Genomic DNA, 230,686 nt, shown 5'->3' on the forward strand with positions numbered 1-230,686 from the left:
CCTTGACGGCAGTGTACCAAGCGGATTTGACTTGCCGGACAAGAACTGTCCGAAGTGCGGCATGCCGATGAAGGGCGAAGGACAGGATATCCCGTTTGAGACCTTCCTTGGTTTCAAGGGCGATAAAGTTCCCGATATCGATCTAAACTTCTCAGGCGAATATCAGCCAACGGCGCATAATTTTACCAAGATCATGTTTGGCGACAAATGCGTGTTCCGTGCCGGCACCATTGGTACGGTAGCGGAGAAGACAGGATATGGCTTTGCACGAAAATACGCAGAAGATCACAGTAAAACATGGCGTAGTGCGGAGCTGTCACGGCTTGCTTCCGGTGTAACCGGCGTGAAGCGGAGTACTGGCCAGCATCCTGGCGGTATAGTTGTTGTTCCGAACTATATGGAAGTCGAAGACATAACTCCAGTGCAATACCCGGCGGATGATGTCAATGCGGAATGGAAGACAACACATTTCGATTATCACGCCTTTGAAGCCAACTTGCTGAAGCTTGATATTCTGGGTCATGATGATCCGACGATGATGCGGATGCTGCAGGATTTGACCGGTGTTGATCCTACGACCATTCCGATGAATGATCCGAAAGTCATGAGCATGTTCAACTCGACCAAAGCGTTGGAAGTCTCGCCTGAGAAAATCCGTACACCGGTAGCAACATACGGCGTTCCGGAGATGGGAACGAAGTTCGTCCGTCAGATGCTTCAGGAGACGCAGCCTTCTTCCTTTGCCGACTTACTTCAAATTTCGGGATTATCTCACGGAACCGGCGTATGGCTGGGCAATGCACAGGAGCTGATCAAAAAAGGAACCTGTAACATTAAGACGGTTATCGGCTGTCGTGACGATATCATGCTTTATCTTATCTATAAAGCGGGAATGGATGCCGGGCTCGCCTTCAAAATTACAGAGAGTGTACGTAAAGGTAAAGGTCTAACTCCGGAATGGATCGAGGAGATGAAGCGCTGCAAAGTGCCTCAATGGTATATTGATTCCTGTCTCCGGATCGAGTACATGTTCCCTAAGGCGCATGCCGCCGCATACGTTATTTCAGCAGTTCGGACCGCCTATTTCAAGCTGTATTATCCGATTGCTTACTATGCAACTTACTTTACGGTCCGGGCAGAGGATTTTGATCTGGATCTGCTGTGCCAAGGTTATGACGCTATTCAGAAGAAGCTTATCGAGATTGAGGATAAAGGCTTCAACGCAACAACAAAAGAGAAGAATAGTGTGTCTCTCCTTGAGATGGCCCTTGAGATGACCGCACGCGGCTTCTCTTTCAAACCGATTGACTTGTACCGTTCGGATGCGACAAAGTTTATTGTGGACGGCGACTCGCTAATTCCGCCTTACGCAGCGATTGCAGGGATCGGGGAGAATGCGGCACGGAATATTGCGGCATCGAGAGAGCATGGCGAATTCCTCTCCATTGAGGATTTCCAGCAGAAATCCAAAGCCAGTAAGACGATTATTGAAGTGTTAACGGGAATGGGCTGCTTCCGCGGACTCCCGGAATCGAACCAGCTGTCGTTGTTCTAAACGCGGAGTGCTAGAAAACATTTCTTGTCACCCCTATGCGGTTATGATATAATTTTTGTGGCAATGATGTGGATAGAGACTTGAAGCAGAGAGTGGGGAAACCCACTCTTTACGTTTTGTAAACGGCTTTTTTCATATACAAATAAGATGTTTCAAGCGTACGAAGAAACAGGAGGTTACACCGATTGAGCACATCCAAAATCAAAACCGTCGTTGAAGAAATGCTTACTCCATTCCTCAACAGCAATGGATTTGAACTTGTTGATATTGAGTACGTAAAGGAAGGCAGCAATTACTTCCTTCGTGTGTTCGTTGACAAGGAAGGCGGCATCGATATAGACGAATGCGGCAAAATCAGCGAATTTTTGAGCGAGGAATTGGATAAGAATGATCCGGTCTCCGATGCTTACTTCTTAGAAGTATCTTCTCCGGGTGCGGAACGTCCGCTTAAGAAGCCTGAAGATGTTCGCAAGGCAGTTGGCAAGCATGTTTACATAACGACTTACGAGCCGATTGACGGTTCTAAGGAATTTGAAGGACAGCTTACAGCGTTTGATGGTGAACAGGCAACGGTCAAGATCGGCAAGAAAGAACATGTTATTCCTTATTCCAAGGTCGCGGGCGCTCGTCTTGCGATTGTGTTCTAAATAGCGGTTTATTTTTGAAAGGGGGAACTCCATTCCAATGAGCATGGATTTTATTGAAGCATTGTCGGAAATCGAGAGGGATAAAGGAATTGCAAAGGAAGTGCTGTTAGAAGCGATTGAAGCGGCTTTAATATCGAGCTACAAGCGCAACTTTAATACGGCGCAGAACGTGCGCGTGGACATGAACCGACACAGCGGCGTCATTAAAGTATACGCTCGTAAAACGGTTGTAGACGAAGTGCTCGATCCGCGTCTGGAAATTACAGTCGACGCTGCCCGTGAGATCAACCCTCACTATCAGCTGGATGATATTGCAGATATCGAAGTTACGCCACGTGACTTTGGCCGGATTGCGGCTCAGACAGCGAAGCAGGTCGTTACGCAACGTATCCGCGAAGCGGAACGCGGTCTGATCTACAATGCATTTATTGATAAAGAAGAAGATATTGTAAACGGTATTGTACAGCGTCAAGATACGCGCAACCTGTTTGTTGATCTAGGCAAGGTTGAAGCGGTTCTACCGCTTACGGAACTGATGCCGACAGACAAATTCAAGCATGGCGACCGCGTAAAGTCGTACATTACAAAGGTTGAGAACACGACCAAGGGGCCGCAAATTATTTTGTCCCGTACCCATCCGGGTCTTCTGAAACGTCTCTTTGAGCTTGAAGTGCCGGAAATCTATGATGGTGTTGTAGAGATTCGTTCCGTAGCACGCGAAGCTGGCTTTCGTTCGAAGATCGCGGTACATTCCCGTAACGAAGAAGTTGATCCGGTTGGATCCTGCGTAGGTCCTAAGGGTATGCGTGTACAAACAATCGTTAACGAGCTCACCGGCGAGAAGATCGACATCGTTCGCTGGTCGGAGAGCGTAGAGGAATATGTGGCAAATGCGCTCAGCCCTTCCAAGGTGCTTGAGGTCATCGTATTTGAACAAGAGAAAATGGCTCGTGTGATTGTACCTGATTATCAGCTGTCTCTTGCCATTGGCATCAAGGGTCAAAATGCACGCCTTGCAGCGAAGCTGACTGGCTGGAAGATCGATATTAAGAGCGAAACGCAAGCGGAGCAGGAATACGGCCGTCCGAAAACGACGACAGGTACCATGCACCAGGATTCCGTTTCGATCGATCTGGCATAAGGCTGGCTTACATCTTGGGTCCATTAACGGGCAAAGGAGGGGTGTACGGTGAGACCGAGAAAAGTGCCGCTTCGCAAGTGCGTGGCATGCCAAGAAATGAAGCCAAAGAGAGAACTCATCCGGGTTGTTCGGACACCAAACGAAGAAGTGCTTATAGACCTGACGGGGAAAAAAGCCGGTCGAGGCGCCTATTTATGCGGACAGGTCAGCTGTTTTAAGCTGGCGAAGAAGTCCAAAGCGCTCGACCGTGCATTAAAGCAGGCAGTCGACGCATCGATTTACGACCAGCTTGAACAGGATTTCATAGCGGTAGAAGACGAGTTTCTGGCAGGCAAGGAGCGGGAAAGCGATGAAGATGAATAAAGGCTTGTCCTCGCTCGGAATGGCCATGAGAGCTGGCAAGCTCATTACCGGTGATGAAATTGTGCTCAAGGCGGTTCGTAAGGGGGAAGCACAGCTCGTTATTATTGCGGGCGATGCTTCACCAAATACGAAGAAGAAGTTTCGCGACAAATGCAACACCTACGGGGTACAGCTCGCCGAAGCATTTGACCGCGATCAGCTTGGAAAGGCCATAGGAAAGCCGGAACGAGTCGTACTGGCGGTAACTGACGCAAAGTTCGGAAAAATGATTGCAGGTCATCTGAGTCAAAATTCGGAGGTGGATAATATTGAGCAAACAACAGGACAACAGCAAGGACAATAAAGATAAAACCCGCGTATATGAATACGCGAAATCGCTAAACATGAGCAGTAAAGAAATTATAACGATTCTTAAGCGGCTTAATTTGCCCGTTAATAATCATATGAGTGTTATGGAAACCGAAATGGTTAATAAAGTGGAAGGCTTCTTCCGCGATATTAAGCAAAATGCGGCTGCGAAGCGTGCTCAGGAATCAGGCAGTGCAACCGTATCGGCAGCACCACAGCCACAAGCACAATCGGCAAACAAACCGCAGTCGTCTCAACCGGTACAAAAAAATCTATCTCAGGACAGACAGGGGCCTATGAATTCTATTAAAACGACATCTGAAACTAACCAATCGCAACAAGAACAACGTCCGGCACAAAGTCAGCAAGAAAACTCAACTCCAACAAGCTCAAGCCCGAGTAATGCAGGAGCAAGCTCCAGCAGCGCAAGCTCGAATAATTCGAGCAGCTCGAGTAACAATAGACCGCAAAACAGCGGCAACAGCGGTAATCGTCAAGGTTCGTACCAAGGTAACCGTCCGCAAGGCGGAGGCCAAGGCGGCAATCGTCCACAAGGCGGAGGCGGATACAACCGTCCTCAAGGGCAAGGCGGTCAAGGCGGAGGCCAAGGCGGCAGCCGTCCACAAGGCGGGGGCGGGTACAATCGTCCTCAAGGACAAGGTGGTCAAGGCGGCCAAGGCGGCAATCGTCCGCAAGGCGGCGGATTTAACCGTCCACAAGGACAAGGTGCAGGTCAAGGCGGCAATCGCCCGCAAGGCGGAGGAGCTCCAGGCGGCAACCGTCCACCACAAGGCGGAGGCGGTCCAGCCCGTTCGTTCGATTCTTCGCGTCCGGCACCTACATCGCGCGGTACTGCGGCAGCTGAAACGAACCGCAAAGGCAACAACACGGTTAATAAGAATAAGTCGACTAATAACGGCAGCCAAAAACGATTCGACGACGGCAAGCCGAACTTCAGAACCAACCCTAACAACCGCGGCAAAGGCGGCAGAAATAATCGGAATCATTCGCAGCAGCCTCCTCGCGAGAAAATCGACAACACGCCTAAGAAAATTATTGTACGCGGTACAATGACGGTAGGCGATTTGGCGAAGCTGCTCCATAAGGATGCTTCTGAGGTCATTAAGAAGCTTATTTCTCTTGGCGTAATGGCTACTATTAACCAAGAGCTTGATATGGATACAATTCTTTTGATTGCATCCGAGTTCGGGGTAGAAGTTGAAGTGAAAATTCCGGTTGAAGAGGATACCTTCGAAACGGTCGAAGAAGTGGATGACGAAGCAGATCTGTCGACACGTCCACCAGTTGTAACCATTATGGGTCACGTTGACCATGGTAAAACAACCCTTCTTGACGCTATCCGTCATACGAACGTAACTGGCGGCGAAGCGGGCGGCATTACGCAGCATATAGGTGCTTACCAAGTCGAGATCAACCATAAGAAAATTACGTTCCTCGATACACCAGGTCACGAAGCGTTTACGCTGATGCGTGCACGTGGTGCTCAAGTAACGGACATTACGATAATCGTAGTTGCAGCTGATGACGGTGTTATGCCTCAGACAGTTGAAGCAGTCAACCATGCGAAAGCGGCTGGCGTACCGATCATCGTAGCGGTTAACAAAATTGATAAACCTGATGCGGATCCTGATAAAATCAAACAGGCGCTGACGGAATATGAGCTGGTACCGGAAGAGTGGGGCGGCGATACGATTTTCGTTAACGTATCTGCGAAACAACGTCTTGGTCTGGAAGAGCTGCTCGAGATGATTCTGCTCGTAGCTGAAGTTAATGATTACAAAGCGAATTCAGACAAACGTGCACGCGGTACGGTTATTGAAGCCGAGCTGGATAAAGGTAAAGGTCCAGTAGCACGCGTTCTCGTGCAGCATGGTTCGCTTAAGATTGGTGATGCTTTCGTTGCCGGTAACTGCTTCGGCCGTGTCCGTGCAATGGTGAACGACAAAGGCCGCCGTATCAAAGAAGCGGGTCCTTCTACACCCGTGGAGATCACTGGCTTAACAGAGGTACCACTTGCCGGCGACCCGTTCATGGTATTCGAAGACGAGCGTAAAGCTAGAGCAATTGCTGACCGTCGTTCGATTAAACAACGTCAGTCGGAGCTTGGCGCGAATTCCCGAGTTACGCTTGACGACCTGTTCAAGCATATTCAAGAAGGCGAGATCAAGGATCTCAACATTATTATCAAGTCTGACGTTCAAGGTTCAACAGAGGCGCTCAAAGGCTCCCTTGGGAAAATTGAAATTGAAGGCGTTCGTATCAAAATCATTCACAGCGGCGTAGGCGCGATCACCGAATCCGATATTAACTTGGCAGCGGCATCCAATGCTATTGTTATCGGCTTTAACGTTCGTCCTGATGCACAAGCCGATCAGGCTGCACAACAAGAAAAAGTTGATGTGCGTCTGCATCGCGTTATCTATAATGTGATCGAAGAGATCGAGCAAGCAATGAAAGGCATGCTGGATCCTATCTTCAAAGAGGTTGTTCAAGGGCAGGCTGAAGTCCGCAACATCTTCAAGCTTAGCAAAGTTGGCGCTATCGCTGGTTGTATGGTGATAAGCGGCAAAATTACTCGTAACTCCGAAGTTCGCGTTATCCGCGGCGGTATCGTTGTATTCGAAGGTAAATTGGATACAGTGAAACGCTTCAAGGACGATGTGAAGGAAGTCGCTCAAGGCTACGAGTGCGGTATTACGATCGAGCGGTTTAGCGACTTCAAAGAAGGGGATATTATTGAAGCCTTCGTTATGGAGTCGGTAGAGAGGTGATTAAGGCATGGCTAAAATTCGTGTAGGTCGGGTCGGCGAACAAATTAAAAAAGAGCTGAGCCAAATTATTCAAACCGAGCTGAAGGATCCTCGTATCGGGTTTATTACCGTAACGGGTGTTGAGGCGACAAGCGACCTGTCTCAGGCGCGCGTCTACCTCAGCGTGCTCGGCAGTGAAGAACAGAAGGAAGAAACCCTTAAAGCGCTGGCCAAGGCAAACGGATATCTACGTTCCGAGCTCGGCAAGCGGATGCGACTTCGTCATACGCCTGAGCTGCTGTTCAAGTTCGACAGCAGTATCGAGTATGGCAGCCGCATCGAGGGGCTGCTTGATGAAATTAACCGCGGGAATAAGGGTCAATGACGGCCCGCGCGGATTACGGGCAACAGCTTGAAGCTGCACTTGCGTTTATGCAAGAAGGAGACGACTTTTTAGTCGTCTCCCATGTGCAGCCCGATGGGGACGCAATCAGCTCCACGTCGGTGATCGGCTGGATGCTTGATCAATTAGGCAAATCAAAAACGCTGATCAATGAAGGAGAATCTCCTTCACGGCTCAGCTACTTAAGAGGCTATGATCAAATCGTCAATTATCGCAAGGATAAGCCGGGGCAGACGTACACGCATGTTATTGCGGTCGATTGCGCCGATTTTCGGCGTATTGGCGAGGTTTCAGCCTTGTTTGCGCAGGATGTGAAATTGCTGAATATCGACCATCACCCTACGAATAACGGGTTTGGTACGGTAAACGTCATTCTTCCCGATGCTGCAGCAACGGTCGAAATATTATACGATATGATTGAAAAGTCTGGCTGCGCAATTGATGAAGAGTGCGCAACGGCTATCTATACAGGCTTGCTGACGGATACAGGCGGCTTTCGCTATTCCAACACAAGTCCAAAAGTGATGGATGTTGCATCCCGCATGCTTGCACTTGGAGCGCCAGGGCATAAGCTTGCCGATCATCTTCTTGAAAAGATGACAATGGCTAAGCTGAAGCTGCTGCAGCGCAGCTTGGCGAGATTGACCTTCACCGAGGATCAGCAAATCGGCTGGCTCTATGTGGCCAAGGATGATATGAGAGAGACAGGTGCCGTATCCGATGATATGGAAGGGATCGTTAACTACGCACTTAATATTGACGGTGTGGAAGTTGGTATCCTATTCAAAGAAACGGAAGACGGCGGCGTCAAGGCAAGCCTTCGATCCGCAGGCAAAGCAGATGTAGCGGCAATTGCCCAATCTTTTGGCGGTGGCGGTCATGTCCGTGCAGCAGGCTGCCGGATGCAAGGCTCGCTGAAGGAAGCGATCGAGGAACTTGTTGAAGCAGTCAGAAAGGCGTTGAATGGATAGATGGACGGAATTATTGCCGTATGGAAGCCAGCCGGATGGACATCGCATGATGTAGTAGCGAAGGTACGGCGAATCGTTCGTATGAAGCGTATCGGGCATGCCGGCACTCTTGATCCGATGGTTACCGGTGTATTGCCGTTATGCCTTGGAAGATCTACTAGAGTGGTTGAGTATTTGCAAGAAAGACCTAAAGCGTATGAAGCCGTTATTCAACTCGGTACCGCTACGGATACGGAGGATTTGACGGGTACGGTCCTCGAAGAGTTGGCCGGCATTCAGGTTACTCGCGAACAGGTATTACAGGTTCTGCAAAGCTTTGTCGGAGAAATTGACCAGGTTCCGCCGATGTACTCAGCCGTGAAGGTAGACGGCAAGCGTCTCTACGAGCTGGCACGCGAGGGCAAAACGGTTGAAAGGAAATGGCGCAAAGTGACGATTCATCAGATTGATCTGCTGAGTGCCGATCTTGATGCTGAAAAGCCCCGGTTTGCCTTCTCCGTTATATGTTCGAAGGGAACCTATATCCGTACCTTATGCGTTGATATCGGCCGCGCGCTTGGTGTGCCGGCTGCAATGGCAGAGCTGACCCGGACGATGTCCGGAGGAATTACCAGAGAACAATGCGTCACGCTTGAAGAGCTGGAGGAGCTGCAGGCTGCAGGAAGACTTGAGGAAAAAATGCTTTCTGCAGATATAGCTATTGATCATCTTCAGCGGGTACAAGCGGATGCAGCTGTAACAGAGATGGCGCTTCGAGGGCAGAAAATACCGTATAAGCGGATGACCGCTTCCTTCGATTCCAGCAGTCTCGTTCGCCTTTATGGCGAGAATGATGCTTTTATCGGGATATTTGAGGCCGATGATGAAGCATTGGCGCTTAAGCCGGTGAAAGTATTTTCCTAACCGGGATTATATAGAGGAATTGCAGGTGTATCAGCATGGAAATTATATCGCTTACTCATCCTTTAAATGAATGTCCAGCCTTGCTTCAGAACAAGAAGCTTGCAGTGGCAATCGGGCATTTCGACGGTGTCCACCGCGGCCATCAGAATGTGATCAGCCAGGCGGTACAAATTGCGAAAAACACAGGGGCCTTGTCTGCTGTGATGACTTTCCTGCCTCATCCAAAAGAGGTTCTGGGGCAAGGCGATCAATATTTCAGCTGCTTAACACCCCCTGTAGAAAAGCAAGCCTTGTTTAAAGAGCTTGGGGTTGACGTCATGCTCGTCATGAAGTTTGACTTGGAGTTTGCTTCCATTAGCCCGCAGCAGTTTGTTGATGAAGTGCTGCGTCCCCTCCAAGCTGAGCATGTTGTGGTCGGGTTTGATTTTACTTTTGGAGCCAAGGGCAGAGGAAATCCAGAATTGATGAGAACTCTAGGGAGTCCCGATATCACCGTAGATATAGTAGAGCCTCTGTATGAGAACGGTGAAAAAGTCAGCAGCACCTTTATCCGGGCTGCCTTGGAGAAGGGTGATATTGCGCTGGCAACAACACTTCTTGGACGACCGTATGAGGTAGAAGGTATCGTTGTTCACGGTGATGCACGTGGTCGGACCATCGGATTCCCGACGGCAAATGTAGGCTTGTCCAAGCCGTATGTGACACCATGCCTTGGTGTATTCGCAGTAAAGGCAAAGGTGGCGGGTAAGACTTATTTCGGCGTCCTGAATCACGGCATGAAACCAACGTTTAATAAAGAAGAGATTCGTCCTGTTCTCGAAGCTCATTTGTTTGATTTCCACCAGGAAATCTATGATGAGCCGATTTCAATTGAGTTCCATTCTTTTATCCGATCTGAGAAACGCTTTGGATCGGTACAGGAATTAATCGAGCAAATAGCAGAGGATGCGAAGCAGGCCAAGCATTTCTTTGGGCTAGCTTAGTCCCGGCATTTACTTGCCTGCTCCGTTGTGATATACTGAGTAACGTTGTGGGCGAGTACGGCATGTCCGTTATTGTACCCGCAATCGAACCTTAGCTTGGATCTCTGCTCTCACCGGCGGTTTCGAGGCTAATGGCGATTAACTGAAATAGGAGGTGAACGAGGATGGCAATTACACAAGATCGTAAATCGCAACTGATTGAAACTCACAAAACACACGCGAGCGACACGGGTTCCCCGGAAGTTCAAGTGGCTATCCTGACTGAAAACATCGTTAACTTGACGCAACACTTGCGGGAGCATAAGAAAGATCATCATTCCCGCCGTGGTCTGCTCAAGATGGTAGGTCAACGCCGTAAGCTGTTGGCATACCTGAAAAACAAAGATGTTAGACGTTATAGCGCATTGATCGAAAAACTCGGCCTTCGCCGCTAGAACATGTTTCATGAAAAGCAACCTGGTTGTCTTGCCGTCCGGGCTACCGGAGCCGGCAGAATCGGGTTGCTTTTTGTAATATCACAAGTTTAAGCAGGATATACCAATCCTGCTCACGAATGTAATGAAAACCAATGGTTACATACTAGAACTTTAAGCACAAGCAAGAATTGCTACACAATTCTTTAGGCTTATGCTTACGAAGCAAGAATTGCTTCACAATTCTTTTTAGGAGGGAATACGTTTGCAACGAGTAGAGATGTTATTAGGCGGTAGACCGCTTGTGCTGGAAACAGGCCGTTTGGCCAAGCAGGCTAATGCTGCTGTAACGGTCCGCTACGGGGATACAGTAATTCTCTGTACAGTTACCGCTTCATCCGAGCCAAAAGATTTGGACTTCTTCCCGCTTACGGTGAACTATGAAGAACGTTTGTATGCCGTCGGCAAAATCCCTGGTGGATTTATTAAACGTGAAGGACGTCCTAGCGAGAAAGCTATATTGTCCAGTCGTTTGACAGACCGTCCGATACGACCGCTCTTCCCTGAAGGTTTCCGTAACGATGTTCAAGTAGCGAATATCGTCATGAGCGTAGACCAGGACTGCCCGCCGGAAATTGCGGCAATGATCGGTACTTCCGCTGCACTTACTATTTCCGATGTGCCGTTTAACGGACCAATCGGCGGTGTAAGCGTAGGTCGTATCAACGATGAGTTCATTATTAACCCGACTGTTGAGCAAGAACAACAAACAGATATCTTCGTTGTGGTAGCGGGTACAAAAGACGCAATCATGATGGTAGAGGCGGAAGGTAATGAAGTTGCTGAAGACGTGATGCTCGAAGCTATCATGTTTGGCCATGACGAAATCAAGAAAATCGTCGCAACCATTGAAGAACTTCAAGCTGCTGCAGGCAAGCCGAAAATGGCAGTGAAGCTTCATGCCGTTAACGCAGAAGTAAATGCTGCGGTTCGCGCCTTTGCTTCGGAGAAGCTGGTTGAAGCCATCCGTATTCCGGAAAAACATGCTCGTCAAGATGCGATTGATGCCGCAAACAGCGAGACTGTTGCTCATTTTGAAGAAGTATATGCGGAAACTCCAGAGCTTCTTGGCGATGTGAAAGAAGTGCTGTATGACATCGTTAAAGAAGAAGTACGCCGCTTGATTACTCATGACAAAGTACGTCCTGACGGCCGCGCTCTTGAAGAGATCCGTCCAATCGAATGCGATGTTGCGTTGCTACCGCGTACACACGGCTCCGGCTTGTTCACACGTGGACAAACCCAAGCGCTTAGCATTTGTACACTTGGCGCACTTGGAGATGTTCAAATCCTCGACGGTATTAGTCCGGAAGAGACGAAACGCTTCATGCATCATTACAACTTCCCGCCGTTCAGCGTTGGTGAAGCACGTCCGCTTCGTCCTCCAGGCCGCCGCGAGATTGGCCATGGTGCACTTGGCGAACGCGCATTGTCGAAGGTTATTCCTTCGGAAACGGAATTCCCTTATACGATTCGACTTGTATCCGAAGTGCTTGAATCAAATGGTTCTACTTCGCAGGCAAGTATTTGCGCGAGCACACTTGCAATGATGGATGCCGGCGTTCCAATTAAAGCTCCTGTGGCGGGTATCGCAATGGGTCTGATCAAAGACGGTGATCATTTCTCGATCCTGTCCGACATTCAAGGGATGGAAGATCATCTTGGCGACATGGACTTTAAAGTTGCAGGTACAGCGCAAGGTGTTACAGCTATCCAAATGGATATCAAAATTGACGGCATCGACCGTGCGATTTTGTCGCAGGCATTGGAACAAGCTCGAATTGGCCGTATGCACATCCTCGGCAAAATGACGGCTGTAATGTCTCAGTCGCGTTCGAGTCTGTCGAAATATGCTCCGAAAATTTTGACACTCCGCATTAACCCTGATAAGATCCGTGACGTTATTGGTTCCGGCGGTAAAATCATCAATAAAATTATTGAAGAAACCGGCGTAAAAATCGATATCGAGCAGGATGGTATGGTGTTTATCGCTTCCTCAAACGAAGAGATGAACCAAAAAGCGAAAGCTATTATCGAGGGTATCGTAAAAGAAGTCGTTATCGGCGAAGTCTATCTCGGAACGGTTAAACGTATTGAGAAATTCGGTGCATTTGTTGAAATTTTGCCGAATAAAGACGGTCTCGTTCACATCTCGCAGCTGTCTACTGAGCGCGTAGCGAAGGTGGAAGACGTAGTTGCGATTGGCGATCAAATTACGGTAAAAGTTACGGAAATCGACCAGCAGGGCCGTATTAACCTGTCCCGTAAAGCTGTTCTGACTCCACAAGTTCCAGCGCAGTAATCTTCTGCGCTTCCATAGTTTTGAAGCAAAGAGCCAGATTTGATCTGTCTCTTTTTGTTTTGTTTAGTTTTGTTTATGTCCAAATGAGACAGATCGTTACTGTCTACTTTATGTCTTTGTTTTGCCTATAGCCAAGCATAATCTCGTCCAGCCTCTCATACCTATTAGACAAGCGCAGGGTATGGTCGTTCTGTGCCCAAGATCGATAAGTAGGAGCTGGAATGATGCGGATGCAGAGCAAAATCATTGGGATATGTGCTTCCTTTATCGTACTATTTGTTTTTATCCGGTTGAATGTCGGAGGCGTTATGGATTATATCCAGGCGGTGAAAGGGCAGGAGGCAGTTGTAACCGGTACAGCTGCTGCCATTTCTGAAGAAGAGAAAGCAAAGCTTCGGGAAGCTATTACGGCAGAAGCTCCGCAGCGATATGTGGAACCGATTGATGCCCGTATCGACAGAGTATGGAAAGCGATACCCGGCTATAACGGACTTGAAGTGGATGCAGAAAAGACCTATCAACAAACGATAGCAAGCGGTAAAACTTCGCCGATTCAATTTGTTTTCAATGAGATTCCTCCGAAAATATCCTTAAAGGATCTTGGGCCATGGCCTATCTACAAAGGGAATCCAAATAAAAAGATGATTTCGATCATGGTTAACGTGGCATGGGGCAACGAATATCTCCCTTCCATATTGGACACATTCGATAAAGAACAAGTGAAGGCGACTTTCTTCCTTGATGGTTCCTGGCTGAAAAAATTTCCGGATGTGGCCAAGCAAATTCAGGAGCGGGGACATGAAATTTCAAATCATGCGTATTCGCATCCTGATATGAGAACCTTAAGCAGACAATCTCAATATACACAAATTTCCCGTACGGAAGATTTGCTCAAAGGAACTCTTGGTGTTCAGAACAAATGGTTTGCCCCGCCCTCCGGATCCTATAACCAGACAACCGTTCAAGTTGCCAGCGAGCAGGGTTTAATGACGGTGATGTGGACGATTGATACGGTTGATTGGCGCAAGCCTTCGCCGGATTGGATCATCCAGAAGATTTCTTCCAAGCTTGAACCTGGTGCCATGATTCTCATGCATCCAACGACTTCCTCACGAGATGCCTTGACGGGAATGATACGAGAAGCGAAGCGTCAGGGGTATGCGCTTGGTACGGTTAGCGAGCTGCTGTCATCAGATCGTTTGCCTGCGGCGGTTGAGCAGACTCCCTAAATTTGTTATAGTGAAGTCATTCATGTTCAGCCCATGCTTTCGAAGCATGAATCACCACAAACGGTTGATGTTCAACCTTTTGTGTGGCAATTCATTTCAGCCCATGCTTTCGAAGCATGAATCACCACAAACGGTTGATGTTCAACCATTTGTGTGGCAATTCATTTTAGCCCATGCTTTCGAAGCATGAATCACCACAACCGGTTAATGCTCAACCATTTGTGCGGCAATTCATTTTAGCCCATACTTTCGAAGCATGAATCACCACAAACGGTTAATGCTGAACCATTGTGTGGCAATTCATTTTAGCCCATGCTTTCGAAGCATGAATCACCATAAAGGGTTAATGTTCAACCATTTGTGTGGCAATTCATTTTAGGAGGATACGAAGTGAACAAATATACGCTTAGCAATGGCCTCCGCGTCGTTGTGGAATACTTACCGACATTCCGGTCGGTATCCTTCGGCATTTGGGTAAAGACAGGTTCGCGGAATGAAACACCCGAGAACAACGGGATTTCCCATTTTGTCGAGCATATGCTGTTCAAAGGCACAAATGGCCGCTCAGCCAAAGACATTGCCGATTTGTTTGACGGGATTGGCGGCAATGTGAATGCCTTTACATCCAAGGAATACACCTGTTATTTCGCGAAGGTGCTGGATGAGCATCTGCCACTAGCGGTAGACGCCCTTTCGGATATGTTCTTTGAGTCTAAGCTTGATGCGGAAGAACTGGCGAAAGAGAAGAATGTCATTCTGGAAGAAATCTCGATGTATGAAGATACGCCGGATGACAAGGTGCACGATGAATCATCAAAAGCAGCCTATGGCGATCATCCTCTTGCTTATTCGATTCTTGGGCTGGAAGAGCGGCTCACTGCGATGAATTCCGATTCGCTTCGCGGCTATATGAATGATACATACACGATTGAAAATACCGTAATCAGTGTTGCTGGCAATGTGGAAGAGGGCAAGCTGCTTGCATTACTCGAGAAATATTTTGGCCGCTTCCAGAACAAAGGGAACAGCAGCATTGTTACTGCTCCTACGTTCCACGGCGAATATATCTTCTATAAGAAAAAGACAGAGCAGAACCATCTTTGCCTGTCATTCCCCGGCTGCTCGAATTCCGATCCTCAGTTGTATGCCATGATTCTGTTGAATAATGCTCTTGGCGGAGGGATGAGCTCGAGGTTGTTCCAGGAAATCCGCGAGAAGCGGGGACTTGCTTATTCGGTTTATTCCTATCACACCTCCTATGCAGACAGCGGTCTCTTCACGGTCTATGCCGGTACGGCACCAAAGCAGACCAAAGAAGTGCTTGACCTGACGCTGGAGCAAATGGAGGAGCTTGCGGTGAAAGGCTTATGCGATGAAGAACTTCATCGCGGGAAAGAGCAGCTGAAAGGCAGCCTGATTCTTAGTCTTGAAAGCACAAGCAGCCGCATGAACCGTCTGGGCAAGAACGAACTTATGATTGGCAGACACTATACACTAGATGAAATGCTGCAAAGAATCGACAATGTTACGATGAAGGATGTACGAGAAGTAACGGAGCGAATGTTGTCCGTGCCGTTTGCCGTTGCCATGGTTGGAACAAACGATAAAGCTGCAGCTCAGATTGGGAGGGATCGTTTTGTTTCAAATCGTATTTAAACGACTGGCAGGCAATGAGGATATCGCGCTTCCAAGCAAAATGTCGGAATGGGCGGCAGGCTTTGATCTGCAGGCAGCCGTTACCGAGCCTGTTATACTGGCGCCAGGAGAGCGCAAGCTGATTCCTACAGGCCTTGCGATGGCGATGCCGCCGCAAGTCGAAGCTCAAGTCCGTCCAAGAAGCGGGCTCGCCTACAAGCATGGCATTACCTGCTTGAACTCTCCGGGAACGATTGATGCCGATTACCGCGGCGAAGTGAAGGTATTGCTCATTAACTTGGGTCAAGAGCCGTTCACGATTAATCGCGGAGAGCGAATAGCACAAATGGTTATCCAACAGCTGCCGGAGATCACGATCTCCGAGGCAGACGAGCTGCCGGACACCGTACGCGGCGCCGGCGGTTTTGGGCATACCGGCGTATAAATGTTTTAAGATGGGATGCTTGAAGGCGAAAGGTTAAAGGGTATCTCCTGCAGAAGCGTCAGGGCTCGCCTTTGTCTGACCGTTGCAACTTCTATGGATAGACAACTGCGACCGGAAGAAGATACCCTGTCCCTGTCCCTGTCCCTGTCACCAAACCCGAGCTTATAAGCACCATAACCAGGTTTAACCTTGGTTTTGGTGCTTTTTTGCGTTCCAAGAATATTGTTTTTCACCATTCTGGGCGCAGGGCATAAGATGGTCTATAACTAGTGCGCAGAAAGGAGTGAAGCCTACATGCTAACAGGCGTTCAAATACTGCTGCTAGGAGGCGATGCGAGACAGCTTGAAGTTATACGCAAGTTAACCGAGCTGGATGCAACGGTAACGGTGTCCGGCTTTGACGGACTGCATTCTTCCCTAGACGGCGCAGTTCATGCCGAATTTGACAATAGTTTGTTTGATGCTGTTGACGCATTGCTGCTGCCTGCAGTGGGCACGGACGACAATGGCTTTATTCATGCTGTATTCAGCGACCGGCAAATGCAGCTGCTTGATCAGCATATCGCTAGGCTGCCTAAGCATTGCAAGGTGTATGCCGGAATGGCAAAACCCTATTTGCGGGAGCTTTGCGAGAAGCATCAGATTGGTCTTGTAGAACTGTTTGACAGGGATGACGTAGCCATCTATAACTCCATACCTACGGCAGAAGGGGCCATTATGATGGCCATTCAGAATACGGATATTACGATACATGGATCAACAAGTATGGTTCTTGGCTTTGGCAGAACAGGGTTCACCATGGCCCGGACTTTGCAGAGTTTAGGCGCGAACGTACTAGTGGGAGTAAGGCGGAGCGAGCATTTTGCAAGGGCCGCAGAGATGGGTTTTGTGCCGTTTTACACGAGTCAACTACTCCAAAATACGGGTAATATTGACTTGCTTTTTAATACAATTCCGACTATGATAGTCACAGCGCAAATTATAGCAAATTTGCCCTCGCGAACCGTTATTATTGACCTTGCTACGAAGCCGGGCGGAACTGATTTCCGCTTTGCTGAGAAGAGAGGCATTAAAGCGATGCTCGCGCCCGGACTTCCCGGTATCGTCGCACCCAAAACAGCTGGACGAATCATAGCGGATTGCTTGACTCAGTTGATTACGGACGATTCGATAAAGCGGGGGAATGGGTAATGGATTGGACGGGGAAAACAGTCGGGTATGCGCTGTCTGGCTCGCACTGTACTTTGGCAGAAATTATGCCTCAAATTAAAAGGTTTGTAGACGCTGGCGCGAATGTCGTGCCAATCGTGTCGCAGACCATTATGACAACAGACACGCGATTCGGAACGTCTGAGGAATGGCAGACACAGCTGAAGGCGATAACCGGCAATGAGATTATTTCGACAATAGTGCAGGCTGAACCGCTTGGCCCAGCGAAGCTGTTTGATGTGCTTCTGATTGCGCCTTGTACGGGAAGCACAACCAGCAGACTTGCAAATGCGATAACGGATAGTGCTGTGCTCATGGCGGCGAAAGCTCAAATGCGCAACTTAAGGCCTCTCGTGCTCGCGATTTCAACAAATGACGGTCTCGGGCTTAATGCTGCTAATGTTGCAAAACTGTTAGTAGCTAAAAATATTTATTTTGTACCGTTTGGCCAAGATAACCCGGTTCAAAAACCAAACTCGCTTGTTGCGAGAATGGATTTGGCTCTGGAAACTTGCGAAGCAGCTTTGCAGGGGAAACAGCTTCAGCCGTTACTGATTGAGCGGTTTAATTACTAAGATGCTCTTATAGGTATATCATCTTTCACATGCAGGCGGCGACGAATTTAAGGCGCTGGCGACTATCGCCGGTGCTTTACCTTCGAATACGCCGCTTGTTTTGCCTTCATTGCGATCATCCGAATTGTTCGACTAGTGAAACAAAAAACAACTACGATCGAGAAGATGTCTACAGGCGCTATGGCTGGTTCGTTCAGACATCTTTGTATCGGTTACGGGGGAAAGACAGCAATGCGCATCCTGGTACAAAAATTCGGGGGCACTTCACTTTCGACCGATCATGCTAGAAGCTATTGTCTTCAACATATTGCAAGAGAGCTCGCAAATGGTTACAGCGTAGTGGTCGTTGTTTCGGCAATGGGGCGTTCAGGTGATCCGTACGCGACGGATACGCTGCTTCAATTGATCCGGAACAACGGCGACAGGCTGCCGTCGCGGGAGCGGGATATGCTGCTCGGCTGCGGTGAGATTATCTCAGCCGCAGCTTTATGCAGTCTGCTTTGCTCCGAAGGTATACCCACCGTCGTATTAAACGGCGGCCAAGCAGGAATTATTACAGATGATCAATACGGTCACGCTCGCATCAAAGAGCTGCGACCTGAAAAAGTATTACAGCAGTTACGGGACGGCAAAGTCGTTATTGTAACAGGTTTTCAAGGAAGTACGGAAAGCGGCGATATGACAACGCTTGGCCGAGGCGGAAGTGATACATCGGCTACTGCATTAGGGGCTGCACTTCGTGCAGAAATGGTTGATATCTACACGGACGTGAACGGGATATTGACCGCAGATCCGCGCATTGTTGAAAATGCCAAGCCGCTGCAGGTGGTCAGCTACGCCGAGATATGCAATATGGCTCGTCAAGGAGCCAAAGTGATTCATCCTCGAGCAGTGGAGATTGCACAGCAGGCGAGAATACCGGTTCGGGTGAGATCAACCTTCTCATCGGATGAAGGAACGCTAGTCTCCGATTCGGTATTGACTCCGGTAGCTGACCGTCAGGCTACGGGAATTGCCCATGTATCCGGTGTAACCCAAATTTCGGTGAAAGCAATCGAAGGCAGAAGTGATGTGCAGCTGCAAGTGTTCCAGACGATGGCTAAGCATCATATCAGCGTTGATTTCATAAACGTTACACCAAGCGGTGCCGTCTATACCGTGTTTGATCAGGACGCTGAACGGGCCGTTTCGGTTCTTCAGGAATGCGGTTATGATCCGCTGGCTATTCGAGGCTGCGCGAAAGTATCCGTCATTGGCGGCGGGATGAACGGTGTACCGGGCGTTATGGCTCGCATTGTGGAAGCATTAACCGAGGAAGGCATTACAATCATGCAATCTGCCGACTCCAATACGACAATTTGGGTATTGGTCAAAGCAGAGGATATGGTAAAGGCAGTAAGAGCGCTTCACGCGAAGTTTGAACTTCATATATAATAGTGAAAATGATGCTTACGAATTAAGTTTCCTCTTCGTAAACTTAATAAGTCTATGCTTACGTTGCAGAGTTTGCTCTGCAAACTCTTTAGGAGGTCATAACAATGGATTTTGGTAGATTAATTACTGCAATGGTCACGCCTTTTGATGAGAGCGGTCAAATTGACTGGGACACGACCGGTCGCCTGATCGATTATTTGATTGAAGAACAGCAAAGCGACACGCTTGTTGTATCTGGCACAACGGGAGAGTCCCCGACTTTGACAGAAGAAGAGAAAGCGGAGTTGTTCCGTTACGCGGTAGAGCGTGCTGCCGGCCGCTGCAAAATTATTGCAGGCACAGGCAGCAACAATACAGCCCATTCGATTCATCTGACAAAGGTAGCGGAAGATGCCGGTGTAGACGGAGTGCTTCTGGTTGCGCCGTACTACAACAAGCCGAATCAAGAAGGTTTGTATCAACACTTCAAAGCAATCGCTGAATCTACCAAATTACCAGTGATGCTGTATAACGTGCCTGGCCGTACAGGAATCAACATTTCCGTTGAGACTACACTTCGTCTTGCTGAACTGGACAATGTTGTGGCAACGAAAGATTGTGCATCCTCTGATCAACTGTCGCTCATTATCGCAGCTGCTCCCGAAAGCTTCAGAGTGTACAGCGGTGACGACAGCGCAACATTACCTACTCTTGCAATCGGCGGTTATGGTATCGTAAGCGTGGCGAGTCACATTATCGGTGCGAAAATGAAGCAGCTCATTCAATCGTATCTGAATGGTGATGTGAAACAAGCAGCACGCCTTCATGCGGAATGCTACCCTGTCTTCAAAGGCTTGTTTGAATGTCCTCACCCGGTTCCAAACCCGGTTGCTGTTAAGTATGCACTTGGCCTTCGCGGTTTGCCTGTTGGCGGCGTAAGACTGCCTTTGGTAGCAGCAAGTGAAGCCGAGGCGTCTTTTATTAGCAAACTGGTCTAATTCAATATTATGCTTCACAGGATCAAGCAGGCGGAGATCAGTCTCCGCCTGCTTGTTTGCGTTTCAAAGAGGGACAAACGCACGGTTGTTTCACCTTGTATTCCATCTTTTTCATCATGTATAATGGGGTCAAGTGGAATGGACGGAATATTCATACAAATGGCTGGAACGGAGAATGGTTGCATTCGAAGGAGGTAAGCACTTGTCGAAGAAAAATCCCGATAAATTGCTCGTATTTGCCCTAGGCGGAGTTGGCGAGATCGGCAAAAACATGTACGTCATTCAATACGCGAATGATATCGTCGTTGTAGATGCGGGACTTAAGTTCCCGGAGGAAGATATGCTTGGAATCGATATTGTGATTCCGGATATCTCCTACTTGTTAGAGAATCGGGATAAAGTCAAAGGCATTCTAATTACTCACGGCCATGAAGATCACATCGGAGGCTTGTCTTATGTACTGAAGCAGTTGAATGTACCGGTGTATGGAACGAAGCTGACATTAGGCTTAATAGAAAGTAAGCTGAAGGAGGCGGGGCTGCTCGGGGAGACCAAACGAATAGTCATAGATGCGGACTCTGTGGTAGAACTCGGAACCATTCAGGCAAGCTTCTTCAAGACAAATCACAGCATACCGGATTCCGTCGGTGTTGCCCTGGATACACCAGAAGGGACGATTGTTCATACCGGTGACTTTAAGTTTGATTATACCCCGGTTAATGAACAGTACGCGGATTTGCAGCGGATGGCAGAGATTGGAAGGCGGGGAGTGCTTGCCTTGCTGTCGGACAGTACCAATGCGGAACGTCCGGGTTATACCCCTTCGGAAAAAAACGTTGGGGAAGGGCTGGAAGATATTTTCCATAAGTCAGCACAGCGTGTCGTTGTGGCAACCTTCGCATCCAACGTGCACCGCATTCAGCAGGTTATTAACGCTGCTATTGCGACAAACCGTTATATTGCCGTCGTTGGGCGCAGCATGGTGAATGTCGTATCGATTGCGGCCGATCTTGGTTATCTGGACATTCCTGAAGGCATGATCATTGAGCCGGAGGAAGTAAACAAGCTGGCTGCTGACCGCGTTGTCATCCTGTGCACGGGCAGTCAAGGCGAGCCGATGTCGGCTTTGACAAGAATGGCGCGTTCGACCCATCGCAAGGTTGATATTTTACCGGGGGATACGGTTATTATTGCAGCAACGCCAATCCCGGGGAACGAGCGTTACGTCGGCAGAACCGTGGATGAATTGTTCCGGCTTGGCGCGAATGTCATTTATGGTCCGGGTTCTGTACCGGGTGTCCACGTATCAGGACACGGTAGTCAGGAAGAGTTAAAGCTGATGCTGAATATCATTAAGCCGAAATATTTTATCCCTATTCATGGGGAGTACCGTATGCTCCGGCAGCATGCCCAGCTTGGGGAAGCTGTCGGTATTGACCGAAGTCATATCTTTGTCATTGATAACGGGGAAACAGTCGAATTCCAGGGCGGCATTGGCCGCAAAGGCTCCAAGGTACAAGCAGGCAATGTGCTGATTGACGGACTTGGGGTAGGGGATGTTGGCAATATCGTGCTGCGCGACCGCAAGCTGTTGTCTCAAGACGGTATACTTGTTGTAGTCGTTACTCTAAGCAAGCAGGATGGTGGATCGATTGTATCCGGTCCGGATATTATCTCGCGAGGATTTGTGTATGTACGGGAATCAGAAGGGCTCCTGGATGAAGCGAATAAGATTGTTAGCTCAACGCTTAATAAGCTGATGCACGATAAAGTGAATGAATGGGCTTCTCTAAAAACGAACGTAAAAGATGCCCTCGGGCGTTTCTTATATGAACAGACCAGACGCCGTCCAATGATTCTTCCGATTATTATGGAAGTATAAGGGTTATCAAGAACGTTCCAACGAGGATTGCACGAATCCTTAGCGGGGCGTTCTTTTTTTGCAGCTATTACCGTATAAATTCGCTATTCCACCTCATACTATGACGAGCTATACGAAGATGATGAGGGGGAGCTTACATGAATTACTTAAATGACGAACAGCCGCAGCAGCCGGAACCGGCAGCCGATGAGAAGAAAAAACAAAACTCCATTGTGGAAACGATTCAGCAATTAGGCCAGACGACAACGCCGGCAGCGGAATCGAATATATTTTGCATGACAATTATCGGACAGGTCGAAGGTCATATTGTATTGCCGCCTCAGAACAAGACGACCAAATATGAGCATCTCATTCCTCAGCTGGTAGCTGCAGAACAGAATCCGAAAATCGAAGGGATACTTATTGTTCTTAATACGGTTGGAGGCGACGTGGAAGCGGGACTTGCTATAGCCGAGATGATCTCTTCGATATCGAAGCCGACCGTAACCTTAGTGCTTGGCGGCGGACATTCCATCGGCGTTCCCATTGCTGTGGCGGGCGACATGTCCTTTATAGCAGCTACCGCAACGATGACGATTCATCCGATTCGCTTGAACGGGCTTGTTATTGGCGTGCCGCAAACGTTTGAATATCTCGATAAAATGCAGGAGCGTATATTGCGGTTTGTGACCATGCATTCCAATGTCACTGAAGAGACGTTTAAAGAGCTGATGTTCAAGACGGGCGAGTTGACCAGAGATATCGGCACTACCGTTATTGGTTCCGATGCCGTCAAGCACGGGTTGATTGATGCGGTAGGCGGTCTTGGAGATGCACTCAGGGAGCTTAACCGCCGGATTGCCGAACGCAAGCCGGCCGCCGCCCAGACTGGAGTGTATAACTAATGACGATCTATACGATTATGCCTCTTGAGGCCGTTCTGGACGGTATGCATGCCGAGCCGGTCCCGTCACAGGAAGTTTGGGTGAACGGAATATTTATGCAGGTTGAACCGGTTGCCCCTGGTATGGGGAAAATCGTCCGGCTGCTCCAATGTTCCTTGGATGATTATTTAAAGCCGGAGCTTGCTCCGGGTAATTTCGTCATGTTTGGACAACCTCCTCAGACATAAAAATACGCACAAAGGTTCTTATGTCCAATAGGAACATTTGTCCACCTATGGTATAATGTATGCCAGAGGTGACGAATCATTGGCTAAGAAAAGACGGAAGAAGAAATCAATCGCGACTCAATTAAAATATGAAGTTTATGGTATTTTACTTATAACCGTATCGGTTATTGCTTTATCGGGAGAGGCAACAGTTGGACGCTCTTTGTCCAAGCTGTTTGGCTTATTCCTGGGTAAGTTTTATTTTGTGTTGGCACTGGTCGGCATCTATGTCGGACTAGTTGTAATGGTAAAAAGGGCTTGGCCGCGCGGTTGGACCAATCGGCGGACAGGCCTGCTTGTGTTTGTTCTGGCTCTGACATTATCCAGCAGTATTGCTGAAATCGACCGCAAGCTTCTTCCGACAGCAGATCTGACAGGAAGGGCTATTTTGCATCAGCTTACCACCGACATGAGTGATGAGCTGCTGACATTCAACGGCACCGACGACAGACCGATCAGCCAGCGCGCAATCAGCGGCGGTTATATAGGCGCCATTGAGTATTCCATGCTATTTTCGCTGTTTGGCTATTTCGGCTCAAAGCTGATCGCCGGCGTGATGTATGCGATCTCGATTATGCTTCTCACGGGCAAATCGTATGTTGAACTGGCCCGAATCGGAAGAGACAAGACAATCCGGCTGTATAAGCTGCTCTCAGCGAAATGGTCGAAGGGAGCATCGCTTCGAAGCGCAGCAAAAGCCAAGTCCTCCAAAGCAGTGCAGCCTCCTGTATTCGTCCAATCTGACGCCATCGACGACGATGACGATGATGACTACGCGGCAGCGTTGCCGCCAAGAAGGAAGAAATCTCTCTTCTTCTCATGGAGAAATCAGGAGCAGAGCAGTGAACAGGAGCCGCAGTCTGCCCAGGACGACTGGTCCATGAATGAAGAGCATTACCATGGAGGGCATGACAATAGCGTTAAGCCACATTGGGCAAATACCCCGGATTGGGATGATGAGTGGGACCGCAACGGTGAAGTCGGCTCAGTAGCTAAGCAGCAGGGAGATGAGCTCCCGCCTTGGGAGCAGCAGCCTGAACGAGAAAATATGGCCCCTGTTTATCCAGCTTATAATGAGTTAGAGGAAGACGAGGAGCCTGCCGTCATTACAAGAATTGTACCTCGTGCAGATACATATGAAGACGAAGCGCAAGATGATTATGTTACACTTCCAGCTGATCCGGCTCGTTACGGCGAAGAATACGATGAGATTGACCCGGAACCTGCAATGGCGGTAGATCTCAATAGTGAGGATTTCACTGAAGAGAATACGAAGGAAAAAGCAGAAGCGGCAACAACGCCAGTACACCAACCGGCCTCAGATGTACCGGTGAAAAAACCGTATTTGCTTCCGCCGTTTTCGCTGCTTGCCAAACCAAGCTTGATGGCAAGAGGCGGTGACGGCGCAGATGCCATGGATTCGAAGCGTAAGCTCGAAGCCACTCTGGAAAGCTTTGGTGTCAAGGCCAAGGTGCTCGATGTGGTGCGCGGGCCGGCTGTTACGCGCTATGAGGTTCAGCCTGCGTCAGGCGTGAAGGTAAGCCGGATCGTAAGCCTGACGGATGATATCGCTTTGGCCTTGGCAGCGAAGGATATCCGGATGGAGGCCCCGATTCCAGGTAAATCGGCGATCGGAATCGAGGTTCCGAATATGGAAGTATCGATGGTGACCATGCGCGAAGTGATGGAGACCACCACTTTCCACAATGCGCCTTCCAAGCTGTCGATTGCCTTTGGCCGGGATATTTCCGGTCAGCCGATAATCGGCAACCTGGCAAGAATGCCCCATCTGCTGGTAGCGGGTGCTACAGGATCAGGCAAGTCCGTTTGCATTAACGGCATTATTACCAGTATCTTGTACAAGGCTGCTCCGGATGAAGTTAAGTTTCTGATGGTCGACCCGAAGATGGTTGAATTAAATGTTTATAATGGCATACCGCATTTGCTCGCGCCGGTTGTTACCGATCCGAGACGGGCGGCACTTGCCTTGAAGAAAATTGTTGTTGAGATGGAGAAGCGTTATGAATTGTTCTCCAAATCCGCTACCCGTAACATTGAAGGCTACAACGCTCTGATGGCTGAAAATCCAAAAGCCGTGCTTCCGTATATCGTCGTCATTGTCGACGAGCTTGCCGATCTGATGATGGTAGCCTCTAATGACGTGGAGGATTCCATTGCAAGGCTTGCGCAAATGGCGCGGGCCGCAGGTATCCATCTTATTATCGCTACGCAGCGCCCTTCCGTAGACGTCATTACAGGCGTCATCAAGGCTAATATCCCATCCCGGATTGCTTTTGGCGTATCCTCGCAGGTCGATTCGCGCACGATTCTGGATATGGTTGGAGCAGAAAAGCTGCTCGGCCGCGGAGATATGCTGTATCTGCCGGTTGGGATGTCGAAGCCAATCCGCGTACAAGGTGCCTTTTTATCCGATCAGGAAGTCGAGGCGCTCGTGGAGTATGCAAGAGGCCAGGCCGAAGCGGAATACAAAGAGGATCTGGTGCCCGAGGTGGAAGAAGAATCAGCAGATCCGGAAGAAATTGTGGACGAGCTTTATGATCAGGCCGTGCAAATTGTACTTGAAGCCAAGCAGGCTTCGGTATCGCTTCTCCAGCGCCGTATGCGGGTTGGTTATACCCGGGCGGCAAGGCTTGTAGACCAGATGGAAGCACGCGGCATTGTTGGTCCATATGAAGGCAGCAAACCTAGAGAAGTATTGATGTCCATGGAGCAGTATCAGGCTAGCCGAATTCCTTCCTGACCCGTGCTCGTTAATCGATAATGAATAGAAGCAGGAATCCCTTCTCATACTAGAGTTAGGTAACGCAGCTAATCGCGAACTAACTTGCAAGAGAAAGGCAGATTGCTAAATGAGAAATCGATTAATTGTCGTGACTACCATCATCGTGACGGTGTTGTTCGGAATGTATTCCCTACAGCGGTACACGAAAGATGATGCAGAAGCAACGTTCAGCAATGCTACTTTAACGGTAGGATCCTCTGGTCAGGATGTATATGAACTGCAGGGAAGGCTTAAACACTTAGGCTATTATAACGGTGCGATTGACGGAAGCTTCGGCACAAGCACCAAAAATGCGGTGACCTGGTTCCAATGGAAGTTCGGAATGAAATCCGACGGTGTTGTAGGGGCAAAGACAAAGCTTAAGCTTTGGGAAGCAACGAAGAACTGGAAGCCGACTGCAGCGGATTCAGGAAGCACTTCCGGTGGTTCGGGCAGCAGTAACAGCGGTTCGGATTCCGGTTCCTCGAGCGGCAGCACACCTGCCAAGTCGAATAACCTGGGTCTTTCTGAAAGTGATCTGAAAATCATGGCGAATGCCGTGTACGGAGAATCGCGAGGGGAACCTTATGTAGGACAAGTCGCCGTTGCTGCCGTTATCTTGAACCGTGTGAAGTCGCCGAGCTTCCCGAATACAGTATCGGGTGTTATTTTCCAGCCTCTCGCTTTCACAGCGGTTGCCGACGGTCAAATTTGGCTGACTCCTAATGAATCTGCGCGTAAAGCTGTACAGGATGCTATTAATGGTTGGGATCCGACAGGCGGCTGTACCTACTACTTTAACCCGGAGACGGCAACGTCCAAATGGATCTGGTCCAGACCGCAAGTGAAGACGATTGGCAAGCATATCTTCTGTATGTAACGCTAAAAAGAAGCAGCCTTTCTGCCTTGGGCAGGCAGGTTGCTTCTTCCATTTCGTATCGGTTAGAATGGTATAGGAAGCATGAAAATGGAATACATTTACTATATTCCATTTCACTCGGAAGGAGCAAACGGAAGTGACATTATTCGAAAGAGGGCAAGTAGGCCGGATCAGGCTTCATGTAATGCCAACCAAGCGGTTCAAGACGTTTGCGATATCGTTGTTCGCCGGACTGCCTTTATCGGAAGATGCTGTAACAAAAACCGCACTCGCCCCGTTTGTACTGCGCCGCGGGACGGTGTCTACACCTGAGACCAAGGCATTCCGCGAGAGGCTAGATGATTTGTATGGCGCCGGATTCGGCTTTGATGTATATAAAAGAGGCGATTCTCAAATCGTTCAATTCCGCATGGATGTCATTAATGATCAATTCGTATCGTCAGATGTTCCGCTGCTGAGCTCATCCCTGCGATTCCTTGGTGAGGTAGTCACTGAACCGGTCACGGAGGATGGCGTATTCCGCCGCAAATATGTGGACGCCGAGAAGCAAACCTTGACCAAAAGACTGGAATCGATTGTGAATGATAAGATTCGATATGCGGCTGAACGCTGCATGGAGGAAATGTGCGCGGATGAGCCTTACCGTCTGCACCCGCTTGGCAAGCTGGATGAGATCAGCTCCATAACGCCTGAATCTTTATACAGTCAATATAAACAGTGGCTTAGAGAAGCTGCTTTTGATTTATATGTCGTTGGCGACACAACGATGGAGGAAGTGGCAGCTCTTGCGAAGGAAGCTTTCCGTATTGAGGACGGCACTCCCGCAAGCTATTCTGTTCCATCCATCAGCCATGAAGTCCGTAATGTTAAGAACATTGTTGAACGTATGGATGTTAACCAGGGCAAACTGAACCTTGGGCTGCGAACCAATGTGGGCTATGGTGATGAGGATTACGCAGCTTCCTTGATGTATAACGGCATACTTGGCGGTTATCCGCATTCCAAGCTGTTTCTGAATGTCCGGGAGAAAGAGAGCCTCGCTTATTATGCGGCTTCCAGATTGGATGGTCATAAAGGACTGCTTACGATACAATCCGGCATCGAGATTGCTAACCATGAGAAAGCGGTCACTATTATCAAGGAGCAGCTTGAAAGCATGAGGCAAGGCCAGCTTACGGATCTGGAGATGAACCAGACGAAAGCGATGATTGCCAATCATCTTAGAGAGCTGCAGGACTCCGCTTACGAGATGATTGCTTATGACTTCAATGCTGTATTGTCCGGCAAGGAAAGAACAGCACAGCAGCTGCTGGATCAGATTGAAGCGGTAACGGCAGCGGATATCGTCCGGGTTGCGAATTTGGTGCAGCTCGATACGATTTACTTTCTGCGCGACCAGAAGGAGGCTTAATGGCAATGGAGACACTCGACTACAAAGGCGTTCAGGAAACGCTATACCGCGAAGTGCTGGATAACGGCCTCGAAGTGATCGTCCTGCCGAAGGAAGGCTTCCAGAAGACCTACGCCACATTTGCGACCAAATACGGTTCTGTTGATAATAAATTTGCGGTAGGCAATGAAGAACCTGTTCGTGTTCCGGACGGGATTGCGCATTTTCTAGAGCACAAAATGTTCGAAGAACCAACAGGTGATATATTCGCGACCTTTGCGTCGCAAGGCGCTTCGGCGAATGCATTTACAAGCTTCGACCGTACGGTTTATTTGTTCTCGGCAACGGAGCAGATACCGGCTAACCTTGAAACCTTGATCAACTTTGTTCAGAATCCTTATTTTACGGACACAAATGTGGATAAGGAAAAGGGCATTATCGAACAAGAGATCAATATGTACAAAGACAATCCGGATTGGCGTGTTTATTTTGGCCTGATTGATGCCATGTATCACACTCATCCGATTCACATCGATATTGCCGGTACGGTGGAGTCGATTTATCAGATCGACAAGGAAACCTTGTACCGCTGTTATGAAACCTTCTACCATCCGTCCAATATGCTGCTGTTTGTCGTCGGCGGGGTGAAGGCGGAAGAAGTATTCGAGCTGGTCCGCAACAATCAGGCAAGCAAGAATTTCAAACCGCAAGGGGAGATCAAACGTTTCTTCGAGCATGAACCGGAGAGCGTGAAGACCCCAAGGAAAGTGACTAAGCTGGCTGTATCGCTTCCGAAGGTGATGTTTGGCTTCAAGGAAAAGAAAGCGGGGCTTTCCGGGGAAGCGCTTATGCGCCATGAAGTTACTTCCAAACTTATGCTTGATGCTTTGTTTGGCGCAAGTTCCGCTTTGTATCAGGATTTGTATGAGCAAAATTTAATCTCCGATTCGTTCGGAACGGAATTTAATGTAAGCACGGATTATGCCTTCTCGGTTATTGGCGGGGACACGCCTGATCCGGATGAATTGCTAAGCAGAATTCGTACGGCTGTTGAAGAAGCTCTCCGCACGGGGGTTGAACCTGCGGCGTTTGAGCGGTCCAAGCGGAAGAAAATTGGCGGATATTTGCGGATGCTGAACTCCCCTGAAGCAATTGCCGGTGAATTTACCCGTTACCGGTTTCGTGACAGCGATATGTTTGATTTACTGTCGTTATATGAGAACAGTACGCTGGAGCAGGTTAACGAACGGCTCCGCGAGCATTTCGATTTTAATCAATTGGCGGTTTCGATCGTCGAGAAGCCGGACGGCAATTAATGAAGCCATTCAAACAAATGACGGTGTTAATAACCGGGGGAAGCCGGGGCATCGGCGCTGCGATCGCGCAGCGCTTTGCCGCGGAGGGGCTTAACATCGTCATTCATTACCGGGAGTCGCATGAAGCGGCTAACGAAACAGCAAGAGCATGCATGCGGCTTGGCGCGAATGTGATGACGATTTCTGCCGATCTGCGATCAAAAGAGCAGCTCATGCGAATGAAAGAGAAGCTGGAAGCCCATGATATGCTTCCGGATATCCTTGTCAATAATGGCGGAATTTCGCATTATGGCATGCTGATGGATGTAACGGAGCAGGAATGGGACGATGTCATGGCCGTCAACTTGAAAGGTATGTTTTTGTCCAGTCAGTTGTTTATGCCGAATATGATTTCAAACCGGTTTGGCCGGATTATTAATGTTTCCTCCATCTGGGGCATGTCAGGAGCATCTTGTGAAGTGCTGTACTCCACCACCAAAGGCGGAATGAATGCCTTTACGAAGGCTCTTGCAAAAGAACTGGCGCCATCCGGCGTTACCGTTAACGCGGTTGCACCCGGAGCGGTGGATACGAAGATGATGAGCGGCTTTAACGATGAAGAGAAGGCGGCATTGGAGCAGGAAATTCCGCTCGGTCGTTTTGGACAACCTGATGAAGTCGCGTCGCTGGTCTATTTCTTGTCATTGCCTGAATCTTCCTACATAACAGGTCAAGTGATCAGTCCCAACGGCGGCTGGCATACATAATCAACACGTTTTAACGTATAATCCTTTTCGCCTCTACGCAGAATAACATTTGTTGAGTGCTACACTCTTCTCAAATTGTACTTATCCAGGAGGCGAAATAACATGTCTAATGTCCTTTCTAATTTCGACAATTGGAAAGAATTTTTGTCGGATCGCGTGGCACAAGCCAAAAACAATGGGATGTCTGAAGAAACCATTAAAAATTTGGCCTTTGAGATTGGTTCTTTCCTTGATGAAAAGGTTGATCCTAAAAATGAGCAGCAACGCGTACTGAAGCAGCTATGGGACGCTGGCGATGAGCATGAGCGCAAAACCGTAGCCGGTCTGATGGTGAAGCTGGTCGAACAAACTTAACAGGTCTGGCATCTGAAGAAAAGCCTCCCCATTTGGAGGCTTTTCTGCAATGTCTGTGAATAGGTTGCAGGATTGTGACGAAAATTGTAGAATAAATTTTTATAAGCGAGTCAATCAATTGGGATTGGTGACAACAAGGGACGGTGTGAAATGGGATCAAAGCAGCAATACTATATGGAATACAAGATACATAAGAATCGGCCGGGCTTGCTTGGCGACATCGCATCACTGCTGGGGATGCTTGAAGTAAATATCATGACAATTAACGGTGTAGAGGACCGTACGCGTGGCATGCTGCTGCAAACCGATGACGAAGAAAAGATCGTCCTGCTCGGCAAAATGCTTCAGAAGGTTGATAACATTACCGTTAACAAGCTTCGTACACCTACGATCGTTGACATATTGGCAGTCCGTCACGGACGTTACATTGAACGCGATTCGGATGACCGTAAAACGTTCCGTTTTACAAGAGATGAACTAGGTATTTTGGTCGATTTTCTTGGGGAAGTGTTTAAACGTGACGGCAATCAGGTTATTGGTCTTCGTGGCATGCCTCGCGTAGGCAAGACGGAATCGATTATCGCAGGCAGTGTATGCTCGAATAAAAGATGGACCTTTGTATCGTCTACTTTGCTGAGACAAACGGTTCGAAGTCAGCTGTCCGAGGATGAAATGAACGATAACAACATCTTTATCATTGATGGAATTGTAAGCACAATCCGTTCTAACGAGAAGCATTATTCGCTGTTGCAGGAAATTATGGCGATGCCTTCAACGAAGGTGATTGAGCACCCGGATATTTTTATCAAGGAATCACAATTTGACTACAGCCATTTTGATATGATTATTGAGCTTCGTAACACACCAGACGAAGAAATTACATATGAATCATTCACGGCCAATTATTCGGATAATGAATTCTAGCAGAGAGGAGTAGACCCCATGTCAGATTTAGGAGCGTTGCTGCGTAAAGCAAGAGAAGAACACGGGCTAACGCTTGAAGATGTTCAAGAAACGACAAAAATACGCAAGCGCTACTTGGAAGCGATCGAAAGCGGCGACCATAGCGTCCTTCCGGGAACGTTCTATTTACGCGCTTTTGTTAAAAATTATTGTGATGCCGTAGGACTTGATTCGGATGAAGTGCTGCGTCTGTACCAGCATGAAATTCCTGCCTCGGTTACCGATCAGATTGTAGAAGCGGTGCCGACCAGACAGCCCAAGAGGGTGCAGAGCCGTTCCTCCGAGCGGATCAGCAAGCTTGGCTTCAACGTGATGATGTGGTCCTTCCTGATTCTCATCGTAGTCGTTGTCTGGGTTTATTTCGTTAATCAGAAATCCGATGCTCCGAAAGAGATTGATAATACGAATATTACGGATCAGGCTTCGCCGGCTCCTCCAAGCCAGTCGCCAGATGGTGGAACAAACGGCGGAACGACTACGCCAACGGCCACGCCTACACCTACGCCTAGCCAAGCGCCAACGACACTTACATTCTCGTCCAAGGTCGGCAAGGTTGATCATTATGATGTTGCGCCTGCAGGTGTCGTACATAAAGTGGAAATCAAGATTGCGGGCGGACCGAGCTGGACGGAAGTTCGTTCCGGCAGTTCATCCGGCAAGGCCACTATTTCGGAAACAGCACCGGACGGTTCGGTCTTTACTTATGATTTGGATCAGCCCTTGTACATCAACGTCGGGCGTGCCGATTTGACTGTTATCTCGGTAGACGGAGTACAAATTAATGACGGCGACCGCGCCGGTTCGAAGAAAATCCAGCTGAACCCTGCTGAGGGTGCAGCAGGCTCGGAAAGTCCGGAAGGTTCAGCGTCACCTGGGGATACGCAAGACACGGGTAACGAACAAGGAACGGAATAGAACAAAGAGCGGAATAGAACAAAGGGAGAGTTGTATAAAGATGAGTTCGGAAAGTTCATTTGATATTGTATCGAAGATGGATATGCAGGAGCTGAATAATGCCATTACGCAAGCGGAGCGGGAAATTGAGACACGCTTTGACTTTAAAGGAAGCAAGAGCAGCATTAAGCTCGAGAAAGAAGAGCTTGTCGTTGTTTCTGATGATGATTTCAAGCTCGAGAGCGTTCTTGATATTCTGAAGTCGAAGATGGTGAAACGCGGCGTTCCGATTAAAAACCTGGAATACGGCAAGATCGAATCGGCTTCCGCAAATACCGTTCGCCAACGGATTAAATTAAAGCAAGGCATCGAGCAAGACGATTCCAAAAAAATCAATATTCTGATCCGCGACTCCAAGCTGAAGGTAAAAAGCCAGATTCAAGGCGATCAGATTCGTGTGACGGGTAAAAGCCGTGATGACTTGCAGGCGGTAATGAATCTTCTTCGCGGAGCGGATCTGAAGATCGAGCTCCAGTTCACGAACTACCGTTAAGCTGTTAAAATAAGCCTTTCCGGCCCTTCGCTGCTGCATCATTAACGGCAGAAGAAGGGCTTTCGATCTATGATGCTTTCGCATTTTGACACAGGAAATGGCATGTATTATACTTGGTTAGATAGTTTTGGAAACGATCCGGGGGACATACAAATGACAGTACAAGCAATCATGCATCAATGCAGGAATACGGCTAGACGGTCCGGGGGTGTGAATGAATGAACCTGGCTAACAAAATTACGCTTGCACGAATTATTTTAGTGCCGATCATTATGGTATTTCTACTCGTTAACATCGATATTAAGCCACTTGAGTTCGGCGATGATTATTCCATTACATACAATCAGATTATCGCGGCTATTATCTTTATCATAGCGGCAAGTACCGATGGACTGGACGGTTATATCGCGAGAAAGAACAAGATCGTAACCAATCTGGGCAAGCTTCTTGATCCGCTTGCGGACAAGCTCCTCGTAGCAGCAGTTCTGATCTCGCTCGTTCAAATGGACAAGCTTGCGGCATGGATGGCCATCGTTATTATCAGCCGTGAATTCGCGGTAACGGGCTTGCGACAGATTGCTCTGCTTGAAGGCAGCGTTATGGCAGCGAGCAAATGGGGCAAATGGAAAACGGCCGTACAAATTACGATGATCATTTCGCTTCTGCTCAACAACTTCCCGTTCTCGTTTATCGATTTTCCTTTTGACGAGATCGTCAGCTGGATAGCCGTGCTGATTACGGTGTACTCCGGTTTTGATTATTTCTTTAAAAACAAACATCTGATTCCTGTGCAATAAACGGGATCTTATAAGTAACAATAAAGCATCTTTCCATATTATTGGAGGGATGCTTTTGCTTCCTAATGCTGCATGATTCGAAAGGGGAAACTCGTATGAAAGCGGAAATTATTGCGGTCGGAACCGAGCTTTTGCTCGGCCAAATTGTAAATACAAACGCACAGTACCTGTCCAGAAAGCTGGCAACGCTTGGAATTGATGTGTATTTCCAAACCGTTGTCGGCGATAATCCCAGCCGCATCCGGCAAGCGATCGAAATCGCCCGTGAACGTGCGGATCTGCTTGTATTCACCGGCGGCCTAGGGCCGACACAGGATGATCTGACAAAGGATGTTCTTGCTGCATACTTGAATCGCGGACTTTCCATTCATCAGCCCTCGATGGATAAAATCGAGCAGATGTTCAGCTCGCGCGGTATTCATATGGTGGAGAGCAACCGCCGGCAGGCGCTGATGATTGACGGCAGTGCTCCAATCGAGAATGAGGCAGGGCTTGCAGTGGGCAACGGACTGTCGGAAGACGGAACGCATTATCTGCTGCTGCCTGGACCGCCGCGCGAGATGAAGCCAATGATAGAAGGGCCAGGCTCAGAGTGGCTTAAGTCTATTCTAGGCTCTGAAGAACCGCTGTATTCGAGACTTCTTATGTTTGCGGGTATCGGCGAATCAACGCTTGAAGCAAAACTGATTGATCTGATTGAGGCGCAGTCGGATCCTACAATCGCACCGTATGCGAAGGAAGGCGAAGTGGCCATACGGGTATCGACGAAAGCAGCGAATGAATCCGATGCAACCGTTAAGCTGGATCAGACTGTCGAAGCCATCAAACAGCGGGTTAGCGAATACTTATATGCTGAGGAAGAGATGACGCTGGAAGAAAGAGTCGTTCAGCTTCTCCGCATATCAAGAAGAAAGCTTTCCACTGCCGAGAGCATAAGCGGCGGTCTGCTGGCCGAGCTTATTACCGGTATACCGGGAAGCAGCGGTGAGTATTCCGGCGGTGTGGTTACTTATACGAACGAGATGAAGCATAAGCTGCTTGGCATCCCGATGGCCCAACTGCAGGGAGACGGGGCGCCAGGAGCGATTAGTGAGTCGACAGCGGCGATGATGGCTGAACGCGTCAGACAGATCGGAGACTCGGATTTTGGCGTTTCTTTAACTGGCGTAGCTGGTCCGGCTCAAGCGGAAGGCAAGCCTGTTGGTCTTGTCTATTATGCAGTCTCTGAACGGGGGAAGCCGACATCTGTATTTACCGGCAATTTCTCCGGCACCCGTTCGATTATCCGTGTCCGCGCGGTGAAGGCAGCCTTGTATCAATTGTGGCTGAAGCTGCGCGAACATTGATTTGTCGGATTAACGCGAAAAAGCTTGCCTGTTTGTACCATTTCCGCTATAATTGGTCACATGCGGAAGAACCGTGGCGAAGATTACTTTGCTGCGGTTTTTTTATGTCTATTTTTAAATTCGCGCACCGCAGCCTAATATGGCGAAAGCCGGTTCACCTTACGCATGAAAGGGCGTGGAAATAAAAAAAGACGAATGTATGTTCGAAAAAAAGCTTGGCTTTTGTCCTGAAACAAGGTATCATACAATTATAAATAACGAAGGATGTGAGTAGCTTGTCGGATCGTCGTGCTGCTTTGGAGATGGCTTTACGTCAAATTGAGAAGCAATTTGGTAAAGGTTCCATCATGAAATTAGGAGAATCCACACATATGCAAGTTGAAACCGTACCTAGCGGTTCCCTTGCTTTAGATATCGCACTTGGAATCGGCGGTTTGCCGAGAGGTCGTATTATTGAGGTTTATGGACCGGAGTCTTCCGGTAAAACAACCGTTGCGCTTCACGCGATTGCGGAAGTACAACGTATTGGCGGACAAGCAGCTTTCATCGATGCCGAGCATGCGCTGGATCCATTGTATGCTAGCAAGCTGGGCGTTAACATTGACGAATTGCTGTTGTCTCAGCCGGATACTGGTGAACAAGCGCTTGAAATCGCTGAAGCACTTGTACGAAGCGGGGCTGTTGATATTATCGTAGTCGATTCGGTTGCAGCACTCGTACCAAAAGCAGAGATTGAAGGTGACATGGGGGATTCCCACGTTGGTCTGCAGGCACGTCTGATGTCGCAAGCATTGCGTAAATTGGGTGGCGCGATCAGCAAGTCGAAGACCATTGCCATCTTCATTAACCAATTGCGCGAGAAAGTCGGCGTAATGTTCGGTAACCCTGAGACAACACCAGGTGGACGCGCACTCAAGTTCTATTCTTCTGTTCGTCTTGATGTACGCCGTATTGAAACGATCAAACAAGGCAACGACATGGTCGGTAACCGTACACGTATCAAAGTCGTTAAGAATAAAGTTGCTCCGCCATTTAAGCAAGCTGAGGTCGATATTATGTACGGTGAGGGCATTTCGAGAGAAGGAAGCCTTGTCGATATTGGTACAGAGATGGACATTGTTCAGAAGAGTGGAGCATGGTTCTCCTACAATGGTGATCGCTTAGGTCAAGGCCGCGAGAACGCGAAGCAGTTCTTGAAGGACCATCCGGAGGTTGCTGCGATAATCGAGAAGCAAATCCGTGAACAAAGCAATTTGTCTGCTACGGCAGAGCCAGCTGACTTCTCAAAAGATGATGATGATGATTTTGATGAGTCGGAACTTGATGATTAATAATTCAACTTTCGCAGCTATGAATCTATACTGTGGAAGTTAAGTTAATAGCTTAGGAGCAGCGCCGTCCCATTGAGGGCGGCGTTGCTCCTTTTTCGCCATAACGAACGGAGTGAGTCCTAAATGATTATCGAGATTTCATCGGTCGAACAGGACCGCAAGGAACGAAAGCGGTACAACATCTTCACGAATGGCATGGAAGAGCCGTTATTCTCGGTTCACGAGGATTTGTTAATTAAACACCGATTATTTAAGGGCACGTCGCTCACCACGGAGGAAATTACAGAAATAACGGAAGAAGATGATCGTTATAGGGCTTATGCGCTCGCTATTTACTATTTGGGGTTCAAAGCAAGGACTCGCAAAGAAATTGAGCAATATTTGATGCGCAAGGCGTTCGAGCCGGAGCCAATTGCTTATGCGCTTGAACGTTTAGAATCGGAGCATATTGTTGATGATGAAGAGTATGCGCGGCAATTTGCCAAGCAGCGTATCCGTTATAGTCAAAAGGGCCGCCGTTGGATTAAGCAGGAGCTGCAGCAGCGAGGAGTTACGAATCAGGCTGCGTCAGAAGCACTGGAAGCCATCGACCGGGATGATGAACTTGCGTCAGCGATTCATGCCGCAAAGAAGAAATGGCGCTCTCTTAAAGGAGAATACAGAGAGAAACGTCAAAAACTCCTCTCCTTTTTAATGCGAAGAGGGTTTCCTTCGGATGTCGTCAAAGAAGCGGCAAAAGCAGCAATAGATGAAGCGGAAATGGAGCAGGCAGAAGATGATGAAGGGCTTTTGCTTGACAATTGATTTTGCCAAAAGATAAAATAAAATTGTATTCCTTTTATATCAAGTCAATTTTCCTTCCAAAAGTTGATTTGAAACGATTATTTTCGTCAATAAGTTAGAGAATCAATCGGTATGGAAACCGGCTAAAAACCTAATATCATCCCAAGCAGTTGCCTTGGTGAATGCAACGAGGAGGTGAACAAATGGACCCTATTTGGACGGTGTTGATCTGTCTCGTTGTTGGCGTTATTTTCTTTGGGATTGGTTATTTTATTCGCAAGTCGATTGCCGAGGCCAAAATTTCCAGCGCTGAGCAAGCTGCTGTCGTAATCGTAGAGAATGCGAAGAAGGAAGCAGAAGCTCAGAAGAAGGAAACGGTGCTCGAAGCAAAAGATGAAATCCACAAACTCCGTACGGAGGCTGAGAAGGACATCCGTGAGCGGCGTAATGAGTCTTTGCGTCAGGAAAGACGTTTGCTCCAGAAAGAGGAGTCGCTGGATAAAAAGATAGAAGCGCTGGAACGCAAAGAAGAGTTAGTTGCCAACAAAGAGAAACGGATCGATGACACCCAAGAACAAATTGATTCCATTTACAAGCAGCAGCTTAGTGAATTGGAGCGTATCTCCAGCTTGACTATGGAGGATGCGAAATCGATTATTTTGTCGAATGTGGAGCAGGAAGTGCGTCACGAAACAGCACAGATGATCAAAGAGATCGAGCAGCAAGCGAAAGAAGAAGCCGATCGAAAGGCGCGGGACATTATTTCACTCGCTATTCAACGTTGTGCGGCGGATCACGTAGCAGAGACGACTGTATCAGTCGTAACGCTGCCTAACGAAGAAATGAAAGGCCGCATAATTGGACGTGAGGGCCGTAATATCCGTGCACTCGAAACATTGACTGGTATCGATTTGATTATCGACGATACACCGGAAGCGGTCATTCTGTCTGGCTTTGACCCGATTAGACGTGAAATTGCTCGTACTTCACTTGAGAAGCTTGTTGCAGATGGTCGTATTCATCCGGCTCGCATTGAAGAAATGGTCGAGAAGTCCCGCAAGGAAGTGGATGAGCGGATCCGTGAATACGGTGAGCAGGCTACTTTCGAGGTTGGGGTTCACGGTTTGCACCCTGACTTGATTAAAATTCTGGGACGTCTTAAGTACCGGACAAGCTATGGTCAGAACGTGCTGAAGCACTCGATGGAGGTTGCTTATTTGACCGGCCTTATGGCTGCAGAGCTTGGCGAGGATATTACGCTTGCTAAGCGCGCGGGCCTTCTGCACGATATCGGCAAGGCGCTTGACCACGAGGTTGAGGGCTCCCATGTTGAGATCGGCGTAGAGCTGGCGAAGAAGTACAAGGAGCATCCTGTTGTGATCAACAGTATCGCTTCCCACCATGGAGACGTTGAAGCAACTTCTGTTATCGCGATGCTCGTAGGAGCAGCAGACGCTTTGTCTGCCGCACGCCCTGGCGCACGTCGCGAGACGCTTGAAACGTACATTAAACGTCTGGAGAAGCTGGAAGACATTTCGGAGTCGTTCGACGGCGTTGAGAAGTCTTTCGCTATTCAAGCAGGACGCGAAGTCCGTGTTATGGTTCAGCCTGAGAAGATTGACGATACGGAAGCATTCCGGCTTGCACGCGATATTACGAAGAAGATCGAGAGTGAACTCGATTATCCGGGACATATTAAAGTTACGGTTATTCGTGAGACCCGTGCAGTTGAATATGCGAAGTAGATCACAAGCAAATAGCAAGAACGAAAAGTGGCTGCTTGTCAGCCACTTTTTTTGCATAATAAAGGAGTGGCGGAGTGAACGTATTATTTATTGGTGATATCGTAGGCAGTGTAGGACGCAAAGCATTAAAGCAGGTCCTTCCGGCACTGAAGAGCAAGTACAATCCACATATAATTATCGTAAACGGCGAGAATGCCGCAGCAGGCCGTGGGATTACGGCAGCTATTGCCCGCGAATTTTTTGAATGGGGTGTTCACGGCATCACGATGGGCAATCATACTTGGGACAATAAGGACATCTTTGAATGGATAGATGAAGAACCGCGCGTTGTACGTCCGGCCAACTTCACCGAAGGAACACCGGGACAAGGTTATATGCATATAAAAGCCAACGGCAAGCAGCTAGCTATTATTAATTTGCAAGGCCGGACTTTCCTGCCGCCGATCGACTGCCCGTTCCGGAAAGCGGAAGATTTGATTACGCTCGCGAAAGAAAAAACAAATAATATCCTGATCGACTTCCATGCGGAAGCTACCTCCGAGAAGATTGCAATGGGCTGGCACTTGGCTGGACATGCCTCTATCGTTGTAGGTACCCATACGCATGTTCAAACGAATGATGACCGGATTCTGCCGGGCGGGACAGCATATATAACGGATGTGGGCATGACCGGGCCGCGTGACGGCGTGCTTGGCATGGAACGCAATGCCGTGCTTCATAAGTTTTTGACCCAGCTGCCGACACGGTTTGTGGTGGACGAAGGGGATTGGCATCTGCATGCGGTATCGGTTCATATTGACGATGCAACAGGGCAGGCAACAAAAATTCAAAAAATCAGGCTTACCGAAGATGAGTGGCTGCTCATGCAGTAGTTATATGAATATTCGAAAAGTTTAGTCAATTCTGAATTGATGTGAAAGTTATTGCGGGAATAGCAGGAATTTTTTAACCTCTCTCGAATACTATCTAAATAGTGGAATCCATCCATCATTCCCGAGGAGGTCCTTTTTCATGGAAGTATTAAAAGTTTCAGCAAAGTCCAATCCAAATTCCGTTGCAGGTGCGCTGGCCGGAGTTTTGCGTGAGCGCGGCGCCGCTGAATTGCAAGCCATCGGGGCGGGTGCACTTAATCAAGCGATCAAGGCAGTAGCAATTGCTCGCGGATTCGTAGCTCCGAGCGGGGTGGATTTGATTTGTGTTCCGGCGTTTACTGACATTGTCATTGATGGAGAAGACCGAACAGCGATAAAGCTCATTGTTGAACCTAGGTAACAGATCTAACCACCGGTCTTCATGTACGGAGCTGGATTGAGCCAGGTATTTGAACCTGTTTACGAAGTAGACAGGTTTTTTGCTTTGTTGGATTCATGATGGTTGTTAAAGCAATGCTTACGAAGCAAGAATTGCTACGCAATTCTTTTTAGGTGGTGCGAGCGAAATGACCTTTTCCATAGCGGATTTTCATTGTGATGTACTTAGCAAGCTTCTGGTCCATCCGAATCTGACTTTTCAGGGCAGTGAAACGGGGCTCTTGGATGTGACGTATGAACGGTTAAAGGAATCGGGTGCCGTTCTTCAGACCTTTGCGGTATACATACCGGAGAAGTTAAACGGTTCTATTGAGCCTATATTAGCAAGTATTGACCATTTCTACGAGCAGGTGCTGACTTGCCCGGATATGATGCTTATCCGCAGTCAAGCGGATTTGGCGGAGAGTTTGGCAATGGGGAAGATCGGCGCTTTACTGTCCCTGGAAGGAGTAGACGGGCTGCAGGGCAGTATACCCATTCTAAGGCTCCTGCACCGCCTTGGCGTACGGGCCGCTGGATTGACCTGGAATCATGCGAACTGGGCCGCAGACGGCGTTATGGAGCCTCGTGGAGGGGGGCTGACCGCTCAAGGGAAGACCTTCGTCACGGAATGCGACAAGCTGGGCATACTGGTGGATGTATCTCATCTGTCAGAAAGAGCTTTTTGGGATGTTGCGGATCTGGCTTCCAGAACGATTATCGCCTCGCATTCCAATGCCAAGACGCTTCTGAATCATCCCCGGAATTTGACCGACGATCAGATTAGGGCAATCATCGCCCTTCAGGGTCTCATAGGCATTACCTATGTCCCATGGTTTGTAGCGGACGGGGAACAGGTCACCGTTGATGATGTGCTAAGACACATTGATCATGTAGGAGGACTTGGCGGTGAGCAGCATATTATGCTTGGTTCAGATTTTGACGGAATCGACAAATATGTGAACGGCTTAACGCATCCTGGCGAGGTGTACAGGCTTCGCGAAGCGATGCTGAAGAGGTACTCCGAAGAGCAGACAAAGCGGTTCTTATCGGGTAATGCGCTTACATTTCTGGCAGCCAATCTGCCTGAGTAGCAAACGGTTTGCGACATATCTGAATATGGTATACAAACAATCGAAAATGATTATCATTCATTAAACGTTTACATCTTGCAATTTTCAAACCGCACCTTTACACTTGGTTTGACTGTTTATTCATTATATAAATTATTGTTGGATATTGCCTTAGTATTGTACGCGGCTTAAGCCATCAAAAAGAGGAGATGGGCGTTTTGATTAGTCAATTGTCTTGGAAGATCGGAGGGCAACAAGGGGAGGGCGTCGAAAGTACAGACCGGATCTTTTCCACGGCGCTTAACCGGCTTGGGTATTACTTATATGGATATCGTCATTTCTCGTCGCGGATTAAGGGCGGACATACAAATAATAAAATTCGAATAAGCACATACCCGATCCGGGCGATCTCCGATGATCTGGACATCCTCGTGGCGTTCGACCAGGAAAGTATAGATTTGAATGCTAAAGAGCTTCGCAGCGGCGGCGTTATCGTGGCAGATGCGAAGTTTAAACCCGTTGTACCTGAAGGAATCGATGCAAGACTGTTCGCTGTGCCGATTACGGCTATGGCGGAAGAGCTCGGTACTTCCCTGATGAAGAATATGGTTGCTTCCGGCGCATCCTGGGCATTGCTTGGTTTGCCGCTTGAAGTATTTAATAAAGCAGTAGAAGAAGAGTTCGGTCGCAAAGGCGCGGCAATCGTCGAGAAAAATATCGAGGCGGTTAAACGCGGTGCTGAATTCGTATTGGAGCAAGCAGGCGGACCGCTTAATGAGTTCAAGCTTGAGGATGCGGACGGCCAGCAAAAGCTGTTCATGATCGGTAATGAAGCAATCGGACTTGGATGTGTGGCTGCAGGCTGCCGCCTGATGTCGGCTTACCCGATTACTCCCGCTTCTGAGATCATGGAATATCTTATTAAGAAGCTCCCTGCGCTTGGCGGCACTGTCGTTCAGACGGAAGACGAGATTGCGGCGGTTACAATGGCTATTGGTGCTAACTATGCGGGTGTACGGACGATGACGGCTTCGGCAGGTCCAGGCTTGTCGCTTATGATGGAGGCCATTGGCCTCGCCGGCATGACGGAGACTCCGCTTGTTATCGTAGATACGCAGCGCGGCGGTCCTTCTACTGGTTTGCCGACAAAGCAGGAGCAATCTGACCTTAACGCAATGGTCTACGGTACACATGGCGAGATTCCAAAGATCGTTATCGCGCCTGCGTCTATTGAGGATTGCTTCTACGATATGATCGAAGCCTTCAATCTGGCTGAGCAGTATCAAGTACCGGTTATTGTCATGACGGATCTTCAATTGTCTCTTGGCAAACAGTCCTGTGAGCCGTTTGATTACAATTCGATCCAGATTAACCGAGGCAAGCTCGTTCAGGAAGGTCCAGAACTTGAGCAGCATCAGCTGTTCAAACGTTATGAGCTTACGGAAGACGGCGTATCGCCTCGTATACTGCCTGGCGCTAAAAATGGCATTCATCATGTGACGGGCGTGGAGCATGACGAGGTAGGACGTCCTTCGGAAAGTGCAATTAACCGTCTGAAAATGATGGATAAGCGTCTGCATAAGCTTGACGGTCTATTCATCCGCGAAGGCCTGCGCGTTGATGCGCCTAACGAGACGCCTGATCTTCTCATCATCGGCATGGGATCGACAGGCGGCACGATCGATCAAGCCCGTGAATGGCTGGCAAACGACGGTATCACAACGAACCATATTACGATCCGTCAGATTCATCCATTCCCGACGGAGCAATTAATTCCTCATTTGCAGCAAGCGAAAAAAGTCGTTGTTATCGAGAATAACGCTACAGCACAGCTTGCTGGCCAGATCAAAATGAATGCGGGCTTCGCGGAGAAGATCCGCAATCTGCTGAAATATGACGGCAATCCGTTCCTGCCATCTGAAGTTTATAAAGCGTGCAAGGAGTTGGACTAATTATGGCAACTTTTAAAGAGTTTCGAAATAATGTGAAGCCGAACTGGTGCCCGGGCTGCGGAGACTTCTCCATCCAGGCCGCTATTCAACGCGCTGCGGCTAACGTTGATCTTGAGCCGGAAGACCTTGCGGTTATTTCCGGTATCGGCTGCTCCGGCCGTATTTCCGGCTATATCAACGCATACGGCCTTCACGGGATTCACGGCCGCGCATTGCCCATCGCGCAAGGCGTTAAGCTTGCGAACCGCGAACTGACTGTTATCGCATCGGGTGGTGACGGTGACGGCTTCGCGATTGGTATGGGCCATACGGTTCATGCCATCCGGCGTAATCTTAACATTACGTATATCGTCATGGATAACCAGATCTACGGTCTGACCAAAGGCCAGACTTCACCGCGCAGCGCGGAAGGCTTCAAAACTAAATCAACACCGGAAGGCTCGATCGAGTCGACATTGTCGCCGCTTGAGATCGCCATGTCCGCAGGGGCTACTTTTGTGGCCCAATCGTTCTCGAGCGATTTGAAGCAGCTGACGGCATTGATTGAGGCTGGTATTAAGCATGAAGGCTTCTCGCTGATCAACGTGTTCAGCCCATGCGTAACCTTCAACAAAATCAATACGTACGACTGGTTCAAAGAAAATATCGTGAATTTGGAGCAGTTCCCGGATTACGATCCAGCGAACCGTATTGCGGCGATGAATAAAATTATGGAAACAAACGGCATGCTGACGGGTCTGATCTACCAGAATACGCAGCGTAAGTCGTATGAGGACATGATCAGCGGATTCGGTACAGAAGCCCTTGCGAAGCAGGATCTTACCCTGTCGCAAGAACACTTCAATAAGCTTGTAGCTGAATTTAAATAAGTGTATGATGAGCATACGGCAATTTACCCAATTCGCCGTATGCTTTTCATTATGGAATGGATACAAAGGAGTAGAAACAAATGGAACAAAAAGTAGTGCCCGTAGGCGTATCGGCAAGACATATTCATCTCTCTGCGGAGCATGTCGCTATATTGTTTGGAGAAGGCAGCGAACTGACGGTTGCCAAACCTCTCTCGCAGCCTGGTCAATATGCGGCAAATGAGACGGTTGCCGTCATCGGACCAAAAGGTTCTTTCCCTAAAGTAAGAATTCTGGGTCCTGTACGTTCGGCCTCGCAGCTTGAAGTATCGCGTACGGATGCATTCTCTCTGGGCATTAACCCGCCGGTAAGAGAATCCGGAAATATTAAAGGCTCTGCCGGAATTACGCTCAAAGGTCCTGCAGGCGAAGTAACGATTGAAGAAGGCGTAATTGTTGCTGCCCGTCACATTCACTTCCATACAAGTGATGCAGACAAGTGGGGAATTGCGGACAAGCAGCTTCTGAAGGTCCGCTTCCAAGGTGATCGCGGCGTTGTCTTCGAGCAGGTCATTGCACGCGTGTCTCCGGACTTTGCGCTGGATATGCATATTGATACAGATGAAGCGAATGCAGCCGGCATCAAGAATGGCGATACCGCTGAAATCATTGAATAAAACATAGGTTAGCCAAAAGGCTGATATGCAGTTTCATACTGCTGTCAGCCTTTTTTGCATATAGGTGACACGTGGATATCCTTCCTGAAGTTATGCTATAATTTTGTATTGGGCAATATTTCATGTAGAGGGAAGTGTGAACAACCATGTCAAAGGGGAACCCGCAATCCGGCAAGGTTAAAGACTACTCCAAATACTTTGACTTCTCGGATGCTAAAGTGCTAAGCAGGGAAGACGGGATAACGACCTATCGCATTAAAGGCCGAAACATACAGATTAATTCCACTCCAAACTATAAAGAAGAAAAGAAACGCGGCAAGGAAGACATCGCGGTTCATTATGATTTCTCGATTCCGGAAGAACTGTACACACTCGGCAAAGGGAAATTTTACTTAATACAAACCTACGGCTGCCAGATGAACGAGCATGACTCGGAAGTGATGAAGGGCATGTTCGAGGAGATGGGATATACCGCAACGGAAGACCGCAAGCAGGCAGATGTTATTCTTCTCAATACTTGTGCCATTCGGGAAAATGCCGAAGATAAGGTGTTTGGAGAGCTCGGCCATCTCAAAACGTTAAAGCTGCAAAAGCCGGGTCTGCTGCTTGGCGTATGCGGCTGCATGTCGCAGGAAGAGTCCGTCGTGGGCAAAATCCTGCAAAAGCATGCTTTTGTCGATATGATCTTTGGAACTCATAACATTCATCGCCTGCCTCATTTACTGCAAAATGCATATTTCAGCAAAGAGATGGTTGTTGAGGTCTGGTCCAAAGAAGGCGACATTATTGAAAATATGCCGAAGAAGCGGGATGGCATGCGTGCTTGGGTCAACATCATGTACGGCTGCGACAAGTTCTGCACGTACTGCATCGTACCTTATACAAGGGGCAAAGAGCGGAGCCGGCGTCCGGAGGATGTCATTGCCGAGGTTCGCGAACTGGCGCGCCAAGGGTTCAAAGAGATTACGCTGCTGGGCCAAAATGTAAATGCCTACGGGAAGGATTTCGAAGATATCGAATACCGGTTTGGAGATCTGATGCATGAAATCTCGAAGATAGATCTTCCAAGGATACGGTTTACGACCAGCCATCCGAGAGATTTCGACGATCATCTGATCGACGTGCTCGCGCAGGGAGGCAATCTGGTCGAGCATATCCACCTGCCGGTTCAGTCAGGCAGTACGGAAGTGCTGAAACGGATGAGCCGTAAGTATACCCGGGAGCAGTATCTCGAGCTTGCAGCGAAAATCAAACGGGCAATTCCGAACGTTTCTCTTTCCACCGATATTATTGTTGGTTTCCCGGGAGAGACGGACGAGCAGTTTGAAGAAACGATGACGTTAGTCCGTAAGGTAGGGTTTGATTTTGCCTATACGTTCATTTATTCACCTCGTGAAGGAACGCCGGCGGCAGACATGGAGGATAACGTGCCTCTGGAAGTGAAGAAGAAACGTCTGCAAAGGCTGAATGAACTGATGGCGGAGCTTGGCCGAAACAGCAATGAACGGATGGAAGGCGAGATTGTCGAGGTGCTCGTAGAAGGCGAGAGCAAGAACAATTCGACGATTTTGGCCGGCAGGACCCGTACAAATAAGCTGGTTCATCTGGAAGGTCCTAAAGAATGGATTGGACAATTTGTACATGTTCGTGTAACAGAAGCAAAAACATGGTATATTAAAGCAGAACCGCTCGCGAACTCCGCCAGCAATGTATCCTAGAAGCGACTCAAATTAGTGGGAGAGATGATAGATGTCCGAACAACAGACTGCAGTTAATACGCACCACAATCACGATCATGAGCATGGCCACGGTTGTGATATTCCGAAATTCAATACCCGCGACCTGCTTGTCCGGGAAGATATTATGAAAAAAGCGCAGGAATTGGCCGGTCTGATCTTTACTTCCGAGGAAGTACAGCAATACCGCCGCGCCGAGAAGCAGATTCAAGGCAATGACCGCGTTCAATCGCTGATCTCGATGATCAAGAAGAAGCAAAAGGAAGTCGTTGCGTTCGAAACGACTTTCAAAAACGAACAAATGGTTAAAAAGATCGAAGGGGAAATGGAAGTACTGCAGGATGAACTGGATGGCATTCCGATTGTATCGGAGTTCCAGCAAAGCCAGTCTGATATCAACTATTTGCTGCAGCTGGTTATTTCGATTGTCCGCGACACCGTATCCGAGAAAATCAATGTCGAAGACGCTACGGTAGAACCGCCGGCAGAATGCGACTAAAATAAACCAACCTCTAACCGCGGTCGCTCATCTTTGAGTGACCGCGATAGGGGTTTTCTCTTTTTTATCAAACAATAGGAGTGATCTGATATGTATCCATTTACATACTATAATCCTACCCGTCTTCACTTTGGGGAAGGACAGCTAAAGCAGCTTCCTGTAGAAGCGGACAAGCTGGGCAAACGCGTTCTGCTTGTTTATGGCGGAGGAAGCATTAAGCGTAACGGACTGTACGAGCAAGTCCTTGAGAAGCTGAATGAAGCTGGCTGCACGGTGACAGAATTGAGCGGGGTTGAGCCCAACCCTCGTCTCTCTACCGTCCACCGGGGCGCTGATCTGTGCCGTTCCGAATCTATCGACTGGGTACTAGCGGTTGGCGGCGGCAGCACGATTGACTGCGCCAAAGCGATTATTATCGCGGCGAAATACGAAGGGAACTTCTGGGATATCGTCAGCCGCAAGGCAAAGCCTGAAGCAGCTTTGCCGCTTGGTACGATCCTGACACTGGCTGCTACAGGTTCGGAGATGAACTCCGGTTCGGTAATTACGAATGAAGAGACGCTGGAGAAGCATGGCTGGGGCAACGTGCTGGCTTATCCGACCTTCTCCATTCTCGATCCTGTATTTACGGCAAGTGCGCCCAAGGATCATACCGTCTACGGTATGGTCGATATGATGGCGCACGTGATCGAGCAGTATTTCCATCATGATGCGAATACGCCGGTTCAGGACGGCTTCTGTGAAACGATTCTTCGTACAGTCATTGCTACGGCCCCGAGCCTGGTGAATGATCTGACGAACGTGAAGCTTCGCGAGACGATTCTGTACTGCGGCACAATGGCGCTTAACGGAACGTTATCGATGGGGGTCATCGGCGACTGGGCGAACCATGATATGGAGCACGCGGTGTCGGCAGTATACGATATCCCGCATGGCGGCGGTCTGGCGATCCTGTTCCCGAACTGGATGAACTATGTGATTGAAGATAACGTTGGCCGCTTCAAGCAATTCGCGGTAAATGTATTCGGAGTGAAAGCCGAAGGCCGTGAAGATATTGAGGTAGCACGCGAAGGCATTGCCAAGCTGCGTGAGTTCTGGAGCTCCATCGGCGCTCCTTCGCGACTCGCGGATTATAATATCGACGACAGCAGACTGGAAGAAATGGCGGAGAAAACAACCGGCAGCGGAACACGAGGCAACTTCCGCAAGCTGAAGAAGGAAGATGTTGTGGAAATCTATCGTTTGTCGCTGTAAGATAGGAATAAACAAAAAGCAGACCTCCGGGTCTGCTTTTGTTATGTATACAATTAGTTACTCGCGCCACCATTCGGATGTAGGGAATGTGTCCACTCCGATGACGACAGACTCACCAATGCGCGGAGTGGCGATCTTCACTTGCAATTCCTTAGCCTTATGCACGGCGCGTTCTACCGGGTCTCGCCAATCGTGGAGCGCCAGCTTGAAAGCAGCCCAGTGAATCGGGATCATGACTTTGCCTTTGACGTCCAGATGAGCCTGCACCGTCTCTTCCGGCATCATGTGAATAGCCGCCCAGCGCTTGTCGTATTGTCCGCATTCCATCAGCGTCAGGTCAAATGGTCCATACTTGTCTCCAATTTGCTTAAAGTGAGGCCCATATCCGCTGTCTCCGCTGAAAAAAATCCGAGTCTCTCGTCCAAGTATGACCCAGGAGCACCAAAGCGTACGATTACGGTCCATTAGGCCACGGCCAGAAAAGTGGCGGGCCGGCGTACACGCCAATACAAGCTTTTCCCAGACGATTTCGTCCCACCAATCAAACTCTTCGATCCGGTCGGGGGCAACGCCCCAGCGTTCCAGATGAGCACCAACGCCAAGCGGAACAAAAAAATGGCCAACCTTTTCTTTTAGACGCATAATCGAACTATAGTCTAAATGATCATAGTGGTCATGAGAGAAGAGTACGGCATCAATGGCAGGCAGATCCTCAATCTCGATGGGCGGCTTGTCGCTAAATCTCTTGCCCCCTGCCCAGGAGAACGGGGAAGGAGACCGTCCGAGCATCGGATCAAAGAGAAGCCGCTTTCCGTCCAGCTCGAGAAGCAGCGCCGAGTGACCAAACCACGAGACCTTGGCTAGGTGAGGGGACTGCTGTGACCGAGGATCGACAGGCTCAGCCGCCAGTGCCTTTTCCGGCTTGGCGCCCGGCGTTCCTTTAACGAATTCGCCTAGTATCGACAGATAGTCACGCATCGACATATCCATTGAAGTTGGTATAAGATTTACAAACTTACCTTTCTTGTATTGAGAGGAACGCAACATGCGCGTTCGCGTTTCCTCGCTTGGTCTGCCCCCAAATGCAGGGTAAAAACGCAGGACGAGAATCGTCGCAGCAATGAGCATAGCGATCACGCCAATCAGGATTAAAGCGGCCAGCATGGCCATCACCTCGTATCTTTGTATGGATGGAAAATAAAGTTCTGCGATCGGTTTGGATTACGCCGCAACTCAATTATTATATCATCGACAGGATGGTTAAAACATGCTGTCATGCATAAGCATGCAAAAAGGACAGCAATAGCTGTCCTTTGATTAAGGATATGAGTAAAACTATAGATTACGCGGTTGTATGAATAGGGTTGTTGTCGTCCTTGGATGGAAGGATTGACGATTGAATTCTTAGAATGTATGGTTTGAGAGACAACACGATAACGGCGGCAACAATGGATTTGATCGCGTCTCCCGGAAGATACGGATAGCAGCCGGCTGCCATTGCTTTGCCAAAGTCAAGGCCAGTGACATGCATGAGCCAAGGTACACCAGGCACATAAGCAAGGAACGAGCCAAACAGCTCGAAAACAATAAATAGAGCGATAAACGCGACAATGCGGTTGCGCATGAGAGCTTCGCTGCGGAAGAGCGCTTGGGTCGCAAAGCCGACAAGCAAAGCACAGAATGGGAAAGCGAATATAAATCCGCCCGTATGACCGGTTAACGTCTCGAGTCCGCCTCTGCCGCTTAAGAGAGGAAGGCCGGTCGCGGTCAAGGCGATGACGATTACTAGCGATATAAAGCTCTTGCGAGGACCCAGGATAGCTCCTGCCAGCGTTACGGCGAGCGTCTGGAGGGTAATAGGCACATACGAACCAACTTTAATCTGGATGGCGCTCATAACAATAAATAAGGCTGCGAATAGGGCGATAAATACGGTGCTTCGAATAGAACTGCTTGTGCGCATAGGGGAATCGACTCCTTTTGTTATTGCGTTTCAATTGTTAACCGTATATATTCTAATTAGGTTAACAAATCGGATTTTAGCACAGCTTTATCATTTGGGGAAGAGGTTGAAACCATGTTTTCGGAAAAATATTTGGCTGAGCTGACCAATGTGTCGGTTAAGCCGCTTACATATGGGGAGCAAATGAAAGTCCAGCCTTATCTGCTCAAGGATATCTCAATATCCATTGCGGAAGGGGAATGGATGAACCTGATAGGACGTAATGGAAGCGGGAAAAGCACGCTGGCCAGGCTCATCGCCGGGTTTGGTGCATGGCATGCGGAAGGCAAGTTTTACAAAGACCAGTCCCGATTCGTGACGGGGCAGGTTCCGATCGTGTTGCAGCAGCCTGACGCTTCTATGGTTGGATCAACGCCGTGGGAAGACGTGGTGATGATGCTGGAGCAGCATGGTGTAGAAGGAATGCGAATTGCCGGTATAGCTGAAAATGCTCTTCGTCAGACCGGTCTTCATGCACGGATGCATCAGCCTGTAGAGACTTTATCCGGCGGGCAAAAGCAGCTGACAGCTATTGCGGGATGTCTGGCGGTGCAGTCGCCGATGCTGATTCTTGATGAAGTGACCGCCATGCTTGACCCGGAAGCCTGTATTCATGTAATGGATAAGGTAAGGGAGCTGAACAACGGCGGAGTAACCGTCATTTGGATTACGCAGAAGCTGGAGGAGCTTGCCCCTGGCGACCGCGTTGTGGCTTTGGAGCAAGGAGAGCTGCGTTTTGACGGAGAAGCCGAAAAGCTGTTTGAACGGCAGGTTATGAGCGGCCTTAGTCCTTGTGAAGAGCTTGGCTTTACGGCCCCTTATGTAATTCAGACCGCATGGGAGCTTGAGGCGCTGGGAGTAAACCTGCGACCGATCCCTATGACTCCGGAGATGCTGGCTAAGGCGGTGACGCCGCTATGACAGGGGATTGGAAGCTGAAGCAGGTAGCAGTTGCTGCTCCTAACGAACCGGAGAAGGAGCTGCTTAGCGGTATTAATCTTACCTTCCGCAAAGGAGCTGTTACCTTGCTGATTGGTCATAACGGTTCGGGCAAATCAACCTTACTGGAGACATTAGCCGGATTAAGACGCTTGTCTGGCGGGCAGATCGATCAAGGAAGTGAACCGCTCTGGCAAAGCGGGGGGAAAAAGCAAAGGTTAAACAAGACGATAGTGATGAATACCGGCATTGCTTTGCAGCAATCGGAATCGCAATGGTTTGCTTCAACGGTTAAGGAAGAGTTCGAATATTCTTTAAGACCCTATTCCGCAGGAGCAGAGGAAAGGGAGAGAAGGATCGCGGATGCGATGGAGCAGGCAGGGTTGCCATCGGAGCTGCTGGAGCGCGATCCCTGGACGCTTAGCGGCGGGCAGCAGCGAAGGCTTGCCATGGCATGCCTCTTGGCATGCGAGCCGGAATGGCTGCTGCTCGACGAGCCGACGGCGGGGTTAGACGCCGACGGCATCCGCCGCTTGTGCGCGATCCTGGACGCGCACAGGGCGGCGGGGCGCGGAGCGGTCGTAGCAACGCACGACCTCGACGCGCTGCTGCCGCTCGCGGACGAAGTCGCCGTGATCGCCGGCGGCACCGTCCGCGAAGCGGCTCCCGCGGCCTCGTGGGCGGAGACACACGCCCACGAGGCCGCCGCGCCGCAGGCGCAGCGCGCGCAGGCGCAGCGCGCGCTGGCGCAGCTGCGCGCGGCAGGCTTTGCGCCGCCGGCTTCGCCAAGCGGCGCGCCTTGGCCGGCGCCGCGCGAGCTCGCGGCGCTGTTGGCGGCGCAGCGCGCCGCCAACGGCTCAAGGACGGCGGAACGCCCGTCCTTGCAAGCCGCCGCTGCAGCAGCTGCACAAACCTCAGCAGCTGCTGCAGCGGCCCGGGAGCCGCAAGCTGCGCCCGCCGCGGCTCCAAATTCAAACCGCCGGCTCGCTTCGCGGTTTGATCCGCGGGCGCTTATCGCCGCGTACTTGCTGCTCGCCACAACCATCCTGCTCCAGCACAGCTGGGCGGGGCTTGCCGTCGGAGCCGCAATATCACTGGCGGTGTTCATCCCGCTGCGGGCACAAATAAGGCCCTGGATGAAAGCCATCCGGGCCTACGTGATCATGACAGCCATTATTGCTTTTATTGCGGGTTTGCATCTGAGTCCGTTCTCTTTTGACTGGGATCCGGCGCTGCAAACCATTCAGCGCTTCAGCGGCCTTATACTCGTCATGATGCTTGGCTTGCCGCTTATGGCGCTTGTGACGCCGCTGCGCGTCCAGCGCAGCCTGGAGCAAACCTTCGGCTGGCTGAACCGTTTTAAAGTACCGGTGATGTCCGTCGCTCTAACGGTTACCTTAATCTTCCGCTTTATTCCGCTGCTCGCAGGGGAATGGGGACGTTACGTCAAGATTGCCCATGCGCGCGGCAAGGCAACAACACCTGTTGGCTCGCTTCCGTTTCGGATGCTGCTGCCCGCGATGGTGCCCTACATCCGTTCCATCCTGCGTATGGCGGAGCAAATGGCCGATGCGCTGGAAGCACGCGGGATCGGCCATCCTTTAGCAAAGCCAACGCAGGGCCTCCGGCTGCGGTTCGGCAGGGAGGATGTTCTCATCATCCTGGCAGCTGCCGCTGCTGCAGTCTTGCTTTTATTAATTAAGTGAATTAATAATTAATCACCTTAATTGTTTCGCTCTTTTCCGGTCAGAGCTGTAGTAGACCAGACATAACACGGCGGCGATGAAGCCAAATACACCGCCAAGCGCGAACCCGCTGTTTAATCCCCAGCCTTCGTTCAGCCAGCCTGCTAGGAACGGCCCAGCGAACATTCCTGCCGCATATACCGCCTGGTACAATCCCATGGCGGTAGCCCGGCCGGGAGGATCCACGTCCCGGATGGCAAGACCAAGAAGCAGAGGGATATGCAGCCCCTGAGCGAAGCCGTTTACCACTTGCGTAAGCATGAGAATCCAGATGGAATGCACATAGCAGATCGAGACGGTACAGATGGCGCTCAGGATAAAGCCTACGCCAATCGTTGTCCAGTTCCCGAAGCGTGGAGCAAACCAGCTTGCCGTAAACATGGAAGCGAGGGCATGAGGCGCCATAAAGGCAAATACGAGCAGAGTAAGCTCGAGTCCGCTGCTGCCCATGGCCTCCGCTTTTAACGGCGTAAACCCGAACATCGTAATAAACAGCACGCAATGGGCCAGCAAAGACAGCAGGGCCACCTGCAATAGCAGCTTCGTGCGGATTACGCTTTGAATCATGGAGAACGATATGCCGCTCCGCTCATGAAGCGGTTTGGCCGGTTCGTGAATAACAAGCGCAAGCAAGAGGCCAATTCCTCCGATCACCGCCCCCAGCACAAACGGAGCATCCGCTCCAATTCCATCCGACATCCAGCCGCTTAACAGCATGCCGATCATCTGGCCGGATACGGTCATCACACTGATATTTCCCATTGCTTTAGTCGCATCCTCAGCCGCAAAATAATTCGCATACATGACCGTAAAAGCGACCCAGGTCGACGCGCATAACCCGGCCATCGCACGGCCAGCCAGAGGCCATAACCAGCTTCCCGGAATGATGAACAAGAGACAGCTGATACTGGCAGCGAGCATGCCGAGAAGGATAAACGGCTTTCTTTTTCCCCACCGGTCTGACAGCATCCCAAGCGGAAAACGGATTAACAATTGGACGAATCCGTAGCTTCCAAGCACAATCCCGATCAGGTCAAGCGACAGTCCCCTGGTGCTCAGATAGGGCGACAATGTCGGCACGTACGTATACATCGAAATCCAGAACAATAACGTTACCGTCATAAAAAGTAGTCGCTGTGACCGTGTTGATGGTTCCATTCTTGCTACCTCCCTCATATAAATCTACTTTATAAGACATGCCTTACACCTGTCACGGATATTTTTGCGGCCCAGGTAACTTTCTTCCGGGCGTTGACGTTATAGGTGTTGGTTATGTTGAATTCCTATTTCTTCAAGGGGTGCAAGGGAATGGATATGCAACTAACCAGAAAGACCAAGGTGCTGAGGGAGCTGAGAGAGTGGCTGATCTCGATTATAGCCGCCACCGTTATCGCTTTGTTGTTCCAAAACTATGTTTACGCACAAGCGGAAGTACATAATATCTCGATGCAAAAAACGCTTGCAGAAGGCCAGCGCCTGATCGAGGACAAATGGTCCTACCGCTTCAATCAGCCGGAGCATGGAGATATCGTGATTATCCATGGACCGGAAAGCCCCTTGCGCCTAGTAAAAAGAGTAATTGGCCTGCCCGGCGATGTTCTTGATGTCCGGGATGGAGAAGTGTATTTGAACGGACAGCTGCTATCGGAGCCTTACGCGGAAGGAATGACTATGCCGCTCGGGATGCAATTCCCGTACACGGTTGCCCCTAGGCAGTTGTTTGTTCTGGGAGACAACCGGGAGCATAGCGCGGACAGCCGGACCATTGGGCCGATCGCCTTCTCCAGCATTGAAGGAAAAGCCGTGTACCGGATATGGCCTCTGAACAAATTTGGAATTCTGTGAAGGGAGAAAGGGAAGTTGAACAATCTTATGCGTCATCGTCCGATCAAACGCTCATACCTGCGCCTGATGGCAGGGAAATGGTGGTTTACGAATAAAAGGCGGGTTAAATGGCTGTTCAGCAAAAGCAAGCTGGCACGGATAAACAAGGAGCTTTCATTGCCTTATGTTGTTTTTACGCATGCAACCCCATTGATGAGACCGCTGCGGAACGTGGAGATGTGGCTGCAGACGAATAAGGTAATGAATTTGCGCCTCGCGGCAGCAAAGCTGAACGGCATCGTCCTGATGCCCGGTGAAACCTTCTCCTATTGGCGTGCGATTGGCAAACCCACGAGGCGGAAAGGGTATGTAGACGGCATGGTTTTATTTTATGGCGGCTACAAATCGGGAGTGGGCGGAGGATTGTGCCAGATGTCCAATCTGATCTACTGGATGACGCTGCATACGCCGCTGCAGGTTATGGAACGGCATCGCCACAGCTATGATGTGTTTCCGGATGCAGGACGTACACAGCCTTTCGGGAGCGGTGCAACCTGTGCCTATAATTATCTGGATCTTCAGATTCATAATCCAACCGGCGAGCCTTATCAATTAGTGGTGGGGCTGACGGAAGATAAGCTGGTCGGGGAATGGCGCTCATCCTTGCCGGTGAAATACCGGTATGAGGTCGTTGAGAAGGACCACCGGATTGAACTTAAGCCATGGGGCGGTTATGTACGAAGCAATGCGATCTATCGCCGGAAATATGAGCTGGAGGAAGGCGGTTTGCTAGGCGAGGAGTTTATCACAGGCAACGAAGCCGTTATGATGTACGCCCCCATGCTGGAGCCGGTGTGAGTCATGTATGCTTGCCCCTTTGTACAGCCACACTAACAGGAGACGGACGTGAAAATGTGGAATGCGAGGTGGCTTAATGGCAAACATGATAAGAACACCATTGATCTATATGATTTTAGTCGCCTTTATGGGATTTGCAGCTCCTTCGGCTGTGCACGCAGAACCTTCCTACGCCAAGTACGGCAGGGTAGCGATGCAGGAAGCGGCTAACCAATATCCGGATGCCGATATCATCGACTACAAATATGAGGGACGTTTTGCTGCGGCTGGCTCGAATTCCGAAGAGCGGTTCAGGTTGTGGCTTAGAGGAGCGGGGTCGGAGTTTGGCGTACGGGTCCGCGTCATTGTGACTGCAGATACAGGCGATGTGAGAGATGTTCAGTTGGAGGAAATTCGGCCATAGTCTGCTCCTTTTAGTTTGGTGCTAAATGAAACGTTTATTAGAGTTGTGACGTATCACTTTTTATAATCTGTTTCAATATTTCCGGGAGGGGGTAACTATCATGTTAGTAACAACAACAGCAACGATTGAAGGACATCCGATTGTCGAGTATTCAGGAATTGTAACGGGCGAAGCGATTATGGGGGCCAACGTTGTCCGCGACTTTTTCGCCTCCATTACAGATATTGTGGGCGGACGTTCCGGCGCTTACGAGAGCAAGCTGAAGGAAGCAAGAGATGTTGCTTTTGCCGAAATGAAAAATCAGGCTTCCCGGCTTGGGGCAAATGCCATTGTTGGCATCGACATTGACTACGAGGTTGTGCGCGACGGTATGCTGATGGTTGCCGTAAGCGGTACGGCTGTCCGAATTTAATAACAAGAAGAGAGAGAAGCTTCTGATTGCCGGGAGGCTTCTTTTTCGTTACAATTCTTAGAGAAAGCCGTGCGGACTTATAGGTTATGACAGAGAGGCGGGATCAGGCGTGGAATACATGTCCTCATTAGTGGAACAGCGCATCCAGGAAGCGATGGCAAAGGGTGAGTTCGATAACCTGCAAGGAAAAGGCCAGCCGCTTGAGCTGGAGGATAACTCGCATGTACCGGAGGAGCTTCGGGTCGCCTACAAGCTTCTAAGCAACGCCGGAATGATCCCGGAAGAGATGGTTGTGAAGAAGGAAATCGTCAGCCTCCGCGATATGATTCGCCTATGCCAGAATCCGGATGAACAAGCTGTCCTCAAGAAGAAGCTGACCGAGAAAGAGCTGAGATACAAAATGCTCATGGATGCCCGCGGGCTGCAGCAATCACCGGTTTTTCAGCAATATGAGTCGAAGATCCTGAAGAAATTCGAAGGAGTGGAATGAAGTGTATCCAGAGATTACACCAGCAGAAGTAGAAGAGCGCCTGAAGAACGGCGAGAAGTTGCACCTCATTGATGTGCGTGAAGACGATGAATGGGAAGCGGGACATATCGGGGAAGCGGTCAGCCTGCCGCTCTCGCAGTTCGGGGAGCGTTATGAAGAGCTGCCGAAGGAAGAAGCGCTTATTCTGGTCTGCCGCAGCGGCGGACGCAGCGGACGAGCTTGTGACTTCCTTCATGCGCAAGGCTACAACGTTACCAATATGACAGGCGGCATGCTTGCTTGGAACGGCGAGGTCGCATACGGCAAATAAGGATAAAGCGTGCTTAATGGAGGAAAGTGCCTCCATGGCACGCTTTTTTTTATGCCAAGGTTTTAAGCATGGTCATCCCATTCGAGTCATATAAATTAACGCAGGAGCTTGTTCGATGGCAGCAAATGGACAAGCGGAAGGCGGGTGATGCGAATGGATGATAAAGGGATTACGATAGATTTATCCGTGCAGGGGATGAGCTGTACCGCTTGTGCGGCCAGAATAGAGAAGAGTGTCGGCAAAATGCCTGGCGTTGAAGCGGTAGCCGTCAGCTATTCGGCGCGTACAGCTTGGGTGCAATATATGCCGGGGACGATCCAGCCATCGGCCATTATGGAGCAGATCGGCAAGCTGGGCTTTAAGGCGGATCTGCCGGAAAATGCGAAGGAAGGCTTTGAAAAAGAGCGAAGCCGGCTACGGCTGAGACTTATAGTCTCGTTATTATTGACAGCCCCGCTGCTTACGGCTATGGTGCAGCATTTGGCTCCTTTTGCCCAGATTGACCTTCCGGCAATTCTGACTAATCCCTGGCTTCAGCTTGGACTAGCGACGATTATCCAGTTTGTCATTGGCTTGCCATTCTATATCGGGGCTTATCATGCGATTCGGTCACGTGCAACCAACATGGATGTGCTGGTGGCAACCGGAACCTCTGCAGCCTACCTGTATAGTCATTTTCTTGTCTTTAATGCGGACCGTACCGCTTTATATGCGCACGAGGTTCCCTTATATTTCGAGACGTCAGCAGTTGTTATAACGGCCGTACTGCTGGGCAAGTTTATTGAGGCCTCGGTTACTTCAAGGGCACAGCAAGATGCATCGGGCTACAGCAAGCTGCTGAATACGGTTGTCCAGGTGGAGCGGGCCGGCGTGGAAATGGAGATCAAAACGGAGTTTGTACGCGAGAACGATTATGTCATCGTACAAGCCGGGCAAATCATTCCCGTTGACGGCATCATCGCAAGCGGTGATTCCGAAGTAGACGAGTCCTTGCTGACAGGGGAAAGCGTGCCTCTTGCCAAGCGCTCCGGTGATCAGGTGTGGGCGGGCACAAAAAATGAGAGCGGCGCTTTGCGCATTCGCACAACAGCAGCCGGTTATGCCACCATGCTGAGCCGAATCGTGGATTTGGTCAGGCAGGCACAGCGGTCAAAGTCAGTGATTCAGAGGCAGGTCGACACGGTATCCGCATGGTTTGTTCCGGCTATGCTTTTTCTTGCGCTGGGTACATTTGTGATATGGGTCACCATAGCGGATCCGGGCAATTGGACGACAGCTTTTCGCTGCGGCGTTGCTGTTGTACTGGCGGCTTGTCCATGCGCGTTGGGATTGGCAACTCCAATATCTCTCGTTGTTGCATCGGGCCGTTTGGCCAAGAGAGGTATCGTGGTGAAAGAAGCGGGTGCACTCGAAAGGTTAGCCCAGCTTAACATGCTTGTACTTGATAAAACCGGCACCTTAACCGAAGGAAAGCCGAAAGTGAGCAGCGTCCATACCACGCTTGGAAGCAAACAAGGACTAATGAGGCTTGCCGCTGCCGTTGAAGCGAATTCTACCCATCCATTAGCCATCGCCATCCGTGCCGATGCGATGCAAGCCGGGCTTGTACCGCCTGCGGCTGTCGATTTTGCCTACACGACGGGGAAAGGCGTTGAGGCATTCGTCGAGCAGCGGAGGATCGGAATCGGTAATGCCAGCTTTGCAGCCTCCAGGCATTGGAGCTTCAGCAGCCCGTCGATACAAAGCTATGCGGAGGAGCGCCAGAAGCTGGGAGAGACCGTTCTTTATGTAGCGGACAATAACCGGGTGATTGGGGCGATTTCCTTCCTGGATACGGTCAAGCCGTACGCCAAAACTGCCGTATCCCGGCTGAGGAAAGCAGGGGTAACCGTACTGCTCGCAACCGGAGATCATCCAGCCCCTGCATTAAGTGCTGCGCAAACGGCGGGTATTACACCAACGCAGGTATATGCCAATATGCTGCCGGAAGATAAGCTGAAGCTGATTGACCGGCTGAAGGAGCAGGACTACAAGGTTGGCATGGCCGGTGACGGCTGGAATGATGCTCCGGCTTTGGCGGCGGCAGATGTTGGTCTTGCGATGGGGGATGGAACGGATGCGGCATTAACCGCAGGCCATATCACCTTGCTGCAGCCGAGGATGACAGCACTGCCTGAAGCGTTGCTGATCAGCCGTTTGACCGTACGCAATGTCCGGCAAAACCTGACGTTTGCTTTTATCTATAACGCCTTCATTATTCCTTTTGCCGCCTGCGGCATGCTCCAGCCGTGGATGGCGGGGACGGCAATGGCATTCAGCTCGGTATCGGTTGTCGGCAACGCGATCCGTCTTGGCTCAAGGCTAAGAAAAGTAGCTGGACAATTCTAGAATATGGGTGGTATAGTTACGTTGGTCGAAATTGAATATTCGTCTAACAGGTGCTGCAAGAGCTGATCGGCTGTTGCAAGCTTAATAGGGAAGTCCGGTTAAAATCCGGCACGGACCCGCCACTGTAAGAAGCGGTCTAAGCCTTCGCGAGAGGGATGTTTAGGCCTGTAAGTCAGCATAAGTCACTGGATATCCATCCGGGAAGACGCTGGCCCATATGCTTCGAGTCAGGAGACCTGCCTGTTTGCATGAACGCTGTACCTACGTGGAATTAGGGGAGTGTTGGAATGAGGGAATTAGTCCTGTTTTGCGTATGCAAAATGGACTTCCGGCATTTCCGGCACCTTGCCGGGAATGCCTTTTTTATTGTCAAATTAAGAAAAACCAGAAGGAGTGCTTGGAATCAATGGCAGGGAGAAACAAAAGGTTTACGAAATTTATTCTTGCAGTAATGCTCACAGCTATGCTGGTCTTTATGGCGGCATGCGGCAATAAGGCGAACACGAACGAAAATGCAAATACGGGAAATGCCAACGCATCGGCATCGCCTGTTCAAAGCGAGCAGCCTTCCGAAAGTCCGGCTGCTGCGACGGAATCGGTCTATCCGGTTAAAGTTACGGATGCAACGGGTACGGAGTTGGTGTTTGAGAAAGCGCCAACGAAGGTGGTATCTCTTGCGCCAAGCGAAACGGAAGTCTTGTACGCGATTGGTGCAGCCAACGAGGTAGCTGGCGTCGACAGCTTCAGCAATTATCCGGAAGAAGCGGCTTCTAAACCTAAAGTAGGCGATATGACAACGAACATTGAAGCGGTAGCCGCCCTTAATCCCGATCTTGTTGTGGCTTCCTCGACTATGAATACAGATGCGGTTGAGCAGCTTCGCAAGTTAAACATTAAGGTTCTAGCAACTGATCCGCTGACTTATGATGAAACGATTGCCAAAATCGAAACAATCGGTAAAATTATGAATAAGAACAGCGAAGCAGCCCAGGTCGCAGCGCATATGCGCGAAGTGAAGCAGCAGGTGTCCGATGCCGTGAAGGATGCTCCCAAGAAGCTCGTTTATCTGGAGTTCTCGCCGGGCTGGACAGTAGGCTCGGGTACGTTCCTGGATGAGCTGTTAACGATTGCCGGCGGTACCAATGTAGGTGCTGCGCAAGCAGGCTGGTACGAAGTAAGCGCAGAAGAAGTAGTGAAGCAGAATCCTGCGATCATCCTTTATCCTGATCTGGGAGAGGATCCGAACCCGATCGTTACCGGCCTTACTAGCCGACCAGGCTGGGATGCCATCGATGCTGTGAAGAACAAGCAAATGTTTGAGGTTGGCAATGACGAGACCGCCCGCGTAGGTCCGCGCCTTGCGGATGCACTGCTGCAAATTGCCAAGATTCTTCATCCGGATCTCGTGAAGTAATATGAAAAGAAAAATAGCGTTCTATGGAGGAGCAGCCATGCTCCTTCTTGCTGTTTCTATCGTAGGAAGCCTATCGATCGGCTCATCGATCATTCCGTTTGCCGATGTATGGGGTATACTCTGGCATCAGCTTCCTTGGACGGATGACGCGGGCAGTCATTGGAGCGCAGGTGAAATTGCAATTGTAACCCAAGTAAGGCTGTCCCGCGTGTTGCTTGGCGTCCTGGTTGGCGCGTGTCTTGGTCTTGCGGGAGCGGGCTTTCAAGGCGTGCTGCGCAATCCGCTGGCCGATCCGTATACATTAGGCGTGTCGTCCGGCAGTTCGGTTGGGGCGGCTTTTCTTATTTTGTTCGGCTATCAGGCTTTGCTTGGCGAGTGGACGATACCGGTTGTTGCTTTCGCAACAGGAACACTCACGCTGCTCGGCGTATTTTTCCTGGCACGCAGCAGGGGCGTTATGCAGATTGAGACTTTGATTTTGTCCGGTGTTATTATTCAATCCTTCCTTGGTGCGTTTGTTTCGTTTATGGTGTCGATGTCTGACGATGTCATTAACCAGATCCTGTTCTGGCTGATGGGATCACTGGCTATGAAAAACTGGGCGGATGTCTATGTCGTTCTTCCTTGCCTTGTCATTGGCCTGCCGCTTCTGATTGCCTATGGACAAGCGCTGAACCTGTTTGTGCTTGGCGAGCGGCATGCTGCCCATCTGGGAATCCGGGTTGAACGGACGAAACTGATAGTCCTGATCGGTTCAACGCTGCTTACGGCAGCGGCTGTATCCGTCAGCGGCGTTATCGGATTTGTAGGCCTTGTTGTCCCTCATCTTATCCGGCTTATGGTTGGTCCGGATTATAGGCTGCTCATACCGCTTTCCGCTATTGGCGGAGGAATCTTCGTCTTATGGTCGGACACAATCGCCAGAATAGCGCTTGCTCCGAAGGAAATTCCGCTTGGCGTAGTCACCGCATTGTTAGGAGCGCCATTCTTTGCCTACTTGTTGTACCGGCGCAAAAAAGGACAGGAGGGCTTCCTATGATCTCGGTTCAACGCTTGAGCAAGAAGGTAAACGGCCGGCCTGTACTGGATAACGTGTCGTTCGAGATGGAATCCGGCCGAATTCATGGCATTATCGGACCTAATGGCGTAGGTAAATCCACTTTGCTTCAGCTGTTGTCCGGCGTTATGAAGCCCTCATCGGGCGAGATTGGTCTTGATGGCGTGAGCATGTCGAACTACCCCCGAAAGGCACTGGCAAGACGTCTGGCTGTGCTGCAGCAAGGTGGTCTGCCGCCTGCAGGGTTCACCGTCCGTCAGGTTGTGGAGATGGGAAGATTCCCTTATCAGAACTGGTTTGGCGATGAACGGGAGGATCACTCCGCACTGATTGACTTAGCTCTGGATTCGATGGGATTGTCGGAGCTGTCGAGCCGTCCGCTCGATCAGCTTAGCGGCGGTGAGCGCCAGCGGGTCGCACTGGCGAAGGTAATGGTACAGGAGCCGGAAGTGATTTTGCTGGATGAGCCAACGACGTATCTGGATATCGGTTATCAAGTACAACTGCTGGATACCGTCCGTCAATGGCAGCGTGATCGAGGCTTGACGGTTGTGGCCGTCCTGCATGATTTGAATTTGGCGTCCTTGTATTGCGATCAGATTATCGTCCTGCATCAAGGCGGTATCGCGTCAATGGGAACGCCTTCGGATGTATTAAACGCCTCCTTGATCCGGGAGGTCTATCAGACGGAAGCTTCCATCGTCGCGCATCCGTTAACCGGAACCCCGCAAATATTGCTGCAGCCGAGGAAGCAGGAAAGCTTGCAGGAGGCTGTGAGTTTGATGAAAGTGACATAGAATGTTTTAGATAGAGAGGGTATGATTGTATGGAGAAAGAGTTAAAGGAAGCCTTGGACCAAGTCATCGGACGGATTGCGCCCTTTCATGAACAAGCTGCGCTTGATGCAAAGGCTCATTCCGATCAATTGACGAAGCCGACGGGCAGTCTGGGGAAGCTTGAGGAGATTGCCTTCCGATTAGCCGGGATTTCGGGCAGTCTGTGGCCGGATCTGAGCCGTAAAGCGGTTGTTGTGATGGCGGGTGATCATGGCGTGTGCGAGGAAGGCGTCAGCGCCTATCCTAAGGAAGTGACCCCACAGATGGTGCTGAACTTCTTGGGTGGCGGAGCGGCAGTTAATGTCCTTGCTAGGCAAGCTGAAGCAGATGTCTATTGCGTTGACATCGGTGTGAATGCCGATCTTGAGCATCCGGATCTGCTCAGCCGGAAGGTCGTGCGGGGTACGGCCAATATGGCCAAGCAGCCTGCAATGAGCAGGGAGGAAGCGCTTCAGGCGTTGATGGCCGGCGTTCAAGTGGCCGAAGAATTGGCGGAGAAAGGCTATCGGCTGTTCGCAACGGGAGAGATGGGCATCGGCAACACAACTCCAAGCGCGGCGCTTACAACCGTATTGACAGGTTTATCGCCTGAACAATCCGTTGGCAGAGGAACAGGGATTAACGATGAGAGCTGGCGTCATAAAATCGAAGTCGTCAAACGAGCTATCGCCGTCAATCAACCGGATGCGTCAGATCCGCTCGATGTGCTTGCGAAGGTAGGCGGAGCCGAGATTGCGGGACTTGCCGGATTTATTATTGGCGCAGCAGCGAACGGCTGTCCGGTTGTTATTGACGGATTTATTTCGTCTGTTGCAGCACTGGTTGCCGTGCGGCTGGCTGAGCAAGCGAAGCCGTTTTTGTTCGCCTCCCATCTGTCCCAGGAGCAGGGGCATGCGGTAGTGTTGGAATCGATGGGCTTGTCCCCGATGGTTCAGCTGGACATGCGGCTTGGCGAAGGAACCGGCGCAGTGCTTTGCTTCCATTTCATTGATGCAGCTTTAAAGCTGATGCAAGAGATGGCAACCTTTGCGAGTGCAGGGGTTTCCAGAGAGTAGGTGCGGCGAAGATGGCTATTTTGGTAACTGGCGGAGCGAGAAGCGGCAAAAGCTCCTTCGCCGAGAAGCTTGCTGGGAGGCTTGGCGAGCAGGGTGTATACATCGCGACAAGCCGTATCTGGGACGAAGAGATGGCCGAACGGATCGCGCTGCACCGGGAGAACCGTGAACAAGGCGGTTTCCGGTGGGTAACGGTAGAGGAGCCGTTGGAGCTTCCAAGCCGGCTCCGGCAGTTGGCTGCTGAAGCAGCGGAGCTGACAAAGCAAGGGAACACGGCTCCCGTTGTTCTAGTGGATTGTTTAACCTTGTGGCTGACGAATGTTCTCATGGAAGCAGAAGAACGGGAAAAATCCGCTCCGGCCGCAGAAGCTCAATCCTGGATGATTGAATGGATCGAGGAGCTGGCAGCAGCAGCAAACGAGTATGCTTTTCCGCTTATACTCGTTACGAATGAGGTAGGGGACGGTATCGTTCCGGCTTATCCGCTCGGCAGAAGATTCCGCGATGAGGCAGGTCGGTTGAATCAGCGGATGGCGGCTCTGGCGGATAAAGTGTTCCTTGTGACCGCAGGTATACCGGTTGAGCTCAAAGCCTTGCAGTTTCGGTGGGAGAGCTTATGATCTTTTATTCCCTGCAGGAAGCGCTGCTGCTCACTGCCGCAGCTATTGTTATAGACTGGATCATCGGCGATCCGAAGTGGCCGACCCATCCTGTTATCTGGATCGGTCGGCTTATTCGCATGCTGGAAAAGCTTCTTCGAAGGAAGGAAGAGAGGCGAAGCGCGAGGCGGGTAAAGGGCTTCGGAATCATCCTGACCGTTGTTACTCTCATTTTGTCTTTTAGCATCATGTTGGGGATCACGGAGGTGGCTGCCTGGATCCATCCATGGCTTGGTTACGCGGTCAGCGCCTGGTTTATTTCCACGACTATTGCGGTAAAAGGACTTAAGGAAGCTGCTATGCTGGTTTACCGTCCGCTCGCTGCCGATAACCTGGAAGATGCGCGTAAATACGTCGGCTATATAGTAGGCCGTGATACGGCTCATCTTACGCCTTCCGAAGCATCAAGGGCAGCCGTAGAGACGGTAGCGGAAAATACCGTGGACGCGTTCGTATCGCCTATTCTGTTTGCTCTACTTGGTGGTGCGCCGCTGGCAATGCTGTACCGGGCTGCGAATACACTCGATTCGATGGTTGGTTACCGTAATGAACGTTATGTAAACTTCGGGTGGTGTTCCGCCCGGACGGATGATGTTCTGAATTACATTCCGGCGCGTTTAGCAGGTCTAATGCTGACGTTAGCTGCAGGTCTGAATAAAGGAATGTCTGCAGCCCGCTCATGGTCATCGGTCCGCCGGTTTGCACGCCGCCATCCTAGTCCTAACAGCGGAATACCGGAATCGGCTGTTGCCGGAGCTCTCGGAATCGAGCTTGGCGGCCTCAATTATTATTTTGGCGAGCCAAGCGAGCGCGCAAGAATGGGCTGGCCGCTTAGAACGATGGAGCCCTATGATATTATCCGGTCCGTCCGGCTCTTGTACTCGGTAAGTATTCTTATGATGGCTGGAGTGTTAGGGGTATGGTTATGTCTGCTTTGAAACGGCATGGACAGGCTGCGGCAGCAGCTCTTCAATTTCTTACACGGATTCCGGTTCCGATGACGGTTCCCTTCGAATCTGTCATGCTCGCACGGACAGTTATTTATTTTCCCGCAGCTGGCTTCTTCATTGGAGCTTTCCTTGCAGGAGGGTTTGCCGTGTTGGACCTATTCTCGCCTGCCATGCCTGCAGCGGTACTGCTGCTTGCCGTTTGGACGGCATTAAGCGGCGGCCTGCATCTGGACGGCTGGATGGATACGGCGGATGGCGTTCTTAGCCATCGGCCGCGGGAGCGTATGCTTGAGATTATGAAGGACAGCCGCGTAGGTGCAATGGGTGTGATCGCAGCGGTATTGCTATTGCTTTTCAAATTCACTTTGCTTGCAGAATGGACGGGACAGGGTGACGGGGTTCACGCGCTGTCCCTGCTGGCTGTAGGGCCGATCTGGAGCAGATGGTGGATGGGGGCAGCCATTGCTGGCTGGCCGAATGCCAGACAAGGAGAAGGCATCGGGGCATTGTTTCATTTGGCCTCATCGCGGCAAGTGACAGCGGGATTTGTTGCTGCGATAGTAGGGACGGTCATCTGCACAACTCTTAACGGCTTTTATTGGAGTGAGACCCTGCTTGTCCTGGCGGGTTGCATATTGCTTACTCTGATTACAGGATCGATAATGGCGAGGTGGCTTAACCGCAAGCTTGGCGGTTTAACCGGAGATACGTACGGGGCTTTGAACGAAGCAGTGGAAGCGGTTTTATTGTTTGCAGGTTTACTGTCTATTCGTCTATTCACGTAATCTAGCGATGAGAAAAGGGGAACAGCCATGCTTGAACGCTATGGACATGGGGGAGATTTACGGACAGCGGAAGAAACCTTCGGCTTCCCAGCCCGGCAATTTATTGATTTCAGCTCGAATATGAATCCTTTTGGCCCGCCCGACGGAGTAAGACGCGTCTTGGTTCATTATGCCGACCAGATCGACAGGTATCCCGATCCTGCCGTGCGGGGGCTCCGGGCGAAGCTGGCGCTGCTGCACCGGGTGGATGAGCAGTCGATTATAATCGGCAACGGAGCTGCCGAACTCATTGATCTGGTCGTTCGGGCTTTGCGGCCGTCGGCAACCGCACTGGCCTATCCTTGCTTTACGGAATACGGAGATGCGGTAATGAAAGCCGGCGGTTCGATTGCACCGATTATGCTGTCACCGGACAACGCGTTTGCTTTGACGGAATCGATGGTTGATGCGTCGGAAGCGAAGTTTTATATGATTGGGTCGCCTAATAATCCAACCGGGCAGCTGGTTGATCCTGCCCTCATTCTGAAGCTTGTCTACCGCGGCGCAACCGTTGTTGTTGATGAGGCTTTTATGGACTTTATCCCGGAAGAAGAGAAGGTTACCCTCATCCGTGAAGCCGCTGTTCATGAGCGGTTATTCGTTATCCGTTCAATGACCAAATTTTTTGCCATCCCGGGTATCCGTCTTGGTTATATGGTGGGAACACCTGAGCAGATCGCGGTATTACGAAGGCTTCAGGTTCCATGGAGCGTCAATTCCTTGGCCCAGCAGATTGGAGAGGCGGTACTGGAAGAAAAGGATTATGCGGCCCGCACAATGGCCTGGCTCCAGGAGGAGCGGCCATGGCTGATCGACAAGCTGGAGGCGCTTGGCTTCCGTGTCGTTCCGGGCATGGTGAATTACTTGCTCGTGCAGCTTCCGCAGTTGCCGGGATTAACGGCAGCAAGCCTGCAATTTGAAATGGGCCGAATGGGAATTTTGATCCGCGATGCCTCCCATTTTATCAACCTGGATGAATCCTATTGCCGATTTGCAGTAAAGCTTCGTCATCAGAATGAATGGCTGCTGGAAGCGCTGGGCCGTTGTCTCTTCAAATTTCGGGAGGCTGGCATCCGATGAGCCAGCCTTTCCGTCAAGGACAACATTATGAATCGACAATATGGGAAGGCGTTCGGATTACGTTGCGGGAAGACAGGCTGGAAATAGTCAGTCCTAAACCATTAAGGACGTTAAGTAATGCGATTCATACCGGCGGTCTTGCAGAAGCTAAGGCGATCGTGAATTGGAAGGTGCCCCTTCAATATGCGGGGACTGATCCTGCCCGGGATACATCGCTCCAGTTAAGTCATTGGGGATATTCTCCTGATCATACCATCGGTTTGCTAACAGCGGCGAAGCTGACACATGCTTCTATTGCAGAGGTGGAAGGGGATTGCTTCAGGCTGCTGTGCATCACGACGGCCGGTACGCGTAATGCGGCAAGAGCAGGCTTGCCGAGGGCAACCTTCTCCGCTTATTCCGCCGGTACGATTAACACCGTTCTGCTCCTGGACGGCCGGATGACGGATTCGGCGATGACCAATGCGATCATTACGTATGCAGAAGCGAAAGCAGCAGCTCTTGCCGATCTGCAGCTGATGGATCCGGAAACGAACCGGATTGCAACCGGAACAACAACGGATGCCGTTGTCATCGGGGTGAGCGGCAATCCGGCTTATCAGGCCGTTCACGCTTATGCGGGGGCGGCAACGACAATTGGCAATGCCATTGGCCGTCTTGTCTACGAGACGGTACAAGAGGCATGCCGAACACAACACGAGAGCTGATTCCGGCAGTCACGCATAAACGTGATGGGCTGGAATCAGCTCTCGTTTTTTTGCAAAGCCGTTTTAGTTGTACAATTGCTTCATCAGGCTGTCGTGAATGGTAATCGGTTCTTTTGGAATCAGGTGCGGTTTGAAATGGCTGATGAGCTCGGCTGCGGTGAGCGGCTCGAACCGGTTGAGTTGTCCTGCCAGATAAGCCAGCCAGCCGATTATACGTTCAGGCGTCACGCCAGCTGCTCTAAGACCGGCAAGCGAGGTGTCGCCATGCCGCTTGGCCAGCCGTTTGCCGTCCTCTCCCATCAAGAGCGGTACATGGGCAAACCGGGGAGCAGGCAGGCCCAGCGCTTCGTACAGCAGAAGCTGGCGCGGCGTCGAGTCCAGGAGGTCCGCTCCGCGAAGGACATCGGTAATCTTCATTGCCGCATCATCGATCACAACAGCAAGCTGATAACTGATAATGCCGTCCGCACGGCGCACAACAAAATCACCGCCGGCACCGGGCGGGAACACCTGCGAACCGGATATACCGTCCTCGAATCGGATTGAAGCGGAATCATCCGCTTTAAACCTCATAGATGGAGTCTTAACTGCACTTCGAATCCGTTGTTGTTCAGGAGACAGATGCCGGCAGGTCCCGGCATACGTTGGTCCTTCGGAGGATAATCCATGCGGTGCGCTGGCCACCGCGAGCAGCTCTGCGCGGCTGCAGAAGCACGGATACAGTGCGCCATGCTCGAGCAGCTTGTCCATAGCGGCCTCATACAACCGGATTCTCTCGCTTTGCGTATACGGCGCATAAGGTCCTCCGATATCCGGCCCTTCATCCCAATCGAGACCAAGCCAGCGGAGATCGGCGAGAGCCGCAGCGGCAAGCTCCGGTCTGCATCTTGGGCCGTCAATATCCTCCATCCGAAGCACGAATTGTCCGCTTTGGCTGCGAGTCTGCAGCCAGGCAAGCAGCGCTGTCCAGGCATTGCCGACATGCATCAGACCGGATGGAGTAGGAGCGAAGCGTCCGCGTATTTTCGACATATCGATCTACTCTCCTTTATTGACACCGATGATAGCATGACTATTTTAAGCGGCGCAACTTTTTTACAGAATGGCTGTAACACGTTAAAATAAGAGAATCGCTTATCATGATGGAGGATACAGCTATGATTCGAATTAAAGGCTATACAAAAGAAAAGACATGGTTAAATGACATTGCATTAGACGATCTCAAGAAGCTTGATCTGGACTGGTATTGGGTTGACTTCAGCGAGCCGGAAGCCTCGGAGACAAAACTCCTCGATACATACTTTCATTTTCATCCGCTTGCTATTGAAGATTGCTGCCATCTGTTGCAGCGGCCTAAGCTGGACCATTATGATGATACGCATTTTTTCGTGCTGCATTCCATTGATCCCGGCAGCCTGCAGGTCGAGGAAGTGAATTTATTTCTGGGTCCCCGGTTTATTGTGACCTATCATGTGAAGAGCTCAACCGAGATTAACGATGCGTGGAACAAAATCTCCAATGCCTCCAAGCTCGGTAAGGATGGGTATATGTTCGCAGCTTATATGGTTATCGATCAGCTGGTCGATCAATATTTCCCCGCCGTACAAGAGCTGGAGGAGCAGGTGCTCGATATGGAGATCGGCACCGGCAGCAGCGAAAGTTCAAATCAGATGACAATGGACGAGATCTTTAACATCCGTTCACGGCTGCTGCGTCTGCGCAAGACGATTCTGCCGATGCGGGATTTGCTTTATCGTACATTGAATACGGAACGGATTGAAGGGTTATCGGGCTATTTGGCTTTCTACAGAGATATTTATGATCATCTGCTGAAGCTGACGGAGATGACCGATGCCTCGCGCGAGATGACTTCGGATTTAAGGGACAGCTTTATGTCCTACAATTCCAACCGGATGAACGCGATTATGAAAACACTGACCGTTATTACGACGATCTTTATGCCTCTGACTTTCTTGGCCGGAATCTACGGGATGAACTTCGAGCATATGCCGGAGCTTAGCTGGTATTGGGGGTACTTTGGCATATTAGGCTTTATGGTTATCGTTGGAGTCTCCATGTACGTTTGGTTCCGCAGAAAAGGCTGGTTTAATTAGGAAAAATAGCAGGGAATCGGGGTTCATAATGGAGAATCAGTCTGGTACAGCCTTCGAGCGAAAAAGAAAGCTGCTCATTGCAGCTATTATGGCAGCGATAATTCTAGTATTGGGGCTGCTGCTTGTTATCATGATCTATGCGCTGCAAGTAAAGAATGAAGGGACAACGCGGGATGCTCATGCACCTTCGGCTTATGTTTATGAAGAGCTGGAGGCAGCAAACGGCATGAAGCTTCATGTACTGCGGACAAGCCCGTCTAACATTACCTTGGCTGCTATTCAGAACAATGTAGCTTTGACGCCTCATTATGGTGTAAACGGCGGATTTTTTTATGAGAAAGCTTTGCTGAGTATCGCCATTGTGGACAGTATGCCGGTGAACGGAGCACTGGGGGAGTATGGGGCGGGTGAAGAAAATGCCAAGTATGCGCGTGGGACCCTGGTATGGGATGGGGCTATGGACAAGCTTTCCGTACAGGTGGTGCGAATGGCTTCCGAATTGAAGGTTATGGACCATACCCGATTTTGGGCGCAGGGCGGTATTAGCATGAGCCTTGGGCAGGATCAGAACTGGCTGAAGCAGGTCGAGACCGAACAGGCACCTCTCCCGGATGAAAAGCGTCTCCGCTCAGCAGCCGTGTATGACCGCGATGGTAAGCTGTATTTGATCGTCAGCAGCACGAAGGGTTCGCTGCAAGAATTCCGCGATGCCATTGTGGAGAAGGTTGGAAGCGGCAGGCTGCAAGACGGGATTTTCCTGGATGGAGACGGATCGTCGCAGCTTCGTTCTGCGGAGAAAGTACTAACTGGAGATAACAGGCCGGTTGTCCAGATGATTGCGCTAGTAAAATAGTTCATGGCATTAAATATTAGATTAATGTCGTTAATTATTAGATACTTAATGAGGTTAAATAGATGAGAGGAATTCTATTACATATGAAGCAATTGCCGATAGATGCCGTACTGCCTGAATTGCTGGAGGCCATGCGGAACGGAACAAACGCGGTGCTTGTAGCGGAACCCGGGGCCGGCAAGACGACCCGCGTTCCGCTCGCACTGCTGCAAGAGCCATGGCTTGACGGGCGCAAGATTATTATGCTGGAACCGCGCAGGCTTGCTGCCCGTGCTGCTGCCAAATTTATGGCCAGTACGCTGGGAGAGCAGGTTGGTGAGACAGTTGGCTACCGAGTTAGACTGGATACGAAAGTGAGCGCAAAAACCAGGATCGAGGTGGTTACAGAAGGCGTCTTGACCCGAATGCTGCAAGCGGATCAAGCACTCGAAGAGGTAGGAGCAGTGCTGTTTGATGAATTCCATGAGCGTCATCTTCATGGAGATCTTGGATTAGCGTTAACCATACAATCCCAATCCCTTCTGCGGGATGATCTCCGTCTACTCGTTATGTCAGCGACGCTGGCTGCCGAATCGGTGTCAGAGCTGCTCGGCGGCGCACCTGTGATCAGGAGCAGCGGGCGGGTATTCCCCGTCGAAACCTTCTACCGAAACACGAGACTGGAGGGAAGGATTGAACCGGAGGTTGCTTCAACGATTGTACAAGCGGTTCGTACTCACGAAGGAGATGTTCTTGTCTTTCTCCCGGGTGTTGGAGAGATCCGGCGTACAGCCGGCCTTCTTGCGCAGTCCGGCCTTCCTTCGAATGTCCGGATTGCCGAGCTGCATGGCAGCTTGCCGCTGGAAGCGCAGGATGCAGCGGTTGCACCATGTCAGGCGGGTGAGCGCAAGATTGTTCTAGCCACCTCCATTGCCGAATCGAGCTTGACGGTGGAGGGCATCCGCATCGTAGTTGACAGCGGTCTGATGCGTGTGCCAAAGTTCTCGCCGCGTACGGGAATGACGCGGCTTGAGACGACGCCTGTATCGCAGGCTTCCGCCGATCAACGTCGGGGGAGGGCAGGCAGGCTGGCACCGGGTGTATGCTACCGCTTGTGGACCGAGCAGGAGCATGCTTACTTGCCGCAGCATAACGCGCCGGAGCTGCTTGAGGCGGATTTAGCTCCGCTTGCATTGGAGCTGTCCGTATGGGGAGCAGCGGATCCTGGTGAGCTGATGTGGCTGGATGCTCCTCCGCAAGCTGCTTACCAACAAGCAAATGAATTATTGAAGCAATTGCACGCGCTGGATGAAGAGGGCCGGCCTACCGGCTGGGGTGCCCGAATAGCCAAGCTTGGCCTTCATCCGAGGCTGGGATTTATGCTGCTTAAGGCAGAAGAGCTGAATTTGACAGCAGAGGCATGCGAGCTTGCGGCATTACTTAGTGAGCGTGATCTCCTGCCCCAGGAGCGCAACGTTGATGTTCAGCTACGTCTTGAAGCCTTGCATGGAGCCAGCGGAAGACTGGAAGCTGATCGCGGGGCTGTTATGCGGATCAAAGCTCAGGCGAAGCAATGGGGTCTGATGCTTATGGAGAACCGCGGTCAGCAGCCTGAATGGAAGGGTGCAGCACATATCGGTCTGCTGGTTGCTTTGGCTTATCCGGACCGGATTGCACAGAGACGTTCCGATGGACGGTATCTGCTGGCGAATGGCAGAGGTGCTGTGCTGCCCGAGCTTCAGCCTTTGTCCCGTTCGGCTTTTCTTGCCGTAGCGGAGATAGACGGTGCAGGCAGCGAAAGCCGGATCCGGCTGGCAGCAGAGCTTGATCTGGATAGGCTTGAGCATGCTGCCAGGGAGCAGTTTCAAATAGAAGAAGCAGTGGAATGGGATATCGAGGCGCATGCCGTGCGTGCCCGGAGGAGATTACGGCTTGGCGCCATTGTATTAAAAGAAACGCCGCTTCAGCAGCCTTCTCCGGAACGAATCGCAGAAGCGCTTGCCGACGGGATTGTCCGCGAAGGTCTTGGTCTGCTCTCCATGTCGAAGGCGGCAAAGCAGCTTCAGGCAAGGATGCAATTGATGGCCCGGCATAACAGCGGCTGGCCGGATGTATCCGAGGAAGCGCTGCTGGCTTCCGTTCAAGACTGGCTGCTGCCTCATTTGTACGGCATGAAGAACCGCTCTGATCTGCAGCGATTGAACATGGTGCAGCTGTTTGAAAGCCTGCTGAGCTGGGGACAAAGGCAGGAGCTTGATGAGCAGGTTCCGACGCATATGAAGGTGCCAAGCGGCTCGCGTATTCCTATCGATTACAGCGATCCGGAGGCTCCGTTTATTGCCGTTCGGCTTCAGGAGCTGTTTGGGCTTCAGGAGACGCCGCGGCTGGCAGGAGGCCGGCTACCGCTGACTATTCATCTGCTGTCGCCTTCTCAGCGTCCTGTACAGGTGACCAGAGATTTAAGAAGCTTCTGGAACGATGCTTATTTTGAAGTGAAGAAAGACCTTAAGGGGCGGTATCCGAAGCATTACTGGCCGGAGGATCCGTATGCGGCGCAGCCGACGAACCGGGTAAAGCCGCGTACTTAAGCTGGGCGGTTAGAGAGGAGCTTATTATTTTGCAACTTTTAATCATTTATTTGCTGGTGATCAATATCATAGCCTTTGTGCTGATGGGCATGGACAAGAGCTATGCCAGACATAAGAAGAGACGCGTGCCGGAGAAGAGATTGTTTGGGATAAGTGCAATCGGCGGGGCGCTTGGGGCATGGATCGGCATGCAGGTATGGCGCCACAAAACCAAACATACTTCATTCCGGGTCGGAATCCCGTTACTGTTTATCTTTAATCTCGTCGTTATCTATTATTTGATGGGCTTGATCGGAATGAACTTCGAATCGATTGCTTAAGGCATTTGTCCTGTGGTATATTGGTTATTCGTTTTTTCACGGCAATTGGCTGGAGTACAGCTGATTGTACAATAGATCTTTTTAGGAGGTAACTGACATGACCACGGTTCAAAGTGCCTATCAAGAAGAGCAAGAAAGGCTGGCTCGGTCTCTTGACGATATTAAGAGTCAGCTGGCAGGCATAGGTCCCCGTTATACGGGTGATGATTTCACCGAGCAAATGCTCGATCTGCAGCGCGAAGAGCGCAAAAGACGCCTGGAGGTTGCCTATCGGGAGCCTTATTTCGGGCGCATTGATTTCGAAGAATTGCCGAACGGCGAGCAGAAGCCGCTATATATCGGCAAGGCCGGTGTTGCCAAAGAAGGCAGCAACGAGCTGCTGGTTGTCGATTGGCGCGCACCGGTAGCCAGCTTGTTCTATTCGTTTACAGGCGGTGAAGATGCGGCTGCCTATGTCGCGCCTGAGGGCGAGATCGAAGGTTATGTGCATCTGAAGCGCAATTTTATGGTGCGGCAAGGCGAACTTGTCCGCATGGTTGACAGTTATGTGCGCGGGAAGGAAGAAGAATCCGTAACGGATGAATTCCTTTTATACCGCTTAGGCGAGAACAAAGATAATAAGCTGCGGGATATCGTATCCACGATCCAGCACGAGCAGGACCGGATTATCCGTTCAGAGCGGAATAAAGCGCTGTTTATCCAAGGGGTAGCAGGGAGCGGGAAAACAACCGTAGCCCTTCACCGGCTTGCGTTTCTGCTCTATCAATACGCGGACCGGGTAAAAGCGGAGCGGATGATTATTTTCGCCCCCAACCGTATGTTTCTGGATTACATATCCGGCGTACTGCCCGAGCTGGGGGTAGGCGATATTCTGCAAACAACCTTTGCGGATTGGTCGCTCGAGCTGCTAGGCCATGAGGTAACGCTTCGGAGTGCATCTGATGCACTCGCTTACTGGTTCGAGGAGCACCGGACGGCAGAAGAGATGGCGAGTGCACCAGGCAGAATTAAAGGCTCTCTCGGCTTCAAAGAAGCAATTGACTCCCGTATTGAAGAGCTGCAGCAGAAGATCGTACCGGTCATTCCGTTCGAACCGCTTCCGGGACTGGTACTGAAGCCGGAACAGATGAAAGAATGGTATGAGACGGATTATGGCGATGAGACGCTCATGCAGAAGCGTGACCGGCTGGTCAGCCGTATCCGGCGCTGGTTCGAATCGGAGCTGAAGATGCGTAAAGTGGTGGATAAGAAGCTGCGTGCCAAGGCACAGTCCAAGCTGAACGCCTTTGCGAAGAAAATACCGTCCTATACGGCTCCGCAGCTGTATGCGGCTTTATTCCAGGGCAAGCAAGCGGTGCCGGTTATTCCGAAAGCAATTGCTTCAGCTACTGCTGCTTCCTTGAAAAATGGTCAGGTGGAAGCGGAGGATCTGGCGCCGCTCGTCTACATTCATCTGCGTCTGTATGGACTGTCTATTCCCGCTTACGATCATATCGTCATTGACGAAGCGCAGGATTACTCGCCATTCCAGCTGGAAGCTCTGCGTCTTTGCCAGCGTACACCATCGATGACCGTCCTCGGTGACCTTCAGCAAGGGATCCATGCCTATGTCGGTATTCAGAGCTGGACGGAGCTCACCGGACTGTTCCATGAAGAACAGACCGGCTTCTTCGAGCTTAACCGCAGCTATCGTTCGACGATGGAAATTATCGAATTCGCAAACCGAATTCTAGGTGCGATGGGCGGCGGGGTAAAACCTGCAGTGCCTGTGTTCCGGAGCGGTGATCCGGTTGAGGTGAAGCAGGTCAAGCAGGCAGAATGGTATAAGCAAATCGTTCAATCGGTCCGGGAATGGCAATCAACCGGTCAGTTCCAGACAATCTCGGTTATCGGACGTACAGCGCAGCAATGCGCTGAGCTGCATGCATTCCTGATTCAGGAAGGACTTGAAGCCTCCCTTGTTCAAAGCAAACAGCCGGAGTACGGCGGCGGTTTGTCCGTCGTTCCTGCCTACCTGTCGAAAGGATTGGAGTTCGATGCGGTATTAATAGCGGATGCTGGAGCGGATATGTATACCCAGGACGATGCCAAGCTTCTCTATGTGGGTTGTACACGGGCCCTTCATAAGCTGAAGCTGCTTCACCGCGATTCATTAACGCAGTTAATTAATCCGGAGTAAGGCATCAAATATGACAGTATTTCGTCATGTTTCAGCTTGTTATTGACATTAAACCCCGTTGTAACTAAACTGGCTACAAGTACAGGCAAATTCAAGCGGGAACGTAGGTTAACGAGATCTCGCAGATCGGCTCAGGCCGGTTTTTGCTCTGGCAAGAACCGGTCCCGAGCATCATTCAAATGCCGGGAAGGAATGGACAAGTTTGGGCAATCAAGCAAAAGCAAAGCAAAGGCCAAGACCAAGCACCAAGCAGCCGGTTAAGAAGCAATCCAATAAGTCACTTATTGTATTAACGCTGGCGATCGTAGCAGTTATTGTTGTTATTATTCTCGGTATCAATCATCAATCGAATCAACAGGCGGAACTGGCAAATAAGGTGTACGATATCGATTATACGGGCCTTCCAGTAAAAGGTAATGCGGACGCTCCTGTCAAAATTGTAGAGTTCGGCGATTACAAATGCCCGGTTTGCCAGTACTTTGCACAAAACGTAACACCGCAGCTAGAGAAGGACTTTATTGATACGGGTAAGGCTGCTTTATACTTCGCCAACTATACCTTTATCGGCCCTGACTCTACTACAGCGGCACTTGCCGCAGAAGCGGTACAGCAGCAGGGCGGCGACGAAGCTTTCTGGTCGTATTACAAAGCGATCTATGATAATCAGAAGGACGAGAAAACGAATTGGGCAACTTCCGATTATCTCGTACAGCTGGCGAAGGACGCTAATCTATCGCTCGACTTCGACAAGCTGAAGAAGGATATCGACGATAAAACGTATCAAAGCGAAGTAAATAAAGACAACAAAAGCGTAGGCCCATTAAATGTAACGGGTACGCCAACGCTCTTTATTAACGGTGTGCAATACGCAGGCAACCTTGATTACGCTAGCATTAAAGCGGCAATCGACGAAGCCGTGAATAAGGAGTAGGCAACGTGACAACGACAACCGAATCCGAAATCTATGAAAGCTGGTTTCAGCGCTATGGTTTATATTTGGCTTGGCTTGTCGCTTTAGTTGCTACCGGCGGATCTTTGTACTTTAGCGAGGTTCGAGGATTCCTCCCATGCGATCTATGCTGGTATCAGCGTATCTTCATGTATCCGCTGGTTGTTCTGCTTGGAATCGCAGCTTACCGCGGCGAGCGCCGGATTATCGGATATGTTTTGCCGCTAAGCGTTATCGGGATGCTGATTTCGATCTATCATAATTTCGAGATCTGGTTTCCGAAGGTTGGCGAGATGATGCCATGCCGCTCAGGAATTCCTTGCAACTATGATTATCTGAACTGGCTTGGTTTCATTACGATTCCATTAATGGCGTTGACGGCCTTTATTTTAATTATTGTTTTCCTTGTGCTTGGTCGCGAAAAAAGCGAATAATTTAGGTGGTTAAGAATTGATCGCCCATTCCTGATAGGAGGAATGAGGCGATTTTTCTTTTGCTCGCGCTCATGTAACATTTACACCTCGCATGCAGCTTGTCTATAATGAGAAACATCATGGATTTTGTATCGGAGTGAATCAGGTTGGCGGAATGGACATTGGAAGAGTGGGCGGCACCGCTCATTCTCTCTCTGAAAATATGTATAACGGCCAGCGTGTTTGTTGCCTTATTAGGCGTGTGGGCAGCTTGGTGGATGACTCGCAGGAAGCGTCGCGGACGACTTATCATCGAAACCGTTTTTATGCTTCCTTTGGTGTTGCCGCCGACGGTTATCGGTTTTCTGCTCTTGGTCATGCTTGGCCGCAGAGGCTGGGCCGGGATTGCGTATGAATGGCTGTTTGATCAGCCTATTATATTCACCTGGATTGCAGGCGTTGTAGCGGCGGTTGTCGTTGCTTTCCCTCTCGTCTATCAAACGATGAAGACCGGCTTTCAAGGCGTTGAACGTCATCTGGAGGATGCCGCCAGATCAGCCGGGGCTGGAGAATGGCAGGTGTTCCGATACGTCACGCTGCCGCTTGCGCGCCGCTCATTCGCATCCTCGTATATTCTCGGCTTTGCAAGAAGCCTTGGCGAGTTTGGAGCAACGCTTATGATTGCAGGAAATATTCCAGGAGTAACCCAAACAACCCCTACGGCAATCTATACGGCAGTTGAATCCGGACATATGCCGCTGGCATGGTCATGGACGGTGGCGATGATTGCGTTATCCTTCCTCATGCTAATTGTGACAAGCCGGTTAAATGAATCATTGAACAATAAGTGAACATGCTTGTTTTCCCGCCTGGGAAGGTGGCGACTGCCTATAAAATGCGGTATGGTAAGAAGAAAGCGGATAGATGGAGAGTAGGCGCAAGCATGATTGCAACAGAGATCTTAAAAGAAGCGGAGCAGTTTATCTCCGTTTGTTATACAGAGCTGGACAAGCCGGATGAGGAAGCTAGGAACCGTCTTAAGGAGATCGAGCAGTCGATTGAAAAAACAGGCAGCTACGAGCATACGATGGAAGAACTGCGGCATGGAGCGAGATTGGCCTGGCGCAACAGCAACCGTTGTATCGGCCGGTTGTTCTGGCAATCGCTAGAGGTTAGGGATGCACGCAGCTTGCAAGATGCCGATCAAATCGCAGAGCAGATATTTAATCATATTAATTATGCCACAAATGAAGGACGTGTCCGTCCGACCATTACCGTATTTGCTTCACAACATGGAGAGCGGAAGATCCGGATTTGGAACCATCAGCTTGTCCGATATGCGGGATACGAAGCAGCGGATGGAATCGTTGGCGATCCGGCATCAGTTGAATTTACACGGGCATGTACAGCTATGGGCTGGCTGGGAGCAGGTACGGCCTTTGATGTGCTTCCGCTTGTGATCCAAGTAAATAATGAGCCAGCAAGATGGTATGAGCTTCCCGAGGGGCTTGTGAAGGAAGTGCCGCTGACCCATCCGGATATCGAGCGTTTCGATGAGCTTGGGCTTCGGTGGTATGCCGTGCCGTTTATTTCGGATATGAAGCTGGAGATCGGCGGTATTTCATACACGGCGGCGCCATTTAACGGCTGGTATATGGGAACGGAGATCGGAGCACGCAATCTGGCGGACTTCAACCGTTATAACAAGCTGCCCGAGGTCGCCAGGCTGATGGGACTCGATATGTCGACGAATACGTCGCTGTGGAAAGATCGTGCATTGACAGAGCTGAACGTCGCGGTTATTCATTCGTTCAAGAAGCATGGCGTCAGCATCGTGGATCACCATACCGCAGCAGAGCAGTTCATGCGATTTGCCCAGCAGGAGCAAAATATCGGACGGCCGTTAACCGGACGCTGGTCATGGCTGATCCCGCCGATGTCGCCATCGACGACGCCGGTATGGCACCGCGGATTTGACAATACCGAGCTGAAGCCGGCATACCGTTATCAGAAGACTCCTTATACACGGGATGATTATAAATAAGTCTGAAGGCATGGGGGAATTGTAAACAGTGGATTTCAGAATGGAATACTTATCTTTCTTTGTCATTGTGACTGATGGCGAGGACAGCTCGTCTTCAAAGCGTTACAAACATTTTCAAACCTTGGAGGAAGACGATTACGAAGATAGTGAAATCAAGCGGTTCCTGGACGGGGAATTCACGCGGATCGTAAAGAGAAAGGTTGAGCGCAATCCGAACACGGAGAATGCGCCTACGAAGATTGGACGATTCATGGTAGAACCGGGGTATGAACTGGGAAGCAACCAGAACTATAACCTGTTCCAGCGTCTGCGGGATGCAGACAGCAAGGAGCGATTCATCGGGATTGCTGACGAGCTTGTACATATCTATATGGATACAACCGCTGTACGCGGCGGGGCATTTATTATTGCAAGGGCAAAGCTGAATACTTATTTCGACGAGCCTTTCCTGTTCCTGCTGAAATGTGATTTCGAGCCGAAGATTGCGCGGATCTCGGACGAGCGCAGTCTCATCTCTCATGTCGAAATGGCCATTAGCGCAAGGGGCATGAAGTCGATTCAATATCCGCACATGCCGGAGGAAGGCTCGCTTGATCATTGGGAACTCAAGATCCATCAGGCATCTCACGCCCGTTATTTCGAGGATTTCCTGAAGTTTGTCTCCTATGAGAAGCCGTTGCCCGAGGTCATGGGTGAGCAGGTACTCGGTATGGTTCAGCAATACATGGAGGATAAGTGGCAAGCCGAGCCGGAAAGCGTGGAAAGACGCGAGGAAGAGAATGCTATCGAGGTATGGGCGGCCAGCGAGAAGCGCGAGCTGCAGGAATATTGGACCCATGAGCAGGTGACTACGGCTTCGGCAGCACTCGTCGAGCAAAAGCCGGATCTTCCGTTTTCTTTCAAGCTTGGCGGTGTAACGGTGAAAGGGCTGCTTGCCGATTTTGGAATGACGCTGCATTTTGCTAAACATAATGGAAGTTATGTAGCTGTAATCGAAGGGGATGCCTTTCAGTTCGAGAAAGGCGTGTCGCCGGTCGAGCTGCTGCTGCCTCCGGATCTGGAGCAAATTTTGCCGATTATCGGCACCAATGTGAAGCCGGAAGAGCCGGCCATCCAGCCGTATGTTGAAGAATCCGCGGCACAGGATGACGACGTACCTTGGTAATGGAGGGATAAACAAATGGACAACTTATTTTTTATCGAGATTGGCATGGGCTGCGATCTGCACGGTCAGAACGTTACGAAAGCAGCGGTACGTGCCGTTCAGAATGCGATTCACCATAATTCGATGCCGGGACTGCGTTCCGTCCTGCCTGGCGGCACACTGGACAATATGAAGGTGCATGTGAAGCTGGCGGTTCCCTGTGACAAGGAATTACTTGATGTGGAGCAGGTAAAAGCGGTTCTTCCTTACGGCCAAGTAACGGTGGAAATCATGGATGGCGGCATGATGACGACAAGCGGTGTCGTTCTGCCGGACAAGGATGACAAGAACGATCTGATCTATATCGTCAACGCGTCGGTAGAAGTCGGATATTAATAAGAGTGCAACGTGAAACCGTATCAGGATCCTTCGAGGATCAGGGTGCGGTTTATTTTTGCAGATTCATGAATGGACGTGCGGGGTAAAATACATGTAGTTACGAACAGTGCAGAGGAAAAGAAGGAGACGCCCATGGTTCTGAAACTCATATTATTTGCGGTATTGTTGTTTTTTTCCGCTTTCTTCGTAGCCACAGAATTTGCAGTCGTCCGACTACGTACCAGCCGGGTGAATCAACTGGTAGCAGAAGGCGTGCGCAATGCTCCGGCGGTGCAAAATGTCATTACGCATTTGGACAGTTACTTATCAGCCTGCCAGCTGGGGATTACGATTACGGCACTCGGACTTGGTTGGCTGGGAGAGCCAACGGTCCATGATTTGCTGGATCCTTTGTTTCACCGCCTGCATATTGGCGGCGATCTGGTGGAAGTGATTTCATTTATTTTATCCTTTGCGATCGTGACTTATCTTCATGTTGTTCTTGGCGAGCTTGCGCCAAAAACGGTCGCAATCATAAAGCCGGAGCAGATTAGCCTCGCGGTTGCACCTATTATTATTGTTTTTTATAAAGTGATGTTTCCGTTTATATGGCTGCTTAACGGCTCAGCTAACGGGATCGTAAGAATAATGGGCTTCAAGCCGACGGGCGAGCAGGAAGCTCATTCCGAGGAAGAGATCAGGAGTATTATGTCGGAGAGCTACGAAAGCGGCAAAATCAATAAAAGCGAACTCAGCTACGTAAACCGGATTTTCGAATTTGATGAACGTTTAGCCAGAGAGATCATGGTTCCTCGGACCGATATGATCTGCCTGTTCATCGAGAATACCAAAGTCGAGAACATCTCGATAATCCGGCGCGAGCAGTATACACGTTTCCCGGTTGCAAAAGGCAGCAAGGATAATATTATCGGCATTATCAATACAAAACAGTTCTTCATGCAGTATTTCGGCGATAATGAGACTGACGTTTCGATGCTTCTGCAGCCTGTCATGTCCGTGCCGGAAGTGATGCCCATTAAGAAGCTTTTGCGCAAAATGCAGCAGGAGCGGGTGCATATCGCAATTCTGCTCGATGAATACGGCGGTACCTCAGGACTTATCACAATCGAGGACATTATTGAGGAGATCGTTGGGGAAATCCGCGATGAATTTGATGCGGATGAAGTGAAGGAGATTGATGCGATCGAGCCGAATCGTTTTATTGTGGACGGCAAAGCATTGATCAGCGAGGTTAATGAAGCGACTGGCTGCCATTTGGAGAGCCATGACGTTGATTCGATTGGAGGCTGGTTGTTTAATCAATACCCTGATTTGCAGGTAGGGGAGCCTCAGGAATACGAGCAGCTTACTTTTATTATCAGAGAGAAGGAGCGGCACCGTATCCGTAAAATTGAAATTATTGTAGGCGTAATTAACGTTAATTAATAAGGACCAACGAGCCGTATTCCGACCCGGAATGCGGCTTTTCTCCTAAAACGTTCGTTGCTTTCGCTCGTCTGGCGCATGTGATATGATAAAAAGGTTGGTTAATTAGAAAAACAAACAAAAATCCAGGAGATGGAGGACTAGATTTGGGAGATTTATTTAATGCCATTATTATGGGCATCATAGAAGGTCTAACGGAATTTTTGCCTGTTTCTTCAACAGGCCATTTGATTCTCACAGCAGATTTGCTCAATTTCCAGGATGACCGCGCGAAAACCTTTGAGGTTGTTGTTCAATTCGGAGCCGTGCTTGCCGTCCTCGTGCTGTATCGGAAAAAGTTTCTCAGCCTGCTGAACTTTAACTTCAAGGAAGGATCGGGCATTAATGCGCTGCACATTCTTCTTGCCTTGATTCCCGCAGGTCTTGCCGGTGTACTGCTTCATGGCTTTATTAAAGATTATTTGTTCAGTTCGGCAACCGTATTAGTTGGCCTTGTTGCAGGAGGCATATTAATGATCGTTGCAGATCGCATCAAGAAGAAAGTCACAGCAGAAGAGCTTGATGACATTACATACAAGCAAGCATTCGCCATAGGTTTATTCCAGATTCTCGCCTTATGGCCGGGCTTCTCGCGTTCCGGATCTACGATTTCGGGCGGTATGTTCTTCGGGGCAAGCCAAAAGGCGGCAGCGGAATTTACATTTATCGTATCTGTGCCGATTATGGCAGGCGCCAGCGGCATCGACCTGATTAAAAGCCGTGATTTCCTGACGGCTTCGGATGCGCCGCTCTTTATTATCGGATTCCTGGCTGCGTTTATCGTCGCGATGGTTGCGATTGTGACCTTCCTTAACCTGATCAAGCGTCTCAGCTTGTCGTGGTTCGCCTATTACCGTTTCGCGCTTGCTATTGTATTTGCATTTATTATTTTGTAAAACAGCAAAAGGATGATCCCGTCCGGCTTATGCCAGGGGGGATCATCCTTATTTAGTTCCTTTTACACCAGGAACATCGCAACAATAGTGGTTACGCCAAGACCGATAATGACAGGCTTCAGGTTGCGGCGTGCCAGCTCGAACGGGCTGACGCCGCAGATAGCAGCAGCCGGAATGAGCGCCCATGGGACAAGTGTTCCGCCGCCAACCCAAATGGCTGCCACTTGACCAAGAGCCGTCAAGGTTGCAACGCCTGAGCCGATTGCACCGCCGAACAGCTGGGCGATAGAGCCTGCTAGTGAAATGCCGGAGAAGCCGGAACCATCAAGTCCCGTAACCGCGCCAACAAGCGTGAGCGTCACAGAGCCAACTTCGCCATTGACCGGTACATTATTCGCAAGGGCAACGCCAAGGTCGTTGACGATGCCTTGTGAGCCCGCTGGGAGCGTATCGCCGAAGATAGCGGTGAAGCCGGAGTCGCCCAGGTAGAAGAATGCTGCGATCGGGATGACAGGACCAAATACTTTGAAGCCAAACAAGAAGCCCTCAATCAAGTAACTCGTCGTTTTCTCCAGCCCTTTGTTCTTGTGTGCCAGCATCGTGATCAGAAGCATGATGAAGATTGCGGTGCCACCGACGAGCGCGGTAGCATCGCCGCCCTGCAGATTGAGTGCAAACATCGTCACGACGTCTGCTGTAAATAATAAAGGTATCAAGATCGCGAGAATTAATTTGGAGCGATAAGACAAGACGTTTTTGTACGCGAGATCTTCGCCGCCGGTCAGCTCTTTATCGCCTTCGACCTTGGAGATAATCCCGTCATTCCATTTGCCGGTCTTCATATCCCGGCGCATCATCCAGAAGGCCGCGATGGTTGTGACCAGTCCCATCACGATGACAAGGGGTATACTTGCTTCCATAACGTCGCTTACCGGCAAGCCTGCCGCATCTGCCGTCAGCTTGGGAGCACCCTGGATAATATAGTCACCAGACAAGGCGATGCCGTGGCCGAACAAGTTCATCGCCATAGCGGCACCTAATGCGGGCAGGCCAACTCTCAGAGCCACCGGTAGCAAGACGGCGCCAATCAGCGCCACAGCGGGCGAGGGCCAGAAAAACCAGGAGGTAACCATCATAATAAGCCCGATTCCCCAGAAGGCAAGCGCAGGGGTGCGCAGCAAGCGGGCAAAAGGGGAGATCATCACTTCGTTTATGCCGGTCCGGATAAGTACCCGGCTCATGGCTACAATTATGGATATAATGAGGATAGTGCCCATTAGTTCTTTAATGGCATAAATAAAGCTGTTAAACACGCCGCTGACGGAGTCGCTCAGCGATTCGGTTGCCAGCAGGCCAAGCACGAAAATGCCAACGATGCATATGAGCGACGTATCGCGCCTGAACAGCATAAAGCCGATAATGGCGACGATAAAGACGAGATACACCCAATGCAGCGCCGCTAAATCAATGGCCATAGGAATCACCCTCTCATGGGATACAAAGGCGGCGGTGTCCGCTGCCGTATTGTACAATATGCAAGGCCACCTATAGGCGTTCATCACGGCAGTAAGGAGTAAGTACCGGTAATCCATTTGCATTTGTTGACGAATGCTGCAAACCGTATACAATTATAGACAGGCTATTTTTTAACAAAAATAAACGGAAATCTTGGACAACCGGAAGGAAGAACAGAACAGATGGATAATGTTAAAATTTTGGATGCATCGATGACTTATACGAAGGAAGAAGGTTACGTAGGCCGCATTCAATTCGAAATTGCGGGACAGCCGAATCAATATGAGATGACCATTCACAGCCGGAAGAGAACCGAATGGGGTTATGGCTTGTTCTTCCTTCATGAATCGGGGGATGAGGATCAGCTGCTAGCGGTAGAGGACATGCTGGAAGAGGATGACGAGCTGTTTGATTACCTGGTGAATGCAGCCGAAGAGAAATTGGATCCGAAGTTTAAATCGGAATGGTAGTACAACAAAAACCTCCGACTTGCCCGAAAAGGGAGTCGGAGGTTTTTTTACTCTAAACGCGGTCGCTCATCTTCGAATTACTTCGACCAAGGTATTCTCACATCGGACGTTCTGCCTTCTCGTTCTTCTTGGCGGTCCGGCTTCGAATGAAGAGCCAGGCTGCAGCACCTGCCGCAACGGCAAGAAGAGCATAGACGACAAGCATCCCGTTGTCTGCGATCACATTGCCGATCGATTGAACCCGGTCGCCTACAAACGACCCGATAATAAAGTAAATCAGGGTCCATACAAAAGCGCTTGGATAGGCGTATAAGGCAAAGCGTTTGTAAGACATTTTGTTTGTGCCTCCGACAAACGGCATGACATGCCGGAGTACGGGAAGCACAAGGCCGATGCTTAGCGCGAAGCCGCCATATTTATTGCTCATGTTTTGTGCTTGATTCACGAATTTATCCATATTCTTTTTCTTCATAAACCAGTCAAATACTTTACTGCCTGCGAATCGGCCAATGGAGTAATTAAAGGTCATAGCCGAGCATATCCCAAGAAAGACCATGCTATAGGCCGGGACCGGACTCAGAAGCCCGGATGCTGCGAACGCTCCGCCTGTCATGACAACAACTTCGTTAGGAACAGGAAGCCCGATCAAGCCAAGGCACAGGACAAGAAAAAGCGAGACATAGCCGAACTGATCGATAATGGATAGGAGGAAGTCATAACCCATTTGTATATTCATCCCTTACATAAATAGCGTATTTGATTATTAGGCACTCTTATAAGGCTAACATAAATAGCGGCTTTTCGATAGGTCAAAAGGTTGTGTCCATTGCCAAAAAGCGCAAAAAGGATTGATCTTTTCCATGAGCAAGGTCCATAATAGATTGTTTACCAATTCATAAGATGAACGGAAAGGAGAAATAATGAGTACAACAAGCAACAGGCGCACGGTCACAATTGCTTTGTACGTCGCGACATTCCTTGCGGCAATTGAAGGAACCATCGTAAGTACAGCTATGCCAAGCATTACGGATGAGTTACACGGCATCCAGCAGTACAGCTGGATCATTTCGATTTATTTGCTGGCCACGGTTATTACAACACCCATTTACGGCAAACTTTCCGATCTGTTTGGACGCAAAAAAATGTTTATCGTCGGAGCGTGCATCTTTCTCGCTGGCTCCATGCTGTCCGGCCTTGCGACATCGATGCCGCAGCTGATTGCTTTCCGGGCCATACAAGGTCTCGGCGCGGGGGCGTTAACTACAATTCCTTACACGATTATCGGTGATTTATATCCGTTCGAGCAACGGGCTAAAGTCCAGGGCTGGATGTCCAGCATTTGGGGCATCGCGGGTATTACCGGCCCCCTTGCAGGAGGGCTTCTTGTCGATTATGTGTCCTGGCGCGCGATCTTTTATATGAACCTTCCGTTTGGCATCGTAGCCCTGGTGCTTCTAATCACATCGATGAAAGAAGCATCCAAGAAACAGAAGCGGTATATTGACTATCCAGGCATTGGGGCCTTCTCGCTGGGTATGTTTGCTTTCTTATACGCACTCACGATTCTTCGTGAACCGGATGCAGCTGCCTCTTCTGCCGAAATCATTCTTCTCCTGGCTGCTGCTGCTGTCCTGCTGACACTATTCTTCTACATAGAGAAGCGTTCGCCCGAGCCGATTATCCCGCTTCAGCTGTTTAAGCTGCGGATGATCAGCACGGTTAATATGATCAGCTTTCTGCTATGCATCATCAATGTGGTTGCCATCTTTTACTTGCCGCTCTGGATCCAAGGCGTGCTTGGAGAAAGCGCGACTTATTCCGGCATTGCGATGATTCCACTGTCCATAGGCTGGCCACTTGGCGCTATTCTAGCCGGCAATTTTATTGCCAAGTTCGGAATGCGTAAAATTGCGTTTATCGGCTCATTATTCCTGATTGCAGGCAGTGTGGGCTTTATGGTCATGACTGCCCATACGTCAATCGTGTTGCTCATGATCTACACCTTCCTGTCCGGACTATCTTTCGGCCTTTCCTTAACGAGCTTCACGGTAGCAGTCACATCGGCGGTGACCTGGGAGCTCCGCGGCGCGGCAGTCGGAAGCAATAACTTTATCCGTACACTTGGACAGACGGTGGGCATTGCCTTGTTTGGACTGATGCTGAACACGGGCAGCACGGAAGCAATCGATGCTTTTAAGCTGGAGCACAGCCTGCATCGCATCTTTATCATTCTGGGTGTTCTGTCTGTTCTCGTCCTGCTGGCCATGCTTCTGCTGCCGAAAGCCGTTGCGCAGGACAGCCATGCCGCTTCGGATACGGCAGATGCATCTTCTTAGACAGAAAGGCTGATTACGGGCATGACAACAACGCAGAAGGCAGATGATCCCTATTTGCGATTCGTTTCGCCATCCGTTGCAAATCTGGATGAAACGAAGCTGGAACAAATGAAGGAATGGCTGGAAGAATGGAAAATGACTTCCGTTATGATTTTGCGCGATGATGCCTTAGCCTGGGAATGGCATGCCAAAGGGGAGGATTCGGTAGCTCCTTTGTTATCCTGTACAAAGAGCGTGCTGTCTTCCCTGATCGGGATTGCGATAGAGGAAGGGTATATTCAAAGCGTGGAGCAGCCGGTAGGGGACTTTTTCGAAGGGACGCCTGATTCGTCCATCCAAATCAAACATCTTCTTACGATGACTTCAGGCTGGGATTGGCCGGATTTCGACAAGCCCTATAAGGCGATGAAGAAGGCTGCCGATCCGATCGGGTTTGTGTTGGAGCGCCCCGTGATTAGCGAACCGGGCACCGCTTACCTCTATAACTCCGGAGGCTCGCATCTCTTATCCGCTATTCTGACTGCCGCAACAGGGCAAAGTGCCCTTGATTATGCGACCAGCCGCCTATTCCAGCCTATGGCCTTCCGGCAGGCGAAATGGACCTCTCACAAAGGGATTAATGAAGGCGGGACAGGACTTCAGCTCTATGGCCGTGATTTGGCCAAGCTTGGTTTGCTGTACCTGCGCGAAGGGGATTGGTTCGGAGAGCAGCTAATCCCGCCAAGGTGGGTTCTGGAGTCAACGAAAAAGCATCACAGGGGACTTCTTCACTATGAGCCGCCTATCTATGGGGCTTACGGTTATCACTGGTGGCAGTCGCCGGCCGAGCATAACGGAGCGTTTGACTGTTATTTTGCCTTCGGACACGGCGGCCAATATTTGCTTGTTGCGCCTGAAGAACGACTGGTGGTTGTGGTTCGAAAAGCACTGGCTGGGCGGAACGAGGCCGTCAAATCTCGTAATCTTATTTTTGAACATATTGCAGGAGCAACAAAAAAATAGGCTTTCAGGTGCAACCTTTTGCGCTGGGATGCGTTTAACCTATGTCTGTTCAAACCATCCCAATCGAGAAAAGGAGAATCCAATGTTTAAGAAAGTCAGCTTAGTCGTTCTAGCCGCTTTGATGTTGTTTGCCATACCTGTAGCAGCGCAAGGCACTTCCAGCGGTCAGAATCAATTAATCCTTCTTCAGAAATCAAAGCAAATGTACCAAAACGGCAAGCTTTATATGGCAGCACAGCCACTTACGGAATTGAAAGGCACGACTTATATTTCCGCTACTGCGATTGCAGGCAGGCTCGGTGCATCTGTACTCTACGATGCGAACAAGAAGGAATATGTTCTTCGTAGCGCAACGAACGAGCTTCGTTATGCGGTGAACAAGTCTTCCTATACGGTTAATGGTACACGCTCGACGTTTACGGGTAAGCCTTTTGTGCAAAAGGGAAGTCTGATGATTCCGCTCCGTTCGGTTCTGAAGCCGTTCGGAATGACATTGTCTTCGATCCCGGCACAGAAAAAGATTATTCTGAGCTGGACGATTAAGCCGGTAGCTAAATTCAACATTACTAGCGGTGTAGTATATGCCGGTCAAACGGAAGTCACTTATGGCGATATGTCTTATTCACCTAGCGGTGCGGCCATCGTTAACGAGCGTTGGGAAGGCAAGCAAACGACTTTCGAGGAAGCGGGAACTTACACCGTGACCAAATGGGTTCAAGACGCTAACGGCGTCTGGAGCGATCCCTATTCGGTAACGATTAACGTATTGGCGCCGAATTTGCCGCCAGAAGCGCGGTTTGCAACGGATAAGTCTTATTACAAGATGGGCGAACTTATTCAATATAATGATATAAGCTCGGATGACGAGAACAAGATTACAAAGCGCGAGTGGGTCAATAACGCCAAAGCTTTCTTCGAACCAGGTGAACAGACGGTTACGCTGAAAGTAACGGATGCTCATGGTCTCACAAGCGAATTCTCGCAAACGATATCCATTACGGACGAAACGTTGTATACAAAGCAGGAGTTCGATCAGTTGTACACGGAGCAGGGAGAGAAATTCGCTGTTGATGGTCCTGGCGTATTGAAGCTTCCGACTCAACCATATACGGTTGTATCGAACGGACAACAAACGTTTATCCGCAGCAACAGCCCTGAGATGATTAATGACGAGGGCATCTATTATCAGGATACCGCAAACGGCAATGTTCGCTTCCTGATTCATAACCAGAATAACCGTCTAAATCCGGTTAAGATTTATATTGTAGCAACGAACGAAAACTCTGCGGCTGCGACTGTAACGGACGAGCGTGTCGGTCTGGGTGGTCCTGCACCATATGTAACCCAGGCGGGTAAAGCGGCAACGGCGAATTATCTGTTGTCGAGAACCGTTAATCCCGTTGGAACAGTAACAACGATTCCAGCAGGACAAAGCCGGGTCGTTCTTAGTCCGTTAAGCAGCAAGGAAGTTGTTAATGGCCGTATCCTTACGCTGTACGCTGATGTAACAACCTCCGCGCCAATCAAATTCAGCGTTATCGTCGTGGATGCGAACAAAGATGTGCTTCAAGCGCTTCCGCAGCTTCCAATCCTTCCTCGCGACGGCAAGCATGTACGCGGTACATTCGAGCAAGCGAACCGCAGCATCAATGTTCTGCAGACGATAGGCGATGTTCCATCGCGTATGATTCTGGCAGACAAAGTGGTGGATACCCGCTTGTCCGGCTATGATGTGCTGACAGGGGAAGCAATGTCTAATGACGGCAACAACGGGGCAATGTATGTCCTTAATCTGTGGCATGTGAAGCCGCATACGCTTATTGCTGTGAATCCACGCGGCGGTCATTACGGCGGCGCATTCTTGGTAAACAATAAGCTGGTCTATGCAACGAACACTACGATTCTGAGCAATGCCAACGAAGCAGGCGTCCTTTACCGGACCGGAGATACGGAAGAAGCGGTAACCATCGCATTCACGCCGGCTTCCGGCAGCAACCTGCCGATTAACCTGTTATTCCTGCCATTGCCTGAAGTAAAGCAATAATAACATTCCGAATGCCGATAAGAGCGAAATTCGCTTTTATCGGCATTTTTTTCGTTGTGGGACGGTATTCTATATTTTAAGGGTTTGAACATACCATATTGATGTTATGTATTTGGGTATAATAACCAACAAAAGAGAAAATATGAAAAGAATAATACAAGATTAAGAGTTTATGGTGTTAAATATATTTACATTTCTATTGATTAAAGGCATTCTCTGATTTAAGATGTTATATAAAATGACGTAGGAAGATGATGAACATTGTGAGCGGAGGTGCGCTATGCATTTGACAGTCGAACAGGCGCTGAACGTTTTCCCATTATCGGAAGGGAAATTAGTCGCCGGTACAGCAGGGCGCAATCGGATCGTGAAATCCGTCAACGTGATGGATGCACCGGATATTACCGATTGGATTAAGGAGGGGGAGATGCTTTTTACGACCGCCTACCTGATCAAGGATCATCCGCAGGATGCAACGGAGCTGCTGGCCAAGCTGAACCAGCGGGGCTCTTCGGGACTTGGAATAAAGCTGGGACGATTCTGGGATGCGATTCCCGATCAAATGATTGCTTTTGCCAATGAGCTTGGTTTTCCGTTAATAGAGCTTCCCTACCAATTTACGTTCTCCGATCAAATGAGCGGTTTGTTCAAGGAAGAGCTGCGGCGTAATACCGGCGTGCTGCAGGATATATTCGACAAGCAGGTGCGGTTAATGCGTATGGCACTCAAGACAGACCATATTAATGAACTGTTTGATGCCGTTGCAGACATTATTGGATTCCCGATGGCGGTTGTAGGTTCAAGAGGTCAGATGGTATATAACAGCTCACAAGTGTCTGATACTGAGTTAACAGGCAATTGGCCATGGCCGCAGCAGCAAAAGTGGATGAAAAGCAAGCAGTGGCAGGCGTTCCGGATCCCGCTTATGAAGCAGTCGCGTTGTACCGGCTTTGTCCTCTTCTTTAATCCTCAGCTGTTCCTGTCTACTATAGAAGAAAGCTTATATTTACAGGCGGCGGAGCTGTTATCCTATCAGATGAATTTTAATTACGAGGATTACTTTGAATTATCTGTTCAGAAGGATTTTGGCGTTCTGATCAAACGTTATCTCCGGAACGGAATGCCGATAGATAAAGTAGTCGACTATGCGGACCGCTGGGAGCTCGACGTATTCCAGCATCATTATACTTGCGTGCTCAGCGACAGTCCTCATGCTTCGGCAAGCCAGCGAATGGATAAGCTGGAGAAGCTGAAGTCGGAATTTTTAAGCCATGCGAAACTTCAAGAACGGAAAGGCATGCATATTGTAATGGAGGAAGGACTATTATCTGTATTCCCTGAAGTTGAAGGGCAGTCAGAAGGGAGTCTGGAATCCGCACTAACCGCCTGCTTTGCATCCATTCAGCGTGAAGGCGGCGAAAGTCCGCGTGCGGCGGTCAGCAGCCGGAAAAAGAGGGCGGATCAGCTCTACGAAGCTTTTGACGAATGCAGACAGACCCAAAGGCTTGCGGCAGAATGGGGTGTCGGGCAATCGATTACAACCTTCGATACAATGGATTTGGCAATTGTGTTCGAGCATGTATCGAGGGACCGGATGGAGGCTTTTTGCAATCGCTGGCTAGGCGGCCTCGTAAGCAAGGATCCGGATTATGCCAATGAAATGCTGCGGACGCTCGAGACTTACCTGGAGCAGGACGGGCAACTGAATGAAACGGCGAAGAAATTATATATCCACCGTAATACGGCTACTTACCGGATCGAAAAGCTAAGCGAGTTATTAGGTGTGGATTTCAAAAAAATGAATGATCTGCTCAGACTCAAGATCGCGTTCTTATTCCGTAAACTACTTATTAATGAACAGTCCTGACCACCTGCCATCCATATACTAAAATTGGTTCCAGAGCAAAGGAGCGGTACACATGAGTTCGATTCTAATCCGTAATGCCGTCGTAATGACGATGAATGCAGCTGACGATATTTTAATTGGCGATGTGCTCGTAACAGGCAACAAGATTACCCGAATTGGTCCGAATATTCCGGAAAATGAGGTGGAACGCGTTATCGATGCGGGCGGAAAAGTTCTTCTTCCGGGTTTTATTCAAACTCATATTCACCTGTGTCAAACCCTGTTCCGCGGAAGAGCCGATGATTTGGAGTTGATTGATTGGCTGAGACAGCGGATTTGGCCGCTCGAAGCTGCCCATAATGAGGAATCGGTATATTATTCAGCCTTGCTTGGCATTGGAGAACTGATCCGCAGCGGGACAACGACCATTCTTGACATGGAGACCGTGAGCCATACGGAGTCGGCATTCCAGGCAATTCTCGAAAGTGGCATCCGTGCTGTATCAGGCAAAGTGATGATGGATCACGGGACGGAGGTTCCGCCTGCTCTTCAAGAGAAGACGGATCAGTCGCTGAAGGAAAGCGTAGAGCTGCTTGAGAAATGGCATGGAGCCGCAGGGGGGCGGATCGAATATGCTTTTTGCCCGCGATTTGTCGTTTCCTGTACGGAAGAGCTTCTGATCGGTGTGAGAGATTTGTCTGCCCAATACGGCGTGAAGGTACATACCCATGCGTCGGAGAACAAGGAAGAAATCTCGATCGTAGAATCGGAACGGGGGATGCGCAACGTCGTCTACCTGGATCATATCGGACTTGCACGGCCTAATCTCATTCTGGCACACAGCATCTGGCTGGATGAAGACGAGAAGCGGATTATTCGGGAAAGAGGCGTGAAGGTTACCCATTGTCCGGGTTCAAACCTGAAGCTTGCTTCTGGTATCGCAGAGGTGCCGGAATTGCTGGAGGAAGGCATTCATGTAGGGATTGGCGCTGACGGAGCGCCTTGCAATAACAATCTGGATATGTTCCAGGAGATGCGTCTGACTGCCTTTATCCAAAAGGTGAAGCATGGTCCAACCGTCATGAATGCCAAGACAGTGCTTCGAATGGCTACAATGGGCGGAGCGCATGTGCTTGGTCTTGAGGACAAAATCGGCAGTATCGAGGTCGGCAAGCTTGCGGATCTGCAGCTGCTGGATTTGGAAGACTTCCATGTCTATCCGTCGTTTGATGCGGACTGGTATTCCAGAGTGGTCTATGCGGCAACACGCGGCGATGTGGATACCGTCATGATCGACGGTCAGATTGTGATGGAAAGCAGAATCATGAAGACCGTAGACAAACCGTTGGTGCTGCGTGAGGCGGACCGGACGCTGAAGGAGTTGCTGGCAAGACTCTAATCAGCTGGTTCCAAAAAGCGCAGGCTTCATCCGGGAGTTTATAAGCTTATGCTTACGATGCAAGAAGCATCTTAAACAGCCTATCCAAGCTATTTATGTGATCATTCTTTAAGCGAATGCTTACGAAGTAAGTTTTGCTTCGCAAAGCACTATAGGAGGGATTGCCGATGGATATGATCAACATCTTGCGGGCGATCCGGCAGCTTGAACAGCCGGCAGTCCTTGCAACCATCATTGAGGTAGAAGGTCATGCGTACCGGAAAGCAGGAGCGGCTATGCTGCTCATGTCAAGCGGAGAGTCCGTCGGCACGATAAGTCCGGGTTGTATTGAGTCGGATCTGCATGAGCGAGTATCCCTTGTATGGGAAGCCGACCGATATGAAGTAACGGAATATAACATGGAGCCGGATGAGGACCCGATCTGGGGGGAATCCGTTGGCTGCGGAGGGATAATCCGCGTACTTCTTGAGCCGGTTGCAGGAGAGCTGAGAAGCATCTTGATGGCAGCACTCGAGCTGTTGAATGGCGGAAGGGAAGCGACGCTAGTTCGCAGCCTTCGGGGACAGGAGCTTAGTTACGAGCTTATGATTGCATCCTCCGCTTCTGAGGAGCCCTGCGACTGGCAGTTCAGCGTTCTTTTATCTAATCGGCAGCGTGTTATTCTGTTTGGCGCCGGGCCGGATGCGGTTCCGATCTATCAGCTCCTGACGCAAAGCAGCTTCCATGTTGTGGTTGCGGATTGGCGACCGGGACTGCTGGCTTCATTCCCTGGAGCTGAGCATTGCCTGGGAACTCCGGCGCAGCTTAAAGAGATGCTGGATCTGAACGGAGAAGATGCCGTCATCGTTTGCAGTCATCACCTCTATTACGATCGTGAAATGATAGAGTGGACATTGGAATCAAAGCCGAGGTATATCGGAGTGATGGGCTCAACCAAACGTATCGGAATGCTGTTTAATGGGGAAGTTCCGCCTGATCATGTGAAAGCTCCTATTGGATTGTCCATTGGCGCCGAAGGTCCTTATGAAATTGCGGTCAGTATTGCTGCAGAGTTGATAGTGCTTCGCAAGGAATGGCGGGATAGACAAGTGAGTAATCGTCAAAAGGGGGAGCGGCATGAACATATCTGGAATCTATTTGGCAGCGGGACAGAGCAGCCGCATGGGCAAGCCGAAGCTGCCGCTCGAGCTTTCGCCGGGCGTAGCACTCGGCAGTATGGCGCTTCGTGCTCTACTCTCTAGCGAAATCGGGCGGGTTCACGTCGTGGTCCGTCCGGATGATCCTCTAGTTTGGCTGCAAGAGGTAAGGCATGATCCTCGCTTTTCCTCTCAACTTCATATTGTCGTCTGCGAAGAAGCCAGTCTTGGGATGTCGTATTCCATACGTGCCGGTGTAGACGCCGCGCTATCCAGCCTCCCGAAGCCCGATGCGGTCATGATCGGGCTTGGTGACCAACCTTTTGTCACGGCTGCTATGGTGCGGCGTCTTTTTGCTGTAATAGGAGATCGGCCGGAGATTGATTTTGCTGCATCCTCAGTGGATGGGGTCGTTATGCCGCCTGCAGTCCTCCGAAATACGATGTTCGGCGCGCTTCGCGGGCTGAAGGGGGACATGGGAGCTCGCAAGCTGTTCGGATCACCGGAATATGCCGGAGAGATTGTGAAATTTGACGGCGAGGATGCAGAGCTGCTGCTCGATGTAGATGATGAGAATAGTCTTCGCGTGGCGGAGCGGCGATATCGATATTTTAGAGATCACAGCTAGAATGTCATCTATTATTACATAGGAATCCAGTTAGACGTGCATCGCGCACAATGAGGATTCGTTATTTTAGACCTCTTTCCAATCTCATGTCAGATATATTGACGTTGTAATAACGTGGAAGTATATTGAGACTACATCATCCATTCCGGTCATGATGATGATAGAGAGTCGGGGAGGAACTATATGAAACATCTTGTAAAAGCACGCACAGCGGGGTTGGCATTACTTGTACTTATGATCGTGATCTTGTCCGCATGTTCCAGCAGCAACAATAATAAGACAAACGAAGCGGCGAATAACGGCAATGCTCAGACATCGTCAGATCCGGCAGCAACAGACAGCGGAAAGAAGCTGCCGCGTGTCGCATTCGTATACATCGGACCTCCTGGAGACGGCGGCTGGACCTTCGAGCATGACAACGGCAGGAAGTACATGGAAGAGAAGCTTGGCATTAAAGCTGACACGGTAGAAAATGTACCGGAAAGCGCGGATGCGGAACGCGTCATTACAGAGCTGGCTCAAAACCATGACATCATCTTCACAACAAGCTTTGGTTATATGGACTACACGCTGAATGTTGCGAAGAAATTCCCGGATGTAAAATTCATGCACACTGCCGGCTACAAAACGGCGGACAATATGAGCACTTATTTCGGCAAGAACTATGAAGCGAGTTACCTGAGCGGTATCGCTGCAGGCAAGATGACGAAATCGAATGTGATCGGTTACGTTGGAGCCTTCCCGATTCCTGAAGTTATCTATAACATCAACGCCTTTGCGCTTGGCATTCAAAGCGTAAATCCGGATGCCAAGTTAGACGTGGTATGGAGCAATACCTGGTATGATCCGACAGCCGAACGCCAAGCGGCGATCAGCTTGCTGGATAAAGGAGCAGACGTCCTGCTTGCTTATCAGGATTCCCCTGCAACGCTCCAAGCGGCAGCGGAGCGCGGCGCGCTTGCTGGCGGTAATGACTCCGACATGACCCGTTATGCACCGGAAGCTTACTTAACGAACCCGACATGGAACTGGGGTCCATATTATACGAAAGTTGTCCAATCCGTAATCGACGGAACATGGAAGAGCGAGCAATACTCCGGCGATATGGTAGATGGCATGGTTGGTCTTGCTCCGCTTGGACCTAGCATTCCAGACGATGTGAAGAAGCTGGTTGAAGATGCGAAAGCAAAAATCTTAAGCGGCGAGCTGGATGTATTCAGCGGTCCGATTACAGATGCATCCGGCGCTTCGAAGCTGGAAGCAGGCCAAACAATGAGTCTTGAGAACATTCTTGAGATGAACTGGTTCGTCAAGGGCGTAGAAGGAACTATTCCTCAATAACCTTAAGCCAGTCCAAAAGCGGCCGATCAACAAATCCCTTACTCAAGGGATTTGTTGATTTATAGGCTTCCAGGCTGTTTGGGGTGACAATTCTTTAAGCGAAGGCTTACGAAGCAAGAATCATCACGAACAGCCCAAAATCAGGCTGTTTGAGGTGATAATTCTTTAAGCACATGCTTACGAAGCAAGAATCATCACGAACGGCCTATAACCAGGCTGTTTGAAGTGACAATTCTTTTAAGGAGGAAGCGCGAATGCTCGAAACCTACTCCGTAGAAATGCAGGGCATCGTCAAGCAATTCGGCTCCGTCACAGCAAATGACCATGTCGATTTCAAGGCCAAGGCCGGAGAGATTCACGCGCTGCTAGGGGAGAACGGCGCCGGCAAAAGCACGATGATGTGTATGTTGTCCGGCGTCTACCGTCCCACCAGCGGCGAGATTTATATCCATGGCGAGAAAGTAAAAATTCGCTCGCCAAAGGATGCCATGAAACTCGGGATCGGAATGGTGTTCCAGAACTTCCGGCTCGTACAGACGTTAACCGCTGCGGAGAACATTATTCTTGGGGAGAAAACATCCTTCTGGCGTGGCCCGGGATGGATGAAGAAGAAGCAGGAAGAAATTGAAGCCATTGCTACCAGGTTCGGCTTAACCTTTCCGGTTGACCGTCCGATCTGGCAGCTTTCCGTAGGCGAGCAGCAGCGGGTTGAAATCGTCAAGACGCTCTATCGCGGAGCCGATCTGATTATTCTGGATGAGCCAACATCGGTACTGACGCCAGGAGAGGCGGATCAGCTGTTCGAGACGCTGGCTCAACTGAAAGCAGAAGGCAAGACCGTCATTATTACGACTCATAAATTAAAAGAAGTGATGGCGATTTCCGACAGCATCTCGATCATGCGCAAAGGCAAGCTCACGCATACGATGGAGAAAAGCGAGACGAACGAGCGTGAGCTTGCGAGATTGATGGTCGGCAAGGAGTTGACTGCACAGAAGCCGCTGGCAAGCCGTCCGAAGGGCAAGCCGCTCCTGATCGTGGATCAGCTGGATGTCTACGCGGATCATGGACGCAAAGCACTGAATCAAATGGAGTTCCAGGTTCATGAAGGCGAAATCGTTGGCGTTGCGGGTGTAGCAGGCAACGGTCAAAAGGAGCTTGCGGAAGTGCTGACGGGACTCCGCTCCTGGCATAAGGGGAGCATTACCTTTAACGGCAGCCCGCTCAAGAACGCCTCGGTCCGCGGAGCAATCGAAGCCCGCATTGCCCATGTGCCGGAGAACCGGATGAAAAGCGGACTTGCCGGAAGCCTTGGCATTGTGGATAACCTGCTGTTTAAATCTTACCGCAAACGCTCCCGCTACGGATTCCTTCGTTCCAGAGCGAACCGCAGCTGGTCGCAGTCGCTTGTTGAACAGTTCGATGTGAGGACGCCGGGGCTGGATACGCCGGTCAGACAATTATCCGGCGGTAATCAGCAGAAACTGCTGTTTGCCAGGGAGGTTGATCAGGACCCACTCTTCATGGTGGCGGTTCACCCTACGCAAGGGCTCGATGTTGGTGCGACGGAAGGCGTTCACCGCCTGTTAACGGAAATGCGCGGACAAGGAAAAAGCATCCTTCTTATTTCGGAGGATCTGGATGAGGTTATGCAGCTGTCCGACCGCATATTAGTAATCTATAACGGCCGCATGGTTGGTGAATTGGCCAGAGGCGAAGCGACCCGCGAGCAGATCGGTTTGTACATGGCCGGCGTACGGGACGAAGGCGACGCAGAGGAGGAGAAGGTCATATGAGCAAGCAGCCGGTTCAAAACACCCTGGCAATCGAACAACCTGATCTAACACCACGCCGCAGCAAGCTGCTGTCTCTAAGAATCGAGCTGGATCCTACCAGGAAAGAAAGTCCATGGTGGATGACGATTATCTCCGTCCTGCTTGCTCTGGTCTTTTGCGGTATCTTTATTGCAGCCAACGGCATGAATCCGATCACCGTCTATTCCAAAATGATTACCGGAGCTTTTGGTACAACGTTTGGCATTACCGAGACACTGGTCAAATCGATCCCGCTCCTCTTGTGCGGCATTGGCGTTGCGATTGCATACCGCATCTCCGTCTGGAATATCGGGGCGGAAGGGCAATTTCTCGCCGGCGCGATGGCAGCCACGGCGGTCACGGTCTATTTTCCGAATATGCCTGTCTATCTAGTCATTCCGGCAATGATCGTATTTAGTATTCTCGGCGGCGGGATATGGGGGCTTTTGACGGCTATTCCCCGCACGTACTTCCAGGTGAATGAACTCATCACTTCACTCATGCTGAACTACGTGGCAATGCTAGCTTTGAACTATTTCGTATTTGGTCCCTGGAAGGATCCAAAAGGCTTTAACTTCCCGGGTACTCCGGTATTTACAGATGCACAGTCGCTGCCCGTACTGGGGGATACAAGGCTTCATCTGGGGTTAGTCTTCGCGATTATCGCCGTCCTGCTGTACGCCTTTCTGATGAAATACACCCGCTGGGGTTATGAGCTCCGTCTGATTGGCGCAAACCCGGAAGCGGCGAAAAACGCAGGCATCAAGATCAGCCGTCATATTCTGCTCGTTATGCTGATCAGCGGCGGGATGGCAGGCCTTGCGGGAATGGCTGAAGTGTCGGGCGTAACTCACCGTTTAATGTACGGGATTTCCCCGGGCTACGGGTATACGGCGATTATCGTTGCCTGGCTTGCGAAGCTGAATCCGCTTGGACTTGTGATCTCTTCGTTCCTGTTTGGCGGGCTGATTGTTGGAGGCTTCAGCGTTCAAACGATTGGCCTTCCTTCTTCCATCTCATCAATGATTCAAGGAGCGATCCTGTTCTTCCTGATCGCAGGCAGCATGGCCAGCAAATTCCGAATCCGGAGAAACGGATAGAAGGGGTGGTGTAGACCATGGATATATTCGTACAAATCGTTGTAGCTGCCATCTCTTCCGGCACGCCTCTCTTATTCGCAACGTTGGGCGGCATTCTGATCGAACGTTCAGGCATTATCCAGCTAGGTGCGGAAGGTCTAATGCTGATGGGGGCGGTAATCGCCTGCATGACTTACCTGAATACCGGCAATCTAGCCCTTGCCTTGATGGCTGCTTGCGCGATTAGTGCAGTGCTTGGCGTCGTTCATGCTTTCATGTGCGTGACGCTGAGGGCGAATCAGATTGTAAGCGGTCTGGCCTTAACATTATTTGGTACGGGGCTAAGCGCTTATCTTGGCAAAAGCATTACCGGCCAGCCGGTTGCCGGCGCGGTTCCCAAGGTGAATCTGAACTTCCTTGAAAATGTACCTGTTATTGGCGGAATATTCGCACATCTTGATATTTTGACCTGGTTCAGCTTCATTCTTGTGATCGTTCTGCACTTATACATTCACCGCACGTCATGGGGCCTTCATCTGAGAGCGATTGGCGATAACCCGCCAACGGCCGATGTGATGGGCATCCGGGTTCAAACCTTCCGTTACGGCTATATCGTTATTGGCTCGATGCTGATTGGTCTTGCCGGAGCGGATCTGCTCATGGTGTATTCGCCAACCTGGATTGAAGGCATGACAGCAGGCAGAGGCTGGATTGCAGTAGCCCTGATCATTTTTGCCAGATGGAATCCGATACGCGCCTTGTTCTGTGCCTACTTCTTCGGCGCACTGGATACGATCGGCTTCCGCATCCAATTGATCGGCAGCGAGATTCCCTCCTACTTCCTGAAGATGATTCCTTATATCGTTACGATTCTCGTTCTGATGTTCCTCGGCTGGCGCAACCGCAATAAACCGTCAGGCTCTCCGGAATCACTGGGTATACCTTATATTCGCGAACAAAGATTTTAACGAAAAGGGGATGGCGTAATGGCTGCGAATGCACAAGGAGTGGCTGAAGCACCTTTCGTATGGCATCCAAGAAGCGCTGCAGAAGCTTGGCAGCTTAAGGCAACGCTTGGGGCGGAAGGCGTGTTCACCGCAGGAGGTACGCTTTTGCGGACACAATGGGAATCAGGGCTGGCGGCCATGCCGAACCATCTCATTAACATCGGGGAAATTGAAGAGCTGCATGGACTAGAGTTGGACAGCGAGACGGGAACAGGCGGCTTTGGAGCGATGCTGACATTGTCGGATATTCGTACCAGTCCGCAGGTGAATACGAGATTTCCGCTTCTGACGGAAGCGGCCCGCAGCATAGCGGCACCGTCGATACGCAATCTGGCGACGATCGGCGGGAACGTTCTCTCGATGGTCGGCGATTCGATACCGGCATTGCTCATCTATGATCCTGTCTTGCATTGGCATGACGGCTCGAATGGACTTAAGGAGCCATTGTCGGAATGGCTTTCCACCGCGCCTGTACATGCAGCCTGGAAAGAACGGCTGCTTATCTCTATCGAACTGACGCAGCCAACTATGGATTCGAATACGAAGCGATTCGTCGCTTACCATAAAGTCGGCAGAAGGGACGCATTTACTCCATCCGTCGTAACGGCCGCATTAAGCATGCAGCTGGATTCGGACACCCGGCTGAGCGATGTGCGTCTTGCACTTGGAGGAGGGCAAACGATCCCGCATCGCCTGGAGACAGCCGAATTGTTCTTGAATGGCCAGCTCGCGAATAAGAAGACCATTACCGAGGTATATGCACTTATCCTCGAACAATACGAGCCTAAGGGAGATGCCTTCGTGCCGGTCAGTTATCGCAAGAAAGCGGCGGCGAATCTAATCGCCTCGGAGTTATGGAAAGCGGTAAGGTGAAACGTATTAATTCTTAGAATTCAAGATGAAACGGCTATGCCAACCTTAGGTGGCATAGCGCGTTTCACACCGGCGTTTCAAGGTAAAGAGAGGACGGGTGGTCAACCATGCTGTTGAATCGGAAAGGAAGCGGGGCGCGTTGGCGAGTTCGTCCAGACGGGCCTGACAAAGTAACCGGCAAGCTGGCTTATCTCACCGATATGACAGCTCCTGATATGCTGATTGGCCGAGTACTGCGGAGCCCTCATCCGCATGCGCGGATTACGGCTATCCGAACGGAACAAGCCGCAGCGCTGGAAGGCGTTCATGCCGTCATTACCCATAAAGATGTACCGGGGCTGAACCGGTTCGGAATCGCTCATCCCGACCAGCCGGTTCTATGCGAGGATCGGGTGCGGTATGTCGGAGATGCGGTAGCAGCCGTAGCGGCGGACACGATCGCTATTGCAGAGCAAGCCCTTCGGTTAATTGAAGTGGATTACGAGGTGCTTCCAATCGTGGACGATGCGGAGTATGCGCTCACGGACGACGCCCCTTCTCTTCATTCGCAAGGCAATCTGCTTCATCGGAACGGGTTCAAGCGCGGCGATGTGATAACCGGCTTCGATAACTGTGCACATGTCGTGGAGGAAACCTACTATACGCCGCGGCAGATGCATACGTACATGGAAACCGAGGGCGGATTGTTCATCTTTGGTGAAGATGGTCGTCTAACCGTCTATGCTCCTACCCAACACGGCTTTATGGACAGGATGCAGCTGGCCCGCATTTTGGCCATACCGCAAAGCGATATCCGCATCGTATCCAGCCCGATTGGCGGATCATTTGGCGGCAAAGACGAGCTGAACGTTCAGCCTTATGGAGCACTGCTCGCCCGTATAACCAATCGGCCGGTGAAGCTCCATAACTCCAGATGGGAGTCGGTCCGAGCTGGATTAAAGCGGCATCCGATGAAGATTTCGATGAAGACGGGCGTTGACTGCAGCGGCAAGCTGATTGCCCATCAAGTAAGAATTATCGCGGATACGGGACCCTATGCCACGCTTGGTGCGGAAGTGCTGAACTTTGCGGTAGAGCATGTGATTGGCCCTTACCGCTATGACAATCTCGATGTGGACGGCTTCTCCGTCTATACCAATAACGGCATGTCCGGCGAGTTCCGGGGATTCGGCGGCAATCAGGCGATATTCGCCTTGGAAGGACAGTTCGATCGTCTGGCGGAAAAGCTTGGCCTCGATCCTTGGGAGCTCAGGCTCCGCAATATGAGGAAATCAGAAGATCCCGGCCCGTTTGACCAGCCGATTGCCCTGACGGAAGGCGCCAAACAAGTCTCATCCGCCATGACAGCAAGCACATTATGGCAGGAGCGGGGCAAGCTTGGCACTGAAGAGCAGCAAGCTGAGCCTTGGATCCGAACCGGAATCGGAGCAGCTTTTACGATGCACGGAGCCGGACTTGGCTTTGGCATTCCCGATCCGGCAGGGGGACGATTGACGCTCGCCGCAGACGGCAAGATCGAAGCGGTATTCAGTTATGAAGAGTTTGGTCAAGGTCTGATCGCTACATTGGAACAAATGCTGATAGAACAGTTCGGATTCGCTTCCGAAGACATCCGCATCATTATCGGCGATTCGGATGTGGTGCCGGACAGCGGCTCAACAACCGCGTCCCGGGCAACAAGCATGATGTGGAAGTCGCTGCAGAACCTTCGGCCGCTGTTTGAAGAGGCTGTTCTAAGCAAGGCGGCAGAGTTCGTTAAGTTTCCTGCCAGGCAGCTGCGGTTTGGCGAAGGCGGAGTCTACGCCATCGTGGTCAATCCCGATTCATCCGCGGAAGAGTGCCTGATCACCTATCCGGCACTGGCAGCCGCTTGCGGCGAGCCCGTCACCTGCACGACCACATTCCACTTTCCGACTTCAGCAACCGAGAAGGTAGGCGCGCATTTTCTCTACACGTATTCGGCTGTTGCGGTGAAGGTCGAAGTAAATCAATTGACCGGACGTGTCCGGCTGCTTCATCAATATCATGCGGTAGCTGCCGGCCCGGTTATGAATCCGCAGGGCTTCCTTGGACAGATTGAAGGCGGCAGCAGCATGGCACTGGGCTTTGCCCTGACAGAAGACGCCGTCATGAGCGGCGGCCAATATTTGACGAAAAACCTGGATACGTATCTCGTACCGACCATAGCTGAGCACCGCGGAACCATTGATGTACAGGCGATCGAAGAGCTCCCGGAAGACGATAGTCACGGTCCGCGTGGCATCGGAGAAGTTGGCTCGGTAACGCTGGCTCCAGCTATCGCAGCGGCAATCTATGACGCGGTTGGCATTCGGGTTACGAAGCTCCCGATAGATCCGGAGCTCTTGCTCGCACAATCTTTCGATCAATTACTAGAGAAGGCGGTGAGCGGAGAATGAAAGATTCGATGAGACCCTTAACTCCGCTGGAGGCGAGCTCGATTCCATGTACACTCAACGGTCATGAGATCAACTTGAATGTTCCGCCCGCCAAACGCCTGCTTCATGTGCTTCGAGATGATCTGGCGATGACGGGAACAAAGCGTTCCTGCGATATCGGCAGATGCGGCGCCTGTATGGTCATGGTCGACGGCGTGCCTGTCAATTCCTGCCTGACGATGGCCTATCAATGCTCGGGCAAATCGATCACAACGATAGAAGGCGTGTCCGCCGGCGGAATAGATCCGATCCAACGCGCATTTCTCGAGGAAGGCGGCTTCCAATGCGGTTATTGTACGCCGGGGATGATCATATCGGTGAAGGCATTGCTTGATCATAACCCGGATCCTACACCGCTCCAGATTGAAGAAGCGTTATCCGGCAATATTTGCCGATGCACCGGTTACGGCGGTATTAAGAGAGCGGTACAAAAAGCGATAGAGTGGAGGAAGGAGTCCTATGAATCTGAATCTATCAGCGGTTAATGAGATGAACAGGGAGCAATTCGTCGAAGCGCTTGGCGCTATCTTCGAGCATTCGCCTTGGGTCGCAGAGCTTGCTTTTGACGCCAGGCCCTTCCGCACGGCAGATGAACTGCATGACGCCATGGTGAAGGTTGTGCTTCAATCGCCGGAGGAGAAGAAAATCGCATTGTTCCGGGAGCATCCCGATCTGGCTACACGTATCAAGATTGGCGAGTATTCAACACTGGAGCAGCTGGGAGCGGGGCTCGACAGGCTGTCGCAAGAAGAGTTCGAGGTGTTTACGTCAAGAAACCGCGAATATACCGGCAAATTTGGTTTTCCGTTTATCCTGGCCGTTCGCGGCAAGGATAAATCCGATATTTTAGCTGCCATGGAAGCAAGGATGAACAACAGCTCGGAGGAAGAGGCTGACGAAGCCTTATGGCAAATCGCCCGCATTACGAAATTTCGGTTACATGATCTTATTACGGAATAGAAGGGATTGGTCATTATGCTTAAACTCCGCAGCGGTCGTACTCTTTATTATGGAAAAGGTGATGTCCTCACCTATCGCACTTATGCTAAGCCGTTATCCGTTAAAGCTGTTCCCGAATCTGCCTATACCGGTGACAGCAATGTCATCTTTGCCCATAATATTACGTTTGCCGTAAGCGGCGAGCAGCTGCTCACGTCCTTCACCGAAGGAGATAACTCGCTTGTTGTCGCTACGGATTCCATGAAAAACTTTATCCTTCGCCACACAGCCGCGTACGAAGGCAGCACAACGGAAGGCTTGCTTTCTTTTATCAGCAAGAAGTTTATGGAGCGCTACCCCCACATTGACGCCGTTGAGCTGAGTGCGGACCGCATCCCGTTCCATACGCTGGATGTGGCTTCGGCAGCGAAGGACGGTCTTGAGCCAAGTCCGCTTGTCTACCGCCGTTCGCATAACGATCACGCCAGCGCAACGATGAAGCTGGTGCGGGAAAACGGTGCCCCTGTCATTGCGTCGCATGAGTGCGCGACCACGGATCTGCAGCTGATTAAGGTAAGCGGAAGCTCGTTCTACGGCTTTGTCCGCGACGAATATACGACGCTGCCGGAAAGCTATGACCGGCCTCTGTTCATCTTCCTGGATATCTTCTGGAAATATGATCAAACGGAAAATGCGGTTGACGCCGGACTTGGCGGATATGTCCCTGCCGAGCAAATCCGGGATATCACCCATAACGTGTTCCATGAAATGAAATCCCCATCGATCCAATTCCTGATTTATCAAGTTGGACGCCGTATTCTCACCCGCTTCCCACAGCTGGCCGAAGTGAGATTCGAATCGAATAACCGGACCTGGGAGACGATTGTGGACAATACGGAGACGGATCCGGCTGGCGTCTATACCGAGCCTCGCCCTCCATACGGGTTCCAAGGCTTTACGATGACGCAAGAAGATTTAACTTCGGACGGAGAGTGAAGCGTATGAGCGGCGGACGAATCACAACCCATGTATTGGACACATCCCGGGGCAAGCCTGCGACAGGTCTGCAGGTTGAGCTCTGGTTAATAGAATCTACGGAATCGGGTTTCGTGGAAGGCCGTACTCAATTGCGCACGGCAGCAACAAACGAGGATGGACGGCTGGCTGCTCCGCTGCTTGACAGTGAAGAGATGCTGGCCGCGGTGTACGAGATTGTTTTCTGTGCAGGAGACTACTTCCGGGATGAGAAAAGGCGTCATATTCTCGAAGCCGAACCCGTGTTCGACCGTATACCCATCCGCTTCTATGTCGCGGATGCCAATTCCCATTATCATATTCCGCTGCTGGTCGCTCCGGGCGGCTACAGCACCTATCGGGGAAGCTGAAGAGAAGGAGGCTGCAAAATGAACCAGGTATTTGACCGCATGATTCGGAACGGGCAGGTTGTTCTTCCGGACGGAACCTATCCCTTAGACATTGGCATTATTGGGGGTAAAATCGCAGCCATCTCCGAATCGCTTGCCGATTCTGCCGCGCATGATGTCCTGGATGCAGAAGGCAAATACGTGCTTCCAGGCATGATCGATATTCATGTTCACTTTAATGAACCAAACTTCGGTCATTGGGAAGGCTTCGCTACCGGCTCGGCCGCATTAGCTGCCGGCGGCTGCACCGCTTATGCGGATATGCCGCTTAACGGCAACCCGCCGACGGTAACGCCGGAAGCGCTGGCCTTGAAGGGTAAGCTGGCCGAAGGGAATTCGGCGGTTGATTATACCTTCTGGGGCGGCCTTGTTCCAGGCAAGCTGGATCAGCTGGAAAAGATGGCAGCCGAGGGGATACGCGGTTTTAAGGCCTTTATGTCCAATCCGGGCGGAGAAGGCGAAGGCCGCTTCCGCGAGGTGGACGACTTAACATTATTTGAAGGAATGAAGATAATCTCGGCATTAGGAGGCTTTGTTGCCCTACATGCGGAAAGTGATGCAATCACCTCCCGCTTGGCGGAACAAGCCGTGCAGGAAGGACGGACGGATGCCCGTGCCTTCGTCCTCTCCCGTCCGGTTATTGCCGAGCTGGAGGCGGTTAACAAAGCGATCCTGTTCTCGGAGCAGACGGGCTGCGAGGTTCATTTTGTCCATATCAGCAGCGTAGAGGCCGTTGAGCTGATTGATCGGGCGAAGAAGCGCGGAGCTAAGGTTACCGTGGAGACATGCCCGCATTATCTCCTGCTGACGGAGGAAGATATGGCAAGTATCGGTCCTGCAGCCAAATGCGCGCCGCCGCTTCGGAGTGCGGAGCAGAAGGAAGGTCTGTGGCGGCTGGTGGCGGAAGGCAAACTGGATGTGATCGCTTCCGATCATTCCCCTTGCCCGCCGGAGCTCAAGTTTGACGAGTCTCTGTCTTTCTTCGAAGCATGGGGCGGTATTGCAGGTGCGCAAAGCAGCCTCGAGATTATGCTGGGCGAAGGCTGGGTAAAAAGAGAAATTCCGCTTCATAAACTGATTGATCTATTATCCGTGGGACCTGCCAAGCGATTCGGCCTCTATCCGCAGAAGGGTCTAATAGCGGAAGGGGCAGATGCAGATCTCGTCATTGTGGATCCAAACCGCTCTTATACGCTTACAGATGATCAATTATGGCAAAGGCATAAAGTAAGTCCGTACCTTGGCCGGGAATTTGCCTGCAAGGTGACAACAACGCTGGTTAGAGGCGTAACGGTCTATACCGAAGAGAATGGCGTTTATGCGGCAAAGCAAGGGAAGCTATTGCTTAAGCCTGTTAATGCCCCACAACAAACCCCATAACAGGAGGCTGTTTACGATGAGGATACCGATGGAACAAGAAGCGGCCTCCTTTGTGTCCCGCCTTCTAGATGAGCTTGCCTCCTTTGGCGCAGACGACCAGGGAGGCGTTACCCGTCTTTTGTATACCCCCGAATGGCTGCAGGCGCAGTTATTCCTGGCGGAGCGGATGAAATCGCTTGGGATGGATGTCCGGTTCGACAGAGTGGGCAATCTGTTCGGGCGTTTGGAAGGAAGCAGCAAGGAGGCACCGGTTATTCTGACCGGATCGCATATCGATACGGTGCGCTCAGGCGGCCAATACGACGGTGCATACGGCATTGCGGCAGGCATTGCGGCCGTAACCTACTTGAAGGATACGTACGGTCAGCCGGTGAATACCTTAGAGATCGTCTCCTTCTGCGAGGAGGAAGGCAGCCGCTTCCCTCTAACCTATTGGGGCTCCGGCCATATGACAGGCGTTTATGACTGGCAGAGCGGCGGGATTGTCTTTGACACCGACGGCATTAGCCTCCAGGAAGCGATGGAAGCAGCCGGCTTTGGCAAACCCGAACAGGAAGCAAGCACGCTGGAGAATATCGGAGCCTTTGTCGAGATTCATATCGAGCAGGGACCGGTACTGGAGCGCCAGCGCAAACGGATTGGTATTGTGGAAGCGATTGTCGGTCAGCGCCGCTATGTCGTAACCGTCCGCGGCGAGACAAATCACGCGGGAACAACGCCGATGTCCATGCGTCACGACGCCCTGGTTGGAGCGTCCGAGATGGTGCTGCAGCTTGAGGCCGATGCGCTGGTGAGCGGAGAACCGCTCGTTGCGACGGTTGGCCGGATCGAGTGCATACCAAATACGCCAAACGTCGTGCCGGGAGAGGTAAGCTTTACCGTTGATATCCGTCACATTGATGAAACGGTGATAACGAAGTTTTGCGAGAACGCGATTGCGAAGTTTAATGACATTGCCAAGTGGAGGGGGCTTGAGCTGACAATCGTCCCATGGCTGGAGGCAAAGCCCGCGCCGATGAGCCGGGAGCTGAGCGACAAGCTGGAACGGATCTCCAATGATCTGTCCCTTCCGTACCGCAGGATCGTGAGCGGAGCAGGCCATGATGCTCAAATGTTCACCGCACATTGCCCAACAGCGATGCTGTTTGTGCCAAGCAAGTCAGGTATCAGCCATTCGCCGCAGGAATATACATCGCCTGAAGAGCTGGCCGAGGGAGTATCCGTATTGGCCGCTTTATTATACGAGTTAGCTTATGAGGGGATATTGCCATGAAACGATACGCCGAGCTAGCGCCATCCCAAAGAACGATCATGACCCCTGGTCCGGTTGAAGTGGACCCAAGAGTGCTTCGGGCGCTTTCTTATCCGATTCTGGGCCAATTCGACCCTGAATTCACTTCTTACATGAACGATACGATGGAAATGCTCCGCTCCTTGTTCCGCACAACGAATCAATGGGCTTTTCCGGTTGACGGAACTTCCCGTTCCGGCATTGAAGCGGTGTTAACCAGTCTGATCGAGCCGGGAGATAAAGTGCTGATTCCGATCTATGGCCGGTTCGGCCATTTGCTGTATGAGATTGCGGAGCGGGTTGGCGCGGAGGTCGCTTATATCGAGAAGGAATGGGGAACCGTCTTTGATCCCGAGGAAGTGATCAGCGCCATTCATAAGGAGAAGCCGGCACTTGTGCTGATGGTGCACGGGGAGACTTCCACCGGCCGGATGCAGCCGCTTGCCGAGATTGGCAAGGCATGCCGCGAGTTAGGCATTCTCTTTGTCGTAGATGCGGTTGCGACCATCGGCGGCGTGCCGGTTCTTACGGACGAATGGTGTATGGATGCGGTCATCGGGGGCACGCAAAAATGCTTGTCCGTCCCTTCCGGCATGGCCCCGATTACGTACAATGCTATCGCAGCGGCCAAAATTAACGCCCGCAAGACGATTGAGCGAGGCTTGCGCACGGCAGCCGACATAGATGCCTATAACGCTTCGGTCCGGCCGCCTGTCATCCGCAGCAATTACTTCGATCTCGCTCAGCTGCAGGACTACTGGAGCCCTGCCCGGCTGAATCACCATACGGAGATGACTTCCATGCTCTATGCGCTGCGCGAGGGTCTTCGCCTGGTGCTTGAGGAAGGGCTTGAAGAGCGCTTCGCCCGTCACCGTCTTAATGAATCGGCGCTCGTAGCCGGGCTGGAAGCGATGGGCCTAAGCTTGTACGGGGATCCGAATTGCAAGCTTCCTGTGGTTACCTGTATTACAATACCGGAGGGCGTAGACGGCGAATCTGTCCGCAGCTTGCTCTTGAACATGTTTGGGATTGAAATTGCCAGCTCGTTTGGCAGTTTGAAGGGGAAAATATGGCGGATCGGTACGATGGGTTACAGCTGCAGGCAACAGAACGTGCTGCAGGTGCTAGGTGCGCTTGAAGCCGTATTAATCCGGCACGGAGCTAGAGTTCATACCGGAGCGGGGCTGCAGGCCGCACTGGATGTTTATGATCAAACATAGTAAATTATATGGAGAGAAACGGTATCCACCTTTCGGCTTGCTGCAGGAAGGGAGATGCCGTTTTAGTTATCCGTTAATGAACGATAAGGAAGGTGTACATATTGGATCAACCCTTACAAGAACAAATCAGACGGCTGCCCAAGATCGATCTGCATGTGCATTTGGACGGCAGTGTAAAGCCGGAGACGATTCGGGAGCTCGCGAGGGCACAGGGAAAAGCGCTGCCCGAAGGAGCGGAAGGCGATCTCACGCCATGGATGCAAATTGACGAGACTTGTTCCAGCCTGATTGAATATTTGAGCAAATTTGATTTCGTGCTGCCGTTCATGCAGACCGCTGAATCGCTTGAGCGTATTGCAGAGGAGGTTGTCGAGCAAGCGGCTGCCTCGGGCTGTCTTTATGTGGAGGTCCGTTTCGCTCCTATGCTGCACACCCTGGAAGGCTTGTCGGCAAGGGAGGCTATCTTGCATACCATTGCCGGATTACAAAGGGGCGAACAAACGTTTGGTGTCAAAGCAAGAGTCATCGTCATCTGCATGCGTCATGATTCTGTCGAGAAAAACCTCGAGGTAATCGAAGCCGCACGCGATTATTACGGCAAAGGTGTTGTTGCGGTTGATTTGGCCGGTGATGAAGCGGGCTTCCCGCCTGCGCTGCATCATGACGTGTTCGAGCTGGCAGCCCGTTACGAGCTTCCAATCACGATCCATGCCGGTGAAGCAGGCGGCGCTGACAATGTAAGAGAATCAATTGCGAGACTTGGCGCAAGACGGATTGGCCATGGCGTCCGTATTACGGAAGATCCTGCCGTCATAGAATTAGTTAAATCTACCCGTACACCACTTGAGATGTGTCCGGTCAGCAATATTCAGACCAAAGCCGTTACAGGCTGGGACGCGTACCCGATTCGCCTATTTATGGAACAGGGACTTCTGGTTACCGTGAACACGGATAATATGACGGTTTCGGGAACAACGATGAATCTCGAATATGAGATGCTGGCCGAACATTGCGGATTTACGCTTCAGGAGCTGGCGCAGCTGACCGTAAACAGTGCGGAAGCGGCATTTTTGGACGGTGCAGAAAAGGAAGAACTGAAGGCGGCCGTTCAGAATGCCTTGCGTATGCTTGGGCTCTAATCTTTTTTTGCGCGGGATGGCAGGGATCATTGGGTGAACGGCGAACCTCCCAATAGGGCGGTAACGGCTGCTGCATGTTCCTGCCAACTCCAAGCGTATGGAAAGAAAGGGGTATGAAGATGGGCCAATCGGCAATCGGAACGAAAATGATTACTCAAATCGGGATTCTTGTGCATGACATCGAGGCGGTAAGTGAAGCGTATGCGAATTTTTTTGGTGTAGATAAACCGGCGTGGAACTGGACGGATACCCCGGATAAAGCACAAACCGAGTTTCTGGGCGAACCGTCGCAGGCACGTGCCAAGCTTGCCTTTATCGATATGGATTCGCTTCAGCTGGAGCTGATTGAACCGGACTTCCATCCAAGCACGTGGCGGAACTATCTGGAGGAGCATGGCGAGGGACCGCATCATATCGCTTTTGTGATAGAAGGCATGAAAGAGAAAATCGCCATCATGGAAAGCAAAGGCATGAAGCTGCAGCAGAAGGGTGAATATACCGGCGGACGTTATGCGTATTTTGACAGCATCCCTCAGCTTAAAGTATTAGTCGAGTTGCTGGAGAACGATAAATAACTACGGAGGAGGGCATCACATGCAAAGACTATTAGCTGTAGTCGGTGACTACTATCATCCGGAGTCGGTTATTGCGGAAGGACTTGAAGAGAGTCTGTCTTCATGGCTGGCAAGCGGCAACGTAAGTCTGACTTATGCAACTGTTGACCGGCTGGCTAAGGCGCTTCAGGATAAGCCGGATGCGGTCATCCTCTTCAAAGACGATAAAATCAATCCGGCGGACGAAAATCCGATTCACTGGCTAGATCCCGATACGGAGCAGGCGATGCTTCAGTACGTGTATGAAGGCGGCGGCTGGTTTTCCTGGCATTCCGGCCTGGCCTCCTATCCGGCGGACGGCGCGTACATCTCGATGACAAGAGGGTATTTCAAATACCATCCTGAACAAAAGCCGGTCCGGTTCGAACCTGTGGTAAGCACGGCAAAGGATTCATCGGAGCATTTTGTCATTGACCCGTCGCTTGGCTTTGAATCGGTAGAAGAGCACTATTTCGTTTATTGTGATGAATTGAACACGAATGTGTTCATGCGTACCTTCTCGGAGGACGGGGAATCGATTGGCGGCTGGTCGCATCCTTACGGCCAAGGACGGGTATGCTGCCTGACGCCTGCTCACAACCTCCATTCTCTTGTCCTGGGGGAAATGAAACAATTGGTGGAAGCATGCATCCGCTGGTGTGCACGGGCATAAAACCGCATAATGACGATTAAGCTCCTTATATAGAGGAGCTTCTTCTTTTTCTGCTATAATGTCGGTATGTACATAAGGTGGTGCTCGTAGTGGAAAAAATGATCGATGATCAGTGTGACGATTCCTGTCTGGGCACGGAGCTGCATAGCGATAATTTGGCAAATGCCAGAGTAGAAGAGAAAACGGCATTTGATCTGGCAGAGCTGTTCAAGGCGCTGGGTGATCCTACCCGGGTGAAAATGATTTATGCGCTGCTCGACCGCGAGCTGTGCGTTCATGATCTATGCCAGGTGCTCGATATGGCGCAATCGGCTGTGTCCCATCAACTGCGGTACTTGCGCAACGTCCGGATCGTCAAACGGCGCAAGGCTGGCAAGACGGTCTATTACTCGCTTGACGATGACCATGTGAAGGAAATATTCATTCAGACGCTTCAGCATGTGCAGCATTATTCCTAAGTAACCGAACTCGTCAGGTAAAAGGAGTGCAGCTCCCATGAAAATCGTAGTCGTCTCGGATACCCATATGCCCCGTATGGCAAAGGCTCTTCCGCCGCCATTGCTTGTCGAGCTGGAGAAAGCTGATCTGATCCTGCATGCTGGGGATTGGACCAGCTCTTCCGTTTACGGCGAGTTAGCGAAGTTTGCTCCCGTGAAGGGGGTAGCCGGCAACAATGACGGGGAAACGATCGTCAAGAAGCTTGGATATAAGAAGATCGTGACCGCAGGCGGCAAACGGATCGGCTTGGTGCACGGCCATCTTCCATATTCCAGCAAGAAGGCGGAGCAGAACGCAGCCTTATCTTTTACCGCCAAGCAGGTAGATGCGATCGTCTTTGGCCATTCCCATATTCCGTTTCTTAGGGAGCATAACGGGATTCTGCTGTTTAACCCCGGCTCGGCGACAGCAAAGCGCAAGCAGCCGCAGTATTCTTTTGGCATCATGAGCATCATTGAGGGCGAGCTTAAGGCGCGTCATGTTTTTTACGATAATAAGATGTGAATTCTTCATGCAGCAAGGGAGGCTGGTATAATCGTCTATATTCTAATCGGGCTTGCAGCCCTCATTGCGCTGATCTATGGTCTGTTCATTGTCCCGACTCAATGGCTGAAGGTGGAGCGGGTGACTTATAAGACAGGGGCAGGTATAAAAATACTGCAAATCAGCGATATTCATATCGAGCATATTCGGATTTCCGCAAGCCGATTAGTTCGGTTAATAAGGACAGAACGTCCCTCGTATATTGTCATAACGGGAGATTTCACAGAGCTTGCTCCGTATCTGCCTAAGGTACAGCGTTACCTGAAGGAGCTTGCCTCGGCTGGTGTGCCGATCCTGGCGGTTTACGGGAATCATGATCATCATCTGTCTTCCGACGCTCTGCAGCTATTAACTAAGATGCTGGAAGCTGAAGGCGTACGGCTGCTGCACAATGACGTGCTTGACATGGGGCATTATCAGTTTATCGGCATTGATGATTGGACCAGCAAAAAGAGTGATCCGGATCGGGCATTTGCCAAGGTTGACCCTGCCAAGCCGTCTATCATTTTGACGCATGACCCGAATGTTGTGCTGCATATCAAGCATCCGTTTTCGTACTTGATGGCGGGACATTTCCACGGGATGCAGTTCCATCTTCCGTTCCTGTTCAAGTATTTGCGGAAAGGCGCTTTGCCTAAAGCAGGGATCTATAAAGGGATGCATCAGATGGAGAACGGCATGATCTATATCTCGAAGGGAATCAGCCAAACCGGAACAAATGCCAGATTCCTCATTCGGAGTGAGGTTACCATTCACCAATTGTAGGCTACGGGGAGCGGGTCGTTGTTAATGGATCAGCAGCAGAAATTTTGCAAAATCGAACGGATCGGGATTGTGTTAGAAATCGATGGCGATCGCATACTGCTAGAAGTAGAGGGGAAGCCCGTGAATGTTCCCCGCAGCAAAACGGCGGACGCACTCGTTCTTTCTGACCGGGTACATTGGAATGGTTCCTTATGGGTGAAGAAAGAGGAAGAGGAGGTGAAAGACCGATGAAAATGAGCGTTACTCCTGCCGCAACGGCACTTTTCAAACAAGAATGGGGTTTCAAGAATGACGACAGCGTGCGCATCTTTGTACGTTACAGCGGCGGCGGAGAAGACGCCTTCGCCTTCGGCATTATGAAGGACACAGCCCGTTATCCCGCGGTAAAGACCGTGGAAGACGGCATTACGTTCTATATGGAGGAAAATGATGCGTGGTATATGGATGGCAAGGACCTTACCATCGACTGCCGCAATGACCATATCGTATTTCTTCGTTAATATCCGGCCTAAAGAAAAGACGCTTCAACCTGGTGAGAACTTGGCATTGAAGCGTCTTTTCTAATGAGCCGATTATAGAAATGGGACCTTGAACGATTTCTTGAACAACGGATACAGCCATTTCACGCCGCTTGGCGTCAGCGTATCGGCAATCAGATGGGACAAGTAGCCGGCAACGGCTATCTGCATGATGCCTTCGAGCTGGAGCTGCTTCTCAAGGCCCCAAGCAATCGCGCCCCATGCGATAACGGCCCATACGGTGTGGGTTAATCCACGGTGCTTTAACCAGGGAGCCCAAGCGACAAATACGCCAAACCCAATCATCCAGCTCATGCTCATGGATAGACCTCCGTAGATCAGCGCGGCGCCAACGATACTTACAAGCGCGTTGCGGATCGTACCGCTCCGGACGACTAGCCCCAGGAGCAGAAGAGTGGCGCAGGCAATGATCAGCGGGATGTTCATGTAACGATCGCTTATGTACAAATACGCCGTAACCGCGGTCAGCAGCCAGCCGCTGCCTAGAAGAAGGCCATGAAGCCATTTGGAAAGCTTGCCTGCTTTCGAGCTTAATAGGCTAGGCCCGTCAAGATCAGCGCTTAAGGCGGAGAATGCGGCAACGGCAATATAAGTAGCTGCATTCATCATGGTAAAAGGATAATGGGCCGCAGCGGCTGAACCTATTGCGACGCCGATGGTAAGATGAGTCGTGCCTTTCATTGGACCTCCTATGACTGATTTGCAGTAAACAAACATATGTTCGCCTGACTATTATAGCGCATATGTTCGGCAATTACTACATGAGTTAACATAATTAAAGTTATGGTAACTTACATCCATAGTTGGCTATTGCTGTTATGGACAAGTTCATTAACGATTGTTCTTAAGGCGACGGTCAATCTCCTCAGACACAACAAAGGCAAGCTCTTCATTGCCAAACAGCGAGAGCACCTGAAGCACGGTTTCATCATCAATATCGCCGGCTTCTTCCTTGGGAGCCGTTAATGCTAACGTTTCGAGCAGACGTCCATTGCTAACTTGATGAGGGTAGGCTCGCATATACAGCTCTACGGCATCCAGCCCATGATTCACGCACCATTGTGCGAACACAAGAATCATGGTATCTTCATCCTGTTTATACCTTTCAATGATAATCTGTTCCATTTCTTTTGAATTCATTGCTATTTCTCCTTTAAGACGGTAATATAATTTACGAAAAATTATTCATAATAGACGGATTGTAATATGAATATTGCCAGAATACAATCCATGCTTTTCCCAATTAAATCAATGAAATTCGATCGGACTATTCTTATCTTCTGGAGGAATCATTCATGCCTTCCTGTTATTTAACGGATCTAGACGGCACATTGCTTCGTTCTGATCAGTCCATGTCGGATTATACGATTGCTCAGCTGACGGAAGCTATGGAAGCGGGTACAATAATCAGTTATGCAACGGCACGAAGTTATATAAGTTCCCAGCGCGTAACTTCATCCATTCCTTGGCGTTACCCGATAGTGTTGTATAATGGAGCAATGATTTATGATCCGCTTGCGAAGCGGGTAATTGGCGGTCACTTTCTTAGTCCGCAATTATCGAATGATATTATGGAAGCGGGACGTTCGCTTGGGCTTATGCCGCTCGTGTTTGCACTGAATGAAGACGATCAGGAGAAGGTATTGCATGAGAAACTGTCCCGGATCGGGGATGTGGCATTTTATAACAGCAGACCGGAGGATCCCCGTTTTCAGGAGCACGAACATCTCGTGATAGCTGAATCTTACCGCCCGCTTATACTTGCTTACATCGGCTCGCTTACGGAACTTGAGCCTCTGAAGCAAACGATCGAGCAGTTATACGGCGGGCTTGTTCATATTGAGTTCACAAAAGACGCTTATATTAAAGATCATTATTTTCTTGAAATGAGTCATCCTTTGGCAAATAAAGGGGAAGGTGCGCGATTATGGGCGCAACTTGTTGGCGCTGAGCTTAAAGATGTAACGGTATTCGGAGACAACTTGAATGACATTGGCATGTTCCGATCGGCAGGCACCAGAATTGCTGTCGCCGATGCCCATGATCAAATTATACAATTGGCGGACCATATCGTCGGCACGAGCAACGAGGATGCAGTCGCCCGATATATAGCAGTAGAGCGGTCGCGTTTGACTACATGAGGATAAAGAGGGGAACTATGAGACCACTTCAAGGCCTGATTGCAATAATGTTCATTATTCTCTTATTACTATCGCCCGTTTCTGTATTCGCGGAGGAGTCCGTGCAGCCTGCGGGCGAACAGCAGACGATGCAGCCTGCTGAGCAGCTGCCGGATATGCCAAACTCTGAATCCGCGATTCTGATCGATGCGAAGTCGGGCGCTGTGCTTTTTGCGAAAAATGAATCCGAGCGTTTGTATCCGGCCAGCATAACGAAGATTGTAACCGGCATTATTGCTCTTGAGCAGTCGGATCCTTCAGACATGGTAACCGTTTCGAAGAACGCACGAGGAGAAGACGGGACCCGGATCTATCTGGCGGAAGGCGAGCAGAAGCCGATGCTGGATCTGATCGAAGGGATGCTGATCAACTCGGGTAATGATGCAGCTACCGCAATCGCCGAGCATATTGACGGTACGAAGGAGCAATTCGCTGTGCGGATGAATGAATTTGTCCGCAAGCTGGGAACGTGGGATACGAATTTTGTCAATCCAAGCGGCCTGCCGGATGAGAATCAATATACAACGGCAAGGGATATGGCCAAGATTGCACAGTATGCGATGCAAAACGACCAGTTCCGTCAGGTTGTATCCACCCAATCGAAGCCTTGGGTTGGAGAAGAATGGGTCTCCAAGCTCGAAAATCACAACAAGCTCCTAAGCAGCTACGAAGGTGCTATTGGAGTGAAAAACGGCTTTACGCAGGCAGCCGGATATACGTTGGTATCCGCTGCCGAACGTGGAGACATGGAGCTCATTGGCGTCGTTCTGAAGGGGGCTACCGATGCCGGCGTCTACAAGGATATGACGCAGCTTCTTGATTATGGCTTTGCCCATTTTACGAGCTCGTTATATATGGAGGCGGATGAAAAACGTTCGTTCGTATCGCGGGATACCGGCAAATCCATGGAGTTTACAGCCGATAGGCCATTCTGGGTGACGATCAAGGATGGCGTTGTGCCTGACGTAGCCGTCGACTCAAACGGCCGAGCGTTTGTCCAAGGTTCGGAGATCTATAATCCTTCTGAGACAGCCGCGGCATTAGTGCCGATCGTTCCTCTTGCCGAGCAGGCAGAAGTCCAGATTGCCTCTGTAACGAAATCTAATCCGCTGCATGAAACGTCAAAATCTTCAGGCTGGAGCGTTGGCGTAACGATTGCCTGGTCCGTCATGCTCCTGTTTATGCTCTTATCTGCCCGAATCATATATGTAAGGCAGCGCAGAAGAAAATTTTATAAATAGCCTTCTACACAAAAGAGCCAAGACTTATAAGAAGTCTTGGCTCTTTTGTGTAGAAGGCTATTAGCGTTGTTCACAAGGGAAAGGGGAACTTTTATGTATCAGGAACAATCCTCGCCAATTCAAAAGCAAAATTTGTCGAATTCGATTACAATAGAGATTGTTAGACAGATAGGAGGAATAGGCAATGAACGGTAAAACACGAATTATACTGGATGTAGATACAGGGATCGATGACGCATTAGCGGTTCTATATGCCTTGCTGTCTCCAGAGATTCATGTAGAAGGACTAACAACCGGATTCGGTAATATTGATGTGGGTCAAGCGACGGAAAATACGCTCCGGCTCATTAAGCTGGCTAATTGCGGCTACGAGGTTCCGGTAGCGGCAGGTGCAGCCGGGCCGCTGAAACGCGATTACGCGGGTCCGGTTCCGCATATTCACGGTCATAACGGAATTGGTGATGCAGAGCTTGCACCAACGGAGCAGAGGCCTCTTCAGGAATCGGCTGCAGAATTTATCGTCCGCAAGGCTAACGAGCTTCCGGGAGAGCTCGTTGTAATTACAGTTGGACGAATGACGAATCTGGCTTTGGCGCTGCAGATGGATCCATCTATTACAGGCAAAATCCGCAACGTTGTGGTGATGGGCGGAACCGTATTTGCGCCGGGCAATGTGACTCCAGTGAGTGAAGCGAATTTGTGGGGCGATCCGGAGGCGGCTCAGCAGGTATTCCGATCAGAGGTTCCGCTTACGATAGTAGGTCTCGATGTTACGCTGCAGACGAGATTGTCGCGCGGTCACCTCGATCAACTGCGCCGTCTGGCCCCGATTGATAAACAGCCTATCGTTGATTTTCTGCATACGGCACTCGAGAGGTACTTCACCTTTTATCTGGAGCAGAATCAATACCTTGGCGAATGCCCGATGCATGATCCGCTCGCCGTACTGGTAGCGGTGAATCCATCGCTTGTGAACACCAGAGTCATGCATGCCGATATTGACTGCGGACACGGATTGACGGCAGGCATGATTATTACGGATCGAAGAGTGAATCCGATGGTCGGACGAGAAATTACGTTCTGCCTGGAAGTGGACGCGGATCGTGCCTTGCGGCAAATGCTGTCCGTGTTTCTGTAATATAGAAGCAGTTGGATGAAATTATACATAGAAGAAAAGAGGATGGCTATATGGAGCAACGTTATTCTCGTGAATCCAGGTGTTATAAGACAGCAAGGATTTTCCCAACGGACGTGAATAATCACAATACGTTATTTGGCGGCAAGCTGATGGCTTACATTGACGATATCGCATCCATTGCCGCGACCAAGCATTGCCGGCGTGCAGTCGTTACGGCTTCTACCGATTCCGTCGACTTTCTGCAGCCGATCCGGCCTTCCGATTCCGTCTGCCTGGAATCCTTCGTTACTTGGACTGGTCGGACATCAGTTGAGGTGTTTGTTAAGGTCATTAAAGAAGATCTGTTAAGCGGGGAGCGCGTTGTCGCGGCAACGTCTTTCCTGACCTTTGTCGCATTAGACGAGGACAAGCGTCCCGTGCCGGTGCCGAGGGTCATTCCGGAATCCGAAGAAGAATTCAAGCTCTACGAGACAGCCCCTCACCGCGCTGATATGCGGCGGATCCGCCGCGAGCAGAGCAAGAAGTTCGCCGATTTTTTGACGGTTGCTCATCCATGGGACTAATGCGGAGGCAGTAAAAAATGCGCATTCAGTTAAGATTGCGCATTAACAACGTATTGGATGCAGCCATATACGAATAAGGCAAGGACTACACATATTCCGACAACAATATATACTGCTTTACGTCCATTCATTCAAGCACCAGCTTTCTATGTACATTGATACTTGCTCTATTATATACGAATTGGGCAGCAAAGTCATGGCGAGCAGGTGCTTGCTTCATTCCCCGTTGTTACATATACTTTTAGAATCGGGTTATATAACCTGGCTAGGAAGTATCGCAAGAGGGGAATGACGACAAAATGGAGCAAGCTTCCAAACCGCAGCAGGATGCCACAAACATTCCGCAGGAGGAATTTTTCGCTGCTGCCGCATTATTTTGCCGCGCATATCCAGTATTCGTCGCGGAGATTGAACGTGTAGAGGCCGAACGCGGAAAGCTAAGCGACTTTCAGCTGATGCGTGCGGTGAACAAAGCCAAAGAAGGTCTTGTGATTCTAGGCTGGGATTGTCGAAAAGCCGTTAATGCGCTATTTGATACGTATGTGGAAATCTATAAGCACAGCAGCAAGGAAAACGCCAATCACTGGGCGGAATCCACCTTCGGATGCAACAAGACACTCATCTACGAGCCTCTGCATGAAGAGGAAGAGGTACTGGAGAACGGCATGTCTCTTGAGCTGCGTATTGAACAACTAACCGCTCTTATCCATGAGCAAGAGACGACCCTGCTGCAAAATTACAGGGAGCTGTACCGGCTGAAGATTGCTGCTGCCCATGAGGCAGAAGCAGAGAACAGCTTTGAGGTTCCTGAGCAGGGCAGCAAGAAGGAAGAAGAGTAAGAACGAGACCGTTGCCGGGCAAGGCAGCGGTTTTTCGTATGCAACCGTAATCGATTTCATGCGGAAGGTTGTATGTTATACTAAGGCTATGTCAGCTACTTCTGACAGGTAATGAAATCAGGTGCAGGCAGGGAGAGGAGACGGGGAAGCAGATGGTCAAAACCATGTTAGTGACAGGTGCGGATCGTGGTGTTGGACTGGCACTCGCTGCAGAGTGGCTGAAGGATGGCAACCGGGTATTCGCCGGACAATATGCCGATAGCGACGGGCTGCAAGAGCTGCAGAAGGAATATGGCGAGCAGCTGACAGTGTTCCCGCTGGATGTAGCAAGCGAAGCAAGTGTTAATCAAGCACTTGAATTAGTGGAATCGCGGACCAACAAGCTTGATGTTCTTATAAATAACGCAGCAATCTTGGGAGATATTAGAAATACCATTCTTGGAGAGCTTCAGTATGAAGAAATGCTGAGTGTGTTTAATGTGAATGCCCTGGGCAGCTTACGTGTGAGCCAAACGTTCACGCCGCTCCTGCTTGCGAGCGACTCCAAGCTGATTGCTAATATTTCCTCGGAGGCAGGAAGTATTACCGACTGCTGGCGCGATGCCTGGTATGCCTATTGCATGTCCAAAGCGGCGGTCAATATGCAATCAAAGCTGATACATAATGGGCTCAAGCCGCATGGCGGCCGTGTGCTGGTCATTCATCCGGGCTGGGTGAAGACGCATATGCAGGGCAAGCTGGATGAAGCGGCAGAGCTGACGCCTGAGCAATCGGCAACGGGCATTACGAAGGTTATTCATTCGGCATTAGCAAGAGATGCTGCTGAAATGGAATGCGAATATATAGATTATGAAGGTAGGAAGTTGAATTGGTAAAGACACTTCTAGAGGCATTTAACAAGGCAGAATACCCTGTAGTTGGCCACGGAAAACGTCATGTTCAAGTATTAAAGAATACCTTTGACCATCTTGATGGCGAGATTGACAGTGATATATATGGAACGGGAAAAGTGATCGAGGATTTCCAGACGAAAATGGCTGCTTATCTGGGCAAGCCGTCTGCGGTCTTTTTCCCAAGCGGTACGATGGCTCAGCAAATTGCGCTCCGGCTGTGGTGTGACGAGAAAGGCAGCAAGAAGGTCGCTTATCATCCTTTATGCCATCTGGAAATTCATGAACAGGATGGATTAAAGGAGCTTCATCATATTGAGCCTGTACTGCTGGCAGATAAAGATCGATTAATTACTCTTGAAGATGTGCGGAACATGAAGGAGGATATCGCTTGCCTGCTGCTTGAGCTGCCGCAGCGAGAGATTGGCGGACAACTGCCTGCCTACGAGGAACTGGAAGCGATAGCTGCCCATTGCCGGGCGAAGGGGATCAAGCTTCATCTTGACGGCGCAAGACTTTACGAGATTTTGCCTTATTACGGGAAGACTGCGGCGGAAGTATGCAGCTTGTTTGATAGTGTATATGTCTCCTTCTACAAAGGGATCGGGGGAATTGCTGGAGCAATCCTGGCCGGCGAGGAAGCCTTCACTAGTCAATCGAAGATTTGGAAGAGGCGCCATGGCGGTGACTTAATCAGCCTTTATCCTTATATTCTCAATGCGGATCTAGCGTTTGACGAACGGCTGCCGAAGATGGAGCAATACTATCAAGCTGCCGTAGAATTAGCGGGCATGTATAATAACGGTATCGAGGGGATTACAACCCGCCCGGTAACGCCTGTGTCAAATATGTTCCATGTTCATGCGGCTATGCCGAAAGAGAAGTTGGAGCAGATCTTGATTGCCTTGTATGAAGAAACCGGGATTGGCTTGACTGGCAATATTCGAGATGCAGGAGAAGGAACTTCCTATTATGAAGTCAGCCTCGGAGATCGTTATGCCGCTATTCCGAAGGACAGGCTTAGGCAAGCATTCGAGCTTCTTCATGAGAAAGTAAAACAAACTTTGATTTGAATATGATACTATTTTCAATATAGCAGTGAAGGAGGAATCGAGGATGTCGGATTATGATGAACTATCGGAACGAAGAAAAAATAAGCTGAAGCTTATGCAGTTCAGCAAGGATGATCATTCGTTAGTAGAGTCGGACAAACCGAAGGAAACATTCGAAGATGTAGGCGGCCTAGAAGAGGTGAAGAAGAAGATTCGGATGAACTTTATTCTTCCACTCAAGCAGCCGGAGATCTTCAAAGCCTATGGCAAAGAAGCCGGCGGGAGCCTGCTCTTGTTCGGACCTCCCGGATGCGGCAAGACGTTCCTTGCCCGGGCAGTAGCCGGTGAGATCGATGCCAATTTCATTCATATCGAGCTGCAGGCGATACTTGGGATGTATGTCGGGCAAAGCGAGCATAACCTGCATGATGTGTTCCAGAAAGCAAGGGAAAACAAGCCTTGCGTCATCTTCATTGATGAGCTGGATGCCATGGGCGGCAGCCGTCATCAGATGAGACAGCATCATGAGCGAATGCTCGTTAATCAGCTTCTGACGGAGCTTGACGGGCTGCAATCCGGCAACGACCAGGTCTTTGTTATTGGGGCAACGAATACGCCTTGGTATCTGGATTCCGCCTTGCGCCGCCCTGGACGGTTCAACCATCTTGTATTTGTACCGCCTCCGGAAGAGGAAGAACGATCTGCGATTATGCAGCTTAAGCTTGCGGGCAAGCCTACCAATTCCCTCAATCTTGGCAAGCTGGCGGCAGAGACGAAGCTGTTCTCCGGTGCCGATCTGGAGCAGGTAATTAGCGATGCCGTTGAATCCGCTATGGAGCGTACGTTCGAGACGGGAGAAATTCAGCCGATTACGCAGGAAGATCTCCGCAAATCCGTTAAAGCCCGGAAGGCTACAACGATCGAATGGTTTGCCACTGCAAGGAACTACGCTACATTCAGCGATGTGAACGGTGATTATCAAATCGTGCTTGATTATGCGAAGAAACACGGCATCAAATAGTGGATATAGCAGGAGGATTATTTTGTGGAAGAGACAATAACCTCATCTTCTTCGACCGTTTATAGCGCCATCTATCAGCTGATGTCCTGGAAGAAGTATAAGGAAGCATTGGCTGAAACAGAGAAGCTATTGCGGGAAGACCCCCATAATCCGGATCCTTACGCCTTATACGCACAAATCTGCGTGCTGACGGGAGATTACGAGAAAGCACGGCATTGGGCGGAGGAGGCTTTAAAGCGGAATCCTGAGCATCGTTTAGGCTGGTATGTTCGCGTGTCGATTTATTATGAGACCGGCAACGAGGCTGCCTTTGATCAGGCCATTCGGGAAGCGCTGCGAATTGATCCTTACGAGGCTCATTATTTTTACTTGCGGGCTAATCAGTTGAACAAGAAGGGCAAGTTCAAGGAAGCCAAGGATCAAATCGAAATGGCTCTGGAGCTGGAATCCGAGAATCCTCAATACTTGGCTGTTCTTAGTTATATTGAAGCTCTGCTCGGAGAAGACGGCGCATCAAGAGAGCTGGAACGTGAGGCCCTTCGTTATGGAGCCGAGGAGCCGGTTGTTCTGATGTACCTCGCCTGGTCTGCCGCTCGCCGCGGCGATTATAAGCTGCAGGAGACGTATATGCGCAGCGCGGTGCGATTAAATCCGGATGAGAAGCAATACCAGGATGAATTCCTGGAGTCGCTCCGTCACCAATATCTTCTTTATCGGATATGTTTGTGGCCTAATAAATTATTGCGTAAAATGAAGCGTTGGCAAATTTTTGTCGTGTGGGCGGCAGCCTGGATTTTATTTAAACCTTTGGTACTGCTTTTCATCATCTTGCATCTCATAGCCCATTGGTCAACCAAGGCTATTGTTCACGTGAAAATCTTTGGCTGGCGCCGGCGCCGAACATAAGTTGCGGGCTCAAATCAAAACGGACTGATTCTCCTTGAGAGATCAGTCCGTTTTTTGTTATTCCGTCGATCCGGTCGAACCCATGCAGAGAGGAGATGAGCACCTGTGGTATTCCTGCAACCGTGGGCACGCTCATGCCAATCCTGTTGGTTCTGACTGAAAGTGCAGCTTCAGAAACTCCAAGTACTGCTTAGCGGCACGAGGCAAGTATCGCTTCTCATTCCAGGCAATCGAGAACTCGCGCTCACAGACCGGCGACTCAATGCGCAGCAGCTTAACATTCGAATCCTCATTCGTGCTATGAGGCACGAAAGCGACTCCGAGTCCAGCTTGTACAAGGCTCCACAAGGCCGATGGCTCATCGACTTCGCAAATAACGTTCCGGGAGATACCCGCAGCCTCGCAATATACATCGTTGATATGACGGAAGGGATGTTCGGCATGATACTCAATAAACGCTTCATTTTCCGTCTCTGCTATGGTGATGGTATCTCTCGCTGCTAGAGGATGGGCAATTGGAACGGCGAGACATACCTCCGCTTTCAATACGATTTGTTCTTGAATCCACGTCTGATTGAGGGAAGCAGCTATGAAGCATAGATCCACTTCTCCTCGCTCAAGCAGAGAGATCATGTCGTTTGAAGAGGCAGGAGGGATCTGTACCACGCGGAAAAGAATCTCCGGATTCTCCTTGCGAAACTCGCTTATGGTGGAAGAGAGTCGACTTAGCGTTGGTGTGGCAAGTCTTATGGTTCCTTGCTCCGTTTCAACCATATCCGCCAGTTCCCGGCGTCCTTCTTCTAATGCTCCTAGTGCGATATCCACCTGTTTCAGGAATGCTCTGCCGAACCGGTTCAAACGAATCTGTCGGTTCTGCCGGTCAAACAGAGGAACGCCAACATCTTCCTCCAGACGTGAGATCGTCTTGCTTAGCGCAGGCTGAGCAATTCGAAGCTCCTCTGATGCCTTTGTCATGTGCTCATATTTCGCAACGGTACGAAAATATTGAAGCTGCAGCAGTTCCATAATGAAGACCTCCAAACTTTATAATTCATTCATTTCCATATACCTCAGTATATAATAACATACAACAATATATATTATCATTTATCAATCGGAAGGGGTATATTGGTAAATATAAAGATAAACAGGAGGGAGATCGCGATGACTTCAGATCAAACGGATTCCACTCAAACTCTGAATGGAAACGTCTTAATTAAAATTCTGGCATTCACATTGGTTTTATCCTCGATGAGCGCGACGATGTTTAACATCGTCCTTCCGGAGATTCGGGCTGATTATGAACTCTCAGTCGCTCAGGTCAGTTGGGTATCGACTGTATACTTGCTTATATACGCGGTCGGATCCGTCCTTTACGGCAAGCTGCTCGATCGTTATCAAGCCAAGAATCTGATTACTTTCGGATTGCTCGTATTTGCGGCAGGCTCACTACTGGGATTACTTGCCGGATCATATTCCTTCGTATTAATAGCGAGAATCCTGCAAGCGGTCGGAGCGGCTGTCATCCCGGCGCTAGCGATGTTAATTCCAGTTCGATACTTCCCGCCAGAGAGAAGAGGGCATGCACTCGGAATCTCGGCTACCGGATTAGCACTTGGTAATGCGATTGGCCCGATTGTGTCCTCGCTGCTCGTGTCGTTTGTCCACTGGAGATGGTTATTCGCCATTCCTATGCTTATTCTGGTCACGCTGCCGCTCTACCGCAAATATCTCATTACGGAGAGAAGACAAGGAGGACATATTGATTGGCTGGGAGGAGGTCTTCTGGCCGGTACGGTAGCTCTTCTGCTGCTTGCGATTACGCAAGGGAACTGGTGGCTCGGAGCCGGAAGCGTTGTTATGCTCTTAGGCTTCGCCCTACGTATTCGTACGGCTAATGATCCGTTCGTGTCCATGTCACTTATACGTGACCGTGTTTATTTAACGGGATTAATAATTGCGGCGCTAGTGATGAGCGTGAGCTATGCCTTACCCTTCCTAACTCCTCAGTTACTGTCGGATATTAATCAATTAACGCCCGGATGGGTTGGCTTCGTCATGGTTCCCGGAGCCTGCGTGTCCGCTTATCTCGGCCGAAAAGTCGGAAAATTGGCGGATACGAAAGGGAATACGTTTGTTTATCACTTGGCATCTCTGTTCTTGTTCAGCTGTTTTCTCTTATTATCGATATTCGTTGGCAGTCCTGCAGTTCTGATCGGACTTATTTTTACCATCGGCATTGTTGGTCAGATGTTCATGCAGATCGCGCTCTCAAATACGATCTCACAAAGTATTCCGAAGGATCAGGTTGGCGTTGGAATGGGGTTAATGACGTTATGTAATTTCCTTGCCGGGGCCGTATCAACGGGGATCTATGGGAAGATCATGGATCATGGGGCAAAAGCGAGCTGGATACCGTGGCACACCAAAGACGCTTCCTACGTATTTAGCAATCTATATCTGATCCTCGCATTGATTCATGTTGGAATTCTCATTCTCTACCGAAGTGTCTTTGTCCGCAGGAAGAAGACGGATGCTGCTGTACGTATGATTAGCAGGTAATGTTAAATGAATAACCGGATCGATCTTCCAGAAGATCGGTTGGTTTTTTATTGAAATAGTATTGACTCTCCCCTAAGGGGAGACGATAAACTTCAATATGTGACCGGCCGGTCTAATTGCTAAGAACAGGGTTATAGGAGGATGATACGTGCTTTATACGGTGAAAGAAGTATCAGAAATGTCTAATGTAACAATCAAAACACTGCACCATTATCATAAAATCGGTCTCCTTATGCCAAGTGAGATTAGCGAAGCCGGCTACCGCTTATATGGAATACATGAGCTGCAGCGGCTGCAAGAAATCCTTCTCTACCGTGAGTTGGAATTCTCCCTTGATCAGATTAAACACTTATTGAATGCTAATCCGGACCGACAGTCCATACTTCAGCAGCAAGAAGCTTTGCTAAGCAGAATGAACATCTGCAGGAAACGTACGGCATAGAAATCCTTCAAGTGAAGGGAGCAGATGTACCGGAGATGAATGAGCAAGCCGCAGAAGCCATGACTTTCATGAATGCGATGGCTTCTGCATTAACAACAGGCATTAGACATCACGATCAGAAGATTAATAAGCTCATTTCCGACCACCTTGAATTCTTAAATAAGCATAACCATAACGTTTCAGCTGAAACGTTCGACGCGCAAACCAAGTTTTTTCTCCAGGATGAGTTTCACTTGAACATGCTGGAGTCGTAACAAATAGGGCTCGCCTATTATCTGGCTGCTGCGGCAGAGGCTTATAAAGAAGAGTCGGACTTGAATTAATATTGTCACTGGAATCTCGCGGAAGCAGTATATGGTTAGCCAAGCTTAATCGAATGATTAGCTTGGCTTTTTTTGCTGCGAGAAAGTATATGAATACTACACAAAAGGGAAAAACACAAATGTCGTCAGCTTTTTCCTGAATGTTACAAGTTGACATTAATATATCCTAAGTTTAGAATAACTAATATTAGGATAAATAAAGATGGGATTAATAATATCCTTTGTATAACGAGGCCAGATAAGGAGATGGAGAATGACAGAACGCGATGCTGAAGGTAAGGAACTTGATTTGAAGGTCATACGCGTTATAAGTAACATGGTGAAAGAGTTGTACGGAAGCTTGGAACGTGACATTGACAGCTACGGCCTTAGTAGGGAATACTTTCAAATTTTAGAGTTTCTATATAATAAGGGACCTCATCCCATTCAGAAAATAAGCGAGACCTTCTCGATTCCAAGCGGGAGTATCACTTATGTGGTCGATAAACTTGAAAAGAAGGGTCTGGTGGAACGGCTACCGATTCCGGGTGATCGGCGAAAAACGAATGTGACGCTAACGGATGAAGGTCAAAGTTACTTTGATCACATCTTTCCAAGGCATGTTGAAACGATCTCCGATAATTTGTCCTACGCAACGGACGAGGAGAAGCTAGAGCTTATTCGCGTGCTCAAGAAAATCGGATATGGTATCAAGAATCGTGAAGGCAGCTCAAAACATGAGGACTGAGGATCAGTTTATTATTGAAAGAATTATTTCATTTTTCAATTTGATAAGTAGGGAGAATTTATAATGGAAATCGGTGTAGATACTTTTGTTGAAACAACTCCGGATGTTCAAACCGGCGAGACCATCAGTCACGCTCAGCGTTTGCGTGAGGTAGTGGAAGAAATCGTCCTTGCTGATCAGGTTGGGCTCGATGTATTTGGTGTCGGCGAGCATCATCGCAAAGAATTCGGGGATTCCGCTACTGCCGTCATACTGGCGGCTGCAGCATCCATGACCAAAAGGATTCGCTTAACCAGTTCGGTTACCGTGCTATCTGCTGCGGATCCGGTACGTTTGTTCCAGCAATTCGCCACGCTTGACGGAATTTCGAATGGACGGGCTGAGATTATTGCGGGAAGAGGCTCTATGGTCGATGCGTTTCCTCTGTTTGGTTATGATTTAAAAGATTACGATGAGCTATTCGAGGAAAAACTGGAGCTCTTACTAAAACTAAGGGACTCCGAGAAGGTAACCTGGAGAGGAGGGCATCGGCCAGCCTTTACGAATTTAGGCGTATACCCGCGTCCCGTTCAGAACCAATTGCCCGTTTGGCTTGGCAGTGGGGGTAATCCGGACTCAGCCATTCGTGCAGGGGTACTTGGACTGCCGCTTGTATTGGCGATAATTGGGGGTAGTTCCCTGAACTTTGCCCCGCTCGTGCCGCTTTATAAGAAGGCAGCCGAACGTGCAGGACATGACGTATCGAAATTAAAGATAGCCGTACATTCACTCGGGTTTGTTGCGGATAGTACAACGCTTGCGGTCGAAAAGTATTTCCCACCTACACAGGCATCATTTAATTATTTTGGTAAAGAACGTGGCTGGGGACAATATACCCGTGCGCAATTCGATGCAGCTCGCAGCTTAGAAGGAGCTTTATACGTTGGCGATTCCGAAACGGTGGCTAACAAAATCATTCACATGCGCAAACATCTAGGCTTCACAAGATTCTTTCTTCATTTGCCAGTTGGCACCATGCCTCATGAGGATGTCATGAGAGCTATTGAGTTATTAGGAACGGAAGTTGCACCTCGAGTTCGTGAAGAAGTTGCAAAATGGGAAGCCTCCAATGAAGCTAAAGCTTAATAATTGATTAAAAACCAAGCTAATCTTTGATTAGCTTGGTTTTTTTATAGGTGAAGAGTTTTCTTTGGGATTAACATAATGAACATCATTTTGAAGTGTTTGTGTAAACGCTTTCAAAGGTTGGGAGAAAACTGAAATTAGTTCCGTAAAATTTGATGGTCTTGATATTAAGAGAAATCATCAATTGATTTGAACTAATCTGTAACGATCTAAAAATCAATTGATTAACCAGAATTAGATTTCAGACGATGAATGACTAAATAAATCAAATGTTTTAAGCAACGACAGATTGAATTCAAGATGTTATTTGAAACGTTCTTGAAAACATTAGAAACTTATAATCGGAAATTAAGATCGGCAGTTATCAGATAAAAAATTTTAGAGAAAGATACGATCAGATATGAGGATAAAATTAAGACAGCGTAGCGTATTTGACGTGACGGGTTTAAGGAAATTAGCTTAGGAATACCGGTTGATCAGCTTTTCCTTAACAACTTCTTCACAAAACCCGTATTTTATACATATGTCTATAAATCGAATAAACCCCTTGTCACAAACAAACTAAACATTAACTCTTAGTCCACCTGCAAAATCAGAATAAAGTGAATCAGCCCATTCATAGGCTTCCCGTGTGCTCAATTAACTGTTTTGCTGTAACTAACTGGCTTTTTCGTATCTCCATCAACAAAAACTAATATTGGTCCTACAATTTTATCACTTTTGGATTCAAAGGATACTTTAAATAGATGTTCTACTTCGGGATATTTCCCTCCACCTTTCGGAGCTGGCATATCGCTACCATTAGACTCTTCAACTTTTGCAACCTTCCAATCAGACACCTCTTGTTTGTCCTCGGTGGTTAGATAGTTCCATGCTACTTCACGCAATTCTTGATTCTTAGTTTGTCTGTATAATACGCAACCTCAATATAATCTTTGGCTGGTATCTTCAACTTAAAGATAAATTTTGTAATGCTGACTTGCTTCATATCCTTCTATACTTTCTGTAATCGATGCCGAGGCGCAAGGATGCCGAGTTCACGAGCCGGTCCGCGGCAAGTTGCGTGCGGAACGCGAGCTTTTCCTCATCTACACCAACCAGCATGCCGTTTTCCACAACGACACGTCCGCCTACGATCGTCATATCCGCCTGAGTAGCCCCGACCGTTAGCGGAAGTGCTGAGTCATCAAACAATGCTCCTGCAAAACCTAATTTGCGCGAGTCCAACATGAACAGATCCGCAGCTTTTCCGATCTCAAGCGATCCGATACTGCTCTCCCAGCCCAATACGCGTGCTGAACCTCGTGTAGCGATCGACAAAGTCTCGTTTGTCGTTAATCCTCGCTCTTGAAGCTCATGCTTGTGGAGAAGATACGCCATCCGCAAATCCCACAGCATATTAGAGGCATCGTTTGATGCGGAACCGTCGACGCCAAGTCCCACTTTCACTCCTGCGTCCAGCAGCTTGCGGATCGGAATAGCGCCGGAAGACAACTTCATGTTGCTCGATGGGCAATGTGCTACACCGCAGCCGCAAGCCCCCATTTTATGTATTTCGCTATCGTTAAACCAAATGCCATGGGCATACCAAACATCGTCACCGACCCATCCGGTCTGCTCCATGTATTCGAGCGGACGAACGCCTAGTCTTTCCAGACAGAACTGTTCTTCGTCCATCGTCTCTGCTAGGTGGGTATGCATCCGAACGCCGTAACTGCGGGCAAGAGCAGAAGATTCCTTCAGCAAATCCCGGGACACGGAGAATGGCGAGCATGGCGCCACGCCAACACGCAACATCGAGAACCGGTCCGCTTTATGATATTTTTCGATGACACGCTGGGTATCCCGCAATATAACCGATTCCGTCTGAGTCACTTCATCCGGAGGGAGTCCGCCATTGGACCGCCCTAAACTCATGGAGCCTCTAGTCGGGAAGAAACGGATGCCAAGCTCGGAAGCCGCACGGATCTCTTCATCGATTAAATATTCGGAGACACCGTTCGGAAATACGTAGAAATGATCCGACGAAGTTGTACAGCCGCTCTTGAGCAGCTCGCCAAGACCGGTCATGGCACTTAGGTAGACGTCTTCGGGCTCCAAATGCCGCCAAATTTCATACAAGGTGAGCAGCCAGTCGAATAACGAGCAATCCTGTGCTAGCGGGATGTTGCGCGTAAGCGTTTGGTACAGGTGATGATGGGTATTGATCAGACCCGGATAAACAATTTTGTGCGTAGCATCGATTACGCGGTCAGCCGTTTCGTACGGCAGGTTTTCCCCGATGGCTATAATTTCTTGACCCTCAATATACATATCTCCATTGCGAATCACTCGATTCTCGCCATCCATCGTTACAATGCTCCGTGCATTTCGGATCAGAAGAGTACTCATCGGAACACCGCCCGTTCAACGATACGATTCTCTATTTGAACAATATTATGAATGCCTGTGCGCCTCACACTTGTATGGTTCATTTCCATTCCCCCTTGTCTGAATAGCCCTATTGTAAACGAACTGGACAAGTAAAGCTGTGGATGAGAGGAAGGATTGTGTCTTATACCTAAAAACCCCCCAATCGTTTGTGGACCATGCTTATGCCGCAGCAGTCCAATAAAAAAGAGCCATCCCTCACGGAACAGCCCTCTAACCATATCTATTTATAATATCTTCTTCTGCGTTGCCTAACGTACCTGACGCGAGCGCCTAGCAACATAAACAACAACATGACCGACCAGGTAATCGTAATCCCCAAACTCCAGCCTTTTGATTTCGCACTTAATTTCGGGGAGCACGGGATTGTATAGAAGTTCTTGTCCTAATGCATGACGAATTATAAACCTTTAATTTCATAAGGAGAAAATAAGTGACTGAAGACAGAACCTCCTTCTAATTAATTGTTTACATAGGTCATATCATCAACTCTTCGTCTATCGGATATTCCCATAGTCCCAGTTTTCCCTTCACTGGAATGGAGGGCTTTAGCAGACGGAAACCCGCTATTTCCCACGCAAAATAACCTGGACTGTAATCGCCTAACAGGAAGTCCTTACCCGTCACAACCTTCCCGCAATCCAGAATGGCTGACGTATGATTAGCGTCGATGACTTGATAACAATTTGTAAGCTCGCAAGTTGCAAGGATAACCCCCGTAGGGAGGTTTTGTTCCGTATAGCCATTCTTGGCGAGTAAAAAACGTATGTGTTCATATTTGCAGGCCTGCTTATCGACTTTCTGGCTTGCATGAATGGCCAACGGTCCGCGATACCGGGTCTTCCAGGATCTTGTTTCATAGAGAGTCTCGCCTTGGACAAGCAGAGTCGCCCATGGTTGAATCATTGATAATACTTTCATTCCTCTACGCTCCATTACTGTTTATAATAAATTACTATTCCCCAAACATTCTCGAGACTTTCCATACCAGCATAAAACAGACGCAATACCATGACGCTCGATTGTAAATTGGTTATCCGCGTTACTGAAGTAGTCGGGATTGGGATCAAGTTCTTGACATCGGTCAATGACAAGAACTTGTTCCCATAAAATCAAAAGGCCGCGAATGCCGCGGCTTTTAATGGGACGATGTTTTTGACTTCCGACACTTGATAACATATTCACGATCAATACTCAGCCGGTTATATTAATGAAAACAGCAGCTAATCTAAACGATCGCTGCTGTTTTTTATTAAGCTATATCGTCTCCTGTTACTACAACGGTCAGCCCGATATCATCATATTGCTTGCAGCAACGATTGACTCTATGCTATTCCTCCTCTGATTACTTATTGGTTATCTAATCGATCGACGGTCCCATCGGCGAACCGCCGCGCCGAGAACATGCGGAGCTATCCTGCCCTTAATAGCTTAATAAATCGTGCATTTTTGGGGATCTCGGGCTGTATAGAAGTTCTTGTCCTAATAAGGCTTTATATAGAAGTTCTTGTCTTGAGCTGACGACAAGAACTTCTATACAATAAATAAAAAAAGCCGCTGTTTATGCGACTTTGATTGTATAGATGTTGTTGTCGTCCGACAAGTCTACAACTTTATTTTCACGGTCTAATACTTTATTTTTCAGTCTAATACTTTATTTTCTCAGAACATCAAGAAGTTCGCTTGCTATTTGCTGCATCAGTTCCTCTAGAGCGTTTAACGGCTCCATAAAGGCGAGTAGTAAAGCTATCATTTCCTCCAATGCTTTCATTGCGAGTTACTCTTGGCAGTTGGTCCATTTTTCAGCCATCCATTGTTTTGAGCGCGCTCTGCCAGTCGCTTCACCAAACACTTCATCAATACCATGCGTGTCATCTTTTAAGCATCACTACAATATTAGCAAGGATGTAACTGAAAACACGTCCCGAAACAACTGCGTGTACATCGGAAATACCTGATCAAGCAATGCTCGTGTAATGCAAGACAAGTCCTCGGTGATAATGCCCTCCCTGTTGCTTCCAGTATAACTACCGGTTCTATCCCCGTTTCATTATGCAACTCCGTTAGCAGACGATCCAACCGCAAATAACCATCATCATTGTGCGGGATAATCTCCATTTTCCCGAAGCAAAATTGCCGGCACTCCCACGATGGTTCCAAACCCATAGCTTCGCTTGTGATACGAGGTCACTGCCTCTACCAGCTCAAATATGGTCATTGGGGGCAGTGGGAGAACAGTTTTTATTTCGGGGTCATTGCCCCTAAAAGCCGCACGTTCTCCCGGCTGCCGCCATCATAAAATGCCTAAAAAATAGGCCAACCTGTATATTCTGGTTGACCTAATAATACGAAAAGCCGCAGTTTGTGCGACTTCCGTTGTATAGATGTTCTTGTCGTCCGACAGCCATACGCATAGACTTCAGGCGCCAAGAAATTCTGCTCGGCGAAAAAGTCATCCTGCGGGCGAAAGACGGGGTAAGGGCCCTCCCATGCAGTCAAATCCCGGCTTATATACGCATCGTAGCTGGTTCCTTTGCCCCATATATTCGCATCGGTGCCCACGAATATTCGCCATCAATAGGTCGGAAAAATCAACCCGATGTCATGCTTCTTCCGCATCACCCCATCATCGAAGGCAAGCAGTTCGTTTCCCTTGACAGTGAACGGCAACTCCATGCCCCTGTAGGAAAGCGTTCCTTCCACTGTCCGCGCGCTTAACCCAAGCACTCCTTTCAGCACGCCCTTGCGATCTGTAATAATCCTTACGCCCGCAGGGAATCTTACCATGCTTTTCCCGTCTTTCAGAATTTCGCTTTCTTCAGGTAGGTTGACCAGCTCAAAGGTTATTCCGTCAACGGTGCGCGAGTATGCGGTATGATTGGCGATCTCTTCGCCGTGGTCGAAGTCGTACGGCACCAGACCGCTGAACCACAGCTCTCCCTCCGGCGTTGGCATAATACCGCACAGCCGCTCCACATAATCAAGCACGCACAGAATGGCAGGCGAATACGATTCCGTAAAACCCTCTTCCCCCGTCCAAGGACTGAGGCATTGCCCGAAGCGCTCCATATTCGCAATCGCGGCCAGAATCGGGTACATCACCCATGTAAGCTCCACCTGTCGGCCATGGTATTCGAAGGCGTGCGGAGCGCGGATCAGGCTCAAGAAATTGGTCGGGCCTCCCCAACTGTTATAGCTCGAAAACGGGTCAAACCGCGGGTCGTCCATCGCCATCGAGGTGAACGGATATTTGGCAAAAAACTTGCGCGTATTCAGCAAATACCGCTCGAGCATCGTGTCAAAGAACGACCTGTCGCCTACCTCGCAGGCCATGACGCGCAACAACACGTCAGATTGGACGCGGACGAAACGACCTTGACGGTCTCTGTCGTAGAAGAAGTAGTCCTCTTCGTCGAAGCATTGCGCAAACAGACTTTGAAGGCTTCGCTCCGCCTTCTCCCGCCATTCCGCTCCGCTGCCGCCGAGCACTTCGGCTATTTTGCCTAAATAGGTACGCTGACAGTAGACATTCGCGGTCAAATCCGGCGCTACGAAGGGAAGAATGGGCGAATCCGGGTATACTTTTGCCGGGTTGCCGAGATGCGGCGTGTCCGGAACATGCCAGAAACGCGGAGACAGATCATGACCGGTATCGAATGTGCAAAATGCCTCGACGGCTCCCGTCCCTCGCGTATCCCGATGCTCGGCAAGCCACTGGTCATGCCCGCTCATGGCCGCGTACATCATAGGCAAGAAATCCCCGTCTTGGCCATGTAGCGCGGCATGGTTCCATACGCAGCGGGCCAGCGGCGTAACCATCTGGATTTGGCGGAATACCGGTCCGCCAGCGGTAATTTTGTACGGCATCAGCCCGTCCTCGCGCTGGTGCATTGCAAAAGCGCGGTAAGTCGATTCCGACACCGATGGAATGAAGCGGGACAGAAGCTCCGCGTTAATGGTGCCCGTGCTCTCCATCCAACAGCCGAGATAGATGCCGCCTTCATGCAGAATTGGCATAGGGCCGCCTGTTGGCACTATACAGTCCAGCAGTTTGCCGAGCGCGTTATAGTAGACCGTCTCCAGCCGGCCCGTGGACGCGAACCGGACTCCGGAGCTCCCCCATTCCGCCAGCACTGGAGCGTCGGATTCTTTCTTCAACTGGCCGATCCTGCTAGCTGCATCCAAACTGCGGAGTCTTTCTAGCAAATGTTCTTTCATCATATAAAGGTTAACCTCCTTCACCCTTCCATCGGAGGGAATCAAAGTGCACGCCTTCAAAATCAAAAGGCAGGCCCTCAGCCTGCCTTTTAGCCAACGCTAAGTGGCGGTTGGTTCGCCAGTCAGCGCAGTCGCCCCTTACTTGTTGCTGTCGAATATCTTCACCGTGCCGCCATAGAAGTCGGTTACGGCTTGCTCGACTTTTTTCCGGCCAAAACCGATTTCCTGCACGGTGGTCTCGGCTAGCTTCGAGAACTCGGAGAAGCCCGGCAGGTTGTAGCTGACGGCGAACGGCTCGGTCTCCGCTTGTTTGGAGACGCGGCTCGTGTAATCGTAAATGAGGCTGTCGACTTCGTTAGCTTCGCCTTCGAGCAGCGTGCGGTTGGCGGCCGTGACCGGCACGCCGCGGTCATTGCCCAGGATTTTCGCCGCATCCGGATCATTGATCCAGAAACTCATGAGACGAGCGGCTTCGGCGGGATGCTCGGTTTTGGCATAGCCGGACATGCCCTGGCTCGATTCAAACACGACGCCGGTTCCTTTCGGGCCGCGCGGCACCTGCACAAGCGTCAGCTTATCCTGCGTCAGTCCTTGCATGGCGGTTAGCTGGTTGGACGCGGCAAGCGTCATGGCGACCTTGCCCGTAATCAAGAGCGATTTGCCCGTATCGGTTGGCGGATTCGACACTTGGAGCTCCGGCGTTACGACGCCGCCTGCCTCGGAGGTCTGCTGCCAGTAATCAAACCATGGCCGGATATCCGCTTCCGCGAAGCCAAGCTGATTGTTTGCCATATCGTACAGCTGCTTGCTATTTTGCTTCAGAAAAATATCGAAGCCATCCACGGTGAAGTTATAGGTGCCGTAAAAGCCTTTGCCGAGTTTTTCGGAGATCTGCTTGCTGATCGCCGCATAGTCATCCCACGTCCAGCCGTCTTGCGGAACCGGAATGCCCGCTTTCTCGAACATCGTTGTATTAATCAGAATGCCTCTCGCATTGGCGCCGGCCGAGATATGCTGCAGCTTGCCGTCCAGCGTTCCGTATTCAATCATTGCTTTGTCCATATCCTTCAGGTTGAGCTCCTTGTCGATATATAGGCTGAGATCAAGCAGGACGCCTTTTTTCGCATAGTCGACCACATTCCCGCCAAGGAAGAAAACATCCGGTGCCGTTCCGGAAGCCAGCTGCGTGTTAAGTTTATCGAAATAACCGGAGCTTGGCGCAAATTCGCCAATAACCTTAATATCGGGGTTTTTCTCCATGAAGATTTTCAGCGCTTCGTTCGTCCGGTCGGCACGGGCTTGATCGCCCCACCACATGACGCGAAGCTCGACCTGCTCGCCTGATGCCTCCCCTCCCTCGGCCGGCTGCGTTGTGTTCGTCACCCCTTGATTGGAGGAACCGCTTTTCGTCGACTCTCCCCCTGCTGCAGGTCCGCCGCTTGTTCCCGAACATGCCGCCATTACGGTCATTAGCGCCGTAAGCGTCAAAGCTAACATCGATTTTTTCATATCGCTGCTCTCCCCTTATAAGAACGTCTTAGTGTTAACCGCTTACAATTCCATCGTAGCTGAGGCCCCGGTATGCGAGAATGAGATTCCTTCGGCTCTTCGCTATCGATTTTTTCAGGTGGGTCTTACTTTAAGCCGGTCGTCGCAATCCCCTCGAGGAAATACCGCTGGAACAGGAGGAAGATGGCCGTGATCGGCAGGAGCGACAAGGTCGACATCGCCAGCAGCGCCCCCCAATCGGATTGCCCGGACGGATCGAACAAGGAACGGATGCCGAGCTGTACCGTGAACAGGCGGATATCGCTCAAGTAAATCATTTGACTGAAGAAATCGTCCCACGACCAAATGAACGTGAAGATCGCCGTCGTAATGAGCGCGGGTACGAGGAGCGGCAGAATAATGCGCCAATAAATTTGCCGCTGGCTGCAGCCGTCGATCCGTGCGCTCTCGTCGAGCTCGCGCGGGATGCCGCGGATGAACTGTACCATGAGCAGGATGAAGAACGAGTCATGGGCCAGCCATTTAGGCAGGATCAGCGGGAAATACGTATTGATCCACTGGAACTCGTTGTAGATCATATACTGCGGTACGAGAGTCACGTGATAAGGCAACATGATCGTGACGAGCATCAGGGCGAACCATACTTTTTTCATCCGGAACTCAAGTCGTCCTAAGGCAAATGCCGCCAGCGAACAGGTGATCACATTGCCGAGCACGCTCATAACCGAGATGAGCGCCGAGTTCATGAAGAACTTGCTGAAGGATACGTCATTGAGTCCGCGCCAGCCGTTGATGTAATTGTCGAGCGTGAATACTGCCGGCCAGAGGCTTGTGTTCGTGAAAATCATCGTATTCGGTTTGAACGAGCTCGCGACCAGCCATAGCACCGGATAGAGCATGCCTATGCCGATTAGGATGATGATTAAATGTCTGGCGAGACGAGACAGGTTATTTCGCATCGTCATGCCCATCTACCTCCCTTCCTTGCCGTCGCCGTAGAACACCCAATACTTCGAGGTGACGAACACGATGGCCGTGAAGATGGCAATGATCAGAAGCATAATCCAGGCAAGCGCGGAGGCGTAACCCATATCGAAATACGAGAAGCCTTTCAAATACAGATACAACGTGTAGAACATCGTCGCATCGAGCGGTCCTCCCCGCCCGTCTCCAATCATGAAGGCCGGCGTAAACGCTTGGAAGGAGTTAATAATGCTCATAATCAGATTGAAGAAAATGACTGGCGACAGCAGCGGCAGCGTAATCCGGAAAAATTGCCGCAGCTTGCCGGCTCCGTCTACCTCGGAAGCCTCGTACAAATCGGCAGGTATTTGCTTGAGTCCAGCCAGGAAGATAACCATCGCCGATCCGAATTGCCAGACGGAGAGCGTCACAATCGTATAGACGATATAGTCGGGATGAGAGATCCAGGACGGTCCTTCGATACCGATGCGGGCGAGCAGTTGATTGACTACCCCTGTCCCTTCGAACAGCTGCCGCCACACGATCGCAATCGCGACGCTGCCTCCCAGCAGTGAGGGCAAATAATAAACGGTCCGGTAGATGCCCAGCGCGCGAATACCTTTGTTCAGCGCTATGGCGACAAGCAAGGCGAAGATCAGCCGCAGCGGCACTGACAGGAAGACATAAGTGAACGTAACGGTAAGCGATCTGGTAAACGTGCTGTCCTCGGTAAAGATGGCGAGATAGTTGCTGAGACCGATCCAGTTAGGCGGACTAAGCAGATTGAATTTGGTCATCGACAGGTACAAGGAACCGAGCATCGGACCAAGCGTCAGGCAAAAAAAGCCGAACAGCCAAGGCAGCAAGAAGGTATATGCGGTCAGATTGTCCGAAGCTCCCGGTGGCTTGCGCATGGCATCGCGCCTCCTTTTCTCATAAGCGGTTGTGGTATGGGTTAAGCATACCGCCCCATGCGCATGACCGGAATTCGATTTCTTCGGCATCTCGTTTTCAATTTATTCAGGTCGCTTCTGCCGATACTCCGAAGGGCTCAACCCATATACCCGTTTGAACTTGGAGCTGAAGTAGCTGGCATTCGAGAATCCGGTCAGCTCCGCAATGTCCCACAGACTCAGTTCCGTCTCCTCTAGCAGCCTGGTGGCCTGCTTCATTCGAACGTCGGTTACGTATTGAATGAACGTCTTGCCTGCCTTCGCCTTGAACAGCTCGGAGAAGTACGAAGGGTGATAGTTGAAACGTTCGGCGATCATCGATAAATTCAAGTCGATCATGTAGTTCTCGTCGATATATTGCCTTACGGCTTCAATGAGCGAGGACTCCCCCCGCTCCTCGGACGCATGGTGGCGATCGGCTATCCGACAAGCGATCGGCATGAGGAAGCCGCTTGCTTTGTCCACCGAGTCAAGGCCCAGCACTTTCTCGGGACGAAGCCACAGCTGCTCACCGTCTTCCAATGCGGCACGGGTAGCATGGGCAAGCGCTTCAAGCATGAGATACAGCTGAAAAATCACTTTTGTGAACCGCGACCGCGAGATCTGAAACGCTTCTTCCAGCTCGCGTCTTAACGTACACTCGAAGGATGCGATATCTCCCCGTTGGACGCAGCTGCGCAGCACTTTCACCGTATCCTCGGACAGCGCAGCTTGTCCTTCCGCCGCGCCCCGCGCCGCATCGTGCATCCCCCGGTCGGCCAGATTCCACGTCAGCAGCGCGGACATGTAGCCTTCGCTCCAATGTTTGAGGCCCATTACGGAATGACCGATGCCAATGAACGGCTCCATGCCGATATAAGCCGATACATTCCTCTTTAACGATTCGGTTAATAACGCGAGTTCTTTGTCATCCAGGATAGAGATGATATGGACCAATCCCGGGTAGCTTGAATCGCGGAACAAGTTGGCCGATTCGCCGTATGCGCTCAAGCTTTCGCGGCAGACCAGCTCGAACGGCAGATGCATCTTTTCAGGTGACCGGTCTTGGGCTGGCTGATTGTCATTGTATGCGAGCGGCCGAAGTCCGACCGTCAGGAATCGGACTGGGCAGGCGTCCCATTCACCTAGCTGGAACAGCTTGGCTCGCTCGAGCCGTTCGCGTTCATGGGCGAAATTCTCTTTGACGAGCTGAACGATGTATTGCTCCTTCATCTCTTTGTAATATTGCGACAACCGCCATTGCATAGCCGAAGCCTCGTTCTTCTCGGTCCGCTCGTCGTCAAGCTCCTTGCGCAGCCGCGTCAGTGCCTCGCTTAATTCATCCCGGGCTACCGGCTTAAGCATAAAATCCCGGGCTTGATGGCGTACGGCAGCTTTCGCGTATTGAATATCCTCATAGCCTGTAATGACGAGCAGCCGAAGCTCCGGATAACGCATCTCGCAAGCCTCGAGCAGGGAAACGCCGTTCATGAGCGGCATATTCATATCCGTAATCACGATATCGAACGCCTTTTCCGCCAGCATCGCCATCGCTTCGGCGCCGTTTCCCGCTTCCCCCGCAATCAAAAAGCCCAGCTTCTCCCAATTGACTTTGAGCTTTAAGCCCTGCCGGATTTCCGGTTCGTCATCCACGATCAATACTCGGTACATGCGCATGCTCCTCCCGGATCGGTAATATAAGTTCAATGACCGTGCCTTCGCCCGGCACCGACTCGATATGCAAATCAAAAAGCTCTCCGTAGTACAGCCTGCAGCGGGCAAGCACGTTTCCTAGTCCAATTTCCCGACTGCGGCTGGTCAGCATCTGATCCAGCTGCACGCTGACTGACTGGTCCTTCAATTTGACAAGCAGCTCCTCAGGCATACCCGGACCGTTGTCCGAGACCGATAACCGGAGCTGACCGTTATGTCGACTGATCCGGATATGGACGATGGCCTTAGGCGATTGCCGAAAGCTGTATTTAACCGCATTCTCGATCAGCGGCTGGAGGATGAACTTGATGATCATTACTTTCTCCAACCCTTCATCGGCTTCCATCGTGACATGCAGCTTATCGCCGAAACGGACTTCAAGAATCGACAAATAGTCCTGCACATAGTTCAGCTCTTCCTTAAGCCTGATCACGTCGTCGCTGATCCGCAGCGAGAAACGAAGCATCTTGCCCAGGGACTCTATCACGTCGACCGTATCGTCCGTCCTCTTCTGCATGGCAAGGGAGCTCATTAGTTCCAGCGTATTGAACAGAAAATGAGGATTGATCTGCATTAGCAGCGCCTTGTACTCCGCCTGCTGGCGAAGCAGCTTGAGCTCGAACTCGGTCTGGATATGGCTGCGCAGCTGGCCGACCATTTTGCGAAACGTCATCGTCACAAAGCTTACTTCGCTTTTGACGCTGCGCACGGTTGGAATCCGTTCCTCCGCGCCTGCGAAATCGCCCCGCTGCACATGACGCATCGCCAAGACCAAGCGCGTGAGCGGCCTCGTAATGCCGTGCGATAACCATATGGCAATGAAAACGGATACAAGAAATAGTAAAATAGCGAATGTGACAATGCTGTCGCGCAGCGTATACAATTTCCCATACAAATCCACTTCGCTTACGAAGCCAACCAGCATCCAGTCGGTGCGCCCCAGCTTTTTGTACACCACAATATCGTCGCCTTTCGCTTGGCCGGAGGTATACTCTACGCCTTGCTTCTGCCGCTCGCCGCTCAGCTTCTCGATAAGTTCCGTCTTATCGGCATGCTGCCCGTATTCCGCCTGGGACAGCATTGGACCAAGCAGTTCATTCAGCAGGAAGATTGTTCCGCTCTCCCCGAGATGGATGCGGTTAAGCGGATCGAGCAAATACGCCGAGCTGATGTTGACCTTCATCACGGTCTTGGCCAATGCAGGCTCGAATTGGCCGATCGGCATCAGCAGGCTGATGACCGGCTTATTGTAGTATTGCTGCGAATAGGGGTCCAGGTGCGCAGGTACCCATCGGACGCTTCGCTCTTTGAAATCCCGGTACCACGCCTCTTCTTTGAAAGAGGGATCGAAAGCGACTTCGTTGTTCATCCCTATTCGAAGACCGTCCTCCCGGTAGATGAATACAGAGGAGACGATCGAATAATTGTTCGTCGTCTGGGTCAGGAATCGGCTGAACGTAATGTTCGCGAGACTTTTCTCCCCGGGCGACAGGTTGGGGTCCGTTATCGTAAGCTCCCAGCGATGGGTCAAATCGCTGTTGAAGACGAGTGACGAGAAATCATACATTTGCGACTGCGCCATATCGATAAACGAGCCGTACTCGTCCATTTTTTCTAATGCAGACGATTCAACATAAGAGCGAATGATCGCGCGCGATTCTTTGAAGAGCAGAAGCGTCATGACTCCGAAGGACAGCACGAACAGTAGCACGAATGCGATAATCAGGCGGCTTTTGAGCGAATACAGCATACGAGACACTCCCTTAACGGTGCAGCGAATACAAGACTATTGGCTGCAACTCCTAATGATGAAGATTATTGTCGTGGCAGATCTGCCTGTGTCCCTTATTGTAAGCGCGTTTTTGCAAGAAAAGCTATACCGATCTTAGCTTGCCTACGGCTGGATTCTACTTTACATATTTTTTTAATGTCATAGCCGGCCTTGGACGCTTGTCAGAACGCTTTGTGTCCAGTGAAAATAAAGTTTTAGACTGAACAATTTGATTTAACGGGGCTTATGAGGTCATAAATAGTTAGCTTTCAATAATTAAGTATTAGACTGGCACAAAAAATCAAACAGCGGCGGACCAAGACTGAATAATAAAGTCTTAGACTGCCGCTGTTGTCATTCAACTAACGTTTCCCGTTAGTTGAATCAACTGCCTTGAGCAATTTCATCAAACGTAACTTGATCTTACCAACTCCTTGTGAAGCGGAATTGCCCCCACAAATCAGCTTAAACAGACCAAAGCCCGCTCACCGAGCGGACTTCACGGTCTTTGTCTTTGTCTCTTTGCTCTTGTTCAGCTGCTGGTACTTCCTCCACCATCGGTCGATCAGGCCATGCCAGCGATAGAATAGGGTGCTTCTAGGGGATCTAAGGATCACTCCGAAATCTGGGTCTCCGTAAACCTCCGAGCCGAGGACATGAATGGAGTCGTGGAGAGAGGACGTCAGAAGAAAACGGCCCAGTTCATCCGAGGACTTGAACGAGCCCAGACGCTTCACCATACGATCCTCGGCTTCCTGCAGCTGGCTGTCCCAGCCGGGAGTGGCTTTGACAGCCGATGGGATCCGGGACCACGCCGTCACTCTTTGGTGATCGAGCCCTTGACCCTTATACCATCGCAGGACTTTTCTTAAAAACCTTCGATGAAACCGAAGGAACGAAATGCCGTCGCCCGAATGCACATCCCGATTCATATGGCTCATATGCCATCGGGCATGCTCATCCATAAGCCTTTGGGGGAAGTTAGGGATCTTCGCCATATGCTTCATCCTCTTTTTGTATAATACACTCGTTTCTGCATTTTCATATGGGTGCTTCTCTAACATGTATATGTCAGAGTGCTGGCGTTGGCTTGGGCAATTGCCACCTCCCTGTTATCCCCTACTCCACTTCCAGAGACGTATAGATGATCAGGGTGCCCCAACCCTGCTACCGCTCGGTAAAATCCTTAATGAACACAACGACAACAGACAATCTTACTGGACAACCACTAATTAAACACATTCGAAGGGGCACACAACAATCTGCCCGTTAACACAATGAAGCCACCGATTGCTCGGCAGCTTCGTCCGTTACTTATTTAACTATCGTTCTTACGTTAGGTTAATAACGACACAGTTACCATCTAATACTCTAATTTAACAAATCCTATTTCAAACCTCTTGCCATCGATCTTTTTCCACTTCTTTAAATGTATAAATCTTTTTGTTTGCTTGTCCCTTAATATAATGAACACCATTTTCTGTCCATTCTTGTAATACAGACAGTACCAGCTTGTTAGGAAGTTGCGACGGCTGCTCTACATACTTCCCTTTTATTTGAATTACAATACTATAAATTGGGATAATTATCCACGTTATCCTGCCCTTTAGCTTAATAAAAAGGAACAGCTGCCGCTCTGGCAAACTGCTCCTGAATAGCTGAACTATCGTTCACCGTTAGTTCAATCCAGAACGCTTATTCAGAACTAAAGTCATGCAAGCTATAAACAGAATACCACCAAGGCCTAATAGAATGCCTCCACTCCACTTAATTTGTTCTATAAACCCTTGCAACATGATATTGTACTGGCCTGTATCCATACTGCCCTGCATTTTCTCAATCATATATTCACTCACTTTTTCAGTGCCCCATAAAACAGAGTTATTTAATTGTATATAACCCACGATTATTACGACTATTGAGATAGCTAGTAAAAATTGCACAACGACTTTATTATTTACTTTCAACACTATAACCCCCCATAAAATGGTTATTCTTTCATGCATCCGTGTATACGAGTTTGAGGCTAGAATAGTTGCAGTTGCGCTGCCCTTTAGCTTAACAAAAAAAAGCAACCGGACGTAATGTGCCGGCTGCTGTCGTGTTGCTGAACTAATGTTAACCGATAGCTTAACGATATTTCTCCTTCAAAACCTCACTTGATCCCGCTGCGGCAGTGTACTTCTGAACTATCGTATCCTGTGCACTCACTCCCTAATCTTATTCTTCAAATTCCATGATTAACTCCTGTGACCCTTTCATTGCTTCCGTATTGTCTTTCGCTGGTCTTGTTATCATATATCCGTTTAATGAAGAATGGCGTCATAAAATTTTATTTTTAAAATGATGTGGCTTTTTACCTCCCTCCGGTGTCTAATGAATTGTAAGTTCAGGAGGAGGTACTACTGGTGTCACGAGCTCAAGACAAAAAGAAAATCCCTGTTCTTCCGGAGGAGCAGGAGCACATCCAGCATTTCGAAGCTATTTATAATCAATATCGAGATAGAATTCGAAATTATATTGCAGTAAAGACGAATTCGGCAACTGCCGATGACTTAACGCAACAAGCTTTTTTAAAAGCAATGGAAAACTTTCACTTGTTTAAGTGTAACTCCAGTTTATTTACTTGGCTATTCAAAATCGCGCAAAATATTGTGAAAAACGAGTATCGAACGAGATCACGAAATAAAGAAATGGTGCACGAATTAATCGATTTTCATTCCCGATCGATCTCCCTCGATATTGCTAGAAATGTCGATATCCGTCTTGATATTAGTGCTGCATTAGCCCGATTGAATGAAATAGATCAGCAAATCATATCATTGCGTTTTTTCGTCGACTGCACTTTATTGGAAATTTCCAAAATCATTGGGATGCCTGAAAGCGCAGTTAAGAACAGACTCTACCGTGCCTTAAACAAACTAAAAAGAGAATTAAAAGAATGGGGTGACATTACAATAATGTCTATTAAAGAATTGATATCAATTGTGGATAAAAGCGAGTCTTCCTCCAAGAATGATGGTATGAATAAGGTATACCATGACTTATTTGAAGAGTTGAAAAGCAATGTAGATCGAATTATTACAACCTATCGTCATCGACCTTCTCAGAAAATCGCTATTGAGATCTATCCGGATCTGTCCACTTTTCATCAAGCAATAAACGAACCGAATGCGCCCAATTGGTTTATGGGAACCTATGAAGACAACAAAATTAAAATCGTATCCCCACTCAACCCAGGCCCTGAACATACGTATCAATCGGTACTTCGGCACACTATAAGCTTGTTTACGATGTGGTTAGTGAAGGATATCAATCCGTTGGCACCGAAATGGCTTACACACGGGCTCGGCGGGCATGAAGCCAAACAAATGTCACAAGAATATATCCAGTATAGTACCTCCGAAGCGATTCAAAATAACGCTGTCCCTAGCTTTCAAGCATTAACTAATGATACCTGGGATTTCGAGAAGATAGGGGGATATGGATTCTCGCACTTGATTGTAGAATATCTCATCCATTCATACAGTTTAGATGCGCTCAACAAATTCATACGCGATGCCATGGATTTTCAAGGCGCATTTCAAGTGTCGGAAGATGAGCTGCACGGGATGTGGGTGCAATATTTAGAATCTAGGATATGTTAAATTTTAATACTAGTATTTGACCATAACAAAACCACCTTCGAAAAGGTGGTTTTGTTATGCTCTCCCTTAGCTTAACAGTACACTATACATTGTTCTATCTAGTACAGCCTTATTGATTGAACTATAGTTCCCCGTTAGTTTAATGCCCGAAGCGTGAATATATTGTTATTAGAAGTTTATGCCTTCCTGAGTAACCTTAAAAAATCTTTATTCTAATTTCAATAGTTAAGCTACGTTAATCTAAATCATCTTTGTTCTTTTTAGCACTTCGATTAATGTAATGTGATAGCTAGTATAAAAACAATTATGTAAATAGGATAATCTTCTTTCAAATCATTAAGATTCGTTTGAGCTCTCCTTGAGTTAATTCCATATGCAATTAGAGCTAATAACCAAATCACAATTACGAAAGCTGTAATACTATTAATGAGTTTTTTGTATTTCTGAAAATATTTAATTTGTAGTAATGTAATATTTGTAGCTACAATAATTACAAAAAATATCATTTCCATTCTTTATCGTCCTTTAGCATAGATTTCTGATAACAACTTATTTGCGAATTTCGTAAATTCTCCACAATTGAAGTATTCGCGAATTGATTAAGCTATCCTGCCCGTTAACGTAATAAAGCTGCCGGTTGCATGCCAGCAGCTTTATTCGTTTGGCTATTCAACTATCGTACTGAGGGAGTTTAGTAAGTGGGAGACCCATATTTATATTGATCGTATAGTTCCTCCATTCGCCGTCACACCTTTTCCGGGCTGTTAGAAAAATTGCAATCTTGGTCTCTTTGTTCTATCAGAGCATACTGGCGCTATCCCATGCCAGCTTCTTGGCTTTCCACGCAAGCTTTCCCGTGATGATAAAATTAAGTCCCCATTTGCGTGCCCAAACTAATCCGCGATTTTCCCCGAGGCCGATGGCGAAGACATCCATCATGGATTTGTGAACAGGCGCAGGACGGTCCTCCAGGTCGGCCAGCACGATTTTCCCGAGTCGAAGCGCCTGCATTCCACCTTCTTTGCACGTCATCTGATCCGCCTTGCCGGTACTCGAATCGACGATTCTCGTACAGTCGCCAATGCTATACACGCCCTGCGCCCCTTGAACGCGATAACATTGATCCACTTGTACTTGACCTTCGGGAGTAATCGGCAAGCCCATACCGCGAAGGGCCGGGTTCGGAATTAGTCCAATTGTCCACGTACATAAGCCGACCGCCAGACTATTGCCATTATTCAACGTCACCAATCCCGATTCCTCCCGCATCGCCTTGCAATCGTGATGTACGGTCACGCCGCATTCGCCGAGTGCTTGCTCGAGCTTCCGTCCGATTTTCTCCGGCCCTTCCGGAAACAGCCGCTTCCGCGCATTCAGCAAATAGACCGATACGTCGGACGGGATCAGCCCCAGCGCCAACGCTTCCTCCCGCATGGCGAGCGCCAGCTCGGCGGACGCCTCCATGCCGCTGATGCCCGCTCCCGCAACCGCGATGGTCATCAGTCGCTTACGCTCTTCGGGATTCGTCTCGCCGGCAGCCTTCCGCAGATTGTCACGCCACCGCTCCCGAATTTCTGCCGCGGCTTGCGGGTCGGTCAAGGCGATACCGCCTTGATCGGGGTTCGGCCGCCGAACGATGCTGCCGACCGCTACGACTAACAGGTCATAATGAATTTCGGAATCCTTTCCTTGCGCATCCGTATATCGAATCCGACGTTCCCCATTTTCCACGGACGTAACCGTGCCTTGCACAAATTCGACCCCTTCTGAACAATAACGAGTCCAGGGAACCACTATCTCCTCCCCACTCGCTGCCGGCCGAAACATCATCACTTTGCGCACATGGCCGTGTTGCTTGTCGATCAGAACGAACCGAAGCCGCCGTCCATTCACCATGCCCTTGGTTGTTCCCTGTATAGCTTTGAGGGCTCCAAGCCCTGTGTGGCCGCCTCCGATGATTACGCATGTCAAGTCGTTCATGTTTCCTCAGCTCCCTTTTCGTTTTGCACATATAACGATGGAGGGCTCTGATTTGTGACATCGGAAACGAACAATTGAGAAAACTTGCATGGGCCCGTTTAATCAGCCGTTCTTTCGTGCTAGTTTGTTGAGTAATCTGTCCGTTAGCTATGCAAGCAGAGCATGCTCTTTGGGAACTTAACGCCGCCCTCAGTCTACAACTTTATTTTTCATTTTTTCTTTTTGTTCAATTGTATTCTTACGAACTTATCAAGGTAGTCACTAATGGAGTCATAATGTTTGATACTAAACTTATAAATTACAGTTTCTTCATCCTCGTATTCCTTATATAGATAAACAGGATATGCCATCAAATACCTCCCACCAAACAGGTAATGCTTATATTCTGCATACTTGGCAGTCTCCATAATCTATTCCCCTTTAATCGGAGCAAGAAATCGTTCGTAGTGATCAATATTTCCATAATATCATGTTAAACAGCCATTTGTTCAGAAAAAGCCGCCGATCATAGATGCCGGCGGCCATAACCCTTTATTACGCTAAAGTTTTCCGATAGCTTAATGCCTTCACTCATTTTCATAATTATCAATTTGCACAATTTCCTTAACATCACAATAAGAAATGTACACAGGTTGTCTTCCTATATCAATCCAAAGTGAATATAATTCAGATCCTAGCCGTTTTATATCCGTAAGTTCACCAGCTAACTTCGTTCCATTCAAAAAAATGATCCTGTTGTGTTTACCTAGTTCCAAATCCACGAATACCACTCCTAGATTACGAAACGAAAGCTGAACTAAAGTTCCTACGTTAGTTCAACGCCGCGACACGAACTAATATATAACGTTCACTGTCCAGAACTCATTTTTCATCCTAATGCTTTATTATCCCATAACACGAGAAGCTCAGGAGTCGGGAACTCGACTACTTATCTAATACTGCCACCCAGAATCTTCTTGATACTTATTAATTGAACACATACGCATAACACGTTAATTGCTAATTTGAGTTCATGAATTGAGGGGAAAGTAGGAGCAATTCGAATATTCCGATCTCTCGGGTCTTTTCCGTAAGGATATGTAGCTCCTGCGTTCGTTAATGTGACCCCAATTTGGGCGGCCATATTTACAACTTCTTTTGCACAACCGTCCAACGTGTTAAGACTAATGAAATAGCCTCCATTGGGTTTACTCCACACGGCAATATTTTTTCCGCCTAAATCCACTTCAAGATGATGCAAAACCAAATCAAATTTAGGTTTAATAATAGCAGCTTGCTTTTTCATATGAACATTCAAATTATCCAGACTTTGCAAAAAACGAACGTGCCGAAGTTGGTTAATCTTATCCGGACCAATGGTTTGAATTCCAAGTTGTTTTTTTATTGAATTCACATTTTCTTCGCTGGTTGCCAACATCGCAACGCCTGAGCCAGGAAACGTAATTTTGGAAGTAGAACTAAACATATAAACGCGGTTAGGATATCCAGCAGTTTTGCAAGCTGCAAGGATATTTTTTAACTGATCTGGCGTATCGGTTAGATGGTGAACTGTATATGCATCATCCCAAAATATGCGAAAATCCCTTGCTTTTGTCTTCATGCAGGAGAGCCTATCAACTATCTCATCAGAGTATGTGGTTCCATCAGGGTTGCTATACTTGGGAACGCACCAAATACCTTTAATGGAATCGTCTTCTCTTACAAGCATTTCAATGGTATCCATATCCGGGCCATCGTGATTCATGTCTATGGTTATCATCTCAATATTTAAAAGTTCGCATATCGCAAAATGCCTGTCATAGCCGGGACTTGGGCAAAGAAATTTAACTTTCGGGAGTTTCCCCCATGGCATTTCACCTTTTCTGACTCCGAATAGCATCGCTCTGGATAGAGTATCGAACATCATATTCAGACTGGAATTTCCACCGAGAATGATTTCTTTTGTACTCACTCCAAGTATCTGAGCAAATAATTCCTTCGCTTCGAGTATCCCGTCAACTCCTCCATAATTGCGACAGTCCGCACCATCTATAGCTATTATTTGTTCATCAGATTTCAATATATCAAGCATTTCCATGGAAAGCTCAAGCTGTTCAGGACAAGGTTTCCCTCTGGACATATCCAATTTCAGATTCTGACTCTTGAACTCATTGTATTTTTCCTGTAACTCTTGATAAAGATCCTTTAGTTGATCTGTACCTAATTTTAAAAAATCGGTTCCAAATTCCATTTCCCCACTCTCCCACACATGCGTTTTGCAAATTATACCATATTTATGCAAGATAACTGCCCTTTACTTCAACAAAAGCTGCAGCGGATCCTCCGATCTACTGCAGCTTTTTTGATTAAGCTAATGTTTCCCGTTAGTTTAATCCCTGAATGTCTCACGAAATTGGTTTGCCCATTATTCATTAAACATTGTTTCTGTTTACTTAACGATTATGACAATTCACAATATTAATCAAAAGAATTTCGATATTCTATCATTGGCAATGCTTTCGTCCAGTATTCGCTGTCCATCTTTTCCAAACACTTGTATGGGCCCGGGCTTCTTACTCACAATCATGAATGAAAAGACCTTATTCGCATCGAGATGCAAGGTTTCAGGTTGCTCATCGTCAATTTGTATATTACGGACATGGTTGATGTTGTAAATCCCATGCAGCAACAGACTTTTTTCTAACGTTAGAAAATAATAATGAACAGGATCGGAACTAACTGATATCAAATCTTGCCCCTCAAAGTCGTATGCCCCTCTTACATACCAGCCTAATAAGCCCTTTTTAATATATAAACAATAAATTTTCATAGTATTATCAATCTTGAAAGAAACAGCTTCTCGGTTTTTAATCAATAACTTGTCAGTTCCAGCTATCTCTTGAAAACGTTTAACTTGTTGATTGTTATCTTTGTTTTTCGTAATAAGTGAGTGTATAGCAAGCTGATCTTCCTTCATTTGAATGTGCCCTACTCTCTTAATTATGAATCAATAAATATGAATCCTTAATCCCCAATATTCGCCAAAGATCTCAACTACAAGACGGTCGTGACTAGATTCGTTCTCATCGAACTTCCAAGGACAAGCCCAACATTATACTAACACATATTGGGACTAAACTGCCCTTTGGTGAGAAAAAGGCAGCTCATCATGTGAGAGCTGCCGTAGATCTTTACTGAGCTAATGTGTCCCGTTAGCTGAATGAACTTTGCAGGTCACTTATCTTTTATTCGATCTACTAATACTTGGACATGATTCTCTAACTCTTGACTATTTATTGCATCGATCTCTTTATCACCAACAAAAATGCTTAGATATTTCCAAAAAACTATTAATTGATTAGATTCGTTTAGAAACACAAAATCCATCCAACCATCAGCAACTGGCTCATTATTAGAATTAAAGATCATAATGCCTGAAAACCTGTCTAATGAACCATCTAAATATGTTAGATCTTCTCCCTCAATACAACTGTCAGACCAATCAAAACGTAGTTCACCTGTAAATTTATGATAATGCATTAAGTCATTAATTAGCTGCTCTTCAACGAAACCTTGAAGTTGCTTTCCCATACTAATAGACATGCCCATATCATAATAATTGGGTTTTACAGCCAACTTCCCCCTTAAAGCAAATATCTCTTAGAACGCTTTATTTACGAGTTTTACTCACTGGAGTATTCGCTAAGAGATTAAACTATCCTGCCCTTTACTTCAACAAAAAAACGCAGCCGAACGTAATATGCCGGCTGCTTTCATGTTGCTGAACTATCGTTCTCCGTTAGTTTCGCTTTTCCGATTTATCAATAACAACGCCTCTATCTTAATCCTAGAAGCTTGGCCTTTCGCCGGTTCCACAACGTATTTTTCCTAATTTTGTACAAGTTGTTGTCGAGAACCTTTTGGTACAGCTTCAGAACCGAGTCCGTCAAGATAATATCGGAGTAGCGTGTTCTGACATAACGCCGGAGCTTTCGGGCCGCAGGCAGTCTCTTGCGGTTCTTGACCTTCTCCGCCATGTCTGAGGTCGTACGGCACAGTAGCTGCGGCATGCCCCGAAGCACCTCAGCGACGCCGCCTTTCCGGAAGCCGAGCACGGGCGTGCCACTCGCCATCGATTCGACGAGGACTAGACCGAAAGGTTCATCCCACGTCGAGGTGAACAGGACGAAGCTGGCGTTGGCGAGCAATTGGCGTTTGCGGTCACCGCCGACAACGCCGACATAGCGGATGTTTTTGCCCAGATGCGGCTTGATTTTGGAGTTGTAATATTTCTTGTCGTTCAGCGTCCCGGCGATGATGAGCTGCTTTCCCGTTTCCTTTGCGACCTTGATGGCCAGGTGAACGCCCTTTTTCTTGATCAGTCTCCCCAGGAAGAGCATGTAGTTCTGCTTGGTGGTCCTGAACGTGTAATCGTCCATGCGAATGCCGTTGTGGACGGCATAGCCTCTTCGTTTCCCGTATTTGCGCAGGATGAATTTGCTGACATAGACCGGAATCTGAATACGGCTATCGCTTCCTTGGGAATGTGACTGGCCGATGGTGGGAATCGGCGGATTCGCCTTGGCGACGATGCCGTAATGATCATGTATGATGTCCACGTTGGGCGGGAGGTTTTTAATGATGAAGTCGAGCTGTTCTTTTCGATCGTTTGATTCGTATTCGAACGTTCGGGTCGCGTTCGAGCTCGACCCTTTCTTGGCGAACAGAAACACCTCGTGTCCCCTTTTGACCAATTCTTCCGTCAAATAATGAACCTCACGCTGCGTGCCCCCGTAATCCTTAGGCGGGACAGGAATCGTATTCGTCGAGATTAGAGCAATTCTCAAATATCCCTCAGCTCCTTAGGTAAGTGTATTCCATAGGCATTCTTTGTAGGATATGAACAGACTCCAGAGCAGGGCACGGCTAGTTCATCAATTTGGTGGTATGCTAAAACTGGCCTTACAAAAGGATCATTAACGTAAACGACTGCTTCCCTGTCTTATTATGCTAAAGTTTCCCGATAGCGTAATAACCTGACTTATAATCTATGGTACGGGTCACCATAATGTATCTAAGCACAAAGTAAAGTTTAACCATAACGTTTACATCAGTATATAAAGACGAAACCACTCCTGAGTATGGAGTGGTTTCTTTGGATAGAACTTTTCTTTTATTGAAACCTTTACGTCATGACAATAGTTGGTCTATATATTTCAATTTGAATTGGTCAGGCAATTGATTATAAATATGTAATGGTATTCCACACTCACTCTTTAATGCTATGTCTTGACCATGTCTTGACCACCTTGAAATTTGTCAAGAAACTCCCAGTACGCAATAAATATATCATCTTCGTGTATAAACTCCATCCACCCATCAGCAATTAGTTCGTCATTAGCATTAAAAACCATAATATTAGAGAAATTCTCTACCGCACCATCTAAGTATTTGGTTAAATGCCCTTCTATACAACAATCAGACCAATCGAATCTATATTCACTTTGAATAATTCCATAAAATTTTAAGTCCTCAGATAATTGCCTTACTACTTCCGACTTCAATTTTTCACCCATACAGTCAGCAAAACTTAAGTTTTTAGAATCTGGCTTCACTTGATTTCCCCCCTAATAAATAAACTCGTGCTTAACTATTATCAAGTTGAATTGCAATAAATTCTTTAAATTTTTGTATACTCATTTTTCGAATCGTCTTATCGTCAATGATTAAAACATAATCCATACCAGTTGCCACAGAATAGAAATCATGAGAATCGCATCTTTATAGTCTTCAATGGCTTTCTCCAGTGCTATTTGTGTATAGGTGTCTAAATGACTTGTCGGTTCATTAAGAAGCAATACGTTTGCTTAACTGGCAGAAATTTTAGTCAATTGAAGCATATTTTTTCTCCGCCAGATAAAGATTCTATCTTTTGATTAACAATTTCTCCTTCAACCTTCAAAGCAATACTTTGAAATATATGATCTAATCTCTTCATAAGTTTTAAACCCAGCATCGATGAATTCTTCTAGTATTGTATTAGAATCTTTTAGCATTTCGCCTTGAATCTGAGATAAATAAGCCACTTTAACATCAGCATTTATTTGAATTGAATCATAATTATTGTTAAAGATTTCTCGGAGCAAGCGTTTCCATAGATTCTATATTTTGACAGGTTGAAAACCTGGTAAATATACAACATCATATAGTAGGGCGTTTGTCAAATTGACAATGTGTCCGAATACGATGCGGGTAAGCCGTGGGCGCACCGGATCGAAAAATAAGGAGGATTTTCATTTATGTCAAAACGATTTGGCAGAATGCTCGCGTTCCTCTGTTGCTTGGTAATGGTGGCGTCGCTAATGCCTTCCAGCTTTGCCGCCGCCACTGACAACATCGAGTACGCAGAAGCACTTGATGGCGACCTCAGTTCTACAACTCTTACAACCTTGCAGTCGAATGAAACGCCGACCGCCATTTTCGGAACTCCCGAGCTCGGGTCAGACGACCCACTGTGGGCCAAGACAATGGAGCATCTCATCAACAAAAGTACCGTGCCCGGCGACCCCAGACCCCATGCCACGGGCTCAGCCAGAATCCTGTGGGACCACGACTACCTGTATGCCCGCGTAGTTGTGGAGGACAGCAATCTATATCAGGGAGCCGGCGGAGATTACCAGTACGACAGCCTGGAGTTTTATGTCGGCAACGGATCCGGAGGCTCAAACCAATGGCGTGTCAGCGCGACGGGCGTGTTTTCAGGGCAGTCCGCTCCTGGCAGAGCTGCGTGGACCCAGATCACGGATACAGGATATATCGTGGAGATGAGAATACCCAAAGGAACCTTGACCTTACAGGAAGGCAAGCTTACCTTTGAGGTCTATATCAATAACTCGACGGATAAGGGCGGTGATCGCTATGAAGTCGTTTCCTCTTTCGGAGTTCCGGACGCGGGTTATTCCAGCGATGCTTCATTTAGAGACAGCCTTCAGCTCTCTTCAGCCAATGAAGTGGACACCAGATTCTCAATCACCGCCACGGCGGGACCGGGCGGTACAATAACGCCGAACCCACCCGGCGATGTTCTGAGACTAGCTAAGGGCTCAAGCAAAGAATTTACGTTTACCCCCAATCACGGCAAAATTGTGGATACCGTAACGGTAGACGGCAAGGCCGTGACTCTATCTGCTGCTGGCACTTATACCTTTCTAAATGTTGCGGCTGACCATACCATTCACGTGACATTCAAAAACGATCCGGACGCGAAGCAGCTTCCCTTTATCGTATGGAATGACAACTTTGCCCGCGGTGAGTACACGACGGCTGTCATCATTGACTTAGGCGATGGGAAGGCGGCGTTAGGCTCCGAGCTTAATCCGAGCTTGTTTACCGTCTCGGCTAGGAACACGACCCTGAACGGCGACTCGGTGACCTTTGAAGGGACGCGCAAGATCACAAGGGTATACGCCAACGCCGAACCAAAGGTACGCGGCTATCTGGGGACGGTAAGCCATTCAACGGATTATCAGGAAGGACTGGCAAGCGGCCGATACATCGTAGTTGAGTTTGAGTTTTATTCAGAGAGCGGCGGCAATATAACGCTGGATGGCAACAGTAACTCGACAAAGCAGGTTTACAACATCGTCCAGAACGACAAGATCGCACTGACAGATGGGAGTTCGCTTCGCAACGTGGTTTTTGAACAGGACAAAGTTGTGAATCCGATCCTTGACAAGTTTACAACACCTACGGGCGACTCGGTCAATCGCGCGCTCTACCTTCACAAGGATGAAAACGGTAAAGTGGTGCAACGATTGCCGCTGTATGTCTATACTCACGGCAGGTCACGCGGCGGCACAAACGCAGAAACAGACCCAAAAGCGGCCATGAAATCCGCCAACGGCTCGGTCGCTCTAATGAAAAAAATGGAACAAAATCCAGAAAAATACGCCAGCCATATACTGAATATTTCCTATAATGGCACATCTACTCCCTCTACAGCCAATGTTAAGAAGGTTATAGACGACCTGGTTGCCAGCGGCGCAGTAGACCCTAACCGTATTTACGCGGCGGGCTTCTCGTGGGGCGGTCTGTATACGAACAGCTTAGTTAACGAATACCCCGGCTTCTTCGCGGCCGCCGCACCTATGTCTCCGGTAAACGGATCACCGAACGCGAGCACCAACGACGCTCACGCCAAACTGGCCTATTGGATGTTTATCAATGCTAATAACGTTGGAATATACCAGACTAACCTCGCTACCTTCATAAACACCAATATGCCGAAAATGACTAATGCGAGAGCTTCCCGCTTTGAGAGCAATGAGGCTCTTACATGGCCCTATAATCAATTTGATCAGCCGAATCAGAGGCCGAATCCGGCCAACACACCTGCCCTGCCTGATTATATAGCGCACGAGGTTGAAGCTGCGGTTCTTTACAACCAGATAACGATGGGGACTTGGAGCATAGCTCCCACGGCGCAGTCCTCTAACTTGCCGGCTTGGAAAAATGACTACACCGACGTCTTTGATTGGATGTTCGCGCAGAGAAAAACGGACGGGCCCGGTGCTCCGGGCGACTTCAAGGCAACGGCGGGCGACGGTCAGGTCAACTTGAGCTGGACTGCTCCGGCTGATGACGGTGGCAGCGCGATATCGGGTTACAAGGTCTGGTACGGCAGCGTGACGCCAGTCACACTGGGTGCGGCGGAGACCAAATATACCTTCACTGGCCTGACAAACGACCAAGCCTACACCTTCAGGATCGTTGCGGTAAGTGCGAAGGGCGACGGCGCGGAGGTCAGTGTAACGGCTACGCCGACGAAGACGACGACTCCCACTGTGCCCAATCCTTCTGGTGGCAACAGCGGCAATACGGGCACCGGGACAAACGCTGGATTGTCGAAGCCGAACTACACAGTGATTACATCTAAGGATAAGCCCGCGGTCACAGACAAAAACGGCAACACCACCCTTCCCGGCGGCGGCGAGATTGCGACCAAGGGTGGGACGAAGATTAAGGTACCCGAAGGCACAACCATAGACTCAAACGATAAGGTGACCATTCCGGCGGGCAAGAGCGCCGAAGCGGCACTACCCGGCAGCAGCAGCACAGTGACCATTCCGGGCGGATCGACGATAGAAAGCGACGGTACGGTCACCGTGGGCGGCGGGGACGCGCATGTGAACCTGCCGAACGGCAACCAGGTGGATATCCACGGCGGCTCGAAGATACAGAGCGGCGGCGCGATTGTGGTAGGATCGGGCGGCGCGAGTGTCGGCTTACACGACGGCATGTCGCTGAACATCCATGAGGGTACGGAGCTTGTATTCGATGACGACACCCCGCTGGGCTTCCTCGTGATGTCGGGCAATCCACTCAGAGATGTCAACAAGCACGACTGGTTCTACAGTTACGTAAACTTCGCCTACACATACGGTCTTTTCAGCGGTACGACGTCCACGATTTTCTCACCGGGCACCCCAATGACGCGCGCGATGTTCGTGCAGGTACTTGCCAACCTTGAGAACGTAAACCGCTCCGGCTACACGAGTTCCCGCTTTAGCGACGTGACGGACGGGCAGTGGTACACGGCTGCAGTCGAGTGGGCGGCCGAAAGCGGAATAGTCAACGGTATAAACGCAGACCGGTTTGACCCCAATTCACCGATGACGCGCGAGCAGATGCTGGTGATACTGTACAACTACATGAAGTACAAGGGCTATGAGGTACCTGAAATCCAATCTAAGTCCTTCGCGGACGAGAGTAAGATCAGCTCATCGGCGTTGGAGGCCGTTCAGGCGCTGCGGGATATCGGCATTGTATTAGGCAAGCCGGACAACCTCTTTGACCCCAAAGCCACCGCCACCCGCGCCGAAGTAGCCACTATCTTTGTAAGGTTCGTCGAATATCTGGCTAAGTAAAAGCGTAAACAGAATAATGCGGACCCTTCCGGCTGGACAATATCCAACCGGAAGGGTCTCCTTTTATTTTACAAAGAAAATCTCCGATCTGATGCTGCTAACCACACGACAGTAGCATAGGGCTTTGGTCTATGCCTGCTTCATTATCACTTGGGTGCCGCTGTCGATGCACGCGCTATCAATGACGGTCTGTATAATAATCCTCATTTCCCGGACTATCGGTTTGAATCATATTCAACAAAAACTCGGCGGCTCTTTAGCCGAGTATTTGCATTGGATACTTCACGGAAGTCAGCGGAACCTCGCAGGTCGCGGCGAGACTGCTGTCATCGATTTCAACGAGCGAAAGGTCTTTCGGTACGTATGCTTCGAGTAATAAATCGATTAGACTGCTTAAAAAAAGAAACAGCGGTAGCCTTGGACTCTATAAGTCCAAAACTGCCGCTGTTTATTGAACTAAGTCTCCCGTTTAGTTCAATTTCCCAATCTGAAAAATTCAGCTTGATTCATAAAATATTCATCAATTTTTTCGACTATGAGCCCTCCGTTTTCTTCGGAGTTGCGTTTTACTTGAATCCATTCGATGTCTTTCTTAAACTGCTCCCATAGCCTTTGACGCTGCGCCATATCCTTAAATTCCATCACATAATATAGTTTATTTTGGCCTGTTGCATCTATCCAGAAATTCACGACCTTCATTCCCAGTCTTGTGAAAATTCTAAACGTATGCTCCTTAAATCTGTCTTGAATGGCATCCATTCGACCTTCGTAAATCGTATAGATTCGCAACTCGTATAGCATGTTATTTCCTCCCTGAATGAATCTGATTGGTAATCCAGCACACATCTATTTCGACTTATAAAATCAGATCGAGCGCATTCTCTCTTGACCATCATGCTTACCTCCTAAAACACACAGAGGTAAGGGATACCTCTCCCTTACCTCTGCCCAGGCGTAACGGCATATGACAATATGTGCTCCCTCGTGGGTCTCCACGTTTACGCCAGTCACACATACCAAATATTTACTGTAATTATAGTTAGAATATTCACTGAAGTAAAGATGTTATTTTCTTGCTTTCGGAGGATTTTCTTGAACTTGTTTATATAAAGTATCAATTTGTTCGGAAACTTTTGTCCACTATTGTGTTACATCATCATACTTTGGTCTAATACTTGAATATAGGCATCGTATTCTGGTTTCTTTTCCATCGACTTACCGAGTTGTTGTAGCATCAAATCAATATCTATCGTCTGCCCCGTTGAATCAGTCCCATAGCTTGCATAATAGCCGACGTTAACAAATCCATCATTCCATATTTCCCCTACTACAAAGTTGTTTATATCCATTAATGTTGATTCTACTGTTGGCTTTTGAACTGACTTAGCTGAATTATCGAGTTCTATTCCCGCATCTTCGAATGCTTGCTCTACCCTTTTCCTTCAGAATCTCCTCACCGTTTTTGTTGCTTTAGTGAAAAAAAATGATACTATGTATGATGGGTAAAGGACTTTACAATAGCCTAATTATTTTAAATGCTGAAAAAGAAGGAGATTTATATGAGTAACGAAAATTTTTGGCTTGATTTACCAAAGCCATTTTTTATATTAGCTCCAATGGAAGATGTCACAGATGTTGTATTTCGTCACGTCGTTAGTACAGCTGCAAAACCCGACGTATTTTTCACAGAATTCACAAGTACAGATAGTTATTGTAACCCTGTAGGAATAGAAAGTACTCGTGGTCGGTTAACGTTCACAGAAGATGAGCAACCGATCGTCGCTCATCTTTGGGGCAATAAGCCAGCATTGTTTGAGCAGATGAGTATTGATATGAAAAAGCTTGGTTTTCGTGGTATCGATATAAACATGGGATGCCCTGTACAAAACGTCGCTTCCAATGGAAAAGGTGCCGGATTAATACGACATCCTGAAGTTGCGGCAGAAATTATTCAAGCAGCCAAAGCAGGTGGATTACCAGTTAGTGTTAAAACAAGATTGGGTTACTCTGAGGTTGATGAGTGGCGCGGTTGGTTAACACATATATTGAAACAAGACATTGCAAATCTTTCTATTCATCTTCGTACAAAAAAAGAAATGAGTAAAGTAGATGCGCACTGGGAACTAATCCCTGAAATAAAAAAATTACGCGATGAAATTTCTCCAAACACGCTATTAACGATTAATGGAGATATTCCTGACCGCGCAACAGGATTGAAATTAGTGGAACAATACGGCGTTGATGGTGTCATGATTGGCCGCGGTATCTTCACCAATCCATTTGCTTTTGAAAAAGAACCTAAAGAACATAGTGCGAAGGACTATCTTCATTTACTTCTTTTACAGTTGGATCTTCACGATAAATATTCAACAGAAATTTTGCCACGTTCATTTAAACCGCTTCTTCGCTTTTTCAAAATCTATGTTCGTGGATTTAGAGGCGCAAACGAACTAAGAATTCAATTAATGGAAACCAAATCAACTGATGAAGTTCGTCGTTTAGTGAATGCTGTTTTAGATCAAGAACTTGATCGTTAGCATCCCCTTCCAGAATCCAAATATTTAGATTTTACGCCGAATAGTTTACAAAATTAATACGAGTTCATCAAAAAAAATGAGATACCTTTCAAAAGTTCAATGAACTCTTGAAAGGTATCTCATTTTTACACTATGTGGTCCAATATTGTCTGACTAAGAGAAACCGGAATGCCTTACCGCGTTGCCCTCATCGCCTGAGTCAACTACGATTTATTCTTCAATGGTCGTTTCGCGTACTTGTTTAATGTTGTTTATGCAAAAAAGGGCATATAGCGGCCGTAGCCTTCCGTCTCCAATTGTTCTACCGGAATAAAGCGTAAAGAAGCGGAATTGATGCGGTATTGAGGCTGGTTACGATCTTGGACTAAGTGACCCAAATGCGATTTGGATATTCGACTGCAAAGCGCCGTTCGTACCTGACCTTTGCTTAGATCGGATTCTTTCCGAATCCAACCCTCTTCGATTGGCTTTGAGAAGGTCGGCCAGCCTGTTCCAGCATTGTACTTGTCCCTGGAGCTGAACAACGGATCGCCGTTTATGACATCAACATAAAGCCCCTCACGTTCGTTATTCCAATATGTGTTCTGAAACGCAGGTTCTGTCTCCCTATTCTGTGTAACGTTATATTGCAGTTCCGTTAACTGCTGACGCAGTTGATCCTTGTCTTTCTTCGTATTCCAACTTCGTTCGAAGAACTCTTTTCGTCCGCTGCCGTCATGATACAAATTGTAGGATCTTCGGTGCGTATTGTAATAATCCTGATGCTCATCCTCTGCAGGATAGAATCGCATCGCGGGTAAGATCTCGGTCAAAATAGGCTTCTTGAATCGTTTGCTCTTCTGTAACGCTTGCTTGGAGGATTCTGCCTTCTTGCGCTGTTCCTCATTATGCACAAATATCGCAGTTCGGTATGATGAGCCACGGTCCCCGAATTGTCCGCCACGATCGGTGGGATCAATTAGCTCCCAATAGATGTCAAGGAGTCGCTCATAAGGAAACAACTCCGGCTGAAAAGTAATTTGAACAGCTTCGACATGACCTGTCGTTTCCGTACCGACTTCTTCGTAGGTCGGATTAATGGTATGGCCACCTGTATAACCGGAAACGACCGAATCAATCCCGGGAAGTTTGTCGAACGGCTGCACCATGCACCAGAAACAGCCTCCTGCAAATGTAGCGATCTCTGTCCTCTGATTTGAGTTATCCATCACTTATACACCACCAATGTAGATTATCCAAGATTTAGTCATTTTGCCTAGGAGTCACTTCATGGTTCTGATCCCAACAAAGCAGTGACTCATGCTCATACCACCATTTCTGCCGTTCTTATTAGTGACATTGTATGTTCTGTCGGGAATGAGATCAAGTTCTTGACAATTTCGGAAATGGGATAAAGTTCTTGTCTCCCGACAGATGACAATTATCTCATTCCCCACCAGATTTCTGTCCATTAATTTTATTAGCAGCGGGCCGATCCAACGCTTCACCAAAGAATCTGTTCAAATAGATGACAACCTATTTCCTCGATCGGAATTTAAATTTTACATCAAAAAAGCCATCCTTCATTAAGTGGATGGCTTCCTAAACATTTCAGCAATATAATGGCCTAGCCTCATTTTAATGGTTGATCATTTTGTAATGTATACCGAGTAGTTGTCAATTGATTGAATTTTTCCTTTTGCCCATATTATCGATGCCCGTAAAGGAAGATAATAGTTGCCATCCACTTTGACTGCGTTAAACCCAGTGTACTCTCCATCATTATATATCTTTCTACTTTCAGCATAGATCTTTAGTGTATTGGTTTTATTACTTAATGTTACATTGTTTGAATCATCAATTCCCAACGAATATCCGAATGCTTGCTTAAGATCTCTTATATAAATGTAGCTTGAATTATTGATACTGATGAAATTTTGTAGCAGGCTTAGATATCTATCATTAACATATAAGCTTAAATTTAGTTCTGTATAAACTGATCCACTTTCTGTATAACGATTGCAATCCCATTCACGGTCATAGTAAATAAAATATTCATCACTCGAGCGATATACATCTCTAATCTTTTTACAATAGGAATACGGAGCGTACTCATTATTAATAATTTTCACTTTTGTAACTGTATTATTCGAAGAGCTACTACTAGAACTGGAATCACTGGAACTGCTCGAACTGCCACCATTATGATAATGGTACCCCGAACACAAACCTTTTGCTTTTGATTTTGCAGAACAGTTATGTCCCCCGCTGCTGTCTGTACGGCCAGAGTGCGAAAATGCTGCGGCTGGTAGTATTAATGTGAAAAGAAAAGCTAAAATGATTGTGATGGAAATTGACTTTCTCATACTCTTCTCCCCTTTATCTATAATAGAAAATACTACCAGATAAAGAATTCGTTGCATAGAACGAAAATAAATTTCCTATTGTATCGTACTATAGAAAAAGCCGCTATTTATGCGACTTTCAGTGGTACTCTGTATGTTCTTATCGTATTTCCGCGATGCATTTATAGGCATTTACAAAGACAAATAGATAATACTGTGCAATAAAAAAGAGCCCAATTATGGGCGCTTTTTTATAACATGTTATAACGTAATTGAAATAAGGTCACGATCCAGAACGATGTTACCATCTTGCGGTACATTTTCAGCTACACCGAAATGGTTAACAATAACATTTGAAGTAGCTGAAAGGATGACAACTACTTCATAGTGATCATTGACACCAGCGAGATTTGTATTGAAAAATCTAAGGGAATTGGCTGGTATGGTAACGGTGTTGTTACCAATTCTTACTGGTGAATTGGTATCCCAATTAAAGACCATAACGGTTGCGGTTATCGGTGAAGATCTCCGATTCATGACTTCGGTATGGGCAAATGTTGTACTCGGATTTTTTTTGAGAACACCTGTGCTTCTAACAGTACCCGAAGTGGTGTTTTTCACCCGAACTTGCTTTTTTAACTGAGTGTTCAATTTTTTCTTCATCGCGCTGGTCTTTACTACTCTCTTAGCTGATGTTTTATTTTTCACTATATCATCTCCTATATTGGGGAATAATATAGTATATATAAAATTGATAGATTTGTTTGTGCGGTATTACTAGTAGATAAGCACTTTTAATAGAATTGAAAAACGTACTTTCCATTTTACATGAGTGGATATCAATACATACTATATTAATAGACAGTATGGTCCGAATACGACGGCAGCCATGGACCGTTAACGTAAACAAAGCTGCCGATAGTATACCGACAGCTTCATTCAGCTTGGTAATTCAACTATAGTTTCCCGTTAATCATGATTGACTAATTTATTTTGTAGCTTTGCAATTCCTTTTGCAAGTTCATTTCTATTTTTCCGATTTTTAATCCAATCAGGTAATCTGCTTGCCAAACTCTGATTCTGATTTGGGATCCTTTCTCGCAATGAGGCGTTAATATAACCATCTAGCAAACCTAAATGCTCTTTATTATACGCCCAAAGCAATTCGCCGCAGCAATTTGTTCGTAACCAAACATTTAACCCCATAAAAGTTCCATTTCCCCAGGAACCTACATTGGGATGACTTAATATACCACATCGTTTGCACTGGAGAAGATATCCGAACTCCCCCTCGTTTCTTCTTATACCTTTGGCACTTTTTAAACAATGAGGACATTCTATAAGGATGTCGTATTTAAACAAGAAGTCGTAAATGCTTTCTCCTGTATCATCAAACCTAGAAACTGTCATTCTAGTTCCTCCAAAAGTAATCGCTTAATTCTGATGCCATTTTACTTACTTGTATTATTCTAGAAACCATTTAACTATCCTGCCCTTAGCATAATAAAATAGAGCAGCTGCCGTTGTGGCAAACTGCTCCTGGATGGCTGAATTATTGTTCTCCGTTAGGTTAATGGATAATCTAACATTCCCGCGGCAATTATTTTTAAATGTTACTTAGTTTTCTTAATCTCTCCTTGCTCGGGCGTCAATTCATAAAGTTTCGTTCCTTTTTTGTCATATGCGATCATACGAGTTTTCGATACTGGAGATTGACCGTCATCGGAAGAACGTTTGATCGCCCGGGCCACTTGATATACGCCGTCAATCAAGTAAGCATTTTGCTCGTATCTGTCATGCCAGATGACATTGACATGGGCGACGCGAGAGTCGTGAACCTGACCGATGTAGTAGTAATGTCGATAAGCGCCGAAAGTCGACATGCCCCACTTGAAATCGATTTGGAACGAGAACGATTCACTGTAGGCTTCGTTATAAACGGTAATAGATTGGATATCGGCCGGGACATCTTTGAAATCATAAATGCCTCTCGCTCTAAAAATATTCGTAGAACTTCCACCACCACTGGATTGCAAGATGGTTCCTTTGTCTGTCTTCACTTGAATCCGGTTAGGTAACTTTGAATTCGGTCCGAACGCTTTCCCTGACATATAAACAAGAAGTTCTTTCTGGTTATATACAACTCTGTCCAAACGAACTGAAGTGCCGAAGTACGGCTGAAATTTCGCATCTGCATCGAAATAGATACCTTCGCGTTTCGCTTTATGGATATCTTTGTTAAATTGGTACATGTCCGAAAACGGGTTAATGATCAAAATAGAATAACCGATCAGTAAGATCAGCAGCGCCCACTCGATCACGCGTAAAACCTTTGTCGCTTTTTTTAGCAAATTCTTTTGCGACGTGACTCTCCCCCTTCAACCCCCTTGAAATTGGTAATCTCTATTTAGACGTTCTAAAAGTCACAATGTTTCTCCGCTATCCTGCCCTTTTACTTCAATAAAAAAGCAACCGATGACGTGCCGGCAGCTGTCGTGTTAATTTGAACAATCGTGACCCCCAATTCATCTTCCCTGCCCTGAAGCTGTGTTTTAATTGAGTTTCAACTAACTGTTTCCCGTTAGTTCGATAGAGAACTCACAGAATAACAATTTATCCGTCATTAAGACAGCGACGAACTTAGAAAATTCCCCTCGCACGTGATTACATCAAATTGGAGGGGCTGAATGGCTCCTTTCTCAATCTGCTCGTCAGAGGCTCCGCTATGCGGATCCTTTATCTACCAGGTTTCGATGACCTAAGCTTTTGGGATTTTCAGCACCGTGCCAGCTTTCACATCATCAATATTTGCAATATGATTGTAATCCGCGATGAACATCACATATTTATCGGAGCCGTAATAGATTTTGGAGATGCTGTAGAGCGTCTCACCACTCTTTACGGTATGATCGGATGTCTCGTAATCGGGTAAAGATTCTACTGCCCCATTTTCTTCATCAGGCTTGTAGTTTTTCAGGGAAGGAATGATGAGGTGGGTGCCTGCTTTCAAGCCTACATTTTTATCAAGCTTGTTTTCTTTCGAGATATAATCCACATATTCCGCCGATTTGTAGAACATTCTAGAAATTCCTGACAGCGTATCGCCTGCTTGGATCATATAGGTAGCGGGCAAATGTATTTTCGAATAGTCTTTGGTTCCTTGCTGGCTGCCATCTATCGAGCCGGTTGTTGATGACAAGGCCGGGATCTTAAGCGTATCTCCGGCTTTCATATCATTAATAAACAAGATATGGTTATGCTTTGCAAGCAGCGCATAATGCTCCTTAGATTGATAGAACTTCTCGGATATCAATCTTAGCGTATCGCCTTTTTGGACCACATAGGTGGTTGGTAGCTTCACCGTTTTAGCAGGGGCTTCCGTTGATTTATTGCCATAATCCTTATTTTCTTGCATAGGTTTTTCTGTCTGTGCAGGCTTAGGCGTCTTCGTCGAATTTTCGCTTTCTGTGACCGGTGTGTTGGATGCAGGAGGAGCGGGTTCTTCTGTCACATCATCGTAATCCTCTGAAGGCTCTTGTTCCTCTTCACTGTCAACGGTTCCGGCGGGGATGGGGTCATCTGCTAAAAGTTCGTTTCCGCCATTCCCATTATTAACGGAATCCGATTCAGATGGCTCGCCAATTCTGTTCTGCCCATTGGCTTGCTCGGCATCCCCGGCAGCTAGCGGAAGTTTAGAATCAACTTTATTCGTATATTTGCCGTACAAAACTCCGCAAATGCCAACAAGGATGATGACTATCGCCAGATAGATGATGATATTTGCTTGTTTTAAAGATGCCAGGCTGCCTTTGGAATGTTTGCTGCTGCGTGTGGTTCTCTTATTCAAAACGTAATCTTCTCCTTTGTTCCTCAATTTAAACCTATTCTATCGGACTTATTGAATTCTGTGGAATGGGCCTAAATAGCCAATTCATTCTCAACGAGCACTGCTAGAATTGATTAATTCATGTCCTAATGACTATGTTCATTATGATTAACGATTTACGCATAGCGTGGTGCAAATAGCCTGCTTTATGTATACCAATTGATCAGTAATCCTATTTAGAAAATCTAGTTCTTTGGTGGCGCAACGAATCTAGTAATTTCAGGTATAATAGTAGACCTATGAATCCTAAGAATATTAAAGGAGACTTATATGAAAAAGATTGTATACCTGACAATTTTGATCTGTGGGTTAATTAGTATTTCCGGTTATATACCAAACCGGGCGGAAGCAAGCGGTAGTTATACGGCAAAGGTATATACCGACTCATTGAATGTCCGCAGCGAGCCGTCGCGTGAATCGTTGATCGTAGGCGGTTTGAAGAATGGCGAGATTGTCACCGTTTCAGCTGAAGAGTATGGCTGGCTGCGCATCAAGTCGGACCGCGTCTCCGGTTGGGCGGCAGGACATTATATGAAGAAAGTCGATGGCAATGTCGTTATAGCATCGGCGACAGTTCAAGATGACGGCATGCAGAAGAGCTCTGCAGCCGCCCGAGCGACTGTGCTGGCCGATAGGCTTCGGGTCAGAGCAGGCGCCGGATTAGACCATGAAATTCTGGGATATCTAACAAAGGGTGAGGCTGTTACGATAATAGACAACCGGGAAGGATGGGTTCGGGTCCAAACTCCGGATAAGCTACTCGGCTGGGTATCGGATCGTTACATCGCGAAGGGCGAAACACAAACGGCGGCGGTTTCATCGGGAAAATCGAAGAGCCTTAAGGGGAGAGTAATCGTAATCGACCCCGGTCACGGCGGAGACGATCCCGGAACGATAGGAACTACATATGAAACGATTGAGGAAAAGCTTAATTTGAGCACTTCCTTCTACCTAGAGGCTGAGCTTCGCAGCCGCGGAGCGCGTGTCCTCATGACAAGAACGAAGAATGAGGAGAAGCCCCAGCTTTCCGACAGAGTCAAAATAAGCGAATCCGCCGGTGCGGACGCATTCGTCAGCATCCATTATAATTCTTCGGAGAAAAATACGTCCGGCATACTTACCTTCTATTATTCGAATACGAAAGATCAGCCATTGGCCCGCGCGATAGAAAACAGGCTTGCGGACGGCATCGGCTTGAAGAGCAATGGGATTTCATACGGCAATCTTCACGTTTTACGGGAAAATGATACGGTATCCGCACTCATAGAGCTCGGCTTCTTGTCCAACGCAAAAGATGAATCCATCGTCCGCGGCTCCGACTACCAGAGAAAAGCAGCCAAAGCAATTGCGAATGGACTGGAGGATTACTTCAGCAGGTAACTGAGTGGTTCGTGTACTCTACCGCTTCGTTCCTGCAGCGTTGGTTTATTTTCTGCTTATGTATTTACAGTAATCATACCACTTCGTTATTCCCCCTTGATGGCTAAGGGGGATTTTTTATGGAGCCTTGTCATTCCTGCCATCTTGTTATAGCATTACTCTACAAATCGGATTGAAGCCGATTAAAGGCAGGGAGGCGAAACGATACAATGTCTGAACCGGTTGAAATTTACAGTAAACTGCCCTTTAGATTAATAAATCGTGCGATATTAAAGTGTCAGCTCCCACTTTGTGAATACCAATTGATCTTGCATAGTTTCGATTAAGATGAAAAACAAAAAAAGATGATGTCCAGTTGTCTTCATCGTTGAAAATAGTAATGACATGATTGCTTCTATTAGCTTACGGCTAGAATCATGTTTATAGTGTCCATTTGCAAATCACTCTCCATTTGGCTATAATGAATCGTAAGGCGGAGGGGATTAACCCTCCTTTGTAAATCACTTTCTACGGCTGGACTTCGAGCGCTTCCGACGCTTGGAGTCCTTTTTCTTTGCTTGTCCTTCCAGTAGTGCTTTCTTTAGATTCAGCGCGGCAACCGCTAGCTGGATCAAAGAAGTAACAAACTGAAAAATTCAGTAAATCAGTTCTGTCGGGAATGGGACAATGTTGTTGTCATTATGATTTGATAACAACATTATCTCATAAAATAAAAAAGCCGCAGTTTATGCGACTTCCGTTGTATAGATGATCTTGTCGTCCGACAGGCTTACATTTTCATTTCTCTTCCATCAACAACGAGAGAAACTGCCGGGTACGCGCTTCACGGGGCTGACTGAAAATCTGCTCTGGCAGCCCCTCTTCCACAATGACGCCTTCATCGAGCAGAATAATACGGTCCGCCACTTCGCGGGCGAACTTCATCTCGTGAGTAACAATTATCATCGTTCGCCCCTCTTCTGCCAATTCCCGGATAACTTTCAATACCTCGCGCACGAGCTCTGGATCGAGCGCTGACGTTGGCTCGTCGAAAAGAAGCAGCTCTGGGTCAATTGACATCGCCCGAGCAATGCCTACCCGCTGTTGCTGCCCACCCGAAAGTTGATGCGGGTACGCATCAATCCGGTCGGCTAATCCGACCTTCGCAAGCAATTGTAACGCCTTTGTTCGTGCTTCGTTCTTTGGTCTGCGCCGTACCGTAATTTGCCCCTCCATCACGTTCTGAAGCGCAGTGAAATGTGGGAATAAATGATAGGCTTGAAACACCATGCCTGACTGGCGGCGCATCGCAAGCACATCTGCCTTTCGTGGCTTCGAGTTCGGCCGGAACTCCAGCCGAACCTTCCCGATTGTGATTGTGCCCGATGTAGGAATCTCCAGCACATTTAAACATCGCAACAATGTTGATTTGCCAGATCCTGACGGTCCGATTAAAACAAGCACCTGTCCCTGTTCCAGCGTCAAATTGATACCGCGAAGTACAGAAGTATCGCCGAATGATTTGGCTAATTCGCGGACTTCGATCATTTGGGTTTAACCTCCTAAAAATGAACCATATCCAGTTAAGCTGTAAAATAACGATTAAAATACATTTCCAGTTGCCGCTGTAACAATGCCAGCACCGTGCAGAAAATCAAATAGATCAACGCGACCTCGCAGTAGATCAATAGCGGCTCATAGACAGCTGCCGTGATTTGCTGCCCTTTTTGAAATAGTTCAGTAACCGTCACCGTTGCTGCAAGCGACGTATCCTTTACCAGCGATATGAACGAATTGGACAGTGGCGGAACCGAGACACGCGCCGCTTGGGGCAAAATTATACGGCGTAGCGCCTGCAATCTCGTTTCCCCAAGCGAGAACGCCGCTTCCCACTGTCCTTTTGGAATGGATACAATTGCCGCTCGTATGATCTCCGATCCGTAGGCACCGACACTAAGCGTAAAGCCAATGACCGCAGCCGGGAACGCGTTAATTAGTATGCCAAGGCTAGGAAGCCCATAGAAAATAATGAACAATTGGACCAAAAGCGGAGTTCCGCGTATAATCCAGACGTAGAACCTGGCTACTAAAACCAGTGGATAAAAATCCGACAGCCCCGCGAGTGCCGTTAATAGCGCTAGTACAAGCCCCAGCACGAATGAAATCAACGTGAGAGGTACAGTAAATGCGATTCCTGCTTGCAGCAAGGGCAGGAATGAATCGGTGAAAATATCCAGGTTTGTTTGTTGATCCATAATGCCCAGCCCACCCTTTTATTTCGAAACGTCCTCGCCGAAATAGGTTTTGGAAATTTCCAAGTACCTGCCGTCCGCCTTCATATCTTTAATTGCATTATTTACGGCGTCTACGAGCTCTTTGTTTCCTTTTCGGAAGAGCATGCCGCTTTGCGACACTTGGTCCGTCTCCGCAACCACCTTTATTGGCACATCAGGACGTGCTTTTTTCAAGTCTAGATATGACAATTTGTCATTGATCGTCGCATCTATTCGTCCAGAAGTGAGCAAATCGATAGCCTGATTGAACCCATCTACTGCAACGAGCTGCGCTCCGTTCGCTTTTGCGATATCTCCAAGATCGCTGGTAAGGGACTGTCCGGATTTCTTCCCTTTGAGGTCTGCCAGACTCTTAATGTTAGTATTGTTCTGCTTCACGATCAGAACCGCTTTGGAAAGGATATACGGTTCGGAGAAATCGTACTTTGCCTTACGGTCGTCTCGGATGGTGACTTCGTTTGCCACCATATCGAAGCGCTTGGCGTCCAATCCGGCGAGCATACCATCCCATTTCGTTTCTACGAACTTAGCTTTAACCCCAATCCGTTTGGCGATTTCCTCAGCGACTTCTACATCGAAACCCGTCAACTTGCCGCTTTTGTCATGGAAAGTAAACGGTGCATATGTTCCCTCTGTGCCGATCGTGATTTCTCCGTTTGATTTAATCACCTTCAGTGAATTATCGGACGCCGCATTTCCGCCATTAGTCGTGTTTCCCGTATCGTCTGCCCCGTTGTTCCCATTATTAGTGCTGGTATTCGCTCCATTATCGTTGTTTTTATTGCCGCATGCAGATCCACCAAGCAGAATTACCGCGGACAGCACCATTAAGCAAATGCTTTGTTGCCAAGTCTTCATAGACAGTCCTCCTTTTATTTGAGGATAGTATTCCAGACTTTCCCTTTGGTTATCCCACTTAGCTTCTCCCATCCAAATAAAAAACCGCCCCTTGCAGAACTGTTTTCACACAACTTTGAAAATGGAGAAAAAGTGACTTTGCATCGTTTTATCGTGCCTCTATTGACTTAGAGCGCGCTCTAAGATGTAAACTTACTTTATGGAAATATATTTAAGCATTCAAGCCATTTCTGACCTTACTGACATCACCGTACACACCTTGCGTTACTATGAGAAAAATGGTCTGATTCATGCGATAGCTAGGGGTTCGAACGGTCACCGCCAATATTCTGCAAACGATCTAGCATGGATTCGTTTTTTGGTAAGGCTTCGAATGACAGGAATGACCATTCGGCAAATGCAACAGATCGCTGACTTGAGAAGACAAGGTTCCGCTACAACCAAAGAAAGGAGAATTCTGCTGGAAACCCACAAGAAAAAGTTAATGGAACAGATCGAGAAACTTCAAGAACATGATGAAGTCATCAATGAAAAAATAGAGATTTACCGTCAATGGGAATTAGAAAACCAACAACTGGAGGTAGCTGAGCAATGAACTCATCATATGAAAACGGAAAAAAACTGTTTCAAGAAACTGATGAAGCAGGTATTCAGGGAGTCATTAATGGTTTAAGTGACGTATCCCCACACATCAGTAGATACATTATTGAATTTTTCGGGCAACTTTTCAGTAATCCCGTACTAAACTATCAACAAAGAGAAATGATCGTGATCTCTGTGTTAATTTCATTAGGCGATACTCCAAATCAACTCAAATGGCACATGAACTTCGGCTTAAAAGTTGGGATCACGCCGAACGAAATTATAGAAATTGCTACCCATTGCATTCCGTTTTGCGGCTTTCCTCGTGCTTTAAATGCGATTGGTGTTGCAAAACAACTTTTTGCTGAAGAAAATATCGAAGTAAACATCGAGGACGAGCTTCTACAAAATATAGGAGAACGGCGAGAACGAGGCTTGGCAAAACTTCAGGAAATCGATGGCAAACATGGCGAAGAGGTTGTAGATTCACTTGCCGCTATTGCTCCTCTGTTAGCTGAACAAATCATCGAATTTTCGTTTGGTGAAATCTACAGTCGCCCAGGATTGAATCCTAGACAACGTCAACTCGTCACTTTAGGAGCCTTAACTGCTCAAGGTGGGTGCGAGCCGCAGTTGCATGTTCATCTCAATGCCGCAATTCGTGTAGGTCTAACGAGACAAGAAGCGATTGAGGCACTACTACAATGCTCCCCTTACACGGGATTCCCTAAAGTGTTGAACGCTATAAAAGTCGCGAAAGAGATCTTCTTACCTCATTAAATGAGATTATGTTCTTGCCATTCGACATAAATAATAATAAGGTAAGTTCCCGCGGGAACTTACCTTATTTGGAATGAAAATAATCACTACACATTTATAGGGAATGACATTATGCGTGATTCTCCTCATTCCCTATTTGAAGGTTATCCTCCAACAGACGACATACCCGGCCCGGGATACCGCTTCATTGTGCGAACCCTTCGGGGTGCATCACCCATCTCGGCAGCTTCCGTTGTGGTAGCCGACTACGAAACCAAAGTCGTGTATGGCGTCAATTTGCATTCGGCGCCGACTTATTCCCGGAAAGCGCATCCATGCCGGCAGAGAGGACTTCCAGGATCCGGTCTACATCATATACGCAGCCCTTCCAGGTGCCTCCGCTCACAGCCTGAAGTGCAGCCCACAGCCGGGTATCGTCCGGCAGCGCAGGATCTTCAGCCAATTCGGGATGCTGAGGTCTGGACTCCAAGATCAGGGTTCCTACCTGCTCGGTCTCCGGCGTGTCGCCACATCCGACCATATGGATGGTGCCGTCCAGCCGGCGCGTATCGATCTGGATGTCGATCCAGTCTCCGGTGCGCAGCCGGCCTACTGGTCCTCCGGCCAGCGCTTCCGGTCCGATATGACCGATGCAGGCCCCGGTGGATACGCCCGAGAACCTCGCATCGGTCAGCAGGGATACCTGCTTGCCGTAAGGCAGATGCTTCAGCGCGGATGTTAGCTGGTAAGTTTCTTCCATGCCCGTACCGGACGGTCCGCGGCCGATCAGCACGAGCACGTCGCCCGCTGCGATCCCGCCCGTCTTGATGGCGCGTATGGCCGAACGCTCGGTTGTGAATACTTTGGCTCGACCGACATGTCGGAAAATGCCGTTCCCGTCGATGACGGCCGGGTCAATAGCCGTTGATTTGATGACCGCCCCTTCCGGCGCCAGATTGCCGGTCGGGAACGTCACCGTTGAGGTCAGTCCTGCCTCTTTGGCTTGCTCCGGGCTGTAGATGACACTGTCCGGATCGATCCCGTCCTGCTCCAGCAGATAGCTGCGCATCCGACGGCGGCGCTCCGAGCCTTCCCACCAATCGAGCACCTCGCCCAGTGTTGATCCCGTCACGGTGAGTACCCGATCGTCAATGACGCCGAGCCGCCTAAGATGCAGCATGACTTCCGGAACGCCGCCCGCCAGAAACACGCGGACGGTCGGATGAGGTATCGGCCCGTTCGGCAACACGCTGACAAGCCGCGGAACGCTGCGGTTGATTGCGGTCCAGTCACCTGCGTCCGGAATCGACAGGCCAGCGGCGTGCGCGATCGCAGGGATATGGAGCAGCAGGTTCGTGGATCCGCCGAATGCGGCGTGGACCGCCATCGCATTCCGGATAGCGGCATCGGTCAGTACATGGGCTGACGTGATGCCCTGCTCCGCCATGGCCGCCGCGGCGCGTGCGGATTGGCGCGCCATCTCTTCCCAGACGGGTTGGCCGGAAGGAGCGAGCGCCGCGTGGGGCACCGTCAAGCCCAGCGCCTCGGCCACTACCTGCGCCGTTCCCGCGGTTCCGAGGAATTGGCAGCCGCCGCCTGGTGTAGCGCATGCGCGGCAGCCGAGGTCCGCCGCTTCCTCCAGGCTGAGTTCTCCATGGGCATACCGGGCGCCGATCGTCTGGATCTTGCCCGCATCCTCCCCCGATGTCGGTGGCAGCGTTACGCCGCCGGGTACGATGACAACAGGGAGATCGCGCATGCCGGCCAGAGCCTGCATCATGGCCGGCAGTCCCTTGTCGCAGGTCGCCACCCCGATGACGGCGGAACGGGTAGGCAGCGAGCGTACCAGCCTCCGAACCACGATCGCCGCATCGTTACGGTAAGGCAGCGAGTCAAACATCCCCGGCGTTCCTTGGCTGCGCCCGTCGCACGGATCGCTGACATAGCCTGCAAACGGGATGTGGCCTGCACGGGTAAGCTCGTCAGCGGCTGCTTTCATGAGCATCCCAATTTCCCAATGCCCGGTATGATAACCCAGCGCCGCGGGACTGCCATCCTCGTTACGGATGCCGCCCATCGTCCCCATGATCAGCACCTGCTTCCCGCCGAGCCGGTTTGGGCTCCAGCCCATGCCAACATTTTGCGTCAGCCCGAAGAGATCACCGCTTGGCGCATGAAGCAATAGGTCGGGCGTCAGCGGGAGCTTGCCCGCCGGCCCAGGCGCATGTGTCTTCACGGAGAAGAAGGCCCCTTCATCCCCGCCCATTACGGTTCGTATCTGCTCTTTCATCCGAATTGCCCCTCTCGAAGGCCTATGGCTTAATGAATACGGTCTTGATGGAGGTGAAGAATTCAATTGCAGCCTGCCCCTGCTCGCGCGAATGCGAGCTGGACTGCTTCATCCCGCCGAACGGAGCCTGGAGCTCCACGCCCGCCGTCTCGGCATTGACCCGGACCAGACCGGCTTCCATATCATGAACGAACGTGAGTATACTTCCGATATTGCGTGTATAGATCGAAGCGCTGAGGCCGAACTCGGTATCGTTGGCAACACGAATCGCTTCGTCCAGGCTGTCCACCCGGATAAGCGACAGCACGGGACCAAAGATCTCGTCCTGTGCAATGGCCATATCCGGCTTCACTTCGTCGAACACGGCAGGCGTCACATAGAAGCCGTCCGCCAGCTCCGGCTCGCTCGGCCGTTCGCCGCCGACCAGAAGCTTCGCCCCTTCCTCTTTACCCTTGCCGATATAGGACATGACCGTTTCGAACTGGCTCTCGTTAGCACATGGGCCGAGCCAGGTGCCTTCTTGGAGTCCGTCGCCGACCCTAAGCTCCGCTACTTTGGCCACCAACTTCTCCTTGAAAGCATCATAAACGTCGCTTACGACGATGACGCGGCTGGTCGCCGTGCACTTCTGGCCGGTGGAGCGCAGCCCGCCGCTGACCGTGGCTTCCGCGGCAAGCTCCAGGTCGGCATCCGCCGCCACGATGACCGGGTTCTTCCCGCCCATCTCCAGCTGGTATTTCGCCCCACGCGCGAGTGCAGCCTGCCCGACCCGCTTGCCGACCTCGTTGGAGCCGGTGAACGTCACGCCTTGAACGCCGTTGTGCGACGCAATGCCGCTGCCAACAACGCTTCCGCTTCCCACAATCATGTTCACCGCGCCTGCCGGGAACCCTGCATCATGGAAGCATTGCATAACAAGAGACGCTGTGACGGATGTTTCGGTAGCCGGCTTCCAGATGACCGTGTTGCCGTATATCAGCGCGGGAGCCATTTTCCAAACGGGAATGGCAACCGGGAAGTTCCAGGGCGAGATGACACCAACGACGCCAAGGGGCACGCGTGTCGTGAACATGAGCGCCTCCGCATCGGTCGAAGGGATGACGTCCCCAATCTTACGCATGCCTTCGCCGGCATAATAGCGCAGAATCGCCGCGCCGCGCACCGTCTCGCCCTTGGCTTCCGGCAGCGTCTTTCCCATCTCCCGGGTCATCATTCTTCCGATCTCCTCCTGCCTGGCCTCGAGCAGGTCCGCCGCCTTGAACAGCAGGGCTCCCCGCTGCGCGCCTGTCAGCTTCCGCCAGGAAGCCCGGGCCGCTTCGGCGGCGGCTACGGCATTCTCCAGATCGGCCGCATTCGAGTCGGGCACCTGGCCGACCACTTCCCGCTTCTTCGCCGGATTGATGCTCGGTATCCGCTTGTCGGACAGCGGGGCCGTCCATGCTCCGTCAATATAATTGTCAATTGTTCTGGTTTGTTCACTCATGAACACTCGCCCTTTCCTAATTGGTCTGATAAAACTGCTGCGTCAGCTCATGCTTATAGACAGCCGTATTGGCCAGGATGCCGATGCCTTCGATTTCGATCTCAATCCGGTCGCCTGAATCGAGGGTAAACTGATTAGGCGGTACCAGGCAGGTGCCGGTAAGCAGAACCGTTCCGTCATAGAGCTCGTTATCCCGCTTCAGGAACGATACCAACTCCTCCAGTCTGCGCTTCAGCATGCCCGTATTTGCCTGCTCGTTGACCAGCTTCTCACCGTTGCGGTAAATCCGGCATATGATCTGCAGCGCATAGGGATCCGCGACCGTTTCGGCCAGACGAACGGCCGGCCCAATCGAGCAGGAACGGCTCCATACCTTGGCCTGCGGCAGGTACAGTGGATTCTCGCCCTCAATGTCCCGGCAGCTCATGTCGTTGCCGGCCGTATAACCGATGATGGTCCCTTCGCGATCAAGCACGAGACCCAGCTCGGCTTCAGGGACCTGCCAATTCGAATCGCTGCGGAGACATACCGGTTGTCCTGGCCCAACGGTGCGTGCAAGGGTCGATTTCAAGAACAGCTCCGGCCGCTCCGCGTCATACACCTTGTCGTAGAACGTAGTGGCGTCCAACTTCCCCCCCGTTGCCTCATAATTCCGCGCTTCCTTGCTTCGCAAATAAGTGACGCCGGCGGCCCATACTTCCGGCGCGTCGACGGGCGTCAGCAGTTCGAGTTCTTCGAGCGAGAAGGCAACAGGCGCCTTCCCAACAATCAGGCCGGATACATGCTCGGAAGGAGACAGTCCTTTGGCTCGCGCCTCGGCCACCACTTCCAATAGGTCCGACGCTTCCAGTCGATAGACGACCCCTTCCTCCGTCAAAGCGCCTAATCGCGATAACGATGCTTCCCGGTAACGAACGATACGCATACGTTCAACTCCTTCATAGTTTTATATTATAAAACTAGGTTCTCATATTTGAGTAGTAATTCGTACATGCCAAACGGCATGTACGTGAGAACTCGGTCTTACAATCGGCCAAGTCCTTTGGAAATGCTATCCGCCGTCCGTACGACCAGCGCGGCAAGCGCGGCGAACTCCTCATCATTTACGGTGGATACCATCGTGGAGATGCTAACGGCGGCGGATACTTGACCGTTGTGGTCGTACACCGGCGCGGCCGTGCATCGCACCCCCGGTTCATTCTCCTCGCGATCGTATCCAACTCCCTCTGTCCGAACGCGCTCAAGCTCGGCGCGGAAATCGGCTTCGTTCGTAATCGTATGCGGTGTCTGGACGTTGTAGTGATACGATGCAAGGATCCGGTTCAGTTCCGGTACAGGCAAATTAGCGGCTAATACTTTGCCGACCGCACTGCTGTGCAGCGGGACGCGTTTGCCGATTCGGGAATAACGGATGGCAGCTTTCGCACCTTCCACCTTGTCGATATACACGCCTTCCGAGCCGTCCTGGACGACCAGATGCGCAGTTTGCCCCGTCTCCTGCGACAGCTCCTGCAGATGGGGGCGTGCAATCTCCCGGATGTCGAAGCCCTGTAGCAGCAGCTGTCCCTTCTCGAGCAGCCGCATGCCCAGCCGGTATTTGCCCGACTCGGCGTCCTGCTCGATATACCGGTGCAGTTGAAGCGTCTTGAGCAGCGAATGAACGGTACTCTTGTGAAGCTGCATTTGTGCGCTGATCTCGGTGATTTTCAGCTCTCTGTTCCGCTCGTCGAACAGGTCCAGAATGGACAGCGCCCGATCGAGCGACTGGATGATCGGCATGAGTTGGTCTTCCTTCAAGTTTGATATTATAGAACTCTATTCTATAATATCAATTTTACCCCTTTTTTCTTCGTGCTGTCTACTACTTTGTTTACCGATTCTCTCCAGAATAAATTCATAAGATTTATTGATAAGTGCTTATTATAAAGGAAATAGCCCAGGCAGCGCTGCCTGGGCTATTTTATTCGGCTTGAACCGCCGCTTGATCTATAAAGGTAACTAATTATTTTGTCGTTTGTTAACTTCAATCGTAATGAACTCCGGTAAATAGCTGGGAGTACATCCTTTTGCTACTATTTCATCTTTGTAAAGCCCCGTTTTCTCACCAAGTTTAATACAACGTGCACGATTCTTTTCATCATAAACGCCTATCCAGCCTACGGTGAAATTCATAGCCCATTGAACTTCCGGTTCTTCCTGCGTAATATTAGTTTCTAATGTAGCTAGTAAGTCTGCGGTGTTATCAGGCGGTGTTTGTCCAGTCCATCTCAATCGCGCTTGATAATACCAGAAAGCTCGCCTTTGAAGAGCAGAAGGGCTGTTTTCCCATGACTCCATCAATGCAATTGTCTTCTTGTCTTTAGTGAACTGATTAGCCATTAACCAATCCATTAAGTTATTTCGCTCGTCAAAAGGGTGAGTCTGCATATCCATATCAAGCTTATTTATCACTTCTTGTGAAAGAAGTTTTTTATCCATAATTAAGATTGCTAATAGTCTGGGCAAAAATTCTTCGGTTGACCAAAGTTCCATAGCTAGTTCGTGATCTTTTTTAATGTCATTTGCGATTTTTCGTAAGTCGCCTAACTTAGTTTTACTATTGATCTGTGTTAGAATGTTTTCTGCTTTTGAAGATCGTTTTATTTCTGTACCTTTATTTTCATTCATATTATACCACTCCTTTATTAAAGCACTGTTTCATAATATGTCCTTGATGGGATATATCAAGAACTTAATTTCGTTATAAGTCTTTTGCAGTGGTGTGCCTCCAAAGTTTACCTTTTAATATTGTAACATTATTAAAGCTTTCTCCACCTACAATAAAAGATACCATCTTTAATATACTTCCTTTTAATTGAATACGAAATCCCACAGCCGGTCACACCAGTGTTCATACATTAAGGCTTCTCTTCGCAATTTGCTTGGCGGGATCCTTCCTGGATCCAGTGCAATAATCAGAGAACCCTGATTCGCACCTTGGTACCTGCACTCAACTTGCTCTTCTTCTACCGGAATGCTTGTCAGAAGGCCTCAAAATTTTGCATGAATTTGCTCTCTTTAAACGGTTCACCAGAGAAAAAACCATCACCAGGCTTGGTGATGGTTTTTATATTAGCAGATTTATACCTACCGACCGACAAGTATGAAGAGAATGACTTCCCATCAGACGACATTCTAACGCCGGTCGATTGCCGAATTGGCAATTATGCCGTTATTTGAGCAGCGATGCCGTTCAATTCGGCTACGTCTTCGTCAGATAGTTTCAAGTTGGATGCACCGGCGCAGTTAACGATGTTCACCGCTTTGCTGGCGCCGGGAATCGGCAGAATGACTGGAGACAATTGAAGCAGCCATGCAATCGCGATCTGTTGCGGCGACGCTTCATAACTCCTGGCGATCCGTGAAAGCTTCTCGTTGCTGCCGATGCCGTGAGCGTTACCCATGCCGTTTAGAGGGCTGTACGGTAGGAAGGCAATACCGAGCTCTTCACAGCGATTCAGCACTGCCATGGACGAATGGTCAAACAAATTCATACGATTCTGAACAGACGCGACCGTTACAATTTCGCGGGCTTCTTCCAGCTGAGCAACGGAAACGTTCGACAGCCCCACGTGAACGATCTTCCCTTCCCGCTGCAATTCCGCGACTGTTCCCACGGATTCCGCAAATGGAACCTTGGGATCCGGACGGTGGAATTGATAGAGCGTGATTGCTTCCACGCCGAGCGCACGCAAACTGTCCTCGCACGCTTGACGCAAGTGTTCAGGACGGCCATCGGTTTCCCAGCGTCCATCCGGACGAATGTGGCCGCCTTTTGTTGCGATGACCACTTCGGGACGATTATGTAATGCTTTGGCCAGCAATCGTTCGTTATGTCCGTTTTCGGTTGAATTCAAGCAGTACGAATCGGCCGTATCGAACAGGGTAATGCCTTGCTCCAATGCGGCATGCACCGTTCTGATGCCGTCTTCCTCTGTAGGGCGTCCATTAACGGACAACGGCATTCCGCCCATTCCGATTTCCCCCACGATTATTCCCGTCGAACCTAGCTTACGTTGTTGCATTGTCATGGTACAACCTCCTTAGAGATAGGTATGAAGCTTCCAAGAGTAGTGATGAAATATTCAGTTTTAATATACCAGTTCAGCTTTTTCACCAGTAGTACTGAAAAAAAGTTCATCTAGTTACGTTGATGTAAGTAAAGCTAGGATTGCGCGTAAAATTACCGATGATCGTTAATTTTAAGGAATGGTAGTCTTTCGGGCAAAGCAAAGCAACTTCGTTGTAAAGAGGATCTTGTCGTCCTACAGCCGTCCTGGCGAAAGAAAGGGAGGCGGTCTCCCGTCCTCCCCTTCCAGATCCGTCCGATTAGTCGAAGTAGACCGGTTTCCCGGTTTCGGCGGAGATATAGACCGCCTCCAGAATCGCCGAAACAACCATCGCCTCTTCAGGCTTCACGAGCGGCTCCGTATCGTTCACGATGCAGTCGATCCACTGCTTGGCTTCGTACTCGAAATCCGTTAGATTCTCGCCTTTGAAGCGTTCCCTTGCCTTCGGATCCACGTCGATGACGTTCAGGAACAGGCTGCCGTCCCGCTCGCCGTTGATTCGCAGGCCGCCGTTGAAGTCCGCTCCGCCTTTCGTGCCGCACAAGTACGAACCTTCCGTCTTGGCGACATTGAGTGCCCAGCTGGTTTCGATCGAAACGACGGCTCCGTTTTTGAATTTCACATAGCCGAAAGCCGAATCCTCCACTTCGAATTCCTTCGGATTCCAGGAACCCCACTCGTTTGCCGCGTTCTCCGTATACTTTAATTTGTGGAAGACGCTGCCCACGACGCTTTCCGGCTCGTAATTGTTCATCAGCCAGAGGATGAGATCCAGAGAGTGGGTGCCGATATCGATCATCGGACCTCCGCCCTGCTTCTCCTTATCCAGAAACACGCCCCATGTGGGGACGCCCCTCCGTCTGGTAGCGACCGCTTTGGCATAATAGATATCGCCAAGCTCATCGTTCTCGATCATTTTCTTCAGCAATTGGGACTGCGCCTTGCTCCGGTTTTGGTAGCCTACCGTCAGCTTCTTCCCGGTCCGGACATGAGCGTCATACATGGCTTTTGCTTCGGCCCCGGTCTTTGCCATCGGCTTCTCACACATGACATGCTTCCCGGCCTCCAGTGCCGCAATCGAAATCTCAGCATGCGAGATATTCGGCGTCAGAACATGAATGACTTCGATTTCTTCCATGGCGAGCAGTTGTTTGTAATCCGTGAATACTCGGGCGCCTGGCGCACCGTACTTCTCGGAGGCTTCGCGCGCGCGTTCCTCGATCAGATCGCAGAATGCAACCACCTCTGCCTGTTCTACTTTGGCCAGGCTCGGCAGATGCTTACCGTTCGCGATCATGCCGCATCCGATGATACCTATCTTGACTGTACGCATTACTTACATCCTCCCGGCTGCTTGAATTCGACCGTTCTTCGCTCGCGATGCGCAATATAGGCCGTTTCTAGCAGCTCCGTTAGCTTAGTGCCATCCTCCAGCCCGAAGGGCATCGGCACGTCGTTCAGGACGCCGTTCACCCATTGAGTCAACGGCAGCGGCTGCGCTTCGGGCAGCCGGTAAGGAGAAATCCAGCCCTGTAGCGGAGAATCGGCATTCTTGGATGCGACTTGCACGCTGTCTCCGGAGACGATGAGCGTTCCTTCCGTTCCGTACAGCTCGAACGCCGAAGGCGTCCGGTAAGTGACCAGACTGGTTTCCAGCAGCGCGACCGCATTGTTCGCGAACTCGATCGAGCATTGCGCGTTGTCTTCGACTGCCCTGCCCGTGAAATGGCTGAACATCGATGTGATGCGTTTCGGCTGGCCGAGCAGCCAGCTGGCCAGGTACATCGGGTGGCATCCGAGATCCATCATGGCGCCTCCGCCCGCTAGTTTCTCTTCGTACCAATAGTCGGGCAGCCAATTGCGGAGCGCGCCGTCATGGCCGTTTCGAATGCGCAGTAGTGTGATTTCGCCGAGTTGGCCCTCGTCCAGAAGCTGCTTGGCGAACAGATGATGCGGTCTTGTCCGGGCGGGGAACGAAATACAGAACTTGACGCCCGCCTGCCGGACGGCCGCCGAGATAAGATCGCATTCCGCGACTGTAAGCGCCATCGCTTTCTCAGTGAAAATATGCTTGCCCGCGTTCGCTGCGGCGATCATCACATCGGCGTGCATGCTCGTCGGAGCGTCGACGACAACGGCGTCCACGTCTTCCCTGCGGAGCAGCGCATCAAGGTCGGATTCGAACCCGGCTCCAAGCTCTTTCGCCCAGGCGCTTCCCCGTTCGTTGTTCTCATCCCATACGGCCGTAATGTTAGCGTTCTCAAGCGATTGCAGGTGTTTGGCGTACCCGTCGGCATGAACATGCCACTTGCTGAGCATGGCGACATTTAACATTCGAGAATCCCTCCAAGTCCATATTATAAAAAGGCGGCTCGCTGGTTATTCGACTTTAGGTGCATGCGTCTTGCAAAGGTTAGTCATGCAAGCAGTCATAGTGGAAGTGGTCAATTAATGGGAGCAGTCAGGTCAATGAGGGCAATTAGACAGTGAGTTATCAATCAGCGGCAGGGCTGTTAATCGTCTTAGAAGACATAGGCCGGATCTCCGGCATTGAATTGGCGGACGGCCGTCCGAGGTCGGTGAAGTGTACCCAAGGCTGACTGTATATAATGCATGGTATAACGGTCGTAATCGCCATCATGCGGTTAGGTGCAGTGCTTTCAAACATGAACGATCAAGCTCGGTGAATGCCCCGGGCTCGGAAATGGCACTAAGTCCTTGGTATTGTTCAGCAGTCATGCGACAACCTTCCGACTTCATGAAACGGATGATAGATAATAGGCATCAACGCCGACCAGACTGTTCGGGTCTCGGAAACAAATGAGTCTGAGTCAGCGCGGACTTGAAAGGCAGCACCTCTCTTTGTGCAGCAGTCATCACCCCCAACGCGTCACGTGCAAATAGAATATATCATATATATTAAATGTGAAACAATATGACATAAGGACAGAAAAACAATGAGATTGCGACGAAAAAGAGAATCCTGCGAATTCATTGACCAATAAGCTGTAGCTGTCGTTAACTGACTGTTTATCTTAATAAATCGTGCATTAGCGGAGAACTCGGAGTTGTATAGAAGTTCTTGTCGTCCGACACTTATTCAATAACATTTAAGAATAATTCGGAATGCATGGATATTTGCTCATCATCGCTTATTTTTTGTGGATCATCTTCTATAGCAAATTTCTCATATGCTTATGTTATTGGACAATACAGACCTAACATAAGTTTCATAAGGTGGCGAAAATATGGGAGGTGATTACGATTGAATGAATTTGTAACACGTTCATTAGATGAAGTTCGATTCTGGTCCAGAATTATGAAAGAACATTCCCTTTTCTTAAAGCTTGGTTTTCGATGTGAAGACACCCAACTCATTCAAGAAGCTAACGGGTTTTATTCCATATTTGAACAGATTGAAGCGAAATCTCACCAATATAACGTTAACACCGATCCCCAAAAAATCAGGGAATTCAATGTAGAAGTATATAATGCAGCTGTTCATATATGGGTTTTTAAACGTAAGGTACTTGGGTTAATAATAAACTGCAAACTACCTGGAGGAAACAACTTCCCTCTTTTAGTAGACCACACCAGTAGAGAGGCGAATTATTTTCGAAATCGTCTCACTGAACTAAATAACGGTCAGTTGGAACCGCTGCATGATGCTATTATCGATGAGAACGTGTTCTTCTTAAAAATCATGGCTGACCATGCCAAATTCATAGGGCATTTACTTGACCCTTCCGAAAGGAAATTAGTCGATCAAGCACGGGAATTTAGCAATGACTTTGATAACCTGCTTTGGCAAGCTCAGGATTTAAGCTCAATGAGACCACAGTCACAAAGCCAACCCCTATTGAGTCAATTTTTAGATCAAAATCGGGTCTCTGTTGTCAGTCTCCGTGATTTTAAAAAGACTGCACGGGATCTTATAGAGGCTTGTCGCATTAAGAGTATCATTCACCCTTTGCTTGCTGATCATGTTTATAGAGAAGCAGAGCGATTCTTAGAAATCATCGATATGTTCGAAAATCATTTGAAAGGAAAAAGGCCTTCAGATTTTGATTACAATTCGTTGCATTGAACTAAAAAACAGAAAAGCAACTAAATAGCTCTTACCCGAAATGGTAGTACATTATGCTTGAGTTTTGCTTTAGCTGAACAAATAGCCGCTAGGCTCAAATACCCAGCGGCTATTTATTCAGCTATATATGCCTAAACATAAAAATAAAAAAGCTGCAGTTCATTGCGACCTCTGTTATACAGTGTCCTTGCCTGCCGTCCCGCCGTCCGAAAAAATTTTGAGGGCAGAGAGAATACATCTACGTCGGATTCCAATTGTGCAATCCTACTTCACAAATCCTCCAACTTTATCAATGGATCCCAACATTCGATAACAATACAAGGTTAACCCCGGCTTGTAGCAAAACTGCTGCATCGCCTTCGACTAATTCAGCAGCCGTACATATGATAACCCAGCAGCTTGCTGTATAGCTTCTACCGGAGGTGTGCTATGAAGAGGAAACGGAAAATCCGTTCGGCCACCGTTAAACGGAGCCGACCTTCGTCTACCACTAAAGCGGCAAAGAAAGCCCGGCGAGGCGCCGTCCGTCCGGAATATCCGAAACGCAGATTCCGAAACGCGAAGACAACGGCGCGTTTAAGGTATCGCTCCGGAGGAAAACGGTCCGCACGCCGAAGACAGAAGTCCGTTGCATCGCCGTCTGTAGCTCTTCATGTACCCGCTCTGCAGCTGCTCGAAGCCCAACCTTTCGAGGCTCAGCCCCCCAATGATCGCCAGCAGTCGGGTGAAGGGCTATCCATCCTTTATATCGTTCATAGCTTTTACCCGGAGTCCTATACCGGAACCGAAAAATTCGTTCTAAATATGGCTAGAAGTATGCAGCAACGCGGCCATCGCGTAAAAGTAGTCACTTACAGCGGTCAACTTCCGGAGCAGGCTGTTCCCACGAATGAAATTGCGAGCATAGAATACGTCTATGATGGTGTACCGGTACTCGCCTACCGGAGCCAAGCTGCTGATCCGGCTCAATCGGCATCGCTTGTCGAAGAGCCCACACTTTCGATGTGGGCGGAAGTCATCTTGACCCAGGAACAGCCGAATTTGATTCACGTCGCACATACCATGCGCGGCATAGGGTTCGTCCAGGCCGCCCTAAGGTTGGGAATACCGTATGTCATGACGTTAACGGACTATTGGTCTGTATGCCCACGAACGACTTTAGTTCGGGTCGACAAACAGCTCTGTTCCGGGCCGGAAGGCGGGCTGGCCTGTATGGCCCATTGCCAGCTTCCGCACGCAAGCGAACGCCTTCTCACGCTCGCCCCCCTGCTTCAAGGCGCGCAGCGCATCTTTTCGCCGTCCGCTTTTTTGGCTTCCTACACGCAGCAAGTGCTGCCCTCGCTTCGGATCGAAGTTCTCCCCCACGGGATGCGGCGGGAAACACTCATCCCGAACGCTAAAACATATCGGTCCGGCGCCACACTGACGTTTGTCTACGGTGGATCGCTGAATGAGCATAAAGGCGTTCATATCCTACTTCAAGCGATGTCCTTGGTACCTTCCCGCCGACTAAGGCTGCATCTCTATGGTTCTGGTAAGCCGGAATACGCGAAAGAGCTGCAGCGGATAGCGTCCGGAGACCGACGCATTTCATTTCGAGGCACGTACGCTGAGGCAGATCTCCCGCGCATTTACCAAGAGGCTGATATATCCGTTGTCCCTTCGATCTGGTTCGAGAATTATCCACTCGCCCTTCACGAAGCGCTGGCATCCCATGTGCCTGTAATCGCCTCTAACGTAGGCGGAATGTCCGAGAAAATCGTCGATGGACTCAACGGCTATACCTTCCGCGTGGGCGATGCCCGTCATTTGGCGGAGCGTTTTCGCATGTTGCTTCATAAGCCGGAGCTGATCAATACACTGAAGAGCAATATCCGGGAAATGCCTTTGCCATCGGCGGATGACGAGTTGGCCGCGTACGAGTCGGTTTATTATCAGCATGCACGGTAAGGTAAGCCTGTAATGTTGTTTCGTCGTATCGAGAAGCTTCACGGAAGATTTCCCAAGCCGTCTTGCCAATGAATAGCCCGATTACGATTCATAATTAAGATTAATGTTGATTGCTGGCTCGCCGCCGAGTCCGGAAGTTCCCGCTGCACGGTAAGCCAACAGTGCACGGGCGGCACGGGCGGGCTCGCTTTCCTGCTCCGTCGCTATTCCGACCAGTCGCGCCGCAGCATGAACAGATCGCGCAGCGCATCCGTCGACAGCTCCGTAATCCAGCCTTCCGAGCTCGTGATGACGTCGTCGCTCAGCTGTTGCTTGCTCTCGAGCATCTCGTCGATTCGCTCCTCCAGCGTGCCGAGTGAGATGAACTTGTGCACCTGCACGTCGCGCGTCTGCCCCATCCGGTAGGCACGGTCCGTCGCCTGGTTCTCCACGGCAGGGTTCCACCAGCGGTCGAAATGGAATACGTGGTTTGCGGCGGTCAGGTTGAGCCCGACGCCGCCGGCCTTAATCGACAGAATGAGCACGTTCGGCTGCTCTGCGGCCGGCAGCTCCCTGGACTGGAACTGCTCAATCATCCGGTCGCGCGCCGTCTTTGATGATCCGCCGTGCAGGTACAGGACGGGCTCGCCAAGCTCCCTGCCCAGCACCCGCTGCAGCATTTCCCCCATGCCGATGTACTGCGTGAAGATCAGACACCGCTCGCCCTCATCGCGTAATTCCTTCACCAGGTCGAGCAGCCGTTCGAGCTTGGCGGAGCGTCCGATGAGCATCGCCAATTCTGCGGCTTCCTCCCGCTCGTCCTCCGGTGCCGGCACGACTTCCTTCGTGAACAGCACGGGGTGATCGCACAGCTGCTTCAAACGCGTCAGCGCTGAGAGGATCGCGCCTTTGCGCTGAATACCTTCCAACTTCTTGACCTCGTCCATCAATTCCTTAACCGTCTGTTCGTAAAGGGCGCTCTGCTCGCCGGTAAGATGGATATACGTCTTCATCTCGTTCTTCTCCGGCAGGTCCAGCATAATATTCGGATCCTTCTTCTTGCGCCGGAGCATGAACGGCTTCACGAGCCGCTGCAGCTCTCGCGTACGCTTCTCGTCGCGTTCGCGCTCGATCGCCTGACCAAACCTCTCGGCGAAGGCGCGAGCGGTACCGAGATAGCCTGGATTAGTAAAATCGTAGATTGACCACAGTTCCGCGAGCCGGTTCTCAATCGGCGTGCCAGTCAGCGCGATGCGGTGCCGCGCGGGGATTCTCTTGACCGCCATGGCCTGCTTCGTGCCGGCGTTCTTGATGTTTTGCGCCTCGTCGAGGCAGATCGCGGACCATGTATAGCTGCCGAGCAATTCCTGATCCAGCGTCGACGTCGCGTACGAGGTCAGCACGAGATCGGCCTTCGCCGCTTCCTCGTAGAACGCGTCGCCACCTAGCCGCTTGCTGCCGTAATGGAGCAGGACGCGCAGCGACGGCGCGAAGCGGTGCATCTCCTTTTGCCAATTGCCAAGCACCGAGGTCGGACAAATCAGCAGGGCAGGACGACGTCCTCTATTTGCGGCGGCTTCATCCGCGACATACAGCAAGTAAGTGATAAACTGAATCGTCTTGCCAAGCCCCATATCGTCGGCAAGGACAGCGCCTAGCCCCAATCGGCGCAGAAACGCAAGCCAGGAGAAACCGGCTTGCTGGTAGCTGCGCAACTCCGCGCGCAGCGCCGCAGGCACGGGGACCGACGGCCAGTCCGTCTGCTGCGTCAACTGCGCGATGACGTTCGTCAGATGCTCGTTCAGCTCAAGGTCCATGTCCAGCTCGCCTTCGTTATTACCAACCTCCTCGCTGCCACTTTCGCCTTCTTTGCCCATAGTTTCCGGCATGAAGAAACCGCGGTTACGGCGCAGATGCAGTTGCAGGACATCCTGGAAGGACAGGCCCTGCCGGGGATCGACGCCCGCCATTGCCTTGCGGATCTGCGCGAGCAAGGCGGGATCGAGCGGCACCCATTGGCCGCGAAAATGCACGAGCCGCTCACCGCGGGCGACCAGCTCCCGAAACTCCGTCTCATTGAGGTCTATATCGCCAATGGACACACGCCAGTCGAATTCGATAAGCGCGTCGAGGCCGAAGAAGGAACGGCTGCTGCCTGCGCGCTCCACTTCTCCTTCGCCGGGACGCACCTTCGCGCGCAGGCTCGGCTTCTTGCGGCTCACCTCCTCCCACCAGGCCGGAAGCAGCACCTGCCAGCCTGCCTCCAGGAGTCGTTGGCTATCCGCAGTCAGGAACCGCCACGCTTCTTCACCTGACAGCGGCGCGTTCAGCACGTTGGAGGGGCTGCCGGCCAGTCGGTCAGCCGACAGGCTCGCACGCAAGTACGCTAGCCAAGCCGCGGAGCGCTCGTGCACGTGTGGCGTCCACCCGAAAGGCCACGTCCCGAAAGCTTCTCCATCCGCGGTCAGCCGAATCGGTACGAGATTCGCCGGTTCGATCTTGTCTTGCAGCAGGAGCGCAAGGTGCCAGCTGTTGGTATCAACATCCTCCGGCTCCAGAAGCTGCAGGATCGGCCGGAACGGCAGCGTGTCTGCCTTCCAGCCGGAGGCGACAAGCCAGCCGCGCTCGTCGAGGCCCGCGACCGCTGCGGTGCGGTCGCGGGCGAACAGCAACGGGAAGTCGCGGCGCAGGTCGCCGGCGGCTTCCTCCCTGCCGTAATGCCGTTGAAATACCGCCGCAGAGAAGGCGGCGCCGAGGCCAGCTAGGAAGGCGGTGTCTGCTGCTTCACTGCCCTGGGCTTCCTCGTCCCAATCTCCCTCACCGTCCGGTCCTCCGTCTTCCCGTCCGACAAACCGGCTGCCGGCCGCGAGGGAGCGCAGCGTTCGGCGCGACTTCGCGTCGAGCTCCGCCGCGTCCCATGTCCACCGCAGCTTGCCGGCCTTGTAAGCCTCGAAACTCGGGATGAATTTTCGCTCCGCGACGCTGCGCTCTAGCGCTGGCGCAAGCTCGGCCAGCCGCGCGGCGTCGCCTTCGAGCCGCCAGGTCACGTGCATCGGCAGCAATTCGGGGTTCGCGAAGAACGGCACGACCATCTCCGCCGGCAGCACGACGAGCTCCAGTTCGTCCCGCAGCTTCTCGATCTCGAGCTCCGTGCCATAGAAAGACGGCTCGTGCTGCGCGAACAGACGCTGCTTGACAAGCAACCCCGGCGCGTACCCGGACGCGTCCGCACCGAAGATTAGTGCGTCACCCTGTTCGGTCAGGTTTGCTTGAATCGTAAGCGTATCGACGTATGCGTTCATGACAGCAGTCCTCCTTTGCGCAGTTCTTCCTGCAGCGCCCGCAGGCGGCTGTTCCGGTTCGCAAACGCGACGATGAACAGCTCCCACCGCTCGCTTTTCTTCAGCCGCGCGTACAGCTTGGCGAGCCGTTTCAGCAGCTTTGCCGCCGCCTTGTAGCCGTCGCGGTTTTTCTGCAGCACGTAACGTTCCACCGCTTGATGGTAGAAGGGCAATAGCAGCTCCGGAGCCTCCTTCTCGACCGGTTTCAGCGCGGTCACGCGGAACGACAGCGGGTCCTGGCCCATGCACATCTGCAGGTCGATCCACCGGTCCCACCTGCCGTGCGCCGCCAGCGCGTCCTCGTAGATGGTTCGCGAGAACGGCAGCATCTCCTGGAGCGTGCGCCACATCGCTGGCTCTGCCTCCGGTAGCTGTGCCACGACCACGGCCCAATAGTCGCCATAGGGTGCAAGGTCGTCACCGCGGAAGCCGACGAGCAGTGGTCCGGTCTCGGCGAGCCAGTCGCGCAGCCGCGCCCATTGCTCCGCGCGCTTGAGGACGCCGAGCAGAGGCGCGAGATGCTCCGGCTTCAGCATCAGCTTGATTCCGTCCCGGGCGAGCATCGCCCGCGCTTCCGCGTCGCGCGCTAGGTAAAGCAGAAGCAGGCACTGCGCGAGCGTCCATGGCAACCGCGACAAGGATGAGCCAAGCTCCGCTTCCGCCGTCTGCAGCTGGCGCTGCTCCTCCTCGTAGAGCGCGGCACTTCCGGCCGAGCCTGGGCCGAGCCAGCCCAGCCACAGCGAAGCATATAGTGCCGCGAAGCAGCCGAGTGTCTTATCCTCGGTCAGCATGCGCTCTCGGAGAAAATCCGCCGTCTCCATCAACCGGTCCCAGTATGCGGAGCTGTCGTCCGCCAGCGCGAGCTTGTCCTCGAGCAGGATTCGCGCCTGGCCGCGCAGCCCATCAAGCGCGAGCTGCGTATGGTAGCCCATGAACAGGCCCGATTGGCGCCAGTCCGTTTGGGCTGGCTTGACCATCCGCTCCAGCACGAACAGCAGAGCATGGAGCGTGAATAATTGCTCCAGCGCCCAGGGCAGGATGGGCCGCATCGCCTGAAGGTCGGCGAGCAACTCGCTGGCTTCCTGTGCCGTACGGATATTTAGATTCATCTGTCCGCGGCGTGCCTGGAACCGCTCGTGCCACCTAGCCACGGGGAGATCGGTCAGTTCCTCCTCCGTCAAGGTCGGCCTGACGAGCCGAGGGGCTGCTGGCGCGGCGCCGCGGTTCGCGCCTTCGCCCTCGTTGACAGCCCGGGACGGCGCTTCCGCGGCTGCTCTTTCGGTGCCCGCTCGGGCACCGCCGCGTCCGCCGTCCGGCTTGCCGCTGGCGGCCGCGCTCTTCAAGGCACTGCGCGCGTTGGCGAGCGCCTGGATCGACCGGCCGCACAGCTCCGCGTAGCACATCAGCGTTGCGGCCATGTGCGTACAGGCGCGGTTCGCGGAGCAGACGCATTCGCTTGCCGCGAGGTCGTCCAGATCGACAGCGACATCGTACATCCGGTTATCTTTAACGCGCGCGTCCACATGCACGCCGTCATCACGGAGCGACAACTCCTCGACCCGTCCCTGTTTAAAATATTGAAATCCCCGTATGATCGTCAGTTCGTCGAAGCGCACGGCCACGCCCTCTAGCAGCCGCCGCCACGCACTGTCATCCAGCATGTAGTCCATATCCATATTCCGTTGACTCCCGGTTACGTCGTCGTGTACTCTTAAAACTTTGCTTTCTATGATACCAGTTCTAAAGTCTGCGGAACCCGAACACCTTTAAAATTCGGCCGTACGTGCTCCGGCGGATCGAACGGAACGAGGAGGAGGCGTTTCCCGCGTTCCTGATCGTCGTACTCCATGCCGCTCACGTACTTCATCGCGACGGGCATCGGCTTCAAGGCTGTAAAGAAGTTCTTGTCCTAATACGGCTTTGGATAGAAGTTCTTGTCTTGAGCTGACGTCAAGAATTTCTATCCAAAAATAAAAAGCCGCAGTTTATGCGACTTCCATTGTATAGATGTTCTTGTCGTCCGACAATATGGTTTTTGAATGTTTAGAATATAAGTTTGGATATTGGGCAATTTCCGTTCTAACCCTGGTGTTTTATAAGGTGTTATACACCATATAAATTTTTTGTTTGTTAGTTCACTGTACGGATTATTATCTTTTTTTTGCAGTAACCTTTCTTGTCCAATCACACTGAACGCCAGAAGAATAATCTATCAAAAGGATTGCTAGATTAATAGAGGATGGTGGCAAAATGACCTTAAAGAAACGCACGAAGAAGATTGATCCAAAAAAAAGAGTAAAGGCTTCTATTTCCAACAAACGGGTACTCAAAAGTGAGCCTAAGAAACGAGCAGTACTCAAAATTGCGCATAAAAAAAGATGCCTTAAACGCTCTGTGAAAAAGTTTTGCTCTTGCAAAACCAAAAAATGCGGTTGTAGATCTGCGTTTGCTGCGGCCGCCAGTACAGATCAGCCAATTACTCCAATTGAAATCACCCAAGTTCAATATAGCTTGGAAGAATTCGATACGAATAGGGAGTATAATCCGGCAACGTCGATATTCCGCCCAAAGAAAAGCGGCGTTTATACCTTGTTCGCGAGTGCAACGTTCGTTGCTGATGAGAACGTAACTAACTTTTTTGGTTTATTTATTCGTGTAAATGGCAGGACTAGAATTACTGATACCGAGACTTCACCTATTGGCAGTGGATCTATTGATGCATCCGGTATCGTTCGTTTAAATGCGGGCGATGATGTTCAAGTTTTCTTTGCTACCCTTATCGCAGGCAGTCTTGTTGCCGGAATAGAAACCCGTTTTGAAGGAGCGAGGGTCGGTTAATAGAAGATAAAGTTACCAAAACTAAAAGTATATAACCGTGAAACCTGTTCGAGGTAAATCGGCTATCATAATTTCGTCAACCCATGCTTCTTTTGCTAACAAAACCATCGTTATTATTGACGATGGTTTTTATTGATATTAATTAGCAATTGAAGCACGGCATACCTGAACTCGTTCGTGCGATTATAAGCATTATTGACGTCCGTAGGATATTTAATTTTGCTATATCCAAATATTCTAGAAAAATTTTATTCATTCAAATACGTAGTAACTCGATTCTGTACCAAATGAGCGACGGCATCGGCGGATTTCTGCCCGGTGAAGAATGCTTTAACTTCCTCGGAGACAATTTTTTGAATCGTCGTTTCATATCCTATATTTCTTAAGCTGGCTTCTGAGAGCATGTCCCGGAGAACATCAAGTTTCTCGTCTGTTACTTCGACCACAGCACCTCCGCCTTTAGCGCCAACATCCTTATCAATACCATTTTTCAGTACATCTTCGATTGCGTTTTCATTCACTGATTTGTTCATCGAGAAACCCGCTTGATGAGGATAGGATTGTACCTCCTCCGACAGCAGAAGCTTCATAAACTCCCATGCATCCCTCTTGATCTTCGAATTCGCATTCAAAGCGATCTGATTCGTCGCTAAGAAAGAGACACCTGATTGTTGATCCGCAGCATGCGGCTTCTGATAGACCTTACCGTTCTTATAGTAAGAGGCTAGTCTTACGAGATAATCGCTTGGGGAATTCATTAGCGAATAGGTAAGGAGACTTTTCTTGGATGCTTCACCTCTTAACTCCTTCTCATCATATAACTGCTTCACTTCCGTTAGTAATTTTGTGAAGACTGTAGAGTCAAATGTTAACTTGCCACTCTCCCCATTGATTAATTGGTGATAGTTGTCAGACACGAGGTTGTTGATCATCGCCTCAGGTGGTAAATAGTTCATGGTGTAGGCACTTCCGTTATTGCTTGCCAACTGCTTGCTGATTTCGGCGAACCGGCTCCACGTCCAATCCTTATCGTCAATCGTGACGCCTGCATTCTTAAGCCCGTCTGCATCACCATACAGAGCTTCCAAGCAGAACTCTACAGGCATCATGTATAGGCCGCCGTTCATTTTGGAGCCTGTTATAATGTTCATCTGGTATAGCTTTTGATCGAAACTGGTATCCCTCTGCATCCAATTGTCTATGTTCTCGAACGCACCTTTATTAACGTATTTATCGATTGGCAATTCAACAGTCGTAATCGCGAATAAGTCCGCACCTTTACCAGATAAGACCTCTGTTGTTGTCGATTTTATATACCTCTCGACTTCGGAGGCACTCATCATGCTGCCTGAAGTAAACTCTTCGAATTGAATCGTCGTATTCGGATGAAGCGCTTCGTACTTCTCTTTCGCAAGCTTGTAGAACGGAGTAATGCCAAGTATCGATACAATGATCGTTTTCGGTTTATCGTCTAGAGGCTCCAACCCCTGTGGAGTTGCGTCAGATTCCATATTCGCAGCAGCGCTTGACTCATCGTTTGCGTTTTTTTGCGGGTCACCAGCACTATTAGTGCTATTTCCATTACAAGCAGATAAATAAACCAACATGATACAGCTCAACACCAAGATTAATATATTCTTCATTTCCCGTTCCCTCTTTCTAATTGGTTGTTCATGATTACGACATGACCCGAACACGTTCTCCGTCCATAACTACCGGTTCGCTGCTTTGCATGATGATTGGCGAATCCGGGAAAATCCCCTGCTGAACGACCGTTTCGGACTCGTTAGAATCGCCGGTTTTGACCGGCATCTTACGAACATGGCTCGTATTGCCAAGCGGGCCTTTACGCTCTTCAACAATGTAGACGAACGTTTCATTGCCTTCTTTATGAATAGCGCTGCTCGGAACCACAATTCCACCTGTGCTCCCGGAAGCAAAACGGAGATCAAGAAGCGCTTGTTCGCCTCCTCGGAGTCGTTCATTCCTTACGGTCACAGTGATATCCACTTGGGATTCCTTGTTTTCCATCCACGACACGATTCCTTCCACCATTGACGCCTCGTCTAATTGACCGACCTGGACGTCAAGCTTCTGACCTATAGTGAAATGCCCGCTAATTGCAACTGGCACTTGTACATGAAATTGATAACCTTGCAAGGAAGACGTGATTAGAACATCAGGGCCGGCGCTTGCAGAACTTATCCCTTCCACAGCATTCACTTTCATCGCAATCCCGTCGAACGGCGCTTTCAGCTCGCGGTTGCTGACTAGATCTGCCTTCATGGTGTTGAGATTCCGCTTTTGCATTTCAAGCGTAAGACGTGCGCTCTCGAGATCACGATTTGCACTGCGTAACTGGGTGTCATCTCCGCTTGAGGCCGCTTCAATGTATCGGTCTTGTATGCCCTCAATCGCTAATTGCTGCTGCTCAACCTGCACCTTAGCATCCAAATATTGATTCTCGGCATCTATACTTTCGTAAACGACTAACGTCTGTCCCTTCTTAACGACATCGCCTGCTCGGACCTTGATGGCTTTTATAGTCCACCCCGCCTTGTTTGATAAAGAAACTTCATTAACTGGCTCTAACACGCCGCTGCCGGTAAAACTCTGAACGAATTCCTCCTGGCGCCCGACGATTGTCCATACTTTCGTGAGATTCATCGTTAACAGCGTATTGCTGTACAAAGTGAGTACAAGTAATCCGCTGACAAATAAGATGAAGAGCAGTCGGAGCTTCTTCTTCCTACTCTTAATTTCATCTCCGTTATGCTGCCATTCCACTAGACGATCCTCCTACCCTTTAATGCCGGACGTTTGAACGCCCTCGATAAAATAAGACTCCGCATACAAAAACAACAGTACCATCGGCAACATGTAGAAGACAGACGCAGCAAAACCTACTCCTCTTGCCTCTTGCTGGATAACGGACAGATACACGGACAACGGCTGCCTGAAGTCATCATCGAGAAAAATAAGAGGCTGCTCCACCATGTTCCAATAATCGACGAACAACAGCACGATGAGCGCCGCCAATGCTGGTTTGATCAGCGGAAGGATGATTTGCACGAAAATGCGACTATGACCGGCTCCGTCCATGTGAGCTGCCTCAACGTAAGCGGTTGGAATCGACAGCATGAACTGCCTTAGCATAAACACGCCGAAAGCGCCGAAGATACCGGGCAGAATGATGGCATACGCGCTGTTCAGAAGTCCAAGCTTGTCGGCAATGATATAATTTGGTACAAGCGTTACTTGAAACGGCATTAACATCGTGATCAAGTAAATGAAGAACATTTGATCTCGCCCCCGGAAGCGAAGCTTCGCGAAGGCATAAGCCGCAAGAGCGCCGACGATAACCTGCCCAGCGATAATGAACGCAACCATGTAAACGGAATTCCAAAACAAGTTCAAATAGGTTGGCGTCTCGATTAGCACTTTGTCGTACTGTTCGAATGATACCCAATCAGGGATAAGCTTCAGATTGACGAATGCATCCTCCCCGTCATTTGCCGCATCCGTCATTTCCCCAATCATGTCGTAGTTCGATCCAATCTCCTGTTCCGTCATAAGCGAATTGGTGAAGGAAATGAGAATCGGCAGCAGCAGCAAGGTCGCAAGCAAGCATAGAAGCAGCGTGATCGCGCCTTTCTTTATGACAACTTTCAAATTCAAAGCTCCTCCCATTAGTCTAAGTCACTTGTAAAACGCCGCTCCAGAGTAAACATTCCAGTCACCAGCACGATCAGGCACACCACCATGATTACTGCGGCAGAGGTGAGCCTCTGAATATCGAGCGACAGGAACATGTTATTCATGTAGTGCTGCAGCATATAGATGCTGTCATGCGGATAATCGCCCGCAATCAGGTACGTTTCCCTGAAGATCCGAAACGAGCTGATCAATCCCATTAGGACAACGAAAAACATCTTCGGCGTCAAATAGACGAGCGTAATACGAGTAAACTTACGAATGGCGCCCGCGCCTTCAAGCTCAGCCGTCTCATAATAATCCTTCGGGATACTCTGCAAGCCTGCTAAGAACAAGATGATGTTGTACCCGATATTCTTCCAGGCATAGACGACGGAGAGCACGCCTCTTGCCCATTCCGACTTCATCCAATCCATCCGCGATACGCCGAGTTCGTGAAGCCAGCTATTCACTGCCCCGTTCCAGTCGAACAGCAGCTGCCAAATCAAGACAACGGAAGCCACTGGCACGACAAGCGGCAATACGTATGCGGTTCGCAGCCAATTGCGGAAGTAAATGCTTTGATTCAATAACAAGGCCAGCAATAACGATAAGGCGATCGTGATCGGGACGCTGACGGATGTGAACAGGAACGTATTCTTGGCTGCCTTCAAGAAGGAATCACTTGCCAGCAGCTCCTTGTAATTGGTCAGTCCGACGAATGAGCCCCCGTTAGATCGATTCATAAAGGAGTAGTGCACGCCCATCGCGAAAGGGATTAAGTAGAAAATCGAGAAGCCGATCACGCTGGGGGCCAGAAATCCGACTGCAACGACGCTGTGCCGCCGCATGATTTTAAGAAACATTGCCATTTTCTATCTCCCCCGCTGGTTAACGAAGGCAGTTAACAACGCCGCTAGCAATCGCCGTCGATATCTCGTCTTGAAAGGATTGAGACTGCATCCGTATTTCTTCGTCCTTATTGGAAATGTATCCGAGCTCCAGCAGAACGGCCGGCTTCGTGTTTTCACGGATCACATGGTAATCGCCGAACCTCACGCCTCGATCCTTCGTCAGCAGATCCGCTTCGAGGAATTGTTCGTGAATCTTTTGAGCGATCTCCTGATTCTGCGGTTTGTAGTAGTAAGTCGTCATCCCGTACACATCGCTTGTTTGAAACGCATCAAAATGGATGCTGATGAACAAGTCCGCGTTCTCTTCTTGCGAGATCTCCGTTCTTGCGTCCAGCGAAACCGTCGTATCGGCATCGCGCGTCATTACGACCGTTGCACCTTGCTCAAGTAATTTGTCTCTCACTTTTAGCGCTGTAGGCAGCGTCACGTCCTTCTCATAGGTTCCGTTACCTCCGATGGAACCTACATCTTTGCCGCCGTGGCCGGGATCGAGCACGATCGTTTTACCTTTCAAAGGCCTACTTGCCTCTGTATTCGACTCTAAGGTCTTTGTATGGCCACCGTGTGGCTTCCCATTTATTACTCCTTCCGTTTGAAGTTGGAATGATCCCGCTGACAATACGACTCCGACAATTGCTATAGCTATAAGTTTAGTAGTGGTTTTCATAGATTCATCATAATCACAGCAGGTTAAGACGAAATGGAGCCGATATCAAGATGAAATAAAGATTCACAACGTGAAAAAACCGCGTGCCGAGAAGGTGAAAATCACCTTCTCGGCACGCGGCAACAGAAAAAATCGGATATTAACTTTTCTTATTCAAGCTGAAGAAGAATACAACACCATCCGTTGTATTGGTGACGCCATAATTGACGTCGTGCAGCTGCAATATCTTTCTGGAAATGGCAAGTCCGAGTCCCGTTCCGCCATCGGATCGTTGCCTCGCCGTATCGCCGCGATAGAAACGATCCCACACTTTACTGAGCTGCTCCTCTGGAATTCGAGCGCCTTTGTTCTCCACTCGGACGACGATGTGATTCGTCTCCTCGATTACCGAGACAATGATTTCCAGATTCTTCGGCGTGTAGCGGATCGCATTCGTCATGAAATTCGTGATGACTTGTTCAATCCGGTGTTGATTGGCAACGACAAGGCCAGGAATAAGCTGCACGCTTAAACGCAGTTGTTTGGCTGCCATCTCATGCGACAGCTGCCCGCAGACGGAGTTGATCAGCTTATCAATGAAAAAAGTGTCCATCTTCATCTTGTACGTCCCTGACTCGTATTTCGCAAGTTCAAGCATGTCGACTATGAGATGGTCCATCTTGTCGACTTCTTTCTCCATCGCTTGGAAGTAATGGTCCTTTTTGTGTGCGGCTACGCCGTCCTTTAGGATCGATATGCAGCTCTTCATCACACTTAGAGGTGTCTTGAGCTCGTGGGATACGCCGGATATGAACTCTTTTCTCGTATTCTCCAGCTGTTTCTCTCGCTCGATATCTTCCCGCAGTTTGCCGATATACGAGTGCAGCGTACCAGACAGTTGATTGATATTGCGCGACAGATCGCCGATTTCGTCCTTGGAACGTATGGGAATCGTCTCCGAAAAATCAAGATTCGCGATTTTTTTGGTCGTTTGATTGATGCGCAAGAGCGGCCTGGCGATTTTCAATGAGAAGTACAACGACGCGATCAATATGAGCACCATTACAAATATGACGATATAGACATAATAGTCTTTCATCATTTGTACGGCTTCGTCCACCGGCTGCAGCGATGCCATGACGAAAATGTAGTTTGTTGTACCATTATCGTAATGAACTGGCTGGATGAACAGCTTATATTTCACGTTATTCTGTTCATAATCCTGAATGAGAATTGAATCTGTATGCTGGTTGCCCTCGAATAACAGCTTTGCTTGAAAGGCGTTGATCTGATCCAGGAAGAGCTTATTGGAATAAATGAAGTCCGATGCTCCTCCGCTGCTCGGAAGCTGAATGTCCGAGACGGCTCCAAAAAGATTCGTGTAAGAGGAAGGATTCGAATCCTTCCAATCCTTCCTTTCTTCAAACTTCACATTGCCTTTATAAACTTTACGCTTGAATGTCTCGTTTACATACAGCAATTCCCCGGACGGATGCTGCACCACAATGGGAATGAGCATGGAGTTGCTTTTTATCCCGTTAATGAACAATTGGTCTCCACGAGCAATCAACAATTGTCCCGAAGCGGCCTCCTCTATGCTCATAAGCTGATAGAGAGGTACTTTAATGCGCATCTTCTCTTCTTCTTTCGTCAATGTCTTGAGCAATTTGATCTCTAGATAAAAGTCGTTGACATCCTTAAGATTTCCATCATGATCCAGAACCGTAATCGAAGCATTGTTGGATCGATAGAAGTCTTGCTGAAGCGTCTGGATCGCAAGTGAATTGCCTGCGGTATTCATGTAAGCCGACTTGAACGCCTCAATCTTTGTTTGCAAGTCGTTTACTTTCCGGTTCGCATAGTACTCTTTGAAAAATATGGTTTGTCCCGCATAGATGACAGCTAAGATGAGTATGCACAACGTTGTCGTCAGTAAGAACAATTTGAGCACGATGGAGCTTCTCATGCTTGTGCCTCGAACTTGTAGCCTGTCCGAACGATCGTGACGATCATGGCAGCCTTGTCTCCAAGCTTCGTACGCAAGTTGCGGATATGCGTGTTCACCGTGCGGTCGTCTCCGACATACGCATAGCCCCATATTTTTGTAATCAGTTGTTCTCGCGTAATGACGATTCCTTGATTTTCCATAAGATACGTGAGGATCTCGAATTCGGTATGCGTAAAATTCACTCTTGCTCCGTTTATCGTAACGGTCCGAGATGGGAAATGGACCTTAATGTCATCTATGATTAAGGAGTCCTTAGGTTGCGCCGGCTTGCTGCTCTTGCTGCGGCTTTCAAGCAGACGTTTCGCTCTTGCGAGCAGAACAGGCGGGCTATAAGGTTTCGTCACGTAGTCGTCTGCGCCCAGCTCAAATCCAAGCAGAGTATCGTCCTCATCGACGCGGGCCGTTAGCATGATGATTGGGACGTCCGAGGTCTTGCGAATCCGGCGACATACTGACCAACCGTCGAGTTCCGGCAGCATAATGTCCAGCACGATCAGATCCACTTCATGATCTTGAAACAACGCCAGAGCCGTCTTCCCATCCGCCGCCTCCAGCACCCTATAGCCTTCACTTAAGAAGTAGTCCTTACTAATTTCACGTAATATTTCCTCATCTTCCACGATCAAGATTGTTTTCATTATGCGGCTCCCGTTTCGCGATGTTCTAGAATCAGTGTGTCCACTTTTCGTTCATTTCTATTTTAAGGAAAGCACATCAAGATGATAAACAGATGATGTGAAGATGAGATAAAGATATGAACATCAAGAGTACACGATTATTTATTAAAGGCAATTTCGTTATTGTCGAACCTGTATAAAAAAATAAAAAAGCCGCTGTTTATGCGACTTTCGTTACCCGAGTAGATTTAATTCAAGATGTCCTGTTTCGTAAAGACGAAGAACGAAACGATCAGGGAAGTAATCCCCCAACAGGCCAAAATGACAAGCGAGAAGCCAAGCGTCATGCCTGTGATCGGCGGCGAGCCCGCCAAATAATTCGTCAGCTGCAGATTGACGGAGAAGATGAATTTCGCGCTTTGCCAGGAAGATGCCATGTTCGATAAGATCGTTCCGGAAATGACGGCCGCCATCATCGCCACGATGCTCGCGGCCGTGCTGCGCACGAGTACGGACACCATCAGCGCGAGCAAGGCCACCGTCATGGCTGACACCCAGATCAGCCCGGCTTCCATCAACAGATAAAGCCCTTGCGGAATCGCGTGCGCGAAGCCGCTTTCGACCGAAGAACCATGGATTACAAATCCTGTAAATACAGGCATTCCCCACCCATTGTAGCCGAATACAGCGCCTGATATAAGATAACAGAGAACGGCGCTCACCACAACGGTCAATGACACGTAGAAGCTGAGCGCGACGAGTTTGCTGAACAGGATCTTCCATCGGCGCACGGGCCGCGTCAGCAGCATCTTAATCGTGCCCGACGTGCGTTCGCCCGATACGAGATCGGAAGCGAGGGCAAGCACGAGAAGCGGGAAGAACAGTGTAACCGCGTTCGATAGGAAGCTTCGGGTGAACGTGACGCCGTCCGGCGAGTTCGGATTGACGTCGTGATCCAGGTAATACTGGAGCTGCTGTACGGCGATCCGCCGCGAACGCTTCCATTCTTCCGGGATTCTGTCGCTCGAGAGCGTGTTTTGGTATTCGCTGATTTGCTGCACGAGCTCATTGCGCCAATCCTTGAAATTCTTTTTGTTTGTCTCGTCGATGCGATGTTGTGCGTACGTAAAGATCGGAATGATAATCATCAGCACGAGCACGATGACGAAAAACCGCTTTTTCTTCCAGATCTTGAGCGTCTCGTTTTGTATGAGCGGGAGAAGTCTATCCAATGCTTTCACCTTCCGTCATCCGTAAAAATAACTGCTCTAGCGTCGGCGCGACGCAGTGCACCGACACGATGCCGATGCCAGCACGAACGGCCTTCTCGACGAGGCTCGAAATCCGGTCCGGGTTCATCGCTGTGATAACCGCCTCCCTCATCCCTAGCAAGCTCTCGTCTATCTGGTGTTCGTGTTCCGGTACGAGTTCGACGTCACCATCGCCCGCGAGCAGGCGCCGTCCCGCTTCCGGCTGCTCGAATTGCCAGACGACGTAATTGTCCGCGCCGTGGATCAACTCGTCCACCGTACCGACGGCCAGCACCTCGCCGCGGCTGATGATTGCGACGCGGTCACACATTAGCTGGATCTCGCTTAATAGGTGGCTCGAGATGAACAGGCTCATGCCCTGACTTGCCAGCATGCGGACGAATTCTCGCAGCTCCTTGATGCCTTTCGGATCGAGCCCGTTCGTCGGCTCGTCCAGGATGAGCAGCTTCGGCCGGCCGAGCAGCGCCTGCGCGATGCCGAGCCGCTGCCGCATGCCGAGCGAATAAGTTTTTACTTTATCGTGGATGCGCGAATCCAGTCCGACGATGGCAGCGACCTCGCGAATGCGCGCGTTATCGATGCCGCGCAGCATACGCGCGAAATGCTCGAGGTTTTCCCAGCCGGTCAAGTAGGAGTAGGCTTCGGGATTCTCGACGATGCAGCCGACGTGGCGCAGCGCGGCTTCGGGATGGCGTCCGATGTCTTCGCCGCAGATTAGAATCTCGCCCGAAGTCGGCTTGATCAGATTGACGAGCATGCGGATCGTTGTTGTTTTTCCGGCGCCGTTCGGTCCGAGAAACCCAAAGATTTCGCCGGAGCGGACCTCGAACGAGACGTCCTTGATGATCGGCTTGCCGCCAATTTGTTTCTTGACGCTGCTGACGGACAGCACGACGTCCTGTTGGGCCGACTGCCTGGCCTCCTGGCTCGCGTATTGCATGCGCGTTCTCTCCTATTCCAATGACTGCACGATCCGGGCGGCGATTTGCGCGTACCCGTCGTGGTTGGGATGAAAATGGTCCGACGACAGGTACCGGCCGATCGCATTCTCGAACAGATCGAATGTTGGGACCATCGTCATGTTGGGGTATTGGTGAAGCAGAGCGTACGCCTGTTCGTTCCACTGCTGGATCTGGAGCGAGCCGCCCCGATATTCCGGGATATCATAGAACGGATTGTACAAGCCGACGTACACGACCTGCGCATTGGGATTGATCGCATGCAGCCGCTTCACCACCTGCGCCAGCCGGTTCAAGCCCTGCGGCAACCCGGACTTCAGCTTATCCAGCTTCAATCCGTCCGCCGCCTTGCCCGGACTCGTGCCCGAGGCGATCTGGAACAGATCATTCCCGCCGATGGTGAAGACGATTATGTTGGACTGCTTGAGTGCGAAGCTGTAGCCCTTATCGGATTCCAGCAGCTTCTGCAGCCGATCGGCCTTCAAGCCGTTGACGGCCAAATTGTTATTGAGCCGGACGGATGTGTCCGGATATTTTTGCTTTAGCAGAGCGACGACCTGCTTGACGTAACCTTCGCCCGACGCGTCTCCGGTTCCTTTCGTCAGCGAGTCGCCGATGGCTGTGATTTCGATGTTCTTGCCCTCGCTCAGCTTGCCTCCAGCCGGGAGCGCCGGAACGTTTGCTCTCCCTGCGAACGACTCGCCCCTCGGATAAAGCAAATCCTTGACGGCGAATCCAAAGCCCGCGACCAGCAGCAGGGTTGACAAAACGGCGGAAATGCTGATGATTTTCCATAAGTTTCCGGAGGATAACGATCTCATCTGGGTGGTCTCTCCTCGATTGTTTGAAAGCAATGACTTTCACAAATGCTTAGTCTTCTTAAAGTAAAGCTTTCTAATTTAATTTGAAAATTATACCCATTTCTAGGAAATGGGGTATTAACTTTGTGAAGCCCAATCTGAAGACCAAACATTGAGTTAATTAATGATCAGAAACTGGTTTGATTATTTTTTCTTCTACTTGGCACTGATGCGCCCCTTGCTGTCAATCGAAGCGCCGATTGAGATATCGGAAATACGATTCAGAAGCGTAGTTGCCTCGGCACCCTTGAGCGGCACAGGCTGTGAATTATTCGCTCGCATTGGGTGCAGCTGCAGATCACATGCGCCTTCTGGCGTGCAGGTGGCATCCAACACGCCGGTGTCCCTTGTTTTCTTCGTAGCGGTTGTATTAAAAATAAAATTGCCAAGGCTATACGCGATCCACTTGCCTTTATAAGACTCAAAGCCCTGCAGCACATGCGGATGTGAACCAATGACGAGATCGGCGCCGGCGTCGATATAGGCACGAGCCAGTACTTTTTGATGATCAACCGGCCAGTCCACCCTCTCTCTGCCCCAATGCACCATGACAACGACAAGATCAGCCTTTTCCTGAGCATCCCTAATCGCTTGTACCGCCTGTTTTTCGTCGTATGACTCTGCGACGCCGATGCGGTTCGGATCGGCCTTCCACTCCATAACCGGCAGCACGCGACTAAAGCCGAAATAGGCGACCTTGATCCCTTTTGCTTCCAGGATAACCGGCTTGAAGGCTTCCACGTCATTGCGGCCACCACCTGTATGCGGAATACCGGCTTTATCGAGATTATGCATGGTATCCAGCAATCCCTGCTTTCCGTGATCCTGGGTATGGTTATTGGCGAGTGATACCACGTCGAACCCTGCCGCCTTGAGCGACGGAAGCGAAACGGGATCTCCCTTGAAGACGAACTGTTTGTCAGGAGCCGGGTCGTTAACGCGGGTTATCGGATTCTCCAGATTGGCGGCGGTGAGGTCTGAGGCTTTCAGATACGGCTTAGCTTTTTTGTAAGGGTAATCGTAGCCATTCTTGTTCATAATGGCGTCCACCTTGGAGGCAAGCAAAATGTCGCCGACAAAAGACAGCTTCACCGGACCGGCTGCAGGCATTTCAGAAGGTCCGTTCTCTTCGTTGTTTTGCGGGGAAGTCAAATCTTCATGTTCTTCAGGTACCCCGCCGTCCGGTTTGACAATACTGCTATCGCCGCCTTGCTGCTGAATGCTGTCCGGTGGAACGGCATTCTCGTCACCCCAGTTCAACGTGTATACGGCAATGATGATGGTGATCAGCACCAGAAGCGTGCTGTTTACTAGGATCAGCCGTGCAATCTTTCTCTTCCTTCTTCTTTTGTTCTGGTTGCGGTTGTGGAAATTCGATCGGTACATGCTCATGATGAAGGTAACTCCTTTTTTTAGATCTTCCGTGAACTAAAGTATGGGAGCACTGATTGTCCAAAGTATCTCTGTTGTGTATCGAACTTGTAAACTTTTCGATCCTGTATCATAGAGTCCGAAAGTAACGATTCCGTCTTTACATTAACAAGGTGTTAAACAATCTGGACAAAAATAAAGACTGTCGAGACTTTCTCGACAGTCTGAACATTCTTAATATGTTCTTCTATTTGAATACTAATTAATATGATTTCTCGAATAGTTGTTCTGAAACTTCCATTGTACTTATCTCACGTATGCAGCTTGACTCGACAGGACAACATTATTTGCCCATACGAATATTCTTGACTGTTTTTCTTTCAATAATCAGATTTTCATAGATTCTCTTGCCACCGTTTCCTAGCGGAGCCTGTGCCAATAAACCCACTTTGACAGAAGTCTCATCTACAGGCAAGGTGAAATATCTCATCATATAATAGTTTTCTCCATCCGTAGAATAGTGGAAAGCAAATGAATTCCCACTTCTGCAAATTTGGAGCCATACCGTATTGTCATCAATATTGCAGCCGTTTGCATCATCCGATTCTTCCTTCGTAACAACACTAACTACTGCATGAGTATCAAAATCAGTTAATTCAAAACAAGCCTTTGCCCAATGGGTCATATCCTTCATTACCATGATGGAAGCGGAATCGTATGTATCTTTAAAATCATGCGATACTTTCACTCGCATAACAAAATCCCCGGATACCTGCGTATAGTAAAAAGGTGCATTACACAGTGTTTTCGGTGTAATTCCTTCTTCTGAATCTGCTCCGTGGTTACAGAAAAAGTCGCTTTTCTCTGTTGCATATATTTCTATTCTACCATCTGTTTCAGTAATTTCGCTTTCATTAATCCATTTAAAATCCATTGTTCTACCTCCTTGAAATAAATTCATTTGTTAGATTCCCCCAAAGGATTATACCATATATTGTAACTATTATCCGACAGTTTGCATAAAACAAAACCATCGTTATTACTAACGATGGTTTATACTCAACATTATTCTCTTTTGATGGACGCTAGTTCTAGAGTTTCAGCTGACCGAATTCATCTCCAAATAATATATCTTTCGCAAGTTCATTCGCCTGGCTTAAAGAAGCAAACGTCCCTGCGTCCGTCCACCAGCCTTGAAGCACATCAAATGTTAACTCGTTCATGCGTATATAAGCGTTATTGACGTCCGTAATTTCCAACTCTCCCCGGCCAGAAGGTTCCAATGTGCGAATAACGTCGAATACCTTGCTGTCGTACATATAGATGCCAGTTACTGCATAACGACTCTTTGGAGAACGTGGCTTTTCCTCAATGGATAGGATTTTATCACCTACGAGTTCAGGCACCCCGTACCGTTGGAGGTCACTGACTTCTTGGATCAGGATCTTGGCTCCGCTCCCTTTCGAGCGAAAGCTATTGACATAATGCGCGATATTTTCCTCGAACACGTTGTCTCCTAGAATGACCACCATCTGGTCACCGTTGACGAACGTTTGCGCCAGACCGAGTGCTTGCGCGATTCCGCCTGCTTCATCTTGTATTTTATAGGTAAGCGACACACCGAAATCCCCACCGCTGCCCAGCAGGCTAACGACATCGCCCATATGGTCTTTTCCTGTGACGACAAGAATTTCTTGTATGTCCGCTTCCTTCAGCTTGACGATGGAATGGAAGATCATCGGATATTTGCCAACCGGCAGTAAGTGTTTGTTCGTTACTTTCGTAAGAGGATATAAGCGAGATCCCGTGCCCCCCGCTAAAATTATACCTTTCATGATGTCCACCTCAATTAATAATCACAAAGACGGTTCAATCAGCTGTTCCAATAAGCTAGCTGCGTTGACCGGTCCGTCATAATTGGCGAACTCCGCCTCGAGTTCTTGCGCGCGCGCTCGGTATTTACCGTTCGAAAGTATTTCCTGAACCGCCTGATGGACCTGTTCGGCTGACGGGTTACCGGTGTGCAGGTTAATTCCTACGCCAGACCAGGATACACGTTGGCCAATCTCAGGCTTATCTTCCGTATCGCCAGCCACGACCAACGGTATGCCATGAGAAAGTGCATATTGTACGCCACCATATCCACCGTTAGTGACCATAATATCAACCTTCGGAAGGAATTGATCGTATGGCAAAAACTCGGCAACCCGCACATTGGCTGGAAGATCTATAGAAAGGGCGGATTGTATTCGTCCGCCTAACGAAGCTACGACAAGCACATCCTCTTCGGCAAGGGCTTGAATCGTAGGTACGACTAACCGATTAAAATCACCGATGTCAATGGTTCCTTGCGTGACGTGGATGACTGGGCGATCGCCGTCCAGCTCCTCCCACCAGTCGGGAAGCTTCTGAGTGCTTGAACTCGCGTTTTTGGACAACATTGGTCCAACAAAACGAACGCTTTTCGGCAAATCGGAACGCGGGTATTCAAAAGATGGAACCGTAAATTGAAGGTAAAGATCGCTTAGCTTGGTCGGCGCATCCATAATGTAGCCATCAATTTGAGTCAGGCCGTGATCGGCTAGCAGCTTGTTAAAATAATCCCGTAAATCGGCAAACATGACGTTTTGGATTTGATTGTTCAATTCGATATTTCGGGCGCGTTCATCCACGCCCGGAGTGACGGGAATCCCAGGGCCGAACGGTGGAGTATCCACGCTAGACACTGTCAATCCGGTAAAACCGGTAACAGCATATTTTAAGCCTTTATGTTCACCGGATTCGATCATCGGTAAAATGAAAAAACATGAAGGATCACAAACAATGACCTCTGCGGGAAACGTCTCCAGAATACGCGATACTTCCTCGAAATAAACGGGAGTCGGCGCCATGAATATATTTTTCAAGTCGAATTTGAGTTTGTCCAAGGCTTCATGATTACGGCGCTCGGGAAATTCCTCTTCTAGCTTTCGATCATCGTAATCGAATCCCATCACTGCGTGCCTTGCCCCGACGGCTTCGACGGTTTCCTTAAACCGTTTGCCCGTGTACCACACAACTTCGTGGCCTCGTTCCACTAGCTTTTTGACAAGCAGCAAATTCGCGCTCACATGGCCGTGAATCGGCGTGTTGCTAAATAAAAATCGAGCCATTTTTCATCAAACCTCCCAATCGATTCTAAGTTGTAATTTTGATAGAAAACAGTCCCTAAATCTGACGGTATAACTCATCTTAGATTAAGAAATGGAGACACCTTCTATTCGCTTTTTTATGCTATAGACGCAAACGTATTGTGTCAAATCACAATCTTTTTAATATTACAAATATTGCGTTTTCTATTTAATTCCGTGTCGTCACTTCCCGGCACGATTTTCTAGTGTTCTCCTGACTTTCATGTACTTCGAACTTAAATTTTCAGTGAAATAATAAGATTGAGTAAAGGTTGGAAGGGGAATGAAATCGAGCATAAAAAACGGTATTTTTGGAAAACGAATACCCCGTTCGCAACTCAAAGCGAAATATCGATCTAATTTGCCGAGTATCCCCTCTTAATTACCTCACTGTGCGAATGCTCTACTGGAATCGAATATTTGGAGAGTGAGAGAACGTGCAGTCAAAATTAATTGCTCATGAAAAAAAACTCCTACGTGCAGCTGAGCATAACGCAGGAAAATTTCGGATAAGCCAGATGGTGGCGATCGGTTGGCTTATATTCGTCATCTGGCTATCCCAGCCGTGGATCCATCAATTATCGCAAACAACAGGTGTAATCGCCGCTTACCTGATTATTGCGGGTATCGCTTATTTACCTGGCTATATAAGTGCCTTCACTTTGACCAGCTTATTATTGGACAAGAAGGCAGAACTCCCTACCGCAAACCCTTCAATTCCAATCACAATATTGATCGCAGCCAGGAATGAGGAAAAGGGAATCGGTGAAACGCTTGAACACATTGCACGGCAAGAGTATTTAGGAATTATTAAAATTATCCTCATTGATAATGGCTCTACGGATAGAACTGTGGAAAAAGCCCGGCAAACCGCTGAGCGGACGGGACTTTCCCTGATGATTCTTCATGAAGAAATCCCGGGAAAGCATAACGCTTTAAACCGAGGCTTGAAAGAAGTTAACACTCCTTTCCTGATTACACTGGATGCAGATACGTTCTTGCACCCTTCAGCTATTCGGTTTTTAGCTGCAAAGCTACAGATCTCAGGACCTGACGTTCATGCTGTTGCCGGCTCTCTGCTTGTGCAGAATAATCGAGGTTCATTTCTAGCCCGCGTTCAGGAATGGGAATATTACTTAAGTATCGCTTCAATCAAACGGATGCAGAGTATTTATCAATCCACCTTAGTAGCTCAAGGCGCCTTCAGCATCTTTCGCTCGGATGCGGTTAAAGCAGCTGGAGGCTGGCCGGATTCCATTGGCGAGGATATAGTCCTGACTTGGAAATTTTTCGAGAATAATGGCCGCGTATGCTTTGAGCCGGCCGCCGTTGCTTTTACAGAAGTTCCTGAAAGCTTCATCCATTTAATTCGGCAGCGTAAACGATGGGCACGAGGAATGATTGAAGCGCTCAAACAAGTTTCCCCTTGGAAGATCAAGGACCCGACAAGCCGGTTTTTTACAGGACTTGATTTGGTCGTTCCTTATATTGACCTGGCCTATACCTTTATTTGGATACCGGGATTATTTCTTTGCGCATTCGGATATTTCGGTTTGGTCGGACCAAATACCTTGATGGTTTTACCCGTGACACTGATCATTTTTTATTTGCTTAATCTGTATCAGAAAAGACTGTTGGGACAACTGGGCATCCATCAGAAGAAAAGCTTTATCGGGCTGCTCGGTTTCATATTCGTCTTTCAGATGATCATCGCCCCTGTTGCTTTATCCGGTTATGCTGAAGAGTTTTTCAAGCAAAAACGCGTATGGAAATGACCGCCTAGAATGCAATCTTTTGCTTAATCATTGTTCATTCGCGGCTCTGCAGTGAGCCTGCTTGTCAACAAAGGCTGCCTTCGGATTATCTGTTGGCAGCCTGCTTTTGTTGAGCGATTCAAGTAACTGCTAATATACACAAAATAAAAAAAGCCGCGTTTTACGCGACTTTGGTTGTATATGTTCTATACTCAACTGTAATCTTCATTCAATAAAATTATTCCTTCCTTAATCTCGAATGTTGACTCTCCATTTACTAACTCTCCGCTTGATCACATAGATGTCTTAACTTTTCCGGATTTGCGACAGTATAGATCGCTTCGATCTTATGATCTCGATAAGCAAAAGAATAAACATATTGAATCCCTTTATCCAAACGAATGCGGATTCCGGGGAGCCCGTTAACCATGAGGAACGAGTACGTAAATTTACCCGCATGCATGCTGATCACCTTATGATGAAGCTTCAGCACTTGATCAAACCCGACAACAGGCACTTGTGCCGCGTTTACTTTGCCTCCGCCGTCGGAGTAGAGAACAACATTTTCACTAACTAGTTCAAGAAGCTTCGTCGTATTTCCTTGCAATAGCGAATTCACAAACTCTTTAATCTTCTCCTCCGCAATGGAAACCGGCGGTTGTTGGTCCGGGTCGAAATGAATGCTTTTTTTGGCACGGTGAAAAATTTGCCGGCAATTCACACTGCTTTTCCCGACTATATCGGCAATCTCTTCAAACGAATAATGAAAAATCTCTCGAAGAAGAAAAACCGCCCTTTCCTTTGCACTCAATTGCTGCAGTAGCAAAAGGTAAGCCGTGGAAATCGACTCCGACCGCAAATACCTACTGGATGGATCGTCGTCCAAATCCCCTTTTTCAATCAGGGGCTCCGGAAGCCATGGACCGACGTACATTTCCCGCTTTTTGGCTGACGAGCGCAACAGATCCAGACAACGATTCGTTACGATCTTGTACAGGAATGCCCTTTCGTTTCGGATTGTCCCGACGCCTGTCAGGCCGCCATAGCTCAAAAAAGCATCTTGTACGATATCCTCCGCATCCATGACGCTGCCGAGCATTCGATAGGCTAACGAAAACAACTCCGTTTTATAACGTTTATATAATTCCTCTGTGCTCATTAAAGGCATTCCACTCCTTACCCTCAAGGGCGAGCATGTGTTGAATAACTCGTTTGGCGCTTGCCGTCGCGGCATCAACCAATACTTCACCGTGCGACGCCCATTCTCCTGCAACATATAATCCTTGTATTTCCGGGACGGCGGGTCCGGGATTCTCAAGACGTTTCATATGCATAAAGTCGTGACAAACCGTTATTTTAGGAAGGTATTGCTTGACAATCAATTCTTCCCGCCATCCCGGCTGCATCAAATCCAGTACGCCTTCTAGTTCGTGCAAATCTTTATCCGAGTCCGTTTCTTTCCCTTGGTACTTAATGAGCGATATGACTTGCGCGCCATCGTCGCTTAGATAGGCCGCACGCGATTGATTAGTAAGAAGTACGGTCTGATCAATCCCGTATGCAAATTGTTGTTTAGGATTGGGAAGTCGTTTCAAGGCCACGTCGAGGCAAGCCGCCGTGATCTCAATTGCTTGTTCTTTCCAGGTATGAAGGGAGGTTTCCTCTGCAAAGGGCACCAGCTGATTTGCGATTAAAGGCGATGTGGCAAGGACTACATGTTGCGTATCGATTTTCGTTCCGTCCTCACAGATAACCTGCCGCACGATCCCGCCCCGGGTATCGATGGACGAGACTTTGGTATTTGTTACAAGCCGCACTCCCAGATCGGATGCCTTTTTTCGCAATTCCTCGATTAATTCGCCCCAGCCGCGATCCAGGTACAACACGCCTTTAAGGGCGTTCTGCAGCTGTTTCAATACAGGACCCGCAGCTGGCAAATCCGGCCCGACTACATAACTGGCGGCACGCAGTAACGAATAAAAAACATTGCGCACCATGGGATCTCGCAAATTCCCTTCGACCCATTCGCGGACACTGATCTGATCAAATCGGCGAGTATCCATTTTTATAAGTTTCGTCAGACAGGAAGCAAACTCCATCTTTCCTTTCCAAGACAACAGCGGTGTCGTAAATAAGGATTTCATATCCGAAGGCAAGGTGTTCAATTTCCCTTTCCAAATGCCATAGGCATCATTCGTAGGCTGCTTTCCTTGCAAAGTCAATCCCAATTCCCGGAAAGTCGCGTACGCATCTCCTGTATACAAGGCATGCGCGCCCAAATTGAAGTAAGCTCCTTTTTTCTTGTTGGAAATGGCTCGGCCGCCTAAGCGATCCTGTTTCTCTATGAGCATGGTTTGTTTCCCGGCTTTGGCTGCGTAAATTGCTGCGGTTAAACCCGCAACTCCTCCACCAACTACGACTACATCAACCTTTTGCATCGTTCATCATCCCTTTCAAATTTTACCTGTATGACGGGCAAGGGATGTGAAGTGTGACAGAAGAGCAAAAAATCGATGAAAAATGGGGCTGATCGCCATCCAATCGAACAAATTTTCTGCATAAAAACAGCCCGCCGGGGTTTCCCGGCAGGCTGAGCAAAACGGAATAAACGATTAGATTTTGAACATACCCATTAACGGCATGATTGACTTCACCATATTAAGACCGACTTGGACTTTCGGCAGCATTTGTTTAAAGGATCCGAAGAAATTGCTCTGCTGTTCCCCAGCTGCCGGCCCTGAAGGGTTTTCCGAATTCTCTTGATTTGTTTGAACTCCCCCTCCAGATAAGACTGAAGGGCCGGATAACATTGGCTTGAATAAGCTTGATGCCATGGAACCAAAAGAATTGAGCGTGCCGATTCCCCCTATCAAGGTATCCAGCAATCCCGATACTTGGACTTCCGGCGTCTTGGAACGATCGGAAAGATTCACTCTCCCGCAGTTCCTGGTTTCGGAAAGGATCAGCTTATGGTCGTGAATGGCTTGAACCGTTCCGACATAACAGTTACCATCATTTAACAGCACATAAACGGGTTGGCCGACCCAACGTTTCGCTTTTTTGACCGCATGAACTCTTCCCTCTGACTCTCTTTTTTTAGGAGCTTTCCTGGATGCTATTACGATCCCTCTTTTCTCAACGTAATCGTGTCAGCGTAATTAAATAAAGAAGAAAGGCAAAATGAAAAGTGAAGCAAGGATTGCAAATGGGAAAAAGAAGCAATCTCCGCCGAATCCTCCACAACCCCCACCGTAACCGCCATAACCTCCACCGTAACCGCCACCGTAACTGTCATAGCCTCCACCGTAACCGTCATAATAACTGGACAGTCTGGCTTTATGCTTGGAGCGGGTTTGTTTTGTTGAAGGCTTTCCTTTCCGAACAGACGACAAAGATACAGGCTTCTTGTCAAAAATACAGTCCTCCAGCACTAACTTACCGTCTTTTACTCCCTTTATTGTTCCGATAAAATGACTTCCGTCATAGGTTACCGCACTAACCCTCCGTCCGATATACGGATAGAGCGTCTTATGGCAAACCGGATAAACTTCCTGCATAACCTCATTCCTCCTAACCTGATGCTTATATATTCTAGACTATGAAAAGAACGGCTATAAGGTTTGTACGATTGTCTCCTATTTGCAAAAAAAAGAGATGTGCTCCATTCTCTCAAGCAATGACAAAAGGTAGAGAGATGACAACTCGAGCATTCAAAAAGCAGCGAAGAATGGGTGCAGTCATGACGGAGATGATGCATAGGATATCGGAAGAGGTGAGAAGGCGTTGGATTATCATACATTACTAGCCCGGCTCGGCGAAGGAAGCGCGCATCCGGGAGGTTTCCAAGCGACCAAAGAATTAATCGGGCAAATCGGTTTTCCGCGCGGCACAAAAGTGCTGGAGGCAGGATGCGGAACTGGCCGGACTGCGTGTTATTTAGCCAGCTTGGGCTGCAACGTGACAGCAATAGACCGGAACGAAGATATGATTCAAAAAGCGACTTACCGTGCGAAGATAAGCGGATTTCCAATCCGCATCGTACAGGCGGATGCCGCTTCCATGCCTTTTCCGGATGAGACGTTTGATGCCGTTTTTACGGAATCGGTTACGGCTTTTACCGAAGGAAGCTCCGCTATACGCGAATACTGGCGAGTGCTGAAGCCGAAAGGAGTCCTATACGATCGCGAGCTGGCATTTGCCATAAAATTAACTACGGCGCAAAAGAAAAAACTTCAGTCGTTTTACGGACTTCATCATCTGCGAACCGTTCCGGAATGGCTGAAGCTGATGAGCAAGTCAAGTTTTCATAAGTGCTCCGCATCTCATTTTTCGCAAATGAAACAACTGGCTGGCGATAATGACCCTTTGCGGGTAATCGATCACGAACTGTTCACGAAACCAGATGTAGTTGCCATGATGATGAAAAATGAACGCCTGATGAGCAGCTTTTCCAATGTGATGGGCAGCGTGGTAATTACGGCTTGGAAAGCCTGAATGGATGCCGTGTTCCTACGTCGTCCTGGTCAAGGGCGGGGAAATCGAAAAAGAACGGTCTTCGTAATCGAAGACCGTTCTGATTGTAAGGCTATAAAGCCATTCAAAACTGTTCTAAATGGAACGACCAGACATCTCGGTATGGTTGAAAATTGCGTTTACGATGACATCCCAATCTTCCCGGTGAAGTTCATGTCCTGTGCCCTCCAAAGTCAGCAATGATGCTTTTGGAATCATCCGAGCAAGAGCGGCCCCATGCTCAAAAGGTATGATGGGATCTTCTGTACCGTGAATAACCAAAGCGGGGGCATCGATGCAGCTAGTTCGTACTAAATAGGATTCTCCCCCTGCCAGCAATCCGTGATTGTTCATGCTCGCCATGTTGCGGCTTCTATTCATTTCTTCTTTCGCTAGATCATAGATTCTGCCCTCATCAAAAGGATGCTTCGAACCTGCGAGAACCTTCCATTTGCCAACTGTAAAAGCAATAACAGACGCTTTATTCGTCCAGTCGATTGCTGCTGCATTGGAGAAGTATTCCATTACCTTCTCTTCCATCGGCGGCAGGTCGGGGGCAAAATTAGATGTTGAGAGCAACGTAACGGTTAAAACTCTATCCTGATGCCGCAACGCCAGGATTTGGGTTAGCATACCTCCCATGGAAATCCCTACAATATGTGCTTTTAGGATTCCAAAATAGTCGAGAACATGAATGGCATCGTCAGCCATATCTTCAAAAGAGTATCCGGGATTACCTGGTTCGTAACAGGTGGACCGGCCGACATCACGATTATCGAATCGAATGATATAAAGTCCTTTGGCGGCTAGACGCTGACAGAAATCTTTTTCCCACCAAATCATGGAGGCTTGAGCACCCATGATCAATAATACGGCTGGGTGGTCGGGGTTGCCGAAGCTTTCGGCACAAAGTTCGATTCCGTTTACTTGAAACAGCTGTTCGCTCATCACTGATCTCTCCTCTATATAAAAAATAAAAAAACACAGGCCGGCTGCCTGTGTTCAAGTAATCGAAAAAGAATGGATTGATCGCGTAACGAAATCCGAATGGACAAACCAAACACACTTGTGTGATGGATTCCAAGCAGAAATGTTAGCGAACAATAAATATCGGGAGCCGTGTCGGCAGACCATTCTTCGATTACTATGCACACCATTTAGCCTAAAGTACCATTTTCTGTGCGCTAATAGATCGAAAAATTAGTTTGCCACACGCAACCCTCCGTTCGAAATGAATTGCATTTATTCTAGCATATGTTCTCATTTGAAGTAAACGAAAAAAACCGCCGTTTAAGCGGTTTTTAATGCGATCATAATCGCGTCACCCGATAATTAACCAACAACGTTCGAAATGACTTCAATATTGCCGCGTGTCGCTTTCGCGTAAGGACAAACCTTATGCGCTTCATCGACGATTTCTTGAGCGACGCTGCGCTCTACGCCTTTAATCGTAATGTCCAGCGTCACAGCCAATACATAGCCGTCGTTCGTATCTTTACCCAGCGTAACGTTAGAGTCGATGGAAATACCTTCGGATTTAATCTTTTTCATTCGAAGCACTGTGCCCATCGCGCCTTCAAAGCACGCCGCGAACCCTGCTGCGAACAATTGTTCCGGATTTGTTCCCTCTCCGTTACCGCCTAATTCCTTCGGATATCGCAAATCCACGTTTAGTTTGCCATCGCTGGAAATCGCTTTGCCGTCTCTTCCGCCTTGCACGTTTACGGTTGCTGTGTATAGTTTCTTTTCAATTTTATCCATTCTCGCATACGCTCCTGTTCCTCTTACCCATTAGTGAACACAACTATAAGGATATCCCGTGTGTTCATGAGTATACTTGGGATATACTTGCAATTCGGCTGCTGCTTCCTGCTTCTTATCTGCCTCTCTTCTTACACTTGAATTTTAACAAGAATAAGAACGGAAGCAAAACTGTAGAAAGTCATGTGTTTACCTATGAAGTTCGGTTGCAAAGCATTGATAAATCTCATGCAGTATGTCAAAAGTCATGCCGGTATTAGCATTTTTAATAATAAATCGATTTTGACCGAGATATTTGGTATTTGTACAGTTCGGGCAGCGCCACGCCGATAAGCACGATGATCACACCTATCCACTGCAATCCGCTTACATGCTCGTGAAGCACGATGGCAGACATAAGCACCGCTACCGGTAGTTCAGCCGCCCCGATGATGCCTGCCATATCCCCGCCGATATGAGGTACGCCGGTTGCGAACAGAACGGACGGAATGAATGCTCCAAAGATGCCTAGCAATAGGCCGAACACAAGCAGCTGGCTCCATATCAAACCATTAAAAAGGAACGTTGGCGGGAACAAAATGCATAGCAGAATCAAGCCGCCCGTTACCATCCAGGCGCTCCGGTATGCGGGATGCGCTGTGGATACGGCCTTGCCGCTAAACAGGACAAACAGAGAGTAACTAACTGCGGACATCAGACCGAGCGCGATGCCACGAATATTGATTTCGCTATGCCCCTGCTCCAGGAAGCCGGCTGCAATAAGCGTGCCGCCAAGCAGGATCAGCAACGTTAGCAGCGTTAGTTTATCGGGCCGCCGGCGCTTCATTACCGCCTGAATCAGTACGCTGATCCATGTAAATTGGAATAACAAAATAATTGCGAGTGATGCCGGAATATAACGCAGTGATTCATAATATACGAGACCCGTGATAACGGTTGGCGTGCCCGCAGCCATCAGCAGCAGGCATTGCTTCCAAGTGAGCTTTTGAGTTGCCTGAGCAGATGCAACTGAAGCTTGACGGTGATCTGCTTGGAGAGCCTTGCGTCTCTGTTTGAATTTGGTGAACATTGCAAGTAACCACGATAGAAGAAATCCCGTCAAAAGTTGACTTCCAACAACCTCACCAAGATGATAGCCTTGCCCGTAAGCCAAAACCACGATTGTTGATAATACACCATAGCTCATGGCTCCTGCGAGAACGGCGACATAATATTTCATTATTTATTAACCCCCTGTTTCCAAAAAAAATACATCAGCATGTCATGCATGTCGTCCACGCTTTGGGTCTCATGACAGCATGTGGACGCAAAAAATCCTAACTCCGTGGCCATAAACGAGCGTTAAGCTCATTCATGGCTCCGTAGTTAGGAAGTAAAGGCTCCCTGTAGAAACCCTCGCCCTGCATATTGCCTGCGAGGTTATACGAAAAGAATATGATATTTCCGCAACAAATGTTTATGCGACAACGCTACATATATTACATGCCAGGTAAGAGCCTGTCAACTCTTAGGCATTTGCTTGGAATCATGTAACTAACCTCACCGCGTCGAAAATTAGCCTCTCATCCTCCCTTAAAGTTGGGATTAACGCTCGTAGCCGGGATATTCGTAATCGGTATCCTTCAGCTTATTAAGTATATTCATATTATGAATATGAGCCTTCGTCTCGACAGTTCCCAAATTGTAGATGACTTGATAAAGTTTGAGCAGATCTTCGTTGAATTGATCCGTTGCTTTATCGTGATCGGCTGATTTATACGGGATTGGAGCTCTGAATTGGGTCACTTCATCGTCATGCTGTAGGTGCTCAAGCATTTGACGCAGCTTTTCGAGCTCCTTCTCTGTCCCGCGGACCTCAAGCTGTTCATTCATAGAGGCTTCCGTATCAAGACTTTTGTTGGATACAGAAACGTATAGTGTTTTTTCATGCGACATTCCAAACACTCCTTTTCCGATAGACTACTACCTAATAAATCGAAACGGCTTGTTTGAAACAGCGTCATCTACAGATATATCAAGACTGGCTTCCGGATTTTGAATCACCATTTCCGCAGAATTTGTCTATCAGCAATACTTCTCATTTCATCTGATTTCCCCTTTTTAAGACCATAAACCCAAGCGCCTGGGCGATGTCCTACCATCGCCTCATTTCACGAAAGCGAGTTTCAATATGAACGGGTTGCGTCTATAATGTTGTTCAAGGTCGAACACAACTTCAAAAAACTAGGAGGTGGTGATGCTGCTGCAGTGCCAAAATGCCGCATTGGGAGGCCGATAACGATGGCAAAATACCGAGCATTATTAACGTGTCTATTGCTTTTAGTTTTCATGGTTAGCGGATGTTCAAGCGGTTCTTCATCTAAGAGTGAGATGAAAACGCTTACCCTTTGGTATTGGAACCGGAGTCTGGACGATAGCTTGATCAACGAGGTCCAGAAGCAGTTTCCGGGCATTCGCATCAACGCCCAAAAAATCGGGGGCGACTTCAAATCCAAGCTGAAAACAACGCTTGCAGCCGGCAGCGGCGGCCCGGATATCGTGGCTTTTAACGACTGGGTCACTGAATTGTTCCCAAGCGCCGACCGCTTCTACAATTTATACGACCTAGGCGCAAAAGACATCGAGAAGGACTACCTCGACTGGAAATGGCAGCTTGGGGTCACGCCAAAGGGTGAAATGATCGCCATGCCGATCGATACGGGCCCGACCGCCCTATTTTACCGTGAGGACTTGTTCAAACAAGCTGGGCTTCCGACGGACCCCGAAGAGGTTCACCTTATGATGGGCACTTGGGAAGATTATTTCGCCGCAGGCGAGAAGCTTCAGAAGGCGTTAGGCGGCAAGGTGAAGCTGCTTGATAATATCGGACAGGTGTATAACCAGGTCAATTCGCAGTCGGATAAAGTTTATTTTGATAAAAACGAAAATTTCATTGGCGAGGATCCCTCCTCTTCCATGAAGAAGGCGTGGGACCTCGCGGTAAAAGCCACGCAAATGAACCTGCTCGCCAATGCAGGCACCTTCTCCACCGAGTGGAACGCGGCGATGAACAACGGCAAGATCGCATCCTACGTAGGCGCCGTTTGGAGTAAACAAATCCTGATGGACGCGGCTCCGGATACAGCGGGCAAGTGGCGTGTCGCGAGAGCTCCGGGAGGAGACGGCAATAACGGCGGCTCTTTCCTCGCCATTATGAAAACGAGCAAATACCCGAAGGAATCCTTCGAGGTGATGAAGTGGCTCCTGAATTCCGAGAACCAGGTGACTAGCTTTAAGAATCTCAACCTGTTCCCTTCCGCCTCCAAGGCGCTCGATTCGGATCTCATGAAGATGAAAGAGGAGTTTTTCGGCGGCCAAGCTACCGGTGAAATTTTTACGGAGTCAGCGCGCAACGTGAAGCCTTCCTATTTCGGGACGAAATATTCCAACCTAAACGGAATCGTTAACCGTGAGCTGTCATCGGTTGCTCTTGAAGGGAAAAACTCGGATAAAGCTTGGAACGATGCGTTATCCAGAGTGAAAAAGGAGCTGCTGCGTTAAATAGTCACACTATTCCGTCAATGGAGGTAGAGACTTATGGGACAACCATTACAGAACCGAACGCAATTCGATCCCGGAAGCTCCATGCAAGTCTCGGAGCGGAAGCAAGGATTAGCTTCTGAAATATGGAAGCACCGCAAAGAATACCTGGCCATTTCTCCCTTTTATATCTTGTTTGCCGTCTTCGGCTTATTCCCCATTTTGTTCTCGATGTATCTTTCTTTCCAGAGATGGGACGGCATTGGCGTGATGACCTTTAACGGTCTTAACAATTATCAATTCATGGTCACCGATCCCGAATTTTGGAAAGCGGTACGCAATACGCTTCTGATCTGGATTTATTCGACCATTCCGATGTTGTTCTTCGCGCTTATCATCGCGTTTTTGCTGAATGCGTCGTTCGTGAGGTTCCGCACCTTCTTCCGGATCGGTTACTTCTTGCCGAACGTCACTTCACTCGTTGCGGTTGCCATTGTGTTCAGCACCGTATTCTCCAACAATTACGGGCTGCTGAACTATGTCCTGTCCCTCTTCGGACTTTCCCCCGTGGAATGGCTGAACAAGACTTGGGGCATCCAGCTGGCGGTGTCCATCATGGTCATCTGGCGCTGGGTCGGTTACAATGCCATCATCTATTTGGCGGGACTCCAGAGCATTCCTACAGTCCTTTATGAAGCCGCCAAAATTGACGGAGCCACCGGCATCCAATCCTTCTTCCGGATTACGATCCCGAATTTGCGGCCGATCATTCTATTTACTGTTATTACTTCTACCATCGGGGGCATGCAGATCTTCACTGAATCGCAGGTGCTCGTCGGCAACGACGGCGGCGTTAGCGGCGGGGGGCTGACCATTGTTCTCTACCTGTACCGAGAGGCATTCGTGAACAATTACTTCGGCTACGGTTCCGCCGTCGGCTGGGGCATGTTCCTATTGATTGCCCTCTTCTCGCTCTTCAACTGGCGGGTCGTTCAGGGCGGGGGTGCCAAAGATGAATAAACGGGGTGATACGCATGGTTAAATGGAAGTCTGCCTTCCTGTTCTATTGCGGGCTGATTATTGGACTCGTCATATCCATCTTTCCTTTTTACTGGCTCGCCGTCATGGCCACGCGGACGACGGCGGAAATTTACAGCTTCCCGCCAAAGTTTTGGTTCGGGACGCAATTAATAAGCAATGTGACGCGGGTGTTCGATAACGTCGATTTCTTCGGCGCGTTTCTCAACACGTTGTTCGTGGCCTCCTGCAGCACCCTGCTGGTCTTGTTCTTCGATTCCTTGGCTGGCTTTACGTTCGCTAAATTCAATTTTCCGGGCAAAAAGTGGCTGTTTGTTCTGCTGCTCGCCACGATGATGGCGCCATCGCAGCTCTCGCTCGTTCCTTCCTTCGTCATCATGGCGAAGTTCGGGTGGGTAGGCTCCTTCAAGGCACTTATCATTCCCGGCATGGCTAATGCATTCGGCATTTTCTGGATCCGCCAATACGCGCAGGAAGCCGTTCCATCCGAGCTGCTGGATGCCGGACGTATCGACGGCTGCGGCTACTTCCGGCTCTACTGGAACGTCGCCATCCCCATCCTTCGTCCGGCTCTGTCTTTCCTTGGAGCATTTACCTTCATCGGTTCCTGGAACGATTATCTCTGGCCGCTGATTATCCTGAATGACGAAAGCAAATTTACGCTTCAGGTGGCGCTCTCCTCCCTGAACGGCATTTATGTGACCGATTATGCAATGGTCGTCGCGGGCACGCTGCTGGCGGTTATCCCGCTCATCGTACTGTTCCTGTTTGTCAGCAAGCAGTTTATTTCCGATATTGCTGCCGGCGCGATAAAAAGCTGAACAAGGCTTAAAGCCAATCCTGTTGCTCGAGAAATCCAGGTCTTTAATAAGACGCCTGGGTTTCTCTTTGTTTACTGATTTTTCATTTTATCAAGCGTCTCCAGGTACAGCACTTGAAGAAATTTCTTGATATTGACTTTGCGCTTCTCCTGCGGGCACTTCTCGTCGATTTCTCGCATCTTGAGACGCACGTCCTCGAAGTCGAAATAAAGCGGTGCGTAATGTTCGAACTTCGGGTGGCTGTAATCCGTGAGCCCAATGCTCGCCAAGTTGGATAAAGCCGCGATGACGGTCCGGCGAACACGCTGCTCAACCGCCTTCCCTTCCTTCTCCATATCGCCGCCTTCCGGCTTGCTTGCCCGCGCTCCGACCTCATATAACACTTTCAGCGGAGGGAAGCCCCCGCCCTGATGCCGCTCAATCAGCTGATCGATCATCTCTATGATGTCATGGCTTCCGCTCTCCCCGATGATGCCCATGTCCATTAGGATCATCCGTATGATTTCTTTGGCATCGTGCTTCTTCCGCGCGCCTGCGGGCTCCGGACTCAGGTCATCCAGCTTCGCGATTGACTGTTTGATTTCCTTCAGATAACGGGCCATACGCCATTGCTCGCTGACTTTGCCAAGCACGGCTTTGACTTCCACCCGGTTAATCGGCTTCTGGATATAAAACTCAATGCCTGCTTGATACGCTTTGCTGATCATTGCTTTGTTCTCGATCTGGGAGATCATGACATACTTGCCCTCGTACCCTTCCTGTTTCAGCCGCGCGATCGTTTCGATTCCGTCCTGATCCGGCATCAATAGATCAATGAGCACGACATCGGGGTTCTCATCCAGTACAAGCCGCTTCCCTTCAACGCCGCCCGCTGCCATTCCGATAACCTCGCCTACGCCGCCTTTCTCAATAATCGTCTGCAGCATCCTCCTGCTTACCGCATCGTCGTCGACAATACAGAACGATAGCATTATGCCTACACTCCCTTCTTCAACTTAAAGGTCGGAAAAGCCGCCGCGAACGTGGTTTCAGCATCCTGCCTTGGTTCCGCCAAGAGGAGTCTGCCCTTGAACGAGCCGACAATATCGCGAACATGCGAGAGGCCGATGCCGGTTGCCGCGACGCCTTCCTGATTGAATTTGGTCGTAAATCCAGGCTCGAACACCATATCCTTATCCTGTTCGGCGATCCCCGTCCCCGTATCGCTGACGATAAATAAGGTTTCTCCTTCGCGTTCTCGTACACGGATGTGAATCGTTCCGTGCCGCTCGATCGCTTCAACCGAGTTGGCTGCCAGATTATTAAGCACGGTGATAAGCGGGATGTAGTGTGCGGTCGAGTAATCGATATCGACGTCTTTCTCGATTCGCACCTCTTTTTTCAACATCTGACTGTATTCGCCGTTCGATTTTCCCACAAGATCGACAATCTCAGACAAAGTCATTTCCGGGGCGCTCTCCAGGTCGACAAGCTTCATCAGTCCCGCCAGGATGCGCTGCGAATCCTTCTTCACCTCGTGTATCTGCTGGGTAATCCCGAGAACGGACCGGCCATAGTCGCTTAGCCCATCCTTGTTCAATTGGCCGTACAGATCGTGGCTCTTCGCGGTAATCTGTTCGATTACATCCATCGATTTGCGCAAATAGAAGACCTCGCCATAGAGCCCACTTCCTACGTTGATCATTTGTTCGATCCGTTTCTGCTGTTCGGCGTGAACGCTTCGCATTTGGTTCACGGCGATGCTGCTGTAGATCCCCGTCGTAAAGTAACTGCGCACCACGGCGATGACCAAGATCAGCATCCATTGATTGGGTTGAAAATACGGCAGCCCGAAAGCGACGCTGCGCATCAGCAGCTCCGCTTCATTGGAGACAACGTCGATCAGCGACACGCACGCGCCGAGAATAAGCGGATTTAATTGATGCAATCTGCGTTGAATAAGGGCCATTCCGGCCCCAAAGACGAGGTAATAGAGCATGGCGGAGAAGTGCGTCTTCACGCTGCCTAGAAGAGAGAACATGTCGACCGAGGTGGCTCCGTCGAGCGATACCCGAAACAGCAGCACCGTCGCGCCTGCTGCGATCCCCGTCCGCCAATAAGGCAGATGGCTCATCAACAGAAGCAGGAACAGAAAGGCGCTGCTGCCAAGACCGATGCGAAAGACCTCGCCGATGAACGGGTTGATCTTGAATTCTCCGGCTACCGCTACGACGATGGAGACGATTGTAATTTGCATGCTTTCGGATTTGGACCAATTTTGTATGGCTATAGGAATGACTCCCATCGGGATTCTAAGTCCACGTATGCTTAGCCCCATTTATTTTCCAGGCGCCTAGCCGTAAGCGACAACGCGTAATTGACCGCGAAATACAAAACGGCGACAAACGCGAGAATTGGAAGGGTATAATTGAAATCTTGCGCGATGACGATCTTTGAATTATGCATCAGTTCAGGCAGCGAGATGACTATGGCGAGCGACGTGTCCTTGAGCAGGGAGATGAACTGGCTCACAATTGGCGGAACCATGCGCCTCAGTCCTTGCGGGAGCACGATATGCCACACCGTCTGCGTATAAGTGAGACCCGACGAACGGGCGGCTTCGACCTGGCCCTTCGGGATGGAGCTTAGTCCGCTGCGCACGATTTCCGAGATCATGGCGGCTTCGAATACCGCCAGACCGACGATGGCCGAGCTCATGACCCCCAGCTTGAGGCCGACGTCCGGCATCGCGAAATAGGTGAAAAACAAGATCAACAGCAGCGGCAAATTGCGAATAAACTCGACGAGCACGCCGAGGATATGGGAAACGACCGGAATTCTCATATAACGCAGCGTTCCGGTGATGCTGCCCAGTACGAAGCTCAGCACGATCGCGACGAAAGCCACCCAAAGCGTGATGCCGAAGCCTTTCATGATGAAGATGAGATTATGGTAAGAGAAAGCGCCAGCAATGTCCATCCGCCGATCCTCCTAAAAGTTATTCGCGAATCTTGCGATTCGCGGGCATTCCTGCTTTCGTAACTATCCGTTCTTGGCCAACTTTCGTTCGAGCTGCAGCGCCGCGAAGCTTAAAGGAAGGGTCAGAACGAGATACAGCGCAGCGACGAAGATATAGGTGTCAAAGGTTGCGTACGTCTTGCTGGCCACCTGATCGCCATAATACATCAGGTCGAATCCGGCGAAGACGCCTAGAATTGACGAGTTTTTCACGAGGTTGATGAACTGGTTGCTGAGCGGCGGAATGACGATTTTAATCGCCTGCGGAAGCACGACATGCCGCATCATCTGCATGTACGTCAATCCCGACGCTCTGGCTGCCTCCGTCTGTCCGGACGGTACGCTCATGATGCCCGCCCGAATGGCTTCGGCAACGAAGGAGGCGGTATATACCATTAGCCCGACCGTGCCGCAGACGAATCCGCTTAACGTCACGCCTAGCGAAGGCAAACCGTAATAAAATACAAAAACGACCAGCAGCAGCGGTATATTCCGAACGAACTCGACGTAAGCCGTCCCGATCCACCGGAGCGGCTTGACGGACGAAATGCGGAATACGGCGATGATCGTCCCAAGAGCGAAGCTGCCGAGCAAAGCAATGACGCTCGCCCAGATCGTGTTGCCAAACCCTTTCATATAAATTCCGAAATGGTCCGTAAAAATCGATATGTCCGGCATGCTATCCCCTCCCGTTATTCCCAATATGCAGAAGATGGGTGGCACTTGGCCACCCATCCTGATGCTTGCTGACCTCTATTCCCCGGACGGGGCTTCTCCAATCCATTTCTCGTAAATCTTGTCGTATTCGCCGTTGTCATGCAGCTTCTTCAATGCTTCGTTGACACTGTTCAGAAGATCGGTTGCGCCCTTCTTGAGCGCGATGCCGTACGGTTCGTCGGTGAACGTCTCCCCGACAACCTCGTAGTTCGGGTCCTGAACGGCCATGCCATATAAAATCGCGTTGTCGGTCGTCAGCGTGTCGCCCTGACCGGCTTTGAGCGCGCTGAACGCATCCTGGTAGTTGTCGAACTCCAGGACGGCTGCGTCCGGCACCTTCGCTTTAATGTTGTCGACCGAGGTGGAGCCTTTCACGGCCAATACTTTCGTGCCTTTCTTGATATCCTCGATGCTCTTGATAGGACTTCCTTTTTTCACCAGAAGGGACTGGCCCGCCTTGAAGTACACGTCGGAGAAATCGACTTCTTTCTTGCGCTCTTCCGTAATCGTCATCGTGGCTATGATCATATCGATCTCATTGTTGTTCAACATCGGAATGCGCGTTTTGGAAGTGACTTCCTTAAGCTCGATCTTGGTCTCGTCGCCGAGAATTTCCTTGGCGAGCGCCTTGGCGATGTCGACGTCGAAGCCTTCGACATTGCCACTGGCCGGATCCTTCAAGCCGAACAGCTTCGTGTCGTACTTGACGCCGACGACGAGTTTCCCTCGGCTCTTGATGTCGCCAAGCGCTGACGCCGCTTCGGACGGCGAAACCCCGTTTGCTTCGTTGTTCGATCCTTCTTCTTTGTTGCCGCATCCGGCCAATAAGACCGTGGCAAGAAACGTAAGTACGACGCCAAGCGTCATCCAACTTCTTTTCTTCATCGCTTAAAACCCCTCTCCATTATGGAATTGCATGGTTTGGCAACATGATTCGATCGCGTGCAAGCCGTTAATGGCGCAGCACGCGATTAAGAAACAATCGCGCCCTTTCTTCCCGAGGCTGCTCGAAGAATTCCTCCGGCGGAGAGATTTCGACGATTTGCCCTTTGTCCATAAAGACGATGCGGTCAGCCACTTCCCGCGCGAAACCCATCTCGTGCGTAACGACGACCATCGTCATCCCATCATGCACCAAGGTCTTCATGACATCCAGAACTTCGCCGACCATTTCCGGGTCGAGTGCGGAGGTCGGCTCGTCGAAGAGCATGATCTTCGGCTTCATGGCCAGCGCCCTGGCGATTGCCACGCGCTGTTGTTGTCCGCCGGACAGCTGCGAAGGAAATGCGCCCGCCTTGTCAACGATGCCGACTTTCTCCAAATACATCTTGGCTGTATCCGCCGCTTGCGGCTTCGGGACGCCAAGCGCCTTCATTGGAGCAAGCGTAATATTGTCAATCACTTTCATATGGGGATAGAGATTGAAGTGCTGGAACACCATGCCGATTTCCCGCCGCAGCTTGTTGATGTCGGCTTTCTTATCGGTGACATCGACTCCGTTTACAATCAGACCGCCGCTCGTAATCGCCTCCAGCCGGTTGATGCAGCGGAGGAGGGTGCTCTTCCCTGAGCCGGAAGGCCCGACCACAACGACGACTTCACCCTGCGCGATTCGAAGATCGATGCCTTGAAGCACATGAAAATCGCCATAATGCTTCTCCACTTGCTGAAATTCAATCACCACAATCCCCCTTTCCGTTGCCTTCTAACTCTCTGATGGACAATATGTTATGTTAGATCACATGCTGTGTAGACAACTATAACGAAAACCTACGCAATCCTAACGAATCCGACATCAAAATTATGATTTTTTTTACAAACGAGTGCGATTCTTCCTTATTGAAACGGCAAAGAAGCCCCCATGACTGCGGGCTTCTAAAATCAATACTCCGATTTCCTTCTGTTGTCCGGGTCTCTTGGGGCTACGACTAGCCTCCGTTTTCCTTCGACCTCGATCCGATCAAGTAACCGATAATCGTCGATTCGACGGGAACTACAACGAGCGTCCACATTTCCTTTAAGCCGAAGTCTGGCGAACGGTATTGGTCGGGGATCAGCGTATAGACCAGCGCGATAAGAAGAACGCCGAGCGTAATTGTACCGACGATATACAGGCGCACGTTCTCGCCCGAGCCGTAGAATTTGCCAAGGAAGCCGAGCTCCGCTTTGCGCTTTTCATTTTCCGCGTTCGCCGCGATGATCTTGCTGGCTACCCGAGGGTCCTGAATTTCGATTTTGTTCATGCCTGCCCGACCCCCTCGCCCGCAAAGAAAGTGAAGGCCAACGCCCAAGACGTCGTATCATAATTAATAGTCACTTCGTAACGCAACGATAGTTTGCGGTTGTTCAATACGCCGAGTTGAATCATATCTTGATTGCCGATCGGCTTGCCTCGCGGGAAATTGACGCAGGCGATGCGTACTTCGTTGTAACGGACCAGCCGAATATCCGTCATGAAGTCGTCTCGTTCCGATTCGTATTCAATGCAAAACACGAACGTCAGCGGATCGTTCTCTTCCGACAAAACAATTTCGATCGGATTCATTCCATAGGCGAGCACGCGGCCATGATACACGGCTTCGAATCCGCCGGACGTAATTTTCATCGTTATCCCTCCGCAGCAATCTGTCATCGTACAAGCTCTTATTACAGTATACGAGCGGGTGCGTGAGTTCATGTCTGGCGATCGATGGCCGCGGCAGGAATCGGAACATAGAAGGACAAGAAGGTGTATCCGCAAATTAAAAAGCCGCGTAAAACGCGGCTTTTGCTTACCTTCCTGGGGCTATCCAAAGGCCGGTTGACGGCTTCTTTAAAATGGCTTAAGGACCATTAGCACGGTTATGGCAATCATCAGCAGCTGGGACGCCGTCTCGATCGGTATGATCTTTTTCATCAATCGACCGAGCTCGGCAGGTAATTCATCCCCTTGACTTTGATTCATAGATACAATCCCCATGATCTTTTTCATGCGCGGGCCGATCAATCCTTCGATCGTGGCCACCATGAGCAGCGATAAAAGGATCGATATATTTAGCCACATTTGGGACAACCCCATGTTAGTTATTATCATAAGCCAAACCCCGGTAATAATAAGCACGGTTCCGCCAATTTTAGGCAGGATGGCAAGCTTGTTCGTTACATTAAAAGCAAAGCGCAATTGGCCGGCGGTTCTGGCTGACCTACGAAAGAATGGTACCACGATAGCGGGACCGATTACCGCGATAGAAGCCAATATATGAAGCACGAGGAGCCATCCAAACAAACCGATCATCTCCCTTCTTGCTCCTTAGCTTAGCGGAATATCGCTTTGATAGGCGAGTCCGACCCTTTTCTTCTTAAAGGGCCCTCCTAGCTCGATATGGTCCAGCATGCATTTCACGACAACATCATAAGCAACATCCAGCTCTTGAAGCCGGCTGAACAAGTAACCGGCTATTTCGGCCTCGGAAAATT

214 protein-coding genes, 1 pseudogene and 3 riboswitches (2 of these 218 running past the window's edge) are annotated in these 230,686 nt (G+C 49.5%); of the genes and pseudogenes, 133 read left to right on the forward strand and 82 right to left on the reverse strand.

The features are described from left to right. From BM200_RS04250 to BM200_RS04470, 45 genes are all read left to right on the forward strand, one after another. On the forward strand, nucleotides 1-1,555 hold the final stretch of the coding sequence (locus tag BM200_RS04250; RefSeq protein WP_091181675.1) for a PolC-type DNA polymerase III. 2,759 nt of this gene lie to the left of the window's left edge; only the last 1,555 of its 4,314 coding nucleotides appear in the window; its start codon lies beyond the left edge, outside the window; it ends in the stop codon at nucleotides 1,553-1,555. Nucleotides 1,556-1,740: 185 nt separating this feature from the next. Continuing rightward, entirely contained in the window at nucleotides 1,741-2,202 is a 462-nt protein-coding gene (rimP, locus tag BM200_RS04255) for a ribosome maturation factor RimP (RefSeq protein ID WP_091181677.1), read from the forward strand. A gap of 37 nt (nucleotides 2,203-2,239) precedes the next feature. Beyond that, entirely contained in the window at nucleotides 2,240-3,343 is a 1,104-nt protein-coding gene (gene nusA / locus BM200_RS04260; RefSeq protein WP_091181680.1) for a transcription termination factor NusA, read from the forward strand. Between the two features lie 48 nt (nucleotides 3,344-3,391). Then, nucleotides 3,392-3,706 (forward strand): RNase P modulator RnpM, encoded by a 315-nt coding sequence (rnpM, locus tag BM200_RS04265; RefSeq protein ID WP_091181683.1) that lies wholly within the window; start codon nucleotides 3,392-3,394, stop codon nucleotides 3,704-3,706. Then, nucleotides 3,699-4,049 carry a L7Ae/L30e/S12e/Gadd45 family ribosomal protein gene (locus BM200_RS04270; protein WP_091183487.1) on the forward strand — a complete coding sequence of 117 codons (351 nt, stop codon included), beginning with the start codon at nucleotides 3,699-3,701 and terminating at the stop codon, nucleotides 4,047-4,049. The genes rnpM and BM200_RS04270 overlap by 8 nt, the downstream gene beginning before the upstream one ends. Next, a complete protein-coding gene (gene infB, locus BM200_RS04275) occupies nucleotides 4,015-6,846 on the forward strand; it encodes a translation initiation factor IF-2 (protein WP_091181685.1) in 2,832 nt (943 codons plus the stop codon). Before BM200_RS04270 ends, infB begins: the two co-directional genes overlap by 35 nt. Before the next feature lie 7 nt (nucleotides 6,847-6,853). After that, complete coding sequence (gene rbfA, locus BM200_RS04280) at nucleotides 6,854-7,210, forward strand: 30S ribosome-binding factor RbfA (protein WP_091181688.1); 357 nt, start codon at nucleotides 6,854-6,856, stop codon at nucleotides 7,208-7,210. After that, nucleotides 7,207-8,199, forward strand: coding sequence for a DHH family phosphoesterase (locus BM200_RS04285; RefSeq protein WP_091181691.1), 993 nt, complete (start codon nucleotides 7,207-7,209; stop codon nucleotides 8,197-8,199). Before rbfA ends, BM200_RS04285 begins: the two co-directional genes overlap by 4 nt. Beyond that, nucleotides 8,200-9,102: a tRNA pseudouridine(55) synthase TruB gene (gene truB / locus BM200_RS04290; protein ID WP_091181694.1), complete on the forward strand. Its 903-nt coding sequence runs from the start codon at nucleotides 8,200-8,202 to the stop codon at nucleotides 9,100-9,102. Nucleotides 9,103-9,137: 35 nt separating this feature from the next. Then, nucleotides 9,138-10,085, forward strand: a complete 948-nt coding sequence (locus BM200_RS04295; protein ID WP_091181696.1) for a bifunctional riboflavin kinase/FAD synthetase — start codon at nucleotides 9,138-9,140, stop codon at nucleotides 10,083-10,085. Nucleotides 10,086-10,249: 164 nt separating this feature from the next. Beyond that, on the forward strand, nucleotides 10,250-10,519 hold the full coding sequence (gene rpsO / locus BM200_RS04300; protein WP_091181698.1) for a 30S ribosomal protein S15: 270 nt from the start codon (nucleotides 10,250-10,252) through the stop codon (nucleotides 10,517-10,519). Nucleotides 10,520-10,778: 259 nt separating this feature from the next. Beyond that, entirely contained in the window at nucleotides 10,779-12,860 is a 2,082-nt protein-coding gene (gene pnp / locus BM200_RS04305) for a polyribonucleotide nucleotidyltransferase (protein WP_091183489.1), read from the forward strand. Nucleotides 12,861-13,081: 221 nt separating this feature from the next. Continuing rightward, the gene (locus BM200_RS04310) at nucleotides 13,082-14,089 is read left to right on the forward strand and encodes a polysaccharide deacetylase family protein (RefSeq protein WP_091181701.1); all 1,008 of its coding nucleotides are present in this window, start codon (nucleotides 13,082-13,084) and stop codon (nucleotides 14,087-14,089) included. Nucleotides 14,090-14,479: 390 nt separating this feature from the next. Then, complete coding sequence (locus BM200_RS04315) at nucleotides 14,480-15,745, forward strand: M16 family metallopeptidase (protein WP_091181703.1); 1,266 nt, start codon at nucleotides 14,480-14,482, stop codon at nucleotides 15,743-15,745. Beyond that, on the forward strand, nucleotides 15,726-16,169 hold the full coding sequence (gene dut / locus BM200_RS04320; protein ID WP_091181706.1) for a dUTP diphosphatase: 444 nt from the start codon (nucleotides 15,726-15,728) through the stop codon (nucleotides 16,167-16,169). The genes BM200_RS04315 and dut overlap by 20 nt, the downstream gene beginning before the upstream one ends. Nucleotides 16,170-16,463: 294 nt before the next feature. Beyond that, nucleotides 16,464-17,360, forward strand: a complete 897-nt coding sequence (gene dpsA / locus BM200_RS04325; protein WP_091181708.1) for a dipicolinate synthase subunit DpsA — start codon at nucleotides 16,464-16,466, stop codon at nucleotides 17,358-17,360. Then, a complete protein-coding gene (locus BM200_RS04330; protein ID WP_091181711.1) occupies nucleotides 17,360-17,953 on the forward strand; it encodes a dipicolinate synthase subunit B in 594 nt (197 codons plus the stop codon). The genes dpsA and BM200_RS04330 overlap by 1 nt, the downstream gene beginning before the upstream one ends. A gap of 231 nt (nucleotides 17,954-18,184) precedes the next feature. Continuing rightward, complete coding sequence (gene dapG, locus BM200_RS04335; RefSeq protein ID WP_091181713.1) at nucleotides 18,185-19,387, forward strand: aspartate kinase; 1,203 nt, start codon at nucleotides 18,185-18,187, stop codon at nucleotides 19,385-19,387. Between the two features lie 104 nt (nucleotides 19,388-19,491). After that, on the forward strand, nucleotides 19,492-20,364 hold the full coding sequence (gene dapA / locus BM200_RS04340) for a 4-hydroxy-tetrahydrodipicolinate synthase (RefSeq protein ID WP_091181716.1): 873 nt from the start codon (nucleotides 19,492-19,494) through the stop codon (nucleotides 20,362-20,364). 202 nt (nucleotides 20,365-20,566) lie between these two features. Beyond that, nucleotides 20,567-22,246 carry a ribonuclease J gene (locus BM200_RS04345; protein WP_091181719.1) on the forward strand — a complete coding sequence of 560 codons (1,680 nt, stop codon included), beginning with the start codon at nucleotides 20,567-20,569 and terminating at the stop codon, nucleotides 22,244-22,246. A 137-nt stretch (nucleotides 22,247-22,383) separates the two neighbouring features. Continuing rightward, the gene (locus BM200_RS04350; RefSeq protein ID WP_091181721.1) at nucleotides 22,384-23,130 is read left to right on the forward strand and encodes a ClpP family protease; all 747 of its coding nucleotides are present in this window, start codon (nucleotides 22,384-22,386) and stop codon (nucleotides 23,128-23,130) included. Further along, nucleotides 23,130-23,357, forward strand: coding sequence for a YlzJ-like family protein (locus BM200_RS04355; RefSeq protein WP_091181724.1), 228 nt, complete (start codon nucleotides 23,130-23,132; stop codon nucleotides 23,355-23,357). The genes BM200_RS04350 and BM200_RS04355 overlap by 1 nt, the downstream gene beginning before the upstream one ends. 79 nt (nucleotides 23,358-23,436) lie before the next feature. Next, nucleotides 23,437-26,157, forward strand: coding sequence for an FtsK/SpoIIIE family DNA translocase (locus tag BM200_RS04360; protein WP_091181726.1), 2,721 nt, complete (start codon nucleotides 23,437-23,439; stop codon nucleotides 26,155-26,157). A 109-nt stretch (nucleotides 26,158-26,266) separates the two neighbouring features. Next, nucleotides 26,267-27,058: a spore cortex-lytic enzyme gene (gene sleB, locus BM200_RS04365; RefSeq protein ID WP_091181729.1), complete on the forward strand. Its 792-nt coding sequence runs from the start codon at nucleotides 26,267-26,269 to the stop codon at nucleotides 27,056-27,058. A 184-nt stretch (nucleotides 27,059-27,242) separates the two neighbouring features. Then, entirely contained in the window at nucleotides 27,243-28,469 is a 1,227-nt protein-coding gene (gene yfmF / locus BM200_RS04370) for an EF-P 5-aminopentanol modification-associated protein YfmF (RefSeq protein ID WP_091183492.1), read from the forward strand. 5 nt (nucleotides 28,470-28,474) lie between these two features. Continuing rightward, on the forward strand, nucleotides 28,475-29,764 hold the full coding sequence (gene yfmH / locus BM200_RS04375) for an EF-P 5-aminopentanol modification-associated protein YfmH (RefSeq protein WP_091183494.1): 1,290 nt from the start codon (nucleotides 28,475-28,477) through the stop codon (nucleotides 29,762-29,764). Further along, on the forward strand, nucleotides 29,764-30,510 hold the full coding sequence (gene ymfI, locus BM200_RS04380) for an elongation factor P 5-aminopentanone reductase (protein WP_091181730.1): 747 nt from the start codon (nucleotides 29,764-29,766) through the stop codon (nucleotides 30,508-30,510). The genes yfmH and ymfI overlap by 1 nt, the downstream gene beginning before the upstream one ends. Before the next feature lie 102 nt (nucleotides 30,511-30,612). Further along, nucleotides 30,613-30,864, forward strand: coding sequence for a DUF3243 domain-containing protein (locus BM200_RS04385; protein ID WP_091181733.1), 252 nt, complete (start codon nucleotides 30,613-30,615; stop codon nucleotides 30,862-30,864). A 150-nt stretch (nucleotides 30,865-31,014) separates the two neighbouring features. Beyond that, nucleotides 31,015-31,788, forward strand: coding sequence for a DUF3388 domain-containing protein (locus tag BM200_RS04390; RefSeq protein WP_091181736.1), 774 nt, complete (start codon nucleotides 31,015-31,017; stop codon nucleotides 31,786-31,788). Between the two features lie 18 nt (nucleotides 31,789-31,806). Then, on the forward strand, nucleotides 31,807-32,742 hold the full coding sequence (locus BM200_RS04395) for a helix-turn-helix domain-containing protein (protein ID WP_091181738.1): 936 nt from the start codon (nucleotides 31,807-31,809) through the stop codon (nucleotides 32,740-32,742). A 40-nt stretch (nucleotides 32,743-32,782) separates the two neighbouring features. Then, a complete protein-coding gene (locus BM200_RS04400) occupies nucleotides 32,783-33,274 on the forward strand; it encodes a YajQ family cyclic di-GMP-binding protein (RefSeq protein WP_091181741.1) in 492 nt (163 codons plus the stop codon). 218 nt (nucleotides 33,275-33,492) lie between these two features. Then, entirely contained in the window at nucleotides 33,493-34,071 is a 579-nt protein-coding gene (gene pgsA / locus BM200_RS04405; protein ID WP_091181743.1) for a CDP-diacylglycerol--glycerol-3-phosphate 3-phosphatidyltransferase, read from the forward strand. 95 nt (nucleotides 34,072-34,166) lie between these two features. Beyond that, entirely contained in the window at nucleotides 34,167-35,417 is a 1,251-nt protein-coding gene (locus tag BM200_RS04410; RefSeq protein WP_091183497.1) for a competence/damage-inducible protein A, read from the forward strand. 275 nt (nucleotides 35,418-35,692) lie between these two features. Continuing rightward, on the forward strand, nucleotides 35,693-36,748 hold the full coding sequence (recA, locus tag BM200_RS04415; protein ID WP_091181745.1) for a recombinase RecA: 1,056 nt from the start codon (nucleotides 35,693-35,695) through the stop codon (nucleotides 36,746-36,748). A 123-nt stretch (nucleotides 36,749-36,871) separates the two neighbouring features. Next, nucleotides 36,872-37,552 carry a regulatory protein RecX gene (locus tag BM200_RS04420; RefSeq protein WP_091181747.1) on the forward strand — a complete coding sequence of 227 codons (681 nt, stop codon included), beginning with the start codon at nucleotides 36,872-36,874 and terminating at the stop codon, nucleotides 37,550-37,552. A 182-nt stretch (nucleotides 37,553-37,734) separates the two neighbouring features. Further along, nucleotides 37,735-39,276 carry a ribonuclease Y gene (rny, locus tag BM200_RS04425; protein WP_091181749.1) on the forward strand — a complete coding sequence of 514 codons (1,542 nt, stop codon included), beginning with the start codon at nucleotides 37,735-37,737 and terminating at the stop codon, nucleotides 39,274-39,276. A gap of 74 nt (nucleotides 39,277-39,350) precedes the next feature. Then, nucleotides 39,351-40,148 (forward strand): TIGR00282 family metallophosphoesterase, encoded by a 798-nt coding sequence (locus BM200_RS04430; protein WP_091181751.1) that lies wholly within the window; start codon nucleotides 39,351-39,353, stop codon nucleotides 40,146-40,148. Between the two features lie 139 nt (nucleotides 40,149-40,287). Next, complete coding sequence (locus tag BM200_RS04435) at nucleotides 40,288-40,548, forward strand: stage V sporulation protein S (protein ID WP_005550495.1); 261 nt, start codon at nucleotides 40,288-40,290, stop codon at nucleotides 40,546-40,548. A 166-nt stretch (nucleotides 40,549-40,714) separates the two neighbouring features. Beyond that, nucleotides 40,715-41,659, forward strand: a complete 945-nt coding sequence (locus BM200_RS04440) for a dipeptidase (RefSeq protein WP_091181754.1) — start codon at nucleotides 40,715-40,717, stop codon at nucleotides 41,657-41,659. A 197-nt stretch (nucleotides 41,660-41,856) separates the two neighbouring features. Further along, nucleotides 41,857-43,590, forward strand: a complete 1,734-nt coding sequence (locus tag BM200_RS04445) for a 2-oxoacid:acceptor oxidoreductase subunit alpha (RefSeq protein WP_091181757.1) — start codon at nucleotides 41,857-41,859, stop codon at nucleotides 43,588-43,590. A gap of 2 nt (nucleotides 43,591-43,592) precedes the next feature. Continuing rightward, nucleotides 43,593-44,459 carry a 2-oxoacid:ferredoxin oxidoreductase subunit beta gene (locus tag BM200_RS04450; protein WP_091181759.1) on the forward strand — a complete coding sequence of 289 codons (867 nt, stop codon included), beginning with the start codon at nucleotides 43,593-43,595 and terminating at the stop codon, nucleotides 44,457-44,459. An 80-nt stretch (nucleotides 44,460-44,539) separates the two neighbouring features. Further along, nucleotides 44,540-45,115, forward strand: a complete 576-nt coding sequence (locus BM200_RS04455; RefSeq protein WP_091181762.1) for a phosphate propanoyltransferase — start codon at nucleotides 44,540-44,542, stop codon at nucleotides 45,113-45,115. 146 nt (nucleotides 45,116-45,261) lie between these two features. After that, nucleotides 45,262-46,833 (forward strand): tRNA (N6-isopentenyl adenosine(37)-C2)-methylthiotransferase MiaB, encoded by a 1,572-nt coding sequence (miaB, locus tag BM200_RS04460; RefSeq protein ID WP_091181764.1) that lies wholly within the window; start codon nucleotides 45,262-45,264, stop codon nucleotides 46,831-46,833. Between the two features lie 31 nt (nucleotides 46,834-46,864). Beyond that, nucleotides 46,865-47,350, forward strand: a complete 486-nt coding sequence (locus BM200_RS04465) for a YlbF/YmcA family competence regulator (protein ID WP_091181767.1) — start codon at nucleotides 46,865-46,867, stop codon at nucleotides 47,348-47,350. 90 nt (nucleotides 47,351-47,440) lie between these two features. After that, entirely contained in the window at nucleotides 47,441-48,604 is a 1,164-nt protein-coding gene (locus BM200_RS04470) for an iron-containing alcohol dehydrogenase (RefSeq protein ID WP_091181769.1), read from the forward strand. A 57-nt stretch (nucleotides 48,605-48,661) separates the two neighbouring features. Here BM200_RS04470 and BM200_RS04475 read toward each other — a convergent pair whose 3' ends face one another. Together BM200_RS04475 and BM200_RS04480 are read right to left on the reverse strand one after the other, a co-directional pair. Further along, the gene (locus BM200_RS04475; RefSeq protein WP_091181770.1) at nucleotides 48,662-49,768 is read right to left on the reverse strand and encodes an MBL fold metallo-hydrolase; all 1,107 of its coding nucleotides are present in this window, start codon (nucleotides 49,766-49,768) and stop codon (nucleotides 48,662-48,664) included. A gap of 178 nt (nucleotides 49,769-49,946) precedes the next feature. Beyond that, nucleotides 49,947-50,567 carry a biotin transporter BioY gene (locus tag BM200_RS04480; RefSeq protein WP_091181774.1) on the reverse strand — a complete coding sequence of 207 codons (621 nt, stop codon included), beginning with the start codon at nucleotides 50,565-50,567 and terminating at the stop codon, nucleotides 49,947-49,949. 114 nt (nucleotides 50,568-50,681) lie between these two features. Here BM200_RS04480 and BM200_RS04485 point away from each other — a divergent pair, with 114 nt between their 5' ends. After that, a complete protein-coding gene (locus BM200_RS04485; RefSeq protein ID WP_091181777.1) occupies nucleotides 50,682-51,527 on the forward strand; it encodes an ATP-binding cassette domain-containing protein in 846 nt (281 codons plus the stop codon). Further along, complete coding sequence (locus BM200_RS04490; protein WP_091181779.1) at nucleotides 51,524-53,251, forward strand: ATP-binding cassette domain-containing protein; 1,728 nt, start codon at nucleotides 51,524-51,526, stop codon at nucleotides 53,249-53,251. Before BM200_RS04485 ends, BM200_RS04490 begins: the two co-directional genes overlap by 4 nt. 12 nt (nucleotides 53,252-53,263) lie before the next feature. On the opposite strand, the gene BM200_RS04495 is transcribed toward BM200_RS04490, so the two are convergent. Continuing rightward, nucleotides 53,264-54,448 (reverse strand): MFS transporter, encoded by a 1,185-nt coding sequence (locus BM200_RS04495; RefSeq protein WP_091181782.1) that lies wholly within the window; start codon nucleotides 54,446-54,448, stop codon nucleotides 53,264-53,266. A gap of 150 nt (nucleotides 54,449-54,598) precedes the next feature. Between BM200_RS04495 and lepB the strand changes: the two genes are divergently transcribed. The 16 genes from lepB (at nucleotide 54,599) to BM200_RS04575 (ending at nucleotide 68,557) form a co-directional block, all read left to right on the forward strand. Continuing rightward, nucleotides 54,599-55,135 (forward strand): signal peptidase I, encoded by a 537-nt coding sequence (lepB, locus tag BM200_RS04500; RefSeq protein ID WP_245772888.1) that lies wholly within the window; start codon nucleotides 54,599-54,601, stop codon nucleotides 55,133-55,135. A gap of 27 nt (nucleotides 55,136-55,162) precedes the next feature. After that, complete coding sequence (locus BM200_RS04505; RefSeq protein ID WP_175532789.1) at nucleotides 55,163-55,972, forward strand: VanW family protein; 810 nt, start codon at nucleotides 55,163-55,165, stop codon at nucleotides 55,970-55,972. Nucleotides 55,973-56,048: 76 nt separating this feature from the next. Then, nucleotides 56,049-56,375: a DUF3889 domain-containing protein gene (locus BM200_RS04510; protein ID WP_175532728.1), complete on the forward strand. Its 327-nt coding sequence runs from the start codon at nucleotides 56,049-56,051 to the stop codon at nucleotides 56,373-56,375. Nucleotides 56,376-56,475: 100 nt separating this feature from the next. Continuing rightward, nucleotides 56,476-56,787 carry a YbjQ family protein gene (locus BM200_RS04515; protein WP_091181794.1) on the forward strand — a complete coding sequence of 104 codons (312 nt, stop codon included), beginning with the start codon at nucleotides 56,476-56,478 and terminating at the stop codon, nucleotides 56,785-56,787. 118 nt (nucleotides 56,788-56,905) lie between these two features. Beyond that, nucleotides 56,906-57,277, forward strand: coding sequence for a DnaJ family domain-containing protein (locus BM200_RS04520; protein ID WP_425434534.1), 372 nt, complete (start codon nucleotides 56,906-56,908; stop codon nucleotides 57,275-57,277). 1 nt (nucleotide 57,278) lies between these two features. After that, on the forward strand, nucleotides 57,279-57,587 hold the full coding sequence (locus tag BM200_RS04525; RefSeq protein ID WP_091181799.1) for a rhodanese-like domain-containing protein: 309 nt from the start codon (nucleotides 57,279-57,281) through the stop codon (nucleotides 57,585-57,587). 153 nt (nucleotides 57,588-57,740) lie between these two features. Continuing rightward, nucleotides 57,741-59,975 carry a heavy metal translocating P-type ATPase gene (locus BM200_RS04530; RefSeq protein ID WP_175532729.1) on the forward strand — a complete coding sequence of 745 codons (2,235 nt, stop codon included), beginning with the start codon at nucleotides 57,741-57,743 and terminating at the stop codon, nucleotides 59,973-59,975. A 31-nt stretch (nucleotides 59,976-60,006) separates the two neighbouring features. Continuing rightward, nucleotides 60,007-60,233, forward strand: a riboswitch (cobalamin riboswitch). A 148-nt stretch (nucleotides 60,234-60,381) separates the two neighbouring features. Then, entirely contained in the window at nucleotides 60,382-61,389 is a 1,008-nt protein-coding gene (locus BM200_RS04535; RefSeq protein ID WP_245772889.1) for an ABC transporter substrate-binding protein, read from the forward strand. 1 nt (nucleotide 61,390) lies between these two features. Further along, nucleotides 61,391-62,428, forward strand: coding sequence for a FecCD family ABC transporter permease (locus tag BM200_RS04540; RefSeq protein ID WP_091181807.1), 1,038 nt, complete (start codon nucleotides 61,391-61,393; stop codon nucleotides 62,426-62,428). Beyond that, entirely contained in the window at nucleotides 62,425-63,243 is an 819-nt protein-coding gene (locus BM200_RS04545) for a heme ABC transporter ATP-binding protein (RefSeq protein WP_091181809.1), read from the forward strand. Before BM200_RS04540 ends, BM200_RS04545 begins: the two co-directional genes overlap by 4 nt. A 29-nt stretch (nucleotides 63,244-63,272) precedes the next feature. Then, complete coding sequence (gene cobT / locus BM200_RS04550; RefSeq protein ID WP_091181812.1) at nucleotides 63,273-64,337, forward strand: nicotinate-nucleotide--dimethylbenzimidazole phosphoribosyltransferase; 1,065 nt, start codon at nucleotides 63,273-63,275, stop codon at nucleotides 64,335-64,337. An 11-nt stretch (nucleotides 64,338-64,348) separates the two neighbouring features. Beyond that, complete coding sequence (cobU, locus tag BM200_RS04555) at nucleotides 64,349-64,957, forward strand: bifunctional adenosylcobinamide kinase/adenosylcobinamide-phosphate guanylyltransferase (RefSeq protein ID WP_091181815.1); 609 nt, start codon at nucleotides 64,349-64,351, stop codon at nucleotides 64,955-64,957. Further along, nucleotides 64,954-65,934, forward strand: a complete 981-nt coding sequence (cbiB, locus tag BM200_RS04560; protein WP_091181817.1) for an adenosylcobinamide-phosphate synthase CbiB — start codon at nucleotides 64,954-64,956, stop codon at nucleotides 65,932-65,934. Before cobU ends, cbiB begins: the two co-directional genes overlap by 4 nt. After that, nucleotides 65,922-66,731 carry an adenosylcobinamide-GDP ribazoletransferase gene (cobS, locus tag BM200_RS04565; RefSeq protein ID WP_342716259.1) on the forward strand — a complete coding sequence of 270 codons (810 nt, stop codon included), beginning with the start codon at nucleotides 65,922-65,924 and terminating at the stop codon, nucleotides 66,729-66,731. The genes cbiB and cobS overlap by 13 nt, the downstream gene beginning before the upstream one ends. A 27-nt stretch (nucleotides 66,732-66,758) precedes the next feature. After that, nucleotides 66,759-67,850, forward strand: coding sequence for a threonine-phosphate decarboxylase CobD (cobD, locus tag BM200_RS04570; protein ID WP_091181820.1), 1,092 nt, complete (start codon nucleotides 66,759-66,761; stop codon nucleotides 67,848-67,850). After that, on the forward strand, nucleotides 67,847-68,557 hold the full coding sequence (locus BM200_RS04575; RefSeq protein WP_091181823.1) for an adenosylcobinamide amidohydrolase: 711 nt from the start codon (nucleotides 67,847-67,849) through the stop codon (nucleotides 68,555-68,557). Before cobD ends, BM200_RS04575 begins: the two co-directional genes overlap by 4 nt. 63 nt (nucleotides 68,558-68,620) lie before the next feature. On the opposite strand, the gene gluQRS is transcribed toward BM200_RS04575, so the two are convergent. After that, nucleotides 68,621-69,589 (reverse strand): tRNA glutamyl-Q(34) synthetase GluQRS, encoded by a 969-nt coding sequence (gene gluQRS / locus BM200_RS04580; protein WP_175532730.1) that lies wholly within the window; start codon nucleotides 69,587-69,589, stop codon nucleotides 68,621-68,623. A gap of 125 nt (nucleotides 69,590-69,714) precedes the next feature. Between gluQRS and corA the strand changes: the two genes are divergently transcribed. From corA to BM200_RS04645, 13 genes are all read left to right on the forward strand, one after another. Continuing rightward, nucleotides 69,715-70,671, forward strand: a complete 957-nt coding sequence (gene corA, locus BM200_RS04585) for a magnesium/cobalt transporter CorA (RefSeq protein ID WP_091183499.1) — start codon at nucleotides 69,715-69,717, stop codon at nucleotides 70,669-70,671. A 28-nt stretch (nucleotides 70,672-70,699) separates the two neighbouring features. Next, a complete protein-coding gene (locus BM200_RS04590; RefSeq protein ID WP_091181827.1) occupies nucleotides 70,700-71,524 on the forward strand; it encodes a phosphodiester glycosidase family protein in 825 nt (274 codons plus the stop codon). Nucleotides 71,525-71,607: 83 nt separating this feature from the next. After that, complete coding sequence (hrpB, locus tag BM200_RS04595) at nucleotides 71,608-74,091, forward strand: ATP-dependent helicase HrpB (protein WP_091183501.1); 2,484 nt, start codon at nucleotides 71,608-71,610, stop codon at nucleotides 74,089-74,091. Between the two features lie 29 nt (nucleotides 74,092-74,120). Next, the gene (locus tag BM200_RS04600; protein WP_175532731.1) at nucleotides 74,121-74,411 is read left to right on the forward strand and encodes a DUF1294 domain-containing protein; all 291 of its coding nucleotides are present in this window, start codon (nucleotides 74,121-74,123) and stop codon (nucleotides 74,409-74,411) included. A gap of 97 nt (nucleotides 74,412-74,508) precedes the next feature. Further along, a complete protein-coding gene (locus BM200_RS04605) occupies nucleotides 74,509-76,590 on the forward strand; it encodes a HelD family protein (protein WP_091181830.1) in 2,082 nt (693 codons plus the stop codon). A 202-nt stretch (nucleotides 76,591-76,792) separates the two neighbouring features. Then, complete coding sequence (locus BM200_RS04610) at nucleotides 76,793-77,521, forward strand: DsbA family protein (RefSeq protein WP_091181833.1); 729 nt, start codon at nucleotides 76,793-76,795, stop codon at nucleotides 77,519-77,521. A 5-nt stretch (nucleotides 77,522-77,526) separates the two neighbouring features. Beyond that, nucleotides 77,527-77,973, forward strand: a complete 447-nt coding sequence (locus tag BM200_RS04615; protein WP_091181836.1) for a disulfide oxidoreductase — start codon at nucleotides 77,527-77,529, stop codon at nucleotides 77,971-77,973. 140 nt (nucleotides 77,974-78,113) lie between these two features. Next, complete coding sequence (modB, locus tag BM200_RS04620) at nucleotides 78,114-78,803, forward strand: molybdate ABC transporter permease subunit (RefSeq protein ID WP_091181839.1); 690 nt, start codon at nucleotides 78,114-78,116, stop codon at nucleotides 78,801-78,803. Nucleotides 78,804-78,895: 92 nt separating this feature from the next. Then, nucleotides 78,896-79,996: a nitric oxide synthase oxygenase gene (locus BM200_RS04625; RefSeq protein WP_091183506.1), complete on the forward strand. Its 1,101-nt coding sequence runs from the start codon at nucleotides 78,896-78,898 to the stop codon at nucleotides 79,994-79,996. A gap of 28 nt (nucleotides 79,997-80,024) precedes the next feature. Continuing rightward, nucleotides 80,025-81,161, forward strand: a complete 1,137-nt coding sequence (locus tag BM200_RS04630; protein WP_245772890.1) for a DUF3900 domain-containing protein — start codon at nucleotides 80,025-80,027, stop codon at nucleotides 81,159-81,161. 15 nt (nucleotides 81,162-81,176) lie between these two features. Then, complete coding sequence (locus BM200_RS04635) at nucleotides 81,177-81,536, forward strand: Lin0512 family protein (RefSeq protein ID WP_091181842.1); 360 nt, start codon at nucleotides 81,177-81,179, stop codon at nucleotides 81,534-81,536. A gap of 135 nt (nucleotides 81,537-81,671) precedes the next feature. Then, entirely contained in the window at nucleotides 81,672-82,964 is a 1,293-nt protein-coding gene (locus BM200_RS04640; RefSeq protein WP_139230748.1) for a hemolysin family protein, read from the forward strand. Between the two features lie 146 nt (nucleotides 82,965-83,110). Next, complete coding sequence (locus BM200_RS04645; RefSeq protein WP_091181845.1) at nucleotides 83,111-83,899, forward strand: undecaprenyl-diphosphate phosphatase; 789 nt, start codon at nucleotides 83,111-83,113, stop codon at nucleotides 83,897-83,899. Nucleotides 83,900-83,961: 62 nt separating this feature from the next. Here BM200_RS04645 and BM200_RS04650 read toward each other — a convergent pair whose 3' ends face one another. Further along, nucleotides 83,962-85,374 (reverse strand): hypothetical protein, encoded by a 1,413-nt coding sequence (locus BM200_RS04650; protein ID WP_091183511.1) that lies wholly within the window; start codon nucleotides 85,372-85,374, stop codon nucleotides 83,962-83,964. A 222-nt stretch (nucleotides 85,375-85,596) separates the two neighbouring features. On the opposite strand from BM200_RS04650, the gene BM200_RS04655 reads away from it, so the two are divergent. Next, nucleotides 85,597-85,884: a hypothetical protein gene (locus tag BM200_RS04655; protein WP_091181848.1), complete on the forward strand. Its 288-nt coding sequence runs from the start codon at nucleotides 85,597-85,599 to the stop codon at nucleotides 85,882-85,884. 97 nt (nucleotides 85,885-85,981) lie between these two features. Here BM200_RS04655 and BM200_RS04660 read toward each other — a convergent pair whose 3' ends face one another. Next, nucleotides 85,982-86,608, reverse strand: a complete 627-nt coding sequence (locus tag BM200_RS04660) for a DedA family protein (protein ID WP_091181851.1) — start codon at nucleotides 86,606-86,608, stop codon at nucleotides 85,982-85,984. Between the two features lie 196 nt (nucleotides 86,609-86,804). Here BM200_RS04660 and BM200_RS04665 point away from each other — a divergent pair, with 196 nt between their 5' ends. The 28 genes from BM200_RS04665 to BM200_RS04800 all read left to right on the forward strand — a co-directional run bounded on the left by BM200_RS04665 (nucleotide 86,805) and on the right by BM200_RS04800 (nucleotide 115,810). Next, entirely contained in the window at nucleotides 86,805-88,220 is a 1,416-nt protein-coding gene (locus tag BM200_RS04665) for an MDR family MFS transporter (protein ID WP_091181854.1), read from the forward strand. 21 nt (nucleotides 88,221-88,241) lie between these two features. Continuing rightward, complete coding sequence (locus BM200_RS04670; RefSeq protein WP_091181857.1) at nucleotides 88,242-89,222, forward strand: serine hydrolase domain-containing protein; 981 nt, start codon at nucleotides 88,242-88,244, stop codon at nucleotides 89,220-89,222. Nucleotides 89,223-89,304: 82 nt separating this feature from the next. Continuing rightward, nucleotides 89,305-91,266 carry a stalk domain-containing protein gene (locus BM200_RS04675; protein ID WP_175532732.1) on the forward strand — a complete coding sequence of 654 codons (1,962 nt, stop codon included), beginning with the start codon at nucleotides 89,305-89,307 and terminating at the stop codon, nucleotides 91,264-91,266. Nucleotides 91,267-91,546: 280 nt separating this feature from the next. After that, complete coding sequence (locus BM200_RS04680; RefSeq protein WP_091181862.1) at nucleotides 91,547-93,133, forward strand: PucR family transcriptional regulator; 1,587 nt, start codon at nucleotides 91,547-91,549, stop codon at nucleotides 93,131-93,133. A gap of 52 nt (nucleotides 93,134-93,185) precedes the next feature. Beyond that, nucleotides 93,186-94,511: a 5'-deoxyadenosine deaminase gene (locus BM200_RS04685; protein WP_091181865.1), complete on the forward strand. Its 1,326-nt coding sequence runs from the start codon at nucleotides 93,186-93,188 to the stop codon at nucleotides 94,509-94,511. A gap of 167 nt (nucleotides 94,512-94,678) precedes the next feature. Further along, nucleotides 94,679-95,752: an XdhC family protein gene (locus BM200_RS04690; RefSeq protein WP_091181867.1), complete on the forward strand. Its 1,074-nt coding sequence runs from the start codon at nucleotides 94,679-94,681 to the stop codon at nucleotides 95,750-95,752. Next, a complete protein-coding gene (locus tag BM200_RS30300) occupies nucleotides 95,634-96,275 on the forward strand; it encodes a nucleotidyltransferase family protein (protein ID WP_245772936.1) in 642 nt (213 codons plus the stop codon). Before BM200_RS04690 ends, BM200_RS30300 begins: the two co-directional genes overlap by 119 nt. A gap of 183 nt (nucleotides 96,276-96,458) precedes the next feature. After that, complete coding sequence (locus BM200_RS04700; protein ID WP_091181872.1) at nucleotides 96,459-97,616, forward strand: BMP family ABC transporter substrate-binding protein; 1,158 nt, start codon at nucleotides 96,459-96,461, stop codon at nucleotides 97,614-97,616. A 254-nt stretch (nucleotides 97,617-97,870) separates the two neighbouring features. Next, entirely contained in the window at nucleotides 97,871-99,412 is a 1,542-nt protein-coding gene (locus BM200_RS04705) for an ABC transporter ATP-binding protein (protein WP_091181875.1), read from the forward strand. Continuing rightward, nucleotides 99,409-100,530, forward strand: a complete 1,122-nt coding sequence (locus BM200_RS04710) for an ABC transporter permease (RefSeq protein WP_091181877.1) — start codon at nucleotides 99,409-99,411, stop codon at nucleotides 100,528-100,530. The genes BM200_RS04705 and BM200_RS04710 overlap by 4 nt, the downstream gene beginning before the upstream one ends. Nucleotides 100,531-100,547: 17 nt before the next feature. Beyond that, nucleotides 100,548-101,477 (forward strand): ABC transporter permease, encoded by a 930-nt coding sequence (locus tag BM200_RS04715; RefSeq protein WP_091181880.1) that lies wholly within the window; start codon nucleotides 100,548-100,550, stop codon nucleotides 101,475-101,477. A gap of 18 nt (nucleotides 101,478-101,495) precedes the next feature. Then, entirely contained in the window at nucleotides 101,496-102,389 is an 894-nt protein-coding gene (locus BM200_RS04720; RefSeq protein ID WP_091181883.1) for an FAD binding domain-containing protein, read from the forward strand. A 107-nt stretch (nucleotides 102,390-102,496) separates the two neighbouring features. After that, the gene (gene pucD, locus BM200_RS04725; RefSeq protein WP_091181885.1) at nucleotides 102,497-104,806 is read left to right on the forward strand and encodes a xanthine dehydrogenase subunit D; all 2,310 of its coding nucleotides are present in this window, start codon (nucleotides 102,497-102,499) and stop codon (nucleotides 104,804-104,806) included. Continuing rightward, nucleotides 104,803-105,330 (forward strand): (2Fe-2S)-binding protein, encoded by a 528-nt coding sequence (locus BM200_RS04730; protein ID WP_091181888.1) that lies wholly within the window; start codon nucleotides 104,803-104,805, stop codon nucleotides 105,328-105,330. Before pucD ends, BM200_RS04730 begins: the two co-directional genes overlap by 4 nt. Continuing rightward, complete coding sequence (gene uraD / locus BM200_RS04735) at nucleotides 105,305-105,805, forward strand: 2-oxo-4-hydroxy-4-carboxy-5-ureidoimidazoline decarboxylase (RefSeq protein ID WP_091181891.1); 501 nt, start codon at nucleotides 105,305-105,307, stop codon at nucleotides 105,803-105,805. Before BM200_RS04730 ends, uraD begins: the two co-directional genes overlap by 26 nt. Nucleotides 105,806-105,820: 15 nt before the next feature. Beyond that, complete coding sequence (pucL, locus tag BM200_RS04740; RefSeq protein WP_091181894.1) at nucleotides 105,821-106,780, forward strand: factor-independent urate hydroxylase; 960 nt, start codon at nucleotides 105,821-105,823, stop codon at nucleotides 106,778-106,780. A 5-nt stretch (nucleotides 106,781-106,785) separates the two neighbouring features. Next, the gene (gene uraH / locus BM200_RS04745) at nucleotides 106,786-107,169 is read left to right on the forward strand and encodes a hydroxyisourate hydrolase (RefSeq protein ID WP_091181895.1); all 384 of its coding nucleotides are present in this window, start codon (nucleotides 106,786-106,788) and stop codon (nucleotides 107,167-107,169) included. Between the two features lie 18 nt (nucleotides 107,170-107,187). Next, entirely contained in the window at nucleotides 107,188-108,588 is a 1,401-nt protein-coding gene (locus tag BM200_RS04750; RefSeq protein WP_091181898.1) for an allantoinase, read from the forward strand. A gap of 16 nt (nucleotides 108,589-108,604) precedes the next feature. After that, the gene (gene allC / locus BM200_RS04755; protein ID WP_091181899.1) at nucleotides 108,605-109,861 is read left to right on the forward strand and encodes an allantoate deiminase; all 1,257 of its coding nucleotides are present in this window, start codon (nucleotides 108,605-108,607) and stop codon (nucleotides 109,859-109,861) included. Then, nucleotides 109,858-111,099: a pyridoxal-phosphate-dependent aminotransferase family protein gene (locus BM200_RS04760; protein ID WP_091181902.1), complete on the forward strand. Its 1,242-nt coding sequence runs from the start codon at nucleotides 109,858-109,860 to the stop codon at nucleotides 111,097-111,099. The genes allC and BM200_RS04760 overlap by 4 nt, the downstream gene beginning before the upstream one ends. Before the next feature lie 92 nt (nucleotides 111,100-111,191). Further along, complete coding sequence (add, locus tag BM200_RS04765; protein WP_245772891.1) at nucleotides 111,192-112,238, forward strand: adenosine deaminase; 1,047 nt, start codon at nucleotides 111,192-111,194, stop codon at nucleotides 112,236-112,238. Nucleotides 112,239-112,357: 119 nt separating this feature from the next. Continuing rightward, nucleotides 112,358-112,813, forward strand: a complete 456-nt coding sequence (locus BM200_RS04770; protein WP_091181905.1) for a VOC family protein — start codon at nucleotides 112,358-112,360, stop codon at nucleotides 112,811-112,813. A 19-nt stretch (nucleotides 112,814-112,832) separates the two neighbouring features. Beyond that, on the forward strand, nucleotides 112,833-113,504 hold the full coding sequence (locus tag BM200_RS04775) for a ThuA domain-containing protein (RefSeq protein WP_091181908.1): 672 nt from the start codon (nucleotides 112,833-112,835) through the stop codon (nucleotides 113,502-113,504). Nucleotides 113,505-113,593: 89 nt separating this feature from the next. Then, the gene (locus BM200_RS04780) at nucleotides 113,594-113,962 is read left to right on the forward strand and encodes an ArsR/SmtB family transcription factor (RefSeq protein ID WP_091181910.1); all 369 of its coding nucleotides are present in this window, start codon (nucleotides 113,594-113,596) and stop codon (nucleotides 113,960-113,962) included. 37 nt (nucleotides 113,963-113,999) lie between these two features. Further along, nucleotides 114,000-114,506, forward strand: a complete 507-nt coding sequence (locus BM200_RS04785; protein ID WP_091181913.1) for a metallophosphoesterase family protein — start codon at nucleotides 114,000-114,002, stop codon at nucleotides 114,504-114,506. Between the two features lie 120 nt (nucleotides 114,507-114,626). Beyond that, complete coding sequence (locus tag BM200_RS04790) at nucleotides 114,627-115,310, forward strand: metallophosphoesterase (RefSeq protein WP_245772892.1); 684 nt, start codon at nucleotides 114,627-114,629, stop codon at nucleotides 115,308-115,310. A 24-nt stretch (nucleotides 115,311-115,334) separates the two neighbouring features. Continuing rightward, nucleotides 115,335-115,541 (forward strand): hypothetical protein, encoded by a 207-nt coding sequence (locus BM200_RS04795; protein ID WP_091181918.1) that lies wholly within the window; start codon nucleotides 115,335-115,337, stop codon nucleotides 115,539-115,541. Further along, nucleotides 115,538-115,810, forward strand: a complete 273-nt coding sequence (locus BM200_RS04800; protein WP_091181920.1) for a HesB/YadR/YfhF family protein — start codon at nucleotides 115,538-115,540, stop codon at nucleotides 115,808-115,810. The genes BM200_RS04795 and BM200_RS04800 overlap by 4 nt, the downstream gene beginning before the upstream one ends. A gap of 72 nt (nucleotides 115,811-115,882) precedes the next feature. Here the strand turns inward: BM200_RS04800 and BM200_RS04805 are convergent, their stop codons facing one another. Both BM200_RS04805 and BM200_RS04810 read right to left on the reverse strand, forming a co-directional pair. Further along, nucleotides 115,883-116,530, reverse strand: a complete 648-nt coding sequence (locus tag BM200_RS04805; protein ID WP_091181921.1) for a metal-dependent hydrolase — start codon at nucleotides 116,528-116,530, stop codon at nucleotides 115,883-115,885. 150 nt (nucleotides 116,531-116,680) lie between these two features. Then, nucleotides 116,681-116,989 carry a hypothetical protein gene (locus BM200_RS04810; protein WP_091181924.1) on the reverse strand — a complete coding sequence of 103 codons (309 nt, stop codon included), beginning with the start codon at nucleotides 116,987-116,989 and terminating at the stop codon, nucleotides 116,681-116,683. 155 nt (nucleotides 116,990-117,144) lie between these two features. Between BM200_RS04810 and BM200_RS04815 the strand changes: the two genes are divergently transcribed. The 9 genes from BM200_RS04815 to BM200_RS04855 all read left to right on the forward strand — a co-directional run bounded on the left by BM200_RS04815 (nucleotide 117,145) and on the right by BM200_RS04855 (nucleotide 125,679). Beyond that, nucleotides 117,145-117,990, forward strand: a complete 846-nt coding sequence (locus tag BM200_RS04815) for an HAD-IIB family hydrolase (RefSeq protein ID WP_091181926.1) — start codon at nucleotides 117,145-117,147, stop codon at nucleotides 117,988-117,990. 17 nt (nucleotides 117,991-118,007) lie between these two features. After that, on the forward strand, nucleotides 118,008-119,270 hold the full coding sequence (locus BM200_RS04820) for a D-alanyl-D-alanine carboxypeptidase family protein (RefSeq protein ID WP_091181929.1): 1,263 nt from the start codon (nucleotides 118,008-118,010) through the stop codon (nucleotides 119,268-119,270). A 184-nt stretch (nucleotides 119,271-119,454) separates the two neighbouring features. After that, the gene (locus BM200_RS04825) at nucleotides 119,455-120,408 is read left to right on the forward strand and encodes a nucleoside hydrolase (RefSeq protein ID WP_091181932.1); all 954 of its coding nucleotides are present in this window, start codon (nucleotides 119,455-119,457) and stop codon (nucleotides 120,406-120,408) included. Between the two features lie 50 nt (nucleotides 120,409-120,458). Further along, a complete protein-coding gene (locus BM200_RS04830; RefSeq protein ID WP_091181935.1) occupies nucleotides 120,459-120,971 on the forward strand; it encodes an acyl-CoA thioesterase in 513 nt (170 codons plus the stop codon). Between the two features lie 299 nt (nucleotides 120,972-121,270). Further along, the gene (locus BM200_RS04835; protein WP_091181937.1) at nucleotides 121,271-121,810 is read left to right on the forward strand and encodes a hypothetical protein; all 540 of its coding nucleotides are present in this window, start codon (nucleotides 121,271-121,273) and stop codon (nucleotides 121,808-121,810) included. 152 nt (nucleotides 121,811-121,962) lie between these two features. After that, on the forward strand, nucleotides 121,963-122,685 hold the full coding sequence (locus BM200_RS04840) for an SDR family oxidoreductase (protein ID WP_091181939.1): 723 nt from the start codon (nucleotides 121,963-121,965) through the stop codon (nucleotides 122,683-122,685). Further along, the gene (locus BM200_RS04845) at nucleotides 122,679-123,773 is read left to right on the forward strand and encodes a threonine aldolase family protein (protein WP_091181941.1); all 1,095 of its coding nucleotides are present in this window, start codon (nucleotides 122,679-122,681) and stop codon (nucleotides 123,771-123,773) included. Before BM200_RS04840 ends, BM200_RS04845 begins: the two co-directional genes overlap by 7 nt. A 43-nt stretch (nucleotides 123,774-123,816) precedes the next feature. Further along, nucleotides 123,817-124,773, forward strand: a complete 957-nt coding sequence (locus tag BM200_RS04850) for an ATP-binding protein (RefSeq protein ID WP_091181944.1) — start codon at nucleotides 123,817-123,819, stop codon at nucleotides 124,771-124,773. Between the two features lie 24 nt (nucleotides 124,774-124,797). Then, nucleotides 124,798-125,679: a tetratricopeptide repeat protein gene (locus BM200_RS04855; protein ID WP_245772893.1), complete on the forward strand. Its 882-nt coding sequence runs from the start codon at nucleotides 124,798-124,800 to the stop codon at nucleotides 125,677-125,679. Between the two features lie 132 nt (nucleotides 125,680-125,811). On the opposite strand, the gene BM200_RS04860 is transcribed toward BM200_RS04855, so the two are convergent. Beyond that, nucleotides 125,812-126,705 carry a LysR family transcriptional regulator gene (locus tag BM200_RS04860; RefSeq protein WP_091181945.1) on the reverse strand — a complete coding sequence of 298 codons (894 nt, stop codon included), beginning with the start codon at nucleotides 126,703-126,705 and terminating at the stop codon, nucleotides 125,812-125,814. Between the two features lie 138 nt (nucleotides 126,706-126,843). On the opposite strand from BM200_RS04860, the gene BM200_RS04865 reads away from it, so the two are divergent. The 5 genes from BM200_RS04865 to BM200_RS04880 all read left to right on the forward strand — a co-directional run bounded on the left by BM200_RS04865 (nucleotide 126,844) and on the right by BM200_RS04880 (nucleotide 130,858). Beyond that, entirely contained in the window at nucleotides 126,844-128,241 is a 1,398-nt protein-coding gene (locus BM200_RS04865) for an MFS transporter (RefSeq protein ID WP_091181948.1), read from the forward strand. Between the two features lie 148 nt (nucleotides 128,242-128,389). Beyond that, nucleotides 128,390-128,683: a MerR family transcriptional regulator gene (locus BM200_RS30715; RefSeq protein ID WP_342716260.1), complete on the forward strand. Its 294-nt coding sequence runs from the start codon at nucleotides 128,390-128,392 to the stop codon at nucleotides 128,681-128,683. Nucleotides 128,684-128,718: 35 nt separating this feature from the next. Continuing rightward, nucleotides 128,719-128,937: a TipAS antibiotic-recognition domain-containing protein gene (locus BM200_RS30720; RefSeq protein WP_342716261.1), complete on the forward strand. Its 219-nt coding sequence runs from the start codon at nucleotides 128,719-128,721 to the stop codon at nucleotides 128,935-128,937. A 322-nt stretch (nucleotides 128,938-129,259) separates the two neighbouring features. Continuing rightward, complete coding sequence (locus tag BM200_RS04875; RefSeq protein WP_091181951.1) at nucleotides 129,260-129,733, forward strand: MarR family winged helix-turn-helix transcriptional regulator; 474 nt, start codon at nucleotides 129,260-129,262, stop codon at nucleotides 129,731-129,733. Between the two features lie 63 nt (nucleotides 129,734-129,796). After that, on the forward strand, nucleotides 129,797-130,858 hold the full coding sequence (locus BM200_RS04880) for an LLM class flavin-dependent oxidoreductase (protein ID WP_091181953.1): 1,062 nt from the start codon (nucleotides 129,797-129,799) through the stop codon (nucleotides 130,856-130,858). 635 nt (nucleotides 130,859-131,493) lie between these two features. Here BM200_RS04880 and BM200_RS04885 read toward each other — a convergent pair. From BM200_RS04885 to BM200_RS04940, 11 genes are all read right to left on the reverse strand, one after another. Then, complete coding sequence (locus BM200_RS04885; protein ID WP_091181956.1) at nucleotides 131,494-131,745, reverse strand: hypothetical protein; 252 nt, start codon at nucleotides 131,743-131,745, stop codon at nucleotides 131,494-131,496. Between the two features lie 97 nt (nucleotides 131,746-131,842). Then, the gene (locus BM200_RS04890) at nucleotides 131,843-133,249 is read right to left on the reverse strand and encodes an 8-oxoguanine deaminase (protein WP_091181959.1); all 1,407 of its coding nucleotides are present in this window, start codon (nucleotides 133,247-133,249) and stop codon (nucleotides 131,843-131,845) included. Between the two features lie 516 nt (nucleotides 133,250-133,765). Continuing rightward, nucleotides 133,766-134,209 (reverse strand): ASCH domain-containing protein, encoded by a 444-nt coding sequence (locus BM200_RS04895; protein WP_091181962.1) that lies wholly within the window; start codon nucleotides 134,207-134,209, stop codon nucleotides 133,766-133,768. Between the two features lie 1,653 nt (nucleotides 134,210-135,862). Continuing rightward, a complete protein-coding gene (locus tag BM200_RS04900; RefSeq protein WP_091183517.1) occupies nucleotides 135,863-137,506 on the reverse strand; it encodes an MGH1-like glycoside hydrolase domain-containing protein in 1,644 nt (547 codons plus the stop codon). 138 nt (nucleotides 137,507-137,644) lie between these two features. Beyond that, on the reverse strand, nucleotides 137,645-139,015 hold the full coding sequence (locus BM200_RS04905) for an ABC transporter substrate-binding protein (protein ID WP_091181964.1): 1,371 nt from the start codon (nucleotides 139,013-139,015) through the stop codon (nucleotides 137,645-137,647). 125 nt (nucleotides 139,016-139,140) lie between these two features. Beyond that, nucleotides 139,141-139,980: a carbohydrate ABC transporter permease gene (locus tag BM200_RS04910; RefSeq protein ID WP_091183520.1), complete on the reverse strand. Its 840-nt coding sequence runs from the start codon at nucleotides 139,978-139,980 to the stop codon at nucleotides 139,141-139,143. 6 nt (nucleotides 139,981-139,986) lie between these two features. Then, nucleotides 139,987-140,892, reverse strand: coding sequence for a carbohydrate ABC transporter permease (locus tag BM200_RS04915; protein ID WP_091181967.1), 906 nt, complete (start codon nucleotides 140,890-140,892; stop codon nucleotides 139,987-139,989). 102 nt (nucleotides 140,893-140,994) lie between these two features. After that, nucleotides 140,995-142,581, reverse strand: coding sequence for a response regulator transcription factor (locus BM200_RS04920; protein WP_091181970.1), 1,587 nt, complete (start codon nucleotides 142,579-142,581; stop codon nucleotides 140,995-140,997). Further along, nucleotides 142,556-144,373, reverse strand: a complete 1,818-nt coding sequence (locus tag BM200_RS04925) for a sensor histidine kinase (protein ID WP_091181973.1) — start codon at nucleotides 144,371-144,373, stop codon at nucleotides 142,556-142,558. Before BM200_RS04925 ends, BM200_RS04920 begins: the two co-directional genes overlap by 26 nt. A 506-nt stretch (nucleotides 144,374-144,879) precedes the next feature. Then, on the reverse strand, nucleotides 144,880-145,392 hold the full coding sequence (locus BM200_RS04930; RefSeq protein WP_245772894.1) for a hypothetical protein: 513 nt from the start codon (nucleotides 145,390-145,392) through the stop codon (nucleotides 144,880-144,882). A 678-nt stretch (nucleotides 145,393-146,070) separates the two neighbouring features. Further along, entirely contained in the window at nucleotides 146,071-146,361 is a 291-nt protein-coding gene (locus BM200_RS04940) for a hypothetical protein (RefSeq protein ID WP_091181978.1), read from the reverse strand. Between the two features lie 441 nt (nucleotides 146,362-146,802). Between BM200_RS04940 and BM200_RS04945 the strand changes: the two genes are divergently transcribed. Then, complete coding sequence (locus tag BM200_RS04945) at nucleotides 146,803-148,041, forward strand: RNA polymerase sigma factor (protein ID WP_091181981.1); 1,239 nt, start codon at nucleotides 146,803-146,805, stop codon at nucleotides 148,039-148,041. Nucleotides 148,042-148,839: 798 nt separating this feature from the next. Here BM200_RS04945 and BM200_RS04955 read toward each other — a convergent pair. The 8 genes and pseudogenes from BM200_RS04955 to BM200_RS30305 all read right to left on the reverse strand — a co-directional run. Continuing rightward, the gene (locus BM200_RS04955; protein WP_091181985.1) at nucleotides 148,840-150,021 is read right to left on the reverse strand and encodes an NAD(P)/FAD-dependent oxidoreductase; all 1,182 of its coding nucleotides are present in this window, start codon (nucleotides 150,019-150,021) and stop codon (nucleotides 148,840-148,842) included. Between the two features lie 566 nt (nucleotides 150,022-150,587). Further along, nucleotides 150,588-150,782, reverse strand: coding sequence for a hypothetical protein (locus tag BM200_RS04965; protein ID WP_091181990.1), 195 nt, complete (start codon nucleotides 150,780-150,782; stop codon nucleotides 150,588-150,590). A 167-nt stretch (nucleotides 150,783-150,949) separates the two neighbouring features. Then, nucleotides 150,950-152,251, reverse strand: a complete 1,302-nt coding sequence (locus tag BM200_RS04970) for an aspartate aminotransferase type Ic (protein WP_091181993.1) — start codon at nucleotides 152,249-152,251, stop codon at nucleotides 150,950-150,952. A gap of 231 nt (nucleotides 152,252-152,482) precedes the next feature. Next, nucleotides 152,483-152,977 (reverse strand): hypothetical protein, encoded by a 495-nt coding sequence (locus BM200_RS04975; protein ID WP_091181996.1) that lies wholly within the window; start codon nucleotides 152,975-152,977, stop codon nucleotides 152,483-152,485. A gap of 257 nt (nucleotides 152,978-153,234) precedes the next feature. Continuing rightward, nucleotides 153,235-153,636 (reverse strand): hypothetical protein, encoded by a 402-nt coding sequence (locus tag BM200_RS04980; protein ID WP_139230749.1) that lies wholly within the window; start codon nucleotides 153,634-153,636, stop codon nucleotides 153,235-153,237. Nucleotides 153,637-153,836: 200 nt separating this feature from the next. Further along, nucleotides 153,837-154,847, reverse strand: coding sequence for a glycosyltransferase (locus BM200_RS04985; RefSeq protein WP_091182000.1), 1,011 nt, complete (start codon nucleotides 154,845-154,847; stop codon nucleotides 153,837-153,839). Between the two features lie 435 nt (nucleotides 154,848-155,282). Further along, complete coding sequence (locus BM200_RS04990; protein WP_091182003.1) at nucleotides 155,283-155,615, reverse strand: hypothetical protein; 333 nt, start codon at nucleotides 155,613-155,615, stop codon at nucleotides 155,283-155,285. Between the two features lie 55 nt (nucleotides 155,616-155,670). Then, nucleotides 155,671-156,146: pseudogene (locus BM200_RS30305) on the reverse strand (ATP-binding cassette domain-containing protein); the annotation flags it as partial. A 153-nt stretch (nucleotides 156,147-156,299) separates the two neighbouring features. Here BM200_RS30305 and BM200_RS05000 point away from each other — a divergent pair. After that, nucleotides 156,300-159,926 carry an S-layer homology domain-containing protein gene (locus BM200_RS05000; RefSeq protein ID WP_091182005.1) on the forward strand — a complete coding sequence of 1,209 codons (3,627 nt, stop codon included), beginning with the start codon at nucleotides 156,300-156,302 and terminating at the stop codon, nucleotides 159,924-159,926. 256 nt (nucleotides 159,927-160,182) lie between these two features. Here BM200_RS05000 and BM200_RS30850 read toward each other — a convergent pair whose 3' ends face one another. The 3 genes from BM200_RS30850 to BM200_RS05010 all read right to left on the reverse strand — a co-directional run bounded on the left by BM200_RS30850 (nucleotide 160,183) and on the right by BM200_RS05010 (nucleotide 161,275). Next, a complete protein-coding gene (locus BM200_RS30850; protein ID WP_483869914.1) occupies nucleotides 160,183-160,335 on the reverse strand; it encodes a substrate-binding domain-containing protein in 153 nt (50 codons plus the stop codon). 65 nt (nucleotides 160,336-160,400) lie between these two features. Then, a complete protein-coding gene (locus BM200_RS05005) occupies nucleotides 160,401-160,727 on the reverse strand; it encodes an NIPSNAP family protein (RefSeq protein WP_091182007.1) in 327 nt (108 codons plus the stop codon). Nucleotides 160,728-160,865: 138 nt separating this feature from the next. Continuing rightward, nucleotides 160,866-160,947: riboswitch (ZMP/ZTP riboswitch) on the reverse strand. Nucleotides 160,948-161,074: 127 nt separating this feature from the next. Beyond that, nucleotides 161,075-161,275: a hypothetical protein gene (locus BM200_RS05010; RefSeq protein WP_091182010.1), complete on the reverse strand. Its 201-nt coding sequence runs from the start codon at nucleotides 161,273-161,275 to the stop codon at nucleotides 161,075-161,077. Nucleotides 161,276-161,485: 210 nt separating this feature from the next. On the opposite strand from BM200_RS05010, the gene BM200_RS05015 reads away from it, so the two are divergent. Continuing rightward, nucleotides 161,486-162,463, forward strand: a complete 978-nt coding sequence (locus tag BM200_RS05015) for a tRNA dihydrouridine synthase (protein WP_091182012.1) — start codon at nucleotides 161,486-161,488, stop codon at nucleotides 162,461-162,463. A 251-nt stretch (nucleotides 162,464-162,714) separates the two neighbouring features. On the opposite strand, the gene msrA is transcribed toward BM200_RS05015, so the two are convergent. From msrA to BM200_RS05045, 6 genes are all read right to left on the reverse strand, one after another. Next, nucleotides 162,715-163,671, reverse strand: coding sequence for a peptide-methionine (S)-S-oxide reductase MsrA (gene msrA, locus BM200_RS05020; protein WP_091182015.1), 957 nt, complete (start codon nucleotides 163,669-163,671; stop codon nucleotides 162,715-162,717). 420 nt (nucleotides 163,672-164,091) lie between these two features. Next, nucleotides 164,092-164,808: a YHYH domain-containing protein gene (locus BM200_RS05025; protein ID WP_091182017.1), complete on the reverse strand. Its 717-nt coding sequence runs from the start codon at nucleotides 164,806-164,808 to the stop codon at nucleotides 164,092-164,094. 240 nt (nucleotides 164,809-165,048) lie between these two features. After that, nucleotides 165,049-165,495 carry a hypothetical protein gene (locus BM200_RS05030; RefSeq protein ID WP_091182020.1) on the reverse strand — a complete coding sequence of 149 codons (447 nt, stop codon included), beginning with the start codon at nucleotides 165,493-165,495 and terminating at the stop codon, nucleotides 165,049-165,051. 261 nt (nucleotides 165,496-165,756) lie between these two features. Beyond that, nucleotides 165,757-166,197 carry a hypothetical protein gene (locus BM200_RS05035; RefSeq protein ID WP_091182023.1) on the reverse strand — a complete coding sequence of 147 codons (441 nt, stop codon included), beginning with the start codon at nucleotides 166,195-166,197 and terminating at the stop codon, nucleotides 165,757-165,759. A 203-nt stretch (nucleotides 166,198-166,400) separates the two neighbouring features. Then, complete coding sequence (locus tag BM200_RS05040) at nucleotides 166,401-167,108, reverse strand: hypothetical protein (RefSeq protein ID WP_139230750.1); 708 nt, start codon at nucleotides 167,106-167,108, stop codon at nucleotides 166,401-166,403. 437 nt (nucleotides 167,109-167,545) lie between these two features. Continuing rightward, the gene (locus BM200_RS05045) at nucleotides 167,546-168,634 is read right to left on the reverse strand and encodes a LysM peptidoglycan-binding domain-containing protein (protein ID WP_091182027.1); all 1,089 of its coding nucleotides are present in this window, start codon (nucleotides 168,632-168,634) and stop codon (nucleotides 167,546-167,548) included. A gap of 309 nt (nucleotides 168,635-168,943) precedes the next feature. On the opposite strand from BM200_RS05045, the gene BM200_RS05050 reads away from it, so the two are divergent. Further along, nucleotides 168,944-170,053, forward strand: coding sequence for an N-acetylmuramoyl-L-alanine amidase family protein (locus BM200_RS05050; protein ID WP_091182029.1), 1,110 nt, complete (start codon nucleotides 168,944-168,946; stop codon nucleotides 170,051-170,053). Between the two features lie 777 nt (nucleotides 170,054-170,830). On the opposite strand, the gene BM200_RS05055 is transcribed toward BM200_RS05050, so the two are convergent. From BM200_RS05055 to BM200_RS05065, 3 genes are read right to left on the reverse strand one after another with little or no spacing between them, the layout of a single operon-like run. Continuing rightward, complete coding sequence (locus BM200_RS05055) at nucleotides 170,831-171,580, reverse strand: amino acid ABC transporter ATP-binding protein (protein WP_091182031.1); 750 nt, start codon at nucleotides 171,578-171,580, stop codon at nucleotides 170,831-170,833. A 35-nt stretch (nucleotides 171,581-171,615) separates the two neighbouring features. Then, the gene (locus tag BM200_RS05060; protein ID WP_091182033.1) at nucleotides 171,616-172,287 is read right to left on the reverse strand and encodes an ABC transporter permease subunit; all 672 of its coding nucleotides are present in this window, start codon (nucleotides 172,285-172,287) and stop codon (nucleotides 171,616-171,618) included. A gap of 18 nt (nucleotides 172,288-172,305) precedes the next feature. After that, complete coding sequence (locus tag BM200_RS05065) at nucleotides 172,306-173,184, reverse strand: amino acid ABC transporter substrate-binding protein (protein ID WP_091182035.1); 879 nt, start codon at nucleotides 173,182-173,184, stop codon at nucleotides 172,306-172,308. Nucleotides 173,185-173,383: 199 nt separating this feature from the next. Here BM200_RS05065 and BM200_RS05070 point away from each other — a divergent pair, with 199 nt between their 5' ends. After that, nucleotides 173,384-173,779: a MerR family transcriptional regulator gene (locus BM200_RS05070; RefSeq protein WP_091182037.1), complete on the forward strand. Its 396-nt coding sequence runs from the start codon at nucleotides 173,384-173,386 to the stop codon at nucleotides 173,777-173,779. Further along, entirely contained in the window at nucleotides 173,776-174,546 is a 771-nt protein-coding gene (locus tag BM200_RS30725; protein ID WP_091182040.1) for a carboxymuconolactone decarboxylase family protein, read from the forward strand. The genes BM200_RS05070 and BM200_RS30725 overlap by 4 nt, the downstream gene beginning before the upstream one ends. A 271-nt stretch (nucleotides 174,547-174,817) precedes the next feature. Here BM200_RS30725 and BM200_RS05080 read toward each other — a convergent pair whose 3' ends face one another. The 8 genes from BM200_RS05080 to BM200_RS05115 all read right to left on the reverse strand — a co-directional run bounded on the left by BM200_RS05080 (nucleotide 174,818) and on the right by BM200_RS05115 (nucleotide 184,741). Continuing rightward, a complete protein-coding gene (locus BM200_RS05080; protein ID WP_091182042.1) occupies nucleotides 174,818-176,815 on the reverse strand; it encodes a YjhG/YagF family D-xylonate dehydratase in 1,998 nt (665 codons plus the stop codon). A 22-nt stretch (nucleotides 176,816-176,837) separates the two neighbouring features. Further along, nucleotides 176,838-178,298 (reverse strand): alpha-ketoglutaric semialdehyde dehydrogenase GucD, encoded by a 1,461-nt coding sequence (gucD, locus tag BM200_RS05085; protein WP_091182044.1) that lies wholly within the window; start codon nucleotides 178,296-178,298, stop codon nucleotides 176,838-176,840. A gap of 16 nt (nucleotides 178,299-178,314) precedes the next feature. After that, nucleotides 178,315-179,223 carry a fumarylacetoacetate hydrolase family protein gene (locus BM200_RS05090; RefSeq protein WP_091182046.1) on the reverse strand — a complete coding sequence of 303 codons (909 nt, stop codon included), beginning with the start codon at nucleotides 179,221-179,223 and terminating at the stop codon, nucleotides 178,315-178,317. Between the two features lie 98 nt (nucleotides 179,224-179,321). After that, complete coding sequence (locus BM200_RS05095) at nucleotides 179,322-180,077, reverse strand: IclR family transcriptional regulator (RefSeq protein ID WP_091182049.1); 756 nt, start codon at nucleotides 180,075-180,077, stop codon at nucleotides 179,322-179,324. Between the two features lie 219 nt (nucleotides 180,078-180,296). After that, entirely contained in the window at nucleotides 180,297-180,965 is a 669-nt protein-coding gene (locus tag BM200_RS05100; protein ID WP_091182051.1) for a DNA alkylation repair protein, read from the reverse strand. Between the two features lie 536 nt (nucleotides 180,966-181,501). Next, nucleotides 181,502-182,368 carry an aldo/keto reductase gene (locus BM200_RS05105; protein WP_217649552.1) on the reverse strand — a complete coding sequence of 289 codons (867 nt, stop codon included), beginning with the start codon at nucleotides 182,366-182,368 and terminating at the stop codon, nucleotides 181,502-181,504. 298 nt (nucleotides 182,369-182,666) lie between these two features. Beyond that, on the reverse strand, nucleotides 182,667-183,740 hold the full coding sequence (locus tag BM200_RS05110) for a Gfo/Idh/MocA family protein (RefSeq protein WP_091182054.1): 1,074 nt from the start codon (nucleotides 183,738-183,740) through the stop codon (nucleotides 182,667-182,669). After that, entirely contained in the window at nucleotides 183,740-184,741 is a 1,002-nt protein-coding gene (locus BM200_RS05115; protein WP_091182056.1) for a Gfo/Idh/MocA family protein, read from the reverse strand. Before BM200_RS05115 ends, BM200_RS05110 begins: the two co-directional genes overlap by 1 nt. 931 nt (nucleotides 184,742-185,672) lie before the next feature. Here BM200_RS05115 and BM200_RS05120 point away from each other — a divergent pair. Beyond that, nucleotides 185,673-186,494: a DUF2935 domain-containing protein gene (locus tag BM200_RS05120; RefSeq protein WP_091182058.1), complete on the forward strand. Its 822-nt coding sequence runs from the start codon at nucleotides 185,673-185,675 to the stop codon at nucleotides 186,492-186,494. A gap of 429 nt (nucleotides 186,495-186,923) precedes the next feature. Next, nucleotides 186,924-188,444 (forward strand): glycosyltransferase family 4 protein, encoded by a 1,521-nt coding sequence (locus BM200_RS05125; protein WP_091182061.1) that lies wholly within the window; start codon nucleotides 186,924-186,926, stop codon nucleotides 188,442-188,444. 203 nt (nucleotides 188,445-188,647) lie between these two features. Here BM200_RS05125 and BM200_RS05130 read toward each other — a convergent pair whose 3' ends face one another. Continuing rightward, nucleotides 188,648-191,725, reverse strand: a complete 3,078-nt coding sequence (locus BM200_RS05130) for a DEAD/DEAH box helicase (protein ID WP_091182063.1) — start codon at nucleotides 191,723-191,725, stop codon at nucleotides 188,648-188,650. Beyond that, on the reverse strand, nucleotides 191,722-193,440 hold the full coding sequence (locus BM200_RS05135) for an SWIM zinc finger family protein (RefSeq protein WP_091182065.1): 1,719 nt from the start codon (nucleotides 193,438-193,440) through the stop codon (nucleotides 191,722-191,724). The genes BM200_RS05130 and BM200_RS05135 overlap by 4 nt, the downstream gene beginning before the upstream one ends. A gap of 574 nt (nucleotides 193,441-194,014) precedes the next feature. Here BM200_RS05135 and BM200_RS05140 point away from each other — a divergent pair. Further along, nucleotides 194,015-194,602, forward strand: a complete 588-nt coding sequence (locus BM200_RS05140; protein ID WP_091182068.1) for a complement C1q domain-containing protein — start codon at nucleotides 194,015-194,017, stop codon at nucleotides 194,600-194,602. A 248-nt stretch (nucleotides 194,603-194,850) separates the two neighbouring features. Here BM200_RS05140 and BM200_RS05145 read toward each other — a convergent pair whose 3' ends face one another. From BM200_RS05145 to BM200_RS05210, 14 genes are all read right to left on the reverse strand, one after another. Continuing rightward, entirely contained in the window at nucleotides 194,851-196,245 is a 1,395-nt protein-coding gene (locus tag BM200_RS05145; RefSeq protein ID WP_091182071.1) for an ABC transporter substrate-binding protein, read from the reverse strand. Between the two features lie 34 nt (nucleotides 196,246-196,279). After that, nucleotides 196,280-197,389 carry an efflux RND transporter periplasmic adaptor subunit gene (locus BM200_RS05150; RefSeq protein WP_091182074.1) on the reverse strand — a complete coding sequence of 370 codons (1,110 nt, stop codon included), beginning with the start codon at nucleotides 197,387-197,389 and terminating at the stop codon, nucleotides 196,280-196,282. 12 nt (nucleotides 197,390-197,401) lie between these two features. Continuing rightward, nucleotides 197,402-198,292: a carbohydrate ABC transporter permease gene (locus BM200_RS05155; protein ID WP_425434522.1), complete on the reverse strand. Its 891-nt coding sequence runs from the start codon at nucleotides 198,290-198,292 to the stop codon at nucleotides 197,402-197,404. Continuing rightward, nucleotides 198,292-199,167 carry a carbohydrate ABC transporter permease gene (locus BM200_RS05160; RefSeq protein ID WP_245772895.1) on the reverse strand — a complete coding sequence of 292 codons (876 nt, stop codon included), beginning with the start codon at nucleotides 199,165-199,167 and terminating at the stop codon, nucleotides 198,292-198,294. Before BM200_RS05160 ends, BM200_RS05155 begins: the two co-directional genes overlap by 1 nt. A gap of 19 nt (nucleotides 199,168-199,186) precedes the next feature. After that, the gene (locus tag BM200_RS05165) at nucleotides 199,187-199,723 is read right to left on the reverse strand and encodes an N-acetylmuramoyl-L-alanine amidase family protein (RefSeq protein WP_245772896.1); all 537 of its coding nucleotides are present in this window, start codon (nucleotides 199,721-199,723) and stop codon (nucleotides 199,187-199,189) included. Between the two features lie 292 nt (nucleotides 199,724-200,015). Continuing rightward, nucleotides 200,016-201,821 (reverse strand): sensor histidine kinase, encoded by a 1,806-nt coding sequence (locus tag BM200_RS05170; RefSeq protein ID WP_091182078.1) that lies wholly within the window; start codon nucleotides 201,819-201,821, stop codon nucleotides 200,016-200,018. Beyond that, complete coding sequence (locus BM200_RS05175) at nucleotides 201,818-202,504, reverse strand: response regulator transcription factor (protein WP_091182079.1); 687 nt, start codon at nucleotides 202,502-202,504, stop codon at nucleotides 201,818-201,820. The genes BM200_RS05170 and BM200_RS05175 overlap by 4 nt, the downstream gene beginning before the upstream one ends. 224 nt (nucleotides 202,505-202,728) lie before the next feature. Beyond that, nucleotides 202,729-203,712: an ABC transporter permease gene (locus BM200_RS05180; RefSeq protein ID WP_091182082.1), complete on the reverse strand. Its 984-nt coding sequence runs from the start codon at nucleotides 203,710-203,712 to the stop codon at nucleotides 202,729-202,731. Beyond that, complete coding sequence (locus tag BM200_RS05185) at nucleotides 203,705-204,691, reverse strand: ABC transporter ATP-binding protein (protein ID WP_091182084.1); 987 nt, start codon at nucleotides 204,689-204,691, stop codon at nucleotides 203,705-203,707. The genes BM200_RS05180 and BM200_RS05185 overlap by 8 nt, the downstream gene beginning before the upstream one ends. 12 nt (nucleotides 204,692-204,703) lie before the next feature. Next, on the reverse strand, nucleotides 204,704-205,531 hold the full coding sequence (locus BM200_RS05190) for a GDSL-type esterase/lipase family protein (protein WP_091182086.1): 828 nt from the start codon (nucleotides 205,529-205,531) through the stop codon (nucleotides 204,704-204,706). A gap of 195 nt (nucleotides 205,532-205,726) precedes the next feature. Continuing rightward, nucleotides 205,727-206,962, reverse strand: a complete 1,236-nt coding sequence (locus tag BM200_RS05195) for a CapA family protein (protein WP_091182089.1) — start codon at nucleotides 206,960-206,962, stop codon at nucleotides 205,727-205,729. A 322-nt stretch (nucleotides 206,963-207,284) separates the two neighbouring features. Next, the gene (locus BM200_RS05200; protein ID WP_091182090.1) at nucleotides 207,285-207,875 is read right to left on the reverse strand and encodes a DUF1349 domain-containing protein; all 591 of its coding nucleotides are present in this window, start codon (nucleotides 207,873-207,875) and stop codon (nucleotides 207,285-207,287) included. A 157-nt stretch (nucleotides 207,876-208,032) separates the two neighbouring features. Next, the gene (locus tag BM200_RS05205; protein WP_091182095.1) at nucleotides 208,033-208,776 is read right to left on the reverse strand and encodes a sugar phosphate nucleotidyltransferase; all 744 of its coding nucleotides are present in this window, start codon (nucleotides 208,774-208,776) and stop codon (nucleotides 208,033-208,035) included. Between the two features lie 21 nt (nucleotides 208,777-208,797). Then, nucleotides 208,798-210,093 (reverse strand): glycosyltransferase, encoded by a 1,296-nt coding sequence (locus BM200_RS05210; RefSeq protein WP_091182097.1) that lies wholly within the window; start codon nucleotides 210,091-210,093, stop codon nucleotides 208,798-208,800. 455 nt (nucleotides 210,094-210,548) lie between these two features. Between BM200_RS05210 and BM200_RS05215 the strand changes: the two genes are divergently transcribed. Beyond that, nucleotides 210,549-211,886 carry a glycosyltransferase family 2 protein gene (locus tag BM200_RS05215; protein WP_245772897.1) on the forward strand — a complete coding sequence of 446 codons (1,338 nt, stop codon included), beginning with the start codon at nucleotides 210,549-210,551 and terminating at the stop codon, nucleotides 211,884-211,886. 256 nt (nucleotides 211,887-212,142) lie between these two features. Here the strand turns inward: BM200_RS05215 and sigJ are convergent, their stop codons facing one another. From sigJ to BM200_RS05235, 4 genes are all read right to left on the reverse strand, one after another. Further along, nucleotides 212,143-213,024: an RNA polymerase sigma factor SigJ gene (gene sigJ, locus BM200_RS05220; RefSeq protein ID WP_091182100.1), complete on the reverse strand. Its 882-nt coding sequence runs from the start codon at nucleotides 213,022-213,024 to the stop codon at nucleotides 212,143-212,145. After that, nucleotides 213,002-214,303 carry a phytoene desaturase family protein gene (locus BM200_RS05225; RefSeq protein WP_091182102.1) on the reverse strand — a complete coding sequence of 434 codons (1,302 nt, stop codon included), beginning with the start codon at nucleotides 214,301-214,303 and terminating at the stop codon, nucleotides 213,002-213,004. Before BM200_RS05225 ends, sigJ begins: the two co-directional genes overlap by 23 nt. 174 nt (nucleotides 214,304-214,477) lie before the next feature. Continuing rightward, entirely contained in the window at nucleotides 214,478-214,798 is a 321-nt protein-coding gene (locus tag BM200_RS30315; RefSeq protein WP_245772898.1) for a hypothetical protein, read from the reverse strand. A 225-nt stretch (nucleotides 214,799-215,023) separates the two neighbouring features. Further along, nucleotides 215,024-215,422: an LSm family protein gene (locus BM200_RS05235; RefSeq protein WP_091182106.1), complete on the reverse strand. Its 399-nt coding sequence runs from the start codon at nucleotides 215,420-215,422 to the stop codon at nucleotides 215,024-215,026. A gap of 226 nt (nucleotides 215,423-215,648) precedes the next feature. On the opposite strand from BM200_RS05235, the gene BM200_RS05240 reads away from it, so the two are divergent. After that, nucleotides 215,649-216,359, forward strand: coding sequence for a class I SAM-dependent methyltransferase (locus BM200_RS05240; RefSeq protein WP_091182108.1), 711 nt, complete (start codon nucleotides 215,649-215,651; stop codon nucleotides 216,357-216,359). Between the two features lie 114 nt (nucleotides 216,360-216,473). On the opposite strand, the gene mle is transcribed toward BM200_RS05240, so the two are convergent. The 4 genes from mle to BM200_RS05260 form a co-directional block, all read right to left on the reverse strand. Next, nucleotides 216,474-217,325, reverse strand: a complete 852-nt coding sequence (gene mle, locus BM200_RS05245) for an alpha/beta fold macrolide esterase (protein ID WP_091182110.1) — start codon at nucleotides 217,323-217,325, stop codon at nucleotides 216,474-216,476. 384 nt (nucleotides 217,326-217,709) lie between these two features. Beyond that, nucleotides 217,710-218,138: an organic hydroperoxide resistance protein gene (locus BM200_RS05250; protein ID WP_091182114.1), complete on the reverse strand. Its 429-nt coding sequence runs from the start codon at nucleotides 218,136-218,138 to the stop codon at nucleotides 217,710-217,712. Nucleotides 218,139-218,403: 265 nt separating this feature from the next. Then, complete coding sequence (locus tag BM200_RS05255) at nucleotides 218,404-219,357, reverse strand: EamA family transporter (RefSeq protein WP_091182115.1); 954 nt, start codon at nucleotides 219,355-219,357, stop codon at nucleotides 218,404-218,406. Between the two features lie 123 nt (nucleotides 219,358-219,480). After that, nucleotides 219,481-219,585: riboswitch (purine riboswitch) on the reverse strand. Nucleotides 219,586-219,722: 137 nt separating this feature from the next. After that, nucleotides 219,723-220,073 (reverse strand): hypothetical protein, encoded by a 351-nt coding sequence (locus tag BM200_RS05260; protein WP_091182118.1) that lies wholly within the window; start codon nucleotides 220,071-220,073, stop codon nucleotides 219,723-219,725. Nucleotides 220,074-220,508: 435 nt separating this feature from the next. On the opposite strand from BM200_RS05260, the gene BM200_RS05265 reads away from it, so the two are divergent. From BM200_RS05265 to BM200_RS05275, 3 genes are read left to right on the forward strand one after another with little or no spacing between them, the layout of a single operon-like run. Continuing rightward, nucleotides 220,509-221,678 carry an ABC transporter substrate-binding protein gene (locus BM200_RS05265; protein WP_245772899.1) on the forward strand — a complete coding sequence of 390 codons (1,170 nt, stop codon included), beginning with the start codon at nucleotides 220,509-220,511 and terminating at the stop codon, nucleotides 221,676-221,678. Nucleotides 221,679-221,714: 36 nt separating this feature from the next. Further along, nucleotides 221,715-222,677 (forward strand): carbohydrate ABC transporter permease, encoded by a 963-nt coding sequence (locus BM200_RS05270; RefSeq protein WP_425434523.1) that lies wholly within the window; start codon nucleotides 221,715-221,717, stop codon nucleotides 222,675-222,677. A gap of 14 nt (nucleotides 222,678-222,691) precedes the next feature. After that, entirely contained in the window at nucleotides 222,692-223,516 is an 825-nt protein-coding gene (locus BM200_RS05275) for a carbohydrate ABC transporter permease (RefSeq protein ID WP_091182121.1), read from the forward strand. Between the two features lie 71 nt (nucleotides 223,517-223,587). On the opposite strand, the gene BM200_RS05280 is transcribed toward BM200_RS05275, so the two are convergent. From BM200_RS05280 to BM200_RS05325, 10 genes are all read right to left on the reverse strand, one after another. Beyond that, the gene (locus tag BM200_RS05280; protein WP_091182123.1) at nucleotides 223,588-224,487 is read right to left on the reverse strand and encodes a response regulator; all 900 of its coding nucleotides are present in this window, start codon (nucleotides 224,485-224,487) and stop codon (nucleotides 223,588-223,590) included. Nucleotides 224,488-224,492: 5 nt separating this feature from the next. Then, nucleotides 224,493-225,833 (reverse strand): ATP-binding protein, encoded by a 1,341-nt coding sequence (locus BM200_RS05285; RefSeq protein ID WP_245772900.1) that lies wholly within the window; start codon nucleotides 225,831-225,833, stop codon nucleotides 224,493-224,495. After that, the gene (locus tag BM200_RS05290; protein WP_091182129.1) at nucleotides 225,824-226,474 is read right to left on the reverse strand and encodes an amino acid ABC transporter permease; all 651 of its coding nucleotides are present in this window, start codon (nucleotides 226,472-226,474) and stop codon (nucleotides 225,824-225,826) included. Before BM200_RS05290 ends, BM200_RS05285 begins: the two co-directional genes overlap by 10 nt. 63 nt (nucleotides 226,475-226,537) lie before the next feature. Next, nucleotides 226,538-227,191, reverse strand: coding sequence for an amino acid ABC transporter permease (locus BM200_RS05295; protein WP_091182132.1), 654 nt, complete (start codon nucleotides 227,189-227,191; stop codon nucleotides 226,538-226,540). A 75-nt stretch (nucleotides 227,192-227,266) separates the two neighbouring features. After that, complete coding sequence (locus BM200_RS05300) at nucleotides 227,267-228,115, reverse strand: transporter substrate-binding domain-containing protein (protein WP_091182133.1); 849 nt, start codon at nucleotides 228,113-228,115, stop codon at nucleotides 227,267-227,269. A gap of 67 nt (nucleotides 228,116-228,182) precedes the next feature. After that, on the reverse strand, nucleotides 228,183-228,911 hold the full coding sequence (locus tag BM200_RS05305; protein ID WP_091182136.1) for an amino acid ABC transporter ATP-binding protein: 729 nt from the start codon (nucleotides 228,909-228,911) through the stop codon (nucleotides 228,183-228,185). A 247-nt stretch (nucleotides 228,912-229,158) separates the two neighbouring features. Continuing rightward, nucleotides 229,159-229,473 carry a hypothetical protein gene (locus tag BM200_RS05310; protein WP_091182138.1) on the reverse strand — a complete coding sequence of 105 codons (315 nt, stop codon included), beginning with the start codon at nucleotides 229,471-229,473 and terminating at the stop codon, nucleotides 229,159-229,161. Beyond that, nucleotides 229,470-229,835, reverse strand: a complete 366-nt coding sequence (locus tag BM200_RS05315; protein WP_091182140.1) for a DUF6864 domain-containing function — start codon at nucleotides 229,833-229,835, stop codon at nucleotides 229,470-229,472. Before BM200_RS05315 ends, BM200_RS05310 begins: the two co-directional genes overlap by 4 nt. Before the next feature lie 207 nt (nucleotides 229,836-230,042). Then, nucleotides 230,043-230,504, reverse strand: a complete 462-nt coding sequence (locus tag BM200_RS05320) for a DUF2269 family protein (protein ID WP_091182142.1) — start codon at nucleotides 230,502-230,504, stop codon at nucleotides 230,043-230,045. Nucleotides 230,505-230,519: 15 nt separating this feature from the next. After that, nucleotides 230,520-230,686, reverse strand: partial view of an NAD(P)-dependent oxidoreductase gene (locus tag BM200_RS05325; protein ID WP_091182145.1) — the end only. 562 nt of this gene lie beyond the right edge of the window; the window shows 167 of its 729 coding nt (coding positions 563-729); the start codon falls outside the window, past its right edge; it ends in the stop codon at nucleotides 230,520-230,522.

Source organism: Paenibacillus catalpae, from assembly GCF_900112695.1.
Classification (GTDB): Bacteria; Bacillota; Bacilli; order Paenibacillales; family Paenibacillaceae; genus Pristimantibacillus; species Pristimantibacillus catalpae.

Bases quoted from the DNA above. Each gene is read 5' to 3' on its own strand.
- nusA (WP_091181680.1), top strand. From the start codon at position 2,240: ATGAGCATGGATTTTATTGAAGCATTGTCGGAAATCGAGAGGGATAAA.
- BM200_RS04575 (WP_091181823.1), top strand. From the start codon at position 67,847: ATGAGCCAGCCTTTCCGTCAAGGACAACATTATGAATCGACAATATGG.
- BM200_RS04955 (WP_091181985.1), bottom strand. From the start codon at position 150,021: ATGAACGACTTGACATGCGTAATCATCGGAGGCGGCCACACAGGGCTT.
- BM200_RS05005 (WP_091182007.1), bottom strand. From the start codon at position 160,727: ATGCTATACGAGTTGCGAATCTATACGATTTACGAAGGTCGAATGGAT.
- BM200_RS04900 (WP_091183517.1), bottom strand. From the start codon at position 137,506: ATGAAAGAACATTTGCTAGAAAGACTCCGCAGTTTGGATGCAGCTAGC.
- BM200_RS30720 (WP_342716261.1), top strand. From the start codon at position 128,719: ATGAATGAGCAAGCCGCAGAAGCCATGACTTTCATGAATGCGATGGCT.
- BM200_RS04485 (WP_091181777.1), top strand. From the start codon at position 50,682: ATGTTTTCGGAAAAATATTTGGCTGAGCTGACCAATGTGTCGGTTAAG.
- BM200_RS05260 (WP_091182118.1), bottom strand. From the start codon at position 220,073: ATGTCGCATGAAAAAACACTATACGTTTCTGTATCCAACAAAAGTCTT.
- BM200_RS04495 (WP_091181782.1), bottom strand. From the start codon at position 54,448: ATGGAACCATCAACACGGTCACAGCGACTACTTTTTATGACGGTAACG.
- BM200_RS04875 (WP_091181951.1), top strand. From the start codon at position 129,260: ATGACAGAACGCGATGCTGAAGGTAAGGAACTTGATTTGAAGGTCATA.
- BM200_RS04395 (WP_091181738.1), top strand. From the start codon at position 31,807: ATGTCAGATTTAGGAGCGTTGCTGCGTAAAGCAAGAGAAGAACACGGG.
- BM200_RS04835 (WP_091181937.1), top strand. From the start codon at position 121,271: ATGGAGCAAGCTTCCAAACCGCAGCAGGATGCCACAAACATTCCGCAG.
- BM200_RS04880 (WP_091181953.1), top strand. From the start codon at position 129,797: ATGGAAATCGGTGTAGATACTTTTGTTGAAACAACTCCGGATGTTCAA.
- BM200_RS04930 (WP_245772894.1), bottom strand. From the start codon at position 145,392: ATGGCGAAGATCCCTAACTTCCCCCAAAGGCTTATGGATGAGCATGCC.
- BM200_RS04705 (WP_091181875.1), top strand. From the start codon at position 97,871: ATGCTCGAAACCTACTCCGTAGAAATGCAGGGCATCGTCAAGCAATTC.
- BM200_RS04435 (WP_005550495.1), top strand. From the start codon at position 40,288: ATGGAAGTATTAAAAGTTTCAGCAAAGTCCAATCCAAATTCCGTTGCA.
- BM200_RS05185 (WP_091182084.1), bottom strand. From the start codon at position 204,691: ATGCAATACGCGAGCCAGGAGGCCAGGCAGTCGGCCCAACAGGACGTC.
- BM200_RS04655 (WP_091181848.1), top strand. From the start codon at position 85,597: ATGGATAATGTTAAAATTTTGGATGCATCGATGACTTATACGAAGGAA.
- BM200_RS04865 (WP_091181948.1), top strand. From the start codon at position 126,844: ATGACTTCAGATCAAACGGATTCCACTCAAACTCTGAATGGAAACGTC.
- BM200_RS05060 (WP_091182033.1), bottom strand. From the start codon at position 172,287: ATGGATCAACAAACAAACCTGGATATTTTCACCGATTCATTCCTGCCC.
- BM200_RS05170 (WP_091182078.1), bottom strand. From the start codon at position 201,821: ATGAGAAGCTCCATCGTGCTCAAATTGTTCTTACTGACGACAACGTTG.
- BM200_RS04730 (WP_091181888.1), top strand. From the start codon at position 104,803: ATGAAAGATTCGATGAGACCCTTAACTCCGCTGGAGGCGAGCTCGATT.
- BM200_RS04295 (WP_091181696.1), top strand. From the start codon at position 9,138: ATGGAAATTATATCGCTTACTCATCCTTTAAATGAATGTCCAGCCTTG.
- BM200_RS04915 (WP_091181967.1), bottom strand. From the start codon at position 140,892: ATGCGCAAGCCACCGGGAGCTTCGGACAATCTGACCGCATATACCTTC.
- cbiB (WP_091181817.1), top strand. From the start codon at position 64,954: ATGATCTTTTATTCCCTGCAGGAAGCGCTGCTGCTCACTGCCGCAGCT.
- rpsO (WP_091181698.1), top strand. From the start codon at position 10,250: ATGGCAATTACACAAGATCGTAAATCGCAACTGATTGAAACTCACAAA.
- dpsA (WP_091181708.1), top strand. From the start codon at position 16,464: ATGCTAACAGGCGTTCAAATACTGCTGCTAGGAGGCGATGCGAGACAG.
- BM200_RS05300 (WP_091182133.1), bottom strand. From the start codon at position 228,115: ATGAAGAAAAGAAGTTGGATGACGCTTGGCGTCGTACTTACGTTTCTT.
- BM200_RS05195 (WP_091182089.1), bottom strand. From the start codon at position 206,962: ATGAGCATGTACCGATCGAATTTCCACAACCGCAACCAGAACAAAAGA.
- BM200_RS04720 (WP_091181883.1), top strand. From the start codon at position 101,496: ATGGCTGCGAATGCACAAGGAGTGGCTGAAGCACCTTTCGTATGGCAT.
- truB (WP_091181694.1), top strand. From the start codon at position 8,200: ATGGACGGAATTATTGCCGTATGGAAGCCAGCCGGATGGACATCGCAT.
- BM200_RS04660 (WP_091181851.1), bottom strand. From the start codon at position 86,608: ATGGGTTATGACTTCCTCCTATCCATTATCGATCAGTTCGGCTATGTC.
- BM200_RS05280 (WP_091182123.1), bottom strand. From the start codon at position 224,487: ATGCTATCGTTCTGTATTGTCGACGACGATGCGGTAAGCAGGAGGATG.
- BM200_RS04330 (WP_091181711.1), top strand. From the start codon at position 17,360: ATGGATTGGACGGGGAAAACAGTCGGGTATGCGCTGTCTGGCTCGCAC.
- rbfA (WP_091181688.1), top strand. From the start codon at position 6,854: ATGGCTAAAATTCGTGTAGGTCGGGTCGGCGAACAAATTAAAAAAGAG.
- yfmF (WP_091183492.1), top strand. From the start codon at position 27,243: ATGCCAACCAAGCGGTTCAAGACGTTTGCGATATCGTTGTTCGCCGGA.
- BM200_RS05210 (WP_091182097.1), bottom strand. From the start codon at position 210,093: ATGGCTCGATTTTTATTTAGCAACACGCCGATTCACGGCCATGTGAGC.
- dapA (WP_091181716.1), top strand. From the start codon at position 19,492: ATGGATTTTGGTAGATTAATTACTGCAATGGTCACGCCTTTTGATGAG.
- BM200_RS04590 (WP_091181827.1), top strand. From the start codon at position 70,700: ATGGAGAATCAGTCTGGTACAGCCTTCGAGCGAAAAAGAAAGCTGCTC.
- BM200_RS04920 (WP_091181970.1), bottom strand. From the start codon at position 142,581: ATGTACCGAGTATTGATCGTGGATGACGAACCGGAAATCCGGCAGGGC.
- BM200_RS04685 (WP_091181865.1), top strand. From the start codon at position 93,186: ATGAGTTCGATTCTAATCCGTAATGCCGTCGTAATGACGATGAATGCA.
- BM200_RS04770 (WP_091181905.1), top strand. From the start codon at position 112,358: ATGGGCCAATCGGCAATCGGAACGAAAATGATTACTCAAATCGGGATT.
- BM200_RS05190 (WP_091182086.1), bottom strand. From the start codon at position 205,531: ATGAGATCGTTATCCTCCGGAAACTTATGGAAAATCATCAGCATTTCC.
- BM200_RS04905 (WP_091181964.1), bottom strand. From the start codon at position 139,015: ATGAAAAAATCGATGTTAGCTTTGACGCTTACGGCGCTAATGACCGTA.
- BM200_RS04465 (WP_091181767.1), top strand. From the start codon at position 46,865: ATGTCCGAACAACAGACTGCAGTTAATACGCACCACAATCACGATCAT.
- BM200_RS04505 (WP_175532789.1), top strand. From the start codon at position 55,163: ATGCGTCATCGTCCGATCAAACGCTCATACCTGCGCCTGATGGCAGGG.
- BM200_RS04970 (WP_091181993.1), bottom strand. From the start codon at position 152,251: ATGGAATTTGGAACCGATTTTTTAAAATTAGGTACAGATCAACTAAAG.
- BM200_RS05035 (WP_091182023.1), bottom strand. From the start codon at position 166,197: ATGACAGTTTCTAGGTTTGATGATACAGGAGAAAGCATTTACGACTTC.
- BM200_RS05095 (WP_091182049.1), bottom strand. From the start codon at position 180,077: ATGCCGATCATCCAGTCGCTCGATCGGGCGCTGTCCATTCTGGACCTG.
- BM200_RS04840 (WP_091181939.1), top strand. From the start codon at position 121,963: ATGGTCAAAACCATGTTAGTGACAGGTGCGGATCGTGGTGTTGGACTG.
- BM200_RS04520 (WP_425434534.1), top strand. From the start codon at position 56,906: ATGTCCTCATTAGTGGAACAGCGCATCCAGGAAGCGATGGCAAAGGGT.
- gucD (WP_091182044.1), bottom strand. From the start codon at position 178,298: ATGAGTGAACAAACCAGAACAATTGACAATTATATTGACGGAGCATGG.
- cobS (WP_342716259.1), top strand. From the start codon at position 65,922: ATGTCTGCTTTGAAACGGCATGGACAGGCTGCGGCAGCAGCTCTTCAA.
- BM200_RS04760 (WP_091181902.1), top strand. From the start codon at position 109,858: ATGAAACGATACGCCGAGCTAGCGCCATCCCAAAGAACGATCATGACC.
- BM200_RS05015 (WP_091182012.1), top strand. From the start codon at position 161,486: ATGAGTAACGAAAATTTTTGGCTTGATTTACCAAAGCCATTTTTTATA.
- BM200_RS04605 (WP_091181830.1), top strand. From the start codon at position 74,509: ATGACCACGGTTCAAAGTGCCTATCAAGAAGAGCAAGAAAGGCTGGCT.
- BM200_RS04510 (WP_175532728.1), top strand. From the start codon at position 56,049: ATGGCAAACATGATAAGAACACCATTGATCTATATGATTTTAGTCGCC.
- allC (WP_091181899.1), top strand. From the start codon at position 108,605: ATGAGGATACCGATGGAACAAGAAGCGGCCTCCTTTGTGTCCCGCCTT.
- BM200_RS04285 (WP_091181691.1), top strand. From the start codon at position 7,207: ATGACGGCCCGCGCGGATTACGGGCAACAGCTTGAAGCTGCACTTGCG.
- dapG (WP_091181713.1), top strand. From the start codon at position 18,185: ATGCGCATCCTGGTACAAAAATTCGGGGGCACTTCACTTTCGACCGAT.
- BM200_RS05285 (WP_245772900.1), bottom strand. From the start codon at position 225,833: ATGGGGCTAAGCATACGTGGACTTAGAATCCCGATGGGAGTCATTCCT.
- lepB (WP_245772888.1), top strand. From the start codon at position 54,599: ATGGATATGCAACTAACCAGAAAGACCAAGGTGCTGAGGGAGCTGAGA.
- BM200_RS05065 (WP_091182035.1), bottom strand. From the start codon at position 173,184: ATGAAGACTTGGCAACAAAGCATTTGCTTAATGGTGCTGTCCGCGGTA.
- pucD (WP_091181885.1), top strand. From the start codon at position 102,497: ATGCTGTTGAATCGGAAAGGAAGCGGGGCGCGTTGGCGAGTTCGTCCA.
- BM200_RS05275 (WP_091182121.1), top strand. From the start codon at position 222,692: ATGGTTAAATGGAAGTCTGCCTTCCTGTTCTATTGCGGGCTGATTATT.
- uraH (WP_091181895.1), top strand. From the start codon at position 106,786: ATGAGCGGCGGACGAATCACAACCCATGTATTGGACACATCCCGGGGC.
- BM200_RS04420 (WP_091181747.1), top strand. From the start codon at position 36,872: ATGATTATCGAGATTTCATCGGTCGAACAGGACCGCAAGGAACGAAAG.
- BM200_RS04670 (WP_091181857.1), top strand. From the start codon at position 88,242: ATGACAACAACGCAGAAGGCAGATGATCCCTATTTGCGATTCGTTTCG.
- BM200_RS04805 (WP_091181921.1), bottom strand. From the start codon at position 116,530: ATGAAAGGCACGACTCATCTTACCATCGGCGTCGCAATAGGTTCAGCC.
- BM200_RS04310 (WP_091181701.1), top strand. From the start codon at position 13,082: ATGATGCGGATGCAGAGCAAAATCATTGGGATATGTGCTTCCTTTATC.
- BM200_RS04625 (WP_091183506.1), top strand. From the start codon at position 78,896: ATGATTGCAACAGAGATCTTAAAAGAAGCGGAGCAGTTTATCTCCGTT.
- BM200_RS04925 (WP_091181973.1), bottom strand. From the start codon at position 144,373: ATGCTGTATTCGCTCAAAAGCCGCCTGATTATCGCATTCGTGCTACTG.
- BM200_RS05010 (WP_091182010.1), bottom strand. From the start codon at position 161,275: ATGGATATAAACAACTTTGTAGTAGGGGAAATATGGAATGATGGATTT.
- BM200_RS04470 (WP_091181769.1), top strand. From the start codon at position 47,441: ATGTATCCATTTACATACTATAATCCTACCCGTCTTCACTTTGGGGAA.
- BM200_RS05200 (WP_091182090.1), bottom strand. From the start codon at position 207,875: ATGGATTTTAAATGGATTAATGAAAGCGAAATTACTGAAACAGATGGT.
- pgsA (WP_091181743.1), top strand. From the start codon at position 33,493: ATGAACCTGGCTAACAAAATTACGCTTGCACGAATTATTTTAGTGCCG.
- BM200_RS04490 (WP_091181779.1), top strand. From the start codon at position 51,524: ATGACAGGGGATTGGAAGCTGAAGCAGGTAGCAGTTGCTGCTCCTAAC.
- BM200_RS05270 (WP_425434523.1), top strand. From the start codon at position 221,715: ATGGGACAACCATTACAGAACCGAACGCAATTCGATCCCGGAAGCTCC.
- BM200_RS04480 (WP_091181774.1), bottom strand. From the start codon at position 50,567: ATGCGCACAAGCAGTTCTATTCGAAGCACCGTATTTATCGCCCTATTC.
- BM200_RS04410 (WP_091183497.1), top strand. From the start codon at position 34,167: ATGAAAGCGGAAATTATTGCGGTCGGAACCGAGCTTTTGCTCGGCCAA.
- BM200_RS04475 (WP_091181770.1), bottom strand. From the start codon at position 49,768: ATGCTGGCCGCTTTAATCCTGATTGGCGTGATCGCTATGCTCATTGCT.
- BM200_RS05290 (WP_091182129.1), bottom strand. From the start codon at position 226,474: ATGGACATTGCTGGCGCTTTCTCTTACCATAATCTCATCTTCATCATG.
- BM200_RS05235 (WP_091182106.1), bottom strand. From the start codon at position 215,422: ATGCAGGAAGTTTATCCGGTTTGCCATAAGACGCTCTATCCGTATATC.
- BM200_RS05205 (WP_091182095.1), bottom strand. From the start codon at position 208,776: ATGAAAGGTATAATTTTAGCGGGGGGCACGGGATCTCGCTTATATCCT.
- miaB (WP_091181764.1), top strand. From the start codon at position 45,262: ATGTCAAAGGGGAACCCGCAATCCGGCAAGGTTAAAGACTACTCCAAA.
- BM200_RS04690 (WP_091181867.1), top strand. From the start codon at position 94,679: ATGGATATGATCAACATCTTGCGGGCGATCCGGCAGCTTGAACAGCCG.
- BM200_RS04800 (WP_091181920.1), top strand. From the start codon at position 115,538: ATGAAAATGAGCGTTACTCCTGCCGCAACGGCACTTTTCAAACAAGAA.
- cobU (WP_091181815.1), top strand. From the start codon at position 64,349: ATGGCTATTTTGGTAACTGGCGGAGCGAGAAGCGGCAAAAGCTCCTTC.
- BM200_RS04385 (WP_091181733.1), top strand. From the start codon at position 30,613: ATGTCTAATGTCCTTTCTAATTTCGACAATTGGAAAGAATTTTTGTCG.
- BM200_RS04455 (WP_091181762.1), top strand. From the start codon at position 44,540: ATGGAACAAAAAGTAGTGCCCGTAGGCGTATCGGCAAGACATATTCAT.
- corA (WP_091183499.1), top strand. From the start codon at position 69,715: ATGATTCGAATTAAAGGCTATACAAAAGAAAAGACATGGTTAAATGAC.
- BM200_RS05115 (WP_091182056.1), bottom strand. From the start codon at position 184,741: ATGTTAAATGTCGCCATGCTCAGCAAGTGGCATGTTCATGCCGACGGG.
- yfmH (WP_091183494.1), top strand. From the start codon at position 28,475: ATGGAGACACTCGACTACAAAGGCGTTCAGGAAACGCTATACCGCGAA.
- BM200_RS04515 (WP_091181794.1), top strand. From the start codon at position 56,476: ATGTTAGTAACAACAACAGCAACGATTGAAGGACATCCGATTGTCGAG.
- BM200_RS04700 (WP_091181872.1), top strand. From the start codon at position 96,459: ATGAAACATCTTGTAAAAGCACGCACAGCGGGGTTGGCATTACTTGTA.
- BM200_RS05140 (WP_091182068.1), top strand. From the start codon at position 194,015: ATGACCTTAAAGAAACGCACGAAGAAGATTGATCCAAAAAAAAGAGTA.
- BM200_RS05105 (WP_217649552.1), bottom strand. From the start codon at position 182,368: ATGACAATGCAACAACGTAAGCTAGGTTCGACGGGAATAATCGTGGGG.
- hrpB (WP_091183501.1), top strand. From the start codon at position 71,608: ATGAAGCAATTGCCGATAGATGCCGTACTGCCTGAATTGCTGGAGGCC.
- BM200_RS04910 (WP_091183520.1), bottom strand. From the start codon at position 139,980: ATGACGATGCGAAATAACCTGTCTCGTCTCGCCAGACATTTAATCATC.
- BM200_RS05310 (WP_091182138.1), bottom strand. From the start codon at position 229,473: ATGAACAAAATCGAAATTCAGGACCCTCGGGTAGCCAGCAAGATCATC.
- BM200_RS04775 (WP_091181908.1), top strand. From the start codon at position 112,833: ATGCAAAGACTATTAGCTGTAGTCGGTGACTACTATCATCCGGAGTCG.
- BM200_RS05080 (WP_091182042.1), bottom strand. From the start codon at position 176,815: ATGAAAGAGCAGATACGAACCGTAATGGGCGGGGATGAAGGGGCCTTC.
- cobD (WP_091181820.1), top strand. From the start codon at position 66,759: ATGCTTGAACGCTATGGACATGGGGGAGATTTACGGACAGCGGAAGAA.
- mle (WP_091182110.1), bottom strand. From the start codon at position 217,325: ATGAGCGAACAGCTGTTTCAAGTAAACGGAATCGAACTTTGTGCCGAA.
- BM200_RS05110 (WP_091182054.1), bottom strand. From the start codon at position 183,740: ATGCGTACAGTCAAGATAGGTATCATCGGATGCGGCATGATCGCGAAC.
- BM200_RS04270 (WP_091183487.1), top strand. From the start codon at position 3,699: ATGAATAAAGGCTTGTCCTCGCTCGGAATGGCCATGAGAGCTGGCAAG.
- BM200_RS04715 (WP_091181880.1), top strand. From the start codon at position 100,548: ATGGATATATTCGTACAAATCGTTGTAGCTGCCATCTCTTCCGGCACG.
- BM200_RS04680 (WP_091181862.1), top strand. From the start codon at position 91,547: ATGCATTTGACAGTCGAACAGGCGCTGAACGTTTTCCCATTATCGGAA.
- msrA (WP_091182015.1), bottom strand. From the start codon at position 163,671: ATGGATAACTCAAATCAGAGGACAGAGATCGCTACATTTGCAGGAGGC.
- BM200_RS05135 (WP_091182065.1), bottom strand. From the start codon at position 193,440: ATGGATATGGACTACATGCTGGATGACAGTGCGTGGCGGCGGCTGCTA.
- rny (WP_091181749.1), top strand. From the start codon at position 37,735: ATGGACCCTATTTGGACGGTGTTGATCTGTCTCGTTGTTGGCGTTATT.
- BM200_RS04830 (WP_091181935.1), top strand. From the start codon at position 120,459: ATGGAGCAACGTTATTCTCGTGAATCCAGGTGTTATAAGACAGCAAGG.
- BM200_RS04975 (WP_091181996.1), bottom strand. From the start codon at position 152,977: ATGAAGGAAGATCAGCTTGCTATACACTCACTTATTACGAAAAACAAA.
- BM200_RS05320 (WP_091182142.1), bottom strand. From the start codon at position 230,504: ATGATCGGTTTGTTTGGATGGCTCCTCGTGCTTCATATATTGGCTTCT.
- BM200_RS05100 (WP_091182051.1), bottom strand. From the start codon at position 180,965: ATGAATGAAAATAAAGGTACAGAAATAAAACGATCTTCAAAAGCAGAA.
- BM200_RS05000 (WP_091182005.1), top strand. From the start codon at position 156,300: ATGTCAAAACGATTTGGCAGAATGCTCGCGTTCCTCTGTTGCTTGGTA.
- sleB (WP_091181729.1), top strand. From the start codon at position 26,267: ATGAGAAATCGATTAATTGTCGTGACTACCATCATCGTGACGGTGTTG.
- BM200_RS04895 (WP_091181962.1), bottom strand. From the start codon at position 134,209: ATGAAAGTATTATCAATGATTCAACCATGGGCGACTCTGCTTGTCCAA.
- BM200_RS04545 (WP_091181809.1), top strand. From the start codon at position 62,425: ATGATCTCGGTTCAACGCTTGAGCAAGAAGGTAAACGGCCGGCCTGTA.
- BM200_RS04675 (WP_175532732.1), top strand. From the start codon at position 89,305: ATGTTTAAGAAAGTCAGCTTAGTCGTTCTAGCCGCTTTGATGTTGTTT.
- BM200_RS04795 (WP_091181918.1), top strand. From the start codon at position 115,335: ATGGATCAGCAGCAGAAATTTTGCAAAATCGAACGGATCGGGATTGTG.
- BM200_RS05250 (WP_091182114.1), bottom strand. From the start codon at position 218,138: ATGGATAAAATTGAAAAGAAACTATACACAGCAACCGTAAACGTGCAA.
- gluQRS (WP_175532730.1), bottom strand. From the start codon at position 69,589: ATGTCGAAAATACGCGGACGCTTCGCTCCTACTCCATCCGGTCTGATG.
- BM200_RS05155 (WP_425434522.1), bottom strand. From the start codon at position 198,292: ATGGGAGGAGCTTTGAATTTGAAAGTTGTCATAAAGAAAGGCGCGATC.
- BM200_RS05295 (WP_091182132.1), bottom strand. From the start codon at position 227,191: ATGCCGGACATATCGATTTTTACGGACCATTTCGGAATTTATATGAAA.
- ymfI (WP_091181730.1), top strand. From the start codon at position 29,764: ATGAAGCCATTCAAACAAATGACGGTGTTAATAACCGGGGGAAGCCGG.
- BM200_RS04785 (WP_091181913.1), top strand. From the start codon at position 114,000: ATGAAAATCGTAGTCGTCTCGGATACCCATATGCCCCGTATGGCAAAG.
- BM200_RS05070 (WP_091182037.1), top strand. From the start codon at position 173,384: ATGGAAATATATTTAAGCATTCAAGCCATTTCTGACCTTACTGACATC.
- BM200_RS04355 (WP_091181724.1), top strand. From the start codon at position 23,130: ATGACGATCTATACGATTATGCCTCTTGAGGCCGTTCTGGACGGTATG.
- BM200_RS05090 (WP_091182046.1), bottom strand. From the start codon at position 179,223: ATGCGTATCGTTCGTTACCGGGAAGCATCGTTATCGCGATTAGGCGCT.
- BM200_RS05130 (WP_091182063.1), bottom strand. From the start codon at position 191,725: ATGAACGCATACGTCGATACGCTTACGATTCAAGCAAACCTGACCGAA.
- BM200_RS04440 (WP_091181754.1), top strand. From the start codon at position 40,715: ATGACCTTTTCCATAGCGGATTTTCATTGTGATGTACTTAGCAAGCTT.
- sigJ (WP_091182100.1), bottom strand. From the start codon at position 213,024: ATGAGCACAGAGGAATTATATAAACGTTATAAAACGGAGTTGTTTTCG.
- pucL (WP_091181894.1), top strand. From the start codon at position 105,821: ATGCTTAAACTCCGCAGCGGTCGTACTCTTTATTATGGAAAAGGTGAT.
- BM200_RS04530 (WP_175532729.1), top strand. From the start codon at position 57,741: ATGGATGATAAAGGGATTACGATAGATTTATCCGTGCAGGGGATGAGC.
- BM200_RS04640 (WP_139230748.1), top strand. From the start codon at position 81,672: ATGGTTCTGAAACTCATATTATTTGCGGTATTGTTGTTTTTTTCCGCT.
- BM200_RS30725 (WP_091182040.1), top strand. From the start codon at position 173,776: ATGAACTCATCATATGAAAACGGAAAAAAACTGTTTCAAGAAACTGAT.
- BM200_RS04815 (WP_091181926.1), top strand. From the start codon at position 117,145: ATGCCTTCCTGTTATTTAACGGATCTAGACGGCACATTGCTTCGTTCT.
- BM200_RS05160 (WP_245772895.1), bottom strand. From the start codon at position 199,167: ATGGCAATGTTTCTTAAAATCATGCGGCGGCACAGCGTCGTTGCAGTC.
- BM200_RS04850 (WP_091181944.1), top strand. From the start codon at position 123,817: ATGTCGGATTATGATGAACTATCGGAACGAAGAAAAAATAAGCTGAAG.
- BM200_RS05050 (WP_091182029.1), top strand. From the start codon at position 168,944: ATGAAAAAGATTGTATACCTGACAATTTTGATCTGTGGGTTAATTAGT.
- cobT (WP_091181812.1), top strand. From the start codon at position 63,273: ATGGAGAAAGAGTTAAAGGAAGCCTTGGACCAAGTCATCGGACGGATT.
- BM200_RS05055 (WP_091182031.1), bottom strand. From the start codon at position 171,580: ATGATCGAAGTCCGCGAATTAGCCAAATCATTCGGCGATACTTCTGTA.
- BM200_RS05225 (WP_091182102.1), bottom strand. From the start codon at position 214,303: ATGCAAAAGGTTGATGTAGTCGTAGTTGGTGGAGGAGTTGCGGGTTTA.
- BM200_RS05125 (WP_091182061.1), top strand. From the start codon at position 186,924: ATGAAGAGGAAACGGAAAATCCGTTCGGCCACCGTTAAACGGAGCCGA.
- BM200_RS04535 (WP_245772889.1), top strand. From the start codon at position 60,382: ATGGCAGGGAGAAACAAAAGGTTTACGAAATTTATTCTTGCAGTAATG.
- BM200_RS04350 (WP_091181721.1), top strand. From the start codon at position 22,384: ATGAATTACTTAAATGACGAACAGCCGCAGCAGCCGGAACCGGCAGCC.
- BM200_RS04820 (WP_091181929.1), top strand. From the start codon at position 118,008: ATGAGACCACTTCAAGGCCTGATTGCAATAATGTTCATTATTCTCTTA.
- BM200_RS04390 (WP_091181736.1), top strand. From the start codon at position 31,015: ATGGGATCAAAGCAGCAATACTATATGGAATACAAGATACATAAGAAT.
- BM200_RS05315 (WP_091182140.1), bottom strand. From the start codon at position 229,835: ATGAAAATTACGTCCGGCGGATTCGAAGCCGTGTATCATGGCCGCGTG.
- pnp (WP_091183489.1), top strand. From the start codon at position 10,779: ATGTTATTAGGCGGTAGACCGCTTGTGCTGGAAACAGGCCGTTTGGCC.
- BM200_RS05255 (WP_091182115.1), bottom strand. From the start codon at position 219,357: ATGAAATATTATGTCGCCGTTCTCGCAGGAGCCATGAGCTATGGTGTA.
- BM200_RS04540 (WP_091181807.1), top strand. From the start codon at position 61,391: ATGAAAAGAAAAATAGCGTTCTATGGAGGAGCAGCCATGCTCCTTCTT.
- BM200_RS04635 (WP_091181842.1), top strand. From the start codon at position 81,177: ATGGACAACTTATTTTTTATCGAGATTGGCATGGGCTGCGATCTGCAC.
- BM200_RS04810 (WP_091181924.1), bottom strand. From the start codon at position 116,989: ATGAATTCAAAAGAAATGGAACAGATTATCATTGAAAGGTATAAACAG.
- BM200_RS04650 (WP_091183511.1), bottom strand. From the start codon at position 85,374: ATGGCCATTGATTTAGCGGCGCTGCATTGGGTGTATCTCGTCTTTATC.
- BM200_RS04750 (WP_091181898.1), top strand. From the start codon at position 107,188: ATGAACCAGGTATTTGACCGCATGATTCGGAACGGGCAGGTTGTTCTT.
- BM200_RS05265 (WP_245772899.1), top strand. From the start codon at position 220,509: ATGAAAACGCTTACCCTTTGGTATTGGAACCGGAGTCTGGACGATAGC.
- BM200_RS04860 (WP_091181945.1), bottom strand. From the start codon at position 126,705: ATGGAACTGCTGCAGCTTCAATATTTTCGTACCGTTGCGAAATATGAG.
- BM200_RS04400 (WP_091181741.1), top strand. From the start codon at position 32,783: ATGAGTTCGGAAAGTTCATTTGATATTGTATCGAAGATGGATATGCAG.
- uraD (WP_091181891.1), top strand. From the start codon at position 105,305: ATGAATCTGAATCTATCAGCGGTTAATGAGATGAACAGGGAGCAATTC.
- BM200_RS05025 (WP_091182017.1), bottom strand. From the start codon at position 164,808: ATGAGAAAGTCAATTTCCATCACAATCATTTTAGCTTTTCTTTTCACA.
- BM200_RS04825 (WP_091181932.1), top strand. From the start codon at position 119,455: ATGAACGGTAAAACACGAATTATACTGGATGTAGATACAGGGATCGAT.
- BM200_RS04890 (WP_091181959.1), bottom strand. From the start codon at position 133,249: ATGAGTACTCTTCTGATCCGAAATGCACGGAGCATTGTAACGATGGAT.
- BM200_RS05145 (WP_091182071.1), bottom strand. From the start codon at position 196,245: ATGAAGAATATATTAATCTTGGTGTTGAGCTGTATCATGTTGGTTTAT.
- BM200_RS04450 (WP_091181759.1), top strand. From the start codon at position 43,593: ATGGCAACTTTTAAAGAGTTTCGAAATAATGTGAAGCCGAACTGGTGC.
- BM200_RS04710 (WP_091181877.1), top strand. From the start codon at position 99,409: ATGAGCAAGCAGCCGGTTCAAAACACCCTGGCAATCGAACAACCTGAT.
- BM200_RS04665 (WP_091181854.1), top strand. From the start codon at position 86,805: ATGAGTACAACAAGCAACAGGCGCACGGTCACAATTGCTTTGTACGTC.